193 protein-coding genes, 1 tRNA gene and 8 pseudogenes (1 of these 202 only partly in view) are annotated in these 230,686 nt (G+C 57.3%); 94 read left to right on the forward strand and 108 right to left on the reverse strand.

Features of this window, described 5'->3' with window-relative positions; translation table 11 throughout:
- Positions 1 to 29: 29 nt before the first annotated feature.
- From ACL2XP_RS14525 to ACL2XP_RS14585, 13 genes and pseudogenes are all read left to right on the forward strand, one after another.
- Positions 30 to 1,067, forward strand: coding sequence for a LacI family DNA-binding transcriptional regulator (locus ACL2XP_RS14525; protein ID WP_413733490.1), 1,038 nt, complete (start codon positions 30 to 32; stop codon positions 1,065 to 1,067).
- A gap of 221 nt (positions 1,068 to 1,288) precedes the next feature.
- On the forward strand, positions 1,289 to 2,620 hold the full coding sequence (locus ACL2XP_RS14530) for an MFS transporter (protein ID WP_413739163.1): 1,332 nt from the start codon (positions 1,289 to 1,291) through the stop codon (positions 2,618 to 2,620).
- Between the two features lie 45 nt (positions 2,621 to 2,665).
- Positions 2,666 to 3,835 carry an L-talarate/galactarate dehydratase gene (locus ACL2XP_RS14535; RefSeq protein ID WP_413733491.1) on the forward strand — a complete coding sequence of 390 codons (1,170 nt, stop codon included), beginning with the start codon at positions 2,666 to 2,668 and terminating at the stop codon, positions 3,833 to 3,835.
- 218 nt (positions 3,836 to 4,053) lie between these two features.
- Positions 4,054 to 4,770: a GntR family transcriptional regulator gene (locus ACL2XP_RS14540; protein WP_413733492.1), complete on the forward strand. Its 717-nt coding sequence runs from the start codon at positions 4,054 to 4,056 to the stop codon at positions 4,768 to 4,770.
- Positions 4,771 to 4,868: 98 nt separating this feature from the next.
- Positions 4,869 to 5,534, forward strand: a pseudogene (locus tag ACL2XP_RS14545) (ABC transporter ATP-binding protein); the annotation flags it as partial.
- A gap of 1 nt (position 5,535) precedes the next feature.
- On the forward strand, positions 5,536 to 6,309 hold the full coding sequence (locus ACL2XP_RS14550) for an ABC transporter permease (RefSeq protein ID WP_413733493.1): 774 nt from the start codon (positions 5,536 to 5,538) through the stop codon (positions 6,307 to 6,309).
- Positions 6,310 to 6,313: 4 nt separating this feature from the next.
- Entirely contained in the window at positions 6,314 to 7,294 is a 981-nt protein-coding gene (locus tag ACL2XP_RS14555) for an ABC transporter substrate-binding protein (protein ID WP_413733494.1), read from the forward strand.
- 25 nt (positions 7,295 to 7,319) lie between these two features.
- Positions 7,320 to 8,324 (forward strand): zinc-binding dehydrogenase, encoded by a 1,005-nt coding sequence (locus ACL2XP_RS14560; protein WP_413733495.1) that lies wholly within the window; start codon positions 7,320 to 7,322, stop codon positions 8,322 to 8,324.
- A gap of 88 nt (positions 8,325 to 8,412) precedes the next feature.
- On the forward strand, positions 8,413 to 8,841 hold the full coding sequence (locus ACL2XP_RS14565) for a PaaI family thioesterase (protein ID WP_413733496.1): 429 nt from the start codon (positions 8,413 to 8,415) through the stop codon (positions 8,839 to 8,841).
- A 9-nt stretch (positions 8,842 to 8,850) separates the two neighbouring features.
- Positions 8,851 to 9,636, forward strand: a complete 786-nt coding sequence (locus ACL2XP_RS14570) for a VOC family protein (RefSeq protein WP_413733497.1) — start codon at positions 8,851 to 8,853, stop codon at positions 9,634 to 9,636.
- Positions 9,633 to 11,153 carry a class I adenylate-forming enzyme family protein gene (locus ACL2XP_RS14575; RefSeq protein ID WP_413733498.1) on the forward strand — a complete coding sequence of 507 codons (1,521 nt, stop codon included), beginning with the start codon at positions 9,633 to 9,635 and terminating at the stop codon, positions 11,151 to 11,153. Before ACL2XP_RS14570 ends, ACL2XP_RS14575 begins: the two co-directional genes overlap by 4 nt.
- Entirely contained in the window at positions 11,150 to 12,772 is a 1,623-nt protein-coding gene (ggt, locus tag ACL2XP_RS14580) for a gamma-glutamyltransferase (protein WP_413733499.1), read from the forward strand. Before ACL2XP_RS14575 ends, ggt begins: the two co-directional genes overlap by 4 nt.
- Positions 12,773 to 12,909: 137 nt before the next feature.
- On the forward strand, positions 12,910 to 14,505 hold the full coding sequence (locus tag ACL2XP_RS14585) for an ABC transporter substrate-binding protein (protein ID WP_413733500.1): 1,596 nt from the start codon (positions 12,910 to 12,912) through the stop codon (positions 14,503 to 14,505).
- Between the two features lie 204 nt (positions 14,506 to 14,709).
- On the opposite strand, the gene sodC is transcribed toward ACL2XP_RS14585, so the two are convergent.
- Positions 14,710 to 15,234 (reverse strand): superoxide dismutase[Cu-Zn], encoded by a 525-nt coding sequence (gene sodC / locus ACL2XP_RS14590; protein ID WP_413733501.1) that lies wholly within the window; start codon positions 15,232 to 15,234, stop codon positions 14,710 to 14,712.
- Between the two features lie 351 nt (positions 15,235 to 15,585).
- Here sodC and ACL2XP_RS14595 point away from each other — a divergent pair, with 351 nt between their 5' ends.
- Complete coding sequence (locus ACL2XP_RS14595; RefSeq protein ID WP_413733502.1) at positions 15,586 to 17,223, forward strand: ABC transporter substrate-binding protein; 1,638 nt, start codon at positions 15,586 to 15,588, stop codon at positions 17,221 to 17,223.
- Between the two features lie 115 nt (positions 17,224 to 17,338).
- Here ACL2XP_RS14595 and ACL2XP_RS14600 read toward each other — a convergent pair whose 3' ends face one another.
- Together ACL2XP_RS14600 and pta are read right to left on the reverse strand one after the other, a co-directional pair.
- Complete coding sequence (locus tag ACL2XP_RS14600) at positions 17,339 to 17,497, reverse strand: DUF3309 family protein (RefSeq protein WP_413733503.1); 159 nt, start codon at positions 17,495 to 17,497, stop codon at positions 17,339 to 17,341.
- Positions 17,498 to 17,706: 209 nt separating this feature from the next.
- Positions 17,707 to 19,848, reverse strand: a complete 2,142-nt coding sequence (pta, locus tag ACL2XP_RS14605) for a phosphate acetyltransferase (protein ID WP_413733504.1) — start codon at positions 19,846 to 19,848, stop codon at positions 17,707 to 17,709.
- A gap of 233 nt (positions 19,849 to 20,081) precedes the next feature.
- Here pta and ACL2XP_RS14610 point away from each other — a divergent pair, with 233 nt between their 5' ends.
- From ACL2XP_RS14610 to ACL2XP_RS14625, 4 genes are all read left to right on the forward strand, one after another.
- Positions 20,082 to 20,390 carry a PTS sugar transporter subunit IIB gene (locus ACL2XP_RS14610; RefSeq protein WP_413733505.1) on the forward strand — a complete coding sequence of 103 codons (309 nt, stop codon included), beginning with the start codon at positions 20,082 to 20,084 and terminating at the stop codon, positions 20,388 to 20,390.
- Between the two features lie 9 nt (positions 20,391 to 20,399).
- Positions 20,400 to 21,710 carry a PTS sugar transporter subunit IIC gene (locus tag ACL2XP_RS14615; protein ID WP_413733506.1) on the forward strand — a complete coding sequence of 437 codons (1,311 nt, stop codon included), beginning with the start codon at positions 20,400 to 20,402 and terminating at the stop codon, positions 21,708 to 21,710.
- 2 nt (positions 21,711 to 21,712) lie between these two features.
- Positions 21,713 to 22,072 (forward strand): PTS lactose/cellobiose transporter subunit IIA, encoded by a 360-nt coding sequence (locus ACL2XP_RS14620; RefSeq protein ID WP_413733507.1) that lies wholly within the window; start codon positions 21,713 to 21,715, stop codon positions 22,070 to 22,072.
- 165 nt (positions 22,073 to 22,237) lie between these two features.
- Positions 22,238 to 23,677, forward strand: a complete 1,440-nt coding sequence (locus ACL2XP_RS14625; protein ID WP_413739164.1) for a glycoside hydrolase family 1 protein — start codon at positions 22,238 to 22,240, stop codon at positions 23,675 to 23,677.
- Between the two features lie 74 nt (positions 23,678 to 23,751).
- Here the strand turns inward: ACL2XP_RS14625 and ACL2XP_RS14630 are convergent, their stop codons facing one another.
- From ACL2XP_RS14630 to ACL2XP_RS14690, 13 genes are all read right to left on the reverse strand, one after another.
- Complete coding sequence (locus ACL2XP_RS14630; protein ID WP_413739165.1) at positions 23,752 to 24,804, reverse strand: LacI family DNA-binding transcriptional regulator; 1,053 nt, start codon at positions 24,802 to 24,804, stop codon at positions 23,752 to 23,754.
- A 212-nt stretch (positions 24,805 to 25,016) separates the two neighbouring features.
- On the reverse strand, positions 25,017 to 25,559 hold the full coding sequence (locus ACL2XP_RS14635; protein ID WP_413733508.1) for a glutathione peroxidase: 543 nt from the start codon (positions 25,557 to 25,559) through the stop codon (positions 25,017 to 25,019).
- A gap of 125 nt (positions 25,560 to 25,684) precedes the next feature.
- Complete coding sequence (gene ppk2 / locus ACL2XP_RS14640; RefSeq protein WP_413733509.1) at positions 25,685 to 26,491, reverse strand: polyphosphate kinase 2; 807 nt, start codon at positions 26,489 to 26,491, stop codon at positions 25,685 to 25,687.
- Between the two features lie 128 nt (positions 26,492 to 26,619).
- Positions 26,620 to 27,147, reverse strand: coding sequence for an isochorismatase family protein (locus tag ACL2XP_RS14645; RefSeq protein ID WP_413733510.1), 528 nt, complete (start codon positions 27,145 to 27,147; stop codon positions 26,620 to 26,622).
- Positions 27,148 to 27,195: 48 nt separating this feature from the next.
- Positions 27,196 to 27,789 carry an RBBP9/YdeN family alpha/beta hydrolase gene (locus ACL2XP_RS14650; protein WP_413733511.1) on the reverse strand — a complete coding sequence of 198 codons (594 nt, stop codon included), beginning with the start codon at positions 27,787 to 27,789 and terminating at the stop codon, positions 27,196 to 27,198.
- On the reverse strand, positions 27,786 to 28,631 hold the full coding sequence (citG, locus tag ACL2XP_RS14655; RefSeq protein ID WP_413739167.1) for a triphosphoribosyl-dephospho-CoA synthase CitG: 846 nt from the start codon (positions 28,629 to 28,631) through the stop codon (positions 27,786 to 27,788). Before citG ends, ACL2XP_RS14650 begins: the two co-directional genes overlap by 4 nt.
- A 73-nt stretch (positions 28,632 to 28,704) precedes the next feature.
- Positions 28,705 to 29,244 carry a citrate lyase holo-[acyl-carrier protein] synthase gene (gene citX / locus ACL2XP_RS14660; RefSeq protein ID WP_413733512.1) on the reverse strand — a complete coding sequence of 180 codons (540 nt, stop codon included), beginning with the start codon at positions 29,242 to 29,244 and terminating at the stop codon, positions 28,705 to 28,707.
- A complete protein-coding gene (citF, locus tag ACL2XP_RS14665; RefSeq protein WP_413733513.1) occupies positions 29,245 to 30,771 on the reverse strand; it encodes a citrate lyase subunit alpha in 1,527 nt (508 codons plus the stop codon).
- A gap of 35 nt (positions 30,772 to 30,806) precedes the next feature.
- Positions 30,807 to 31,682: a citrate (pro-3S)-lyase subunit beta gene (gene citE / locus ACL2XP_RS14670; protein ID WP_413733514.1), complete on the reverse strand. Its 876-nt coding sequence runs from the start codon at positions 31,680 to 31,682 to the stop codon at positions 30,807 to 30,809.
- Entirely contained in the window at positions 31,679 to 31,972 is a 294-nt protein-coding gene (gene citD, locus ACL2XP_RS14675) for a citrate lyase acyl carrier protein (RefSeq protein ID WP_413733515.1), read from the reverse strand. The genes citE and citD overlap by 4 nt, the downstream gene beginning before the upstream one ends.
- Before the next feature lie 27 nt (positions 31,973 to 31,999).
- Positions 32,000 to 33,076: a [citrate (pro-3S)-lyase] ligase gene (gene citC / locus ACL2XP_RS14680; RefSeq protein ID WP_413733516.1), complete on the reverse strand. Its 1,077-nt coding sequence runs from the start codon at positions 33,074 to 33,076 to the stop codon at positions 32,000 to 32,002.
- Between the two features lie 47 nt (positions 33,077 to 33,123).
- The gene (locus ACL2XP_RS14685; RefSeq protein ID WP_413733517.1) at positions 33,124 to 34,005 is read right to left on the reverse strand and encodes a fumarylacetoacetate hydrolase family protein; all 882 of its coding nucleotides are present in this window, start codon (positions 34,003 to 34,005) and stop codon (positions 33,124 to 33,126) included.
- A 39-nt stretch (positions 34,006 to 34,044) separates the two neighbouring features.
- The gene (locus tag ACL2XP_RS14690; RefSeq protein ID WP_413733518.1) at positions 34,045 to 35,415 is read right to left on the reverse strand and encodes a 2-hydroxycarboxylate transporter family protein; all 1,371 of its coding nucleotides are present in this window, start codon (positions 35,413 to 35,415) and stop codon (positions 34,045 to 34,047) included.
- 460 nt (positions 35,416 to 35,875) lie between these two features.
- Here ACL2XP_RS14690 and ACL2XP_RS14695 point away from each other — a divergent pair, with 460 nt between their 5' ends.
- On the forward strand, positions 35,876 to 37,522 hold the full coding sequence (locus ACL2XP_RS14695) for an ATP-binding protein (RefSeq protein WP_413739168.1): 1,647 nt from the start codon (positions 35,876 to 35,878) through the stop codon (positions 37,520 to 37,522).
- Positions 37,512 to 38,210 (forward strand): response regulator, encoded by a 699-nt coding sequence (locus tag ACL2XP_RS14700; protein WP_413733519.1) that lies wholly within the window; start codon positions 37,512 to 37,514, stop codon positions 38,208 to 38,210. Before ACL2XP_RS14695 ends, ACL2XP_RS14700 begins: the two co-directional genes overlap by 11 nt.
- Before the next feature lie 27 nt (positions 38,211 to 38,237).
- Here ACL2XP_RS14700 and maeB read toward each other — a convergent pair whose 3' ends face one another.
- Positions 38,238 to 40,517, reverse strand: coding sequence for an NADP-dependent oxaloacetate-decarboxylating malate dehydrogenase (gene maeB, locus ACL2XP_RS14705; RefSeq protein ID WP_413733520.1), 2,280 nt, complete (start codon positions 40,515 to 40,517; stop codon positions 38,238 to 38,240).
- A gap of 270 nt (positions 40,518 to 40,787) precedes the next feature.
- Between maeB and ACL2XP_RS14710 the strand changes: the two genes are divergently transcribed.
- Positions 40,788 to 41,513: a substrate-binding domain-containing protein gene (locus tag ACL2XP_RS14710; RefSeq protein WP_413733521.1), complete on the forward strand. Its 726-nt coding sequence runs from the start codon at positions 40,788 to 40,790 to the stop codon at positions 41,511 to 41,513.
- Here ACL2XP_RS14710 and ACL2XP_RS14715 read toward each other — a convergent pair.
- From ACL2XP_RS14715 to ACL2XP_RS14735, 5 genes are all read right to left on the reverse strand, one after another.
- Positions 41,510 to 42,292, reverse strand: a complete 783-nt coding sequence (locus ACL2XP_RS14715; protein ID WP_413733522.1) for an ABC transporter ATP-binding protein — start codon at positions 42,290 to 42,292, stop codon at positions 41,510 to 41,512. The genes ACL2XP_RS14710 and ACL2XP_RS14715 overlap by 4 nt on opposite strands.
- Positions 42,289 to 43,299 (reverse strand): FecCD family ABC transporter permease, encoded by a 1,011-nt coding sequence (locus ACL2XP_RS14720; protein WP_413733523.1) that lies wholly within the window; start codon positions 43,297 to 43,299, stop codon positions 42,289 to 42,291. The genes ACL2XP_RS14715 and ACL2XP_RS14720 overlap by 4 nt, the downstream gene beginning before the upstream one ends.
- Positions 43,289 to 44,365, reverse strand: coding sequence for an ABC transporter substrate-binding protein (locus tag ACL2XP_RS14725; RefSeq protein WP_413733524.1), 1,077 nt, complete (start codon positions 44,363 to 44,365; stop codon positions 43,289 to 43,291). Before ACL2XP_RS14725 ends, ACL2XP_RS14720 begins: the two co-directional genes overlap by 11 nt.
- A gap of 165 nt (positions 44,366 to 44,530) precedes the next feature.
- Complete coding sequence (gene fabF, locus ACL2XP_RS14730; RefSeq protein WP_413733525.1) at positions 44,531 to 45,802, reverse strand: beta-ketoacyl-ACP synthase II; 1,272 nt, start codon at positions 45,800 to 45,802, stop codon at positions 44,531 to 44,533.
- Complete coding sequence (locus ACL2XP_RS14735; protein ID WP_413733526.1) at positions 45,799 to 46,161, reverse strand: hypothetical protein; 363 nt, start codon at positions 46,159 to 46,161, stop codon at positions 45,799 to 45,801. Before ACL2XP_RS14735 ends, fabF begins: the two co-directional genes overlap by 4 nt.
- A 478-nt stretch (positions 46,162 to 46,639) precedes the next feature.
- Between ACL2XP_RS14735 and ACL2XP_RS14740 the strand changes: the two genes are divergently transcribed.
- The 3 genes from ACL2XP_RS14740 to ACL2XP_RS14750 all read left to right on the forward strand — a co-directional run bounded on the left by ACL2XP_RS14740 (position 46,640) and on the right by ACL2XP_RS14750 (position 49,620).
- Entirely contained in the window at positions 46,640 to 47,446 is an 807-nt protein-coding gene (locus ACL2XP_RS14740; protein ID WP_413733527.1) for a winged helix-turn-helix domain-containing protein, read from the forward strand.
- The gene (locus ACL2XP_RS14745) at positions 47,443 to 47,910 is read left to right on the forward strand and encodes a FidL-like protein (protein WP_413733528.1); all 468 of its coding nucleotides are present in this window, start codon (positions 47,443 to 47,445) and stop codon (positions 47,908 to 47,910) included. Before ACL2XP_RS14740 ends, ACL2XP_RS14745 begins: the two co-directional genes overlap by 4 nt.
- A gap of 135 nt (positions 47,911 to 48,045) precedes the next feature.
- A complete protein-coding gene (locus ACL2XP_RS14750) occupies positions 48,046 to 49,620 on the forward strand; it encodes a diguanylate cyclase (protein WP_413733529.1) in 1,575 nt (524 codons plus the stop codon).
- A gap of 7 nt (positions 49,621 to 49,627) precedes the next feature.
- Here ACL2XP_RS14750 and ACL2XP_RS14755 read toward each other — a convergent pair whose 3' ends face one another.
- The 3 genes from ACL2XP_RS14755 to ACL2XP_RS14765 all read right to left on the reverse strand — a co-directional run bounded on the left by ACL2XP_RS14755 (position 49,628) and on the right by ACL2XP_RS14765 (position 51,802).
- Positions 49,628 to 50,419: a molybdopterin-dependent oxidoreductase gene (locus tag ACL2XP_RS14755; protein WP_413739169.1), complete on the reverse strand. Its 792-nt coding sequence runs from the start codon at positions 50,417 to 50,419 to the stop codon at positions 49,628 to 49,630.
- A complete protein-coding gene (locus ACL2XP_RS14760; RefSeq protein WP_413733530.1) occupies positions 50,412 to 51,065 on the reverse strand; it encodes a cytochrome b/b6 domain-containing protein in 654 nt (217 codons plus the stop codon). The genes ACL2XP_RS14755 and ACL2XP_RS14760 overlap by 8 nt, the downstream gene beginning before the upstream one ends.
- A 110-nt stretch (positions 51,066 to 51,175) precedes the next feature.
- Positions 51,176 to 51,802 (reverse strand): hypothetical protein, encoded by a 627-nt coding sequence (locus ACL2XP_RS14765; protein WP_413733531.1) that lies wholly within the window; start codon positions 51,800 to 51,802, stop codon positions 51,176 to 51,178.
- Positions 51,803 to 52,075: 273 nt separating this feature from the next.
- Between ACL2XP_RS14765 and ACL2XP_RS14770 the strand changes: the two genes are divergently transcribed.
- A complete protein-coding gene (locus ACL2XP_RS14770) occupies positions 52,076 to 52,747 on the forward strand; it encodes a heavy metal response regulator transcription factor (RefSeq protein WP_413733532.1) in 672 nt (223 codons plus the stop codon).
- Complete coding sequence (locus tag ACL2XP_RS14775) at positions 52,744 to 54,159, forward strand: heavy metal sensor histidine kinase (RefSeq protein ID WP_413733533.1); 1,416 nt, start codon at positions 52,744 to 52,746, stop codon at positions 54,157 to 54,159. Before ACL2XP_RS14770 ends, ACL2XP_RS14775 begins: the two co-directional genes overlap by 4 nt.
- A 32-nt stretch (positions 54,160 to 54,191) precedes the next feature.
- Here ACL2XP_RS14775 and ACL2XP_RS14780 read toward each other — a convergent pair whose 3' ends face one another.
- The 3 genes from ACL2XP_RS14780 to ACL2XP_RS14790 form a co-directional block, all read right to left on the reverse strand.
- The gene (locus ACL2XP_RS14780; protein WP_413733534.1) at positions 54,192 to 55,325 is read right to left on the reverse strand and encodes a glutathione-independent formaldehyde dehydrogenase; all 1,134 of its coding nucleotides are present in this window, start codon (positions 55,323 to 55,325) and stop codon (positions 54,192 to 54,194) included.
- A 450-nt stretch (positions 55,326 to 55,775) separates the two neighbouring features.
- Positions 55,776 to 56,759: an MDR family oxidoreductase gene (locus ACL2XP_RS14785; RefSeq protein WP_413739170.1), complete on the reverse strand. Its 984-nt coding sequence runs from the start codon at positions 56,757 to 56,759 to the stop codon at positions 55,776 to 55,778.
- Positions 56,759 to 57,439 (reverse strand): TetR/AcrR family transcriptional regulator, encoded by a 681-nt coding sequence (locus ACL2XP_RS14790; protein ID WP_413733535.1) that lies wholly within the window; start codon positions 57,437 to 57,439, stop codon positions 56,759 to 56,761. The genes ACL2XP_RS14785 and ACL2XP_RS14790 overlap by 1 nt, the downstream gene beginning before the upstream one ends.
- Positions 57,440 to 57,644: 205 nt before the next feature.
- On the opposite strand from ACL2XP_RS14790, the gene ACL2XP_RS14795 reads away from it, so the two are divergent.
- On the forward strand, positions 57,645 to 60,254 hold the full coding sequence (locus tag ACL2XP_RS14795; protein ID WP_413733536.1) for a hypothetical protein: 2,610 nt from the start codon (positions 57,645 to 57,647) through the stop codon (positions 60,252 to 60,254).
- Here the strand turns inward: ACL2XP_RS14795 and ACL2XP_RS14800 are convergent.
- Genes ACL2XP_RS14800 through ACL2XP_RS14810 form a run of 3 tightly spaced genes read right to left on the reverse strand, consistent with a single transcriptional unit; the run spans position 60,223 to position 63,435 of the window.
- Positions 60,223 to 61,803: a DHA2 family efflux MFS transporter permease subunit gene (locus tag ACL2XP_RS14800; RefSeq protein WP_413733537.1), complete on the reverse strand. Its 1,581-nt coding sequence runs from the start codon at positions 61,801 to 61,803 to the stop codon at positions 60,223 to 60,225. The genes ACL2XP_RS14795 and ACL2XP_RS14800 overlap by 32 nt on opposite strands.
- Complete coding sequence (locus tag ACL2XP_RS14805; RefSeq protein WP_413733538.1) at positions 61,790 to 62,950, reverse strand: HlyD family secretion protein; 1,161 nt, start codon at positions 62,948 to 62,950, stop codon at positions 61,790 to 61,792. Before ACL2XP_RS14805 ends, ACL2XP_RS14800 begins: the two co-directional genes overlap by 14 nt.
- Entirely contained in the window at positions 62,947 to 63,435 is a 489-nt protein-coding gene (locus ACL2XP_RS14810) for a MarR family winged helix-turn-helix transcriptional regulator (RefSeq protein ID WP_413733539.1), read from the reverse strand. The genes ACL2XP_RS14805 and ACL2XP_RS14810 overlap by 4 nt, the downstream gene beginning before the upstream one ends.
- 291 nt (positions 63,436 to 63,726) lie before the next feature.
- On the opposite strand from ACL2XP_RS14810, the gene ACL2XP_RS14815 reads away from it, so the two are divergent.
- The 5 genes and pseudogenes from ACL2XP_RS14815 (at position 63,727) to ACL2XP_RS14835 (ending at position 70,907) form a co-directional block, all read left to right on the forward strand.
- Positions 63,727 to 65,445, forward strand: coding sequence for an ABC transporter ATP-binding protein (locus ACL2XP_RS14815; RefSeq protein WP_413733540.1), 1,719 nt, complete (start codon positions 63,727 to 63,729; stop codon positions 65,443 to 65,445).
- A 161-nt stretch (positions 65,446 to 65,606) separates the two neighbouring features.
- The gene (locus ACL2XP_RS14820) at positions 65,607 to 66,947 is read left to right on the forward strand and encodes an anaerobic C4-dicarboxylate transporter (RefSeq protein ID WP_413733541.1); all 1,341 of its coding nucleotides are present in this window, start codon (positions 65,607 to 65,609) and stop codon (positions 66,945 to 66,947) included.
- A gap of 128 nt (positions 66,948 to 67,075) precedes the next feature.
- Positions 67,076 to 67,151, forward strand: a tRNA-Asn gene (locus ACL2XP_RS14825).
- Between the two features lie 162 nt (positions 67,152 to 67,313).
- Positions 67,314 to 67,870: pseudogene (locus tag ACL2XP_RS14830) on the forward strand (tyrosine-type recombinase/integrase); the annotation flags it as partial.
- 262 nt (positions 67,871 to 68,132) lie between these two features.
- The gene (locus ACL2XP_RS14835) at positions 68,133 to 70,907 is read left to right on the forward strand and encodes a winged helix-turn-helix domain-containing protein (protein WP_413733542.1); all 2,775 of its coding nucleotides are present in this window, start codon (positions 68,133 to 68,135) and stop codon (positions 70,905 to 70,907) included.
- On the opposite strand, the gene ACL2XP_RS14840 is transcribed toward ACL2XP_RS14835, so the two are convergent.
- Entirely contained in the window at positions 70,884 to 72,071 is a 1,188-nt protein-coding gene (locus ACL2XP_RS14840) for an MFS transporter (protein WP_413733543.1), read from the reverse strand. The genes ACL2XP_RS14835 and ACL2XP_RS14840 overlap by 24 nt on opposite strands.
- A 171-nt stretch (positions 72,072 to 72,242) precedes the next feature.
- Here ACL2XP_RS14840 and ACL2XP_RS14845 point away from each other — a divergent pair, with 171 nt between their 5' ends.
- Both ACL2XP_RS14845 and ACL2XP_RS14850 read left to right on the forward strand, forming a co-directional pair.
- Positions 72,243 to 73,049 carry an SDR family NAD(P)-dependent oxidoreductase gene (locus ACL2XP_RS14845; RefSeq protein ID WP_413733544.1) on the forward strand — a complete coding sequence of 269 codons (807 nt, stop codon included), beginning with the start codon at positions 72,243 to 72,245 and terminating at the stop codon, positions 73,047 to 73,049.
- A gap of 538 nt (positions 73,050 to 73,587) precedes the next feature.
- Positions 73,588 to 74,151, forward strand: a pseudogene (locus ACL2XP_RS14850) (tyrosine-type recombinase/integrase); the annotation flags it as partial.
- 235 nt (positions 74,152 to 74,386) lie between these two features.
- Here the strand turns inward: ACL2XP_RS14850 and ACL2XP_RS14855 are convergent.
- Positions 74,387 to 75,634: an NADH:flavin oxidoreductase/NADH oxidase family protein gene (locus ACL2XP_RS14855; RefSeq protein WP_413733545.1), complete on the reverse strand. Its 1,248-nt coding sequence runs from the start codon at positions 75,632 to 75,634 to the stop codon at positions 74,387 to 74,389.
- A 143-nt stretch (positions 75,635 to 75,777) separates the two neighbouring features.
- Here ACL2XP_RS14855 and ACL2XP_RS14860 point away from each other — a divergent pair, with 143 nt between their 5' ends.
- The 4 genes from ACL2XP_RS14860 (at position 75,778) to ACL2XP_RS14875 (ending at position 78,634) form a co-directional block, all read left to right on the forward strand.
- Positions 75,778 to 76,419, forward strand: coding sequence for a TetR/AcrR family transcriptional regulator (locus ACL2XP_RS14860; RefSeq protein WP_413733546.1), 642 nt, complete (start codon positions 75,778 to 75,780; stop codon positions 76,417 to 76,419).
- Between the two features lie 93 nt (positions 76,420 to 76,512).
- On the forward strand, positions 76,513 to 76,935 hold the full coding sequence (locus tag ACL2XP_RS14865; RefSeq protein ID WP_413733547.1) for a hypothetical protein: 423 nt from the start codon (positions 76,513 to 76,515) through the stop codon (positions 76,933 to 76,935).
- A 101-nt stretch (positions 76,936 to 77,036) separates the two neighbouring features.
- On the forward strand, positions 77,037 to 77,906 hold the full coding sequence (locus tag ACL2XP_RS14870; protein WP_413733548.1) for an NAD-dependent epimerase/dehydratase family protein: 870 nt from the start codon (positions 77,037 to 77,039) through the stop codon (positions 77,904 to 77,906).
- 101 nt (positions 77,907 to 78,007) lie between these two features.
- Positions 78,008 to 78,634 carry an alpha/beta fold hydrolase gene (locus ACL2XP_RS14875; protein ID WP_413733549.1) on the forward strand — a complete coding sequence of 209 codons (627 nt, stop codon included), beginning with the start codon at positions 78,008 to 78,010 and terminating at the stop codon, positions 78,632 to 78,634.
- Between the two features lie 112 nt (positions 78,635 to 78,746).
- Here ACL2XP_RS14875 and ACL2XP_RS14880 read toward each other — a convergent pair whose 3' ends face one another.
- Positions 78,747 to 79,658 carry a LysR family transcriptional regulator gene (locus ACL2XP_RS14880; protein ID WP_413733550.1) on the reverse strand — a complete coding sequence of 304 codons (912 nt, stop codon included), beginning with the start codon at positions 79,656 to 79,658 and terminating at the stop codon, positions 78,747 to 78,749.
- A gap of 103 nt (positions 79,659 to 79,761) precedes the next feature.
- Here ACL2XP_RS14880 and ACL2XP_RS14885 point away from each other — a divergent pair, with 103 nt between their 5' ends.
- The 3 genes and pseudogenes from ACL2XP_RS14885 to ACL2XP_RS14895 all read left to right on the forward strand — a co-directional run.
- Positions 79,762 to 80,871, forward strand: a complete 1,110-nt coding sequence (locus ACL2XP_RS14885; RefSeq protein ID WP_413733551.1) for an alkene reductase — start codon at positions 79,762 to 79,764, stop codon at positions 80,869 to 80,871.
- A gap of 3 nt (positions 80,872 to 80,874) precedes the next feature.
- On the forward strand, positions 80,875 to 81,594 hold the full coding sequence (locus ACL2XP_RS14890) for an SDR family oxidoreductase (RefSeq protein WP_413733552.1): 720 nt from the start codon (positions 80,875 to 80,877) through the stop codon (positions 81,592 to 81,594).
- A gap of 56 nt (positions 81,595 to 81,650) precedes the next feature.
- Positions 81,651 to 81,728 (forward strand): annotated as a pseudogene (locus ACL2XP_RS14895) (hypothetical protein); the annotation flags it as partial.
- Here the strand turns inward: ACL2XP_RS14895 and ACL2XP_RS14900 are convergent.
- The 5 genes from ACL2XP_RS14900 to ACL2XP_RS14920 all read right to left on the reverse strand — a co-directional run bounded on the left by ACL2XP_RS14900 (position 81,721) and on the right by ACL2XP_RS14920 (position 85,770).
- On the reverse strand, positions 81,721 to 82,023 hold the full coding sequence (locus ACL2XP_RS14900; RefSeq protein WP_413733553.1) for an RES domain-containing protein: 303 nt from the start codon (positions 82,021 to 82,023) through the stop codon (positions 81,721 to 81,723). The pseudogene ACL2XP_RS14895 and the gene ACL2XP_RS14900 sit on opposite strands and share 8 nt — an antisense overlap.
- A gap of 82 nt (positions 82,024 to 82,105) precedes the next feature.
- A complete protein-coding gene (locus ACL2XP_RS14905) occupies positions 82,106 to 82,477 on the reverse strand; it encodes a hypothetical protein (protein ID WP_413733554.1) in 372 nt (123 codons plus the stop codon).
- Positions 82,478 to 82,499: 22 nt separating this feature from the next.
- A complete protein-coding gene (locus tag ACL2XP_RS14910; protein ID WP_413733555.1) occupies positions 82,500 to 83,273 on the reverse strand; it encodes a YdcF family protein in 774 nt (257 codons plus the stop codon).
- 472 nt (positions 83,274 to 83,745) lie between these two features.
- On the reverse strand, positions 83,746 to 84,486 hold the full coding sequence (locus tag ACL2XP_RS14915; RefSeq protein WP_413733556.1) for a hypothetical protein: 741 nt from the start codon (positions 84,484 to 84,486) through the stop codon (positions 83,746 to 83,748).
- A 390-nt stretch (positions 84,487 to 84,876) separates the two neighbouring features.
- The gene (locus ACL2XP_RS14920) at positions 84,877 to 85,770 is read right to left on the reverse strand and encodes a LysR family transcriptional regulator (protein ID WP_413733557.1); all 894 of its coding nucleotides are present in this window, start codon (positions 85,768 to 85,770) and stop codon (positions 84,877 to 84,879) included.
- A gap of 128 nt (positions 85,771 to 85,898) precedes the next feature.
- Between ACL2XP_RS14920 and ACL2XP_RS14925 the strand changes: the two genes are divergently transcribed.
- Together ACL2XP_RS14925 and ACL2XP_RS14930 are read left to right on the forward strand one after the other, a co-directional pair.
- Positions 85,899 to 86,438 (forward strand): nuclear transport factor 2 family protein, encoded by a 540-nt coding sequence (locus ACL2XP_RS14925; protein ID WP_413733558.1) that lies wholly within the window; start codon positions 85,899 to 85,901, stop codon positions 86,436 to 86,438.
- A gap of 27 nt (positions 86,439 to 86,465) precedes the next feature.
- A complete protein-coding gene (locus ACL2XP_RS14930) occupies positions 86,466 to 86,870 on the forward strand; it encodes a nuclear transport factor 2 family protein (RefSeq protein WP_413733559.1) in 405 nt (134 codons plus the stop codon).
- 62 nt (positions 86,871 to 86,932) lie between these two features.
- On the opposite strand, the gene ACL2XP_RS14935 is transcribed toward ACL2XP_RS14930, so the two are convergent.
- Positions 86,933 to 87,532 carry a TetR/AcrR family transcriptional regulator gene (locus tag ACL2XP_RS14935; protein WP_413733560.1) on the reverse strand — a complete coding sequence of 200 codons (600 nt, stop codon included), beginning with the start codon at positions 87,530 to 87,532 and terminating at the stop codon, positions 86,933 to 86,935.
- Between the two features lie 502 nt (positions 87,533 to 88,034).
- On the opposite strand from ACL2XP_RS14935, the gene ACL2XP_RS14940 reads away from it, so the two are divergent.
- A complete protein-coding gene (locus ACL2XP_RS14940) occupies positions 88,035 to 88,619 on the forward strand; it encodes a DUF308 domain-containing protein (protein ID WP_413733561.1) in 585 nt (194 codons plus the stop codon).
- Positions 88,620 to 89,206: 587 nt separating this feature from the next.
- On the opposite strand, the gene katG is transcribed toward ACL2XP_RS14940, so the two are convergent.
- Positions 89,207 to 91,417 carry a catalase/peroxidase HPI gene (gene katG, locus ACL2XP_RS14945; RefSeq protein ID WP_413733562.1) on the reverse strand — a complete coding sequence of 737 codons (2,211 nt, stop codon included), beginning with the start codon at positions 91,415 to 91,417 and terminating at the stop codon, positions 89,207 to 89,209.
- A 259-nt stretch (positions 91,418 to 91,676) separates the two neighbouring features.
- Here katG and ACL2XP_RS14950 point away from each other — a divergent pair, with 259 nt between their 5' ends.
- Positions 91,677 to 91,793 (forward strand): excisionase family DNA-binding protein, encoded by a 117-nt coding sequence (locus ACL2XP_RS14950; protein ID WP_413733563.1) that lies wholly within the window; start codon positions 91,677 to 91,679, stop codon positions 91,791 to 91,793.
- A 290-nt stretch (positions 91,794 to 92,083) separates the two neighbouring features.
- Here ACL2XP_RS14950 and ACL2XP_RS14955 read toward each other — a convergent pair whose 3' ends face one another.
- Complete coding sequence (locus ACL2XP_RS14955) at positions 92,084 to 92,947, reverse strand: helix-turn-helix domain-containing protein (protein WP_413733564.1); 864 nt, start codon at positions 92,945 to 92,947, stop codon at positions 92,084 to 92,086.
- Between the two features lie 88 nt (positions 92,948 to 93,035).
- Positions 93,036 to 94,721, reverse strand: a complete 1,686-nt coding sequence (locus ACL2XP_RS14960; RefSeq protein ID WP_413733565.1) for an NAD-dependent malic enzyme — start codon at positions 94,719 to 94,721, stop codon at positions 93,036 to 93,038.
- Between the two features lie 387 nt (positions 94,722 to 95,108).
- On the opposite strand from ACL2XP_RS14960, the gene ACL2XP_RS14965 reads away from it, so the two are divergent.
- The 10 genes from ACL2XP_RS14965 (at position 95,109) to ACL2XP_RS15010 (ending at position 109,231) form a co-directional block, all read left to right on the forward strand.
- Positions 95,109 to 96,452 (forward strand): 2-hydroxycarboxylate transporter family protein, encoded by a 1,344-nt coding sequence (locus ACL2XP_RS14965; RefSeq protein ID WP_413733566.1) that lies wholly within the window; start codon positions 95,109 to 95,111, stop codon positions 96,450 to 96,452.
- Positions 96,453 to 96,737: 285 nt separating this feature from the next.
- Positions 96,738 to 97,391, forward strand: a complete 654-nt coding sequence (locus tag ACL2XP_RS14970) for a GntR family transcriptional regulator (RefSeq protein WP_413733567.1) — start codon at positions 96,738 to 96,740, stop codon at positions 97,389 to 97,391.
- 404 nt (positions 97,392 to 97,795) lie between these two features.
- Positions 97,796 to 98,704, forward strand: coding sequence for a transporter substrate-binding domain-containing protein (locus ACL2XP_RS14975; protein WP_413733568.1), 909 nt, complete (start codon positions 97,796 to 97,798; stop codon positions 98,702 to 98,704).
- 103 nt (positions 98,705 to 98,807) lie between these two features.
- Complete coding sequence (locus ACL2XP_RS14980; RefSeq protein ID WP_413733569.1) at positions 98,808 to 99,554, forward strand: amino acid ABC transporter permease; 747 nt, start codon at positions 98,808 to 98,810, stop codon at positions 99,552 to 99,554.
- A 3-nt stretch (positions 99,555 to 99,557) separates the two neighbouring features.
- Positions 99,558 to 100,250: an amino acid ABC transporter permease gene (locus ACL2XP_RS14985; protein ID WP_413733570.1), complete on the forward strand. Its 693-nt coding sequence runs from the start codon at positions 99,558 to 99,560 to the stop codon at positions 100,248 to 100,250.
- A gap of 135 nt (positions 100,251 to 100,385) precedes the next feature.
- On the forward strand, positions 100,386 to 101,606 hold the full coding sequence (locus ACL2XP_RS14990) for a glycine hydroxymethyltransferase (RefSeq protein WP_413733571.1): 1,221 nt from the start codon (positions 100,386 to 100,388) through the stop codon (positions 101,604 to 101,606).
- Positions 101,607 to 102,233: 627 nt separating this feature from the next.
- Complete coding sequence (locus ACL2XP_RS14995; protein WP_413733572.1) at positions 102,234 to 103,364, forward strand: efflux RND transporter periplasmic adaptor subunit; 1,131 nt, start codon at positions 102,234 to 102,236, stop codon at positions 103,362 to 103,364.
- Positions 103,365 to 103,366: 2 nt separating this feature from the next.
- A complete protein-coding gene (locus tag ACL2XP_RS15000) occupies positions 103,367 to 106,486 on the forward strand; it encodes an efflux RND transporter permease subunit (protein ID WP_413733573.1) in 3,120 nt (1,039 codons plus the stop codon).
- Entirely contained in the window at positions 106,480 to 107,850 is a 1,371-nt protein-coding gene (locus ACL2XP_RS15005) for an efflux transporter outer membrane subunit (RefSeq protein WP_413733574.1), read from the forward strand. The genes ACL2XP_RS15000 and ACL2XP_RS15005 overlap by 7 nt, the downstream gene beginning before the upstream one ends.
- A 163-nt stretch (positions 107,851 to 108,013) precedes the next feature.
- On the forward strand, positions 108,014 to 109,231 hold the full coding sequence (locus ACL2XP_RS15010; RefSeq protein ID WP_413733575.1) for a multidrug effflux MFS transporter: 1,218 nt from the start codon (positions 108,014 to 108,016) through the stop codon (positions 109,229 to 109,231).
- Here the strand turns inward: ACL2XP_RS15010 and ACL2XP_RS15015 are convergent.
- Together ACL2XP_RS15015 and ACL2XP_RS15020 are read right to left on the reverse strand one after the other, a co-directional pair.
- Positions 109,133 to 110,446 carry a CynX/NimT family MFS transporter gene (locus tag ACL2XP_RS15015; RefSeq protein ID WP_413733576.1) on the reverse strand — a complete coding sequence of 438 codons (1,314 nt, stop codon included), beginning with the start codon at positions 110,444 to 110,446 and terminating at the stop codon, positions 109,133 to 109,135. The two genes, ACL2XP_RS15010 and ACL2XP_RS15015, sit on opposite strands and share 99 nt — an antisense overlap.
- A 364-nt stretch (positions 110,447 to 110,810) precedes the next feature.
- Positions 110,811 to 111,029 (reverse strand): PhzF family phenazine biosynthesis protein, encoded by a 219-nt coding sequence (locus tag ACL2XP_RS15020; RefSeq protein ID WP_413733577.1) that lies wholly within the window; start codon positions 111,027 to 111,029, stop codon positions 110,811 to 110,813.
- Positions 111,030 to 111,369: 340 nt separating this feature from the next.
- Here ACL2XP_RS15020 and ACL2XP_RS15025 point away from each other — a divergent pair, with 340 nt between their 5' ends.
- The 11 genes from ACL2XP_RS15025 (at position 111,370) to ACL2XP_RS15075 (ending at position 123,945) form a co-directional block, all read left to right on the forward strand.
- Complete coding sequence (locus tag ACL2XP_RS15025; RefSeq protein WP_413733578.1) at positions 111,370 to 112,881, forward strand: BglG family transcription antiterminator; 1,512 nt, start codon at positions 111,370 to 111,372, stop codon at positions 112,879 to 112,881.
- A 58-nt stretch (positions 112,882 to 112,939) separates the two neighbouring features.
- Positions 112,940 to 113,401 (forward strand): PTS sugar transporter subunit IIA, encoded by a 462-nt coding sequence (locus ACL2XP_RS15030; protein WP_413739171.1) that lies wholly within the window; start codon positions 112,940 to 112,942, stop codon positions 113,399 to 113,401.
- 44 nt (positions 113,402 to 113,445) lie between these two features.
- The gene (locus ACL2XP_RS15035; RefSeq protein WP_413733579.1) at positions 113,446 to 114,858 is read left to right on the forward strand and encodes a PTS fructose transporter subunit IIC; all 1,413 of its coding nucleotides are present in this window, start codon (positions 113,446 to 113,448) and stop codon (positions 114,856 to 114,858) included.
- A gap of 5 nt (positions 114,859 to 114,863) precedes the next feature.
- Positions 114,864 to 115,730, forward strand: a complete 867-nt coding sequence (locus tag ACL2XP_RS15040) for a ketose-bisphosphate aldolase (RefSeq protein WP_413733580.1) — start codon at positions 114,864 to 114,866, stop codon at positions 115,728 to 115,730.
- 427 nt (positions 115,731 to 116,157) lie between these two features.
- Complete coding sequence (locus tag ACL2XP_RS15045) at positions 116,158 to 116,868, forward strand: FadR/GntR family transcriptional regulator (protein WP_413733581.1); 711 nt, start codon at positions 116,158 to 116,160, stop codon at positions 116,866 to 116,868.
- Positions 116,865 to 117,878: an ABC transporter ATP-binding protein gene (locus tag ACL2XP_RS15050; RefSeq protein WP_413739172.1), complete on the forward strand. Its 1,014-nt coding sequence runs from the start codon at positions 116,865 to 116,867 to the stop codon at positions 117,876 to 117,878. The genes ACL2XP_RS15045 and ACL2XP_RS15050 overlap by 4 nt, the downstream gene beginning before the upstream one ends.
- Positions 117,875 to 118,939 carry an ABC transporter ATP-binding protein gene (locus ACL2XP_RS15055; protein ID WP_413733582.1) on the forward strand — a complete coding sequence of 355 codons (1,065 nt, stop codon included), beginning with the start codon at positions 117,875 to 117,877 and terminating at the stop codon, positions 118,937 to 118,939. Before ACL2XP_RS15050 ends, ACL2XP_RS15055 begins: the two co-directional genes overlap by 4 nt.
- A gap of 22 nt (positions 118,940 to 118,961) precedes the next feature.
- Complete coding sequence (locus ACL2XP_RS15060) at positions 118,962 to 120,479, forward strand: ABC transporter substrate-binding protein (RefSeq protein ID WP_413733583.1); 1,518 nt, start codon at positions 118,962 to 118,964, stop codon at positions 120,477 to 120,479.
- A gap of 24 nt (positions 120,480 to 120,503) precedes the next feature.
- Positions 120,504 to 121,448, forward strand: coding sequence for an ABC transporter permease (locus ACL2XP_RS15065; RefSeq protein WP_413739173.1), 945 nt, complete (start codon positions 120,504 to 120,506; stop codon positions 121,446 to 121,448).
- A gap of 1 nt (position 121,449) precedes the next feature.
- Complete coding sequence (locus tag ACL2XP_RS15070; RefSeq protein ID WP_413733584.1) at positions 121,450 to 122,325, forward strand: ABC transporter permease; 876 nt, start codon at positions 121,450 to 121,452, stop codon at positions 122,323 to 122,325.
- A gap of 18 nt (positions 122,326 to 122,343) precedes the next feature.
- Positions 122,344 to 123,945, forward strand: coding sequence for a gamma-glutamyltransferase family protein (locus ACL2XP_RS15075; protein ID WP_413733585.1), 1,602 nt, complete (start codon positions 122,344 to 122,346; stop codon positions 123,943 to 123,945).
- Here the strand turns inward: ACL2XP_RS15075 and ACL2XP_RS15080 are convergent.
- A pseudogene (locus tag ACL2XP_RS15080) lies at positions 123,945 to 124,082 on the reverse strand (aldo/keto reductase); the annotation flags it as partial. The gene ACL2XP_RS15075 and the pseudogene ACL2XP_RS15080 sit on opposite strands and share 1 nt — an antisense overlap.
- 143 nt (positions 124,083 to 124,225) lie before the next feature.
- Here ACL2XP_RS15080 and ACL2XP_RS15085 point away from each other — a divergent pair.
- Both ACL2XP_RS15085 and ACL2XP_RS15090 read left to right on the forward strand, forming a co-directional pair.
- Positions 124,226 to 124,822, forward strand: a complete 597-nt coding sequence (locus tag ACL2XP_RS15085) for a cytochrome b (protein ID WP_413733586.1) — start codon at positions 124,226 to 124,228, stop codon at positions 124,820 to 124,822.
- Positions 124,809 to 125,381, forward strand: a complete 573-nt coding sequence (locus ACL2XP_RS15090) for a YceI family protein (RefSeq protein WP_413739175.1) — start codon at positions 124,809 to 124,811, stop codon at positions 125,379 to 125,381. Before ACL2XP_RS15085 ends, ACL2XP_RS15090 begins: the two co-directional genes overlap by 14 nt.
- 156 nt (positions 125,382 to 125,537) lie before the next feature.
- Here ACL2XP_RS15090 and ACL2XP_RS15095 read toward each other — a convergent pair whose 3' ends face one another.
- The 26 genes from ACL2XP_RS15095 to ACL2XP_RS15220 all read right to left on the reverse strand — a co-directional run bounded on the left by ACL2XP_RS15095 (position 125,538) and on the right by ACL2XP_RS15220 (position 160,460).
- Positions 125,538 to 127,721 (reverse strand): TonB-dependent siderophore receptor, encoded by a 2,184-nt coding sequence (locus ACL2XP_RS15095; RefSeq protein WP_413733587.1) that lies wholly within the window; start codon positions 127,719 to 127,721, stop codon positions 125,538 to 125,540.
- A 351-nt stretch (positions 127,722 to 128,072) separates the two neighbouring features.
- On the reverse strand, positions 128,073 to 129,152 hold the full coding sequence (locus tag ACL2XP_RS15100; protein WP_413733588.1) for a YncE family protein: 1,080 nt from the start codon (positions 129,150 to 129,152) through the stop codon (positions 128,073 to 128,075).
- A 639-nt stretch (positions 129,153 to 129,791) separates the two neighbouring features.
- Complete coding sequence (locus ACL2XP_RS15105; RefSeq protein ID WP_413733589.1) at positions 129,792 to 131,753, reverse strand: hydantoinase B/oxoprolinase family protein; 1,962 nt, start codon at positions 131,751 to 131,753, stop codon at positions 129,792 to 129,794.
- A gap of 1 nt (position 131,754) precedes the next feature.
- Positions 131,755 to 133,800 carry a hydantoinase/oxoprolinase family protein gene (locus tag ACL2XP_RS15110; protein ID WP_413733590.1) on the reverse strand — a complete coding sequence of 682 codons (2,046 nt, stop codon included), beginning with the start codon at positions 133,798 to 133,800 and terminating at the stop codon, positions 131,755 to 131,757.
- Positions 133,801 to 133,818: 18 nt separating this feature from the next.
- On the reverse strand, positions 133,819 to 134,265 hold the full coding sequence (locus ACL2XP_RS15115; RefSeq protein ID WP_413733591.1) for a GNAT family N-acetyltransferase: 447 nt from the start codon (positions 134,263 to 134,265) through the stop codon (positions 133,819 to 133,821).
- A 206-nt stretch (positions 134,266 to 134,471) separates the two neighbouring features.
- Complete coding sequence (locus ACL2XP_RS15120; RefSeq protein ID WP_413733592.1) at positions 134,472 to 134,984, reverse strand: Lrp/AsnC family transcriptional regulator; 513 nt, start codon at positions 134,982 to 134,984, stop codon at positions 134,472 to 134,474.
- 262 nt (positions 134,985 to 135,246) lie between these two features.
- Complete coding sequence (gene gabT, locus ACL2XP_RS15125; RefSeq protein ID WP_413733593.1) at positions 135,247 to 136,563, reverse strand: 4-aminobutyrate--2-oxoglutarate transaminase; 1,317 nt, start codon at positions 136,561 to 136,563, stop codon at positions 135,247 to 135,249.
- Positions 136,564 to 136,676: 113 nt separating this feature from the next.
- A complete protein-coding gene (locus tag ACL2XP_RS15130; RefSeq protein WP_413733594.1) occupies positions 136,677 to 137,828 on the reverse strand; it encodes a M20 aminoacylase family protein in 1,152 nt (383 codons plus the stop codon).
- 1 nt (position 137,829) lies between these two features.
- On the reverse strand, positions 137,830 to 138,756 hold the full coding sequence (locus tag ACL2XP_RS15135) for a 2-hydroxyacid dehydrogenase (RefSeq protein ID WP_413733595.1): 927 nt from the start codon (positions 138,754 to 138,756) through the stop codon (positions 137,830 to 137,832).
- Complete coding sequence (locus ACL2XP_RS15140) at positions 138,756 to 139,598, reverse strand: GNAT family N-acetyltransferase (RefSeq protein WP_413733596.1); 843 nt, start codon at positions 139,596 to 139,598, stop codon at positions 138,756 to 138,758. The genes ACL2XP_RS15135 and ACL2XP_RS15140 overlap by 1 nt, the downstream gene beginning before the upstream one ends.
- Before the next feature lie 10 nt (positions 139,599 to 139,608).
- The gene (locus ACL2XP_RS15145; RefSeq protein WP_413733597.1) at positions 139,609 to 140,940 is read right to left on the reverse strand and encodes an NAD(P)/FAD-dependent oxidoreductase; all 1,332 of its coding nucleotides are present in this window, start codon (positions 140,938 to 140,940) and stop codon (positions 139,609 to 139,611) included.
- 41 nt (positions 140,941 to 140,981) lie between these two features.
- Complete coding sequence (locus ACL2XP_RS15150; protein WP_413733598.1) at positions 140,982 to 142,646, reverse strand: ABC transporter ATP-binding protein; 1,665 nt, start codon at positions 142,644 to 142,646, stop codon at positions 140,982 to 140,984.
- Positions 142,643 to 143,494: an ABC transporter permease gene (locus ACL2XP_RS15155; protein WP_413733599.1), complete on the reverse strand. Its 852-nt coding sequence runs from the start codon at positions 143,492 to 143,494 to the stop codon at positions 142,643 to 142,645. The genes ACL2XP_RS15150 and ACL2XP_RS15155 overlap by 4 nt, the downstream gene beginning before the upstream one ends.
- Entirely contained in the window at positions 143,491 to 144,447 is a 957-nt protein-coding gene (locus ACL2XP_RS15160; protein WP_413733600.1) for an ABC transporter permease, read from the reverse strand. Before ACL2XP_RS15160 ends, ACL2XP_RS15155 begins: the two co-directional genes overlap by 4 nt.
- 27 nt (positions 144,448 to 144,474) lie before the next feature.
- Positions 144,475 to 146,082 (reverse strand): ABC transporter substrate-binding protein, encoded by a 1,608-nt coding sequence (locus tag ACL2XP_RS15165; RefSeq protein ID WP_413733601.1) that lies wholly within the window; start codon positions 146,080 to 146,082, stop codon positions 144,475 to 144,477.
- Between the two features lie 113 nt (positions 146,083 to 146,195).
- A complete protein-coding gene (locus ACL2XP_RS15170) occupies positions 146,196 to 147,473 on the reverse strand; it encodes an NAD(P)/FAD-dependent oxidoreductase (protein ID WP_413733602.1) in 1,278 nt (425 codons plus the stop codon).
- A gap of 10 nt (positions 147,474 to 147,483) precedes the next feature.
- Positions 147,484 to 148,152: a haloacid dehalogenase type II gene (locus ACL2XP_RS15175; protein WP_413733603.1), complete on the reverse strand. Its 669-nt coding sequence runs from the start codon at positions 148,150 to 148,152 to the stop codon at positions 147,484 to 147,486.
- Positions 148,153 to 148,183: 31 nt separating this feature from the next.
- Complete coding sequence (locus ACL2XP_RS15180; protein ID WP_413733604.1) at positions 148,184 to 149,653, reverse strand: aldehyde dehydrogenase family protein; 1,470 nt, start codon at positions 149,651 to 149,653, stop codon at positions 148,184 to 148,186.
- A 434-nt stretch (positions 149,654 to 150,087) separates the two neighbouring features.
- Positions 150,088 to 151,545: an NAD-dependent succinate-semialdehyde dehydrogenase gene (locus tag ACL2XP_RS15185; RefSeq protein WP_413733605.1), complete on the reverse strand. Its 1,458-nt coding sequence runs from the start codon at positions 151,543 to 151,545 to the stop codon at positions 150,088 to 150,090.
- Positions 151,546 to 151,958: 413 nt separating this feature from the next.
- Positions 151,959 to 153,287, reverse strand: a complete 1,329-nt coding sequence (locus ACL2XP_RS15190; RefSeq protein ID WP_413733606.1) for an NAD(P)/FAD-dependent oxidoreductase — start codon at positions 153,285 to 153,287, stop codon at positions 151,959 to 151,961.
- A 47-nt stretch (positions 153,288 to 153,334) separates the two neighbouring features.
- Positions 153,335 to 154,657, reverse strand: a complete 1,323-nt coding sequence (locus ACL2XP_RS15195) for an NAD(P)/FAD-dependent oxidoreductase (protein WP_413733607.1) — start codon at positions 154,655 to 154,657, stop codon at positions 153,335 to 153,337.
- 40 nt (positions 154,658 to 154,697) lie between these two features.
- Entirely contained in the window at positions 154,698 to 155,579 is an 882-nt protein-coding gene (locus ACL2XP_RS15200; RefSeq protein WP_413733608.1) for an ABC transporter permease, read from the reverse strand.
- 10 nt (positions 155,580 to 155,589) lie between these two features.
- Positions 155,590 to 156,540: an ABC transporter permease gene (locus ACL2XP_RS15205; protein WP_413733609.1), complete on the reverse strand. Its 951-nt coding sequence runs from the start codon at positions 156,538 to 156,540 to the stop codon at positions 155,590 to 155,592.
- 137 nt (positions 156,541 to 156,677) lie between these two features.
- Positions 156,678 to 158,348: a peptide ABC transporter substrate-binding protein gene (locus ACL2XP_RS15210; protein WP_413733610.1), complete on the reverse strand. Its 1,671-nt coding sequence runs from the start codon at positions 158,346 to 158,348 to the stop codon at positions 156,678 to 156,680.
- A gap of 57 nt (positions 158,349 to 158,405) precedes the next feature.
- On the reverse strand, positions 158,406 to 159,737 hold the full coding sequence (locus tag ACL2XP_RS15215) for an NAD(P)/FAD-dependent oxidoreductase (RefSeq protein WP_413733611.1): 1,332 nt from the start codon (positions 159,735 to 159,737) through the stop codon (positions 158,406 to 158,408).
- Between the two features lie 225 nt (positions 159,738 to 159,962).
- A complete protein-coding gene (locus tag ACL2XP_RS15220; protein WP_413733612.1) occupies positions 159,963 to 160,460 on the reverse strand; it encodes a MarR family winged helix-turn-helix transcriptional regulator in 498 nt (165 codons plus the stop codon).
- A gap of 352 nt (positions 160,461 to 160,812) precedes the next feature.
- On the opposite strand from ACL2XP_RS15220, the gene ACL2XP_RS15225 reads away from it, so the two are divergent.
- Positions 160,813 to 162,456, forward strand: a complete 1,644-nt coding sequence (locus ACL2XP_RS15225; protein ID WP_413733613.1) for an ABC transporter ATP-binding protein — start codon at positions 160,813 to 160,815, stop codon at positions 162,454 to 162,456.
- Between the two features lie 14 nt (positions 162,457 to 162,470).
- Here the strand turns inward: ACL2XP_RS15225 and ACL2XP_RS15230 are convergent.
- The 3 pseudogenes from ACL2XP_RS15230 to ACL2XP_RS15240 form a co-directional block, all read right to left on the reverse strand.
- A pseudogene (locus tag ACL2XP_RS15230) lies at positions 162,471 to 162,582 on the reverse strand (hypothetical protein); the annotation flags it as partial.
- Between the two features lie 9 nt (positions 162,583 to 162,591).
- Positions 162,592 to 162,774 (reverse strand): annotated as a pseudogene (locus ACL2XP_RS15235) (nucleoside hydrolase); the annotation flags it as partial.
- A gap of 82 nt (positions 162,775 to 162,856) precedes the next feature.
- Positions 162,857 to 163,015, reverse strand: a pseudogene (locus ACL2XP_RS15240) (MFS transporter); the annotation flags it as partial.
- Positions 163,016 to 163,267: 252 nt separating this feature from the next.
- On the opposite strand from ACL2XP_RS15240, the gene ACL2XP_RS15245 reads away from it, so the two are divergent.
- Positions 163,268 to 164,011 carry a GntR family transcriptional regulator gene (locus ACL2XP_RS15245; RefSeq protein ID WP_413733614.1) on the forward strand — a complete coding sequence of 248 codons (744 nt, stop codon included), beginning with the start codon at positions 163,268 to 163,270 and terminating at the stop codon, positions 164,009 to 164,011.
- 14 nt (positions 164,012 to 164,025) lie between these two features.
- Here the strand turns inward: ACL2XP_RS15245 and ACL2XP_RS15250 are convergent, their stop codons facing one another.
- From ACL2XP_RS15250 to ACL2XP_RS15260, 3 genes are read right to left on the reverse strand one after another with little or no spacing between them, the layout of a single operon-like run.
- Entirely contained in the window at positions 164,026 to 165,024 is a 999-nt protein-coding gene (locus ACL2XP_RS15250) for a PfkB family carbohydrate kinase (RefSeq protein WP_413733615.1), read from the reverse strand.
- Positions 165,011 to 166,036 carry an ADP-ribosylglycohydrolase family protein gene (locus ACL2XP_RS15255; RefSeq protein ID WP_413733616.1) on the reverse strand — a complete coding sequence of 342 codons (1,026 nt, stop codon included), beginning with the start codon at positions 166,034 to 166,036 and terminating at the stop codon, positions 165,011 to 165,013. Before ACL2XP_RS15255 ends, ACL2XP_RS15250 begins: the two co-directional genes overlap by 14 nt.
- A 54-nt stretch (positions 166,037 to 166,090) precedes the next feature.
- Positions 166,091 to 167,353: a nucleoside permease gene (locus tag ACL2XP_RS15260; RefSeq protein ID WP_413733617.1), complete on the reverse strand. Its 1,263-nt coding sequence runs from the start codon at positions 167,351 to 167,353 to the stop codon at positions 166,091 to 166,093.
- Between the two features lie 441 nt (positions 167,354 to 167,794).
- Here ACL2XP_RS15260 and ACL2XP_RS15265 point away from each other — a divergent pair, with 441 nt between their 5' ends.
- Complete coding sequence (locus ACL2XP_RS15265) at positions 167,795 to 168,073, forward strand: hypothetical protein (protein WP_413733618.1); 279 nt, start codon at positions 167,795 to 167,797, stop codon at positions 168,071 to 168,073.
- Positions 168,074 to 168,115: 42 nt separating this feature from the next.
- Here ACL2XP_RS15265 and treY read toward each other — a convergent pair whose 3' ends face one another.
- Together treY and treZ are read right to left on the reverse strand one after the other, a co-directional pair.
- Positions 168,116 to 170,650, reverse strand: a complete 2,535-nt coding sequence (gene treY / locus ACL2XP_RS15270; protein ID WP_413733619.1) for a malto-oligosyltrehalose synthase — start codon at positions 170,648 to 170,650, stop codon at positions 168,116 to 168,118.
- Positions 170,647 to 172,434: a malto-oligosyltrehalose trehalohydrolase gene (treZ, locus tag ACL2XP_RS15275; RefSeq protein WP_413733620.1), complete on the reverse strand. Its 1,788-nt coding sequence runs from the start codon at positions 172,432 to 172,434 to the stop codon at positions 170,647 to 170,649. The genes treY and treZ overlap by 4 nt, the downstream gene beginning before the upstream one ends.
- A 643-nt stretch (positions 172,435 to 173,077) precedes the next feature.
- Between treZ and ACL2XP_RS15280 the strand changes: the two genes are divergently transcribed.
- Positions 173,078 to 174,112, forward strand: a complete 1,035-nt coding sequence (locus tag ACL2XP_RS15280; protein WP_413733621.1) for a LacI family DNA-binding transcriptional regulator — start codon at positions 173,078 to 173,080, stop codon at positions 174,110 to 174,112.
- 81 nt (positions 174,113 to 174,193) lie between these two features.
- On the opposite strand, the gene ACL2XP_RS15285 is transcribed toward ACL2XP_RS15280, so the two are convergent.
- The 7 genes from ACL2XP_RS15285 to ACL2XP_RS15315 form a co-directional block, all read right to left on the reverse strand.
- A complete protein-coding gene (locus ACL2XP_RS15285) occupies positions 174,194 to 174,973 on the reverse strand; it encodes an HpcH/HpaI aldolase family protein (RefSeq protein ID WP_413733622.1) in 780 nt (259 codons plus the stop codon).
- A gap of 48 nt (positions 174,974 to 175,021) precedes the next feature.
- Positions 175,022 to 175,804 (reverse strand): 2-keto-4-pentenoate hydratase, encoded by a 783-nt coding sequence (locus ACL2XP_RS15290; RefSeq protein WP_413733623.1) that lies wholly within the window; start codon positions 175,802 to 175,804, stop codon positions 175,022 to 175,024.
- 58 nt (positions 175,805 to 175,862) lie between these two features.
- Positions 175,863 to 176,825: a D-2-hydroxyacid dehydrogenase gene (locus ACL2XP_RS15295; RefSeq protein ID WP_413733624.1), complete on the reverse strand. Its 963-nt coding sequence runs from the start codon at positions 176,823 to 176,825 to the stop codon at positions 175,863 to 175,865.
- A 73-nt stretch (positions 176,826 to 176,898) separates the two neighbouring features.
- Positions 176,899 to 178,209: a tricarballylate/proton symporter TcuC gene (tcuC, locus tag ACL2XP_RS15300; RefSeq protein ID WP_413733625.1), complete on the reverse strand. Its 1,311-nt coding sequence runs from the start codon at positions 178,207 to 178,209 to the stop codon at positions 176,899 to 176,901.
- Positions 178,210 to 178,344: 135 nt separating this feature from the next.
- Positions 178,345 to 179,616, reverse strand: coding sequence for a phosphopyruvate hydratase (gene eno / locus ACL2XP_RS15305; RefSeq protein WP_413733626.1), 1,272 nt, complete (start codon positions 179,614 to 179,616; stop codon positions 178,345 to 178,347).
- Positions 179,613 to 180,641: a phosphotransferase gene (locus tag ACL2XP_RS15310; protein ID WP_413733627.1), complete on the reverse strand. Its 1,029-nt coding sequence runs from the start codon at positions 180,639 to 180,641 to the stop codon at positions 179,613 to 179,615. Before ACL2XP_RS15310 ends, eno begins: the two co-directional genes overlap by 4 nt.
- A gap of 638 nt (positions 180,642 to 181,279) precedes the next feature.
- Positions 181,280 to 182,128: a MurR/RpiR family transcriptional regulator gene (locus ACL2XP_RS15315; protein ID WP_413733628.1), complete on the reverse strand. Its 849-nt coding sequence runs from the start codon at positions 182,126 to 182,128 to the stop codon at positions 181,280 to 181,282.
- 113 nt (positions 182,129 to 182,241) lie between these two features.
- On the opposite strand from ACL2XP_RS15315, the gene ACL2XP_RS15320 reads away from it, so the two are divergent.
- The 5 genes from ACL2XP_RS15320 to ACL2XP_RS15340 are packed head-to-tail and all read left to right on the forward strand — an operon-like array spanning position 182,242 to position 186,064.
- Positions 182,242 to 182,526, forward strand: a complete 285-nt coding sequence (locus tag ACL2XP_RS15320) for a PTS sugar transporter subunit IIB (RefSeq protein ID WP_413733629.1) — start codon at positions 182,242 to 182,244, stop codon at positions 182,524 to 182,526.
- A gap of 27 nt (positions 182,527 to 182,553) precedes the next feature.
- Complete coding sequence (locus tag ACL2XP_RS15325; RefSeq protein WP_413733630.1) at positions 182,554 to 183,819, forward strand: PTS ascorbate transporter subunit IIC; 1,266 nt, start codon at positions 182,554 to 182,556, stop codon at positions 183,817 to 183,819.
- 18 nt (positions 183,820 to 183,837) lie between these two features.
- Positions 183,838 to 184,635, forward strand: a complete 798-nt coding sequence (locus ACL2XP_RS15330; protein WP_413733632.1) for a transketolase — start codon at positions 183,838 to 183,840, stop codon at positions 184,633 to 184,635.
- Complete coding sequence (locus tag ACL2XP_RS15335) at positions 184,632 to 185,555, forward strand: transketolase family protein (RefSeq protein WP_413733633.1); 924 nt, start codon at positions 184,632 to 184,634, stop codon at positions 185,553 to 185,555. The genes ACL2XP_RS15330 and ACL2XP_RS15335 overlap by 4 nt, the downstream gene beginning before the upstream one ends.
- 44 nt (positions 185,556 to 185,599) lie before the next feature.
- On the forward strand, positions 185,600 to 186,064 hold the full coding sequence (locus tag ACL2XP_RS15340) for a PTS sugar transporter subunit IIA (protein ID WP_413733635.1): 465 nt from the start codon (positions 185,600 to 185,602) through the stop codon (positions 186,062 to 186,064).
- A 56-nt stretch (positions 186,065 to 186,120) separates the two neighbouring features.
- Here the strand turns inward: ACL2XP_RS15340 and ACL2XP_RS15345 are convergent, their stop codons facing one another.
- From ACL2XP_RS15345 to ACL2XP_RS15400, 12 genes are all read right to left on the reverse strand, one after another.
- Positions 186,121 to 187,332 carry an MFS transporter gene (locus ACL2XP_RS15345; RefSeq protein ID WP_413733636.1) on the reverse strand — a complete coding sequence of 404 codons (1,212 nt, stop codon included), beginning with the start codon at positions 187,330 to 187,332 and terminating at the stop codon, positions 186,121 to 186,123.
- A gap of 312 nt (positions 187,333 to 187,644) precedes the next feature.
- Positions 187,645 to 188,061, reverse strand: coding sequence for an RbsD/FucU domain-containing protein (locus tag ACL2XP_RS15350; RefSeq protein ID WP_413733638.1), 417 nt, complete (start codon positions 188,059 to 188,061; stop codon positions 187,645 to 187,647).
- Positions 188,062 to 188,131: 70 nt separating this feature from the next.
- Complete coding sequence (locus ACL2XP_RS15355) at positions 188,132 to 188,896, reverse strand: SDR family NAD(P)-dependent oxidoreductase (protein WP_413733639.1); 765 nt, start codon at positions 188,894 to 188,896, stop codon at positions 188,132 to 188,134.
- A 179-nt stretch (positions 188,897 to 189,075) separates the two neighbouring features.
- Complete coding sequence (locus ACL2XP_RS15360) at positions 189,076 to 190,125, reverse strand: LacI family DNA-binding transcriptional regulator (RefSeq protein WP_413733641.1); 1,050 nt, start codon at positions 190,123 to 190,125, stop codon at positions 189,076 to 189,078.
- A gap of 37 nt (positions 190,126 to 190,162) precedes the next feature.
- Positions 190,163 to 192,037 (reverse strand): TRAP transporter large permease subunit, encoded by a 1,875-nt coding sequence (locus tag ACL2XP_RS15365; protein WP_413733643.1) that lies wholly within the window; start codon positions 192,035 to 192,037, stop codon positions 190,163 to 190,165.
- Between the two features lie 63 nt (positions 192,038 to 192,100).
- Positions 192,101 to 193,147 (reverse strand): TRAP transporter substrate-binding protein, encoded by a 1,047-nt coding sequence (locus tag ACL2XP_RS15370; RefSeq protein WP_413733645.1) that lies wholly within the window; start codon positions 193,145 to 193,147, stop codon positions 192,101 to 192,103.
- Positions 193,148 to 193,489: 342 nt separating this feature from the next.
- Positions 193,490 to 194,284, reverse strand: coding sequence for an ABC transporter permease (locus ACL2XP_RS15375; protein WP_413733646.1), 795 nt, complete (start codon positions 194,282 to 194,284; stop codon positions 193,490 to 193,492).
- Positions 194,281 to 195,141 (reverse strand): ABC transporter permease, encoded by an 861-nt coding sequence (locus ACL2XP_RS15380; protein ID WP_413733648.1) that lies wholly within the window; start codon positions 195,139 to 195,141, stop codon positions 194,281 to 194,283. The genes ACL2XP_RS15375 and ACL2XP_RS15380 overlap by 4 nt, the downstream gene beginning before the upstream one ends.
- Positions 195,142 to 196,230 (reverse strand): ABC transporter ATP-binding protein, encoded by a 1,089-nt coding sequence (locus ACL2XP_RS15385; RefSeq protein ID WP_413733649.1) that lies wholly within the window; start codon positions 196,228 to 196,230, stop codon positions 195,142 to 195,144.
- Positions 196,231 to 196,325: 95 nt separating this feature from the next.
- Positions 196,326 to 197,426, reverse strand: coding sequence for an ABC transporter substrate-binding protein (locus ACL2XP_RS15390; RefSeq protein WP_413733651.1), 1,101 nt, complete (start codon positions 197,424 to 197,426; stop codon positions 196,326 to 196,328).
- Between the two features lie 145 nt (positions 197,427 to 197,571).
- Positions 197,572 to 199,257, reverse strand: a complete 1,686-nt coding sequence (locus tag ACL2XP_RS15395) for a thiamine pyrophosphate-binding protein (RefSeq protein WP_413733653.1) — start codon at positions 199,255 to 199,257, stop codon at positions 197,572 to 197,574.
- 16 nt (positions 199,258 to 199,273) lie between these two features.
- Complete coding sequence (locus tag ACL2XP_RS15400) at positions 199,274 to 200,764, reverse strand: aldehyde dehydrogenase (RefSeq protein ID WP_413733655.1); 1,491 nt, start codon at positions 200,762 to 200,764, stop codon at positions 199,274 to 199,276.
- Between the two features lie 260 nt (positions 200,765 to 201,024).
- Between ACL2XP_RS15400 and ACL2XP_RS15405 the strand changes: the two genes are divergently transcribed.
- The 8 genes from ACL2XP_RS15405 (at position 201,025) to ACL2XP_RS15440 (ending at position 209,193) form a co-directional block, all read left to right on the forward strand.
- Positions 201,025 to 201,780 carry a UTRA domain-containing protein gene (locus tag ACL2XP_RS15405; protein WP_413733657.1) on the forward strand — a complete coding sequence of 252 codons (756 nt, stop codon included), beginning with the start codon at positions 201,025 to 201,027 and terminating at the stop codon, positions 201,778 to 201,780.
- Positions 201,781 to 201,790: 10 nt separating this feature from the next.
- Entirely contained in the window at positions 201,791 to 203,119 is a 1,329-nt protein-coding gene (locus ACL2XP_RS15410) for a UbiD family decarboxylase (protein WP_413733658.1), read from the forward strand.
- Positions 203,119 to 203,712: a UbiX family flavin prenyltransferase gene (locus ACL2XP_RS15415; RefSeq protein WP_413733660.1), complete on the forward strand. Its 594-nt coding sequence runs from the start codon at positions 203,119 to 203,121 to the stop codon at positions 203,710 to 203,712. The genes ACL2XP_RS15410 and ACL2XP_RS15415 overlap by 1 nt, the downstream gene beginning before the upstream one ends.
- Positions 203,712 to 204,440 carry an aspartate/glutamate racemase family protein gene (locus ACL2XP_RS15420; RefSeq protein ID WP_413733661.1) on the forward strand — a complete coding sequence of 243 codons (729 nt, stop codon included), beginning with the start codon at positions 203,712 to 203,714 and terminating at the stop codon, positions 204,438 to 204,440. The genes ACL2XP_RS15415 and ACL2XP_RS15420 overlap by 1 nt, the downstream gene beginning before the upstream one ends.
- The gene (locus ACL2XP_RS15425) at positions 204,437 to 205,546 is read left to right on the forward strand and encodes an NAD(P)/FAD-dependent oxidoreductase (protein ID WP_413733662.1); all 1,110 of its coding nucleotides are present in this window, start codon (positions 204,437 to 204,439) and stop codon (positions 205,544 to 205,546) included. Before ACL2XP_RS15420 ends, ACL2XP_RS15425 begins: the two co-directional genes overlap by 4 nt.
- Before the next feature lie 22 nt (positions 205,547 to 205,568).
- Positions 205,569 to 205,859 carry a (2Fe-2S)-binding protein gene (locus ACL2XP_RS15430; RefSeq protein WP_413733663.1) on the forward strand — a complete coding sequence of 97 codons (291 nt, stop codon included), beginning with the start codon at positions 205,569 to 205,571 and terminating at the stop codon, positions 205,857 to 205,859.
- Complete coding sequence (locus tag ACL2XP_RS15435; RefSeq protein WP_413733664.1) at positions 205,856 to 207,265, forward strand: FAD-dependent oxidoreductase; 1,410 nt, start codon at positions 205,856 to 205,858, stop codon at positions 207,263 to 207,265. The genes ACL2XP_RS15430 and ACL2XP_RS15435 overlap by 4 nt, the downstream gene beginning before the upstream one ends.
- 329 nt (positions 207,266 to 207,594) lie before the next feature.
- Positions 207,595 to 209,193: an ABC transporter substrate-binding protein gene (locus tag ACL2XP_RS15440; protein ID WP_413733665.1), complete on the forward strand. Its 1,599-nt coding sequence runs from the start codon at positions 207,595 to 207,597 to the stop codon at positions 209,191 to 209,193.
- 98 nt (positions 209,194 to 209,291) lie between these two features.
- Here ACL2XP_RS15440 and ACL2XP_RS15445 read toward each other — a convergent pair whose 3' ends face one another.
- The 5 genes from ACL2XP_RS15445 to ACL2XP_RS15465 form a co-directional block, all read right to left on the reverse strand.
- On the reverse strand, positions 209,292 to 210,272 hold the full coding sequence (locus tag ACL2XP_RS15445) for a LacI family DNA-binding transcriptional regulator (protein WP_413733666.1): 981 nt from the start codon (positions 210,270 to 210,272) through the stop codon (positions 209,292 to 209,294).
- A gap of 98 nt (positions 210,273 to 210,370) precedes the next feature.
- Positions 210,371 to 211,528, reverse strand: coding sequence for a Gfo/Idh/MocA family protein (locus tag ACL2XP_RS15450; RefSeq protein ID WP_413733668.1), 1,158 nt, complete (start codon positions 211,526 to 211,528; stop codon positions 210,371 to 210,373).
- The gene (locus tag ACL2XP_RS15455; RefSeq protein WP_413733670.1) at positions 211,521 to 212,594 is read right to left on the reverse strand and encodes a sugar phosphate isomerase/epimerase family protein; all 1,074 of its coding nucleotides are present in this window, start codon (positions 212,592 to 212,594) and stop codon (positions 211,521 to 211,523) included. Before ACL2XP_RS15455 ends, ACL2XP_RS15450 begins: the two co-directional genes overlap by 8 nt.
- A 16-nt stretch (positions 212,595 to 212,610) precedes the next feature.
- Positions 212,611 to 213,852, reverse strand: coding sequence for an MFS transporter (locus tag ACL2XP_RS15460; RefSeq protein WP_413733672.1), 1,242 nt, complete (start codon positions 213,850 to 213,852; stop codon positions 212,611 to 212,613).
- A gap of 195 nt (positions 213,853 to 214,047) precedes the next feature.
- A complete protein-coding gene (locus tag ACL2XP_RS15465) occupies positions 214,048 to 214,956 on the reverse strand; it encodes a LysR substrate-binding domain-containing protein (protein WP_413733673.1) in 909 nt (302 codons plus the stop codon).
- A 98-nt stretch (positions 214,957 to 215,054) separates the two neighbouring features.
- Between ACL2XP_RS15465 and ACL2XP_RS15470 the strand changes: the two genes are divergently transcribed.
- Together ACL2XP_RS15470 and ACL2XP_RS15475 are read left to right on the forward strand one after the other, a co-directional pair.
- Complete coding sequence (locus tag ACL2XP_RS15470; protein WP_413733675.1) at positions 215,055 to 215,723, forward strand: NADPH-dependent F420 reductase; 669 nt, start codon at positions 215,055 to 215,057, stop codon at positions 215,721 to 215,723.
- A 349-nt stretch (positions 215,724 to 216,072) separates the two neighbouring features.
- Positions 216,073 to 216,609, forward strand: a complete 537-nt coding sequence (locus ACL2XP_RS15475) for a DUF924 family protein (RefSeq protein ID WP_413733676.1) — start codon at positions 216,073 to 216,075, stop codon at positions 216,607 to 216,609.
- 45 nt (positions 216,610 to 216,654) lie between these two features.
- Here ACL2XP_RS15475 and ACL2XP_RS15480 read toward each other — a convergent pair whose 3' ends face one another.
- The 4 genes from ACL2XP_RS15480 to ACL2XP_RS15495 form a co-directional block, all read right to left on the reverse strand.
- Complete coding sequence (locus ACL2XP_RS15480) at positions 216,655 to 221,385, reverse strand: ATP-dependent helicase (RefSeq protein ID WP_413733677.1); 4,731 nt, start codon at positions 221,383 to 221,385, stop codon at positions 216,655 to 216,657.
- A gap of 259 nt (positions 221,386 to 221,644) precedes the next feature.
- A complete protein-coding gene (locus ACL2XP_RS15485) occupies positions 221,645 to 223,243 on the reverse strand; it encodes a rhodanese homology domain-containing protein (protein ID WP_413733678.1) in 1,599 nt (532 codons plus the stop codon).
- A 314-nt stretch (positions 223,244 to 223,557) separates the two neighbouring features.
- Positions 223,558 to 224,475, reverse strand: coding sequence for a 4-hydroxy-tetrahydrodipicolinate synthase family protein (locus ACL2XP_RS15490; RefSeq protein ID WP_413733680.1), 918 nt, complete (start codon positions 224,473 to 224,475; stop codon positions 223,558 to 223,560).
- Positions 224,476 to 224,544: 69 nt separating this feature from the next.
- Positions 224,545 to 225,204, reverse strand: a complete 660-nt coding sequence (locus ACL2XP_RS15495; protein WP_413733682.1) for a TetR family transcriptional regulator — start codon at positions 225,202 to 225,204, stop codon at positions 224,545 to 224,547.
- A gap of 445 nt (positions 225,205 to 225,649) precedes the next feature.
- Between ACL2XP_RS15495 and ACL2XP_RS15500 the strand changes: the two genes are divergently transcribed.
- The 7 genes in view from ACL2XP_RS15500 to ACL2XP_RS15530 are tightly spaced (at most 58 nt apart) and all read left to right on the forward strand, a layout consistent with a single transcriptional unit that may run on beyond the window.
- Positions 225,650 to 226,525, forward strand: coding sequence for a transporter substrate-binding domain-containing protein (locus tag ACL2XP_RS15500; protein WP_413733684.1), 876 nt, complete (start codon positions 225,650 to 225,652; stop codon positions 226,523 to 226,525).
- Between the two features lie 56 nt (positions 226,526 to 226,581).
- Entirely contained in the window at positions 226,582 to 227,331 is a 750-nt protein-coding gene (locus ACL2XP_RS15505) for an amino acid ABC transporter ATP-binding protein (RefSeq protein WP_413733686.1), read from the forward strand.
- A 33-nt stretch (positions 227,332 to 227,364) separates the two neighbouring features.
- Positions 227,365 to 228,012, forward strand: a complete 648-nt coding sequence (locus tag ACL2XP_RS15510) for an amino acid ABC transporter permease (protein WP_413733687.1) — start codon at positions 227,365 to 227,367, stop codon at positions 228,010 to 228,012.
- Complete coding sequence (locus ACL2XP_RS15515) at positions 228,003 to 228,686, forward strand: amino acid ABC transporter permease (protein WP_413733688.1); 684 nt, start codon at positions 228,003 to 228,005, stop codon at positions 228,684 to 228,686. Before ACL2XP_RS15510 ends, ACL2XP_RS15515 begins: the two co-directional genes overlap by 10 nt.
- Before the next feature lie 58 nt (positions 228,687 to 228,744).
- Positions 228,745 to 229,032, forward strand: coding sequence for a 2Fe-2S iron-sulfur cluster-binding protein (locus ACL2XP_RS15520; RefSeq protein WP_413733689.1), 288 nt, complete (start codon positions 228,745 to 228,747; stop codon positions 229,030 to 229,032).
- Positions 229,033 to 229,063: 31 nt separating this feature from the next.
- Positions 229,064 to 230,515: an NAD(P)/FAD-dependent oxidoreductase gene (locus ACL2XP_RS15525; protein WP_413733691.1), complete on the forward strand. Its 1,452-nt coding sequence runs from the start codon at positions 229,064 to 229,066 to the stop codon at positions 230,513 to 230,515.
- Positions 230,512 to 230,686, forward strand: partial view of an NAD(P)/FAD-dependent oxidoreductase gene (locus ACL2XP_RS15530; RefSeq protein WP_413733692.1) — the 5' portion only. Its footprint extends 968 nt past the window's final position; only the first 175 of its 1,143 coding nucleotides appear in the window; its start codon is at positions 230,512 to 230,514; the stop codon falls past the right edge of the window. The genes ACL2XP_RS15525 and ACL2XP_RS15530 overlap by 4 nt, the downstream gene beginning before the upstream one ends.

Genomic DNA, 230,686 nt, shown 5'->3' on the forward strand with positions numbered 1-230,686 from the left:
TTGCTAACAGATTTTTCCAGACGGTAAACATGGTTAAAAAATCCAATAAAGGCACGGCACAGTCAGCGGCGGCCAGTCCTACCCTGATAGATGTCGCACGCATAGCCGGCGTATCGCCGATCACCGTATCGCGGGCGCTGAACCGGCCTGAACTGGTCTCAGTCGCCGCTCAGGACAAAGTTTTCGCCGCGGTGCGCGCCACCGGTTATGTGCCCAACATGCTGGCCGGCGGCCTGGCCACCAATAAAAGCCGGCTGATCGCGATCTTTGTGCCGACCATCGCCAACTCGATTTTCGCCGAGACCGTGCAGGCGCTGATGGACAGCCTTACCGGCGAAGGCTACCAGGCGCTGTTGGGCCTGACCGGATACTCCAACCAGCGGGAAGAGCAACTGCTGGACGCCATTCTGGGCCGCCGCCCCGACGGCATCGTCCTGGCGGGAACGCTGCATACCGATGCCAGCCGGGAGCGGCTGTGCAAATCAGGAATACCGGTGGTGGAGATCTGGGATTTAAGCGATACGCCCATCGATATGCAAATCGGCTTTTCCCATGAGCGGGTCGGCATCGAGGTGGCCGGACATTTATTTGATAAAGGCTACCGGAATTTTTCGGTGCTCTCCCTTGACGACCCCCGCGGTTTGCGGCGCAGCCGCAGCGTGGTGGATGAGCTGGCCAGGCGCGGCGTGCCCGGCGTGCCGATTGAAATTGCGCCCGCGCCCGCCACCCTGCTGTCCGGACGCGAGGGGCTGCGCCGTATTCTGGCGCAGCGCCCTCATGCCGACGTGGTGATTTGCAGCTCCGACACCATCGCCGAAGGAGTGCTGGCCGAGGCGGCCAGCCGCGGCATTACCGTGCCCGGCCAGCTGTCGGTCATGGGCTTTGGCGATCTTTCCAGCGCCGCCCAGGTTTTCCCCGCCCTGTCCACGGTGCGTATCGACGGCACCCGCATCGGCCAGCGGGTGGCGCAGGCCCTGCTGGCCCGCTTCAGCGGCCAGGGGCGGGAACACGACCCGCTCTGGATCGATACCGGCTTTAGCATCGTCGACCGCGATTCCACACGTTAAATATGAAATAGCTCACAAATGTAGGGTTATTTTATTGAATGATTGCGCAATCATACTAGCATGTCTCAGGCTTGCTCTTGGACATGGCGTTCTTTGCCTTAGAAATGATTGCGCAATCATATCACGTAATCCGACAGGGCTTGCGCCATGAACCCGCTTCCTTAAAAACAACATCTCGATCGCCCTACAAAAAAGGAAATAATGTGAATACCACCAAGGCCATGGCGAAGACCAATATTCGCTACCTGATACTGGCGATGATATTTCTCGTCACCATCTTCAACTATGTCGACCGCGCCACGTTGTCCATCGCGGCGCCGATTTTGCGCAAAGATCTGGGTTTTGATGCCGTGTCGATGGGCGTCGCCTTTTCCGCCTTCGGCTGGGCTTATACCGCCATGCAAATTCCAGGCGGCATCATTCTTGACCGTTTCGGGTCGCGGATCGTGCTGGGTATCAGCCTGATCGCGTGGTCGGTACTCACCTTCCTGCAGGGATTCGTCGATCTGTTCAGCTCCGCCCTGCTGGCGCTGTTCGTGCTGCGCTTTTTAATGGGCGTGGCGGAATCCCCGGCGTTTCCGGCCAATAACCGTCTGACGGTAATGTGGTTTCCGCGCCACGAGCGCGGCATGGCCACCGCCATCTTCCAATCCGCGCAGTATGCCGCCCTGGCCATTTTTACCCCGATCATGGTATGGCTGCTCAGCAACTGGGGCTGGCAGCATGTCTTCTTCTTCACCGGCGGCGCCGGCATCTTAATCGGCGGGTTGTGGTTTTTCGTGGTGCAGGAGCCGCGCCGTCACAAGCGGGTTAACCAAGCCGAACTGGAATATATCGAAGCCGGCGGCGGTTTGACGTCTTTCGGCGATACGCCCACGCCGTTTAGCTGGCGGCAAATCAAGGCCATCGGCGCCAACCGCATGATGCTGGGTATCTATCTGGGACAATTTTGCCTGACGTCCATCACCTGGTTTTTCCTGACCTGGTTCCCCACTTATCTGATCGAAGCCAAAGGCATGACCATTCTCAAGGTGGGCCTGGTGGCGGCGGTGCCTGCGGTAGCCGGCTGCCTGGGAGGCATGGTGGGCGGCGCCTGGTCCGACTGGATGCTGCGCCGGGGCTACAGCCTGACCGCTGCGCGCAAAACCCCCATAATCTGCGGACTGCTGTTATCCAGCAGCATTGTTACCGCCAATTACGTTCAGTCCGTTACGGTGATCATCGCGGTGATGTCGCTGGCCTTTTTCGCCAAAGGCGTGGGCAATCTCGGCTGGTGCATCGTGGGCGACGTTTCGCCCAAGCATGCCATCGGCATCAGCGGCGGCATGTTCAATTTATGCGGCAATCTTGCCAGCATCGTCACCCCGCTCGCCATTGGCCTGATGATCAATAAATTCGGCTCTTTCGACTGGGCGCTGATTTATGTCGCCGCCATGGGCCTGCTCGGCGCCATCGCCTATTTATTTATCGTCGGCCGGCTGGAGCGGCTGGAATCCGACGCGCCACAACCGCCAGCGGTCAGCGCCCGCCCGGCCATAACCCAGCCGAAATAAACGCGCGCTGTCCACTTTCATTCGTTAGCAGCAGGAGAAGTCATTATGTCTACCCTATCCACCACCACCACCGCAGCCAATAGCGCCGATAACGACCGCATCAGCTGGGTACGCGTTTCATCGGTTTTCTTGCCCCTGGCCAATCCCATCAGCGATGCCAAAGTGCTTACCGGCCGGCAAAAGCCCATGACCGAAATCGCGATTTTGTTTGCTGAAATCGAAACCCGCGACGGCCACCGCGGGCTGGGGTTCAGCTATTCGAAACGGGCCGGCGGGCCTGGGCAATTCGCCCACGCCAAAGAGATCGCGCCGGTGCTGATCGGCGAGAACCCCAGCGATATAGCCAAGCTGTGGGACAAACTGTGCTGGGCCGGCGCCTCCGTCGGCCGCAGCGGGCTGGCCACCCAGGCTATCGGCGCGTTCGACGTGGCGCTCTGGGACCTGAAAGCCAAGCGAGCCGATTTGTCGCTGGCGCGTCTGCTGGGCGCGCAGCGCGATTCCGTGCGCTGCTATAACACCTCCGGCGGTTTTTTACATACGCCGCTCGATCAGTTGATGAAAAACACCGATATTTCGCGCGAAAAGGGCATCGGCGGCATCAAGCTCAAAGTCGGCCAGCCTGATTTTGCGCTGGATCTCCACCGGGTCAGCACCATCCGCAAGCACCTTGGCGATGCGTTCCCGCTGATGGTGGACGCCAACCAGCAGTGGGATCGACCCACCGCCCAACGCATGTGCCGCCATTTTGAAGCGCTGAACCTGGTGTGGATCGAGGAACCGCTGGATTGTTATGATGCCGAAGGCCATGCCGCCCTGGCGCAGCAATTCGATACGCCCATCGCCACCGGCGAAATGCTGACCAGCGTGGCCGAGCATTGGGAGTTTATCAAAAACCGCTCGGCGGATTATCTGATGCCCGACGCGCCGCGGGTAGGCGGCATTACCCCTTACCTGAAAGTCGCCGCGCTGGCGGAACATGCCGGTTTGATGATTGCCCCGCATTTCGCCATGGAGCTGCATGTGCATCTGGCCGCCGCCTATCCCACCGAACCCTGGGTAGAGCATTTTGAATGGCTGGAACCGCTGTTTAATGAACGCCTGGCCATCAAGGACGGCCGTATGCTGGTGCCCACCCTGCCGGGATTGGGACTTACGCTGAGCGGCCAGGTGGCCGCCTGGACCGCGCAAAGCGCCGAATCCGGCCAACGCGCCTGACCTACCGACGCCCGCCGCCTGGCGCGGGCGTATTCCCCATTCCAGACGCCTCCCCCTGCAAGCGGCCTTCCGTGAGCAGCTTAGCTAAGCTGTTTTTTGACTATACGTATAACAATTTCTTATTTGCCTAACAAATCACCACGACTCTACACTGAAATCCGTTAAGCGCTTCAGTACCACGCTGTGAGCTGCTCACCGTCAAAACAAAAGAGGGTCAGATGGCTATATCGACTGAAGCAACGACCGACTTGCCCTTGGGTGATGTGGCTTATCTGCGCATCCGCCATGACATCCTATGCTGCCGCCTGCTGCCCGGCGCCATGATCACCGAAGCCGAGCTGATGGAAAACTACGCGCTGGGCAAAAGCAGTTGCCGGGTGGCGCTGGCCCGGCTGTGCCATGAACATCTGGTGGAATCCCGCCCCCGCAAAGGCTACCGCATCGCGCCGATTACCGTGCAGGACGTGGAAGAGATTTTTTCCCTGCGCATCCAGTTGGAGCCTTTCGCCGCCCGCCTGGCGGTGGGCAAGGTGGATATCCAGGAGCTGCGCGAACTGGAAGCGGCCTGCCGGGTGGAGTTGCACGCGCCGCTGCCCGAACAGATCGATGTGTTTATGAATGCCAATAAGCGCTTTCATCTGGCCATTGCCCGCGCATCCGGCAATAACCATCTGATCCGCACCCTGTCGAGCCTGATGGACGAAATGTCCCGGCTGGTGGCGCTGGGCTTCAATGTGCAAAAAATCAAACCCGAGATCAAACACGATCACAATGCCATGATCCAGGCATTTATCGATGGCGATGCCCGGCGGGTGGAGGTTATCGCACGCCGCCATATCGAAACCTTCCAGGTCATGACCATGGAAAAAGTGTATGCCACCCTGAGCAAAGGGGGGGCCATATTGCCCATCCTTGAGCGGAGCAAATATCTATGAGCGTCCTGGCGCAGGACTTTGACCCGGCGGACGGCGATATCATCCGCGCCGAAGGGATCGGCAAAAGCTTCGGCCAGCTGCAGGTGCTCGATAATATTTCTCTGTCGGTACGCCCGGGTGAAATCCTTGCCCTGCTGGGCGCCTCGGGCTGCGGCAAAAGCACCCTGTTGAATATTCTTTCCGGCCTGCTGGCCCCGGACCGCGGCGAGGTGGTGATCCAGGGGCAGCCCTCCGGCCAGTTCGACCATTGGGAAAAGGTGGCCTACCTGTTTCAGGAAGACCGCCTGCTGCCCTGGCGCAATGTGCAGCAAAACGTCAATTTCGGGCTGGAAAACAGCCCGCTTAGCGTTGCCGAGCGCCGGGAACGGGTGGAGGACGCCCTGCGGCTGGTGGGCCTGCATGATTTCAGGCAGTCCTGGCCGCATCAGCTTTCCGGCGGCATGCGCAGCCGCGTGGCGCTGGCGCGCAGCCTGGTGGTGGAGCCGGAAATTTTGTTGATGGACGAGCCATTTTCCAAGCTGGACCCGCAAACGCGCAGCGTCATGCACGACGAACTGCTGCGCATCCAGCAATTGAAAGGCGTTACCGTAGTTATGGTCACCCACGACGTCGAGGAAGCGGTGGTGCTGGCCGATCGGGTGGTGTTGCTCAAGCCCCATCCCGGACGTATCCACCGGATTATCGACATCGCGCTGCCCCGTCCGCGGATACCGACCGAACGCGCGGTAAGCGAGCAGTCGCGGCTGTTAAGGCTGGAGGTCTAAGATGAAAACGTCCGTTTCCTGGTTAACGCTGCTGGCGCAACGCCTGATCCTGCTGGCCATCTTCCTGGTGGTCTGGTGGCTGGCGTCGCAGCGTATGCCGGCATTTGTATTGCCGGGACCGCTCAAAACCTGGCAGGCGCTGCTGGCCCTGTGGCACGGCGAAAGCCTGCTGCACGATATCGGCATCACCTTCTCGCGGGTGCTGGCGGGTTTTGTGCTGGCCACGGTGGTAGGCACGATTTTAGGTCTGGCGCTGGGCGCCAGCCGCAGCCTGGCGCAATTCTTTGAGCCGCTGCTGGCGGTATTCAATACCGTCTCCTCGGCTATCTGGGCGATATTCGCCATTATCTGGTTCGGTATCTCCGGCGCCACGACCATTTTTGTGGTGTTTATGACCGCCATGCCGCTGATCCTGACCAACGTCTGGCAGGGCGCGCAAACCGTGGATGCGCAATTTGTCGAGCTGGCGCGCAGTTTTCGCCTGACCCGTCTGCAAACGCTGCGCAAAATCTATCTGCCCACTATCTTGCCGTACTTCTTTTCCGGCGCCCGCCTGGCGTTCGGCTTCGGCTGGCGGGTATCCCTGGTGGCCGAAACCCTCGGCTCGTCCGACGGTATCGGCTACCGGCTGCGCCAGGCAGGAGATTTGGTACAAACCGATCAGGTATTCGCCTGGACCTTACTGCTGGTGGCCATGATGCTGTTGCTCGAAGGAGGACTGCTCAAGCCCCTGGAACGTCATCTTTTCCGCTGGAAACAGCGCACACAGGAATAACCTTATGAAAAAGATTTTGTTGGCGGCCGTACTGACCGCCGGGACGCTGTTCGCCATGGGTTCGCAGGCCGCTGAAAAAGTACGCATCGGTTATTGGACCAGCGGCGTCAGCCTGGGCTACGGCGCGGTGCTTGAGAGCCAGGACTTCCTGGCCAAGCGCGGCATCGACGCCGAATTTGTCCACTTCCCCGATGTCAACGCGCCCATTAAAGCCCTGGCGTCGGGCTCGATAGATTTGGCGTTCGGCGCGCCGCTGGCGGGGGTATTTAGCACCGCAGCCGAAGGAGTGCCGATTAAAATCTTCGCCGCCACCCAGCCGGCGGACGTGCAGTTCGTGGTGCCCGCCGGCTCGCCCATCACCAGCCTGGCGCAATTGAAAGGCAAAAAAATCGGCATGTCGCCGGCCGGTTCGTCGGTGGCGGTGATCGCCAGTTCCATCTTGCAGCAAAACTATCAGATTAAACCGCAGGATTTCGCCCTGATCGGCGGCAATGAATCGCGCCTGGCGCAGTTCCTGGCGCAAAAGCAGGTGGATGCAGCGGCGCTGCGCTCCCTGACGATCAACCAGCTTGACGATCTCAAAGTCACCTCCATCGGCAGTTTTGCCGACGAATGGAAAAAGCTGACCCACAGCGACGCGGTGCCCTATATCGGCGTGGGCGCGGCGCGCGGCGAATTGATTGAAAAACATCCGGAAACGGTAGCGCGGGTGATTGCCGCGCTGCGCGATACGCTGGCCTGGGGCAAAGCCAATCCCGCGGCGGTGGTGGAAATTCTACAAAAACAGGCCAATCTGCCGCAGCACGATGCGCAGGTTTATGTCGGCCGCTGGGAAAGTATGAACCGCATCGATTTTGAACCGGCGGATATCGATACCCTTAAACGCGAGCATCAGGTATTTATCGACAGCGGCACCATCACCGGCGCGCTGAACGACAACCTGTTCGATACCGGTCCGTATCTGGCCGCCAAATCCATCAAGTAAGCAGGAGCACGCAGTGAGCGACGTAATGAAAGCCTTAGTTTTGAGCCAGCACGGCGATCTGGACCAGTTACAGGTCGTTACCGATAAACCGCGCCCTACCGCCGCCGCCGGCCATGTCGTGGTGCGCGTCGGCGCCTCGTCTTTTAACTACCATGACGTATTCACGGTAAAAGGCATGCCGGGCATCAAGGTACCGCTGCCGGTGGTCATCGGCCTGGATCTGGCGGGTACCATCGCCGAGGTGGGCGACGGCGTCGACGGCTGGACGGCGGGGGATCGGGTGCTGGTCAACCCCCTGAAACCGGGGGTCGGCCTGATGGGCGAGATGACCGACGGCGGCATGGCGGAATATGCCGCGGTGGACGCCGCGCAGCTGATCGCATTGCCCGACGGCGTGAGTTTCGAGCAGGCCGCCGCGCTGCCGGTAGCCTACGGCACCGCGCACCGCATGCTGATCACCCATAACACGGTGAAAGCGGGGGATCGGGTATTGATTCTCGGCGCCAGCGGCGGCGTAGGCACCGCCTGCGTGATCCTGGCCAAACACCTGGGCGCCGAGGTGATTGCCTGCGCGGGCAGCGAAGAGAAGGCCCAGGCGCTTAAAGCCCTGGGCGCCGACCATGTGGTCAATTACCGCGAAACCGATTTTTCCAAATGGGCCATCGGCCAGTACGGCAAACCGCAGCGACGCACCACCGAAGGCGGCGTCGATGTGGTGATTAATTTTACCGGCGGCGAAACCTGGCGCCCGTCGCTTAAATGCCTCAAACGCGGCGGCATTCTGCTGGTATGCGGCGCCACCGCCGGTTATGACCCGCAGGAAGACCTGCGTTATATCTGGAGCTTCGAGCTGACCATCAAGGGATCGAACAGTTTCTACCGGGATAATCTCGAAGATTTGCTGGCCATGATCGCCGACGGACGCATCGATCCGATCATTGACCGGGTATTGCCGCTGGAAGAGGCGGCGGAAGGCCTGCGGCTGATTCGCGATCGCGAAGTCCTGGGCAAGGTGATCGTCGCGCCCTGAAATACCCCCGATCGCGCCCGGCGCGTTATGGCCGGGCGTTAAGCGGCGCACCGGATTTTTCAGCCCGTCAGTTTTTGAGGAAAGCATTATGACCGATATTATCATTCCCACCGCTGCCGAAGTGCAGGAACGTTTATTAAAAGGCCCCTACCATCAATGGCTCGGGCTGGAAGTATTGTCCGTGGGCAAAGGCGAAATCAAGCTTCAGGCGCGCTTTCGCGATGAATGGGTGGTGAACGTCGCCGGCGGATATATCCACGGCGGTATTCTGGCCGCCCTGGTGGATTTAACCGCCGACTGGGCCCTGGTGGCCTTTACCGGCAAAGGCGTGCCGACCCTGGATTTACGGGTGGATTACCACCGCCCGGCGCGCGGGGATTTAACCGCCGTGGGCAGCGTGATAAAAACCGGCAAGCAATTTTCCAGCGCCGAAGCGCGGGTCTTCGACAGCGAAGGCCGGCTGGTGGCCAGCGGCCGCGGGCTTTACGCCACCCCCGCCCCAACCGCCAGCGCCTAGGGGGCCCCCATGACCATCCCGTTGGACCATCTGGTCATCAACACCCATTTCGCCATCGACCAGGCGGCGGAGCGTTTCCGCGGGTTGGGCTTTACCCTGACGCCGCGGGGTTACCACTCCCTGGGGTCGTGCAATCATCTGATGATGTTCGCCGACCATTATCTTGAGATCGTGGGGCTGCCCGCGGGCGGCGGGCGCATCCGCCAGGAAATCCTGGATAGCCCCGTAGGCATCGACGGCCTGGTATTCGCCACCGAGGACGCCCGCCGCACCGCCCGGCGGCTGGCCGAGGCCGGTTTTGTCCTGCAGCCGGTACAGGATTTTTCCCGCGAGGTGGTCAGCGGCGATAAAAGCGGCCTGGCCCGCTTCACCACCGCCCGGCTGGCCCCCGGCGAGTTTCCGGCCGGCCGGGTCTATTTTTGCCAGCACCATACCCGTGAATGGGTATGGCGGCCGGAATGGCTCACCCATGCCAATGGGGTCGCCGGCATTACCGCCCTGACTATTATTACCGACGACGTGATGAGCACCGAGCAGCATTATCGCCGGTTGGGCAATACCGAGCGGCAATTTGCGCTTAATATCGTCGATTATGCGGTTTTCGCCCGCTTGTTCGCCGGTTTGCCGCTGCCCGCCCCAGGGGGCGACAGGTTCGCCGCCATTCATTTTCAGGGCGGCGATCTGTCCCGCATCGCCCGCGGGGCGGCGGCGTTGAACCTGCCGCTGCAATGGCGCGAGGGCCGGCTGCAGGTGGCGCTGCCCGATTTAACGACTTTACTTGAGTTTTTACCATGAAACAGACCACCAATTTGGGCGCCCTGTTCGATAGCCGACGGGCGGGACAACACATCGCGTTTATCGCACCGCAGGATGGGGGCGGCGCGCTGGAGATCACCTTCGCCGAACTCGGCGAGCGCGCCGACGGCATCGGCCGCGCCCTGTTGGCGCGCGGTTATCGCCCGGGAGAGCGTGTCGCCATCTTGGGGCGCAACTCCATCGATTATGTCGCCAGCCTGCTCGGCATCCTGCGCGCCGGTTTGGTGGCGGTGCCGATTAATTTTAAATTTCCCCTCGCCACCATCGATAATATCCTGCAAGACAGCGGCGCGCGCCTGCTGCTGGGCGACGGCGATCGGCTGGCGGGTCCGGCACCGTCCCTGCCGCGGGTGGTATTTCATTCCACCGGGACGGACGGGCTGGACGCTTTTTTGGAGCCGGGCGAATTAACCCCCTTCGCCGCCGGGCCGCAGGATTTGGCCTTGCTGCTGTATACGTCCGGGTCCACCGGCATGCCCAAAGGCGTACGCCTGACCCATGCCAGCCACAGCTGGGTAGTGCGCACCCGGCTGGCCAATCATGAACTGGAAGGCGAGCGGGTGCTGATCGCCGCACCGCTTTACCATATGAACGCCCTGGCCCTGGTGCTGTTAACCCTGGCCAGCCACGTTACCACCGTGCTGCTGCCTCAATTCAGCGCCCCCGACTATATCCGCGCAATTTCCCGCTATCGCTGTAGCTGGCTGACGGCGGTGCCGCCGATGATCGCCATGATGCTGCAAGAAAAAACGTTGTTGCAGCAAAGCGATCTGAGCAGCGTACGGGTCGTGCGCATGGGTTCGGCGCCGGTTAATGACAGCCTGTTTAAACAAATCGCCCAATTGCTGCCCGGCGCGCGCATTATTAATGCCTATGGCACCACGGAAGGCGGCCCGGTGGTGTTCGGCCCGCATCCCGACGGCATTCCCACCCCGCGGCAATCGGCGGGCTATGCCCATGAACAGGTGCAACTGCGCCTGCGCGATCCGCAGGGCCGCGAGGGGCGGCGCGGCATTCTGGAGCTAAAAAGTCCCGGGTTGATGCAAGGCTATCACCAACGCCCCGATCTGCGTCCGCCGTTTACGGATGATGGTTATTATATTACCGGCGACGTCTTTGAACGCGATGACCAGGGGTTTTACACGTTTGTCGGACGCCTGGACGATATGTTCGTCAGCGGCGCCGAGAATATTTACCCCAGCGAAGTCGAGCACCTTATTGAACAGCATCCCGCGGTGCAGCAGGCTTGCGTCGTGCCGGTGGCCGATGAGATCAAGGGGACCAAACCCGTCGCCTGGGTGATTCTGCGTCCGGGACAGCAGGTGGGGGTTGATGAGTTGAAAGCCTTTACCCTACGCCACGGCGCGCCATATTTGCACCCCCGCCATATCTGGCTGGTGGACGGTTTTCCCCTGGCCGGCACCAACAAAGTCGATCGCCGCGCGCTGCAGCTTGAGGCCGAACGGCGCGTTAACCAACCGGGAGCCCCCGCATGACCTTTAACTGGCAAAACCCCTATCCCACGACGCGCGCGCCGCTGTTTGCCCGTAATGTGGTGGCGACGTCCCATCCCATCGCGGCCCAGGCCGGCAACTTCGTCCTGCTTGAAGGCGGCAACGCCGTCGACGCGGCTATCGCGGCCGCCGCCGCCCTGACCGTGGTGGAACCCTGCTCCAACGGCCTGGGCAGCGACGCATTCGCCCTGGTATGGGACGGCAACCGGCTGCATGGGCTCAACGCCTCCGGCCCGGCCCCGGCCAGTTGGGATTTGGCGCGCTTTCGCCGGATCTACGGCGAGGACGGCGCCGGGCTGGCACGCCGGCCGGAACGGGGCTGGGACTCGGTAACCGTACCCGGCGCGGTGGCGGGCTGGGCGGCGCTGCACGAGCGCTTCGGCCGCCTGCCGTTTGAACGGTTGATGCAAACCGCTATCGAGGTGGCCGAGCGCGGCGTGACCATTGCGCCGATTATCGCCGGCAAATGGCAGGCGGCCGCCGCCATCCTGGCCGATCAGCCCGGCTTCGCCGATACTTTTATGCCGCGGGGCCGCGCGCCGCGCATCGGCGAGAAGTTTGTTTTCCCCGACGCCGCCCGCACGCTCAAGTTGCTGGCCCGCCAGGGGGGGCGCGCCTTTTATGAAGGGGAAATCGCCGAGAAAATCGTAGCCTGGTCCCAGGCGACCGGCGGCAGTATGACCCTTGCGGATCTGGCCGCCTACCGGCCGGAATGGGTCGAGCCCCTGACGCAGGATTACCGCGGCTACCAGGTGCACGAATTGCCGCCCAACGGCCAGGGCATCGCCGCGCTGATAACCCTCGGCATCCTGGAACATTTCGATCTGGCCTCCCTGCCGCTGGATAGCGCCGAGGCGCAGCATGTGCAAATCGAAGCCATGAAGCTGGCCTTTGCCGATGTCTATAAGTACGTGGCCGATCCGGCCTCGATGGATGTGACGCCGTCACAAATGCTCGACGCCGGCTATCTGGCCGGGCGCGCGCGCCTTATCGACCCGCGCAGGGCGGCCGATCCCCAGCCGGGCATGCCCGCCAGCGGCGGGACGGTTTATCTTAGCGCCGCCGATGAAAACGGCATGATGGTGTCGTTTATCCAGTCCAACTATATGGGCTTCGGCTCCGGCGTCGTGGTGCCGGGGTACGGCATCAGCCTGCAAAACCGCGGCGCGGGCTTTTCCAGCGATCCGCGTTCGGTTAACGTGGTCGCGCCCGGCAAACGGCCGTTCCAAACCATTATCCCGGCATTTTTAACCAAGGACGGCCAGGCGCAGATGAGTTTTGGCGTGATGGGCGGCGATATGCAGCCCCAGGGCCATGTGCAAACCCTGGTGCGCATGCTGGATTATCAGCAGCAGCCGCAGGCCGCCTGCGACGCGCCGCGCTGGAAGGTTAACCGGGATTTCAGTCTCGACCTGGAATCGACCATCGATCCGCGGGTGGTTGGCCAACTGCACGCCATGGGGCACCGGCTGAAATCCGTCAACGACCCGTATATGGATTTCGGCTCCGGGCAATTTATCTGGCGGCTGTCGCCGGATCGCGATCATGGTTATGTGGCGGCCAGCGACAGCCGCCGCGACGGCCAGGCGGTAGGGTTCTGACGCGAAGGCCGCCCCGTTTTTCGCCGGGATAAATAAACCGATAATAGATTTATTTATTAGCCGGATACTGGTAACAATGACGGTTCGGGTTAGGTTATTACCAACAACGGACGGGGAAACGATCGATGAATCGTGGAATGCGAAAACAAGTGGGGCGCCTCGCGCTGACGCTGCTGGCGCTGGCCGTCAGCGGCGCGGTATCGGCTAAAACGCTGGTATTTTGTTCCGAAGGGTCGCCGGAGAATTTTAACCCCCAGCTCTTTACCTCCGGCACCAGCGTGGATGCCAGCGCCGTGCCGGTGTATAACCGGCTGGTGGATTTTAAAACCGGCACCACCGAACTGGTGCCCAGCCTGGCGGCCAGTTGGGATATCAGCCCCGACGGCACGGTTTATACCTTCCATCTGCGCCAGGGGGTGAAATTCCAGAGTAATAAATACTTTACACCCACCCGGGATTTCAACGCCGATGACGTCATTTTTTCGTTTATGCGGCAAAAAGATCCCCAGCACCCCTATCACAATGTCTCCCACGGCACCTATGCCAACTTCGACAGCCTGGAGTTTGGCACGCTGATTACCCATATCGATAAAGTGGACGACCACACCGTGCGCTTTACCCTGGCCCATGCCGAAGCGCCCTTCCTGGCCGATCTGGCCTGGTATTTCGCTTCGATACTGTCAAGCGAATACGCCGATGCCATGCTGAAGGCCGGTACGCCGGAGCGGGTGGATATGGAGCCGGTGGGCACCGGACCGTTCCAATTGACTCAATACCAGAAGGATTCGCGTATCTTATTCGGCGCGTTTCCCGCTTACTGGCAGGGCAAGGCCAAGCTGGACCGGCTGATCTTCGCCATCACGCCCGACGCGTCGGTGCGTTATGCCAAGCTGGAAAAAGGCGAATGCCAGGTTATGCCGTTCCCCAATCCGGCCGATCTGCCCCGCATGCGGGCCAACCACGATATCGCCCTGATGCAAAAAGCCGGCCTGAATACCGGCTTCCTGGCCTTTAATACCCAAAAACCGCCGCTGGATAACGTCAAGGTGCGCCAGGCCCTGACCATGGCCATCAACAAACCGGCGATTATCGACGCCATTTTCCAGGGGACCGGCACGGCGGCGAAAAATATTCTGCCGCCCGGCGTATGGAGCGCCAAAGCGGATTTGGCGGATTATGCCTTTGATCCCGATAAAGCCCGGGCGCTGCTCAAGGAAGCGGGCTTCCCCAACGGTTTAACCATCGATTTATGGGCGATGCCGGTACAGCGTCCCTATAATCCCAATGCCCGGCGCATGGCGGAAATGATCCAGGCCGACTGGGCGGCGATTGGGGTGAAAGCCAATATCGTCACCTATGAATGGGGCGAATATTTAAAACGGGTCAGGAGCGGCGAGCACCAGGCGGCGCTGATGGGCTGGACCACCGCCACCGGCGATCCGGATAATTTTTTCGGCCCGCTGTTCACCTGTACCTCGGCCAAAGGGGGCTCCAATTCGTCGCAATGGTGTTATGCCCCGTTTGATAAACTGATCCTGGAAGCCCGGGCCTCCGGCGATCGTGCCAAACGCGTGTCGCTCTACCAGCAGGCCCAGGAGATGATGCACGAACAGGCGCCGGCGGTAATGATTGCCCATTCGACCATTTTTGAACCGGTACGCAAAGAAGTGACCGGCTACGAAATCGATCCGTTCGGCAAGCATATTTTTTATCAGGTGGATCTGAAGCAATAGAAAAACGGGAATGGCGGTTTAATGCAGGATTTTTCAACGGCGGCCTGCAATACGGGCCGCGCCCATTGCGGCATGGCGCTCAATGCCGCAACGTCGTCCCTGGCGGGGAGAGTCGGTTTTCCGCCCGCGGTTTCCATTATCGGCAGCGCGAAGCCTGCTGGAAAACATCGTCGAACCGGCCGGGGAACCCCGGCCGGTAGGGTATTACTTGATGACCGCGCAGGCGACGCGGTCGCCGGCTCCGCCGATGGGCTGGCTTTGGTAATCATCGGCATTGGCATGAATAATCACCGTCGAACCGTCGCCGTCGAGCAGCGCCGGGCGCGAGCTGCCGGGGTTGACCGACACCAGGGTCGAATAGATTTCGGCGTTCGCCTTGCCGTCGGCGCCCGCATAGATGTTGGTCAAATCACCCTGATCGTTGGCATCGGAGTTTAACAAGCCATGTACCACCGGCATGGCGGTATGCACATGGCCGCCCGCTTCCTTGAACTTGTCTTTAACGTCGCAACTGCCCTTTTCATGGAAATGAACGGCATGCCATCCCTCGCGCAGGCCAGTGGCCTCCACGCGTAGAATCACCCCTTTGGCCGCTTCGGTCAGGGTAATTTTACCCGCTTCCTTGCCGTCGGTAGCCAGCAGGCTGCTGGTATGCACCACCGGCTGGGGCTGGGCCCACGCCATATTGGCGGTTAACGCCGCCGCTAAACAAAACACCATTCGCCGCATAAAAACTCCTGTCAGTCTACGCTGAAAAAAATATCGTCCTGTCATTGCACGCTTATCTGACCGCGGACCTCTCTTTATACCGCATCAAGGCCGTCGTCCGTGGTGGTGCCGGAGCGATAAGAATGTGTTACTAAGCGTAGTCGGAGAAACGCCGATTGTCTTGCTTCTTCGCCAAAATATCCCCGCGGCGATACCAAGTTTATCCGGGGTTGAACAACCAAGGGATAGAGTACAAATAATCGCCGCTGCGAAATGGCGCGACGGGAATAAAGCACGCGCATTTTATTAATTACTTTATTTTCTATTTTGGGGATATTTAGCGTCTATCCCGATAACCGGAGTATTTAAGGGATGAAATTAACCAATAAGCCATGTGGGAAATTAACGCTTATCACATTAAGCATCGGCATATTATTGCTGCCCGCTTGTTGCGCCGTGGCGGCGGTGGTTCCGCCCGGCACCCCGCTGGCGGACCGGCAGGAAATCGTGCGCAATAATAACAGCGAGCCGTCCTCGCTGGACCCGCATAAAGTGGAAAGCGACGTTGAAATGGCGATTATCAACGATTGCTTTGACGGGCTGGTGAGTATCAACCGCAGGGGGGAAGTGGAACCGCGCCTGGCCGAACGCTGGGAAAACAAGGCGCCGGACCAGTGGATATTCCATCTGCGTCCCGGCCTGACCTGGTCGAACGGCAGGCCGCTGACCGCTCATGACGTGGTCTACAGCTGGCGGCGTTTAAGCGACCCTGATACCGCTTCGCCCTATGCCAGTTATCTGGCCAGCATGAACGTGCTCAACGCGCAGGAAATTATCAGCGGCAAACAACCCGCGGAAGCGCTCGGGGTCAGGGCGTTGGACGATCGCACTCTGCACATTACCCTGAGCCGTCCGGTATCCTATTTTTTGCAAATGCTGCCCGTGCCGGTGCTGGTGCCGATCCCGCAAGAGACCGTTGAGCGATTCGATACGAAATGGACCCAACCGCAAAATTTTGTCGGCAGCGGCGCCTTTAAAATAACGCAATGGGTGGTTAACGAAAAAATAGTGGCCGCCCGCAACCACCGTTATTGGGATGATAATAAAACCGTGATTAATAAAGTGACCTATTTGCCCCTCGCCTCGGAAACCGCCGAAGTGAACCGTTATAAAGCGGGGGAAATCGATATTACCCGCAATGTACCGGAAACATTATTCAACGCGTTGCAAAAAGAGCTGGGCGATCAGGTGCGGGTTACCAAAACGCTGGAAACCTATTTTTATGAATTCAACACCAACAAGCCGCCGTTTGACGATTACCGCGTGCGCCTGGCGCTGAATCTGGGCCTGGATAAGGAGATCATCGCCGGCAAAGTGATGGGCCAAGGCCAGACTCCCGCTTATGCCGTTTCCCCGGATAATATCGGCGGCATAACCTTTACCCCCGCCTATTATGCCGACTGGCCCGCCGAGCGGCGCACCGTCGAAGCCAGGCGGCTGCTGGCCGAAGCGGGCTTTACGCCGTCCAGGCCGTTGACTTTTACGCTGATGTACAATACTTCCGAATCCAATCAGCGCGTGGCCATCGCCGCCAGCTCAATGTGGAAAAAAAACCTGGGGGTGGACGCCAAACTCAATGCGCAGGAGTGGAAAACGCTGATGGACACCATGCATAGCGAGCGTTTCGATCTGATCCGGACGTCCTGGAAAGCGGATTATAACGAGCCTTCCAGCTACCTGAATAATTACCGTACCGGCGATAGTATTAATACCTCCAAATACAGCAGCGCGCAGTATGACCGGGTGATGGAAAATGCGCTGGCCGCCGGCTCCGTCGAACAGGCGCGGCGCTATTATCAGCAGGCCGAGGATATCCTGGCCAAGGAAAGCCCCACCATTCCGATATACCATAATGTCGGGGCCAGGCTGGTCAAGCCTTACGTCGGCGGCTATGCGCAAAACCGGCTGGGGTTTATCGATACCAAGGAATTATATATCGTCAGGCATTAATCCCTGGCTTACGGCGCTGCGCCCGCCCCTTGCACGGCCGGCGCACATTATCGGGAGCAATAAAAAAGGGATTACACTGGCGTGTAATCCCCCGGGTAAGAAATGGGTTGCGGCGTCAGATTCTGCCCAGCAGTACCAGGATCAGCAAAATAACTACCACTACACCAACTAATCCGCTCGGATAATAACCCCAGCTACGACTGTGCGGCCAACTGGGAAAAACGCCGATCAGCAGTAAAATTAATACGATCAGAATAATTGTTCCGATGCCCATGGAAAACTCCTATGTTTATTTAAGGCTGATTACAGCACATACGCATTGTTCTAAGCAGAGTTTAAGTCTATTGACAAATATGAGCTCAGTTTGTCGTTAATTAATGATTAACGTAATGAGTATAGTCAGCAATTGCCTCCTGCCGCGGGTATTTTTTTTATACCTGTGCGTTCGGTCATTAATTCCGCATATCGGCGGCTATTCCAGCGTTATCCGTCCAATTGCGCGGCTTGGATAGCCGTCAGCGCAATAGTATAAACAATATCGTCCACCAGCGCGCCGCGCGACAGATCGTTGACCGGTTTGCGCAGGCCTTGGAGCATCGGTCCGATGGACAGTAGCGCCGCGGAACGCTGCACCGCCTTGTAGGTGGTGTTGCCGGTGTTCAGATCGGGGAAAATAAACACCGTGGCCCGGCCGGCGACCGGCGAATCGGGCGCCTTGGTTTTCGCCACGTCGGCCATAATGGCGGCGTCGTATTGCAGCGGGCCGTCAATTTGCAGGTCCGGGCGTTTTGCCTGGGCCATCCGGGTGGCGGCGCGCACTTTGTCCACATCGCTGCCGGTGCCCGATGTTCCGGTGGAGTACGAGATCATCGCTACGCGCGGTTCGATGCCGAAAGCCAGGGCCGAATCGGCGGATTGGATAGCGATTTCCGACAATTGGTCGGCGCTGGGGTCCGGATTGATGGCGCAATCGCCATAAACCAGCACCTGCTCCGGCAGCAGCATAAAAAACACCGACGAGACCAGGGAGTTGCCCGGCGCCGGTTTGATTAATTGCAGCGCCGGGCGGATGGTATTGGCGGTGGTATGCACCGCGCCGGAGACCAGGCCGTCCACATGCCCCATCTCCAGCATCAGGGTGCCGAGCACCACGTTATCCTCCAACTGCTGGCGGGCGATCAGCTCCGTCATGCCTTTATTGCCGCGCAGTTCCACCAGCCGGGCCACGTATTGATCCTGGTTGATCGCCGGGTCGATCAGCTCGACCCCATGGCCGAGGGTGACGCCCTGTGAAGCCGCCACGCGCCCGATCTCGTCCGGATTGCCAAGCAATACGCAATGCGCGATACCGCGTTCGGCGCAGATGGACGCCGCGCGGATGGTGCGCGGCTCGTCCCCTTCCGGCAGCACGATGCGCTTGCCCGCCCGGCGGGCCAGCTCGGTCAGTTGATAGCGAAAGGCGGGCGGCGACAGCCGGCGCGGACGATCCTGGGCGGTCGCTAGCGAGGCGATCCAATCCGCGTCGATATAATTGGCCATATAATCCTGCAATTTTTCCACCCGCAAATGGTCATCCGCCGGCACTTCGAGATTGAAATTTTGCAGGTTAAGCGAGGTTTGCCAGGTATTGGTATTCACCATCAACACCGGCAGGCCGGTTTGGAATGCCCGCTGGCACAGCCGGTCGATGGAAGGCGAGATGTCATAACCGCCGGTGAGGAGAATGGCGGCGATATCCACGCCGTTCATCGCCGCCAGGCTGGCGGCCACCAGCACCTCGGGGCGATCCGCGCAGGTGACCAGCAGGGAGCCGGGACGGAAATGATCGACCATGCCGGTCAGGCCGCGGGCGCAAAAGGTGACGGATTTTACCCGCCGGGTTTCGATATCGCCGGCGTTGACGATGCGGGCGTTGAGATGCCGGGCCATATCGATGGCGCGGGTGGCAATCAGCTCGGGGCTCCAGGGGATACGGCCCAGAATGCGCAGCGGACAGTCGGCGAACAGCGGCAACTGAGCCGTTACCGCGCCGGTCTGCCGATCCTCGTCGAAAATATCCGACAGATCGGGGCGGGTACGGCCCTGCTCGTCCAACGGCGCATTAAGCTTGTTAATGATCACGCCGACGATACTGGCGTTTTTACTGCCGCCGAAACCGGACCGCGCCAGTTCCAGCCGCTCTTTCAATTGCGCCGGCGAGCTGGTGCCCAAAGAGGTGACGAATACGATGTCGGCATTCAGGGCTTTGGCGATCTCGTAATTCAGGGCATTGGCAAACTGATGGCGGCGGGTCAGCATCAAGCCTTCGATCAGCACCACCTCCGCCCCGCGCAGGTTTTCGTGATAGCGCGCAACGATTTCTTCCATCAATGCGTCACGCTGGTTGGCGCCGAGCAGCGCTTCCACGTAGCTCATTTCCAGGGGCTGGGCGGTGGGAATACTGGTATTGGCGCGAATAATGGCGGTGGTTTGATCGGGCCGCGTGCTGCCGTCGCGCTGCTGGGCCACGGGTTTAAACACGCTCAGGCGCACCCCTTTGCGCTCCATCGCCCTGATCACGCCCAGGCTGACGCTGGTAAGGCCGACGCTAAGATCGGTGGGAATCAACATGATAGTCCGTGCCACGGTTAAACCTCGTTACGTCTGTGCAGAGCGGTATTTTCCCTTATTTTGTGTGAGTAATGTCGTGAAGTCACCGACACTTGTCGGCCATAACGGGAAAAAATGTCTTTTGCATGCCGGCCTACTGCGCATAATTGACCGCTATCACAAAACTGCAACCGGTTTCTGAAACCGGTTGCAGAAATGAATGCCATCGCGTATTACTCTTGTAAACCCTGGCTATGAGGCTCTTATTAATGCAAAAAATCTTATTGTGCTGCGCCGCCGGAATGTCCACCAGCATGGTGGTGAAAAAAATGCAAAAATCGGCGGATCTTAGAGGTCTGGAAGTGGAAATCAAGGCGGTGGGCCTGGAAGAATTCACCGCCGCATTACCTCATTTTGACTGCTGTCTGCTCGGCCCGCAAATTAAATATAAATTAAAAGATTTTAAGGCTATCGCCGATGAGCAGCATAAACCTATCGCGGTCATCAATAGCATGGATTACGGAATGATGAACGGCGATAAAATATTAGACGACACGCTGATACTGCTTAACAGCTAGGAGAGGATCATGTCCGGAATTAGCGAAAAGGTATTTGGTGTTATTGAAAATACCATCACTCCCATTGCAGGCAGACTATCCAGCCAGCGTCATGTGATGGCCATCAGGGATGGTTTTATTTCCGCCATGCCTTTTTTGATCGTCGGTTCATTTATGCTGGTATTCGCCCATCCGCCCTTCTCCGCCAACAGCTCCTGGGCCTTCGCCCAGTGGTGGCTGCGTATGGCGGCGCAGTATGAGACGGTGATCATGATGCCCTACAATATGACCATGGGCATTATGTCGGTGTTCGTGGCCGCCGCCATTTCCTATAACCTGGCGATCAGTTATAAAATGAACGGGTTTATGGCGGCCATGCTGTCATTAATGTCCTTCCTGGTGGTGGCGTCGCCGGCGGTTGATAAAATGCTGCCGGTCTCTTCTCTGGGCGGCACTGGTATATTTACCGCTATCCTGGTGGGTATTTATACAACAGAATTAATGCATTTCCTGGAAGTGAGAAATATCGGTATCCATTTGCCGGAGCAAGTGCCGCCGAAAATCAAACAATCTTTTGATTTATTGATTCCGGTGCTGGCCATATTTTTTACCCTCTATCCATTAAGCCTGCTGATACAATCGCAATTCCATATGCTGGTGCCCGAGGCCATCATGGCTTTGTTTGGCCCTATTATCTCCGCCGCGGACACCCTGCCGGCGATAATACTTGCGGTGTTGATTTGCCATTTATTATGGTTTGCCGGCATCCACGGCGCGGTGATCGTCGGCGGCATGCTGCAGGCGTTCTGGTTAACCAATCTGGGCATTAACCAGCAGGAGCTGACCGCCGGCCAGCCCCTGACCCATATTTTTATCGAGCCGTTCTGGTTGTTTTTTATCGTGATTGGCGGTTCCGGCTCCACCATGGGCCTGGTGATGCTCTATTTGCGCAGTCGTTCGGCCCATTTACGTTCGATCGGCAAGCTCAGCCTGGTTCCCTGCATATTCAATATTAATGAGCCAGTGATTTTTGGTTCGCCGGTGGTGATGAACCCTACCCTGTTTATTCCCTTTATCACCGCGCCGCTGGTTAACGCCATCATTGCCTATATCGCCACCCGCACCGACATGGTGGGCCGGGTAATTTCGGTAGTGCCCTGGACCACGCCCGCGCCTATCGGCGCCGCCTGGTCCACCGGTTGGGATTTTCGCGCGGCGGTGCTGGTGCTGGTGCTGGTGGCCGTCTCGACGCTGATTTATTACCCGTTTTTCAAAATTTATGAACGCCAGCTCCTGGCGCAGGAAGTTCCCGTCCACGAACCGCAGGTACAGGAGGCTTGATCATGGAAAGCACGCCGGCATGCGCTATCGATAGCTGCGCGGATTTAGAGACCACGGTGATGGAGCTGATCATACATGCCGGTACGGCGCGATCGGATGCCATGGAAGCCCTGCGAGCCGCCCGCGCGCGGCAATGGGATGAAGCCGACGCGTTATTGCGCTCGGCCGCCGACGCGGCGCGGCGCGCCCATCATATCCAGACCCAGCTGATCGGCGCCGACGAGGGCCAGGGAAAAATACCGGTCAATCTGATTATGGTGCATGCCCAGGATCATTTGATGAATGCCATGCTCTGCCGGGAACTGGTGGAGGAAATTATCTTCCTGCACCGGGAGATCGATACGCTCCGGCAGCGCAATTAGGCCATTTCGCCACACGGATAACTTTTGCCACACGGATAACTTTTGCCACACGGATAACTTTTGCCACACGGATAACTTTTGCCACACGGATAACTATGCCCAACCCCCTTTACCGGCACGGATGCTGCCGGAGGGGAAGGCTTGGATAAAATACGGGAGACGATTATGCATTACCAGCAGTTAGCACCTTTTCCGCAGGGATTTCTCTGGGGAGCGTCCACCTCGGCCTACCAGGTGGAAGGCGCCTGGAACGAGGACGGCAAAGGCCCGTCGGTGATTGACCGGGCGACATTTCCACCGGAGCTGAGCGACTTTACCGTTACCAGCGATCATTACCATCGTTTCGCCGGCGACATCGCGCTGTTGGCGGAACTGGGGCTTAAAACCTACCGCTTTTCCATTGCCTGGAGCCGGCTGTTTCCCGCCGGCGACGGTGAACTGAATCCGCAGGGGGCCGCATTTTACCGCCGGCTGATTGACGAGATTTGCCGCCACGGCATGGAGCCGCTGGTAACCCTGTATCATTTCGACCTGCCCTGGGCGCTGCAGGAACAGGGCGGATGGTCCAACCCGCAGACCATCGCCGCCTTCGAGCATTTTGCCCGCACCGCCTTTGAGCTGTACGGCGATCGGGTCAACTATTGGCTGACCATCAACGAACAAAATATGATGATCCTCAAAGGGGATGTCATCGGCACGTTGCCGCCGGGCGCCGCCAATCCGCAAAAAATGCTGTATCAGCAAAATCATCATATGATGCTGGCCCAGGCCAGGGCCATGATTGCCTGTCACGAGCTGTTGCCCCAGGCCAAAATCGGCCCGGCGCCGAATATTTCCTGTATCTATCCGGCCAGCAGCCACCCCGACGATGCGATCGCCGCCAATAACTATTCGTCGATTCGCAACTGGCTGTACCTGGATCTGGCCTGCCACGGGCGCTACAACGCCGTGGCATGGAGCTTTATGGCCGAAAAAGGCTATTTGCCGCAGATTAACGACGGCGATATGGACGTGTTAAAGCAGGGCCGCCCCGATTTTATCGCCTTTAACTATTATGCTTCCGCCACGGTGGCCGCCGACCGGTCGCAGGACCATAACCCCGGCGAGCAGCGGCGCGAAGTGGAAGACCAGCAGTTGCCCGGCGTGGATAAATCGGTGTACATCGGCTTTGATAACCCGCATCTGGAGCATAATGAGTTCGGCTGGTATATCGATCCGGTGGGTTTTCGCGTGACCTGCCGGGAAATTTATGAGCGCTACCATCTGCCGCTGATAATTACCGAGAACGGCCTGGGCGCGTTTGATAAGCTGGAAGCGGGCAATAAAGTGTATGACGATTATCGTATCCGCTATCTCAGCACGCATATCCGGCAATTGCAGTTGGCTATCACCGACGGCGTTGAACTGTTTGGCTATTGCCCATGGTCGGCCATTGATTTGGTCAGCACCCATCAGGGCATCGGCAAACGCTACGGCTTTATCTACGTCAATCGCGATGAGCACGATCTCAAGGACCTGGCCCGCTATCGCAAGAAGAGTTTTTTCTGGTATCAGCGCGTGATTAACAGCAACGGCCAGCAACTGGAAACGGATATCGAATATTGATCCCGCAGCCGCAATGAAGTCATGGCGCACGCCGTGCGCCGCATGACCCAGGCTGTAACCGCGCCGGTCGGATGCTATATGCGTCCGGCCGGCATCGCATTGGCGCCGCGGACGGCGGCGAAGGGGCCGGGCAGCACGGATTCACGCAGCATCAGTTCGCCGCTAAAGGGCGTCAGCGGGGCCACCGCCTGACCGTCAAGCAGAGTCACCACCTGTTCCAGCGCGCTTTTAATCATCTGGGCAACCGGCACATGGACGGTGGTCAGCGGCGGATTAAAATAGGACGCCACGGGAATATCGTCAAATCCCAGCAGCGATACCGAGCCCGGGATATCCAGGCCCCGTTCGCGCAGCGCCCTGGCGGCGCCAATCGCCATATCGTCATTGCTGCAAACCAGGGCGCTGAAGCCCACTTCCCGCTGCAACAGTTGCCGGCAGGCGTCGAAACCGCTGCTTAACGACCAATGGCCGCCGATGACCAGCGCTTCGTTCAAGGCGATGCCCGCCGCCGCCAGCGCCCGCCGGTAGCCCAATACGCGGGACTTGGCGGTCGGCGATCCTTCGGCGCCGGAGATAAAAGCGATATCCCGGTGCCCCTGGGCGATTAAATAGCTGACCGCCTCGTAGGCGTTTTGCTGGTGGGCGGCGAAGACGCAATGTTCCCGCGCGTCGGGCAGGTCGCGGTTAATCACCAGAAAAGGAATATCGTGCCTGGCGATCAGGCCCATCAGCTCTTTTTCGCCCAGGAAACTGGGGTAAATGATAATGGCGTCGCAGCGGCGATCGAGCAGGAACTGAATGGATTCCAGCTCGCTTTCGGCGCTGTGTTTGCCATCCACCAGGATGAGTTGCCGGCCGTAATTTTCGGTCATCTTGGCGGTCTGGTATAGCAGCTCGCTGAAATAGGGGCCGTTAAACAGCGTGTTAGCCACAATCAGGCCGATACTTTGCGAGCTTTTGGTCGCCAGGCTGCGGGCCAGCAGATTCGGACGATAGCCGGACTCCTCGATAGCCTTGAATACCCGCTGGCGCGTGCTCTCCTTCACATAGTCATTTCCCGCCAGGACGCGCGACACCGTGGACTTGGAAACGCCCGCTTTTATTGCAATATCCTGCATGGTAATCATCGGTGAAGCCTTCATCGTTCCATGCCTGGGGGAAATAAGCGCATGCGGCCGATTTTAGCATAACGGTTTAAAAGGGCTAAGAATTACGCGCGCCGAAAACCATCAATCTATGCCGCCGTTTCACTGATTTCGATATGAAGTCAATCAGCCGGACGCAAGAAATAACGGCCCCACCCATGGGTGAGGCCGTGGACGCGGCATGCCCGCCGGGCTTAACTCAGCGCAGCGTCGATGGCCGCCAGCAAGCGGGGATCGTCGGTGGTGACATCCGGCGCGAAGCGGGCGATCGCTTTACCCTGGCGATTGATGAGGAATTTTTCAAAATTCCACAACACATCCTGGCGGTTGGTGGGATCGACCCCATACCCCTTCAGGCGTTCGCGGAACGGGCCGTCGCCGATGGCCGCGGGCTGGGCGGCCGTCAGCTGCGCATACAGCGGGTGCTGGTCTTCGCCAAGCACCGAGATTTTCGAAAACAGCGGAAAGTGCACATCGTAGTTTATCGAGCAAAACTCGCTGATTTCGGCGTCGGTGCCCGGCTCCTGGCCCTTGAAGTTATTGGCGGGAAAACCCAACACTTCCAGCCCCTGGGCGCGACGCTCCCGATAGAGCTTCTCCAGCCCTTCGTACTGCGGCGTCAGGCCGCATTTGGACGCCACGTTGACCACCAGCAGCACTTTGCCGCGATAGGCCGCCAGGCTGCCGGTGGCGCCGTCTATTTGCTTGAGGGGAATATCGTAAAGCGACTCTGTCATGGGTTATCCTTAAAAAACGATCGACCTGCGATAATGTGCCAATGACCCGCCGCGACGGCATCCACCGCGGCCCGGGCCTCTGACGACAATAGCGCGCCCCGCCCCGTGGCGCAATACGCCGCGGGCTACGGCGCCAAGCGGCCGTTTTCGATGCAAACGGTATCAAACGCGAACACCACTTCGGGGTCAGGCAGGGCCAGGTTTTTATCCTTGCCTTTGTATTGCAGGCGGCCGAGCAGATCGCGCACGATATTGATCCGCGCCGTATGCTTATCGTCGCTATGCACCACGATCCACGGCGCGAGGGGCGTGTGGGTCCGGGTCAGCATCTCGTTGCGGGCGGCGCTGTAGCGCTTCCACAGCTTGGTGGCCTGCTCATCGATAGGGCTGATCTTCCACTGCTTAAGCGGATCGGTGACCCGGGATTCCAGGCGTTGCTTCTGCTCTTGTTTGCTGATATCCAGGTAATACTTGATAAGCTTGATCCCCGAGCGCACCAGCAGCTGTTCAAAATCGGTTACCGTATCCATGAACTGTTCGTACTGCGCGTCGGAGCAAAATCCCATCACGCGCTCTACGCCGGCGCGGTTATACCAGCTGCGGTTGAACAGCACCATTTCCTGATCCGCCGGCAACTGCGCCACGTACCGCTGGAAATACCATTCTGCGCGGTCTCGCTCCGACGGTTTGCCCAGCGCGACGACGCGGATTTCACGCGCGCTGAGATGCTCGGAAATGGTTTTGATAATGCCGTCTTTACCCGCCGCGTCGCGGCCTTCGAAGATCACTACGATTTTATCGTTGGAGGCGATAATCTCCCGCTGCAGCTTCACCAGCTCGATTTGCAACAAATGCAAATAGTCATCGTACTCTTTGCCTTTCAATTCACGATCGGTCTTGGCGTCGCCAGAATGCTGCTTTTTCTTACTCATCGTCACTCCTCGTTAATCCCTGCCAGTCATCAAGTATGGCATGGCAGCCAAAAGCGGGGAGTGCATTTTGACTATTGGTTTGATTTTCCGCTAAAAACCATCCTGCGCCACTGCGGCCAAAGCCCGCGTCAGGCGCGCCAGTCCGCCACAATCTCCGCCGTGGTTTTTACCCGGATGGGATTGCCGGGAACCGCCAACCCCGCCCAGACTTCATTGTGCTGGGCTATCAGTTGCCGCGCGCCGGCATGCCTGCGGTCGGCCGTGGTGTGGGCGTCGGAGGCCACGGTGAGGGCCAGCCCCTTGCTGGCGGCGATTTTAATGGTGGTATCAACGCAATAGTCGGTGGCGCAGCCGCATACCGTCAGGCTATGGATGCCCAGTTCCGCGAGCTGCTGCTCAAGGGGGGTGCGGTAAAACGCGTCGCAGGCGGTTTTTGTGATCACCCTATGGTTCGCCGGCCGATGCAGTTCAGGCAGCAACTGCCATAAATCGCTGCCCTCGGTCATCTCTCCTTCCGCGTGTTGAATAAAAATCGTGCAGTCGGCCAGGGCCGATAGCTGATTAATCCGGGCGGTACAGTCCGCCCGGTTGATTCGCGGCGTGGCGAACACGCCGTTTTGCATATCGATAACCATTAGCACGCGATTAATAGCCATCCCTCTGTCCCCGCATTTAACCACCAAGATTTATTAATAGGAATTTTATCATGTAATGGGGGTGTCGGGCGCGATCTCCAGGCTACGGGTAAAACGTTCGACGCACTCCAGGCCGTGGGGCCATGCGCCGAACCCCGCTTGGGCATTGATATGCCCCGCTTCGCCTACGTCCACCAATTCGACTTCCCAGGCGGCGGCCCAATATTGCGCGCGCTCAAAAGTCAGCAGCGGATCGTTATGGCTGGCGAACATCAGGCCCGGCACCCCCAGGGGGACCGCCAGGATGCGGTCTTCGATTTCAAAGCGCACCGGTTCGGCCGGCGCCACCAATACCACCCCGGCAATCTGGCCGGGAAACCGCCTGGCGTAACACCAGGAAGACAACGCGCCGAAGCTATGGCCGACCAATAGCGCCGGCGGCGCGCGGTCGCCCAGGGCCCGTCGGATAGCCGCCAGCCAGCCGTCGAGATCCGGCTGTTGCCAATCGCGCTGGGCAATGCGCCGCCAGTCCGGGCAACGCTGCTGCCAGCAGCTTTGCCAATGCTCGGGCCCGCTGTCGTTGATGCCCGGTACCAGCACGGTGCGGATCGCCGCGCCGCGCCGGGCGCCGGACGGACCAGGCGGCGGTTGACGGCGATTCATACCGGGAACTGCGCCAGCACCAGGGTTACCGCCAGGAGATCCGCGCTGCCGCCGGGGCTAAGGTTACGGCCGATAAGCGCCCGATCCATCGCGCGCAGCTGCGCCGGGCACCAGCCGCCGCTTAATAAGCGGCCGGCGTATCCGCGCACATAATCAAGGCCCGCCATACCGCCGCGCGCCACCAGATTGGTATCCGGGTTATGGGCCATCAGTACCAGCAGGCAATGCAATAACGCGGCCTGCCGCCCCGCCCCGGCGCTCGCCAGTCGGTCCCAGGCCGGCAAAGCGTGGCGCCGCACCGTGGCGAATCCGCTGGCGGCCTCCCCGCGCGCGCCGGTCAAACCGTAGCGCAAATACAAATGCTCGCCCACCGTAGCCGCCTGCCGGCAGCCGGCCAATTCGGTCGCGATCATCCCGGCGCAAAACGCCGCCACCGCATCGCACAGGCCGTGGCGGGTCAGCGGCATATCACGTCCGTGCAGATATCCAGCGGCAGTGCATAATAAACCCAGGGAAAAAATACCCCCTTTATGCGTATTTACGCCGCGGGTGGCGCTAAACATGGCCTGTTCGCAGGCCAGCCCGATGGGACGGACCGCGGGCAGCACCCGCTCCGGCGGCAATCCCCCGCACGCCTTGCCCGCCGCCACAAAGCGGCCGAACCACGGCGCTATGGCCCCGATACTGCGCATAAACAGCGCCAGGTCCATATCCCGGTGCGCGCCATTATTCAGGCTATCCACCAGGCCGGGTTTGGGCGCCAGCAGCACCTCTTCGCGCAGCGCCGTCTCCACCAGCTGGTCGATGGAGGGCAGCCGGCGATCCGCGGCGAGCAATCCCATCGGCGCGCCCGCGGGCGGGGAAAATAATGGGCCGTGCCACGCCGGTCCCGGGGCGGCGCCGGACTGCACCGGCTTAGTTATCGGCAAAATACGCATCCAACAGCTCCTCGATTTTTCCCACCACCTGTTCCAGCGGATGGCGGCGGGAACGCGCGCAGGCATGGGCGGGCTGGTCGCACAGCAGGCAGCCGCGCCGGGCGTAATCCAGGGAACCGCGCCCGATGATCCCGTCCTGGGGGGAGATGACATCGATATCCCACAGCCGCCCCAGCGGATGTTCCTGCTCCAGCGCCACGGCGGCGGCCTTGATTTCGACGGCGGGATGATCCACCGACCAAAGCGCTTCCGGCCCGGTATCAGGCCAGAATACCTCCTGCGCCCGCACCGGCCAGCCCCGCGCCCGCAGCAGAGAGTCGCAGGCGCTCAGCGCCGCGCGCATCGAACGGCGATAGAGCGCCGAGTCTTTCACCGGTCCCGGGGTCACCAGGGTCAGCGAAATCAGCGGCTGGCGGTAACGGGCCAGCCATGCGTCCTGGCGCGCGGCGCGGCGCTCCTTGGCCGCCAGCAGTTCGTCGAGCGTGACGGTGGAATGAATCTGTTCGGCAATGCTCATTTAGTCGTCCTCTTTTACCTGGCGCACCACGTCGATGACGCTGCCGTCGCGATAGCGGATCACCCCGACGATCCGCCGGGTGAACTCAATGGCTTTCGGCTCGCCGGTCAGTTCGATGGCGCGCTGGTACAGCTGTTCGATATCCACTACCTCCAGGCCCGCTTCCTCCAGGCGCTGGCGCACTTCCGGCCGGGCCGGATTGACGGCGATGCCCCGATCGGTCACCAGAACATCGATGCTTTCGCCCGGGGTCACCACGGTGGTGACTTCGCGCACTACCGTCGGGATGCGGCTGCGGGTCAGCGGGGCGACCACGATGGTCAGATTGGCGGCGGCGGCCACATCGCAATGACCGCCCGAGGCGCCGCGCATTACCCCGTCGGAACCGGTAATAACATTGACATTAAAATGCAGATCGATTTCCAGCGCGCTGAGGATGGCGATATCCAACTGGTCGCAGCAGGCGGCTTTAGCCGCGGGGTTGGCATAAACGCTGGTGGAGATCTCGATATGATTGGCGTTATGCTGCAGCGACGCCGCCGCCTGGCCGTCGAAGGATTGCGTATCCAGCAGTTTGGCGATCAAGCCTTTTTCATGCAGATCGACGATGCTGCCGGTAATACCGCCCAGGGCGAAGCGCGCGACAATCTGGCGGCGTTCCATCTTTTGCGCCAAAAACCGGGTACAGGCGGTGGAAGACGCGCCCGACCCGGTCTGCAAGGAAAAACCGTTCACAAAAAATCCTGAATACTCAATCACATCAGCGGCGGAGCGGGCGATCAGCAGTTCGCGGGGATTGCTGGTGACCCGCGCCGCGCCGACGCTGATTTTGGCCGGATCGCCCACCCGGTCCACCGTCACCACATAGTCCACCCGATCCTGCACCAGGCTGGCCGGCATATTGGGAAACGGCACCAATTCCTCGGTCAGCACCACCACTTTGCGGGCGAACTGGGCATCAACCATGGCATACCCCAAGGACCCGCAGCAGGATTTGCCATGGCTGCCGTTGGCGTTGCCGAATTCGTCGCTGCACGGCACGCCCAGAAACGCCACGTCAATATTAAGCTCGCCGTCTTGCAGCAGTTTCACCCGGCCGCCGTGGGAATGGATTTGCACCGGTTCTTCCATCAGGCCGTGGGAGATGGCATCCGCCAGTTTGCCGCGCATGCCGGAGGTGTAGATTTTGGTAATCACGCCCGCGCGGATCGGCTCAATCAGCGCGTCGTTGCAGGTCATCAGCGAACTGGAGGCCAGCGTCAGGTTTTTAAGGCCCATGCGGGCCAGGGTCTGCACCACCCGGTTAATCACCAGATCGCCTTCGCGAAAGGCATGATGGAACGAAATGGTCATGCCGTCGCGCAAACCGCTGCGTTCAACGGCCTGTTCCAGGCTATCGCACAGTTTGCGGCGATATTTGGCGTCGCCGCCGGCCAGCCACGGCGTGGCGGTGTTGGCGGCCACAAACGGCGCCAGCGGCTGTAAATGACGGTATTGCTCCTGTAATTCGTCTGTTACGTTACTCATTACATATTCCTGTGGTTCAGTTAACGTGGTTACCATTACCGGCGCACGCCGGAAGCCCGGGCGCGCTCCAATACCACCTGGGCGTGATTGATAATCGGGCCGTCGATCATTTTGCCGTTGAGCGAAATCACCCCCAGGCCGTTGCGTTCCCCTTCTTCGGCGGCCACGATCACGCGCTCGGCATAATCCACCGCTTCCTGGGTCGGAGCGTAGGCGTTGTGCAGCAATTCGATTTGGCGCGGGTTGATTAAGGATTTGCCGTTAAAGCCCATTTTGCGCACCAGTTCGACTTCGCGCAGAAACCCGGCGTCATCATTGATATCGGAATAGACTACGTCAAAGGCATCGATGCCGGCGGCGCGGGCGGCGTGCAGCACCGCGCAGCGGGCGTAAAACAGCTCGGTGCCGTCGCCGCGTTCCGTTTGCATATCCATCACATAATCAAACGCCGCCAGCGCAATGCCGATAAGCCGTGGCGAGCAGCGGGCAATGGCCACCGCGTTAATCACGCCGATGGCCGATTCAATGGCCGCCATGGTGCGCGTCGATCCCACCTCGCGCCCGCATTCGCGCTCAATGCGTTCGATATGGGTTTCCAGCTCGTAAAGATCTTCCGGACTGTCGGTTTTCGGCAGCCGCACCACATCCACGCCGGCGCGCACCACCGCCTCCAGATCCTTGAGGCCGAAGGGCGTATTGAGCGGATTGATGCGCACCACCGTCTCCAAATCGCGGTACATGGGATGCTGCAGGGCGTGAAACACCAGGACGCGCGCGCTGTCTTTCTCGCGCAGCGACACCGCGTCCTCCAGGTCGAACATGATGGAATCGGGACGATAGATAAATGCGGTGGACAACATGGCGGCATTGGCGCCGGGGATAAACAGCATGCTGCGGCGGAGCTTTTTCATAATAATTGTTCCCATTGAATCTGTTCGGCCCCGGCGGCGCGCAATAGCGCGGTCTGGAGGCGGGCGCGGATAACGCAATCCAGGGCGCCTTTATCGTCGATAATAATTAAGCCTTCGCTGACCCCCATGGCGGCCAAGGTCCGATCGATAACCTGGCGGATTTGCCCGCCGAACTGCTTGCTCACCTCGCTGTTGACCACCACGGTTAATTCGCCGTGGACAGGGGCGACCTTGACCAGCAAGTCGCTGGATTCAAAGGTGCCCGCCAGGGCCTCTTTAATGATTTTCATAATAGATTCCTGATAATAAAGTAACTTTCACGATCCGAGCGCCACGCCGGAAACGTCCATGCCGGCCGGTTCCGGGAGTACCCGTCCGGCCAGATAAGCAAACGTGCTGGGCGGAACGATTTCCCGGATGCGCGCCAGTTGGCGCTGCGTTAATAAGGCCCGCACCTCCGAGGCGGAAATCGCCCACCCGGAGGCCTGGCAGATACGCGGGATTTCCACTACCCGCACCGGCGGGCGCGTCGAGCGGGCGGGATTTTCCAGCCAGTCATGCATATCCCGGTTGTATTGATGGGTCAGCGGGCAATAAGGCTCGGTACCGACAAAACGATGGGTTATGCCCAGCGGCGGCGCGATATGATTGCGAAAAATCAGCAAATCGATGGCGCTGTAAGTCTGGCTGACCAACTGCGCGTCGCGCAGGAAATAGCCGGGGAACGTGGCGCGCGAGATCAGATAATCCGAGCCGGCATGCACCGTCGCGTTGGGGATATGCGCCACCCCCTGGCGCACCATGTCCAGCCGTTCGGCATAAGGAAACAGCGACACATCCTCGCGCACCACAAAAATATGCAGCCAGTCGCAGGCGGCGGCCGCCTGTTCCGCCAGGTAGCGGTGGCCCAGGGTAAAGGGGTTGGCATTCATCACCACCGCGCCGATAGCCGCGCCCGGATGATAATATTGCGCCAGGGAGCGGGCGTAGAGCCGGATGCCGACCGGGGTGTTCTCCATCAGCACCGCCACCTGATCCCATTGTGCCAGCGGGTAAAAACCGCAGCCGCGGAAGAGCTCGATATTCGCCGGGCGGGTATACAGGAACAGATGAAAATGTCCTTGCCGCACCGCCAGGTTTTCCACTTCGCCCACCAGCCGGGCGCTGAGGTTATCGCCGCGAAAATCCGCCGCCACCGCCACGCATTTGATCACATTGCCGGCGATGCCGGCGCACCCCGCCAGCCGCTTGCCGTCGCGGGCCACCACGAATTGCCGGATATCCGCGTCCATGCCCAGTTGGCTGGCGGCGAGCAGCGCGCGCACGTCATCCAGCGCGCGCCCCGCATTGGCGACGGCCAGCACGGAAAAATCCAGCGGCTCCCGATCGTACATAGTGTTTCCCCTCTTATGGATAAATGCGGCCGGCGGCGGGCCTGGGTTCAACATGACGCGGCGGCGCGGGCGGCGGCCCCGGCCGCCGGCGCCGCCGCGTCAATGACCGTATTGCGCAAACGGCCGATGTTTTCGATTTCGACCTCGATACAGTCGCCGGCCTGCATAAACAGCGGCGGCGTCCGTTTTTTTCCGACCCCGCCGGGGGAACCGGTGATAATGACGTCGCCGGCATGCAGGCAGGTGAAGGTGCTGATATATTCAATCAGCTCGGCAATGTGATGGATCATGCTGCCGGTATTGTCGTTTTGCACCATCAGTCCATTGAGCCAGGTGCGGATGCTCAATGCATGGGGATCGGGGATTTCGTCGGTGGTGGTCAGGTATGGCCCGAACGCGCCGGTTTGCCGCCAGTTTTTCCCGGCGGTGAACCAGGTGTGCTGCCAGTCGCGCGCGGAACCGTCCATATAGCAGCTGTAGCCCGCCACGTGGGATAAGGCCCGGGCGGCCGGGATATCCTGCCCCCCCTGGCCCATAATCACCGCCAGCTCGCCCTCGTAATCAAACTCGGCGGAATGGCTGGGCTTAACGATTGGCGTGCCGTGGCCCGTCTGCGAGTCGGCGAAGCGGACGAATAGCGTCGGCGCGGGGTTTATTTCGTTAAACTCCAGCCGCTTGGCCGCATAGTTCATGCCCACGCAGAGGATTTTGTCCGGATATTCGATGACCGGCAAAAATGTCACCCCGGCCAGGGTTAAATCCGCCGCGGCGGCGGCGTATTCCCGGGCCGCGGGCAGCGCATTGCCGGCCAACAGCGCTTTAAGATCCGCATAACGGTGGCCGAGGCGCCGGCCTAAATCGATGATGCCGTCCGGGGTCACGATGCCGTAACTTCTGACGCCCTGGGTTAGGTAGCTTGCGAGTTTCATTGAGTTTCCTGAATCAACAGTCTGGACGCGGGTCGCGGTTCAGATGAAAAAGTTGCCTAATACCAGTAATGAAACCGATACGTTGATCGCGCCGCCGATACGTGTGGCGATTTGGGCAAACGGCATCAGCGCCATACGGTTGCCGGCCGTCAGGATAGCCACGTCGCCGGTGCCGCCCTGCCCGCTCTGGCAACAGGAGACGATGGCCACATCGATGGGATGCATGCCGATTTTTTTACCCACCAGAAACCCGGTGCCGACCAGCGTGCCGACGGTGCTGACAATCACCAGCAGATTGGAGAAGGTAAAGGCGTTGACCAGTTCCTGCCAGGGCGTGATGGCCACGCCGACGGCAAACAGGATGGGATAGGTCACCGAGGTCTGGAAAAATTTGTAAACCACCTGGGAGCCTTCGAGCATCTTGGGCGAAACGCCGTGGGCCAGCTTGATCAGCACCGCGATAAACAGCATGCCCACCGGCGCCGGTAAACCGATAAGCTTATTGCCCAGCATGCCCACCATATACAGCAGCACCGCCAGCAGCGCGCCGGCCGCGATGGTAGTGACATCGGTTTTGCCGCTGGCGACCTGCGTGAGTTCACCGGCGGGTTCCTGCCGTTCGCCGGGTTTGGCGGGCATTAAATTACCTTCGCCGGTCAGGTGCGGATAGCGCTTGCCCAGGCGATTAAGGCAGCCGGCGATGATAATGGCGGTCAAACCGCCGAGCATGACGATGGGCAAAATCCGGCCCAGCGCCACGCCCTGCTCCATATGCAGCAGCGCGGCATAACCGATGGATAAGGGGATGGCGCCTTCGCCGACGCCGCCGGCCATGATGGGCAGGATCAGGAAAAAGAAGATTTGGAACGGCGGCAGTCCCAGCATCAGGCCGATACCCATGCCGACGATCATGCCGGCCGCTTCGCCGCACAGCATGGGAAAGAATATCCGCAGAAAGCCCTGGATCAGCGTGCGCCGGTTCATGCTCATAATGCTGCCGACGATAATGCAACAGATATACAAATAAAGAATATTGGTGCTCTTAAAAAACGAGGTGGTGGAAGCCACCACGACATCCGGCAATAAACCGTAATGCACCAGCGCCGAAGGAATAAAGGTGGCGCAAATCGCCGCCGCGCCCATTTTGCCCACGATCGGTAAGCGCTTGCCGAATTCACCGCAGGCGAAACCAAAGAACGCCAGCGTGGCGACCATGACCACAATATCGTTGGGCAATTTACCGCTCAGGCAATCAATGCCGATCAGCGCGCCGGCCAATAAAAACAGCGGCAGCGGAATAATACCCACTTTCCAGTTATCGAGGATATGCCACCATTTTTCTTTTAGAGATACTTTTTTTACGCCGGCCGTATCGGCCACCACAATATAACTATCGTCTGTCGTGCTCATCTTCAGCCCCCTGTTTAATTAGTGTTGAGATAATAGGGAGCGTCCGGCGGGATTTATGTGATTGCATTCAAATTTAAAAAGCTATTTTAATGGCATTTAAGGAGTTAATGGTTTTAATTATTTCATGATGCGTGGCGCTATTCAATTTACCCGATGGAAGTTTTAATGGAGTCTATGGTTTTAATGGTTTTTATTTTACCACTGGCATCATGTTAACGAACGGTAATGAAAATGTATTTTACTGAGGGTGATTAATTTAATATTATCCCGGTAAAAAATGCCAGCCGCCGTTAAGGCTGTGTTTGCGATCACACTTTACACGGCGGGCACTTACAGCTGTTTTTAATCATGATAAAATAAAAAACAGTATTTTTTTAACGGCATGGCCGGTTATTATTCTGTCGATGTGATTATGCCAGCTTTTACGCCAGTTATTATGCGAGCGACTATGCCAGATGTTATGCGGGATAAAATTTCATTTCATATAAAGCTCTTTATCAGCCTTATCATCTTTTTCTCGCTATTGCTGACATTGATCGGTATTTATTCCTACTGGGCGCTGGATAAGCAGCTGTATGCGGAAATCGGCGCGCGGGCGCAGGTTCAGGCGCGGGAGATCGCCATGATACCGTCGCTGATCGATGCGGTGAAAGCGCAGGATAAAGGCGCCATTACCGAACTGATGGATAAATTAACCCAGCGCAGCGACGCCAGTTATATTGTTATCGGCGATCGGCAGGGCGTGCATCTCTACCATTCCCGTTATCCCGAGCAGGTGGGGAAATCAATGGTCGGGGGCGATAACAGCGAAGTCCTGGCGGGGAAAAACATTATCTCCATCCGCAAAGGCGGATTGGGAATATCCCTGCGCAGCAAAGCGCCCATATTCGACCAGCAAAACAATGTGATCGGTATTGTTTCTATCGGTTATCTAAAAACGCATATTGACAACCTCAGCACGGGTAAATTATTAAATATCATGGCGGTGGCCCTGCTGCTGTTATTAGCGCTATTCATCTTTTCATGGTGGTTTTCCAACACTATGAAGAAGCAAATGTTTTTCCTTGAGCCCCGCGAAATCGGTTTATTGGTCCGGCAGCAAAAAGCGTTATTGGAATCCATTTTCGAAGGGGTGATTGCCATTGATAAAGAATATCGCATCGCCGAAATCAACCATGCGGCCAAATCATTTTTATCCTTGACCCTGTCCTCGCGGCAATTGCGCGGCAGCCCGCTGGCGGCGGTGATAAAACCGGTCGCCTTCTTTGATGAACGGACCATGCTGGCCGGCGATACCCATGATGAAATTTGCCTGTTTAATCAGGTTACGGTGATTGCCAGCCGGGTACGGATAATGCTGGAAGATAAGCTGCAAGGCTGGGTGATCAGTTTTCGCGATCAGCGCGATATCGACAGTCTGAATATTCAATTAAGCCAGGTGAAACGCTATGCGGATAACCTGCGCATCCTGCGCCATGAGCAGTTGAATTGGACCGCCGCCCTGGCGGGTTTGCTGCATATGAAACGCTACGATGAGGCGATCCATTATATCGAAGCGCAATCGGAAAGCGCCCAGGAAGTGCTGGATTTCGTCTCCGCGCGGTTTTGCTCGCCTACCCTTTGCGGCCTGCTGCTGGGTAAATATGCCAGCGCGCGCGAGAAGGGCGTGGAATTGCTGTTCGATCCGGCCTGCGTCCTGGACCAGATCCCCCCTCGCCTGCGGGAAACCGAATTGATGTCGATTATCGGCAATCTGCTGGATAACGCCATCGAGGCCACCCTGCAGCGCGAAGGCGAACGTTATCCTATCGACGTATATATCGTCGGCGGCCACCGGGAAGTGGTGATCGAAATCGCCGATCGGGGCATCGGCATCGCCGCCGGCCAACATGAGCGGATTTTTCAACTGGGCGTGACGTCCAAAACCTGCGGCGATCACGGTTTGGGCCTGCATCTGGTCGCCAGCTATGTCAATCACGCCGGTGGGACGATCGAAGTCAATGCCAACCAACCGTCTGGGACGATATTTTCCGTATTTATTCCCGTCATCGGCCACGACACCGGCGCCGAGGGCAACAACCCGGAAGACCCTGATTATGCAACCTGAAATTTTTGACGTGCTGATAGTTGAAGATGAAAGTTCGCTGGCGCGGCTGCATGCCGATTTTATCGATAACCACGACAAGCTGAGACTGGTGGGCATCGCAGGGACGTTAAAGGCGGCGCGCGAACAATTGCGGCTCAAGCACCCGCGGCTGATACTACTGGATAATTATCTGCCGGACGGCCAGGGCATTTCGCTGCTCGAAGGAGAACTGCTGCGGGGATTCGACTGTTCGGTGATTTTTATTACCGCCGCCAGCGATATGAATACCTGTAGCCAGGCCATCCGCTGCGGGGCGTTTGATTATATTCTCAAGCCCATCTCCTGGAAGCGGTTGCAGCAATCCCTGGAGCGGTTTATTCAATTCGCCCTGACCCAGCGCGCCTTTAAAGTGGTGGATCAGCAAAACGTCGATATCCTCTATCAGCTGCAGTCCAAAAGCTTCAGCCAGGAAGCCAGCGGCAAAGGCATCGAAGAAAATACCCTGGGCATGATAAAACAGATTTTTACCGCGGATAATGGCGGCCTGCATTCGGTGGACGATATCGTCAGCCAGACCGGTCTGAGCAAAACCACCGCCCGCCGCTATCTGGAATATTGCGTTGAAACCGGGTTTTTAAGCGTGGAGATGCGCTACGGCAATATCGGCCATCCGCGCAGGTTATATCGCCGGACCCCGCCGGCGTCGTGAGGACGCCGGCGGGCCGGTAACACGGGCTTACAGCAGTTCGGTTTGCGCCTCCACCACCGCCAGGGCCACCATATTGAGAATGCGCCGCACCGATGCGACCGGCGTCAGGATATGCACCGGTTTCGCCACCCCCATCAGCACCGGTCCGACGGTTACCCCTTCGGACGAGGACACCCGCAGCAGATTGTAGCTAATGCGCGCGGCTTCCATATTCGGCATGATCAGGATATTGGCGGCGCCCTTCAGGGGGCTGTCCGGCATCAGGTCGCGCCGAATGCTTTCCACCAGCGCCGCATCGCCGTGCATTTCGCCGTCGATTTCCAGCTCGGGGGCCATTTTATTGACCAGTTCAAGGGTCTTGCGCATTTTGCGCGCCGCCGGACCGCTGGAGCTGCCGAAGCTGGAATGGGATAACAGCGCGACTTTGGGTTCGATACCAAAACGCCGCACCGTTTCAGCCGCCATCAGGGTGATCTCGGCCAGCTGTTCCGGCGTGGGATCGTCGTTGACATAGGTATCGGCAATAAAGGTGTTGCCGCTGGGCAGCAGCAGCGCGTTCATCGCCCCGGCGACGTGCACCCCCTCGCGATAGCCGAAGACCGATTCCACCACGGCGAAATGTTCCTGATAGCTGCCGACGGTGCCGCAGATCATGGCATCGGCTTCGCCGCGCCGCACCATAATGGCCGCGATCAGCGACGGGTTGCCGATCAGGCGCCGCTGCGCCTGCTCCGGCGATACCCCCTGGCGTTTCATGATTTGGTAATATTCGCCCCAATACTCTTTAAACCGCGGATCGGATTCGTTATTGACCACTTCAAAATCTTTGCCGGCCACGATGTGCAAGCCCAGCTTTTGCAACCGCATCTCAATGACGCTCGGCCGGCCGATCAGGATCGGTTTGGCCAGCTTAAGGGAAACCATCTCCTGGGTGGCGCGCAAGATGCGCTCTTCTTCCCCTTCCGCCAGCACCACGCGTTTCAGCTGTTTGCGCGCCTGGGAGAAAATGGGCCGCATAAACAGGTTGGTTTTATAAACAAACTCGGTCAGTTTTTCGGTATAGGCATCGAAATCCTCGATGGGCCGCGTGGCCACCCCGGAGTCCATGGCCGCCTTCGCCACGGCCGGGGCGATTTTGACGATCAGCCGGGGATCGAACGGTTTGGGGATCAGATAGTCCGGCCCGAAGGACAAATCCTGCTCCTCATAGGCGGAGGCCACCACGTCGCTTTGTTCGGCCAGGGCCAGATCGGCGATGGCGCGCACACAGGCCAGCTTCATCTCTTCGTTAATGGTGGTCGCGCCCACATCCAGCGCCCCGCGGAAAATAAACGGGAAACACAGCACGTTGTTGACCTGATTGGGATAATCGGACCGGCCGGTGCAAATAATGGCGTCGGGACGCACCGCCTTGGCCAGCGGCGGCAGAATTTCCGGCTCGGGGTTGGCCAGCGCCAGGATCAGCGGTTTGCTGCCCATGGTTTTGACCATGGCCTGGGTCAGCACGCCGGGACCGGAACATCCCAAAAAGATATCCGCGCCGGGGATGGCGTCGGCCAGGCTGCGCATGCCGTTGTCTTCAATGGCATAGGCGGCCTTGGTTTCCGCCATATTCTCTTCGCGTCCCTGGAAAATGACGCCGCGCGAATCGCATACGATGATATTGCGGCGCTGCAACCCCAGCGCCACCAGCAAATTCAGGCAGGCGATGGATGCGGCGCCGGCGCCGGAGACCACCAGGCGCACGTCGCTCATGTTTTTTTCCACTACCCGCAGGCCGTTGAGCACCGCGGCGGTACAGATAATGGCGGTGCCGTGCTGATCGTCATGGAAGACCGGGATCTTCATGCGCTCGCGCAGTTTTTTCTCGATATAAAAGCATTCCGGCGCTTTGATATCTTCCAGGTTGATGCCGCCGAAGGTGGGTTCCAGCGCGGCAATCACGTCGATAAGCTTGTCGGGGTCCAGTTCGTCCACTTCAATATCGAATACGTCGATTCCGGAGAACTTCTTAAACAGCACGCCTTTGCCTTCCATCACCGGCTTACCCGCCAGCGCACCGATATTGCCTAGCCCCAGTACCGCGGTACCGTTGGATATCACGGCCACCAGATTACCGCGCGCGGTATATTTAAACGCGGCCAACGGGTCCGCCGCAATCTCCAGGCAAGGCGCGGCCACGCCAGGAGAATAAGCCAGGGCCAGATCGTGCTGGGTTGCCAACGGCTTGGTGGGGGAAACCTGAATTTTTCCCGGCTGCGGGAATTGATGGAAATCCAGGGCGCTTTGTTTTAGCTGTTCGTCCATTGTAGGGTTCCTTATAGCTTTTTAGGACTTATACAGGAGTGGTTCATCATTACGTCACCACCAGTATAAAGAGCGCGCGCGGGCAAACTATGAAGCCGGGCATAGTCTGCATAAGATTGTGTGACAAATCTCACGTCCGGCAACATTAAGGGCCGGATGCTGAATTTTGGTACGTCCCCGGCCCGGACGCCCCCCTGGCCCGCGGTGGCGCTTTATGCTATTACAGGTAGCGCGCAGGACGTTCGCCCACCGGAATTTGAGGAACCCATCATGACACCACTCGTGGTTTTGGCAGCAGGCAGCCTGCGCCCCGCCCTGACGCCGCTGCTGGCGGCCTACGGCGCCGCGACCGGCCGGCGGATAGAAGTGATATTCGGCCCCGCCGGCCTGCTGCGCCAGCGCATCGAGGCCGGGGAGGCCTGCGATCTGTTCGCCAGCGCCAATGCCGAACATCCCGCGCGGCTGCTGGCGGCCGGGCTGGCGCTGGCCGTCATGCCCTTTGCGCAAAACCGGCTGTGCCTGACGGTGCGCAATACCCCGGCGACCCGGCAGGCCGACTGGCTGGCATTGCTGCGCGATACCGGGTTGATTCTGGCGACGTCCACGCCCGGCAGCGATCCTTCCGGCGATTATGCCTGGCAGCTTTTCGACCGGCTCGCCCCGCTCCTGACCGGCGGCGCGGAAGATCTCAAAGCGCGGGCCAGGCCGCTGGTGGGCGGCCGGGATACGCCGCCGATCCCGGCCGGCGAATTGGCGGCCGGCTGGTTGATTCATCAGGGAATGGCCGATGTATTTATCGGCTATGCGCACTACGCTGCGCGCCTGGCCCAGGACCCGGCCCTGCGGGTGGTGGAGATCCCCGAGGCCTATAATATACGCGCCGTATACGCGCTGGCGGTGCGCGCGCGCCGGGCCGACCCGCTGGCGGCGTTTATCTTGGGGAAGGACGGACAGGATTTCCTGCGCCGAGCGGGTTTTGCGCCCATCGACGGCTAAGCGCCGCCGGAGGCGTTATCCTGCTCCGTCAAGTCAAACAGCGGGGCCAGCACCGGGTACCGGCGCCCCTGATGATCCACGTCCAGGCGTTTTACCACCATAGCATAGGCCCGTTGCAGGTTGGGTTCGTTGAGCACCCGGTCCGTGGCGCCGAACAGCCACTGCCGCCCCGGCAGCAGCAGCAGGGTTTTATCCGCCAGCAGCGCCGCGTGGGACGGATCGTGGGTGGTAAACAATACGCTGATCCCCTGTTGGCGGGCCAGGCGGTAAATCAGCCGCATCACCGCTTGCTGATTGGCTAAATCCAGGGCGGCGGTCGGTTCATCCAGGATCAGGATCTCGCCGCGGGTCGCCAGCGCCCTGGCAATCAGCACCAACTGGCGCTGCCCGCCGGAGAGGGTATGAAACGGCCGGCCCGCCAGCGAGCCGATATTCAGGGCGGACAGCGCCGCGCGCGCGATCTCTTCATCCCGCGCCGTGGGCATGCGCAGCAGGCCCACGCTGCCCGCCCGCCCCATCAATACAATATCGAACACCCGGTAGGCAAAGGTGGGGGTAAAACTTTGCGGCACAAATCCCAGGCCGCCCGCGCAATGCACCTCGCCGCCCAAAGCGGGCAAAATGCCCGTCAGGGTATGTAAAAGCGTGGTTTTGCCGCATCCGTTGGCCCCCAGCACCGCGCATATCTCGCCCCGGGCGCAGGTAAAGGTCAGGGGCTCGAACAAGGCGTCGTGATGGCCATATTCCAGCCGCCGGGCACAAAGCGCATTTTCCGTCATGATTTTTTCCCGCGCGCATCGAGGAACAATAGCCACGCAAATAGCGGCGCGCCGAGCAGCGCGGTGATGATGCCCAAGGGAATCTCGGCCTGGCTCAGCAAACGCGCCAAATCGTCCACCAGCACCATAAATCCGGCGCCCAGCCAAAAGGCGGCCGGCAGCAAGCGCCGGTGATCCGCGCCGACCAGTATCCTGGCCAGATGGGGGATCACCAGGCCGATCCAGCCGATGCTGCCGCTGACCGCCACCTGGGCCGCCACCAGCACCGCGCATAATACCAGGACCCACCGGCGGACATTCACCAGCGTTATGCCCAGCGAGGCGGCGTCGTCGTCCCCCAGCGAGAGGATATTGATGTGCCAGCGCAGGCGATAAAGTACGCCGCCGGCCGCCAGCAGCGGCAGCGCCAGCATGGAAAACTTATGCCAGTTGGCGGTGGCGAAACTGCCCAATAGCCAAAATACGATGCTCGGCAGTTTTTCCTCGGTGTCGGCCAGATATTGCAACAGGCTGACCAGGGCGGAAAAAAAACCGCTCAGGATAATGCCCGCCAGAATCAACATCAGCCGGTTATCCCGGCCCAGCGTGGCGGCAATGCCGTATACCAGCGCCAGCGCCAGCAGCCCGAAGGCAAAAGTGGAACCCATCAGCGCCAGCGTCGGCAGGCCGAGCAAAATCGCCAGCGTGCCGCCAAAAGCGGCGCCGGCGCTGACGCCGATAATATGGGGGTCCACCAGGGGGTTATGAAACATGCCTTGCAACGCGCCGCCGCACAGCGCCAGCGCCCCGCCCGCCAGGCAGGCGGTCAGGACCCGCGGCATCCGCACCAGCCAGATAATACGGTACTCCAGCGAGTCTTGCCGCCAGGGAGCGCCCAGCACCGCCAGCACCCGCGCGGGGGATAGGGTAAACTGCCCCAATCCCAGCGATAGCAGCGCGATAACCAGCGTCAGCGCCGCCAGCAGCCGGGTGATCTGGAGCGCCCGGCGATCGGGATCACTCGCCATCGGCGCGGGGTTGCCAGGCTACCCGGTAAAAACGCCGATAATAGTCATTGGCCTGCCGTTGCATATCGATATCGGTAAAACGATCGGGATAGAGTTTTTTCGCCATCCACAGCTCGCCGATGGCCAGGGCTTCCGGCATGGGGTAACCCCAGGCTTTGGCGTATTCGGGCATCAAATACACCCGGTGATGTTTTACCGCGTCGATGCCTTGCCACGCGGGATCGGCCGCGATCTGCTTCACCACCTCGGGATAGCGATCCTGCACAAAGATCGCCTGCGGGTTCCAGGCCAGCACCTGCTCCAGCGATACCTGCTTAAAGCCGTCGATGGTGGCGGCGGCGACGTTCAGCGCGCCGGCATGTTGCATCATCAGGCCGGTATATTTACCCGAGCCGTAGGTGGTCAAATCCGGGTTGGCCATATAGGTGCGTATGCGCCGCTCCGCGGGTATATCCTTTAGCCGGGACGCCACCTGCGCGCGGGCGCTGAACGTATAGTCAATCAGCGCCTCGCCCTGCGGCTCGCGGTTCACCACCGCGGCAATCAGCTTGATGCCTTGGCGCAGGCCCTCGTTGTAGGCCTGCTCCTCATCGGCCATTACGGGATTGAGCTTATCCTGCTGGCCCGGTTTATCCTGGCGCAGCGACACCGCGATCACCGCGATGCCGGCCGCTTCAATCTGCTTAATCATCTCCGGCGGGGCATAGTTGGCCACGAATACCACCTGCGGATGCTCGGCCAGCAGGCTTTCGATATTCACCTGGGTCAAATCGCCGGGCATCGGCAAGGTTGCCAGCCGGGGGGCGAAACGCGCGAAATCCGGCCCCAACTGTTTTTTCCAGCTCGACAACAGGCCGACCACATCATCGGCGGCGTCCAATTGAACCAGTAAATTCAGCGTTTGATGCTGCAACACCACCACCCGGTCCACCCGGTCGGGAAGCGTAACGCTGCGTCCCAGTTGGTCGGTCAGGGTGCGGTCCGCGGACGCGGCGAAGCTGGTGATTAACAGGGTAAGGCATAAGGCAAACCAAGACGTGCGGGAACGTACGGCTAACAGAGACATGGTTGATCGCTTAAGGAAGGGGGAGAAATCGATATATACATTAATATATAGCGACCTATCCCCCATAACAATAGCCATACGCCGGCAGCGGTGATTTTTATCCCGGGGATTAATAAAGGCGGGCTACGCGGGGCGTTGCGCCCCGCGCTATGGTCGCTTAAAGCGCTACGACCAGCGTTTTAATAAAACGCTGGCGTTGACGCCGCCAAAACCGAACCCGTTGGAAATGGCATAGGTCATCGCCAGCTTTTCCGGTTCGCCGCGCACAAAATGCAGGCCTGCCGCCGCCGGGTCGGGATTTTCCAGGTTCAGGGTAGCCGGCACGATTTGATCGCGCAGGGCCAGCGCCGTAAAGATGGCTTCCAGGCCGCCGGCCGCTCCCAGCAGATGTCCGGTGGCCGATTTGGTGGAGGTGATGGCCACGTCGCTATAACTGCCGAACAGATGTTTGATGGCGTTGATTTCGCCCAAGTCGCCCACCGGCGTGGAAGTCGCGTGGGCGTTGAGGTGCTGTACCTGATCCGGGGTGATATTGCCCTGGCGCAGCGCGATTTTCATGGCGCGGTAAGCGCCGTCGCCGTCTTCCGCCCCCGAGGTCATATGGTAGGCATCCGCCGTGGTGCCGTAACCGATAATCTCGGCCAGGGGCTTGGCGCCGCGCGCCCGGGCGTGATCCAAGGTTTCAATCACCAGCAGTCCGGCGCCCTCTCCCATGACAAAACCATCGCGATCCCGGTCGAACGGCCGCGAGGCGGTCGCCGGAGCATCGTTAAAATGGGTGGAGATCGCCCTGGCGGCGGCGAAGCCCCCCAAACTGACGGTATCGATAGCGGCTTCGGCGCCGCCGCATAACGCGATATCCGCCTCATTGTTGCGGATCATGCGCACCGCGTCGCCGATGGCCTGCACGCCGGCGGCGCAGGCGGTGACCGGCGCGCCGATCGGCCCTTTGAACTGATATTTAATCGACACATGCCCCGCGGCCAGATTGGCCAGAAACGAGGGGATGGTAAACGGCGATAAACGGCCCGGCCCGCGGTTATCCGAGGTACGTACCGCATTGGCGATGGCCGGGAATCCGCCGATGCCGGTGGCGATGACGGTGGCGGTGCGATCTTGCCGTTCTTCGGTATCCGCCGACCAGCCGGCCTGGCGCAGGGCCTCATCGGCCGCAGCCATGGCGAACAGGATAAACCGGTCCATTTTCTTCTGGTCTTTCGGCGGGACGAAACGCTCCGGATAAAGGCCGCCTTCGGGGTCTTGTTCCGGGGTTGGCACCTGGCCGCCGACTTTCACCGACAGCTGTGCAACCATCGCTTCCGGCAGGGGGCGAATCCCGGATTGGCCCGCCAGCAGGCGCTGCCAAATGGTTTCAACGCCACAGCCTAAAGGCGAAACCGCGCCCATGCCGGTAATTACAATTCGACGGTTACTCATAATGATTCCTTGTGCGGATTTGCTTCATGTTGGTTTTGCATTTCCCGTATCTGGTTCAGCCGGCGCTTGGCGCCGGGGCCGGCGGCAATCGCCACGTTAAAATGGGGTAGCGGTTCATGGGTATGCCGATCGAGCAGAACCGGCATCACCGGTGTTCCGCATTGGCGACTGACCGGCTGGACGGCGATATCGCCTGCGTTCAGGGACGGATTGTCCCCTGGCATCGGCGTTATCAACACCGGAAAAAAAGACTTGCCGCGTTCGGTAAGCAGGCACTCAAACCGCTGCGGGCGGGTATTAACGGCGCTGTTGTACATTATGCCGCGCTTTACCGGCGACTTAAGTCGACGGTTCAGCATAGTGGGCGACAGGCCGTCGCGCCAAAATGCGTTGTTTGCATGGTTAAGCCAATCTCGCTGCCGATAGTCAAATACCCGCTGGTCCACAACTGCCGTAAACAATAACTACTATGATGGTAGTAACATCAGGCTGCTACTCTAGCTTACAAGTGTACGCTGAACAAGTCCGATCAGTATAAGTATGCCGCGCTCCGGCGCGGTACCGGCGCATGCATAGCGGTTTGTGCTCAAGGCGCCGTCTTTTGTGGTTTTTATCGCTGTTTGGTTTTTTTTACCGCTTTAATAACCCTTTGCCGGCACAGCCCTGGTTTATACTTGCGGGAAACGGGTCATTACTCAAGAAAGACGATATTCCAATACTCAAGAAGTTTTCACCTATCCTGCCTTATCAGGACGGGGGGTAATTTTATGCCGCAGCAAAAAAATATAAAACCGTAATAGTATCGGCGAAGAAATTACGCCGGCAGGGAGAACTGCTATGCTCTATTTAATTGATAGCCGCGTGTTATTTAATACCGACGAATATCAACTATCCTTATTAAATAAGGACGAATCGGCCATCCGGCTTTCTCATTCCGCCGGCCGGGTATTAGAGGCGCTGATTATTGCACATGGCGCCGGCGCGCCGGTGAGCCGCGAAACGCTATTTGAACAAGTATGGGAAAAACAGGGTCTCCAGCCCTCCAATGGTAATTTAAATCAACAGGTCAGTCTCATTAGAAAAGCGCTGCTGGCTGCGGGATTAGAGGCCTCGGCCATCGTCACCCTGCCCAAACGCGGCCTGAAACTAAACGAGCGGTTAACTATCGCGCCTTATGGGGATCGCGCCGAATCCGCGGCGCCGCGGGCGGCGATAACCGAGGCCGTTCCCGCCGATAAACCCGTCCCCGCCACGGCGCGGTTCAATCCGGAAATATTGCGTAATGTTATATTGATTATTACCGCCGTTATTACGCTGTTGATGATTTATTTTTATTTAACGGTAGCGGATAAGCAGCAATTAATTTTTTTCCGCAAAATTAACGCTTGCGATGTTTATACCCTGCGTCCGGTAAATGAAGGGGAACAAGAAAATCTGGCGACCGATATTCAACGGACCATGATAGGAAATATCGAGCAATGCAATGATCGTGACGTAGTGTTGTTTTCCAGGACCGCCGTGACTAACCCCAGGGTCAAAGAGAATCTTAATCGCCGCACTTTTTTGGCCAAATGCGCGAGGGACGCCCGCGGCGCCTTGTCGGATTGCCTGAACTTCTACTTTTACAATTGGGGCGAGCAATGAAAAAAATGACCATCGCCATGGCCCTGTGCCTGATTTCCATTACCCTCTTTTACCTGAAAAGCGACCGCGCCCGTTTTTCGGGTTTCCACTGTTCCGGCCTGATGGTCCACCGGGCGAATAGCCCGCAAGGCGGTTTTACCTATACGGTGGACGCAAAAATGTACTTTACCGGCGGCCGGGAGGGTTTTTACGCCCTTAACGGCACGTTCGCCCATAACGGCCAAACCTATAACTTGCACCGCACGCGTTTTTTCACCTTCCGGCAGAAAAACCGCCAGGGCTTGTATGAAATCACCATTACCCGGGAGATTGTTTCGCCCCTGGATAATCTGCCGGCCACGGTGGCCAGCCCGATCCTGCTGCCGGTGGGCGAATCCATTTTACCCAGCTTCAGGCGCATTGATGACGGCGCGATTCTGGTGAGCATTTTTTATTCGCCCTTTTTCATTTGCGCCAAAGACTAACGCCTATTCGCCGGCAAATTTTGACTATCCGCAAGAATCGATAATACTTTACGGATGCTTATCCGATGGCCTTGATGAGAGACGCTGACGTCGCGGGGTCAACCTGTTCCGTGGTCCAGAGATGCACTAGTCTTTATGCGAAAAGCCCGCCCCAGCGGTTCCACCCAGCAGCACAATCCGGCGGCCTCGGTATATGGCGGCCACCGTTTTTCTTTAATCGCCGAGCTTGGCGCGGCCGCCGCGCTGCTGATTGTCGCCCTGATCGCCGTCAACGGCTGGCATGTCTGGCACACCTACCACCTGGCCCTGGAGCGATCGCGGGCCAATACCCAGAATCTGACGCAGGCCTTATCCCAGCACGCCAGCGACACTTTTGCGCAGGCCGAATCCACCCTGCAAGAGCTGGCGGGGCAAATCAACCAGTGGGGAATGGGTAACGATCAATTACCCCGCTTGCAGCGTATTTTCCAGGAAAAGACCCAGGCCCTGGCGCAGATTAACGCCATATCGCTGTTTGATGCGACGGGGCGGATGATCGTGACGGCGGCGAACCGGTTGCCGCCGTCCAAGGATTATTCCGATCGGGAATATTTTCAGTATCACCGCGATCATCCGCAATTAACGGTGCATATCGGCAAAGTCATCAGAAGCCGGATGTCCAACGATTTGGTATTGCCCATTTCCCGGCGCCTGAATCATCCCGACGGCAGTTTTGCCGGCGTGCTGCTGGAAAGCGTAATGATTAATCATTTCCGTAATTTTTATACCAAATTCGAGATCGACGACGATTCGACTTTAATGATGCTGCTCAATAACGGCACCATACTCTACCGGCAACCTTATAATGAAAAAGCCATCGGCACCACGATCGCCGGTTCCGACCTGTATAAAGAAAATATCAGGCAAAACCACGCCGGCATCGTGACCAGTTCCCTGGCCGCCGACCAGCGGCAGAACGTATATAGCTTTACCCATCTCAAGGATTTTCCGGTCATCATCACTACCGGCCTATCCCTCGATCGCTCATTGTTGGACTGGCGGCGGGATGCCATCAGCCAAGGGGTCATCACCCTGATTTTCGTGACGCTGATTGCCCTGACCGGTTTGCTGCTGATACGCCAGGTGCGGGCTCGAATGCATATTGAACTGGAGTTGATCCGCACCCAGCAGGAGCTGCGCAAACTCAACCGCTCGCTGGAGAAATTGGCGCGATCGGACGGCCTTACCGGGCTGTATAACCGGCGGCATTTCGATTTAACCCTGGCCCATGAATTTAATCGTGCGCTGCAACAGCATCAGGATCTGGGGCTGATTCTGCTGGATGTGGATTATTTCAAGCAGTTTAACGATCTCTACGGCCATGTGGCCGGCGACGAGTGTTTAAAATTGATTGGTAAAACCCTGCGCGAGCTGCCCTTGCGCGCGCGGGATCTGGTGGCGCGCTACGGCGGCGAGGAGTTCATCGTGCTGTTGCCCGACACCGATCTCGCCGGCACCCTGGCGGTGGCGCAGCGCATTGTCCGGGAAGTCGAGCAACTGCGGGTTCCCCACCAAAGCAGCCCAACCGGCATTTTGACGCTGAGCATCGGCGTATTTGTCGGCGTGCCGCGGCCCGATCGGGACACGCCGTCCAAGCTTATCGTCAAGGCGGATGCGGCGCTGTATCAAGCCAAGCACCAGGGGCGTAACCAGATTTGCGTGGCCGGATAACGGCGCGTCAAATACCGCTGAACCAATTATAACCCTGATCCTCCCAGTAGCCGCCGGGATTGGTATTCCCCACCGAGATCGATACGATATGCTTGGCGTTTTTGAACCCCAGCTTGGTTGGCACCCGTAATCGCAGGGGGAAGCCATAGGAATCCGGCAGGGTTTTTCCGGCGAAATCCAGCGCCAGGGTAGTTTGCGGATGCAGCGCGGTGGCCATATCGATACTGGAGTAATAACGATCGGCACAGCGAAAACCGACAAATCCGGCGCGCAGGTCCGCGCCTATGTGCTGCAAAAAGGTGCGCAGCGGCACCCCGCTCCACTGGCCGATGGCGCTCCACCCTTCAATGCAAATCAGCCGGGTGATTTGACTTTGCTGCGGCAAGGACTGCAGCCTCGCCAGCGTCCAGGGACGCTTATCGGCCACCTGCCCCGAGACTTCAAGCCGGTAGGTGGCGAGATCGATTTCCGGCACATTATCTTCCGGGTAAAACGCGTTAAACGGAAACGGTTTGGTCATCTGATCGGGACGGTACGTCTGCGCCAGGCGCTGGCCGCTAAATAACCAGCCCTGCACCCGGTCGTTCCAGCGCGACATGGCCCATAAGACTTTATCCACTTCATCCCCGTCTTGCATATTGCAACCGCTGAGCAGGGTCAGCGCCCCGAGCGTCAGGCCGGAACGCAGCAGCAGGCGCCGCTGAAGGCGCACCAGCTGCTTTTGCTGGGCGGGTTCCAATTTAACGGCGGTTTTGGCCCCGGACCGGCCGGATTGCTTGCCGTTATCGTTGTTATTCATCATTCGTTTCCCGCAGTCCGCGGCGCGCATGCGCCGACAGATGGCCGGTAATCATCTGTAAAAACGTCGAGGGAACCATCAGCACCATCGCCACGTGCACCACCACGAATATACCGATGCCGCTCATCGCGAAAAAATGGACATAACGCGCCCGGTCAAAACCGCCGAACAGCGCCACCAAATACTGTAACTGCACGGGTTTCCAAATCGACAGGCCGGAGAGGATCAGCAGCAGGCCGCACAGCAAGGCGAACAGATAAAACGCTTTTTGCACGGCGTTGTAGCGCCCCAGTTGGTGTTCGAGGCGCAGGGTCAGCGCGAGTTTGACATCCGTCAGCACCGAGCGCGGCGTGACCGGCAGGAAATCGCGGCGAAAATGGCCGCTGAACAGGCCCCAGACCACATATAGCAGCGCGTTGGCCGCCAGCGCCCACATCACCGCCAGATGCCAGGCGATGGAGCCGCCCAGCCAGCCCCCCAGCGTCAAGGCGGTGGGGAACGTAAAACCAAACAGCGGCGATGCGTTATATATTCCCCAGCCGCTCATAAACATCCCGCACATGATGGGCAGATTCAACCAGTGGGTGATGCGCACCGGCGCCCGATGCAGCTTGATTTCAGGTGCCCGGGCAGCAGATTTTTTCACAGGCGCTCCTTATTGGTACGCAGAGGAAGTACGCACATGGCTCTGGCGAGGCCAACGCGGCGGAGGCCGGTATATCTCCCAGCCGCCCGCCGCTTGCGATGTCGTCGGGCTTACATGGGGGGGATCGTGCCGTTGACGCCGGCGATGACCCGTCCTGCTACCGCGGGCTCAGAACCGCCCGGCGCCGGGAAAACGATGACATGCGCACCCGTTTTTAATAAAGAGCGATCGCCAGGTGACAACGTCACAATGGGCACATCTTCCGGCACGACGACCTTTTTCTCCCCGTTCTGGTACTTCACGGTCATGGTGCGGCCGTTGGCGTTAACCAAGGTGCCGACGGTGCCGTTGGTCATGGTGCCCACTTTGCCGTCCGCGCCCTGCCACGGCCGGAATCCTTCGCCCGAGCCGCGTAGCGACGGGTCGAACACATGCACTTCCAGCGCTTTCAGGGTGCCGTCCGGCTGCGGCGCCGCCGCGGTGCCGATGAAACTATCGGGTTTTATATCGGTGATTTTACCCTGCGCCACCGCCGTAAAGGTGGTCTGATCGCCGAGCGTGAAGTCGCGTTTTTCACCTTTGCGATCGGTCAGCTCCAACTGCGCGCCGTTCACCTGGGTTATGGTACCACGCACCGCCGCCGGCGGTTTGGCCGGCGCGTCCGCCGCCCTGGCCGCGAAACCACCGAGCGTGAGCGCGCCCATCAATAGGCCGGTTACTATTCGTTGTTTGGTCATTTCCCTCTCCTGTTATCGATCTGTCCGGTCGCCGATGCGCCGGGTATAACAACCGTGACGCTTTTCTCTAGCATTACGCGCCGTTAACGTTCTTAGCTTGGCAAATCGACCCGGTCCGCCGGATGACCATTTGATGACAATATTGTCATCAAAACCCCCGTGGCGACCTGCTACACTGGTATCCTGGCCCGCACCGCACCGGGTTAACGGCGAGGTAACGGCGCTTATTGCGCTATGCTGACAATCCCAGGCCGAAAATAAGGACCCGCGTAAATGCGTATATTGATAGTAGAAGATGATTTGAGTACCGGTGAATATTTGCGCAAAGGGCTGGGGGAAGCGGGCTATCGGGTGGACCTGGCCCGCAGCGGTACAGACGGGCTGTTTCTGGCGCTGGAACATAGCTATGATCTGATTGTGCTGGATGTGATGCTGCCCGGCCTGGACGGCTGGCAGCTAATGGAAATTATCCGCAAGAAAAGCGATGTGCCGGTGCTGTTTCTGACCGCCCGCGACGGCGTACAGGATCGCATTCACGGCCTCGAACTGGGGGCGGATGATTATTTAATCAAACCCTTCTCATTTACCGAGCTGGTGTTGCGTATCCGCACCCTGCTGCGGCGCGGCGTGGCCCGCGAAGAGAATGACTACCGGCTGGCCGACCTGCATATCGACGTATTGCGCCGCAGGGTCACGCGGCTCGATCAGGTGATTATCCTGACCAATAAAGAGTTTGCCCTGCTGGCGCTATTCGTCCAGCGCCAGGGCGAAGTGCTGTCCCGCACCCTGATTGCCTCCCAGGTCTGGGATATGAACTTCGACAGCGATACCAACGTGGTGGACGTGGCGGTTAAACGCCTGCGCGCCAAAGTCGACCGGCCGTTTGAAGTGAAGTTGATCCATACCGTGCGCGGTATCGGTTATGTTTGCGAACCCCGCCCATGAATCGACCGCGCCTGCCCGCCCTTTCTTTAACGCTGCGCTCGGCGCTGCTGTTTGCCGTCCTGGCCGCCCTGGTCATCAGCGCGGTGGGGTTTTATCTGTATGACGATATTTCCCGCTCCATGCAGCGCCAGGCCGGGTTCCAGACGTCCGGGCGCGTTGAATATTTCCGTAACCTGCTGGGCAATGAATTTCCGCTATCCCGGCTCAGCGACAACCCGCATTTGTTTGAAAATATGCTGGGCAACGAGCGGGATATCCTGGTTTTCCAGCGTCCCGGCCAGGCGCCGCTGATTAATGTCAACCCGCGCAACTATCCCCTGCCGCCGGTGGCGCCGGTGGCCGCCGGGGTGCCCCTGAGCCTGGCGGCGGTGCATAACGCCAGCACCCCGGACGGCATTCCGATCCGCTTCGTCACCGCCTTGGTGAAACTCGACGGCGGGCAAACCGTACAAATTACCGCCGGCCATGTGATGGCGAACGAAACCCGCATGCTGGGGCAATACCGCAACCGGATTATCGAGGCGACGCTTGGGGCCTTTGTGCTGATTGCCCTGCTCGGTTATGCGCTAATGCGCCAGGGGCTTAAACCGCTGCGGCGCATGGCATCACAGGCCCAGGGCATCCACCCCGCCACCCTGGCCGCCCGTCTGTCCGAACAGGGCGCGCCGCCCGAACTGTATCAGGTGATTCGCAGTTTTAACCAAATGCTGGACCGGCTGGCGGAGGGATACCAGCGGTTAAGCCAATTTTCCGCCGATTTGGCCCATGAAATCCGCACGCCGATTAATGCGCTGATGGGTCACTGCCAGGTGGCGCTTTACCAGCGCCGATCGGCGCCAGAGTATGAAAGCGTGCTGGTGGGCAACAGCGAGGAGCTGGAACGGATCTCGCGCATGGTGGAAAACATCTTGTTCCTGGCGCGGGCCGGCGAAGCGCAATCCGCCATTCAACCGGCTGGGCTGGCGCTGCATGCCGAGCTACAGCGGATCGCGGACTATTTTGAAGGATTAGCCGAAGAGCGCGGCCTGTCGTTGTACTGCCGTGGCGAAGGCGAAATCTGGGCGGACGCCATGCTGCTGCGCCGAGCGTTAAGCAATCTGGTGGATAACGCCATCCGCTATGCCGACGAAAACAGCAAGGTCACCCTGACCGGACGCCGGGACGGCGCGGGCTGGGTGATTGAGGTCGCCAACCGCGGTCCGGCGATTGCGGCGGAACATATGAATAAACTGTTCGACCGCTTCTACCGGGTGGATAACGCGCGGACCAGCAGCGGCAATGCCACCGGCCTTGGCCTGTCGATTGTGCGCGCCATTATGGAACTGCATCACGGCTCGGCATCCGCCCGGTGCGACCCGGACGGCACGCTGTGTTTTTGCCTGTATTTTCCCGACCCCGCTTCCGTTAGCTGACGGGAGCCATGTTTTAAAAACAGACTTAAACATCACGGTTTCAGGATCACCTTGGTCCAGCCCTCGTCGCGATCGTCAAAATGCTTATAGGCATCCGGGGCCTCGGCCAGAGGCAGGCGGTGGGAAATAATTTGCGCGGGGTTGGCGCGGCCCTGGTGGATCAAACGGGCCAGTTGCCGGTTATAGGCTTTGACGTTGGCCTGGCCGGTGCGGATCTGCTGGCCCTTGAACCAGAAGCTGCCGAAATCGAACGGCATTTTGCCTTCTTTGGCCAAATCCGACTTGGCGCCGGGGTCCTGTGGTACAAACACCCCCACCACGCCGATACCGCCGGTGGCTTTGGTGGAGGCCACCAGACTATTCATGGTGTCGGAGTTATCTTCATGGCCGTGTTTATCGCAACACTGGTAACCCACGCACTCACAGCCGCAGTCGGTGCCGCGCCCATCGGTCAGGTTGAGGATTTGCTCTACCGCCGCGTCGCCCACGCCGTTAATGGCCGTAGCCCCGATTTTCTCCGCCAGCGCCAGCCGGCTGGGATGGGTATCCACCACGAAGACCTGCGAAGCCCCTTTAATCAGGGCGGAATGCGCCGCCATCAGCCCGACGGGACCGGCGCCGTAGATGGCCACGCTTTCTCCCGGCCGCAGGCCCGCCAGTTCGGTGGCATGCCAGCCGGTGGGAAAAATATCCGACAGCATGACATAGTCGTCCTCTTTTTCCCGGGCATCTTCAGGCAGCACCAGGCAGTTGAAATCAGCGTAGGGCACCCGCAGTAGTTCCGCCTGGCCGCCTTCAAACGGCCCCATTTCGGCAAAACCATAAGCGGCGCCCGCCGCGCCCGGGTTAGCGGTCAGGCAAAAACCGGTCAGGCCGCGCTCGCAGTTTTCGCAAAAACCGCAGCCGATATTAAACGGCAGGCAAACATAGTCGCCAACCCGGATGCGCTCCACGGCGGTGCCGATTTCGATCACTTGCCCCATGTTTTCGTGGCCGAAAATCCGCCCGGTTTCGAAACTGGTGCGGCCTTCATACATATGTAAATCCGAGCCGCAAATGTTGGTGGTGGTAATGCGCACCACGACATCGGTGGGCTTGATAATCTTGGCGTCGGGCATCTCTTTTACCACGACATCGCGGGGACCGTTATAAACGACTGCTTTCATTATTTCCTCCGGTTTAGAACGCTATCTTTGTCGGCGCGTTAACCTTTCTCTTACTTGATGGACTTACTTTATGGATAGCCCATAACCCCGCGCCGCGCTATAAATGATAAGCAAATTTACACATTCATTTATTCCCCCGCAGCGCCTAGCGGAGCGGTATCGCGGCGTGATTGCCCACACGCCCGCCCTTGTCGATTTGATAGCGGCGATAATGATTAGCGCATGTTAACAGTGGCTTAGCCGACGGCGATATTACGCCATAAGCGCCCAGCGGCGGAGAGTCAGCGCTATGACAGGAAACCGGGGATAAAGGGGGCATGTACGGCGCACAAAGACAAATCGCCACCGGTGGCAATGTCACCAGTGGCGATTAATGGGGCATTTAGCCGACCATTTAGAACGGTTAAAAGTGACGTTGTCATTTTTAACCGCCTCGCTGAATTGCCGCCTTTAGCGATTCACATCGACAATGATCCGGCCGCGAATTTTGCCCTCCAGCAACGCGGCGGCGGCGGCGATCGCCTCGCCCAGGGCGATTTCCCGGCTAATGCCGGCCAACAGCTCGCCGTCCACCAGCGTGGCGATCCGCTGCCAGGCCTCAATACGATCCGCTAGCGGCCGCATCACGCTATCCACGCCCGCCAGGGTCACGCCGCGCAGGATAAACGGCGCCACGCTGGCCGGCAAATCCATGCCCTGCGCCAGCCCGCAGGCGGCAACGGTGCCCTGATACTGTAAGCCGGCGCAGATATTGGCCAGCGTATGGCTACCCACGCTGTCAATAGCCGCGGCCCACTGCTCTTTTGCCAGCGGGCGTCCCGGCGCGGACAGCTGCGCCCGGTCGATAACCTCCACCGCGCCCAGTTGCCTGAGATGCGCAGCTTCCTCCTGACGGCCGGTGGATGCCACCACCTGATAACCCAGGCGGGCCAGGAAGGCGATGGCGAAACCGCCGACGCCGCCGTTAGCGCCGGTGACCAATACCCGGCCCTTGGCGGGGGTAACGCCGTTTCTCTCCAGCGCGATCACGGCCAGCATGGCGGTATAACCGGCCGTGCCGACGGCCATGGTCTGGCGGGAAGTTAAACCGGCGGGCAGCGGGATCAGCCAATTGCCGTCCAGACGCGCTTTTTGCGCCAGTCCGCCCCAGTGTTTTTCACCCACGCCCCAGCCGTTGAGCAGCACGGCATCGCCGGCCTTGAACGTCGGGTGGGTGCTATGCTCCACGATACCGGCCAGATCAATGCCCGGCACCATGGGAAAGGCGCGGACCACCGGGCCTTTGCCGGTAATGGCCAGTCCGTCTTTATAGTTGAGGGTCGAGTACTCGACCCTCACCTGGACATCGCCCGCGGGCAGTTGGGCTTCGTCCAGGCTGGTGCAGCCGGCGCGATAGCCCTGCTCATCTTTTTCGATCAAAATTCCGTTAAACATCATAACCCCTCAAAAGATTGACTCGTTGTAAACGTTGCCGCCGCGTTGGTATACGGCAGACCGGCGAAAAATCCGTGGGCAAATCGCTCCAGCGGCTGGGCGTTCCCGGCCAGCCGGGCGCGCATTACCGCCCCTTCCCAGCCAATCCAGAAGTAATCCGCCAGAGCCATGCAATCCGTCCCCGGCAGCAGTTGCCCGGCGGCGCGGGCCAACTCCAGGCAACGGGCGACCCGCTGCTGCCACGCCTGCAAAATATCGCTGAGCTGCCGGCGATAGCTGGCCGGCAGCAGGTTGACTTCCTGGCCCAGATTGCCCACCAGGCACCCCCGTTTAAACTCATATTTCGCCATGCCGCGGGCGGCGTCGGCGATAAACTCCCGCAGGCGATCCAGGGGCGGCAGTGAATCATCCAGCAGGGAGCGGTCCAGCTTGCGGGCGAAATAGCGGCCATAAAAGGCAATGATTTCCTGGCCGAAGGCTTCTTTACTGTCGAAATAGTAATAAAACGAGCCTTTCGGCACGCCGACGCATTTCAGGATGCCGTCGATACCCGAGCCGGTAAAACCCTGCTCGGTGAGAATAGCGGTGCCCGCGCGCACCAATGCCGCCCGGGTATCGGGATTGTCGCGGGCGATTTTTGGCGGCCGGCCGCGCCGCTTAGGGGGAGATGTCCGTTGCATGCACCGAATATAGACCGATCGTCTAAAATAATCAAACCCAGACACATCGCCAACGCCCGTTCCGCATTGCGCGTTAATGGCTTATTACCTACCAAGCACCCAATTTTTCGCCGTCACCGCTAGACGCTCCCGCGGCTTCATGATAAAAATCCCGCAGCCCGCCCTGCGCTATAGATGAATATATATATGATATACAAGGATAATAATGCCATCTTTCTTTGCTTCCGCCACTATTTTGCCGGCCATTATTCAGGAAATCGTACAAACCGATACGCGCGCCGCCGCCGACAAAAACGACCTGGGCCGACTATTTTATGCCATCAAGACCATCGGTAACCCGGCAGAGTCCCCGTCCAGGAGTTTCCCCGGGAACAGGCGGGAGCGACCGTTAAAAGCGGCCCTGTTTACGTTGGCGCTGGTCCGCCTGACCGCATCGTCGTCCTCCCCGGCTCAAGTACCGCTGACCGGGACCGTATCGCCCCGCGGATGGCGGATGGACAATACGCATCAGCCCGCGGCGGACCTCGTTTTGACAGCAATCCCCGATTCGTTTCACGGCCACCGGACCAAGCGTCATGTCGTTTTCCCCCCGGCCCGCCCACCGCTGGCGGAACCTGCCGACGACGGAGTGATCGTGACCAGGCTTTTCGATTTTTCGTGTTTGCACCACGGCGACGATTTGTCGCTGGCCCAGATCCTGCGCCAGATTGGCGCTACCTTGCGCCATCCCGTCACCATGCTGGCCACGGAGTCGCTTAACATCCATAGTTGGCGCTCGGGCCGGGGTTGCCCTAGCGCCGCCGACGTCCATCACCTCAACGCCATAACCGCCACCGCCGATAGCGTAACATCCAGCCTGCTGCAATTACTGCCCGGCGCCCTGCCGCTGTCGGTGCACCAAAATCTGGTGGGACCGGTATTGGAGGCCATAGCCAACGAACTGGAGCGGTGCGGTAATCCCCGCGAGACATATCTGGATATCGCGCAGCAAGCGCTGTTTCTGGCCAAAACCGCCCTGGATAACGCTAACTTTCGCGATAGATTGCCGCTTTACCAGCCGCCGAAACGCGGCGATTCGCTTTTACCCCGGGATCTGGGGTTCAAGAACGACGGCGGTCCCTACATCCGCATGCGCGCCGGCGGCGCCTGGCGGGAAAACCGGTTATATGAAACCAACGGGGTCTATTCCATTCGTGACGACACGCACGGCGCGCGGGTGGCTACGGTGCGCTACAACCGCCCCGCGCAGGTGTGGGAACCTGTCCGGCCTGCGCGGTTCAGGCCGTCGCGCAAGCAGCGGGACTTTATCGCTACCCACAAGTTGGTTTACCAACCGGATAGCGTCTACCTTGAACTGAAAAACGCCAATCCCCGGTTTTATCATCAGGCGGCGATTTATCGGGTACAGCCGCCGCGCAGCGCATCGTTGCCTGCCGCCGGCCAATACGCGGTAGAAATCCAGGGCGATCTGGTGCCCGTGGTCCCGGTGGTGATTCCCCGCCAGGGCATGAAATACGAGTTGATGCATACCGGCCGTGGACGGCTGGAAAACTATCAGGTCGAGTGGGACGGCCGGCAATGGGGGTTCGCCGCCCGGACATCGCCGCATGCGGCGAAAAGCCTGGTGCGGCAGATTTCAGAGCCTATGTATGCCCCGTCCGTCTCGGCCCGCGATCTCTCCTCGCCCGATGCCCGGGGTTTGCAATGGAATCGCCGCAATGAAAGTTTTTTGCGGATCAATCATAAATATGTACGGGTCTTGCCCTATAAAAATCAACCCGGGCATTTTTTTATCAAATCCCCCCACCGGAATATCAACCTCAGATTCCGCAATAATAAATTTCAACCACAAACCGTACGGGAACGTTTATTGCTGATAAAAACCGAAGGGCTCAGCGGCCGCGGGAGATTAAGGCCGCGCCAGCCCGCGGATATTATCAGACAGGTGTTCAGTATGGATAGGGAACAGGCGAAACGCTATTTAGGGCAATATTCGTTTGAATCCGGCGGCTTATATAACGAAATGGAATTCGCTTTGCAGCTTGAACAATACGAGCAGGTGCCGGCATGGGCCGAACGATTCAAGCGCCCGCAGGCCGCGGCCGGCCTGGACGCCCCTACAGAGGGTAGGTTCTCCCCCGGGGCGGGCCCGTCCGCTGGTGCAGATGGCGGTATCGAGAGGCTTTCCCCGGCGGGGAGCGACCATGACGATATCATGCATGTGGAACACCTGGAGGTGGGGGAAGAAATTGGCGACGGCGCCGAGGGCATCGTCTATGAGGATAAAACCGACCCGACCTATGTGTTAAAAAAGATTAAACAATCGCAATTCACCTCATCTTTCGATCCGTCTTCAGACAATAGCAACAGTTCTGCCAGCGCATCGCTCATACCGCTTAAAGATCGCCTGGGCATGGCCAAGGCCCAAGCGGAACTGTTTTGCCGCTATTACGGCAGCGACGGCGCCAAGGTTTATTTATATGATTCCGACGTCTATATCCGGATGTTGAAAATTCCCGGCGCGTCCCTGAGGGAAATCGCGCCCGGCACCCTGCCGGACGATGCCATAGAACGGTTTGCCACCATGGTCGGCAACCTGAACGAACTGGGTATCTGGCACGCGGATTTACATGAAGACAATGTGTTCTACGATCGCGGCAGCCAGGCGTTTTACCCTATCGATTTCAGTAATTATCGCGAAGCGTTTCTGCACATGGACGCCCGCGGCAAAAACGTGGTTAATCAAGAAAACGAACGGAACTGGCAAAGCATCATCAATATCATTAAAAAGAAACAGCGGCGCGTGCCCGTTTAACGCGCATGAACCAGGCCGGTATGATGGCCAGGAAAAAAAAGATCGCCACGACGTAAAAACCATCCTGATAAGCGAATAATTGCGCCTTCGGCACCAGCATACTTTCCAGATAGGCCATCGATCCCGGATTCACCCCTTCCGGCAGGCGATTGCCAAACGGATTGCCCCAGTGGGAGAAAAGCAACCCCAGGCGGGTGATGGACTCCGCCGCAATGGCGTTGGACGCCGTCAGCGCCTGCGCCAGCGCATCGCCGTGGAAAATGGTGCGCCGATCGATAATCACCGATAGCAGGTTAACGCCGAACGCGCCCCCCAGTTGGCGCACGAAATTCAGACTGCCGGACCCCTGGGCCAGCTTGTCCGCGGGCAAAGCGCGCAGGGCGCCCGCATTAAGCGCCGGCAGCATGACCCCCAGCCCAATGCGCCCCAGCACCACCCACAACGCCATGGTCCAAAAGGGGGTATCCACATCGGCGCCGCCGGAAAGCCAGCTCGACAGCGCAAAAATGGCTAGCCCGGCGATCACCGGCAAATGTGGCGGCAGCCGGTCGCTTAGCTGGCCGGCAAGGGGAAAAATCAGCCCGAGCACCAGCCCGGAGGGCATTAACAACAGCCCGGAGCGGGTGGGCGTATACCCTTGCACGGTCTGCACAAACAGGGGGATGATATAGGTTGAACCGTAAATGCCGGCCCCCAGCGCAAACGCCACCACGCAGCCCGCCGAGAAACGCGGGTTCTTGAATACCCGCAGGCTCAGCAGCGGCTGGGCGGCGATCAGCTCCCACCAGATAAAGCCGGCGGCGCTCAGCGCGGCGGCGGCAAACATGCCGATGATAAAAAACGAATCCCACCCTTCCCGTTGGCCGTTGGACAAGCCGGTTAACAGCATGGTCAGCGCGCAGATCAACAACATGAAACCGGCGGCGTCGAATTTGCGCCGGGGGGCGGCGGCCTGGTTATCCAGTCCCGGCAGGATAACCATCGCGGCCGCCATGCCGGCGGCGCAAAAAGGCACCACCACCAAAAAAACGTAGCGCCAGTCATACTGATCGACCATCATGCCGCCCACCGTCGGCCCCAAGGCCGGCGCCAGCACCACGCCCACGCCATAAATCCCCATGGCCCTGCCGCGCTGGGCCGGAGGAAACACCTGCGACAGCACCACCATGGCCAGCGGCTGGATAATGCCCGACGCGCTACCCTGTAATACCCGGGCCAAAATCACTTCGGCGCCGCTGCTGCTCACGAAACCCAGCAGGCACCCGGCGATAAACACCAGCAGAGCGCCGACAAAAGCCCGCCGGTAGCCAAAACGTTCCAGCGCCCAGGCGGTCATCAGCATGGTGGCGGTCATCGATGCCAGGAATGCGGTGGATAACCACTGCACCTGATCCTGCCCCAGGCCGAACGCTCCCATGATATCGCGCATGGCGACGTTAACGATGGTGGCGGTGGCGGTGGTGGCGATGGTGCCGAGCATTACCGTGCCGGTGGCCAGCCAGCGGTAGGCCGGCCCAAAACGTTCCTCCTGGATCTCAATGGGCGACATTAATCGCCACCTCGACCATCAGACCGGGTTTCAAGCGCGGGTCGATGCTTTCGCCGCCGCGCTCCCTGGCGCCGTCAAACGCGATGCGCACCGGCACCCGCTGGGTAATTTTGGTGAAATTGCCGGACGGATTCGGACTGGGCAGCAGGGCGAATTGATTGGTGGCGGTGTTGCCCACCCGGATCACATGCCCGCGCTGTACCATATCGGGATAGGCATCCACGCCGATTTCCACCGCCTGCCCCACCGCCACCTGGTTCAGGGCGGTTTCCTTGATATTGGCCTCGACCCAGACGTTTTTCGGATCATGGACCATCATCACCCATTGCCCGGCCTGGATATAATCACCCACGTCGCCCAGGGTGCGGTCCACCACGCCGTCCACCGGCGAACGCAAGGTGCGATCGGCGATTTCCTGGGTAATTTGGTCCGCTTGCGCTTGCAGCGCCAGTAACTGTTGGCGCTGCATATCGATTTGCCGGTCCAGCACCTGCAACTGCCCGCGCTGCGCCCGGGCATTGGCCAGCGCCGCCCGCTGGGAAAGCATCTGCGCCTGGGCTTCCCGCAGTTGATCCTGGCGCTGTAATAGCGCGGTATGACTTTCATCCCAGGTCTTGCGCGGCGTCAGCCCGCTTTTGACCAGGCTGTCGTCCCGCTGGAAATTGGCCTGCGCCAGCGCCAATTGATGCCCGGCGTCCGACAAGGTGGACTCCGCTACGGTCAACTGCGCCTGCGCCTGTTCCAGCTCGGCCTGGGTGGTTTGATCGGCGGTCTGGCGCTGGGCCTGGGTATAGGCGATTTGCGCGTTGGCCGAGGCCAGATCCCCTAGCACCGCCGCCAGCCTCAACCGGGCGTCCCGATCGTCGATTTGCGCCAAAATCTGGCCTTTTTTCACCCGGTCGCCGTCCATCACCGGCCGGGCCACCAGCCAGCCGTCCACCCGGCTGGCCAGGGTGACCACCTCGCCGGTGATATGCGCATCATTTTCGGCCACGTGGGCCAAACGCCAGTCAATCCAGGTAATAAACCAGACGATAACCGCAACCAGCACCGCCGCGCCCGTCAAGGCCCACATTTTTCGCCGCCGGCTCAGGCGGTTAAAGCCCCGCAGCGAAAAGCCGCGCCGCTGCTGCCCCCCCATACTCATAACGACTCCTTATCCACCGAGGCCAGACTGGCGAGCACCTGCTCCAATAGCCGGTTCATCTGTTCGATTTCCCGATCGTCCACCCCCGATAGCACCTGATTGCGCACCGCCAGGGCCATGCCCTCCACCTGCTGGACCCGCTGCAGGCCGTGTTCGGTCAAATGGATCTCCTTGGCGCGGCGATCGCTGCCTTCGCGGCGCACGATAAATCCCTGGGCCTGCAGGTTATCCAGCAGGCGCACCACCGAAGAGGCGTCCAGGGTAATGGCTTCCGCCAGGTCTTTTTGCAGCATGGGCTTTTCGGCCCGGGCCAGATGCAGTAACGGCACCCAGGTGGCTTCGGTCAGGCCGTAGGGCTGTAGCTTGCGATCGATCACCCGCCGCCATTGGCGGGCGGTGTGGGCAATCAGATTAGCGAACTTGCGGTGCGGCGAGGGATTGGGCAACGACGCGGTCGTCGACGGCGCGGTAGGTAATGACGGCATAATAAAATAGATTCCAACCCATTAGTTGACATGCCATTAATAAACTCCGGAGCATATATTTTGTCAAGCGACCCGCCGGGCAATTCCATTGACGCCGCCCCCAATTAAGAGGCATTATCATTTAGTCAGGATTGGTTTTTGGCCAGACGCCGTAGCCTCGCTTTGCAGTTTGTCTTTACGTCCCAGGACGTATCCCCCGTAGCGATCGGAAAGACTGATTCAGGTATCACACCCCGCCGAGTCCGATGGCGAGGGCAGCGACGCTTTACCACCACGTTTGAGGATGCATTGATGCTCCGTCGTTTTTTCAATTATTATGCCCCCTACAAGGGATTATTCGCGCTTGATTTCGGCTGCGCCATTATTGCCGGGCTGCTGGAATTAAGCTTCCCCATGGCGGTAAAATTATTTATCGACAAATTGTTACCCGCGCAGGACTGGGCGCCGATCGCCGCCGCCGCCGTGGGCCTGTTGCTGATCTATTTCCTTAATACCGGCCTGATGGCGATCGTGAACTATTGGGGCCATGCCCTTGGGGTCGGCATCGAAACCGATATGCGCCGCGAGGCGTTCAGCCATTTGCAAAAACTGTCGTTTCGTTATTACGACAATACCAAAACCGGCCATATTATCGCCCATGTGACCAAGGACCTGGAGGAAGTGGGGGAAATCGCCCACCACGGGCCGGAAGATGTGTTTATCGCGCTGATGACCTTTGTCGGGGCCTTTATCCTGATGGCGACGGTGCACGTACCGCTGGCCATGCTGACCGTGATTATCGTCCCGTCCATGACCTGGCTGGTCAGCCGCCAGGGTGCGGAGATGACCGACACCTGGCGCAAGCTGTTCCGCCAGGTCGGTAATTTCAATGCCCGCATCGAAGAGAGCATCGGCGGCATCCGCGTGGTGAAAGCCTTTGCCAACGAGCCGCAGGAAGAGGCGCTGTTCGCCCGCGACAACGACAACTACCGCACCACCAAGCTGCGCGCCTACCGCATTATGACCACCAGCATGACCCTGAGTTATCTCAGCACCCGGCTGGTACAGCTGATCGTGATGGTGGCCGGCACCTGGTATGTGATTAAAGGGGATTTAAGCTACGGCGGTTTTGTCGGTTTCCTGCTGCTGGTGGAGGTATTTTTCCGCCCGGTGGCGAAAATCTCCGCGGTGCTGGAAAGTTACCCCAAGGGCATTGCCGGGTTTAAACGCTTCGCCACGCTTATCGATACCGAACCGGATATCGTTGACCGGCCTGCGGCCCGGGTCATGGACAGCCTGTTGGGCAATATAGAGTATCGCGACGTGCGGTTTGGCTATCGCGCCGATAAGCCCATCCTTGAGAACCTTAACCTGTCGATTAAGGCCGGGGAAACCGTGGCCTTCGTCGGCCCCTCCGGCGCGGGCAAAACCACCCTATGCTCGCTGCTGCCGCGTTTTTACGACGTCGATGCCGGCGCCATCACTGTGGACGGCATTGATATCCGCGATATGACCCAGGCGTCGCTGCGTAATAATATCGGCATCGTGCAGCAGGATGTCTTTTTGTTCGGCGGTTCGATTCGCGAGAATATCGCCTACGGCAAGCTCGACGCCGACGACGATGAAATCTGGGACGCCGCCTGCCGGGCGCGGCTGGACGAGCTGATCGCCGCCCTGCCCGAGGGACTCGATACGGTGGTGGGCGAACGCGGGGTTAAACTTTCCGGCGGCCAGAAGCAGCGGCTGTCCATTGCGCGCATTTTCCTGAAAAACCCGCCGATCCTGATCCTCGACGAGGCCACCTCGGCGCTGGATACCGCCACCGAGCAGGCCATCCAGCAATCGCTGGCGGAGCTGTCCCATGGCCGCACCACCCTGGTGATTGCCCACCGGCTGGCCACCATACAGCATGCCGACCGCATCGTGGTGGTGGATAACGAGGGAATTATTGAACAAGGCAGCCATAAAGAACTGCTGCTGCGCCACGGCACTTATGCCCGGCTGCATCAGGCGCAATTCGGGGCAGCTTAGGCCTAAAATAACCGATGGGCGAATTTAACCCGCGGTGAAACCCTCTTTTCCAGCGGTTTCAGATAAAAATAACCATTATCTTAGATTTGACGCAACGAACGTCGTCCTTTGTAGGAACATATTAGCGGCTAACACGTTGCGTTAACTCATCTGAGGAAGTTATGGAATTTTTTATCCAACTGGCGGTTATTCTGGCCTGCCTGCTTTACGGGGCCAGAAAAGGCGGCATCGCCCTGGGATTATTGGGCGGTATCGGGCTGGTTATCCTGGTGTTTTTCTTTCATCTCGAACCCGGCAAACCGCCGGTGGACGTCATGCTGGTGATTATTGCCGTGGTGGCGGCCTCCGCCACCCTGCAAGCCTCCGGCGGCCTGGACGTGATGCTGCAAATCGCCGAACGCCTGCTGCGGCGCAACCCCAAGTATGTTTCCATCGTGGCGCCCTTTGTCACCTGCTGCCTGACCATTCTGTGCGGTACCGGCCACGTGGTATATACCATCCTGCCCATTATCTACGATGTGGCGATTAAAAATAATATCCGCCCCGAACGGCCCATGGCCGCCAGTTCCATCGGCTCGCAGATGGGCATTATCGCCAGCCCGGTATCGGTGGCGGTGGTTTCCCTGGTGGCGATGCTGGGCAACGTGACCTTTAACGGCCGGCACCTGGACTTCCTGGACCTGCTGGCCATCACCATCCCCTCCACCCTGTGCGGTATCCTGGCCATCGGCATATTCAGCTGGTTCCGCGGCAAGGATCTGGACAAGGACGAAGTGTTCCAGAAATTCATTTCCGACCCGGAAAACCGCCACTATGTTTACGGCGATACCGCCACGCTGCTGACCCGCAAGCTGCCGCGCAGCAACTGGATCGCCATGTGGATCTTCCTGGCCACCATCGGCATCGTCGCCCTGCTGGGCGCGGTGCCCGGCCTGCGCCCGGTATTCAACGGCCAGCCGCTGTCGATGGTGCTGGTCATCCAGATGTGCATGCTGTTCGCCGGCGCGGTGATCATCATCGCCACTAAAACCAACCCGGCCGATATTTCCAAAAACGAGGTGTTCCGCTCCGGCATGATCGCCATCGTGGCGGTATACGGTATCGCCTGGATGGCCGAAACCATCTTCGGCGCCCATTTAAAGGAAATCGAAGCCCATTTGGGAGCCATTATCAAGGTCCATCCCTGGGCCTATGCCATCGCGCTGCTGATCGTTTCCAAGTTCGTCAACTCCCAGGCGGCGGCCCTGGCGGCCATCGTACCGCTGGCGCTGGCCATCGGCGTCGACCCGGCGTATATCGTGGCGTCCGCCCCGGCCTGCTACGGGTATTATATTCTGCCCACCTACCCAAGCGACCTGGCCGCCATCCAGTTCGACCGTTCGGGCACCACCCATATCGGCAAATTTGTCATCAACCACAGCTTTATCCTGGTGGGACTGATTGGCGTGGGCGTGTCCAGCGTGATCGGCTGGGTGTTGGCCGCGGCCTACGGCTTTTTATAACAGAACCACCGCGTAATCCCGCCCGGCAGCGGGCGGGATGCGCATTCTCTGAGCAAACAGACCTTTTTGACCGTTTCCCCCTTTGACATGGCACGGAACCATCGCTATGATGCGAACCACTTAGCGATTCCTCTGTAGTTCAGTCGGTAGAACGGCGGACTGTTAATCCGTATGTCACTGGTTCGAGTCCAGTCAGAGGAGCCAAGATTCTTGTCTTCATGCCGCTTTGCGAATCCCTATACGATTTTGATTCAACAAGTTAGCGTGAAAAAACTTCCCGATGCATTTTTAGTTTTCCCTCTGCCTCGGGAGAATTTGGTGGTCAGATTTGGGGTCAGGTTGGTTCGATTATGGAGTGACCCCCATATGTCTCTCAACGACACGAAAATCCGCAGTCTCAAGCCTTCTGATAAACCTTTCAAAATCTCCGATTCACACGGTTTGTATCTTTTGATCAATCCAGGCGGTTCACGTCTCTGGTATATCAAGTACCGTATCAATGGTAAAGAATCCCGTCTCGGCTTAGGTGCCGATCCCGATGTCTCTCTAGCCGATGCCCGCCAGCAACGTGACGGTATCCGAAAATTGCTGGCGCAGAATATCAATCCCGCCCGGCAACGTATCGCCGAAAGGGCCGCCCGCTCGCCGGAAAAAACCTTCAACTCCGTGGCATTGGATTGGCACAAAAGCAACAAAACATGGTCAGCGAACCATGCTGCCCGTCTGCTTGCCAGCATGAACAACCCTATCTTCCCTGCAACCCTATCTTCCCTGCAATTGGACATCTACCGGTCACTGAGCTTAAAACCCGCCACTTTATCGACCTGCTGAAAGATATTGAGAGAAAAGGTTTGCTAGAAGTAGCGGCCCGAACCCGGCAGCATATCTGCAACATCATGCGTCATGCCGTTCACCAGGAAATGGAAGGACAATCCCTGCCCGGATGACTCTCCACGGTGGGTGCTTTTCCAGCCGGGCCTGGTGCGATATGGCTGGCAGGGATAATACCTGTTTTCATCAATGGATTGATCGCAGGGCTATGCTACAGAGTAACATTGGTTTTATAATCATTAACGATCAAAGTGGTATTGAATAGTTATGCGCCGATGCAGCACATTCAATACCTAGCCTGACTCTAATGACCACTTCCGTTAGAAATGGCTTACTCCATACCGAGAGTTCGTGATGCTCAAAACAGAAGATCTCAACACCATGATATCAATTGATGAGATTCACTTTGCTGACTGGCAAATCTGGCCCCAGCTAAGGATTCTGTTACACCGGGGTAAGCCAGTAAGAATTTCTGCCAGAGCTTTTGATGTTCTGGTGGTTCTGGTGAGTGCGGAAGGTAAAGCGGTAAGTAAAGAGTCTTTACTTACTCAAGTGTGGGGAAATGAAATCGTCGAAGAAAATAATCTTCAGGCGCAAATTTCAGCTATACGCCGCATACTGGGTCTTGACCGCCATCTACTGGTTACTGAATTTGGCTGTGGTTATCGTTTTAATATCAACAAATTACCTTATGAGACGCCCTCTAAATCAGAAATACCTGAGACTGCTGTCACCCCTTTTCTGACGTCGATTCTGGGGCGTGATCAAGCGGGGCGGGAATTATGCGCCTTATTGCATCAACACCGTCTGGTGACGATTACAGGCTCAGGGGGCGTGGGTAAGACTCGTTTGGCATGGGAAGTCGTCAGCCTTATACACACGTATTTTTCTGATGGAATATGTGTGGCTGAACTGGCGCATATCACCGAAGCATCCAGCTTGCTATCTGTTATTTCACAAGCGCTACATCTTCCATTGGCCACCATTCATAATGATGCCGATTTACGGCAACAACTTGCACGGCGTCGATGTTTACTGCTGATTGATAACTGTGAACATGTAATTAATGAACTTGAACCAGTGATTACGTTGCTCCTGAACCTGGCTCCCCATATCAAACTGTTGTTGACCAGCCAGGTAGCGTTACAGGTTGCTGGCGAGCAACAATATCTACTACCGCCATTACACGTTCCTGAGAGCGAAGGGGCTAATACCCAAGTGCTACTGACTTTTGCCAGTGTCCGCCTCTTTATCGAACGCGGACAGGCCAACCGACATGATTTCCATCCATCGGCCAGCGAACTGTCGTTGATTGGCGAGTTATGCCGCCATCTTGACGGTCTGCCGTTGGCGATTGAACTTGCGGCCTCCCGTCTGCCAGTCATGAGCGTCAAAGAGATCTATAGCCGACTGGAAGACCGTTTCCAGCTATTGAGCAATACGCACGGCTCTCTGGTGCCCAGGCATCAGAAAATACTGACCACCCTGGAGTGGACTTATCAGTTACTCAACACTCGCGAACAACGATTATTTTGCTCTCTGGGAATCTATACCGATATGTTCAGTGTGAAATCAGTAAGCGACTTTCTGCTTATTAACGACAAGCATCGCTGGCAGGTTGTTGACGATCTGCAAAGATTGCTGTCCTTATCCCTGATTCAGGTCAGTACTCAGGTACCAGCGACCCGTTTCCGCCTGCTGGAAACCATGCGCCAGTTCGCATGCGATAAACTCAGGCAACAGGGTGAATATGCCGCTCTTGAGGCCCGTTTTGCCGGTTATTATAAAGTTCTGGCAGAAGAGTCCCAAAGTGATTGGTTTATGCTGCCAACAGAACAGTGGCGTGGACGCTATAGCCATAGGCTTAATGATTTGCGGAGTGTTTTACAGCAAACGTTAACTGAGGGGGCCGATCCCTCTACTGGGCTTGAGATCTTACAGGCTATGACCCCGTTTTGGATTGAATATTCACTATACGATGAATGTCAGCGCCATATCTATCCTCTGCTTTATGAAAATACTTCGCAGGTAGTATTAACGCTACGCCAGAGAATGAATCTCAGCGCTGTAGCAGGTAAGGCATCAACCTGGGCAAAAGGCCCTACGCCTAAAACACATTCAGCCTGGAAAACCGCGCTGGCACTTGCAGAAAAGCTCGACGACAAAGAAATACGTTTACAGGCTCATTACGGGTTATGGTTGTATTATCTGCGTACTGGCGAACTGGATAAAGCGCTTGAGCATGCGCAATCTATGTGCGAGCTCGCGCGGTCCATTAGTGACGAGGAAGCGCTGGCAACCGGGCTGCGTATTCTCGGTGTATCCCTGCATTTTTTGGGGCATCATGACGTCGGGCGTGATTATCTCCAACAATCTCTTGGCTGGTTTGACCAGGGCGGATTAAGTCACTCTTTCCGTTTTGGTCTTGATCAAGAGAGCGCCGGTCAGGCCTTTCTGTCTCGTTTACTCTGGTTACAGGGGGAGTATAAGGCCGCTAAACGGATGGCATGGCGCGGTGTAAAAAAAGCCGCTCATTTGCAGCATGTCTGTTCTCTTTGCTGTGCACTGGCTGAAGGCGCCTGTATGACAGCGGCACTGGATCGTAATCCACGTTGGGTTATAAAGGCCGCAAACTGGCTTATTCATCTGGCAGAAAAGCATGATTTGTATTTCTGGAAGACCTATGGCGAATTGTTTCTTGTTTGGGCCAAACAGTTCAGTCATACCGATGTTAGTCGAACCACACTGTTTAGCTCGTTGCGCGCGATGGGATTAGACTGGCAATATTCCCCCTTGTTGTCAGAAATTGATACCGGGCTATCGCAGAAAACCGCCCGTCAGGATCATGAAAACTGGTGCACGCCTGAGCTGATGCGTCTTTCCGCCACTCAATTACCTCCTCAGGAGCAACGCCTGCTGTTGGAGCAGGCCCTGGACAAAGCGCATCAACAACAGGCTCACGGCTGGGCCCTGCGTATTGCTTATTCACTGGCGACATTGCGGGCTGAAGCTGGGGAAAAATTGGCTGCCAAACAGTTAATACAGGACGCTTTACACGATGTCGATGGTTCAGACAGGGCGACGGATGTAAGAAATGCTATGGCACTATGTGCCCGAATGGAGACCTGAATATTTACGTCTCACGGCTATTAACATCCCCAGGATCACGAGTCCTGCCCCCGCTGCAGAAATCAGCGTCCAGTTATGAGTTCTCTCCCATACCCAAGTGGCAGTCAGTGAGCCACATGCTCCGCCAATAAACATAACGCACATAAATAGTGTATTAAGACGGTTTCTGGCATCTGGACGCAAAGAATAAATCGTGTGCTGGTTAGCTATCAGTACACATTGTTCACCCGCATCCAGTAGTAGAATGCCCGCCACCATACCCGCCATACTGTTCCAGCCCCAAAAAACAACCCAGGCCAGCAGCATGAGTATCACACCAAAAACAACCATTCTGAATGGTCCCTGACGATCGCTGAAACTTCCCGCCAGAGGCGCGCACAGAATACCGATTAACCCCAAAGCAGCCAGGGTTCCGGTTACCCCTGCACCGTAATCGTAGCGATGAGCTAACCAGAAAGGGAGCACGGTCCACAGCACGCTGAAGGAGGCAAACAGCATTGCTTGTGTAAGAGTTGCACCGCGCACCTGCTTCTCGCTTTTCCACAGCTGTCCTAATGAACGTAATACCGCCAGATAGTTAAACGTTGGCGCTGGCAACGACTGAGCAGGCAAAATGCGCAAGATGAAAAATATAGCCAGCAATGTCATGATCGCTCCGGCCAAAAAGACGCCGCGCCAGTCGAAATACTGACCAATAAGACCTCCGATAGCCCGGCCAGCAAGGATACCTGCGAGGACACCGCTCATCACGGTACCCACTGTTTTACCTCGTGCAGAAGTTCTGGAGAGAGAGGCAGCAAGCGGCACTATCTGTTGGGCTACTGTTGCAGCCATCCCGGTAAGGAAGGAGAAGATCACCAACACTGTCGCCGTGGGGGATAACATCATGCCTATCAGTGCCACGAAAAGCATCTGCGCTTGACGCAGGATAAGCCGCTGACGTTCAATATAGTCGCCCAGAGGGATCAGAAAGAATAAACCCACCGCATAGCCTAACTGGGTGGCCATGGGGATCAAAGAAACAGATTCCCATTCATTGGGAAAGGATCTAGCAATCAAATTCAGGACAGATTGATTAAAATAAATATTAGCTACAACAATACAGCAAATAATCGCCAGCATCAGAATCCTGGCAGAAGAAAGCTCGTGATTGTCCTTACGCATTGACCACTCCTTGCTCTAAACTCAATGTCGTCTGGAGTATAAGCAGAGGCGACTCCCAACTCTTTGACCGTTTTTTTCAGACGTCTGAATTCTGATGCACAAGCTCCTGAAATAGAGATTTGTTACTAATACTGCTCATGTTATTAACTGTGCTTAATTGAGGAGCGACAAATGGATTTAAAACTGACGGGAAAAGTGGCTCTGGTAACCGGAGCCCGAACCGGAATTGGTTTCAGCATTTGTGAAGAACTGGCCGTAAATGGTGTGCATTTAGTCATGGTGGCCAGACGAGAACCTGAGCTGATTCTGGCTGCGAAAAAAATCTCAGGGAAATACGGTGTTTCGGTGCTGCCTATTGCCGGGGATGTGACCGATCCAAAACTACCTTCCCTGGTGGTTGAACATGCGGAAAAGGTTTTTCAGCGTATTGATTTACTGGTGAATAATGCCGGAAGAGCACATGCGGGCACTCTATTAACCACTTCGGAAGAAGACTGGCAGTTAATGACTGAGACCAAATTTTCCGCCATGCGACGTTTTTGTAAGGCGATCATCCCCGGGATGCAGAAACGAAACTGGGGGCGTATTGTCAATATCTCATCTATTGGCGGTATCTATCCTAATCCGCAACTTACCGTCTCACACGCGCTGAGCGCGGCTATCAACAACCTGACCCGTAGCTTAGCACTGAGCGTGGCTCCGGATGGCATTCTGGTCAATGCTATCGGCGTGGGCGCTGTCGCGACGGATAACTGGGCGCAGAATATGCTACCGAATGTCCGCAATCGTCGTCCTGAACTGGCTGACAGAACAGACGAAGAGGTAATGGCATTACTGGGTAAAGAGAAAACGCCTGTGGGCCGCTTTGGACTGCCTGAAGATATTGCTGCGATTGCTGCGTTCCTACTTTCTGGAAGGAATCAGTTTGTTACCGGACAGACAATTGAAGCATCAGGCGGAGCAGACAGATTTATGTAATTTCTTCCATTCAACTCAAATAATGTTTGAGGACTGGATTAATTTAATCTGGTTTTTTAAATCGGCCGTGACACCCATGGGGACGCGGCCAGGTTATCGAAGGTCAGCGACAGCGAAACAGACGTACTTGTCAATGGTGCGCTCCACCGGCAGAGAGAGGCACACCAACTTTACCGTTTCGTTGAGCACTCTTATTGGCTCTATTTGTCTTTAGAGAGATGATTATAAATACTCAGATATCCTATTTCAGTATCCGCTAAATGGTGGTCATTTTGGGGGTCTTGACTGAGAAGATATTCTCCTCTAGCTTAACTATCAGCCAGTTACTGGCAAAGGCGATCCCAGTCAGGGAGCAAACCTCTTGTTTTCATGCTTCTTTACGAATTCCTGTGTGATTCAGATTCAATAAGTTAGCATGAAAAATCTCCCCGATGCGTTTTCAGTTTTCCCTCCGCATCGGGAAAAATTGGTGGTCAGATTCGAGGTCAGGTTGGTTCGATAATGGAGTGCCCCCCCTCTATCTCTCAACGACACGAAAATCCACAGTCTCAAGCCTTCAGATAAATCCTTCAAAGTCTCCGATTCACACGGCCTATACCTTTTGGTCAATTTCATCGACCTGCTGAAAGGTATTGAGGCAAAAGGTCTGCTGGAAGTCGCATCCCGCACGCGGCTGCACCGGTGTAAAGCCATACGCTATGCAGGGCATCAGGGGTTAATCGAAAGCAATCCGGCGGCGAAGCTGGACGGCGTGGCAGCTCCACCCGTTAAGCGCCGCTATCCAGCCCTACCGTTGGAGCGCCGGCCGGAATTTCTGAAACGAATTGAACATTATCAGCAGGAACGGAAATTAACTCGTCTGGCCGTTCTGCTGGCGCTTCACCTGTTTATCCGCTCCAGTGAACTGCGTTTTGCCTGGTGGTCAGAGATTGATTTCAGAAACAGAATCTGGACCATTCCCGCTACCCGCGGGGCTATCCCCGGCATTCGCTACTCTGGTCGTGGAGCCAAAATGCGCACGCCGCATATCGTGCCGTTGCCCCGGCAGGCCGTCGCCACCCTGGAGCAGATTAAAGCAATACATATGTCCCGCCTTATCGTTGGGAAAAAAATAAGGATAATTAAATTCAACAACCGATAAAAACGCCGGGTACAAACCCGGCGTTAGATGAGCTATTCCAATTACAAAAACAAGTCAACCCGCGCTTTCGCAACAGAGCGTTGATGGCACGCCACGCTAAATACTGTAGCGCTGACCACTTACGATAGAGTAAATTTTTATGTCGCGGATACATTCAAATTAGATGAATACGATTCCCTCTGGATGGAAATATTTTTCACATTACCTGGCGCTGTGCAAGCAATGCAGCCATGATCCCACCTTCTAATTCGCTGAAAGCGGCGGATGCCGTTTCTCCACTCATGGAGAGTTCCGGGTCGAGACCGTTACCAAGCCGTTCAAGCTGCATATTGTTCCAGGGAAGGATGTGGAACAGGTTCAATGTCGCTTCCGGGGACGGGAGGCGTTCGATTTCGCCAGCAAGCAGACGACGCGGTGCTTCCGGATCGGCGATCAATGGACGTCCTATGCCAATGACATCAAGTTCACCCGCTTCGAGCGCTTCGATCATGCCCGTGACACTGCGGAAGTTACCGGTCACCATTATTGGCATTTTAGCGACATTGCGCACCGCGCCGGCGAAGGCCACAAAATAGGCTTCACGAGCGCTACTACTCGCAAGCACCCCATCCTCCCCTTCATCTTTGACTGCAATACCGACCACTTTGGGTTGTTCCAGCGAACCGCCTGAAAGTTCTAATAAATCAAGGCCGGAGTCATTGAGCATTTTCACCAATTCGATGCATTCGGCGTTGGTGAAGCCGCCGCGCTGGAAATCTGATGCGTTGAGCTTGATACCAATCGGGAACGCCGGTCCGACCACGCTGCGGACCGCGGAGATGACTTCAAACAGAAAACGTGACCGGTTTTCCAGGGAGCCGCCCCACTCATCGGTTCGGCGGTTGGAGAGCGGACTCAGAAACTGCGAAATGAGATAGCCGTGCGCGGCATGCAGAGACAGCCCCGTGAAGCCTGCATCCTTTACTTCCCTGGCAGCAAAAGCAAATTGGTCGATTGCATGACGGATCTGCGTTTCGCTCATGGGTTTGGGTTTGGCAAAGCTGAAACCCGCATTCCTGATCACATCGATCTCTACGTCCGAACACGAGAGCGGTGCGGGGTTGATTATATCGCTGACCTGGCGTCCGGTATGACCAAGCTGAGCCCAGAAGTGCGCGCCTTTCGACGTCCCGGCTCCGGCTAGATCGGCAAGTTGGCGGCGCCCGCTGGCATCATCGATCACGATATTTCCTGGACGCTCCAGATGCCAACGATCGACCTGAATATTACCTGTGAGCAAAAGCCCGGCACCGGAACCAGCCCAACGTCGATAGAGCGTTTCCAATTTAGGTGTGGAATGGTTGAACGAATCGGCCAGACCTTCGCTCATCGCCGACTTGGCGAGACGGTTGGAAAGCTTGGCGCCGCACGGGAGAACGAGAGATTGAGCAAGAGGGTTAGTCATAAAAACTCCTGGTAGCTTGATCGCCACACAGACAGGCAATCTGGTTCTGAAAATAACGATACACGACAGTGATCACTGTCGTTGACACGACAATGAGCGCTGTCGTATGATTTGTCAACCCAAGAGTTAAGGAACAGAAACAGATGGCGAAGACGTGGTCAGCCGACAACCCCAAAGCGACATTGATGGCACGCAAGCAGGCTCTTATCGTCGATGCTGCCCTCAAGGCCTTTTTAAGTTCCGGCTATGCGGAAACATCGGTTAATCAGATTGCGGCCGATGCCGGGGTATCTATTAAAACGCTGTACCGGCATTTCGAGAGCAAGGACGACTTGTTCAGCGCGGTCATGCAAGCCGCATGCGGCAATATGCCAGGTGCTGATGCCAGCGGAGAGGAGAGCACGCCAACCTGGTACAAGGATGCGCCGTCTGTAGCGTTTCCCAGGATCGGAGAAGAATACCTTCGCCACGTCTTGTCCCGCGATCAGTTGGCGCTCTATCGGGTTGTCACCCGCGATGCGCTTCGCTTTCCGGAGTTAGGCCGCCGCTATCTACAGGAAACGACCGGAAGACGCGATGCCAAGTTCGCTGGCTACCTCGACATTTGGGCAGACCATGAAGGCTGGCAGGTTCACGACAGGCACGCGGCGGCTCAGATATTTGCCGGGCTATTAAAGGCGCGTATTTACGACGAAGCACTACTGGGGGTACGCCTGCCCTCAGAAGATGAAATTGTCGGGCAAGCGCGAGACGCTGCGCAACACATGCTCCAGCTTCTTCGCTAGGGACATTTCATGGAGGGCGCAAATCCGGATGCGTAACCCGCCGGGCGCGTTACGGTATCAGCGATCCATCGCAACTGAAAAGGAGCGAAGTAGATGTCAACTAACAGCAATGAACTCACCAGCGAGCTCATCGGCACCGATTATGAGGGCTGGAACGATGAACTTTGGCAGGAGTTTAAGACCAACGTATTCAATGGCCAGGTTGGTGCCCTCCTGCTAAGCGAAAACCAACGTGCCCGGTTGTGGGAAATCCGGCTAAGACCAGGCGAGCGTTTGCCCGCTCATCGGCACGTCCTGGACTACTTCTGGGTCGCGATCGAGCCGGGCCGCAGTCTACAGCACGCTTCAGATGGGACAACCCGAATCGTTGCTTACGCCGCGGGCGACAACAAGCACTTCACCTTTAGCGCAGGCGAGTACCTGCTGCACGATCTTGAGAACATCGGCGATACCGAGTTAGTTTTCAGCACAGTTGAGTTCCTGGACAGCGTTAATACTTCGCTGCCGCCGGGATAAATTTCGATTGACCACAAAACTAATCGGCTCGGATTGATCTGACGGTGGCTGTTGCCATCGCCGGCCCCTGCTCTACCAACTAATCAGATTTGGAGATATCGATGAAGATCCTCGTTACCGGCGCAGCCGGATACATTGGAGCGGTAGTATCCCGCACGCTCGCAGTTCACGGACACCACGTAATCGGCCTGGCACACAGCGCCCGAAGCGAAAAAGCAATCCTCGCAATGGGCATTCCTGCTCAAGTCGGCAACCTTAATGACCGCAACAGCCTGAGTTCCGCATGCGAGGGAATCGATGCCGTTGTCGACACCGCCTCAGCCGATCATGCGGAATCGGCAGAACACTTCCTTGATATCCTCTCTGGAACGGGGAAAATTTACGTACGAACCAGTGGAACCGGCATTTATATGGGCCTTGAAGCAGGAGCCCTTAACGAGGTTGTTCATCACGAGCAGGATGGCTGGACACCACTACTACCGATGCAGCACCGATTCTCGATTGATCAAAAGGTGCTTCAAGCGGATGGGGAAGGCCTCAGGACCGTTATTATCCGCCCTTCGATGATCTACGGTCAGGGCGCCAGCGAGCAACTTCCCGTATTGTTCCGTGCCGCACTCAAGCACGGATTCGCTGGATATTCAGCCCCCGGGCTAAATCGTTATGGCAATGTGTACATTGATGACCTCGCCGCGGTTTACCCCCTTGTTATTGACAATCCGCAGGCGCGGGGGGCATACAACATCGCTGCATCGGAGTGTGACTTCAAGACAATCAGCGAAGCCATCGGCAAAGCTCTCGGCGTGCCGTCCCGCCCCTTCACGGATTTAGAAGAAGGCGTGTCCACACTCGGTCACATCTGGACTGCCGCCATGGGCTGCAACAGTCGCGTTGACGCCAGGCGGGGAACGCCATTACGGCGGTTGTGGGCCATGACTTTGGCTCCCCGGTCGCGGCATACTGTGCCCTGATCCGTCCAGATATTTTCCGCTCAGTTGTCCTGATGAGCGCGCCATTCGATGGGCCGCCGCATCTTAGAGGCGATAGCAAGGAAGCGTTAAACGAGCCTGATATGGCACAACTTCTTGCCGCCCTTTCCCCTCCCAAAAAACACTACCAACACTATTACTGCACGCGTGAAGCTAATGATGACATGATCAATTCCAGGATGGGATTATCCGCATTTTTACGCACGTATTTTCACGTCAAGAGTGCGGATTGGGCAGGAAACTCACCCTTTACGTTGAATTCATGGTCTCCGCAGGAACTGGTCAAAATGCCATCCTATTACATCATGGGATTGAACGAAGGCATGCCGGATGCAATAGGCGCTTATACCCCAACGTCTGTCGAGATAGAAAACTGTGAATGGCTGACCGAAGACGGCCTGGAATTTTTTGTTCAAGAATTCCGCAGGACCGGATTTCAAGGCGGACTGAATTGGTACCGGTGCAGTTTTCTCGCCGACCACGAAAACGAATTGGGCCTGTTTGCAGGGCGTACGATTGATGTACCTTCGTGCTTTATCTATGGAGAGAAAGATTGGGGAGCATTCCAGTTACCGGGTGCCTTACAAAAAATGCAAAACACAGCCTGCTCCCATATGAAGTCCGTTGAGGCGATATCAGGAGCAGGTCATTGGGTTCAACAAGAGCAACCGGAAAAAGTCGTCATGACTATCTTGAATTTTCTTAAATAACAGAAGAATGCGCCACTCACCCGAATACTGTTCCATAATCGGCAAGCCTTCCGGAAAACTTCTCCTGTTTCGATAAATTTCGGCAAATTCAGTATGTTATCTATACGATATTTTATTCGTTCTTGAGCCACTCGATAAAGAACGCGCTAAATGTCGTGACCTGCAATGGCTGGAAACGCCTCTGCGGATAAACAAATTGCAGGCCGACCTGCTTTTTATCGTGGCGGCTGAAGCCAATAAAGCTATCCTCCAGCAGAACCTTGAGCTTTCCCTGCTCAATATCACGTTTTACATCCCACCAGGACTTGCTGGCAATACCTGCCCCAGCAAGGACCCACTGGCGCAGCAGTGCGCCATCCTCGCAGATCATTGCTGGCGAAACCCTAACTACGCAGGATTTCTCTTGGGCTTCGAAGCGCCATTCATTCATTAACGTACCGCGCTGTTCCAGCACCAGGCAACGGTGCGCATGTAGATCCTGCGCTGTTTGCGGTATGCCATATGTCTCCAGATAGGCGTTTGACGCGACAAGAACCCGGTGATTAGGGCGAATGAATTTCGTCACCAGATTACTGTCGGGGAGGTTGCCGAAACGAATACTCATATCCAGCCGGTTGGCAATTAAATCCACCACGTTTTCGCTCAGATAGACGGAACTTCTCACCTCTGGATATTGACGGGAAAATGCTAAGAGCGCAGGAGAGAGATACTGGCAGCCAAAATCTGTCGGTGCGGAAATGCGTAAGCTGCCGCTCAGCATCCCTTCCTTTTGGGTCAGTTTTGATTCTGCTTGCGCCATCTCTTCCAGCACCCTGAGCCCCGCGTGATAAAACTCCTCGCCGGCCCGAGTCAGCGCTATGGCGCGGGTGGAGCGATTAAACAGCCTGGTCTGGTAACGTTCTTCCAACGCTTTCAGCCTGGCAGTCATAGTCGCCGGAGAAAGGTTCATTCGCCTGCCTGCAGCGGCCAGCCCGCCGGCTTCCACAACTGCGACCAGCAATGCCACATCTTCGAGTTTTCCCATTATTCATTTTTCCTGAACATACCATCAATTATTATCGTCATTATCAAATCAGCGTACTGGACGTAAAGTCAAGACAGAACGTATTCCATTGGAGAATAAAAGAATGCAGCAACGTACGATTTTTGATACCGCCCGTGTCGGGTTTGTTGATTTAAAGAATCGAATTGTCATGGCGCCCATGACACGTGCACGGACAGCGCAACCGGGCAATGTTCCTACTGCGTTGATGGCAGAATATTATCGCCAGCGCGCCAGCGCCGGTTTGATTATTACCGAAGCAACGCAGATTTCCCCCCAGGGGCAGGGTTATTCCTGGACACCGGGTATTCACTCTGCAGAGCAAATAGCAGGATGGAAACTCACCACGAGTGCCGTCCATCAAGCTGGCGGCAAAATATTCTCTCAACTATGGCACGTGGGGCGTATGTCTCATGAAAGTTTTCACCCCGGCGGCAAACCTGTAGCGCCCTCTGCACTGTCACCGAACGCGCAGGTCTGGGTGGTCGACAGCGAAGGTATTGGGCATATGGTCGACTGTCCGGTACCCCGTGCATTAACTCATGATGATATTAATCAGGTGATTGCGGATTATCGTCAGGCGGCCGTCAATGCCATTGAATCGGGTTTTGACGGGATAGAAGTACACGGCGGTAACGGTTACCTCATCGATCAGTTTCTGCGTTGTACTTCCAACAAACGCACCGATGAATACGGAGGCAGTCTGGCCAATCGCGTACGTTTTGCTCAGGAAGTACTGGAGGCCATTAGTGACGCCATTGGCGCCAATCGCACCGGGCTCCGTCTGGCCCCCTTCATTACCCAGCGCGGCATGGACGATCCGCAGGCTATTGAAGCCATTCTGGTACTGGCGGCCTGGTGCGGGAAAAAAGGCATCGCCTTCATTCATCTGGCGGAAGCCGACTGGGATGATGCGCCACAGGTACCCTATGAATTTCGTGAAACGCTGCGCGCCACCTTTAGCGGTACCATTATTGTTGCGGGGAATTACACCAAAGATAAAGCCGAGAAACTGCTGACGGCTGGCGTGGTAGATCTTGTCGCTTTTGGTCGTCCATTTATCGCCAACCCGGATTTGCCCCGTCGGCTGAAAGAATGCTTGCCGCTGGCAAGTATCGGAGATGCGGCCACGCTGTTTGGCGGCACCGAAGTGGGGTACACCGACTATCCGTACTTACCTGTTACAGAGGTATAAATTATGACTCAACGAACATTGATTATCGGCGGTGCAACGGGAATTGGTTTTGCCGTTGCGCAGTTAATGGCTAAACGGGGCGACAATATTATTCTTGCCGGTCGCAACGCTAATAAACTCAGTAATGCTAGCCAGAGGCTTCAGACAACCGGCTCCGCAGTGGACATTGTTGAAATTGATATTGCTGATGAGGGGCAGCTTAAGAATTTGAGCCTGACGCTGGGCAAAGTGGATCACATTGTCGTTACAGCGGGTTCTCAGGCCCCTGGCGGGATTTTGACCTCCCTTGATTTTCAGAAAGCGAAACAAGCATTTGATATCAAATTTTGGGGGAGCCTGGCCGTCTCACGCTATTTAAGCGATAACATTAATCCAGGCGGCACGCTGACTCTGACCAGCGGGTTCCTCGCCCGGCGGACGGTTCCTGGGACAATGGTCAAAACCGCCATGAATGCGGCGCTGGAAGCGGCAGTTAAAATACTGGCAAAAGAGCTGTCGCCACTGCGCGTCAACATTATCAGCCCCGGGCTGACAGACACCGAGGCTTACGCCAGTATGGCTCCGGAAGCTCGTCAACAAATGCTCTCAAGGGCAGCGGTAAATCTGCCGGCAAAAACATTTGGGCACGCGGAAGATCTGGCAAAAGGTTATTTATTCGTTATTGAAAACCCTTTTGTTACTGGCTCGGTTGTGGATATCGATGGCGGAGCCTTGATTAACTAAGGCTGTATTTCACCTGCGAATGCCAGTATCCCGTATAACAGGGCCAGTCCGATAGAGTGCGCCAATGGTTTCCCACCCTTTCGCCCAATGATCATGAAAAGCTGGAAGCCTGGAGCGGCGACGGTATCAAAGACACCGATCGTGTGATCCTCCCGGCCGACAGCTCTCCCGCTGAGATTGGTTGCCAAAACGTTCTGTGCGCCAGTCGACGGCAAAGTCGGCCCACAGGTCGCCCCAATACTCAGGGTCGAATCCGGCGCTCAAATCGGCCACCCGCAGTTCTTTGGCGAAAAAAGTACAAATCGTGCCAGGCTGCAGCCAGGGGTTATCCTGCTTGTATCCGGCCAACGCGGTTACCTCGTCGGCCGACAGGTACTGCGCTTCCTGTCGAGGACGATTGAAGCGTCCACCCTGCCTCGCTGCACCCATGCCGGAAAGGGCGTAAAGGCAAAGGCCGGTACAATAATCCGATAGAACGCCGGGAACCGCCCGCCATCAAGAATAACGTCAATCATCCAGCGGCACCGCCGGCGAGTGATTCCAGATAGGCGATAATATCATCGGCCCGACCATCTCTGAGCAGAGCATCAGCGGTTTTGTAGCCGAACGCGCGCAGGGGTTCGTTGCGGATAAGGAAAACGGCTTGCTGCGCACCTCCCGTCATCTCAGTGGCCACGGCCAGAACCCGCACCAGATCCACCAGATACTGTTGCAATTGCTGTGCTTGAGGCCGTGAAGAAGGGGGGTTGCGATGCACATGAGCACGCTCAGCCAGTTCCTGGATTCGGAAATCAAAAAAATCCCCTACTCCCGCGGGTGATAGGTAAGCGGTGTTGGGCTCGCGGAACTGAACGCTCGGCGGATTCTGAAGTGATGCACTCATAGCATGTGCATGCCCGACAGGACTAGCGTATCGCGCTGGCAAATTCAGCGTTGCTCATCAGGCTTTGCCAGGACTTTTCAACGTTATGGGGAATATCAATGTGGCTGATGAATCCCGTACCTTGCGGCCCATATCCATCGGGCGCATCACGGAGTCGTCTAACTTCACCCATTATCATCGAAACGTAACGTTCCGGAGTCCAGAGTTTTGACGGATTATTGGCGCCTTTGATAACAGGCTTGCCGCCTTCTAAGACCAGTTGAGGAATGAAGACCGGCCAGCTGATAAAATGTGTTTTAAACCCTGCTTTTCTCCATTCGTGTTCGAAGGTAGCGGTGGTTCTCCTCTGCATTAACGGATCTTGAATTAACACTATCCGTTCAGGAAATATTCTACGCTTCTGCAATGTTTTGAGGCTGAACGCCGCGTTTTCACCACAATTGCGTGAGCGATCTTCTATCAACAATTTTTCTCGATCGATACCGAATGCCTGAACCGCCACCTCTGCCAGCATCCCGGCTTCACTCTCGGGGGTGATTTGAATTGTTCCATAACGTGGGCTGGTACTCAAAGCGTCTTTCAACAAAACGGTAGAATGCCCGATGCCACCGCTGAGCAGCATGAACATCCCGGTTCTCGCTACGTATTCAAACGCACCTTCAATATTCGGCAGGATGGCATGTCCGGCAAGTATTGCCATATCCGCCTGCAGGGTATCGGTACAGCTTACGTCATTACCGGCAAGCCATGATGCAAGGATGTTGAGGTTATCAATTTCATGTTCAGCCAGCTTCATACGGGTCCTTTATGTTTTGATTACTGATGGCGTTATGCATTACTTATGCAATATACAGGCATAACAGAATACATGCCTGTTTGGCGACTGAGGCTCCGGGGATAAACATAAAATGCGACCTTAACGGGAAAATGGGCCCTGGTCTGGTTTCATCCGGGGAGGCGCTAACAAGGGACCATCCGCGATATTCAGGTGTTGTCCAGATTAAAGATAGAGTCATTACCCGCAGCGCTTACATCAGATAACTGCTGGTTTTTAACTCCTCTAGGTAGGACTGACAAACCTTTCTCCAGGGCAACGGCAAAACATCCGCGCCAACCATGCGAATTATATTGCCGTTATAGCGGAATTGCAGGTTCGGGCCACCGTCGAAGAGGAATCCCCGCGTTCACTGGACGGCAACGATATTCTTGCCGCCTAACAGACTCTCTCCCTCAGGCGGCGTTGATTCGGCACGTTGATGGCATCGACTCTATTCGGTGATCGTGGTAGCCGGTGTGGTCGTTTCTGGTGTCGTGGTCGTGGTCGTGGTCGGTGTGGATGGGGTTGCCGGCTCCGTGCTTGTCGTCGGCGCGGTTGTTGCCGCCGGGGTTGCCGTTTCTGGCGTCGTGGTCGTGGTCGGTGTGGATGGGGTTGCCGGCTCCGTGCTTGTCGTCGGCGCGGTTGCCGCCGCCGGGGTTGCCGTTTCTGGCGTCGTGGTAGCGGTAGTTGTCGGCGTATAGGTGGTTGCTGGCGTAGTGGTTGTCGTCGGCGCGGTTGCAGCCGGTGCGTTAAAGATTACTTTAGTAGACGGGCCGACTGAGAATTTAGGCGTCTTACCCATTATGGAATAATTGACGTGCTGCTCGGTAAGCGGTTCCGTCGTCACCTCTACCGCAGGAATGGTTACACGGCCCACTAAAGAACGTGCATAGCCGCCGATTTTATGTTTACCCGCACTGACGTGCAACTCAACGGTTTGACCTATAGCAAGAATACCGGCATCGGTATCATCAACAGTTACATAGATCGGCACACCATCGTCTGACTGAGTGTGAACATGGGTAACGGTCACCACCGTAGGTCCGGAAGAGAAATCTACAATATCAGGTTTAGCCGGGGTCAAGGCTGCATTGACCGAGGACTTGGCTGCTGACGTTGCCGCCGTAATCTTCGCACATCCGGTCAGCATAAGCGCTGTGGTGATGACAATCAGGATGAAACTGTTAATCATGTTGCGGCATTTCCCTATCAGATTTTTGTGACTTGGTTAACATCATAACTGATAACGATATTGAGATGAATGCCGGGCTGGCGATCTTCACAAAAACCAGACAAATGAATATTAACCGCCCCCCCCTCACCTCTCCCTAAATGGTAGACACGGCTTTTTTGGGAATGGGTTATAACTGGACATCTCAATGACGCCGAGAAAAATGCCAATCCCCGGTAAATCAAAGGGCTGCACCAGCAGCCCCGACAGGCGACCCTTGGGTCGAAAAACAGCAGTCCATACTGGCGCTGCCGCCGGCCAGGAGAAGCTTCATCCGGGCGGATACAAATCCCCTGTATGACCCGCCTCCCGTTAAGTTGTTTCATCTGGATGGGTGGTCACGAATATCGTTTACTCATGCCGCAACCAGTCTATAAATGCCCTCATCGCCGGAGACATAGATTTTCCCGAAGTCCAGCAAAGATAATATCCGGCGAACTCAATCTCCCAGGCATCAAGAATACGGTGAAGCGCGCCAGAAACGAGATGAGCTCTTACTCTTTCCGCAGTGACCTGGGCGATACCTATTCCCGCTATGGCTGCCTGATATTGTCGCTCGCGATCATCCACCACCAGATTCCCCGTTACAGGAATGTTTTTTAACAGGCCGTTATAAGAAAACTGCCATGGCTCAGAGGTTACCGTTCCCGGCCAGCGCCAGCCGATACAATTATGCCGGCTTAAGTCTGCTGGCTGTTTAATATTTTCATGAGCGTTAAGATAAGACGGCGCGGCCACCACTATTTGATGTAACCGGCCGCCAACGGGAACTGCAACTAGTCCGGAATCAAGGACTTCTCCCAGTCGCAGAGAAAGATCATATCCTCCCGCGATCAGGTCAATGGGTGAATCATTTATAGTAATATCAATATGCACATCGGGAAAAGAGGTAAGAAAACCGGGTACCTTATGATCCAGGAACATCTCCGCAGCCGAACGAAACGCATGAATGCGAATATTTCCCTTAATAATATGACTTCTGGCATGCGCTTGTGTGAGCGCCTCTGCAAGATTCTCCAGTAATTGAGCGGTTTGAAGATAAAGTAATTTCCCGTCTTCAGTGAGACTCACGGAACGCGTCGTGCGGTTGAAAAGGCGCAGACCCAGGCGCTCCTCAAGCCCGCTTATTTGCTGACTGACAGCAGACGCGGATATGCCCAACTTGTCTGCGATAGCCCTGAAGTTCAATTTCTCCGCGACCATAATAAAAGTGTTTAGCGCCAAAAAATCTGAACGACTAATCATTTTTAGCCCTTTATTGATAAGTATGCCTAATCACTGTATTCAGTTTATGATGGATTGTGTAGCTAAAAAGAATAATTATAATAATAAAACCGTTTCAGGCAAGTTTGTAAAAACAAGAGGGATGACCTATGGCTGACGAAAATCGGCATACTGTAGAGCAGCGACTTCAGACGATAGAAGACAAATTAGCTATTTATGAACTTATCGCCTCTCATCCTCCCAGTGCAGATACCGGCCTCGCTGAATATACCGCTTCAGTCTATATGAAAGATGGTGTTTTTAATCGCGGTGTGGGAATGGATGGAGCAAAAGGTGTGGACGCTATAGCGGCATTTATTCTAAGGCCGGCTCATGAGGAGGCGATTAAAGGAGGACTGGCGCATTTTGCCGGATTACCGCTTATCGACTTACGCGGCGATAAGGCAATTGTCACCTCTTATTTGCAACTTTTACATCTGGATAATCAGGGTGAACTACGCGAGATGGCTAATCATGGCTATTCAACCGGGTACCGTATCCATCGGGTTGTCATTAACCGCTGGGAACTTGAGCGTCATGACGGACGCTGGAAAATACGCAGCAGAACCCTTCTTCCTGCCGACGGGACTGATGCTCCGCGGCAGCTGTTAACACAGGGGCTGTCAGATATTCTCAAAGCTACGCGTTAGCATTATTAACCATTACAGGAAAACATTATGAGTGAAGAGAATCGCCAGTTTCTGACGTCGCTTTTTCAGTCGATTAAAAATCAGGGATGGGGAGATAATTTTATGGCTGTATTACATAACGATTTGGAATTCAATGCAATGGGCACCTCAGCGATCTCTGGAAGCTATAAGGGAAAGGAAATTTATCGCGACCAACTCCTTAAACGGCTTGATGACAAACTGGAGTCATGGCCTGTTCCAATCGTCGATACGATGATTGTCGACGGTGACCTTGCCTGCCTGCAGTTCCACGCAACAGACGGCAAGGGAAAAAACGGCGCGGATTTTAATATGCAATACTGCTGGGTACTACGCTTAGAAAACAGGCAAATCACAAAAATCTGGGGGTATTACGATTCATATATAATGGATGCTCTTTTTAAGAGGGTATAAACACTCGGCACCCGGCTGGCGGTTAATTAATGCCATTCCGGCATGCCACGGTGCCCCACAGCTCATTGGTGGTGAATGGTGGTAAGAATGATATTATTGATCGATGGCTGCACAATTTGCTGAAAGATCTCAACATCATCAAAGGCGCGCGCCGCCAGCATTGCACCGTGTATCGTCGCCATTAACAGATTAGCCTCAGCGGAAGGAATGTCGCGAAGTTGAAATACGTTTTTGTTTTCTCCTCTTCTGAGTAAAGCGGCCAGCCAGTCGGAAAGATCGGTGAAATGTCCGGAAACTTCAGCAGCGACTTCGGGGGGCAGCGTAGGTAACTCAGCGGCCAGCATGACACAAATACAGAACGGAGAAGAACCATCCCTGATACAGGTTGACCAGTAATCCGCGTATGCCTGAAGTTCGGCCGCCGGATCATTTATCTTATGGTTAAGTATCTGCATTCCCGCTTGTGCCTCTGCACGATACTGAGCAACTACAGTCCTGACCAGATCCGCCTTACTGGTAAAATGATGATAAATACTTGCTTTACGAATATTTACCTTTTCCGAAATATCAGCAAAGCTGAAACTCCGGTAACCACCAGATGTCAGTAATTGTCTTGTATATGAAATGATTTCGTTTGCTTTTTGTGAACGCTCAGCAGTCATAGCAAAGGACCGATAGTAATAGATATTAATGAATTGGCAGATATTAACCATTTGGCACGGAAACCTACTAGGAGGTAGTCTTAATGTCAAGATAAATAGCTTAAAATGAATGTTGCCACGAAAATTTTTGGTTTAGGCCCCCTATTCCCGAACACCTATCCCCGCTTTTTGGACTGCCCCGCTCGTCTATGCAAGTAGTGCCGCGTCTGCAGATCGCCTGATGAATGAGCTTGGGGTATCTGCCAAAGCGCCTTAAACCAGAGCGTAACGGAACCACGCTTGCCGTAATTTGCAAAATAGCCGGTTGACAAACTACCTATCGTTAGGTAGTTTTAAGCCATTGGCCTGGACCGCGTTCACCCTTATTCGCTGATTAGGTGTCCTGCGTATACGCCAGCATCCCCCAGCCTTCAAGAAGGGGCCGTTCTCGCTTTATTAACCAACTGATTGGTATATTTGCGAATTTATTTTATAGACCGTCCAAACCACATGGAGAACCGTCATGAAAAATGCCACCTCTACCCCTGATAGCTCACAGAACCGGTGGCTCCAGAGCTACTATTTTCTGCGGGCAGGCGTTTCAGTCGCCTGGATAGTACTCGCGGTCCTCATCGGCAAGCACAACCCGACCATTGGTGCGGTCTTGCTGGTCCTATATCCGGCCTGGGACGCATTAGCCAATTACATTGACGCCAGGAAGAACGGCGGCCTCGGCGCCAATCCGCCGCAGAAATTCAACTTCATCGTCAGCATCGTCGTCGCTATTGCTATCGGCTGGGCGCTGACCACCAGTATGGAGGCCACGATCAAGGTGTTCGGCATATGGGCGATCTTCTCTGGTTTGCTGCAACTGGCCACCGCCGTTCGTCGCTGGAAGACATCAGGCGGCCAATGGGCGATGATCCTCAGCGGCGCGCAGTCCGCCTTGGCCGGTGTTTTCATGTTTAAGCAGGCTAGTAGCGGCATCCCGCTGGATGTGTCCATCGTTGCGCCCTACGCGGGCTTCGGTGTGCTGTACTTCCTCATTTCGGCGATCTGGCTGACCGTCAAGAACGCCCGTCAACGGTCAAACGCGCTCGCCCGCTGAACAAAGCCGCCCACTGGACCGTCGCAATGTCCTGAGGGAGGCTAGTTTTCCTTGCTTTCGCATATTCCTGGATTGATTCAATGCCCCTGTTTAGCACTTTATCCTCCTGTGTTACCAACGTGGCTGACTTTCGTCGCATGTATCACCGGGTGCGTAGCAACAGTGAAACCCTGGCGGCACCATTGAGTCCCGGGGACCAAGCCGCACAATCGATGCCCGGCGCCAGTCCTACCGAGCGGCACCTGGCTCATACCGTACCTGTCGGGATATGAGGCATTCGATCCGTCCTTCAGCTATCTGTTCAATCCGTACCACGAAACCGTCGGTCCACGCCAACCGCGGTCCGGGCGCGGCCTTATCACCCGCCCGTCCGCCAGTGACGTTAAGGCCTATCGGGCCCATGTCGACGCTGGTATGTACCGGCGGTAGTGATTAATTACAGACAGTCTTGTTTCAAAATAATCTTTTGGCTTTGCCATAAAAAACTGCACCTTACTAAGTCGGCGTCCAACTTTTGGGGTGCAGTGCAGGTACTGAAACGGGCTTTTTGCTTGGTGATGTCTGTCTTTGATACCGGTCAACCTATCTCAAATGTCGAATCGATCCAGGTTCATCACCTTCGTCCAGGCCGCGACAAAGTCTCTGACAAATTTTTCCTTGGCATCACTGCTGGCGTAAACTTCTGCTGAAGCACGCAATACGGCATTCGAACCAAACACCAGGTCGGCACGGGTTGCGACAAATTTGACCTCGCCGCTGAAGCGATAGCGTCCTTCGAATTGTTCTCCGGTGGAGTCGATTGCTATCCATTCAATGCGCATATCTAACAGATTTACAAAGAAGTCAGCGTTAAGTTCACCCACGTTGTCAGTGAAAACGCCGTGTTGACCGCCATCGTAGTTGGTTCCAAGCACTCGTAATCCACCGATGAGTACCGTTAATTCCGGCACGGTTAGCGTAAGCTGCTGCGCCTTGTCGATCAGGAGATTTTCAGTCGACGTATTAGCGGAAACACCGCGATAGTTACGGAAACCATCCGCTTTTGGTTTAAGCAATTCGAACGATTCAATATCAGTCTGGTCCTGGCGGGCATCCACACGACCCGCAGTGAAAGGCACGTCAATCTCAACGTTGGCCGCTTTTGCCGCCTGTTCAATACCGACCACGCCAGCCAGAACGATCACATCCGCCAGAGAAGCTTTCTGGGATGACTGTTGAATGGCTTCCAGAGCGGGCAGTACGCGGGCGGCAATGGCGTTAACGTCCCATTCTCTTTGCGGCTGCAGCGCCAGCCGTGCGCCATTCGCGCCTCCCCGTTTGTCGCCGCCACGGAAGGTTGACGCCGAAGCCCACGCTACCGAGACCAGTTCACCAACGGTAAGGCCGGAAGCGGCAATTTTTTCTTTCAGCAGCTCGATATCGGCGGTAGTTGGGTGATACACCGGCAGCGGCAGCGGGTCTTGCCAGATTAAATCTTCTTTTGGCACCTCCGGCCCGATATAACGCGCTTTTGGCCCCATATCTCTGTGGGTCAGCTTGTACCACGCTCGGGCAAAGGCTTCGTTAAAGGCCTGTGGATCGCCATGGAAACGACGCGATATCTTCTCAAACTCCGGATCGAAACGAAGCGTCAGATCGGTGACCAACATGGTAGGTTTATGTTTTTTCGAAGAATCAAAGGCATCAGGGATAATATCCGGCGCATTGACCGCTTCAAATTGGATAGCGCCCGCGGGGCTGCGCGACTGTACCCACTCATATTTAAACAGATTTTCGAAGAAGTTATGGCTCCACTGCGTTGGCGTCTGGGACCAGGTAACTTCCAGGCCGGAAGTTATGGCATCAGCCCCGACACCGGTTCCATAACTGCTTGCCCAGCCCAGGCCTTGCGCTTCAATAGGTGCGGTTTCAGGGTCGACGCCGACATGACTGGCGGGGCCTGCGCCATGGGTTTTGCCTAGCGTATGGCCACCGGCGATTAACGCGACAATCTCTTCATCGTTCATCCCCATATTGCCGAAGGCGGCACGGATTGCCGGGGCTGCCGAGGCAGGTTCGCCACTGTGATTCGGGCCTTCGGGATTAACGTAAATAAGCCCCATTTCCGTTGCGCCCAACGGCGATTGGGCCAGCGATTCAGGATGGCGGTGTTCAAGCCAGGTTGTCTCGTCGCCCCAATTCACGTCCAGATCGGGTTCCCATACGTCTTCGCGCCCGGCACCAAAGCCAAAGGTACGGAAACCGGAGTTTTCCAGAGCGACGTTGCCCGCAAGGATATAGAGGTCGGCCCAGGAAATTTTTTGACCATATTTTTGCTTCACCGGCCACAGCAAACGGCGCGCCTTGTCGAGGCTGACATTATCTGGCCAGGAGTTTAAAGGCGCGAAGCGCTGCTGGCCGCGTCCCGACCCGCCGCGCCCGTCGACGGAGCGATACGTCCCCGCGCTGTGCCACGCCAGGCGGATGAAAAGACCGATATAGCTGCCCCAGTCTGCGGGCCACCAGGCTTGCGACTCGGTGAGCAACGCTTTGAGGTCGGCTTTGAGCGCGGAATAGTCTAATTTGGCGAATTCCTGGCGGTAATCAAAGGATTCGCCCAGCGGATTAGAGCGGGCCGAGTGCTGATTCAGGAGGTCGACTCTCAGTTGGTTGGGCCACCAGTCCCGGTTACTTGTCCCACCGCCGGATGTCTTATTAGAATTTTCCCCATGAAAAGGACATTTACCGACAGATGCTTCTCTTTCCGCTTCGACAATGGGCTTTGCATCTTTTGCTTCTTCATCAATAGAATTGCTCATGGTTATACTCCTTTTATGTATTCTCTTTGCTACTCTATACGCAGAGTTAACTAAGTCACACCTGAATTACCCTATGTATTTGATAGCCCTTACCATAGGATTTCAGCGTCCATTCCACGGGTTTAATAATGAAAACATTCCTCTCTTGATCATATATTGCCAGTTAATGATAAAAGTATTTCCTGTCAGAGACGCAAAATAAGAAAAGCCCGGATGGATTCGAAAACATCGGCCAATCCTGTTCCCGGCTGGCGCCGAAATGACGATGCAGGAAGCGGCGGGCATGCTGGATGTGGCGCGGCCTACCCTTATCCGGATGCTGGATAACGGAGAAATACCCTACCATCGCACCGGCAACCGGCGGAAACTGCGCTAGACGGATGCCATGGCTTATCGCGACCGAATTCGCGCCGCGCGAATGCCAGCATTGGACGAACTGGCCGCGCGCGATCGGGAATCAGGGTTCGGCTACGAATCAGCTCATACCATACGGCTATTTTGGACGCCGGCGTTTTGCCTCCTGCCCCGCTGCGCCGGCAAAGAAAAGACCAGCCTTAGGTTCCCGCTAGGCCATTTCGTTGGTAACGGCCCGGCAATAGCGCGGCTAAAACTGAAATGATTTGTCCATACCGACATGGATACCGCCAGGCAAGGACAGCGGTGGCGTCAGCGGCATACCGGTATCAGGTATTGGCAACTCGATTGATGCAGCGTTGCTATCTCCTCTTTGCCCCGCGGATAAAAACACTCTATATCCGGCCCCTGGCGGCGCGTTAATTTCAGCTTTGGCAAATAGGTATCATACAGCATCAAAATAAAATCCTGTAAGCCGCCAGTATCGCCGTTATAGGTAAACAGCGCGTATTCGCCGCCCGCCAATACGACCGGTTGACCTATCGGGGCATACTTTGGCTGGAGTGCGGTGGTGTAACGGAACATGACTTCTTGTCCAATTTCAGGGCTTTTATTCGGTAGTACATGATGTAGACCATACAACACCGACGGCACGATCCGCGCTTGCTCCAAATATTGAAACCAAAAATCCGTATGCAAATCGGCGCGAAAAAAAGCGCTATCCAGCCCAAGCGAACCGGTATAGCTGCGGGTGACGCCGTATAAATGCACGTCCCGCAAGGTGACATAGGTGAGCGGCGGTATCGTCATGGCGCCCGGGCGTATCGGGGGACAAATGCCAAACGACGGCCAATCCGTCGTATCGCGGTAAAGCGCGGGCGTTTGGCCAAACTGTTTTTTGAACGCGCGGGTGAAGCTCTGCCGTGAGTCGAAATGATATCTGATGGCAATATCAATGATGGGTAAATCGGTTACGCATAACGCCACCGCAGCCCGGGACAATCTGCGCGCCCGGGTATATGAACCCAGCGTCGTGCCGGTTATTCTGGAAAACATACGTTGTAAATGCCATTTTGAATAACCTGATTTACTCGCAATCCGATCCATTAATAATGGCTGATCCAGGTTATTTTCCAACCAGCCCAGCAGGGAGAAAATGGTGTGGGAGGGAACCATCAGTATTCCTCATATCTTCCATGGGGCATAAAAAAACGCCAACAGGGTGTTGGACCGATAGCCCAACCCCAGGCCGCGCATAAACGACTCAAAAAGACGAGTGTTTATAATGGCTATAACCACCCTGCCAATAATTCTGCTCCAATGACCGGGCGAGGTCCTCTTCCGACATGACCGACGCCACGCCTTCTTCCTGGGCGGTTTTGGCCACCTTAATGGCGATCGCGCGCGATATTTGCTGAATATCATTCACCGGCGGCAGTAGCGGCCCCGCGCCGGTAATCGCCAAAGGCGAAGCGGCAGCCAATGCCTGGCTGGCCGCCATCAGCATGCCATCGGTGACGCGGCTGGCGCCCGAGGCGAGAATGCCCAGCCCCAATCCTGGGAAAATATACGCATTATTGCATTGGGGAATATCATAGCGCCGATCCTGGTAAATCACCGACGCAAACGGGCTGCCTGTCGCCATCATTGCCGCTCCTTCGGTCCAGGCGAGCACGTCCTGCGGCCGGGCTTCCGCGCGCGACGTCGGGTTGGACAGCGGCATGATAATCGGCCGCGGGCAGTGGCGCAGCATTTCGCGCACGATTTCCTCGGTAAACAGCCCCGTCTGGCCGGAGACGCCGATCAGCACGCTCGGCTTGGCGTGGCGCACCACGTCCAGCAGCGACACGCTGGGCGTGGCGAGGCCCCAGCCGGCGATCGAGGCGCGGGCGGTCACCAGCCGGCGCTGGAAATCAAGCAGGTTGGGCATATCGTCGGTCAACAGGCCAAATCTATCGACCATAAAGACCTGGGCACGGGCTTCTTTTTCGCCAGCCCCTTCCGCCATCATTTGCGCGATGATATTTTCAGCAATGCCGCAACCGGCGGAACCCGCCCCGAGGAACACGACCCGGTGATCGCGTAAACGGCCGCCGGCGGCATGGCTGGCGGCGATCAGGGTTCCCAGCGTTACCGCGGCGGTACCCTGGATATCGTCATTAAAACAGCACAGCTTATGGCGATAACGCTCAAGCAGCGGCATGGCATTCTTTTGGGCAAAGTCCTCGAACTGCAACAATACGCGGGGCCAGCGGGTATTGACCGCCACGATAAAGGCGTCGATGAAAGCCATATATTCATCATCGCTTATGCGCGGGTGCCGCCAGCCCATATACAGCGGATCGTCCAGGCACTGCATATTGTTGGTTCCGACATCCAGCATGATCGGTAACGTTTGTGCCGGATTGATGCCGCCGCAGGCGGTATATAAAGAGAGCTTGCCGATGGGAATGCCCATGCCGCCAATGCCCTGATCGCCCAACCCGAGAATGCGCTCCCCGTCGGTAACCACAATGATTCTGATATCATGTTTAGAGAAATTCTGCAGCATATCGTCAATGCGATCCCGGTCCGGATAGGCAATAAACAATCCTCTCGCGCGGCGATAAATCGCCGAAAATTGCTCACAGGCCTCGCCAACCGTTGGGGTGTAGATAATCGGCAGCATTTCGTCAAGATGATAACGCAACAAATTATAAAACAATGTCTCGTTGGTATCCTGGATATTACGCAAATAGATATGTTTTGAAATATCCCGTTTAAATTGGCAGTATTGAGAATAAGCGCGCTCAGTTTGCTCATCGATGGTTTCAACCTGATTCGGTAACAGTCCGCAGAGATTAAGGGCGCGACGCTCTTGTTCAGTGAAAGCCGATCCCTTATTCAACAGGGGATTATCCAGCAGCAATGACCCGGTATAATGCGTGTACAATGTTTTGCACGATAACATCTCACAACCCTCGCATATAACTAACATCAACAAATACGTTTTTGTTTATATTATTCTGCTCACAGCCGGCTACCTTCGCGGCATAAAGCAGTCGTCTGCACCCGGCTAAAAAGCCTATCCGTGGTGACTGTTATAGCATGTCAGATTGCGACACTCGGTTAAATTTAATTATTAAAATACAATTTTAGCTATTTAAAGTTTTTTAATTACATAAAAATTAATTAAATTATCAAAAAGATAGTGTGATGAATAACGCACACCGATTATACACCTGAGTATAAAATCCAACATCATAATTTTATAATACATATTTAACGTCAAGTATTTAATCAATAAGGCCAATTAACCTCTTCCCCAGCGCACCACCAAAACAGCAAGGTGATTATAATGGAAAGAATTGACAAACCGATTGATAATTATGAAAAAGCATCAAAGTCGCCATCATTGACACTCTTTAGCCAATTCAAAAGCGCCGACATCAGTTCGGTGCCGTTGATTCTTTTCATTACCATCGCCAGCATCGTGTTTATTTCCGCCTATTCAAGCTACCTGCCTAAAAATATGATTGGTGGTTTGGCCGTCATTATGACCCTGGGTTTTTTGCTGTCGCATATTGGCCGACGAATTCCCGTGCTGCGCGATATCGGCGGCCCTGCCATTCTGTGTCTGATGGTACCGTCGGTAATGGTTTTTTTTGGCGTTTTCAAAATCAATACCCTGGAGACGGTACACCTGTTAATGAAGGAGGCCAACCTGCTGTATTTTGTTATCGCCAGCCTGGTGGTCGGCAGTATCCTCGGCATGAACCGTATTGTTTTGGTGCAAGGCATGATCCGGATGTTTATACCCTTGCTGGCGGGAACCGCAACGGCGGCGATAAGCGGATTGGTGGTGGGTAAATTATTCGGCTACAGCTTTTACCATACTTTTTTCTTTATTATCGTCCCCATCCTTGGCGGCGGGATCGGCGAGGGTATTTTACCCCTTTCCCTGGCTTATTCCGCCATCCTGGGCGCCACGCCGGATGTTTACGTGGCGCAGTTGGCTCCCGCCGCCGTCGTGGGCAATATTTTCGCCATCGTCTGCGCCGGCGTCCTGGCCCGTTTGGGTACCCGCCGCGCTAACTGGAATGGCGATGGCACATTAATCAGATCGGCGGCGGAAAATGCCGTATTTACCCGAAAAGAGCAAGAACGCCCGGCGGATTTTGCGCTGATGGGCGGCGGTTTATTGATGATTTGCACTTTTTTTATCGTTGGTGGTTTAGTCGAGAAATGGGTTCATATTCCCGGACCGGTATTGATGATTCTGATTGCCGTACTGTGTAAATACGCGCGGGTGATCCCGGCGAAGATGGAGGCGGGAGCCCATAGTTTTTATAAATTTGTCTCCACCACGCTGGTATGGCCGCTGATGATCGGACTGGGCATGCTGTATGTCCCGCTGGAAAGCGTCGTCGCGGTGTTCTCACTCGGCTATGTGATCGTCTGTGCCTCGGTGGTCGTTTCCATGGGCGTCGTGAGTTTTCTGATCGCGCCTTATCTCAATATGTACCCGGTCGAGGCCGCCATCGTAACATGCTGCCACAGCGGACTGGGCGGGACCGGCGACGTTGCCATTCTCTCTGCGTCAAACCGCATGTCATTGATGCCGTTTGCCCAGATATCCACCCGGATCGGCGGAGCATCTACGGTCATCGGCGCCACATTACTCCTTGGATGGCCGATCTAGCATCCGTGGGCCTATGCCAACGCCGTTCTCCGCGGGCTCAGGAAATAGCCTCGCCCACTTCCGATGCCGAAATTCCCTTGGCTGGAGTCATCATCGGAGAGGCGGCGACCGGCCGCGGTTGCGCGCTCCACCGCGGTCCGATCCGGGCCCGCGCCTGGTTATCCCCGGCTTATAGCAAAAACCGCTGTGCATTATGTTATCGTTATAGATGTTGGCTTTATAGCGGACGGCCTTAACCGCCCGTCCCGTCATCTACTTTGCATAGGGTGTATTATGATCGCAGGCATGCCAATCTCACGCCGAACGCTCCACAGTGAGATAGCCGATTTCATTCGTGACATGATCGTCCGGGGAGAGTTGGAGCCGGGCAGCAGGATACCCGAAAAAGATCTGTGTACGCGTTTTGATATCTCAAGAACACCCCTACGTGAAGCGCTGAAGGTTCTGGCTACCGAAGGCATGATCATCCTGCTTCCGCAACGCGGTGCCCGCGTGGCGGCGTTGACTCATGAAGAGCTGTACGAAATTTTCCCGATAATCGCCAGTCTTGAGGGCCTTGCCTGCGAGTTGGCATGCCAGCATATCACCACTGACGAATTAGCCGCTATCGAACAACTCCATGCGGAAATGCTGCTGGCTTACCAGCGGCAAGACAAACTCGACTATGCCCGCCTGAATCGGGACATTCACCTGGCCCTGTTCGGTGCGGCTAGAAACCAGTCGCTGCTGGCACTCTATAAAACCCTTGAGCTGCGCATCAGGAATATCCGCCATACCGTGCGCCAGTTGCCGAAAGACTGGCAGCGGGCGGTGAATGAGCATGAGGAAATCATGGCCTGCCTGCGCGCAAAAAACGCCGCGAAACTGGCAAAGACCATGCGCAAGCATATTATGAGCACCGCCAACGCCGTCAGGAATGCCATGGATGCCACGCTATAACGTCCTGTCCGCCATGGCGCCGGGACTGTTATAGCGTCCGCTATCAGGTGCGCCACGCCGTGGTTCTGCCGTGGCGGCCCGCCCGCCAGCATGTGGGGTATGCGGGCATCCGGTTAGCGGCATGCCAGGCCATGGCGCGAGGGATAACCGGCGTCCCGCGGCGCCGGCAGCTCCCTGGCATCATAGGTTTTTCTTATCAGTAACCTGGTTTTTATCCCCGGTGAAATGAATTCATTATTCATTATTTATTTTTATTGACCCCCCGCCCCAGCCGATCAATTCTTGCACGATTCCCGGTAGCGCGCCTAGGGTTTGCTTTTCCAGGGCGGCGGCGATCCCGGGCTCGCCGGCCGTCGGCGTTAATGCGTTCAGGCAGCAGTTAATCACCTTTCCACGGAGATACAATGAACAGATATTTTTTGGTTAACTCTTTTTGCCTTCTGGTCCTGGCGGGCACCGCCGCCAGCGCAGCAGAGCTTGATGGAACGCTTAAAAAAATCGCCGACAGCGGCCAGATCACCGTGGGCCACCGTGATGGCGCGGTCCCATTTTCCTACTACGACGATAATCAACGGCCGATCGGTTATGCGATGGATATCTGCAACGCGGTAGTGGCGGCAGTCAAAGCCCGCGTCAATAAACCGGAACTGGCGGTGAACACCCTGCCGGTCACCGGCACTACGCGTATTCCGCTGCTGGCTAACGGCACCATCGATATGGAATGCGGCACCACCACCAATAACGCGGAACGGCAAAAACAGGTGACTTTTTCGACCACCTATTTTGTCGCAGCCGTGCGCATAATGTCCAAAAAGAGCGCACCGGTTGCCTCAATGGCGGAGCTTAAGGGCAAAACCATCGTCACCCTGGCCGGTACCACCAGCGTCAAAATCGTCAATGAAGCCAATAATTCCCAGCATCTGAGCATGACCATCCTGATGGCCAAGGACCTGGCGGAGGGCATGCTGACCCTGGAAACCGGACGGGCGGCCGCGCTGATTTTTGATGATGTCTCACTGGCCGGCGCGCGGGCCACGTCCAAGTCGCCAGACGCGTTCCAGATCTCCGATCGGCCGCTATCCGTCGAACCTTACGGCATTATGCTGCGCAGGAATGATCAACAGTTTAAGCAGTTGGTCAACGACACCATCGCCGGCCTGTACCAAAGCGGGGCTATTAACGGCATCTATAGCAAGTGGTTTACCCAACCCATCCCGCCGCGGGGCATTAATATGCAATTCCCGATGTCCGCACAGTTGCAAAAAACGATTGCCCATCCAACGGATGACGCCAATCCAGAGGTCTATCGCTGATGCCGGCGCAAGTAACCCTGGCGGATGCTCCTCCCGGGCGCGTTGCCCGGCATGGCGCGCAGCCCCGACCGCAGGTCCTGGCGGCGGCAGGACAAGTGGCAAAATGAACTATAACTGGAACTGGGCCGTCTTTTTCGATACCGCATCCGACGGCGCCCATACCTGGTGGCAGATGTTGGCCATCGGCCTCGGCTGGACGGCGGCCACCGCCGCCTGCGCCTTTTTTATCGCGCTGGTCTTGGGGGCGCTTGCCGGCGTGGCGCGCAATACGCCGAACCGGTGGTTAAATAGCTGCGGCAGCGCCTTTGTCGAGGTATTCCGCAATATTCCCCTGCTGATGCAAATGTTCCTTTGGTATTTCGTCTTTCCGGAAATGCTGCCGACGGCGCTCGGCGACCAGTTGAAACAATTACCGAACGCGCAGTTTTATACTGCGGCGCTCTGTTTGGGATGCTATCACGGCGCCCGTATGGCGGAAGTCGTCAGGGCCGGCCTGGAAAGCCTGTCCAAAGGCCAGCGCATGGCGGGACAGGCGTTGGGGCTGACCCTGGCGCAAACCTATGGTTATGTGCTGCTGCCGGTGGCAATGCGCATGGTGACCCCGGCGGTAACGTCCGAATTGTTAAGCTGCACCAAAAATACCTCGGTGGCGCTGGCGATAGGACTGATTGAATTGACCGGCGGCGCCCGCGCCATGCAGGAAAACACCTTCCAGGTGTTTGAAGCCTTCAGCGGTGCGACCCTGCTCTATCTGCTGCTCAACCTGGCGGTGGTTTTTTTCATGCGCGGCGTGGAGAAAAAAGCCGCGCTACCCGGATTTGCAACCGGCGTCAGCCGGAAAAAGGGCTGATTGATGCTGACGGGATTTGACTATCACACTATTATCCGCACCCTGCCGTATCTGTTTATGACCGGGATGAGCTTTACCCTGCGCCTGACGCTGTGCGCCACCCTTGCCGGCCTGGTGTTCGGCACCCTGCTGGCGCTGATGAGGCTGTCCGGCATGCGTTTTTTGTCTATTCCGGCGACCTGTTATGTCAACCTGATGCGCTCGCTGCCGCTGGTTTTGGTGATCTTCTGGTTCTATTTTCTGGTGCCCTATCTCCTGCAATGGGTCACCGGCGCCGCCTCGCCGGTGCGGGTGGACCCGTTCTGGTCATCGGTGATTACCTTCAGCCTGTTCGAAGCCAGCTATTTTTGCGAGATTGTCCGCTCAGGCATCCAGTCGCTGCCCAGCGGGCAGTCTTCCGCCTCGCAGGCGCTGGGCATGACCGGCCGGCAGACCATGCTGTACGTGATCCTGCCGCAGGCCATGCGCAATATGCTGCCGCTGTTCCTGACCCAGACCATTATTTTGTTCCAGGACACCTCGCTGGTCTATGTACTGTCGATTACCGATTTCCTGGGCGCCGCGGCCAAGATTGCCCAGCGCGACGGACGTCTGCTGGAGATGTATCTGTTTGCCGCGGCGGTCTATTTCCTGATGTCGTTTGCCGCCTCGTACTCGGTGCGGATGCTGCAAAAACGGGTGGCCATTATTCGCTAGCACTGATGTGTCTTCGGGTTTATCTGCCGCAGCCTGGGCGGCGCCCAGGCCAACCGGAGATCAATGGCAACCTTTTATCCGGCCGATCGCGCGGTTAACATGCGCGCTATTTTCTCTCTATACCATGGTGCTTACATGTCCCCATTACCAACAGTTTCGGTTCCGTCCGCTGCGGGAAACAACGCAGCGCTGCTAGCCCTTGCCGGCCAGCGCCTCAATGTTCTGCAACATGAGCGCGTGGTGCTCTATGCCGGCGCAAACCTGCCCAGTCCCGAGGCAATGGCGGCTTATTCCCCGGGATTAAGCGCCTATCCGGCCATGGGACCCAGTTTTGATAAGGAGCAGCCCGATACCGGCCTGGTTTCCGCGCTTGAAGTGGCCATTGCCGATCAGATTAGCCGGCTATTCGGTTCACTCTGGGCGGACACGCGCCTGCCGAACTGCACTACCGCCAACCTCGCCGTTTTCCACGCGTTCGCCAGACCGGGCGATCTGTTGCTGGCTCCCGCAGCCGCGCATGGCGGACATTTAAGCCAGCGCAAAGGCGGAACGCCCGAATTGGCGGGACTTCACGTTGAGGAGCTGCCCTACGATGAACATCACCTTTGTCTTGACCCGGCGGCGGCGGCGGAGATGATCCTGCGCCGCAAACCCCGGCTGGTGATGCTGGGCCGCTCGGTCATGCTTAAGGCCGACGATATAACGCCGGTGATCAACAGCGCGCGGCGGGTCGGCGCCAAAACCATTTTTGACGCGTCCCATGTACTGGGGCTGATCGCCGGCGGAATGTTTCCCAACCCCCTGTCGTTGGGGGTGGATATCATGACCAGTTCGACGTATAAGACGCTGCCGGGCCGACCGCACAGTATTATTGCCGGCGGCAATTTGGCCGATCGGGCGCTGTTGGCCAGCGTCATCGAAAACCGCATGATCGCCAACGGCGACGCCGGCTGTTTACCGTCCCTGCTGGTGACCCTGGAGCAGGCAAAACAGAACGGCGCGAACTACGCGCGCCGCATTTGCCGCAATACCGCCGCCATGGCCGCGGCGCTCAGGACCGCGGGCATCGGGGTGATGGCGGCCCTGCCCCATGAAACCGCGACCCATCAGTTGCTGATCCCCATGAGCCCGGAGCTATCGGCCAAACAGACCCTTGCCGCGCTTGAACAGCAGGGGATACTGGTGGGCACCTGCGCCGATCCGGCCGCCGCCGGTCATTTCGCCCTGCGCGTCGGCACCCAGTTCATGACCACCCTCGGGCTGGATGAGACCGGATTTGCCCGCATCGCGCAGCGCCTGGCCGCGCTGCTGGAACGAACATCCGATAATCGTATGCGGATACGGGCCGGGGAATAGCTCGGCCGGCGGGACCGCCGGCTCAGCTACCTGCCCGCCGGTCCCTTAATGACGTGCCTGCCTGAGACCGTTCGCCGCCGCCAATAGGCACGCTAACCCAGCGAATCGGCGTAAGCGTGAGAATGCCGCGGTTAAACCCGCCGATCATAATCGTCTTCCCGTCATGAAAATAAGGCATAGCGTCGGTTAACATAATTTTTTATTTTAATTTCCTTGTCTAAGACAATAAATTAAATACGGGTAGCCCGCGCCAATTTAACCCGGAATTTTTCATCGACGTCACCTCCGTCAACAGGGTAGTTTTACCATGGCTGATTTCCAGTTCTGAGCGGCGTTGATCGTGACATGAAATAAAAAAATACAATTACGAACGTAATCCTTAAATAAACCGGGGACAATTTTAAGCGAAGAAATGTTCGAAGATATAAGTAATTCACTGAGATACTTAGCATAATCCATGAATTCAACACGGCCTTAGTATGTACTGAATAATTGTTATTGAGAAGATAACGTTTTAATGCCGTCTGCCTTCATTACGCTTATTTTACATTTCGCAATGATCCCGCGCAGCCGAATACTGTTATAATTGAGAACGATTATTCTCAACAGCACCTCGTTTGGAACCACATGAAGCCTCTCAAATACCTATTTCTGGTATTCAATATTATTTTCCTGACCGCTTGCGACGACAACGCTCAAAAACAAGCCGTTGTGACCCCTGCCGAAGTCGGGGTCATCGTATTGAAAGCCTCCCCCGTTTCGCTCACCAGCGATTTAACCGGACGCACCACCGCCACCCTGAGCGCCGATGTCCGTCCCCAGGTGGGCGGAATTATCCAAAAACGGCTGTTCACGGAGGGCCAGGACGTCAAGGAGGGCCAGGTACTTTATCTTATCAACCCATCAAGTTACCAGGCAACCTACGATGAGGCGGCGGCGGCCTTAAAAAATGCGCAAGCTATTGTCTCCTCGGCGAAATTAAAAGCGCAGCGCTATGCCATCCTGGAAAAAGAACAGGGCGTGTCCAAAGAAGAGTATGAGGATGCGCGCGCGGCTTACGAACAGAACGTTGCTTCGGTCGCCGAGAAAAAAGCCTCGCTCGAATCCGCCAAAATTAATCTGGCCTGGACCCGCGTTACCGCCCCGATCGGTGGGCGTATCGGAATTTCATCCGTCACGCCCGGCGCCCTGGTGACCTCGGAACAGACCACCGCGCTGGCGACGATCCGTGCGCTGGATATGATGTATGTGGATATGACGCAATCCAGCAGCCAATTGCTCGCCTTGCGCAAGCAGGCATTGCAGCAAAATAAAGACAGCATTGATAATGTCACCCTGACGCTTGAGGATGGCAGCCCTTATGAACATAAGGGTACGCTGCAATTATCCGAAGTCGCGGTGGATGAAGCCACCGGTTCGGTGACGCTGCGCGCGGTTTTTCCCAATCCGGAACATATTCTGCTGCCGGGCATGTTTGTCAGGGCCAATGTCGTTAACGGCACGCTTAACGAGGCGATTTTGGCACCCCAGCAGGGCATTACCCGCGACGCGGCGGGCAATGGCACGGCGCTTATCGTCAATAAAGAAAATAAGGTCGAGCAGCGTTCGGTGACCACCTCGCGCGCGATTGGCGATCGCTGGCTGGTGACCGAGGGCCTGGCGTCCGGCGATAAGTTGATTACCGAAGGCAGCAGTAAAGTCAAAGCGGGTGAGAGCGTAACGGCGGTAGTCATCGGCAATAAAACCGAGGGAGCATAATTATGTTTTCTCGTTTTTTTGTCAGGCGGCCGGTATTCGCCTGGGTTATCGCTATTCTGATCGTGCTAGCCGGCGTTATGGCCTTGCGCGAGATGGCCGTTGGGCAATATCCGGATGTCGCCCCGCCAACCGTTAAAATCAGTGCCACCTATACCGGCGCGTCGGCGGAAACGCTGGAAAACAGCGTGACCCAGGTGATTGAACAGGAATTGACCGGCCTGGACGGTTTGCTCTATTTCAGTTCAACCAGCAGCTCCGACGGAACGGTTTCGATTAACGTCACCTTCGCCCAGGGCACCGATGCCAATATCGCCCAGGTACAGGTACAAAACAAAGTTCAGCAGGCCGAAGCCCGTTTGCCGACCGAAGTGACCGCACAGGGCGTAACCGTCGAAAAAAGCCAGACCAGCTTTCTGCTGATTATGGCGCTTTACGACACATTGGATAAACACTCGGGAACCGATATTGCGGACTGGCTGGTAAGTAATATTCAGGACCCGCTGGCGCGGGTGCAAGGCGTCGGCGACGTGCAGGTATTTGGTTCGGAATATGCCATGCGTATCTGGCTGGACCCGGCAAAACTGGCGTCTTATAGCCTGATGCCTTCCGACATCGAAACCGCGATTGAAGCGCAGAACACGCAAGTTTCGGCGGGCAAAGTGGGCGCGCCGCCTTCGTCGGATGCCCAGCAGCTGACGGCTACCGTCAGAACGATGTCCCGCCTGAAAACCCCCCGGCAATTTCGCGACATCATTCTTAAAAGCGATAGCGCCGGCGCGATTGTGCATTTAGGCGACGTGGCGCGTGTCGAGCTCGGCAGCGAGGATTACAGCAACGTCACCCGTTTGAACGGCCACCCGGCCGCCGGTATCGCGGTAATGCTGGCCTCCGGGGCGAATGCCCTGGATACCGCGACCAAGGTAAAAGCCAAGCTGGCGGAATTCCAGAGCAACATGCCGCAGGGCTATGAAATAGCCTATCCCAAAGACAATACCGCCTTTATTAAAATTTCGGTGACCGAGGTGGTCGAAACACTGTTAATCGCCATCGCGCTGGTGATCGCCGTGATGTATATCTTCTTGCAGAACGTGCGCGCGACCCTGATCCCCGCCCTCGCCGTGCCTGTGGTCATGATGGGGACCTTCGCCGTGCTGTCGGTGTTTGGTTATTCCATTAATACGCTGACCCTGTTCGGCATGGTGCTGGCCATCGGGCTGCTGGTGGATGATGCCATCGTGGTGGTGGAAAATGTCGAGCGCATTATGCGCGAGGAGAAGCTGCCCGCCATTGAAGCGACGGAGAAATCAATGGGCGAAATATCCGGCGCGCTGGTGGCCATCGCCATCGTCCTGTCCGCGGTGTTTCTGCCGATGGCCTTTTTTGGCGGTTCCACCGGCGTTATCTACCGCCAGTTCTCGGTGACGATTGTTTCCGCGATGATCCTGTCGGTGGTGGTGGCCCTGACGCTGACGCCGGCGCTGTGCGGCGCCCTGCTCAACACGCCCGACGGGCATGAGAACAGGTTTGCCCGCTGGTTTAACCGGTTTTATGAAAAAACGGAAACAAAATATGGCCGCAAGGTGGCGGGTATCCTCAGGCGCCCCGCGCGGGCGATACTGATTTACCTGGTTATCGCCGGCATCATGATCGTATTGCTGATGCGTCTGCCCGGCGGTTTTTTACCCGTGGAGGATCAGGGTGACGTGATGGTGCAGTACACCCTGCCCGCCGGGGCGACCATGAACCGGACCAATCAGGTAAGTAAAGCGGTGGAAACGTATTTCCTGGATAAGGAAAAAGCCAATACCGAGGTCATTTTCACCATCTCCGGCTTTAACTTCAGCGGCAGCGCGCAAAATGCGGGTATGGCGTTTGTGGCCCTGAAGGATTGGTCGGAGCGCACCGGCAGCGACAATACGGCGCAGTCCATTGCCGGCCGGGCCATGAAAAATCTTGCCGGCGTGCGTGATGCGCAAATTTATACCCTGGTCCCGCCGGCGGTGGATGGGTTAGGCCAATCCAACGGTTTCACCTTCGAGCTACAGGCAACGGGCGCCACTACCCGCGACGAGCTGAAAACCTTGCGCGACCGGTTGGTCAAAGACGCTTCGGCCTCGGGTGAACTGGCGTCGGTTCGGGCCAATGAACTGCCTGAAATGCCCCAGCTCAATGTGGATATAGATACCGCAAAAGCGGTGGCCCTGGGATTATCCATCAGCGATGTCACCGCCACGCTCAGCAGCGGCTGGGGCGGTACCTACGTCAATGATTTCCTGTCCAGCGGCCGGGTTAAAAAAGTCTATCTCCAGGGCGACAGCCAATTCCGGTCCAAACCTGATGACCTGAATGATTGGTTCGTTAAGGGCAGCAACGATGATATGACCCCCTTCTCCGCCTTCGCCACTACCCGCTGGACCTCGGGCGCCGATACGCTGACCCGCTATGGCGGTTCATCCTCCTATGAAATCCAGGGGGAAGGCGCGGCCGGCACCAGTTCAAGCGCCGCGTTGGATAAAATGGAAGCGCTGGCGAAGGCCCTGCCTGCCGGCGCGACCTATTCCTGGAGCGGATTGTCCCTGCAGGAAAGAATGGCCAGCGGGCAGGCGGGTTTACTTTACGGTTTCTCCATCCTGGTGGTTTTCCTGTGCCTGGCGGCGCTGTATGAAAGCTGGTCCGTACCGCTCTCGGTGCTGATGGTTATCCCGCTGGGGGTGGTGGGTGCCGTGACCGCGGCCACCTTGCGCGGCCTGGATAACGATGTCTATTTCCAGGTGGCGTTGCTGACCACCATCGGTTTGTCGTCCAAAAACGCCATCTTGATCGTCGAGTTCGCCGAGGCGGCCCTCAATCAGGGTAAATCAGTGGGCGCGGCGGCCTTTGCCGCGGCCAGAACGCGGTTGAGGCCGATTTTGATGACCTCATTTGCCTTTATCGCCGGCGTATTACCCCTGGCGATTTCCACCGGCGCGGGCGCCAACAGCCGGATAGCGATTGGCACCGGCATCGTGGGCGGAACGGTGACCGCCACTTTCCTGGCTATTTTCTTTGTGCCGTTATTTTTCATGTTGGTAAAAAAAGTGTTTACCAAAGTGGCCGTTGTGGGGAGTAAATCGTCATGCTGAGGAAAATGATAATGGCCTGCCCGCTATTACTGGCAGGGTGTATTTCACTGGAGCCTCATTATGTGCGCCCCGCCGCGCCCGTGCCGGCCGTATGGCCCAATGGGCAGAGCACCCAACCGCAGTTGGAGTTAACCGAGTGGCAGGCGATCGTCAAGGACGACCGATTGAAGCAGGTGGTGGGCCGGGCGTTAAAATCGAACCGCGATTTACGCCAGGCCATCGCGGACATTGAGGCGGCGCGGGCGTTGTATGGAGAGAAGAAAGCGGCCCTCTACCCCGCGCTGGATGCCGGGTTAAGCTCCAGCCGCAGCCGTTCCGTCAGCAGCGGCGTATCCGAGGTAAGCGGCAGCGCCGAGGCCAGCGGCAGCGTCAGTTCCTTTGAGCTCGATCTGTTTGGTAAAAACCGCAGCTTATCCCGGGCGGCCAAAGAGAGCTGGCTGGCCTCAGCCGCGACCGCCAAAAATACCCGCATTACCCTGATTGCGGAGACGACGACGGCCTGGATTACCCTCGCCGCCGATCAAAGCAGCCTGGCCCTGGCAAAAATCACCATGCAAAGCGCGGCGGATACCGTGAAAGTAACGAAACGGCGCCTCGAACTGGGGGCGGATGACGGTACGGCGGTTAACTCGGCCATTACCATCTATCAGCAAGCCCGGGGCGACGTGGCCGGTTATACCACCTCGGTGGCCCAGGATGCCAACGCGTTGAATCTGCTGGTGGGTGAATCCGTCCCCGCCTCGCTGCTGCCCGGGACCCTGGAACCGCTGGAGGACGCCATTGCCATCGTACCGTCCGGCGTCTCGTCCGAGGTATTGCTTCGTCGCCCGGATGTCCAGGAAGCCGAGCATGAGCTTAAAAGCGCCAATGCGGATATTGGCAGCGCGCGGGCCGCTTTTTTCCCCAGCCTGACGCTGACCGCCAGCGCCGGGGTCGGCAGCAGCTCGCTGTCCAACCTGTTCGGTCACGGGAGCAATGTGTGGTCATTCGCCCCGAGCCTGACCCTGCCCATTTTCGCCGGTGGGGAGAATCTCGCGGCATTGCGTTACGCCGAGGCTGAAAAGAAGGGCTATATCGCCGCTTATGAAAAAGCGATTCAAAGCGCGTTTAAAGATGTGGCCGATGCGCTGGCCAGCCGGGCTACCCTGCAAGAACGGCTGGATGCGCAGGATGCTTATGTCGCCGCCGCGATGAAAAGCTACCATTTATCGGATTTACGCTACCGCAGCGGCGTGGACAGCTACCTGAACATGCTGGTGGCGCAACGGACGCTTTATGCCGCCCGGCAGGATTTAATCTCGCTGAAGCAAACCGATTATGAAAACCGCATCACGCTTTGGCAATCGCTGGGTGGCGGTATTTAAGCCCGTCCTCAGCCACGGCCTCATCTTTTGCGGGGGGCGTTGACGCGGTTGAATGCGACGTCAGATCATGGCGGCGCTAAAGGGGCGACATCGGCGACGGCGCCGATAAACGCCAGGGCCGCTCGTTTGCCCATTACCTATATTTCTTTCGCCAGGAGATGGGATGAAATTGTCAGTCCGGGTTAACTATATAATCAATCTTGGTTTACTTGCCGCTTTCGGTCCTTTGTGTACCGATCTGTATCTGCCGGCGCTACCTCACTTATCGACGGAGCTTAATGTATCCACTTCCACGGCTCAGTTGACGCTGACCGCCAGTCTTTTCGGCCTTGGGATCGGTCAACTTCTGTTCGGGCCCATCAGCGATCAGGTCGGGAGAATGAAACCATTATTACTCTCGCTGGCGTTATTTATCATGGCCTCCGTATGGTGCATGCTCGCGCCGACGGCAACCCAACTTATCCTGGCCCGTTTTCTCCAGGGCATAGCCGGTGCCGGCGGCGCCGTTCTCTCGCGCTCGATTGCACGCGATCTCTATACAGGCCATGAGCTCACCACGTTTTTCGCCATGTTGATGATGGTCAATGGGCTTGGGCCCATTGTCGCCCCGATACTGGGTGGCGCGCTGCTGTCGGTCATGGACTGGCGCGGCCTGTTTGCGGCGCTAACCGCGATCGGCGTGGCGTTGCTCGTCATGGCCAGGCTTAATATCAGTGAAAGCCTGCCTGAGGGAAAGCGCAACCCGGGCAGTTTCGGCGCGATGTTAAGCTCTATCGGCTCGGTGGTCAGGCATAAGGCGTTTATCGGGTTTTGCCTGACACAGGCGCTCATGCTGGCGGGCATGTTTGCTTATATCGGCGCGTCCCCTTTTGTACTACAGCGCATCTATAATATGTCCCCGCTCGGGTTTAGTCTCTGTTTTGCCATCAATGGCATCGGGCTGATCGTTGCCGCACAGCTGGCCGCAGGATTAAGCAAAAAATACGGTGAGTTCAAATTGCTTAAGGGAGCATTGATGTTCGCGGGCATTATTAGCACTACATTGTTACTGGCAGGCGTCATCGGCGCGCCTTTGCCGGTTTTCCTGGTTATCTTGTTTTTCGCCATAGCCTGCAACAGCGCCATTTGCACCACTGCGTCCTCGCTGGCCATGCAAACCCAAAGCAGCAATGCGGGCGGTAGCGCATCGGCGGTGTTAGGCGTCGCCATGTTCACCTTTGGCGGCATCAGCGTACCGCTTTCCGGCATCGGTGGAACGTCGGTTTTTACCATGACGCTCACTTTATGGGCGGCGTATATGCTCGCTATCCTTGCCTTCTTTTTTATCGCCGGCGGCGCAAAACCCGCTTGCCGCCATCATGACGGCCACCAGCGCCAGTAAAATAAAGCTCGGCCTCCAGTCGCCGGCAAGCTGATGAAGCGCGCCAATCACGGCGGGACTGGCTGACGCCACAATGTACCCCGCCCCTTGGACAAAAGATGACATGGCGCGGTTATCATCAAGGTTTCTGGCATGCGCCATGACCAGCATGAAAACCACCGAAAATCCCCCTCCCGCGCCGATACCGCCAAAAAAAATCCACAGAAAACAGCCTTCCGGCGCCGTAATCAGCCCTACCGGCAAAATGAACCACGCGATCGCCACAATCAAAAACAGCCGGGCATGGGAAAGATGCATGGACGAACTCAGCCAGGGGATGCCAAAGCAGCCCACCATACCGAGGATTTGAAACAGTGATGCCGCGAAACCCGCCTGGTTGATGTTCATGCCCCCCCGTTGCACCAGATAATCCGGCAACCAGGCCGTCATGCCATAAAAAATAAAGGTATGGCACGCGAAAGCCGCGGCCAGCAACCACGCCACCGGCCGGCGACCGGCGGAGTCATTGGCCGGCGCCGATGCCCCGATGTCGCTTTGCGCGCGGGAGACGACCGGTGCCCGTCGGGGCCGCGAGTGATAATCGATATGCGGCGCGGACGCTTTATGCGCGGCCAGATATGCCACCCCGGCCCATAGGACCATCGCCAGCAGCGCCAAAATGCACCAGCCCGCCAGGGCGAAACGCCAGCCGACCGCCGAGGCCAGCGGAGCGGTGAAAGCGGAACTCAACATTGCTCCCACGCTCATCGCCATTACGTATACGCCGGTCATTACGCCGGAGCGACGGGAAAAATCCCGGGCAATGACCATCAGGCTAACGATATTGCCCAGCGTCAAGGCGGCCCCCAGAACGAAGGTGCCGGCCAGGATGGCCATTAATCCTCCCGCGGACCGTAACAGCGTGCCGGAGACTATTGCGCATAATGTGATAAAAACGGCGCGTTCAATGGAAACCCGTGCCAGGATCAGCGAGGCGAACGGCGCCAGGATGCCGAAACAGAAAACCGGAATGGCCGTCAGCAGCCCGGCAATCCCCGAACTGATACCGAGGTCCGCCCTGATGTCGGCGATCGCCGAAGGCAAGGAGGTCAGCGGCGCGCGCAGATTCAAGGCCAATGCAATAAAGGCGGCTAGCAACATAACGTTATAAATGCGGCGTTCCAGGCCGGTATTTTTTTTTGCCCGGCCGGGCCGCCCCGGTTGGATCTTATTCATTTTTTACTCAGGGCATTCTTTCTATCGAAGGCAAAACTGGGTTAGAGGAGAAAAACAATCATACGCAATTATCAAAAAAAATTTATCATCAGGTAGCGAGTAGATATTCTTTATTAACTCCTGGAAGTTAAGAATCATCATTCTCACGACATATAAATTTTAAGGGAATGCATTAAGCAGGAAAGTAAGTGTTGCGTTAAAAATAATGTCAAATTGCTTTGAAAGAACATTTCAGCCACCGGCAGGCAGGGTTATCATCGGGTCGGATGGGAAACGGCATCTCCCCCAGTTGCCGCAAATTGGCCTGCTATTGGGATAATGTCGGACCGCGGGGACGCGTTTCCGAATTCTTCAAACGCTTGTTTTAAAGCAGGATGACACCGCGCAGCACGACCACTCCAATGCCGGTGAGTTCAGGTTCGGGCCTCAGCCGGACGCGCAGAATGCTCCGGCGTCCCATTTTCGTACCTTGCTCGTTCGCCAACTCGTTGTCTTTCAGGTTTCCCGCGGCGAAGAGGTACGTCGCCGACGGGCCGGCTGCTGTTCCCGTCGCGGCATCCTCCCGGACGCTCGCAGGCGACACCTATCATTATTCCGGCGCCATGGGATTGGAACAACGCGCCGACAACGTAGCGCTCCGGACGTGGTTTCAAAGCGCCTTTCCGGCAATATAGCGGCAAGCGATCCCCGCCGTATATTTTACGCAGTGATTAAACGCCATGCTAAAACCAGTGCTGCCTCTCGCTTATAATCATCCTTCCACCATTAAATGTGATCTTAATCATATTTTAACGCCAATAATCGCGTAGTGGTCAATTAGCCATAGCCATTGTGGCCACTATTTAATATTTACAACTTGTCAATATGGCCATTATAGTCATAAATAGCAACCGGCGGATAATAGCGTAATTCGGAGTCAATCCATGATGAGGAACCTGACGGACAGACAGATAAAAATCATGAAGCACCTGATTAATCACAAAGAGTATATCAGCATCGAGTCGATATCGTCTTTGGTGGTCGCATCAAAACGCACGATACGCAGGGATATTGAAATGATCAATAATAAATTATCCACTGAGGGTATATTCCTGGCCAGCAAGGCCGGCCGGGGCGTTATTGCCGAATTTCGTAACGATGCCGCGGAGATCACCTCAAGAAACGTGTTCATGAATGACAGCGATGTATTTAACCGCAGCGTACGCTTGTTAAAAATAGCGTCGGATTTATTGATGAACTCGCCGCAGCCGACATCCATCAGCGAATTGTCAAAAAAATATTTTATCAGCCGGGCATCTATCGTCAATGATTTAAAGAAAATCGAAACCTGGCTCATACATTTTGATCTGGCCCTGTTTAAAGACCTCAGCGGCACGCGAATAATCGGGAATGAGAAATCAATGCGGATTGCCATGAAATCCCTGGTGTTAAAATCCATTTACAGCAATATGAACATGATGGAAAGCCGGATCGATACGGCCATTCTCAGTGAACTATCGGAAAAATTCGGCGAACAGCATGTATTATTTACTACCGACCTGATTACCACCATCGAAAACAAGCTGGAGTACCGCATTAGCGACCCTTATTACATCAATTTATTTACCCATATCCTGGTATTGATCCATCGAATCAACTTGAGAATCAATGACAGCGAAATCCCATGCGCTGATTTTATTGCTCAGGATCGGGGAATGTATGAGATTGCCCTATCAATAATCAACACTATTGAAAATAAATATACTATACGGCTCAACAAAATCGAAGCTGAATATATTTATCAATATCTGGTCTCATCGGGCAAGACCGATATTGATAATAATAGTAATGTAAAAACCAATGGCGCCGGCCGTTCGCTGGCCTTTACCCGCCAGTTGATCGTACGGGTTTCATCGCTGATCAACGTGGATATCACGATGGATAATCATCTGATGACCTCGCTGCTTTCCCATGTCAAGCCGATGCTGAACCGGCTGGAATACCATATCAGGATTAAAAATCCGCTGCTGCATGATATCAAAAATGAGCTGGGCAGCATTTTCGCCGCGGTAAAAAATGCCGCCAACGGCATTGCCGCGGAACATACTATCGGCCCGGTCAATGATGATGAGATAGGCTACCTGACCGTGCACATCCAGGCGGCGATTGAAAATAATATCGAAAGAAAACGCGTGCTGCTGGTGTGCTCGAGTGGCCTGGGCACGTCGCAGCTGCTTTATGGGCGGGTAATCAGGGCATTCCCCTGCTGGGAAATTGTCGGCATCGTGCCTGGCCAAGAGATAGCCCGGTATATAACACAGCATGATGTGGACATCATCATATCGACTATCCGGTTGGCAGAAATAAACCGGCCGGTAGTGTATGTATCGGCGCTATTTACCGCCAAAGACATCGGTCGGGTGACGGAGTGCCTGGTAGCAAATTACATGAAATAGCATTATGAAAAACCTTATGATACTTATCCCCCGCGGAGGACCACGAATGACTCTGACCATGGCTATTGATGATGTTTTGCAGGAAGAATGTATTATTCTCAACTCACAGGCCCAGACCAAAGAGCAGATTATTAATGAACTCACTGATATTCTGTTTAATAGCGGCGCATTAGCGGATAAAACCCGTTTTTTAAAAGATGTCTGGTCAAGGGAGGAGTTAGGTTCGACCGGTTTCGAAAATCATATTGCCATTCCCCATGGCAAATCCACGGCGGTATTAAAAACCCGCATTGCCATCGGACGGGTCGATGGCGATATCCCTTGGGAAACCATAGACGGCACCCGGGTACGATTGGTTATTTTATTTGCGGTAAAAGATACCGACAGCGATGCCCGGCATATAAAAATATTATCAAAAATATCCATGGCATTAGGTGATGATGATGTAGTAGATGATTTACTTCATTTGCAAAGCCGTAACGAATTATATCGACTATTGATTGCCCGCTCTGAAAGTTGACACGCTAAAACTATAACTCTGTATTTACCTACCGGAGAAGCAATATGAATATTATCGCCGTGACCTCATGCCCGACGGGTGTCGCACACACTTATCTGGCCGAGGCTAATCTCAAGAAGTCCGCCAAGAAGTTAAATATACCTATTTTGGTCGAAACGCAGGGCGCAGTGGAAAGCGAGTATATCCTGAGTAACGAGGATATAAAAAACGCCGACATCGTGCTTATCGCCGCTGATAAAAAAATCGAATTATCCCGTTTTATCAATAAAAATATCATTGAGGTTTCGGTAACCAAAGCCGCCAAGGATGCAGAAGGATTGCTGCGCGCCATCATCGGGGGTGAATTGACCGCGCGCAGGTTAAGCGAGGCCGACGACGCGCCGGTGCAGTCGTTGCCGGCCGGGCAGGTAACACGCTCGGCGATTGGCGACATATATGTCCATCTGATCACCGGCGTCAACCTGATGATCCCCTTTGTGGTCGCCGGCGGTATATTGATTGCCCTGAGTTTTGCTTTTGGCATAACCGCGGCGACCCCAGGCGACCCGAGTTTTAACCCTGTGGCCAAAATGCTGTCGGATATCGGCGGCGGGTCCGCTTTTGCGCTGATGCTACCGGTGCTGGCGTTTGGCATCAGCCAGTCGATCAGCGGCAAAGCGGGTATCGTGGCCGGCGCCGTGGGCGGCATGATGGCGATACACACGGGTTCCGGTTTTCTCGGGGCGCTGCTGGCTGGCTTTCTGGCCGGTTATGTCACCTTATTGATCAATAAATATATCACGCTGCCTAAATCCATTATTAGCTTAAAACCGATCCTGATTGTACCGCTGTTAAGCGTATTCATCACCGGCGCCGTGATGGCGCTGTTAATCGGCGAGCCAATCAAGCTGCTGCTGGGATTGCTGACCACCTTTCTCAATTCGCTGGGTAATACCAATTCCGCCATCCTCGGGTTGTTATTCGGCATGATGGTGGCATTTGATATGGGCGGCCCGCTGAATAAAACCGTCTGCATGTTTGCCATCGGGCTAATGTCGAGCGGCATATATGGTCCGATCGCCGCCTGCATGGCCGCCGGCATGGTGCCGCCGCTCGGCATTGCCCTGGCGACCACCCTGTTTAAAAAGAAGTTCACCCGCCAGGAAGTCGAGACCGGCAAGGTCACCTATATCCTCGGCTTGTCGTTTATCACCGAAGGCGCCATTCCGTTTGCCGTCGCCGATCCCTTCCGGGTGATACCGGCCATCGTTTGCGGCTCGGGACTGGCCGGCGCGCTGTCGATGATGCTGGGCTGCGCCTCGCGGGCGCCTCACGGCGGTATTTTTGTGATGTTTATTCCCAATGTGATAACCAACGTGCCGGCCTACGGCGCCGCCATTGCCGCCGGGTCATTACTTACCGCGCTCATTCTGCTTTTTATCAAGAAAGATGTTCCCCAATCCCTTCAGGAAGGATAATCGCTATGCTCTATACCATGAAAGACGTACTCACGGTGGCCAACCAACATAAATTCGGCGTCGGCGCCTTTAATATCGCCAGCGCGGAATTTGCCCGCGCGGTGATTGAAACCGCGGAAGAACACGGCTCGCCGGTGATCCTGGAAATCCATCCCGACGAGATGAGTTTTACCGGCGCGGATTTTATCGTCTATCTCAGGACCCTGGCCATCAATGCCAGCGTACCGGTGGTGATTCATCTGGACCACGGACGCAACCTGCGTGAAGTCATGAAAGCCATCTATGCCGGTTTCACATCGGTGATGATTGACGCCTCCTGCGAAGACTTTGATGAAAATATCCGCATCACGCAACAAATCGTTGAAATTGCCCATGCGCTGGATATTTCGGTGGAAGCGGAGCTGGGGACCATTGGCGCAATGAACGGCAGCGCGGAAGGCGGCACGGCCGAAATTCTGTTTACCGATCCACGGCAGGCGCAAATCTTCGCCGAACGGACCGGGGTGGATACGCTGGCGGTGGCCATCGGCACGTCTCACGGCTTATACCCCAAGGGTAAACAACCCAAACTCGATATTGAGCGGCTGCAGCAAATCAGGCAATTAGTGGCCATTCCGCTGGTGTTGCACGGCGGTTCCGGCAATAAAGATAGCGAGGTCGCCGAAGCCATCCGCTATGGCGTCGGTAAGATCAATATCTCCAGCGAGATGAAAAAAGCCTTTTTTGTCTCGCTGGAGCAAGAGCTGAAAAGCGGCGATCATGAACCCAACGCACTCTACATTAAACCTATGCAAGCGGCGGCCAAGGTGATTGCCAATAAAATGGCGCTGTTCGGTTCGGTGGATAAAAGCCGGTTGTACCTCCCCGCCTAAGACACCCGCACCTCGATTGATCCCGGGCGTTGCCCGCGCCGTGGGCCCCCTGGCGCGGTAGGGACCAATCCCACCCGCCGCGCCTTACCGGGCGCGGCCTTGAGGTCCACGCGAACTGACCTTGGGCAACGCCCTGATGCGGCGCGGTGCGTATTTTGCCCGCCCGTGGTGCACCTTTCCCGGCCAATGGCATCGTACCAGGTTATTTCCACCGGCAGCGGCACCGGACTGCGCGCGCGTTTGAAACAATTCCCCTGCAATTCCAGTTGCCTATACCGATTTTAGAAAAAAAAGCCCGAACCAATAAAAAATTGGTTCGATTTATGCTTGGTTCTCTCCGGGGGTGCCGCTCGTTGCGGCATACATTCGTGGTTGGCCGTCAATCGAAGATATTACCGATACCATCGTTGCGAATCAGGGTTTATCCATGGCAAAAGCAAAAAATTCGTCCTCCTACTCCGCCCTGGAACAACTGCGGACGCTAATCCGGGAACATCGCTCGCCGGAGCTGCCGTTGCCCACCGAGCGGGAGCTGGCGGAGCGCTACCAGGTCGGGCGGCGGGAAATCCGCCGCGCGCTGGATGTACTGGAGATGGAAGGACGGGTATGGCGCAAACAGGGCAAAGGCACCTTCCTGGGCCCCGATGCCCCGTCGCAGCCGCTGGTGCTGCAAGCCTTGCCGCGGCAATCAACGCTGCTGGAGGTGATGGAAGCCCGCCTGCAGCTGGAGCCGGGGCTGGCGCGCCTGGCCGCCCTGCGCGCCACGCCGGAACAGCTGGCGTTGATGGAACGTCTCCAGGAGCGCATGCAGGTACTGGAGACCAATGACAGCGATCAGCACGAACTGTGGGACAGCGCCTTTCATCGCACGCTGGCCGAGGCGGCGGGCAACCGGCTGCTGCTCGGCCTGTTTGACGCGCTGGACGCCATCCGCCGCGACGACAGCTGGCGCCATGTGCGCGAGCGGGCGCGCAATCCGGCGCGGCTGGAAAATTACAACCAGCAGCATCAATGCCTGGTCCGGCATCTCCAGGCCCGTCGGCCCGCGGAGGCCGCCGCCGTCATGACCGAACATCTGCAAGCGCTGCAACAGGCGCTGATCAACGTCCTGCCCGCCAACGAGGAACCACGAACCTGATGACGATACCCCTATCCCCCGCGCAGCCGGTGCTGAATATCGCCCATCTGCGGGTGCGGTTCCACGGCTCGCCGGCCAGCGTACTCGACGATATTTCGTTACATATCCAGCCGGGGGAAACCCTGGCGCTGGTCGGTGAGTCCGGCTGCGGTAAAAGCGTCACCTCGCTGGCGCTGATGGGGCTGCTGCCCGACAGCGCGCGCATCGACCAGGGCGAGCTGCATTTTAACCAACACGACCTGCGCGCCCTTTCCCCGCGGCAATACGCCAATCTGCGCGGCAATCAGTTGGCCATGATCTTCCAGGAGCCGATGACCTCCCTCAATCCGGCGTTTACCTTGGGCGATCAGCTGGCGGAAGCGGTGGTCCGGCACCAGGGCGTCAGCTACCGCCAGGCCCTGGCGCGCGCCAGGGAGATGCTGGAACTGGTGCAGATCCCGGCGCCGGATCTGCGCCTGAAGTCATATCCGCACCAGCTCTCGGGCGGCATGCGCCAGCGGGTGATGATCGCCATGGCGCTGATCAACCGCCCGCAGTTGCTGATTGCCGACGAACCCACCACCGCCCTGGATGTCACCATCCAGGCCGGCATCCTAAGCCTGCTTAACCGCATCAAGCAGGACACCGGCACCGCCATTTTATTGATCACCCACGATCTCGGCGTGGTGGCGGAAGTCGCGCAGCAGGTGGCGGTAATGTACGCGGGCCAGATTGTCGAAACCGGCGGCGTGGACGATATCTTCAGCGACCCGCAGCATCCCTATACCATCGGATTGATGGCTTCGATGCCCAGCCTGTCGGCCCGCATCGGCAGGCTGGCCACCATTCCGGGGTCGGTGCCCACCGCCGACGCCATGCCCGCCGGCTGCCGCTTCGCCACCCGCTGTCCGTTCGCCGACGACCGGTGCCACCGTTCCCGGCCCGGCCTGCGCCAGATCACCGCCCGCCATGAGGTCGCCTGTTTTTATGCGCCGCTTGAACACCATTTCGCGCCGGGAGGCGGACTATGAGCCAGCCCATCCTCGAAAGCATGGCATTGACGAAAATTTTCCAGGGTCCCAAAGGCCTGTTCACCCGCCAGCGCCAGGTGCATGCGGTGGATCGGGTATCGCTGAAGGTATGGCCGGGCGAGACCCTGGCCATCGTCGGGGAGTCCGGCTCCGGAAAATCCACCCTCGGCCGGCTGCTGTTGCGCCTGCTGACGGCCACCGAAGGGCATGTCTTCTACCAGGGCAATGATATCGGCAAGCTGGCCGCCGGGCCGTTAAACCAGCTGCGGCGCGAGCTGCAGATTATTTTCCAGGATCCGTTCGCCTCTCTCAATCCCCGCATGACGGTAGAGGAGATTGTCGGCGAGCCCATCTGGCTGCATGAACGGATCTCCCGGCCGGAGCGGCGCGAGCGGGTGGCCGAACTGCTGCGCACCGTCGGGCTGCCGGCCGTGTACGCCCGGCGTTTTCCCCATGAATTTTCCGGCGGACAGCGCCAGCGCATCGGCATCGCCCGCGCCCTGGCGTCCAAGCCTACCCTGCTGCTGGGGGATGAACCGGTTTCCGCGCTGGATGTATCGGTGCAGGCGCAGGTAGTCAACCTGCTCGAAAACCTGAAAGAGCAGTTCGGCCTGACCCTGATCGTGGTGGCGCACGGACTGGCGGTGATCCGCCATATGAGCGATCGCGTCGCGGTAATGTACCTGGGGCAAATCGTCGAAATCGCCGCCGCCGATGATATTTTCGATCAACCGCTGCATCCCTATACCCGGGCGCTGATCGCCTCCGCGCCCCAGTTAACCCCAGGCGCGCGGCGCACCGGACCGCTGCTGACCGGGGATTTGCCCAATCCGTCGCAGCCGCCGTCCGGCTGCCGTTTCCATACCCGCTGCCCCCATGTCAAGGAAGTCTGCCGGCAGCATGAACCGCCGCTGGAACCCGCCAGCGACCAACGCCAGGTGGCCTGCCACCGCTGGCGCGAACTGAACAGCGATCGCAGCGTTATCGTGATGGCGCCGCCGTCGGCGGCTTTCCTGCGGCGGCGCGCGCTGTTCGTCGACGCCGCGGCCCGTAAACCCTAACTGCCTCAAGGAATTAATGCTCATGAACTCCCGTCACAAGCTTTATACCGCGCTGAGTGGATTGGTGTTGCTCGGCGCCAGCGGCCAGCTGTATGCCGAAAGCGTTTTGCGTATCGGTCTCGGCAGCGATCCCGACATGCTGGACCCCCATCTGGCCCGCACCTATTACGGCCGTTTTGTCTTCGCCGCCATGTGCGATCGGCTGGTGGATGTGGATGATAAACTGCAGGTGGTGCCCGGCCTTGCCACCGATTGGCAATACAGCGATGACGGCAAAACCCTGACCATGAACCTGCGCCAGGGCGTAACGTTCCAGGATGGCGAAGCCTTTAACGCGCAGGCGGTGAAATTTAATATCGAGCGTGCGCTGACCCTGCCGGGGTCGCTGCGCAAAAGCGAACTGTCCTCGGTGGCGTCCGTCGAGGCCACCGGCCCCTATAGCGTGACATTTCATCTGAAAAATCCCGACGCCGCGCTGCTCTCCCAGCTCACCGACCGTGCGGGCGCCATGCTGGCGCCGCAGGCCGCCGCCAAGGATAACTTTGCCGCGCACCCGGTATGCTCCGGCCCCTACCGGTTTGACAGCCGGGTGCAGCAGGACCGCATTGTGCTGACGCGCTATGACAATTACTGGAATAAACAGGCCTACCACTTTGATAAAGTGATATTTATGCCCATTCCTGACTCCTCGGTGCGTCTGGCCAACCTGCGCGCCGGCGATCTGGACCTGACCGAAGGCATTGCCGCCAGCGATGTGAAAACCGTCGAGGCCAATCCCAAGCTCGCCCTGGCCAAGGTGACCGGGCTGGGGTATATGGGGCTGACCTTTAATATCGCCAACGGCAAGGTCAATCCCAACGATCCGTTTGCCAAGGATGCGCGGGTGCGCGAAGCGTTCTCCCTGTCCCTGGATCGCGACGCCATTAACCAGGTAGCCTTCGAGGGGCAGTACACCCCGGCTAACCAGCCATTCTCCACCGTCAGTCCTTATCATGTGAATTTGCCGGTGTCGGCGCGGGATGTGGAGAAAGCCAAATCCCTGCTGGCGGCGGCCGGGGTCGCCACGCCGGTGGATACCACCATCCTGGTGGCCAACAGACCGGATGCCCAGCAGGTGGGCCAGGTCATCCAGGCGATGGCCGGCGAAGCCGGGTTTAATGTTCATTTGCAAACCACTGAATTCGCCACGCTGCTGGATCGCCAGCAGCGGGGAGATTTCCAGGTCAGCATGTCCGGCTGGTCCGGCCGCCCGGACCCGGACGGCAGCATTTACTCGTTTATCCATAGCAAAGGCAACCTGAACGACGGGCGTTACGCCAACCCGCAGGTGGATGAGTGGCTACAGCAGGCACGCAGCACCTCCGACCAGGCCAAACGTCAAGCCTTGTATAACCAGGTAGTGGCGCAGTTGCAACAGGATATGCCGCTGGCCTACCTGTATTTCGAGCCGCGCATTTTTGGTATGTCGAAAAAGATATCGGGATTCAAACCCTATCCCGACGGGTTGATCCGCCTGGCGGATATGCAACTGGCGCAATAGCGCGCCGAGAATCCGGGAGCGATGATGTTAGAACTGATTGGCAAGCGAATATTGCTGGCGATACCCACCCTGTTCCTGGTCAGCATTATGGTCTTTTCCCTGCAAAAACTGCTGCCGGGCGACCCGGTGGTGGCCATGGCCGGCGAAGAGCGCGACCCGGCGGTGATCGCCATGCTGCGCGATAAATACCGCCTGGACGACCCCATACCGGCGCAGTATTTTTACTGGCTGCGCGATGCGCTGCACGGCAATCTGGGCATCTCGCTGCGTACCCAGGAGCCGGTCACCACGCTTATCGCCAGCAAGCTGCCGGTAACCATCGAGCTGACGCTGCTGTCGATGATCATCGCCATGGCGCTCGGCATCACCACCGGCATTATCGCGGCGGTGCGCCGGGGAACCTGGGTGGATTACAGCGCCAACTTTGTCGCCCTCTCGGGTATCTCCATCCCCAACTTCTGGCTGGGGGTGCTGTTGATCCTGCTGTTTTCAGTCAAGCTGCAATGGCTGCCGGCCTCGGGTTTTGTGCCGCTGACCGAGGACGTATCGCAAAACCTGCGCACCCTGCTGCTGCCGGCGCTGGTATTGGGCACCGGGCTGGCGGCGACGCTGATGCGCCATACCCGGGCGGCGATGATTGCGGTGCTGAAGGCGGATTATATCCGCACCGCCAAGGCCAAGGGCCTGTTGCCCAGGCGGGTGATCCTCAAACACGCGCTGCGCAATGCGCTGGTGCCCATTGTCACCCTCACTACGCTGCTGTTCGGCGAACTGCTCGGCGGCGCGGTGCTTACCGAGCAGGTCTTCACCATCCCGGGTTTCGGCAAGATGATCGTCGATTCGGTGTTCAACCGCGATTACGCGGTGGTGCAGGGAGTGGTGCTGGTGGTGGCGATGGGTTTTCTGCTGCTTAATCTGCTGGCCGACGTGCTGTATGTGCTGATCAATCCGCGCATGGGGGGAGAATAACATGTCACAGGTGCTCACCGGCGCGGCCGCGCAGGCCCTGCCCGGGACGGGCGGCCGGGCGATAAAAAAATTCATGGCCAATAAAAGCGCCGTGATTGGAGCGGTGATCGTACTGATCTTTGTGGCGATCGCCCTGCTGGCGCCCTGGCTGGCGCCCTTCGACCCGATCAAAGCCAATTTCCTGGCGGTACGCAAACCGCCGTCGGGACTCTATTGGCTCGGCACCGACGAACTGGGCCGCGATATCCTCTCCCGGCTTATTTGGGGCGCGCGCACTTCGCTGATGGCCGGCTGTATTTCGGTCATTATCGCCATTTTTATCGGCGTGCCGCTGGGCCTGGTCGCCGGCTATTGGCAGGGGGTATGGGATGGGATTATCTCACGCGTTATCGAGGCGTTGCTGTCGTGTCCATTTTTGATCCTGGCCATCGCGCTGGGGGCGTTTCTCGGCCCGAGCCTGGGTAATGCGATGATCGCCATCGGCTTATCGGTAATGCCGATTTTCGCCCGCCTGACGCGCGGACAGGTGATGAGTATCCGCAACGAGGAGTATATCGAGGGCGCCCGGGCCATCGGCCTGCCCGACCGCTGGATCGTGCTACGTTATGTGCTGCCCAATGTGCTGTCGCCCATTCTGGTGCAGGCGACGCTGGCCATCGCCTCGGCCATTATTACCGAAGCCAGCCTGTCATTCCTGGGACTGGGGCAGCAGCCGCCCTCGCCGTCCTGGGGCGCCATGCTCAATACCGCGAAAAATTACCTTGAGCAGGCACCCTGGATGTCGATTTTTCCCGGACTGGCGATCTTTTTTACCGTCCAGGGTTTTAACCTGCTGGGCGACGGGCTGCGCGATGCGCTGGATCCGCGCGACAATTGATCAACATAGGACAACAAGATGACATCACCACTGGATTTCCAGGTAGCCTACCCTTCCCTGCGCCCGCCGATGATGGGCCGCAACGCGGTCTGCGCCTCCCAGCCGCTGGCGGCCCAGGCGGGGTTGCGCATGCTGCTGCTGGGCGGCAACGCCGTGGACGCCGCCGTCGCCACCGCCATGGCCCTGACGGTGGTGGAACCCACCGGCTGCGGCATCGGCAGCGATGCATTCGCCATCGTCTGGGACGGCAAGCAACTGCATGGCTTAAATGCCTCCGGCCGTTCTCCCGCCGCCTGGAAATATGAGGATTACGCTCATTTACCGGCCATGCCGGAACTGGGCTGGAAGGCGGTAACCACACCCGGCGCGGTGTCCGGCTGGGTGGAGTTGGCCCGGCGCTTCGGCTCGCTGCCGCTGACGACGCTGGCGCAGCCGGCCATCGAATATGCCCGCGACGGTTTTCCGGTATCGCCCCTGATTGGCGCGTTATGGCGGCGCGGCGTCGAGCGTCTTGGCGCCCAGCCGGGATTTATGGCGTGTTTTGCGCCCGGCGGACGCGCGCCGGCCATCGGCGAGCTGTTCCGTAATCCGGCCCAGGCCAGGACATTGGAACTGATCGCGCAAACCGATGGCGAGGCGTTTTATCGCGGCGAATTGGCGGCGAAAATGGCCGCTTTCGCCCGGCAGCATAACGCCGGCCTGACGCTTGAGGACCTAAACAACCACCGGCCCGAATGGGTCGAGCTGCTATCCCGCCCCTTTGCCGGCGGTTCGGTGCATGAATTGCCGCCAAACGGCCAGGGGATCGCCACTCTGATGGCCTTGGGCATTCTGGAGCATTGCGATATCGGGCGTTATCATCCCGACTCGGCGGAGGCGCTGCATCTGTCCATCGAAGCGATGAAACTGGCGCTGGCCGACCTGGAACGCTATGTGGCCGATACCGATCATATGGAGTTCGAGGCGAAGCATTTACTGGGGGATGATTATCTCAAACAGCGGGCCGCGCTAATCAATCCCGCCAGGGCGGGCGATTTTGTCTTTGGGGCGCCACGGCAAAGCGGCACGGTCTATCTGTCCACCGCCGATGCCGGCGGCATGATGGTGTCGTTTATCCAGTCCAATTATATGGGTTTCGGGTCCGGCGTCGTGGTGCCGGACACCGGCATCAGCCTGCAAAACCGCGGCGCCAGTTTTGTGCTGGAGCCGGGACATCCCAACTGCCTCGCCGGCAACAAGCGCACCTTGCATACTATTATCCCGGCCTTTGCCCTGGACGGCAACGGGCAGCCGTTAATGACGTTTGGCGTCATGGGCGGAACCATGCAGGCGCAGGGCCATGTCCAGATGGCCCTGCGCATCATGCAGCACCGGCAAAACCCGCAGGCGGCCATTGACGCGCCGCGCTGGCGGGTGGTGAAAGGACGCGAGGTGATGGTGGAGCCGTCGCTGAACCGCAATACCCTGGCGGCCCTGCGCGCCATGGGACATCAGCTTATCGTGGAAGATCCCATGCAGATCCACAACTTCGGCGGCGCCCAGGCCATTGTGCGCGATGCGCAGGGCGTCTACATCGCCGCGACCGAAACCCGCAAGGACGGGCAGGCGCTGGTGTATTGACCGGCGGCATCCTCGATGGGCGCCTCGGGGTCGACGCGATGTTGGTACAGCCAGTCGACAACGTCGGTCCTGAGGCGTTTAAGCGATGCGCCGACCGCCTGCCTGATATGCTCCGGCCGGCTGTTGAGGTGTCGCTTCCCGTCCGGGCGCGGTTTGCTAATAAAGCGCATTTTCCGTTTACAGAACTTTAACGTATTTGACACGACTTAAATTGCTTTTTTATTTCAATCTGTTTTATTTGTTGACCAATGGTAACGAAAACCCACGAGGACGACGCCTTATGCGCTGGCGCAACTCAGCCGACAGTTTCGGCCATATCAGCATTGCTATCCACTGGCTGGTGGCGTTCACCGTGTACGGCATGTTTGCGCTTGGGCTGTGGATGGTGACGCTTGGCTATTATGCGACCTGGTATCATCGCGCGCCCGAACTGCACAAAAGCATCGGCTGTCTGCTTTTCGCCATGATGATCATACGCCTGATCTGGCGTTTTATTTCCCCGCCGCCCACCCCCCTCAGCCATTACTCGCCGCTGACCCGCGCCGGCGCGATGCTGGCGCATTGGACTTTATATATCCTGCTGTTCGCCCTGCTTACCAGCGGGTATTTGATTTCCACCGCGGACGGGCAGCCGATAAATGTATTCGGCTGGTTTTCCGTTCCGGCTACCCTGAGCGGCCTGGCGGGGCAGGCCGATTTAGCGGGCGACATCCATTTGTACCTGGCGTGGTGCGTGGTAATCCTGTCGGTATTGCACGGCCTGGCCGCGTTAAAACATCATTTTATCGATGGCGACATCACCCTCAGGCGGATGCTTGGGTATCGCCTTCATCAACCTGCGCAATATAAGGAAAGACACCATGCTGAAAAAGACTAGCCTGGGCCTGGCGACGGTCGCGTTATTATTCGCCTCGGGCATAGCCGGTGCGGCGGAGTATAAAATTGATAAGCAGGGCCAGCATGCTTTTATTCAATTCAAGATCAAACATCTTGGCTACAGCTGGCTCTACGGCGGTTTTAGGGATTTTGACGGCGGCTTCACCTTCGACGCCGATAATCCCGCCGCCAGCAAGGTGAACGTGGTGATTAACACCGCAAGCGTCGATACCAATCATGCCGAACGCGATAAACATCTCAGGAGCGCGGAGTTCCTCAACGTAGCACAATATCCCCAGGCCACCTTCTCCTCCACGCAGGTGAAAAAAGACGGCGATGAATGGGATATCACCGGCAACCTGACGTTAAACGGCGTGACCAAACCCATTACCCTGGAAGCCAAATTGGTCGGCCAGGGCAACGATCCCTGGGGCGGCTATCGCGCGGGTTTCGAAGCTGAAGGAACCCTGGCGCTAAAAGATTTTAATATCACCACGGATTTGGGGCCGGCCTCGCAACAGGTGGACGTGATCATTTCGGTTGAAGGGGTCAGGCAGTGACCTGCCGGCCATCACCCCTGCGTTGAGCCGGTGAAACCCAAGATGCGGCGATGCCGCCGTTGTTTGCTGAACGCCCAGCGGTAGCGCTTGCCGCTGGAGGATGAATACCGCTTTCCCGCCGCCAGGGTTCTCTGCCCCCTGGCGGCGCAATATCAATCAGAACGAGGTGGTCAAGCCGGCATAATAGGCCCGTCCCGGTTCGTTATAGGTCAATGCCCCTTCGTTTTCGCGATAAACGCGTTTATCCAGCAGATTGCTGATGCCCACATTGACCCGGACATTTTTTGTCACGTCGTAATTCAGGCCGACGCCCAGCACGGAATAGGCGCCCAGTTCTTTGCTGGACAGCGAGCCGACTTCGTTGCGTATGTCCGCGTATTCACGCGGTTTCTGCCGGCCGTACATTGTCCAGGCCGCATTGGCGGACAATTTATCGTTAACCTGCCAGTCCAGCATGGTATTGATGGTGTATTTGGGAATCACCGACAGTGGATTGCCGGTTTCCTTATTCTCGGAGGTGATCATATAGGTGGCATTGGTACGCCAGTTCAGCGTATCGGGCAGCACCGGTACCACCAGATTAGCCTCCAGCCCTTCCACCAGCGCCTTGCCGCCATTTTCCCAGCGCAGGATATTGCCGCCGTCTGACGCGGCGCCGATAACATCGGTGCCGGCCACGATTTTGTTACGGTAATCGTTACGGAAATAAGTGATGCCGGCGTCATAGCCGTTGGCGGTAAATTCCAGGCCGATCTCTTTGTTGATACTGATTTCCGGGTCCAAATCATCGTTGCCGAGCAGGTAGCAGGCGCCGGTGGCGACCCCCGCCGGGCAGCCGTTGCCGTTGGTGCGCAATAAATACCCTTCGCTTGATTGGTACAGATTAGGCGCCTTGAATACCCGGGCGATGCCCGCCTTGAGCTTGAAAAATTCGCCGAGCTCCTGGGACATATTCAGGCTGGGGCTCCAGTTGGCGCCGAATTTGCTGTGATAATCGAAACGCAGGCCGGGAATCAGGTCGGTGCCTGGCAGGGCTTCGATATTATCTTCAAAATAGAGCGCGCTTAATTCCGCGCTGTTTTTACTGCTGCGCAGCGCGGGATTGCCCGACACGCCGCCGATGTTCGCATTGGCCTGGCTGGTGGCGCGCATCGATGCCGGGTCGTTCAGCTCTTCGCGGTTCCATTCGGCGCCCAAGGTGGCGGTTTGATCCACCAGCAGCTTAAGCGGGATATTCAGCTCCGTATTGGCTTTGTAGTTCTCCAGCCGGCTGGTGGAGAAGGTGTCGCTATTGATCATGCCCTCGACGCGTCCCGTCGATCCCTCCATCAGGCGCGTATTATTGGTTTTTTCATAATAGAGGCCGGTGCGGGACTGGCCCCAGTCCCAGACGCCGTTATGGGTCACGCCATAATTCTGGCGGTACATGCGGTTGGTTTCCTGGCCGTACAGGGTCGGCACCAGGGTGCTGATATTGCCGTTGCTGTACTGGGTGTCGCCGGTGTAGATATTGCCCTGGCGGCTGTAGCCGTATTCGAAGTCCATGCTTTGCCGGGGATCGATTTTCCATGACAGCAGCGTGTTGATGTCCTTGTTGCGCACCCCTTCGCGGCCGGCGGCATAGGAGCCGTTCTGCTGGGTATTGATATCGGGGCTATCGGCGTCGGTTTTATTGATATTGCCGTACAATCGCATGGTCAGCACATCGTCGATCAGCGGACCGCTCAGGCTGAAGTTGGCCCGTTTGGTGGCGCCCTCTTTATCATCCTCCGGCTGGTTGGTATACAGGGATAACGACCCGTGCCAATCGTTGGTCGGCCGCTTGGTAATAATATTCACCACGCCGCCCGCGGCGCCGGAACCGTAGCGCGCGGCCGCCGGCCCTCTCAGCACTTCGATACGCTCGACCATCTCCACCGGCACCCAGTTGCTGTCGCCGCGGGTATCGCGCTCCCCGCGCCAGCTATAGCGTACCGCATTGCGCGAGGTGACCGGCTTGCCGTCTATCAGGATCAGCGTATTTTCCGGCCCCATGCCGCGGATATCGATTTGGCGGTTGTTGCCGCGGCTGCCCGAGGCGCTGTTGCCGGTCAAGTTGACGCCCGGCATTTTGCGGATGATATCCGACAGGTCATTTACCGGCGGCGCTTTTTTGATATCGTCCGCGGTAATAATGGATACGCCGGGCTGTTGTTTCAGTTCCTCTTCGGCGGTGGCCTTGACGACCATCACGTCCTCGCCGTCGGTTTCCCCCGTCGTTTCGGCGCCGGCGCCGCTGCTGAAAATGGCGGTTAATAAAAAGGCGATCGGTCCCATAGTGAAATTTTTAGTTACACACATTTATTATAATCCTATTGCAATTTACATTTTCTTTAGAGAATACGAATAGTAATAAGAATCGTTATCATTGTATACAAATGCGGGAATTCTTCACATTTTCTCCTTAATGTGAAGAACGGTGATTTTTTGAGCATACTATTGCGTGAGGCGGGCAGCGCTTTCTTCGACGGCTTGAATGCGGTATCCAAAGCCGGTTGCCGGACAATATCAGCAGCAATCGGGTAAGTGCCCGCCGCCTGCTACCGCCGCCGCTGGGCAACCAGCAGCGGAAATGCCCCCGGAACGTCCAGTTCCGGGACGGGCAGAATATCGGGAAGGGTCAGGCAGGACGCCGTTGCGCCCTGCCTGGGCTTACTGCAACGCGATACGCATCACATCATCCGGGCTGGTGGCTTCCTGCTGGCGGCTGGAGGCCTGCTTTACGCTGACATACAGCGTTTGGCCGTCCGGCGACAGGGCCAGGCTGTTCGGGTGCACCGGGGTAGCGATGGTGCGCAGCACCTTATAGGTCTTGGCGTCGATCACGCTCACCTGCCCCGCCTGGCGGTGGGTTACGTACACTTCGCTGCGCGCCGGGTTAAACAGCACCGCCAGCGATGCCGGCACGTCGATTTTTGCCAGGATATTACCGTTGCGGGTATCCGCCACCAGCACCTGCGGCTGCTTGGAATCGGTGATAAACGCGCGGTGCGTCGCCGGGTCCAGGCTGAGGTTCAGGAAAAAGTGTTCCGTCGCGGTTTCATCGAGCTTTTTGCGCATCACCACTTTATTGGCGCCGGTGTCGATGGACAGCAGCTCGTTGTCGGCATTGGTCACGTACAGGCGTTTCGCCGCCGCGTCCAGCGCCAGCCCGGTGCCCATTTTGCCGATATCGGCCAGGGTGGCGCGCAGGGTCAGGGTAGCGCCGTCCACCACCCATATCACGCTGGCCTCGCCAAGTCCGGCGATATAAACGGTATTGGTCTCCTGGTCCACCGCCAGCTCACGCGGCGCCAGCGGTTTGACCGTTTCTGAGCGCTGGCGCCCATCCAGCACCAGCCGGCCTTTTACCGCGCCGGTTTTGGCGTCGATGGCGGTGATGGCGCCGTCGACGGTGTTGCCGAAGTATAGGGTATCGGTCTTGGTATTGATGGCGGCGCCAAAGGGTTTGATATCGTTGTGGATAATCTGGGTGATATCAAGCGTGGCCGGGTCGAGGCGATACACCACCCCGCCTTTGTCCAGCTTGCGGCTTTGCGAGGTCGCCAGGTAGAGCGCGTCGCCTTGCGTGCTGTACGCCATCTCGTAAGCGCCTTTGCCGACGGGTTTGCGCAGCGGCTCCTGTGCCGCCCACGCACCCTGGGCCAGGGTAAACAACAGCGCGCCAGCCAGCAGCAGCGCATGCGCCGCGCGTGGTCCCGGTCGTCCGCCGGTGGTCGTTATCACGTCCATAATATCTCCATTTCAATGAATTGATGTTGCCGCCGGACCAGCGCCAGGCAGCCAAAGTGGTTTCACATTGCATCAATAAGCAGCAAGAGCCGGGATGTCATGGCGTCCCGATTTTTATATGAGAATAATAATCATTATTTTTTGAAAAGCACAACGATTTTACCAACCCAATAAGGTTCAAGCCTTTTCACCGCGGCATATAACAATGTTCATCCTTATAATTGATTCGATAAGATCAAAATATACCTGTTTTCTGCGTAATATTCGTTACGAGTTCAAAGTGATAAAACCCGCCGCAAAAACAGGGCCGCTGCCATCGCGTCTCATCCCATTAACAAGATCACAGATCTCATGCCGTGGAACCTCACAATATCTGCCGAGGTGAATTTGGCATGACCGGTAACAATCCATCTCTTCATGGTGAACCTGGATATGCTCAATGCCGTCACCGCTTTTATTGGCGCGCTGGATTGCCCCGGGTACGTCATTAATACCGTCCCCTGGATAGTCGTCAATGCACGTTATATCCCATGCGTTCAGACGCTGAACATAAAATTACTGGCTTTACTGCTCATTATCACGTCCTCCCTTACGTGTTCTGTGCAGACGTAAAGCCTAGACAACAAACCGCAACCTTCGTTATTTCTTCGACATGGCGGGGTAACGTTGACGCAACTGACCAAATATCTGCGCCATGTCCGCCGTTTCGCCGGTTATCTCTACAGCACGGAACACCTGGGTTTTTAAAAAATGCCGCCAGCTAATCGGCGCATCGGCCAAAAACACCGTCAGCAACTGATAGCGCGCCGGCGTCCACAGTTTTTCAAAAGCGCTACGGGCCGCGCCATGGTCGAAATGCCGCACCGGACTTTGCAGCATGCTGGCACGCAAATCGGCCGTAACCGCGCGATCGATTTCATCTTCAACAATCACTACGCCATACTGACTGCGGGCCGCGTCACTGCTCACAAAACCGCAGCGCACATCGGTTAATACCGCCTGTGGATCGCGCTGTGCGGGCTGGCCGTAACCGCCCGCGCCGGGACCGCGCACTTCAACCACATCGCCCGGCTGGCATGTGATCACGTCGGTATTACCATGCTCTATCGCCTTGCCGTCGCGCAGGGTGCGAAAGTGCGACAGCGCGCCTGACCTGCCGCCGACCGTACCCGCCGAAGCGAATACCGATCGGTTACGGTTGCGTGCGGTGATGATCGTATCCGGTGAAAACACCTCAAACACCATTTCGGTTGCCAGTCCGCCGCGATATTTACCTGCACCCGCGCTGTCCTGCGCTAAGCCATAACGTCTGAAGCGAATCGGCACTTCTGCCTCGTTGATTTCGATCGGGGTATTTTTCAGAAACGCGGATAAGCCGCCAGACCCTTCCGGCCCGTCATGACGAGGCGTGCCGCCTGCTCCGCCGCCAACCGGTCCCAGCGACGCCACTATGCTGCGATCCTGTGCATCGCTGGTGCGTATGTTCATAATCGAATTACCGCCGGGAGAATTAGCAGGTAATCGATCCGGCATCGCCAGTGAAAATACGCCTACGGTGGCGATCTGCGATAGCGCACAGGTCAGCGAGCGCATACCCACTGCCGCTGGCGCTTCACAATTCATCACCGTGCCTGCCGGCAAAATCGCACGTGTCGGACGCAACGTTCCGGCATTGAGCAGCAGGTTACGATCCAGCGTGGAGAGCACATAGGTTACGCCGACCAGCGCCAGCGGATGCCGCTCGCGCCCGCCAGTCGGCATGTTAAGTGATGAGCTCAGTTGCGGATCGCTGCCGGTATAATCGAGTTCAAGCGTATCGCCCTGCACACGCAGCGTAATCGCCACGCGACACGGATAACCTCCTTCGCCATCTTCATCGGCGTAATCGGCATAGAAATATTCGCCATCCGGAATCGTCGCGATGATGCTGCGCGCCTGGCGTTCGGCGTAATCCAGAATGCCTTCGATGCCTTGCAAAAAGTCCTCCACACCGAATCGGGCAATGATGTCGTGAATTTTGCGCTCGCCGATATTGACTGACGCGATCTGCGCTTTGAAGTCACCCCAGTTTTGCTCCGGCACGCGCACGTTAAGGCGCATAATGCGCGCAATGTCTTCATTTAATTCGCCGTTGCGCATGATTTTCAGCGGCGGAATGCGGATACCTTCCTGCGCAATATCGGTGAGCGATCGCGACAGCGACGCCGGAACCGCGCCGCCAACGTCAGTATTATGAATATGTCCCACCACAAAGCAGACGATTTCGCCATGGTAGAAAACCGGCTTCCAGATATGGGTATCGGGTGAATGGGTTGCAACGTTGCCCGCATAAGAATCATTGGTAATGCATATGTCGCCTTCATGGTAGTCGTCGATCAACGCCAGCACCGGCGCATAGTCGATACCGCTATACCAGGGCGCGCCAAAGCTGCGCGGCGAGGCAAAGGCCAGGCCGTCACGACTGACAATCTGGCAGGAGAAATCTTCGGTCTCTTTAACGAAAGTCGAGTGCGCGGTGCGCATGAGGGTAAACGCCATCGCGTCGGCGGCGGCCGCGCAGTAATTGGCGAGAACCTGTAAGTTACGTCCGTCAATTGCCATCTTATGCCTCCAGCGCCGTGATCAGCAGATTGCCAAATAGATCCACATTTACCTTCATCTGCGGCGGCACGCAGGTAGTGCAATCATCCTGCGCGATAATCACCGGGCCGTTGAGCTGATGTCCGGCGAACAGCGTGTTACGTAACACCACATCCACCTGATGAAATGCGCCGTCCATCCACGCCTGGACCCGCTTCACCGGCTTAACCGGTCCACTGGCGGGGGCTAAACGATTAAGCGTCGGTTTAGGCGTGGGCGAGGAGATGACCAAACGCAGATTGATCAGTTGAACAGGGGCAGCACCATCGCCATGACCAAACATCTGCTGGTGCTGTTGATCAAAAGCACGGTGTAACGCGGTAACGTCAGCCTGCATCAGCCATTCCGGCTCCAACGCGACCTCGATCTCAAATGACTGCCCGCGATAGCGCATATCGGCGCTGAATTGGAGGCTGAAAGGCATATCCTTGCCGTGCTCCTGTGCCAGCCAGTCGCGCGCGCGCTGGCTTAACGTTTCGGCTTCGGTGGCCAGCTGAGCGGCGAGTTGCTTATCAAGGTCGCTATACAGCGTACGGATAAAATCGTTGCGAATATCCGCCACTAGCCCACCGAGCGCAGAAAGCACTCCAGGCGTCGGCGGCACGATAATCCCCTTCATGTTCAGCTCCCGCGCCAGAAAACAGCCCATCATCGGCCCGGCGCCGCCAAAGGCGAGGAACCAGAATTCCCGCGGGTCCAGACCAAAGCGCGACAGCAAACCGCTGGTATCACCATACATGCTGGAAACGGCGAGTTCGATTGCCGTTTCTGCGGCCTCTTCGATGGAAATATTCAAGGTATCGGCCAACGGTTGCCAGGCGGCACGCGCGGCGGGTACATCGACCTTAACTGCGTTATAGCCAAGATCGCCATGTCCGATCATGCCGCAAACCGCAAAGGCATCGGTCGCGGTTGGCTGACTACCGCCGCGTTGAAAACAGACCGGCCCTGGCAACGAACCGGCACTCTCTGGACCCATTTGCATTACGCCCTGTCCGTCAATCCATGCCAGCGATCCGCCGCCCTGTCCCACCGATGTCACCGCGACCGACGGGATATAAATGGGAAAATCGCCGATGATTTCGCCATTGCCCTGCGCCACCTGGCCGTCAATGATTACCGCCACGTCGGCGCTGGTGCCACCAATATCCAGGCTGAGAATGTTATCGAAACCGCAGGCGCCGGCGAGATAACTCGCGCCAATCACCCCCGATGCCGTGCCGGACAAAATCATCTGCACGCATTCACGCTTAGCCTGTTCAACGCCCATCACGCCACCGTTGGATTTGGTAATACGCGGCGGCGGCGTTACGCCCAGGGTATGCAAGGCGTTTTCAAATGATTCAAGATAATGAATCGCCATCGGCTGCACGTAAGCATTGATAGTGGCGGTAATGGTGCGTTCATACTCACGAATAATCGGCCAAATATCGGCAGAACAGGAGGTCAGTAATTCAGGCGAGACCTCCTCAATGATAGCTTTTACCGCCGCTTCATTATGGGGATTGCGGTAGCTGTGCAGCAACGACACGACAATACCCTGACATCCGGCAGCGCGTGCTTTGTTAATCGCGTTAAGCACGCTTTGCCGATCGACCGGTTGCAATACATTGCCGTCGCGGTCGGTGCGTTCACTAACGGCAAATACCCGGTCGCGCGTGATTAACGGCGTTGGGCGGCGTGAAAACAGATCGTGAATATGTGGAATTTTGAGGCGTGCCAGTTCCAGCACATCACAAAATCCCTCGGTGGCAAACAGCGCCAGCCGCACGCCTTTACGCTGAATCACCGCGTTGATGCCGACCGTGGTGCCGTGGGTAAAGTAACCCACTTCACCGGGCTGAATGTTGTCGCGCTGCTGAAACTGCGCCAGACCGGTAAGAATTTCACTGCCCGGTCGATCCGGGCGCGATAAGACTTTCAACGTATGAAGCTGGTTGGTTTGCTGATCTAACACGGCAAAATCAGTGAACGATCCGCCGATATCCACGCCAACACGGTAACGCATGTCGAGGTAACTCCAGGGTCAGGAGAGAGGAAATTCCATCAGCTTGTGCGGTTCTTTCACCACGCACCAGCCGAGTCGCTGGTAAACCTGATGGGCATCATTAGTAGAAAGCATCCAGCGATGAACGCTGTTTAATTCCTTATGCTCGCGAACGCAGGTTGCAAGCCAGCTACCCAATCCATGGCCGCGCCAGTTTTCATCAATCATGACATCACACAGCCAGCCGAAGCGGGTGTAATCGGTGATCAACCGGGCAAAACCAATTTGCGCATGCTGGTGATAAAGGCCAAACGGCAGCGAGCCGGCAATGGCCCGTTCGGTTTTCTGGCGTGGCTGGCCCTTAGCCCAATATGAGCGTTCCGAAAGCTGGTAATGAATCCAATCAAGATCGAGGCGCTGACGTTCGGTGGAAATAGTGAAGTCATCACGCTGCCACTCATGATCGGCGATGCGTAAAACTGTCATGGCAACTCCTTGTAACAGGTAGGATTAGTGTAAAAGCGTTGATGCAGACAGCACGGCTGAAGCGGCCGCTTGAACCATTAGAATAAAGGGAATTTGCGTCTGGGAAGAAATTTTATGCTGCGGGGGATCGGAAGCGCGGACAGAAGCGGGTTCACTCTAACCTTCGTCGGGAGGCGGCCGGTGAAGGTCAGCGTGAGGGCGGAAAGTTATATCCCAAGCTCAACAGAATTATGTTTAGCAATCAACGATCGCAACGGCACGCTACTCTTCATAATCGGTGATTTAATCACGATGTAACTGAAATATTTATCGATACCGATCTGGGCATCAAGCAACTTCTCAATCACTTCCTGATAATGTTCAATGCTGCGGGTAATAAAACGCAGCAAATAATCGTAACCACCGGTAATCAGATGGCATTCCATCAGCTCATCCACCTCCCGAATTGCGTTTTCAAACTTAATGAAATCTTCGCGTCGATGGCCCGACAAGGTAACCTCGGTAAATACCGTGACGGAATTGGTGATCTTGGTCAGGTTGATGTGGGCTTCATAGCCGGTGATAAACCCCGCTTGCTCCAGTCGCTTAACCCGCTGCAGGCAGGGGCTGGGCGATAATCCTACGGCGTCTGCGAGATTAACATTGCTGATACGGCCATCTTTCTGGAGTTGCACCAGGATATTGATGTCGATGCGATCGAGTTTCATTAAGCCGTTCATAGCACCCCTCATTGTTGAGCAACCGTGCAGGATATCCCGGATGTATACCCTTGTATTTTATATCGTAACGGCGTCGGCCAGGGTTGCCCGCCGCGGTCAGTGGGCAGAGCTTGCCCGCGAGATTCACAATCTTGCCGCCTTACTGCAACATAAATTATCTTGGGTATAACATATTTCAAGGTCACTGCGCCAGCCTGACGCAGCAGTTCCACCAGTGGGATACTTTCAATTTATTCAAGCAATATCAATGAGGAAACGGCCGTTAACCGAGCCGTCCCGTGGCGCGCGCCAGCGCGATATCAAAGATATGCAGCGCCTCTTCCAACTGTGAATCCGTTGTTACCAGCGGCGCAAGAAAACGTACCGTATTGCGATGCAGGCCACACTTAATCAGCAGCAGACCTTCCTGACAGGCGCAATCGAGAATTTTTTGCGTTAGCGCCGCATCCGGGCGACCCGTCTCGAAATCGTGTATTTCTACAGCCTGCATAAAACCCACGCCACGCACATCGCTGATGCAGGGGTATTTTTCGGCCAGTTGGCGCAGCCGGGCATTAAGCTGTTCACCAAGCTGATGAGATCGCGCCAGCAGATTGTCATTTTCCAACAGGTCCAGCACGGCCAGCGCCGCGGCGCAGGCCAACGCATTGCCGCCATAGGTACCGCCTAATCCGCCGGGCGCCGGCGCGTCCATGATTACCGCTTTGCCTACCACGCCGGAGATCGGCAAACCACCGCCCAGGCTTTTCGCCACCGTGACCAGATCGGGTTTGATACCGAGATGTTCAAATGCAAACATTTTGCCGGTGCGACCAAAACCGGTTTGCACTTCATCGCAAATTAACAGAATACCGTACTGCTCGGTGATGCGACGCAGCGCCTGCATAAAGGCGCTGCCGGCTGGCAGGAAACCGCCATCGCCCTGCACCGGCTCGATGATAATTGCCGCCACGCGCTCAGGCACAATCTGTACCGCGAACAGTTGATCCAGCGCTTTAAGACAATCCACTTCGCTTATGCCATGCAGCGGATTAGGGAATGGTAGACGATAAATCTCCCCAGGAAACGGGCCAAAGTTCTGTTTGTACGGCGCGCTCATGCCGGTCAGGGTAACACCCAATAAGGTACGACCATGGAATGCCCCGTCAAAGGCGATAATGCCGGGGCGTTGCGTATGTGCGCGGGCAATTTTCACCGCGTTTTCAACCGCTTCAGCGCCGCTGGTAAAGAACACGCTTTTGTACGCCTCATCGCCGCCGATCAGTTGATTAAGACGTTGCGCCAGTTCGATATAACCAGGATAGGCGACTACCTGAAAACAGGCATGTGAGACCAGACCGAGCTGGCGCGTCACCGCGTTAACCACCGCCGGGTGATTATGGCCTACATTGAGCACGCCAATACCGCCGACGAAATCGAGATATCGATTGCCTTCCACATCCCACACTTCACTGCCCTTTGCGCGCTCAATCACCAACGGATGCGCGGTCAGCACGCCACGCGGCACGTTCTGCTCACGCGTATTCAGTAATATTGCATTATCAAAATATGTTTGCTGTTCTGCCATGTCATTCTGCATTTTCAACCCTCATCCACGTAACGTTCGATTGGCTCAATTATCGCAAGCTGTCGGTTTCTCACGCTGCCGTAATGGCGCGGGCAGCGGCATTTTCTGTTTACATCCCGCTGCAATCAGCAGGGAAATTTTTCACCCAGCGCCTGACGAACCAGCGCGGCAAACGCATTGACGCCATGGGGGATCAGCGCATCATTGAAATCATAAGCGCAATGGTGAAGCGGCTTGCTGGGCGCACTGCCCAACCACAGATAGGCCCCGGCCCTGGCCTGCAGCATAAAAGCAAAATCTTCGGAGGTCAGCGCCGGTTGGCGAGCGATCCCGGCCTTAAAACCGGCCTGTTTTAAGGCGTTCAGCGCGAAGTGAGCTTCGGCTTCACTGTTTACCGTAGCCGGGTAATAGCGCAGATAACTCACCTCGACCTCAAGTCCATGTGCCGCCGTAACGTGCTTTGCCGTGTGACGCAACCGTGATTCGAGCACATCCTGCGCCGCCGGGCTAAAGGTGCGCACCGTGCCGGTAATACTGGCCTCGGCCGGGATCATGTTGTGGGAAAAACCGCCCTGTATCCGCGTCACCGTGAGTAAGCCCGGTTCGCAGGGATCGAGCGCGCGCGCCACCAGCGTATTTAGCTGTACCACCAGCTCACTGGCCGCTAACAAAGTATCGCGAGTGAGATGGGGTTGCGCGGCATGACCGCCGCCGCCTTTCACCGTGATGTCGAAGCGATCGGCCGCCGCCATGATGGCCCCCGGACGCGTTTGCACCTCACCGAGCGGCAGTTCGGGCCAGTTATGGATGGCGTAGATCGCCTCGCAGGGAAAACGGCTGAACAGCGCATCGTCAATCATCGCTTTGGCGCCCGCCAGCCCTTCTTCAGCAGGCTGGAAAATAAAACAGACGCTGCCATCAAAGTCCGTGTGCCGCGCCAATTGTTCCGCCGCGCCTAACAACATCACGGTATGACCATCGTGCCCGCAGGCATGGCACACGCCTTCAACGCGGCTTTTCCAGGCTGTGGTGCCGTTGTCCTGCATCGGCAGCGCATCCATGTCGGCGCGCAGGCCGATCATGCGATCGCTTTGCCCTTTCTTTAATATGCCCACCACGCCGGTTTTACCGATGCCCCGATGAACTTCGATGTCGAGTTGCTGGAGAAACTGCGCCACAATATCGCTGGTGCGCTGTTCCTGATAACCCAATTCAGGATGGGCATGCAGATCGCGGCGCAGCGCGATTAGCCGTTCTCTGTCCGTATCAACATTCATCTCAGTAGCCTCGCGAGCGATCAATCAAGCCCGGCATTGGCTCACCGCGCTGATAGCGGCGCAGGTTAGCCAGCAATGCCGCAATGGCGCTTTCGTTTTGCGTTTGACTGGCAATATGCGGCGTGAGCCAGATTGCCGGATGCGACCAAAAAGGGTGTCCCTCCGGCAGCGGTTCCGGATCGGTGACATCAATTATCGCTGCGCGCAGGTGCCCGCTTTCCAGCGCGGCCAGTAAATCGTTGTGGTTAAGCTGTGGCCCGCGTCCGGCCTGCACCAGCCCTGCGCCGTAGGGCAACTGGCGGAACAGCTCGCCGTTGAGCAGGCCTTTGGTCGCTGACGTCAACGGCAGCAGACAGACCAGAATGTCGCTGTGCGCCAGAAAATCAGCCAGACGCGCCTCACCGTGCCAGCAGCGCACGCCAGCAAGTTCGCGCGGAGTGCGACTCCAGCCCGCGCAATCGAAGCCCATCGCCACCAGCTGTTTCAGCGCGGCCTGACCAAGCTCGCCCAACCCCATAACGCCGACCCGGCGCTGGGAGGCAGGTATCGCATTGTGCGCGAGCCATAGCTGGTCACGCTGCTGTTGAAAATAGCGCGGCATATCGCGATGCAGCCCCATCACCGCAAAGGTGATGTATTCAACCATGCCTTGTGTCAGCCCTGGCTCAATCATTCGCACCACCGGTAAATTGTCCGGTAAGGTGGAGAGATCAAACCGATCGGCGCCGGCGCCTACCGAGAACAGCACCTTAAGCCGGGGAAATATGGCAGCGATATTTTCTGGCGGCTGCCACGCCACCAGCACCTCTACCTGTTCAGACTCGCCAGTATCAGGCCAAATATGCAGTTGGATATCCGGCGCGTGCTGTGCCAGCCAGCGCTGCCAGATCAGGCCGCGCCCGGGTTCCGATTTATAGACGATATGCATCAGGCCATCGCCTGTGTCATTACCCCAAACGCCTGCATATTCTGAGGCGTCCAAAGCGTGCCGCGCACCATAGTGGTCGGCGCATCCACCAATTCCAACCCCAGCGATATCAGCCACTCTGCCAGCGGCAATGCACCATCGGTGTCGATACGAATAAACTCGCCGTTCAGGCCCTGCATCAGTGCCGCGATTAACGCTTGCGCAATCGGCAACGCATCGGCGATTACTGGACCGATCGCCAGTCCATGACCAAAACGTCGCAGGCTGGCGAAGCCGTGCAGGCGCTGCTGCGCATCTTCCAGCACAATGGTGTGGTTATCGGCAATCAGATGCTTCATCAGTTCGGGACGCAGCATGCCGTGCGCCTGCTGATCTAACCTCACCAGGGTGGCGCGATCGTCCTCAGTGGCGCGCCGTAACCGCATGTGCGCTGGAATCATGGCGTTGGGCGCCATCGCCAGCGCCCGGGTTTGATGTTGCCGAATGCTGCCGCAGCTGACAAAACCCAGTTTTTCATAGAGCCCTTTGCCCATCTCCGTCGCGTGCAGCCTCACGTTGTATTCGGGGACTTTTTCCAGCAACGCCAGCATCAACTGTTTACCCAGGCCTCGCCCCTGCTGCTGGTTGTCGACAATCACCAGGCCGATAGTGGCGGCCTTGTCACCCCAGCGCCAGAGCATCGCACTGCCAATCAATTTGCCTTGTTCTTCAATCACGACACCTTCACCAAGCCGCCGTGCGATTCGCCAGTCTTCATGGCGGTGCGGCCACTTCAGCCGTTGCGTCATGGTGAAACAGCTTTCAAGATCGGCCGCTGTCATCGGGCGTATGATCATAGTCATATTTGTCTCCTTACATCATGCCAGGGGTATCTAAGCCGCTGCCGTCAACCAGGCGGCTGTAGCGATACGGCGCGGGATCAATGATAGGTGTGGTTTCAGTGGCGAGATCGGCCGCCAGGCGACCGGCGCCCGGCCCAATGCCAAATCCGTGGGCACTATAGCCTGCCGACAACACCAGTCCCGGTAGTTTCGCCACGGTTGAAATGACCGGAATCGCATCGGGTGTGTTGTCGATCATCCCGCCCCAAGACTGCGCCAGTTTGAGATTGGCCAGCGCCGGATACTCTTTGCGCATCGCCGCCAGTCCTTCCTGCACAATGCCCGCGTCGGCAGCGGGATCGAGAATGCGTATGCGTTCAAAGGGCGATTGCGCATCAAATTCCCAGCGCCCCATCGCTTCCGGCCCGTCGAAAAATGGCCTGAATCCAAGATTCAGTTTGAGATTGGCACGGCGACTTTTGAAGGTTGGATAAAACTGGCGCGCATAGCGCAGTCCCTGGGCGCCCGGCTCCAGCCGTCCGCGCCCGGAAACCGATACGGTGTAGCTGCCGTCCAGCTGCGGGCGGCAGGCGAAGCCCGGGGTATAGAGCGGCATGCCGATGGCTTGTTCAATCGGTTGGGTACGAAAAGCGGTACCAATCACGTTGCCCAGCGGCAGATCGATACCGTGGCGGCGACAGAACATTGACGTCCAGGCCCCGGCGGCGCAAATTACCCGGTCGGTCTTTATCAATCCGCGCTCGGTCCAGACGCCGCTGACTCGCCCGGCGGCAATGTCCAGCCCGCGCACCGCGCACTGTTGAAATACCTGTGCGCCGAGACGCTGCGCGCTGATGACCAGGCCAGGCGCGGCTAAACGCGGCTCAGCGTGTCCATCGGTCGGTGACGAGACGCCGCCGAGCCACGCGGTGGTACTACCGGGCGTCATCGCCTTGGCCTGTTCAGCGCTTAACATGTCGCTGCGCACGCCATAATTTTTCGCCATCTGACCCCACTTTTCCCATGCGGCGATATCGGTTTCATTGCGCGTGGCGTAAACCAGCCCGCTGCGGCGAAAGCCGAGTTCTTCACCGGTTTCCTGGTTTAATTCTCCCCAGCGCTGGAGTGCGAAGATAATCAGCGGCAACTCACGCTCGTCACGGTTTTGCTGACGACACCAGCCCCAGTTGCGGCTGGACTGTTCTGCGCCCACTAATCCTTTTTCAATTAACACCACGTTTAAACCCTGCTTCGCCAGTTCATAGGTGGCGGCAGAGCCGGCAATCCCGGCGCCGATTATCACCACATCCGCGGCGGCGGGGAAATTTGCACTGTCCTGGACATATCGAATCGGTGCAGGCATAGCGTTGAAACCTCTTTTTGTTTGTTGGGCGCGATAGCGCGCTATTCTGCTTTCAACATCTCTTCGTGCTCATCGAGCCAGCCCTGCCGCAGTTCCGGTACGGCGCGCTTCAGGCGCTCGAAATAGAGCTCGCTGGTGGGCTTGTCGTAATCATCACGCGACAGTTGCGTCACAATGCGGCCACTTTTCATCACCACAATCTCATCACATACGGCGCGCACCGCGTGCATATCGTGGCTAATAAACAATACCGATAATCGCAGTTCGCGCCGCAGTTCGCTGATTAAATCCAGCACCGCCGCCGCGACCACCGTATCCAGTGCCGATGTCACCTCATCACATAAGATCAAAACCGGATCAGCCGCCAGCGCGCGCGCCAGGTTAACACGCTGTTTTTGCCCGCCCGAAAGCGCCCAGGGACGACGCCACAATACGCTGCGCGGCAGTTTCACCAGGTCAAGCAACTGATACAAACGCTGTTGACGCGCCGCGCCGCTCAGGCCGTGAAACAGCGTCAGCGGGCGCGATAAAATACGCTCAACGCTGTGCGCCGGGTTCAGCGCGGTGTCCGCCATCTGAAATACATACTGAATACGGCGCAGCTCATCATCAGAGCGCTTGTGCATGTCGCCATCAATGTAGTGTCCGTTAAACAGCATGTGGCCGTGGCTTGGCGCGTTCAGACCGGCAATCGCATGCGCAAGCGTAGTTTTACCCGAGCCTGACTCCCCGATAATGCCGATCGCCTGACCTTTCCAGAGTTTGAGATTGATATCTTCAAGGATGCGAATTTTCGGCTGTCCGTCGCTACCGCGTGGGCCGTAGCCTGCCGCCAAATCGCGGATCTCCAGCAACGGGTGAATATCTGCGGCTGCCGGACACCAGTTACTTGGCCGTTCCCTCTGCTGCGCCGCATCCATCAATAAGCGGGTATATTCCGCCTGCGGCGCGCCGATCAGCTGTGCGGTGCTGCCATACTCGGCAATCTGCCCACGCAGCAAGACCAGAATGCGATCGGCCATCTGCGCCACCACCGCCAAATCGTGACTGACATAAATTGCCGTGACGCCGCGCTGTGCAACGACGCGTCGAAAAGCTTTCAGTACTTCAACCTGAGTGGTCACATCCAAAGCGGTAGTGGGCTCATCCAGAATAACCACCTCCGGGTCGCCAATGAGCGCCATCGCCGTCATCAAGCGTTGCAGCTGGCCGCCAGAAACCTGATGCGGAAAACGATCGCCGATGGTGTCAGGATTTGGCAATGTCAGTTCGCGAAACAGGCCAATCGCTTTCGTTTTCGCCGCTTTTCTCGTCATGGTGCCGTGAATCACCACTGGCTCGATAACCTGATCCAGAATCTTCATCCCGGGATTGAACGAGGCGGCGGCGCTCTGCGCAATGTAGGAGACCTTGTTACCGCGAAACGCGCGTAGCTGGCCCGGAGTAAGGCTGTTGACATCGGTTCCCGCGACGTGAATATTGCCTTCGGCGATGCGGCATCCGCTACGTGCATAGCCCATCAGCGCCATCGCGATGGTGGTTTTACCCGAGCCGGATTCACCTATTAACGCCAGCACTTCCCCCTTTTGCACTGTAAAGCGAATATCTGAAACCAGATCGATCGCTTCGCCTTTATCGGTCTGCGCGGTAACGCGCAGCTTGTCGACTGAAATCACCGGCATAGCAGTATGTGGGGTCACGTTCATGCGCCCTCCTTCGCCAGCGCCATCGGACGCATCGCTTGCAGACTGTCGATAAACAGGTTGGCGCCAATGGTCAGGCTGGCAATCGCTAAGGCAGGCATCAGCACCGCTGGCGAGCCATCAAATAGGCCCTGAATGTTTTCACGCACCAGCGTTCCCCAGTCGGCATAGGGCGGCTGTACGCCGAGGCCGAGGAAACTCAAACCGCTCAGCAGCAGCACAATGTAGACAAAACGCAGGCCGAAATCGGTAACCATCGGATGCACCATATTGGGTAAAATATCGTGGATCGCCACATACCAGCGGCTTTCGCCGCGTAACCGCGAGGCGCGGACATAATCCATACTGCGCAGGCTGCTGGCCATGGAGAAGGCGATGCGAAATGCCCCTGGCCAATAGGTAAATACCGCGGTCAGGATCAGCATCGGCAGCGAGGAGCCAAACACCGCGACGATCATCAGCGACAACACTTTGCCTGGCAGCACCAGCAGGGCATCGTTAACGCGACCGAGAATTTCTTCCAGCCAGCGTCCAGCCACAGCGGCCAACAGAGCCAGCAAGGTGCCAATCAGACTCGCCAGCAAGGCGGCGCTTAATGCCAGCCCAATAGAAAATTTGGCGCCATACAGAATGCGGCTCATCATATCGCGCCCGAGATAATCGGTGCCGAGCATGTTGTCGCCGGTGAAGCCGCCCATCAGCGGACCGCCGCCGATATCATCAATGTTATGCGGGGCGAGTTGGTTACCGAAGATTGCCATCAGCAGCCAAAACAGCGACATCGACAAGCCCAGTCGGCCAGAGTTCGGCAGCGACTGAAAGAAACGCCAGGGAAGTAGCAAGCTGTTCATTGGCTCCTCCATTTCGGGTTAAAGGCGATGGTCAGAACGTCAGCCGCCAGCAGCAGCACCAGATAACAGGCGGCGAACAGCATCACGCAGAGTTGCACTACCGGCAGATCGCGGTTGCTGACCGCATCCACCAGCTGACTGGCGAGACCGGGATAGCTGAAGATGGTCTCGATAATGATTACCCCGCCAAACAGATAGGAGAGGCTGAGTGAAATGGCATTGGCAATCGGCCCCACTGCGTTGGGTAACGCGTGGCGAAGCACCGCGCGCAGCGGCGAGACGCCTTTCAGCAACGCCATTTCCAGATAGGGACTGTCGAGTTGGTTAATAATGGCGGCACGCGTCATGCGCGCCATTTGCGCCACCAGCACACAGCACAGCGTTAATACCGGCAGCGCGTAGGATTTGAGATAGCTTCCCAAATCCATATTGGGGCTGCCAAACGACATCGCCGACACCCAATGCAGTTTCACTGCAAAGATCAGCACGGCCACCGTTGCCACCAGGAATTCCGGTACCGCTACGGTCGCCATTGTGCCGATTACCAGCGCCCGGTCCAGCCTGGAGCCACGATTCATTGCCGCCATGATGCCGATGAACAACGCCAGCGGCACACAGATAAGCGTAGTGATCGCCGCCAGTTCAAAGGTGGCGGGAATACGCTGCGCCACCAGTTGCGAAACCGGCAGATGGCTGGCAAATGACGTGCCGAAATCACCCTGCAGCATGCCGCCCAGCCAGTTGAAATAGCGCATCGGCAGGGGCTGGTCTAAGCCCAGTTGCCGGCGCAGCGCCGCTACCGTTTCCGGCGTGGCGTTTTGCCCCAGAACCATTTGCGCCGCATCGCCCGGCAGCAGACTGGTGATAAAGAACACCACCGCCGAGACGATCAGTAAGGTCAGGATGCCCGCACCAACGCGTCGGGCAATCAGGAACATCATGTATCGGTTCATCGGCGTACTCCTTTTACGGGTAGCGGATCAGGCTGACAGCCAGGAGAATTCGTGAAAGCGATATCCCATCATCATCCCTGACGGCCAGGCCTCAAGCCCTTTTACTTTCTTGCTGAAGCCGTCGGTGGAGCTGATGAAGGTGGGAATGATGGTGCCGCTGTGGTCATAAATCAGCGTCTGCATGTCGCCATACATCTGCTTGCGCTTCGCCTGGTCGCGTTCGCCGCGCGAGGCGACCACCAACTGGTCGAATTGATCGTTTTTCCAGCCAGACTCATTGTTTGGCGCGCTGGACAGGTAGAACTGTGAAAACAGCATATTCAGCGTTGGACGCGGATTTATCGACCCATAGCCGACCGGGTCTTTGGTCCAGTGGGTTGACCAGTAGCCGTCGTACGGCACGCGGCGCACGTTGAAGTTAATCCCGGCATTGCGCGAAACCTGCTGGATCAACTGGCCGCCTTCGTTTGCCCCTTCAATGTTGGGCGTGGTGATAATCTCAACGGTGGCGCCGGCCATCCCGGCTTTTTTGATGTGGAATTTCGCTTTTTCAACGTCGAGCGGGCGCGGTTTTAACTCAGCGTTGTAAAGCGGATGCCACGGAGGTACCGGCGTGTCGTTGCTCACGTCGCCGTAACCTTGCAGCACGGTTTTCACCAGCATTTCGCGCGGTTGCAGGTATTTCATCGCCAACACGAAATCCTCGTTGCTGCCTGGCTTCATGTCGGTGCGCACAATGAGGTTGGTATACATGCCGGACTTGCTTTCCAGAACGCCAAAATCGCTGGTGGCTTTGATACGTTTGCAATCGGCTGCGCTCAGCGTTGAAATGAGGTGCAGATCGCCGGACATCATGCCGTTGACGCGCGCGGCATTGTCGGTCACGCCCAGCAATTCGACTTCATCCAGATGCGGCAGGCCCGGTTTGTAGTAATTTGGATTGCGCGCGCCCACTGACCGGGTGCCCGGGGAAAACTCTTTGCAGATGAAAGGACCGGTGCCGATGCCTTTACTGAAATCTTTGGTGCCGTCCTGAACGATCAGGAACGCCGGGGTCGCCAGCATATAAGGCACGTCAAAGTTGGCGCTGCTTAACACCAATCGCACTTCGTTGTCATTAACCGCCGTGATGCTGTTGAACTGGTCCGCCAGCTTGAAAGCATTTGAGGCAACGGCCGGATCTTTATGACGCGCAAGGGAATAGACCACATCTTTGGCGGTAAGCGTTTTGCCGTCGTGGAAAGTGACGCCTTTACGCAACTTGATTTGCCAGGTCACGCCATCGCTGGAATCCAGCGATTCTGCCAGCGCCGGTTGCGCCGCAAGGTTTTTGTCCAGTTCAGTCAGGCCGCTGTAAAACATATACTGGCGCGTGTAATCCCCGCTGTTGTTGCCTTTCGCCGGGTCGAGCGTGTCGGTCGCAGAGGCATTTGACATCGCCGCGCGTATTTTACCGCCTTTCACTGGATTTTCAGCCGCGAAACCTATTTGAGGAAAACCGGTCAAACCGCTGCTCATCACCACACCGGCGGACAACAGTTTCATTAAACCGCGTCGGGAGATCGAACCCTCTGAGATCATCCGCGTCAGTGCCGGACTTATGGCGCCAGAATCTTTATCGTTAAATTTACTCATCGGTATACCCTCAATAAGCGTTCAATTAGCAATTCTCTGACTCGTTCAGGTGACGCGGCAGTCAATTAAGTAAGAGCAGCCAGCGCGCCTGCAGTCTGGAACAGGACGGGAATTCAGGAGAGCCGATCCTTAGCTTTGTAATACAGCCCGGCGAGGGGCAAAAACCACGGTTTGCCGTGATAACCAGGTAACGCGGGCCATGACTCGCGCTGCCAGGGATTGTGATTCGCTTTTTCGGCCAGCAGGTCCGCCATGACCCGCCCCATCCACACTGACATTTGGGTGCCGTGGCCGCTGTAACCCAGCGAATAAAACAGGCCGTCCTGTTCACCGGCGCGCGGCAGCCGATCGGCAGTCATATCGACCATGCCGCCCCAGCAATAGTCCACGCGTGCGTTGCATAGCTGCGGAAACAAAGAAACCAGCCCGTCGCGCAAAATTGCACCGCTGCGGGAATCGGAGGTGGGATTGCTGACGGCAAAGCGTGCGCGGCCGCCGAATACCAGTCGGCGATCGGCGGTGGTACGGAAATAGTTGCCGATATTCATTGAGGTCACATAGGTGCGATCCTGTGGCAACACCTGGCGCAACAGATCATCGCCCAGCACTTCTGTAACCACGATAAAGCTGCCGACTGGCACGATACGGCGCTGGAACCACGGAAACGGCCCTTCATTCGAACAGCCGGTCGCCATCAGCACTTTGTCAGCCAGGATCTCGCCCTGCGCGGTTTGCACCCGATGGCGATAGCCCTCCAGACGAACCAGGCCCGTGACGGCGTGGTGCGGATAAATTTTTGCGCCATGCCGCACGGCGGCATCTGCCAGACCGACACCGAATTTTCCCATGTGCATCTGACCGCCGCGCTTTTGTAACAGGCCGCCGTGAAAGGAGCCGCTGCCGACTTCACGATGGATTTCCTCTTTGCCCAGCAGTTCAATATCAGGATCGACGGTGCGGCGCATCAATTCCCAGGCATCACGTAATCCGGCAAAGTGCGATGCCTTACTGGCCAGTTTGATTTTGCCGCAGAAGCGAAAATCGCAGTCAATTTGCTCATCGCGCGTCAGCTGTTCGACGTAGCTCACTGCGTCATCATAGGCGCGATAGAAACGGCTGGCCCGCTCGATGCCCTGGCTCGCCACCAGCGACGCAAAGTTTTGCGCCACGCCGGTGTTGCAGTGACCGCCGTTGCGCGCTGAGGCCTGGCTCATCACATCGCCGCTTTCCAGCAGCACCACATTGATGCCGCTGCGAGCCAGATTAAGCGCAGCCGATACGCCGGTAAAACCGCCGCCGATCACGACCACATCCGCGTGCGATGGGAGTGGCTGTGTCGCGGTCCCGTGAAAGTCGGGCGCGGTGGCCTGCCAGAACGATTCGAGTTTCATCAGGCGTTCCTTAGAGTCCGACGATGCCAGGCAGGCCGCCAATATCTTTGATTTCGGTATATTCGTAAGACGGGTTGGCCGGATCGTGACCGCGGTTAACCCAGACTTTATGTTTAATGCCGAGATCGTAGGCGGTCATCAGGTCGTAACGTAGGCTGGAGGAGACGTGCAGAATCTCGTCCGGGCGGCAATCGAGCTTCTCCAGCATATATTCGAAGCCCTTCATCTGCGGCTTGTAGGCCCCAACCTCTTCGGCGGTGATCGCCATGTGAATCGGCGCGCCCAGACGTGGAATGTGATGCGCAACCAGGTCGTTCATCGAGTTAGTCAACAGCACCAGCGGAAACTCTTTTGCCACTGTCGCCAGCCCGGCGGGCACATCGGGATGCGGGCCCCAGGTAGCACAGTCGGTATAAATAAAGTCGCTGTCGGCTTTGTCCCATTTCACCCCCCATTTTCTGCACGTGCGCTGTAGCGCGTGGCTTATCACGTCGTAATAGGGTTTCCAGGCGCCAAGCACTTCATCCAGGCGGTAGCGAGCGAAATCGGTGGTAAAGGCGCTCATCGCTTCCGGCGCGACGCGATCGGTGAAACAACGCGATGCAGCCCCCGCCATATCAAAGAAAATCAGCGTGCCGTAGCAGTCGAACGTGATATATTTGGGTTTAAACAGTGCCATGAATCAACCTCGTCATTGTCAAATGTTCAGTTTAAAAATCGATTAGGACGCTCTTCTGGCGTTGACAGGCCTGAAATGCCTGACGCCCCAAATCTTTACCAATGCCGGAGCCGAGAAAGCCGCCGGTGGGGATGATGAAATCGCCGGAGCGGCCATATCGATTGATCCACACCGTGCCGGCCTCTATCGATCGCATCGCACGCAGCGCACGCGGCAGGCTCAGAGTGTGGACGCCCGCGCACAGGCCATAAATTTCATGGGCCGCCAGCGCCAGTCCCTGCTCTTCTTCATCAAATGTTTGTACCGTCAGCACCGGGCCAAAAATCTCCTGCCGCACCGCGGGATTGTCCTGCTCCACATGGCTTAACAAGGTGGGTTGCCAGAACCAGCCCTCCCCGGTGTCGGCAAAGCGTTCGCCTCCCGCTAATACCTCTGCGCCTTGCGCTTTTGCCGCGTCGATGACCGAACTGACTTTATTGCCCTGCCGCGCATCAATCAGCGGCGCATAGCGACTCTGTTCCTGCCAGGTGACGCCCGGCTTAACCTCGCGGCACAACGCGGCTAAACGTTCCACCAGCGGATCGGCAATGGTGCGCTGCACGATTAATCGCGTACCTGCGACACAAGCCTGACCGCCATTGGCGGTGAAACCGCGCAGTATGCGTTGCGCCAGCGCCTCAATATCGCCCGCATCGTCGAACACCAATTGCGGGCTTTTGCCACCTAATTCCAGCGTTACCGGTTTCATGCCGAACTGTGCGGCGTCGCTCATGATGCGTGCGCCGGTCAACGTCGAGCCGGTAAACGAGACTTTGCGCACTAGCGGATGTTGTACCAGAGCACGGCCAGTGACCGCGCCGCTGCCCTGAACGATATTCAGCACGCCCGCCGGCAAACCGGCTTGCACCGCCAGTTCCGCCATGCGCACGGTCGAGAATGGCGTCAGTTCAGATGGTTTAAGCACCACCGCATTGCCCGCCGCCAACGCCGGGCCGCATTTCCACGACGCCATCGACAACGGAAAATTCCACGGTGTTATCGCGCCAATCACCCCGTACGGTTCCGCGATCAGCATGCCTAAACTGCGTTCTTGGGTAGGAAACAGATCGCCGCTGTATTTGTCTGCACATTCGGCGTAGAAACGAACCGCTTCGGCGGTGAAAGGAATTTCGTGCCTTACCACATCGTGAATCGGGCGCGTAGAACCTAATGCTTCGAGCTGCGCCAGCAGGCTGTCTTGCTCAATCAGATCGGCCCAGCGACGCAACACCCGGCCGCGTTCACGCGGTGGGCGGCTTGACCAGCCGCTGGTTTTAAGCGCCTGATGCGCCACCATGACGGCGCAGTCCACATCCTCCGCCTGCGCGTCATTGAGCGTGGCGAAAACCTTGCCATCGGAGGGACGTCTCACTGCAAACGGCGCGCCCTGGGTCTTGACACACTGGCCGTCAATATAATGCCCAATCGGAATAAAAACTTTTTCAGGGTCGAAACTCAACATGGAAAATTCCTTATTTATCACACCCATCATTAGCTAAATAATTAACCCATTAGAACTATTTATATTCAGCCTTAATAACTCATGCAGAAAGCATGCCAGCCAGCTAAAAAATAAAAATGCGTTTAAAGCAGTGCAAAAAAATTTTCTGCCGTATTCGCCAGGCAAAAATTGCGGAATTGCTGAACGATTAAACAGATGATTTCCATCATAAAATATCTGCATCGCTTTGGTGCGCCATTCCCGGGAATTGCACCACCAGCGCCCTCATCAACACTGGCGGTGCATCGGTCTCAGCAAGCGTTCACGACAGTAAATAATGAACGGCGTTCAGCGGCGAAATTTATTATTATTGGCGTTATGCAGGGATAAAATGCGGTAATAAAAAAAGCGCGCAATTTTCAATTGCACGCTTTTTCCAAATAATGGGATTTTAATCAAAGACTACCAATGTGAAATGTTTTCTGTTCGAGATATTCATCAATTCCATAACGCGAACCTTCACGGCCTATCCCCGATAATTTAATCCCACCGAAAGGCGCAACCTCTAACGAAATAGCACCGGTATTAAATCCAACCATGCCAAACTCCAGTGCTTCTGCCACGCGCCAGGCACGCCGAATATTTTCGGTGAAGAAATAAGCGCCAAGTCCATAAGGCGTGTCGTTGGCCATAGCGATAGCCTGCGCCTCCTCATCAAAAATAAATAGCGCCGCCACCGGGCCGAACGTCTCTTCATGCGCGATACGCATCTGGGTGGTCGCTTCACCCAAAACGGTTGGCTGCACGTAGGTGCCGTTGCCGGAGCTGATGCCGCCCGTGAGCAGCGTTGCACCCTGGCTGAGTGCATCATCGATGTGGCTATTTACCTTTTCGACGGCGCGCTCATTGATCAATGGGCCAATGGTGCTTCCCGGCGCAAACCCATCACCGACTTTTAGCAGGGCAACCGCTTCCAGCAAGCGAGCCGCGAATCGTTGATAGATGCCGCGCTGCACCAGAATGCGGTTGGCGCAAACACAGGTTTGCCCGGCGTTGCGAAACTTACTGGCCATTACCCCGGCTAAGGCAATTTCTACGTCGGCATCATCAAATACGATGAATGGCGCATTGCCGCCCAATTCGAGGCTAAGGCGTTTTATGCTGTCGGCGCTTTGCCGCATCAGTAGCTGACCGACGCGTGTTGATCCGGTAAAGGAGATTTTGCGCACCGTGCGACTTTCCGTCAACGCCGCGCCAATTTCTGCCGGCAGGCCCGTCACCACCTGCAACACGCCGGACGGGAAGCCCGCGCGCTCCGCCAGCACAGCCAATGCCAGTGCCGAAAGCGGCGTCAGTTCAGAAGGCTTGACAATGATCGGGCAACCGGCGGCCAACGCCGGGGCGGCTTTGCGGGTGATCATTGCAATCGGGAAATTCCACGGTGTGATCGCCGCCGCCACGCCAACGGGCTGTTTCAATACCAGGATGCGCCGGTCGTCGCTGGGAGAGGGGATGGTTTCGCCATAAATGCGCCGTGCCTCTTCGGCAAACCATTTCACAAAGCTGGCGCCGTATAACACTTCGCCTTTGGCTTCGGCCAGCGGCTTGCCCTGTTCGGCGGTCATGATAATTGCCAGATCGTCGGCGTTTTCAATAATCAGCTGATGCCACTTTTCCAGCAGCGCGGCACGGGTTGCATTCGGCGTTTTGTCCCAGCTAAGGCGCACGGCATCGGCGTAAGCGATTGCCTGTTCTGTTTCTTCACGGCCTAACGCCGGAACGGTCGCAATAGTCTCACCGCTCGCCGGATCGATAACCGGCAGCGTTTCGCCTTGTAGCGCATCCTGCCAGCGGCCACCAAACAGCGCCTGCTGGCGCAGCAACTCGCCATCCTTCAGTTGTAACCGCGACATACTTATCCCCTGGTGATGGTTTTATGTCACTTTATCGCGTTGCGCCAGCGCAGGATGTTTTTCTCAAGCAGGAAGCAGAAAATTCAGCGAGTTTTTGGTGTGGAAAAAAAATTTTATGCGGCGCTTAAGACCCGGCCAGGTCGGGTGCGTATAAAATTTGAATATCGGGTCCCGATTCCTTTTCGCTGCTGTACGAAAACGCCTGACGGTTAACCTCTTCCAGCGACAGGTTGGTATTACACAATTCGGCCGACTACCAGGCATAATTGCGCGGCAGTTGACCATGCTTCCACCGAGTTGCACGGCGTTGGCCTCAGATAGTGGGTATCACCATTGATATAACCGATGAGCACCCTGCAAACCGAAGTTTACTTACCATCCTTAACGACTTACGCGGATTTGCTCTGGCGCACTTATAACCAGTGCTGCGCCGCAATACGCTCGCCATCGGTAAAACGGGCCAGGCGAAACGGGTGCGGGTCCACCGAAGGTGGAGAACCGGTGGCCAAATCCGCCATCAGCTGACCGGCGCCCGGGCCGATACCAAAACCATGCCCCGAGAAACCGGTAGCCAGGTAGAGGCCCGGCACCGGCGTCACCGGCGAAATAACCGGGATGGCGTCCGGCATGGTATCGATCAATCCGCCCCAGCTTTGTTCAATGGGCACCCCTGCCAGCGCGGGGATGACCCGGGCCAGGTTGGCCGCGACTTTCCGTACTATCCTGGCGTCGATAGCCGGGTCCAGCACCCGGATGCGTTCATAGATTGAAATCTTATCCGCCCGGCCGGGACGCCAGTGAAACAGCTCCTCGCTAAACCGCTGTCCCAGCCGCAGGCGGATTCCCTGGCGTTCGACCCGGTAGGCCGGCATAAATCGCGCACCGAAACGCAGGCTGTCCGGCGTAATATCCGCGATACCGTTGGACGAACTGGCCACCGTCAGGCCGCCGTCCAGCCGTTTACGCAGCGACACCAACCCGAAGCTGATGCAACAGCCGGGATCATAATCCGTCGGCGCGGTACGGAACGCCGTGGACAATACTTTTAACTGGGGCAGCGCGACCCCGCATCCCTGCAGCAGCAGCCGCGACCATGCCCCGCCGGCCACCACCACCGCGCGGCAACGGATGGCGCCGCGCTCGGTGACCACTTCGCAGACCTTGCCCGCCGCCTGCTCGATGGTGCGCACGGCGCAGTGCTGTTGCAGATTCAGCCCTTTGGCGACGGCGGCCGCGACCATGGCCGGCGCCGCTTTTTGGGGTTCCGCGCGGCCGTCCAGCGCGGTATAAAGCGCCCCCTGGATCGGAAAGTCAATGTCGGGCAGCTTCTGCCGCAATTGCGCAGATGTCAGGGCATCGCTGTGAATGCCATACTGGCGGGCTTCCTCAAGCCAGCGCTGCTGCCGCTGCCACTGCTCCTCGCTGCGGGCGGCATAGGCGATGCCGGTGATACGAAAGCCGGTGTCGCTCCCCAGGCGCGCATTCATGCCATCCCATAATTGCATGCTGAGATTAATCAGGGGCAACTCACGCAAATCGCGGCCGGTGCGGCGGCACCAGCCCCAGTTACGGCTCGATTGTTCCGCCGCCACCAGGCCTTTTTCCAGCAAAACCGTCGGTATGCCCCGCTCCGCCAACGACAGCGCGGTGGCGGCGCCGACGATGCCGCCACCGATGACCACCACGTCCGTTTCACGCGAAAACCTGGACGATGAAACCACCAAATCGACATTCGGCCCCATGTTTTCCCCACCTTAGTCTTCAGGTTGCGTCATTTTAACGTGTATCCTCAGGCATGGGGCGGCAGCGCCGCCCGCTGCATTTTACTGCGCAGCCAATCCCGCCCGCGGTAATAACGCAGTGCCAGCCGGGGGCCGAAACTCATCCAGAAAGGCGCGCGGTGCAGGCGTTCCATTCTCAGCGCCAATTCATTTTCCGCCGTGCCCAGCGCCCATTCGGCAAGGATTCCTCCAAGCATGCTGCCGGTAGGGACGCCCCGGCCGGAAAGCCCGGTCAGCGCCGCCACGCCGGGCGCCAGCTCATACAGCCGGGGAATGGTGCGTTGCTGCATATCCAGTTCGCCGAACCATAGATAGTCCCAGCGCAGGGATGGGTTGATTTGCGGATGCAGCCATTTGAGCCGATCGCTCATCACCCGATGCGTATAAGGGAGATCCCGGCCGCGCCTGCCCATGGGAAACATGGACGCGACAATGCGCCCCTCGGCGTTATACTTGTAGACATAGATATCGCCGCGGCCGTCGTGGATAGTGGTGTTTTGCGGCAGGATCACGCGGCGTTCCCCGGCGCTTAGCGGCTGCGTCGCGGCGACAAATACCCGCATGATTTTGAAACTTTGCTCCAGCCCGGGCCAGCCGTCGACGGTATACGCGCCGGTGGCGAAGATGACCTTATCGGCCAAAACGGCGCCTCGATCGGTCGCCACCCGCCAGCGGCCGCCCTGTTTTTCCACCCGGTTAACCGCCGAGCCGGTGTAAACCGCGCCGCCCTCTTCCAGTACCGCCCGCGCTAATCCCCGCGCGTAGCCCAGCGGGTTCAGGTGTCCGCCGGCCGGATGAAACCAGCCGCCGTAAAACCGCGGGCTGCCGGTAATGCGCTCGGCTTCCCGCGCGTCGACCAAACGCGTGCCGGCGCCGACCGCGTTATACTCGCGGACTTTCTTTTCAATCTCCCCGATAGCCGACGGGTAAGCCGCCGCCTGGATATAGCCGTTTTGCCGCCATTCACACCGGATGTCATAGCGTTCAATCATCGCCGAAACGCGCTGATTGGCCTGGGTTTGACGGGCGATAAGGCGCTCGGCCCACGGCTCGCCGAGCATCCGGCGCAACTCCGGCAGGCCGTAGTGGGTGAAGGTCGGCGTGCAATGTCCCGCATTGCGGCCTGAGCCGCCAAATCCCGCTTCCTGCGCTTCCAGCACCACCACCGACACGCCCTGGCGGGCTAATTCCAGCGCCGTGGTCAAGCCGGTATACCCCGCCCCCACCACGCACACATCGGCATCGACCTGCGATGTCAGCGGGTGGGTGGCCGGCGCCGCCGGCGCGGTGGCATACCACAGCGAATGTTCAAATGGCGAGAATCGGGTCATTATCAGCTCCCCTGATCGTTAACATAACCGTTGCAACGGTTCACAATTCGCCGCGGGCGTCCAGGGCGTTACGGATGCCATCGCCGATAAAATTGAAGCAGGTCACGGCAAGGGTAATCGCCAACCCCGGCGCCAGCGCCAGCCAGGGCGCGCGCAGCAGATATTGCTGGGCGCCGTTTAGCATATTGCCCCAGCTTGGCAAGGGCGGCTGGATACCGTAGCCCAGAAAGCTGATATAAGCCTCCAGTAAAATAGCGCGCGCCACGGTCAGGGTCGCCGCCACGATAATCGGCCCCATCACATTCGGCAGTAATTCGCGCACCATAATCCAACGTCCCGACAGACCCAGCATTTTGGCCGCCAGGATAAACTCGCGCTCGCGCAGCGATCGCACCTCGGTTTCCACGATGCGCGCCACTTCCATCCAGCTGGTCACGGCGATGATGACGGTAATCATCAGCGGGCTGGGCTTGATAAATGCGGCCAGCGCCAGCAGCAGGAATACGCTGGGAAATGACAGGAAGGCGTCCACTATGCGCATCAATAGGCCGCCGATGCGCCCGCCGTAATAACCGGCGATAATGCCGACGGCCGCGCCGAACAGGATACTGATCGCCATGGACAAGAAACCGACCAGTATCGAGATACGCCCGGCCATCAAAAGGCGAGCCAGCGTGTCGCGCCCCAGCGGATCGGTGCCCAGGAGATGCCAGCCGGTGAGCGGCGGCGCAAAGCGATAACGCAAATCGATATGCAAATCATCAAACGGCAGCAGCCAGGGGCCGAAGATGCAGGCCAGCCCCATCAGCACGATCGTCACCAGTCCGGCGCAGGCCAGCCGGTGGCGCAGGAAACGGCGTACCGTGCGGCTATGCCACCAATAATGCGCCGGGGACATTGCGGTAAGAATCCAGGCAGCCATCGCTCTCTCCTTATACCAGTCGAATTCGCGGATCGATAACGGCGGTCAGCAGGTCCGCCAGCAGGCTGCCAAGCAAAACCAACATGGCGGAAAACATCAATAAGCCCATCACCACCGGATAATCGCTGTAGCCCAGGCTATCGAGAAACAGCCGCCCCATGCCGGGCCAGGTAAATACCGTTTCCGCCACCAGCGCGCCGCCGAGCAGGGTCGGCAATTGCATGCCCGCCAGGGTGATCATCGGCAATAACGCATTGCCCACCACATGCCTGATCAGTACGCGGCGCGGCGACAATCCCTTCGCCCGGGCGGTTTTAATGAAATCCTGGTTGATCACCTCAAGGGTGGCGCCGCGCATATAGCGGCTCCAGATAGCCACATCCACAAAGGTCAGCACCATGACCGGCAACACCAGGTGCCAGGCCACATCCAGCACCGATCCATCGCCCATGGTGTACATATTGCCGGCCGGGAACCACTGTAGCTTCAGCGCGAAGAAATAGATGGCGACCAACCCGAACCAAAAGGTGGGAATGGATAGCGCAATCATCGAGGCGATGGTGGCCACATCGTCAAAAACGCCGTTGCGCCGCACCGCGCTTTGAATGCCCACCCAGGCGCCGATGGCGATCGCCAGCAGCGTCGAGGTTCCCATCAACAACAGCGTGGCGGGAACATGCGCGAATATAATCGATAATACCGGCTGCCCGTCGCGGTATGAGCGCCCCCAGTCGCCGCGCAGCAAATGGCCCAGCCATTCGGCGTATTGCACCGGCAGCGGGCGGTCCAGTCCCATCTGCTGCGCAATGCGATCCAGCGCCGCCTGGCTCATGCCCGGCGTCAGGGCGAATTGCGATAACGGGCCGCCGGGCGCCAGGTTCAGCGCGGCGAAGCCAATCAGCGAGACCAAAAACAACAACACGATACTTTGCCATAATCGCCGTATCAGAAAGCTAAGCATGATCCCCCCTCGGCGCGGTGACCCGGCGCGTTGCCGGCGATGAACGCGCCGCCCGCACTCGGCCACGCATAATGAAAATGGCGCGGCGCGCGGCATCCCGCGCCCGGATGCCGGCCCACCTTGCCATCACGACGCCGTCAGCCCCAATACCAGGCCGCGACGTTCCAGCTATCGATGCGTACGTTACCGTTCGGGATAATGTTCTCGGCGCCTTGTTTATGCCCCACCACATTGGCAAACGGGAACAACGGAAGAAACGGCATATCCTGACGCACGATTTCCTCTATTTTCTGATAGATCTCTTTGCGTTGCGCCGGGACAAAGGTCTTGCTGCCTTCGTCGAGCAGGCGATCCACCGCCGGATTCTGATATTGGAAGGTATTCTGGCCCGCGCCGCCTTTGGCCGGTATCGACTTTGAATGGAGGTAGTCGGACGTATCGGGGTCCGACCCGGTCAGGAAACTGATCCCGACGATGGAGGAATCAAACTTCGACATCATCCAGAACTCGCCCCACATGACGGCCGGCGGCAGGTTGGCTATTTTCATTTCGATGCCGACATCCTGGAACGTCTGCTGGAGAAATTGCTGCATTTGCTCGCGCAGGTGGTTACCGACCGTGGTGGAGTTATTAAATGACAGGCGCACGCCGTTCTTTTGACGAATCCCATCCGGTCCCGGTTTCCAGCCGGCCCGATCGAGCAACTGTTTCGCCTTGTCGGGATTGAATTCATGTTTCGGCAGCGAAGGATGATAATAATAGGATTGCATCGGCATATAGGTCTCCGTTTGCTTGGGCAATCCGTAATAAAGCGAATCAATGATGGTCTGTTTATCGATGGCATAATAAATCGCCTGCCGGACGGCCAGCTCCTGGAAGACCGGCTTGCCCAGGTTGAAGGCAAAGTTCTCCACCGTCGACCCGGAGACCACCTCCACCACCTTGCCCGGGAGTTTTTTGGCCTCATCGTAATGATCCGCCGAAATCCATTGCAGCCCGACGATATCGATATCCCCCGATGCGAACTGGGTATACATCACGTTAAGATCGGGAATGTATTTGTAAACAACCCGTTCCAGATACGGCCCGGCGAGAAAATAATCGCTATTGGCGGTCAATTCAATATGATCGCCGGGAACGCGCTGACGCCATTTGAAAGGTCCGGTGCCCACCGGCGCATTATTGAACGGCGCGGTGTTTTTATCCGCCACCGGCCCCAGGATATGTTCGGGCACCATGAAGGTTGACGATAGAATGGCGACATAAGGCGCGAACGGTTTTTCCATACGCCAGGTGATTTCCGTAGGCGACACAATCTTGATATCCCGCACCAGTTCATGGCCGGTCTTGCGCCAGCTGCGGAAATTGGGGTCGACCAGCAGGTCGAGGGTAAACTTGACATCTTTGGCGGTGAAAGGCTGGCCGTCGTGCCACTTGACGTTGTCGCGCAGTTTGATGCGAAAGTGCAGGCCATCGGCGGAAATTCCCCCGTTGTCCACCGTCGGCACCTCCACGGCCAGCGCAGGAGTAAACCTACCCTCCGGGTCAATGGCGAACAGCGGATCGAAAAGACTGAAATGCAGGCCCTCATCCACCTCGATATGCGGCAAATGCGGATTAAAGACGGTGGGTTCCTGCGAAAAACCGATAATCATCTGGCCTTTTCGCTGCGCAGGGGGAGCCGCCATCGCGCCTCCCACGCCGAACAGGTTGGGCAGCGCCAGCGAAGCGGCGCCGGAGGCCAGGTAAATCAGCGCCTGGCGGCGGGAAAGTCGGGGCAGCAGGTCAGTAAGCTTATCGGTCATCATGTTTCCTCGTGTTAAGGTCTAAATAACGACGTTACGACTAAACGTGCCGGCGGATAATTACACTCCGCTGATGATTTCGATTTTTGAACCGTCGGAAAACCGTGAAAAACGAAACGCGCCGGGGTCGACGACGGTGGGCCTGCCCAGCACCAAATCCGCCATCAGGCGCCCCGCCGCCGGGCCGATACCGAATCCATGGCCGGAGAAACCGGTGGCGATAAAAAAGCCGGGTAGCTGGTCGACGGCGGAAATCACCGGCACCGCGTCGGGCACCACATCAATGCAGCCGGCCCAGCGCTGTAGGACTCGCGCCTGGCTAAACTGCGGGTAATGGCGGATCAGTTGTTGGAATGCGCGTTGGGAAAGCGGGACGGACGGGATCGGGTCCAGCACGCGGCAGTATTCAAACGGGCTGGCCTCATCCAATGCCCAGTTGCGGCTGATGCGCGCCTCATCCCAAAAGCGCCAGCCGAGACGCAAGCGCAAAGCGCGCCATTCGCTGCGCAACGCCGGCAGGAAATCACGGGCATAGCGAAACGAGTCGGGGACAATATCCACCACGTTCTCGGTCCCGGACGCCACGGTATAACCGCCGTCCTGCCGCTTGCGTATCGCGAAGTCGTCATACCACATGGCCGGTTCCGGCCCGCCGGCCACCGGCCCGGTGCGCAGCACGGTGTTCATGACTTTTAACTGCGGCAGCCGCAGGCCGGCACGGCCGGCAAACAGCCCCGACCAGGCCCCGCCCGCCAAAACCACGCTTTGGCATGAAATGACGCCCCGCTCGGTCACCACCGCCGATACCCGCCCCGCGCTGGTTTCAATGCCGCGCACCGCGCATTCGGTCAGAATCGACGCGCCCTGGCGGCGCGCCGCTTCGGCAAACGCGGGCGCCACTTTTTGCGGTTCGGCCCGGCCATCCTCGGGGGCATACAGCGCTCCGGCCACGGGTACCGTCGAGGAGGGAAACATCTGTTGAAACTGCCGGGCGTCAAGCAGGCGCGTGGTGAAGGGATAATCGTTAATCTGCGCAAGCCATCGCTGGTTCTCGGCCAGTTCTTTTTCCGTCCGGCAGGTAAAGGCAATGCCCGAGCGCTGATAACCGGTATCCGCCTCCAGGCGGCGGTCCAGGTCCCGCCAGATATCGAGCGACGCCGCCATCAGCGCGATCTCGCGCGGGTCGCGGCGCGAAAGCCTGACCCATCCCCAGTTGCGGCTGGATTGTTCGTGCCCGATACCGCCCTTTTCACACAGCGCGACGCTGAGCTTTTGCTCGGCCAGTTCCAGCGCCGTGGCGGCGCCGATAATGCCGCCGCCGATAACGACCACATCGGCTTGTTTTGGCAATGCAAGATCGCCATGGACAGGAACCACAAAAGGACCAGGCATAGATCCGCTCTCGATAATGTTAATGATGAATAGCCACGCCGGCGTCCGGCGCACATTTAAACCCCATCGCCGTCATGGCGCTATTAAGTCTTTGGGGAATGGCAAGCTTATTATTCGCGGCATCGAAATGATAATGCCGTTTTTTTAATGTCAATCAGGAAAATAAACCCCTGGCTAAATGAGTTGTTTTTTCTTATGCCGGCCGAAATATCCTTGAACTACTATTTATTCAACCCCATCAAACGAGCCAGTTTCATTCAGCACTTTTTTGAATACCTTAATAATAAAATTTTTTTCATACTCGGAAACCGACTGGAAAAATTCCGCTTCCTGCTCAGCCACCAGCCGGGTCACTTTTGTCGCTAATTCCTCGCCATGAGGAGTCAAATACAACTCTTGCGAGCGGCTGTCATCCTTTGAGATTTTGCGGATCAATAATCCCCGGCTCTCCAATTTCGTCACTAATCGTCCCATGGCGGAACGGTCGCACATAATCGCCTCCGCTATAGCGGAAGGACGGATACCCGGATGCCGCGCCACGATAAGCAAGGTACTGATTTTCCCGGTCCCCTTGGCGACCTCAAGCCCGGCCAACTTTTTATCCAGATCCCGGGACACGGTGATATTTATGCTGCGAATATAGAAACTTAGCAGTTTACCCAATACACCCAGATCCACTGATACGGCCGTTTCCTGACGGGGTCCGCTTCCCTGGTTTGTCATGGCGACCTCACGAAAAATTATTACGCATCGGGCTCGTTGTTAACAAAATTGCGCTTAATGTTACGGAAACATTATTGTTAAGTTAGTGGACGATTACAACTAGTTTTATAATAGTTTTTTCTTATTCACTTCATCCAATCGTTCGGCAATGGCCATGGATATCGATGGCGGTATCGCGCCCATCAGGACATAAAGTTGCGATCATAATAAAAACCTATTTTAGATAACGCAGGCTGCTGTATATGTTGATCGCTATACTTGAATATTGTTGATGCTGCGGAAAATATTAGCGAAACAATATCCCTGTTTAATTCTTTTTCATCCGGCTACCGGCAAAAAAGAGGCGTCTTTAATGACAAATAGTGAAGCAGCCACGCATGACGTCATCTTATCCGTGCGCGATTTAACCATCACTTTACCCATGGGAATGGATCGCGAATATGCGGTAGAGAATATCAGCTTCGAACTCTATGCCGGTGAAATACTGTGTATTATTGGTGAATCCGGTTCGGGCAAATCCGTGACGGCCCATGCGGCGATGGGACTGCTACCCAATGCGCTGACGGTTACCGGAGGTGAAATAATCCTGTCGGGTAAAAACCTGCTGCGCGAATCACCGGAATCGCTGCGCAGCGTGCAGGGACGCTGTATTTCCATCGTATTCCAGGATCCCTTATCGGCGCTTAATCCCATCATGACCATTGGCCGGCAAATCACCGAGGTCATGGAAGCGCATCGGGTCGGCTCCCCGCAATCCCGCCAGGCAAAAGTGCTGTCGCTGCTTAACGAAGTGGATTTGCCCGATCCGCAGACGCTCCAGCACCAATATCCTTTTAACCTATCCGGCGGGCAGCGGCAGCGGGTGATGATCGCCATGGCGCTGGCGCTGGACCCCGATGTGCTGATCGCCGACGAACCCACCACCGCGCTGGATGTCACCACCCAGGCGCAAATTTTGCAGTTGATCCGCGCCATCCAGCGCCGCAAGCGGATGAGCGTCATGTTTATCACCCACGATTTCGGCGTGGTGGAGGATATTGCCGATCGGGTGCTGGTGATGCAAAGAGGGCGAATGGTGGAGTCCGGCGACGTGCGGCAGGTATTATCCCGGCCCGCGCATCCCTATACCCGACAGCTTATCGCCGCCGTTCCGCGTATGGCGAACCGGCCCCGGCCGGACAAGAAAAACGCCCCCATCGTGCTGCAAGTCAGCAATCTTAAAAAAACCTATCGGATAGCGGGCGGTTTTTTTTCGCGCGGGCGCCAGGTCGAGGCCTTGAAAAAGGTCAGTTTCAACATCCATAAAGGCCAGACCCTGGGGATTGTCGGCGAATCGGGCTCCGGGAAATCTTCCCTGGGACGTATTCTGGTCAAATTGCTGCCGGCGGATTCCGGGGAAATCATCTTTGACGGGCGCGATATTATTCCGCTTTCCGAGGCCGAGTTTCGCCCATTGCGCCCCTGGCTCCAGATGATTTTCCAAGATCCCTTCGCTTCGCTCAATCCGCGCCAGGACATCGGCACCATCCTGTCGGTCGGCCCGCTGACCCACGGCGGGATGACCCGGAGCGAAGTCCGGCAAAAAGCGCTGCGCTTATTGTCGCTGGTTGGTATGGATGAAAGCGCCTATACCCGTTATCCCCACGAGTTTTCCGGCGGCCAGCGCCAGCGCATCGGTATCGCGCGGGCGCTGATGTTTGACCCGGTACTGCTGGTCGCCGACGAATCCGTTTCCGCGCTGGATGTCTCGATACAGGCGCAGGTGCTGCAACTGCTGAGCGAGATCCAGCAAAAAACCCATGTCGCCATTATGTTCATTACGCACGATCTGCGGGTGGCGAGCCAGATTTGTGATGAAATCGCGGTGCTCTACCAGGGGGAAATCGTCGAGCAAGGCTCACCGCAACAGGTGTTCATGTCGCCGCGGCACGCCTACACGCAAAAACTGGTCGGCGCGATACCCGGCACCGAGCGCAGGGACAGCGGGTTATACTGACGGGGAACGGGCCGCGTGTTTTCAATGCCCTGAACGTCTTGTTGGTGCGGCGTTCAACGTGGGGCACGAGTAACGGCGGTTCAGCAACCTGAAACGATGCTTGGCGCGGCGCAGGCGCCTGGCATTAATGGGCAATCAATCCGATCGGCCATAATGGCCCAGGGCTTGATAATGATATCCGAGAGTTTTTTTATCAACTGCTTGCAGTATTTTAGCCGGTTTGCCTTGCGGAGCGGGAATGCCGATATCCAGGCGCAGATTCCCTGGGTTAAAGCGCAATGTCATCCCGCGGGTTAGCGCCCCTTCCCGCGCGACATCAGAACGTATAATACGATGAAACTGCGGGTTTACCAAAGTTGCCTCGATGCCAAACATCCCTGAATGATATATCCGGGAAAGTCCCGCTAAAGGTGGCGATAAACACCGCCATGGTGGGTACCGATTTATCAACCACCGGCACTTTGGCAACATAATCAATCATAAAGCCTTGAGCCAGATAAGACGGGCCGTTCTCGCCGATACGCAAGCCCACCATGATCCAGAACGATTTGCTACGCTGCGATAGATCAAATTTATTATCTTTTTAGAGATCGTTCACGAAACCACCCATAATTGCCCAAGGCACACGCGAAGTTTGTAGGTAGGAGGCACATACGCGGCGGAAGTCTGTCGCCCGGCCCCGCCACCGCGGGAGCATGACCGGCGATACGGTTACTGCCGGGCTATTCGCAGGGGGTGATAACTTGAGGAAATCGAACCGGGAAAACGCTACTATAAAGCACTTTTGACAGAGACAACGTTGTGAGCGGATATGGATTGGCAGGCAGAACTGATTAACAGCTTACAGGCGCGTTTTGGACAGCCGGACAAGTCCCCGCTCTACGTCAAGTTTGCCGAAACGGTGCAACAGGCGGTGAAATCCGGCGCTATCCCGCGCGACCAGCTCCTGCCGAGCGAGCGTGATTTCAGTCAATTATTGGGCATATCGCGCATTACCGTGCGCAAGGCCATGGCCGAGCTGGAAGAAAAAAGCGTGATTGTGCGCACCCGGGGCTTTGGCACCTATATTAACGATCGCCTGGAGTATTCGTTAAAAGAGGCGCGCGGATTTTCGCAGCAGATGATCTTGCAAGGCAAGAATCCGGATACGCTGTGGATCAAGAAAAGCATTGTCGCCTGTAGCCCAGACGTTTCCACTCAGCTCAGGCTGCCGGCTAACAGCGAGGTGTTCCTGCTTAAGCGCATACGCTACCTGGATGATGAGCCGGTATCCATCGAGGAGTCGTATGTTCCCACCGCCTTGATCGGCGATATCAATGATATCAGCCTATCGCTCTACGATTATTTTAAACGTCAGAACATCGCCTTGCAGCGCACCCACAGCTGGGTTACCGCCCGGATGCCCGATGAAGAGTTTCGCAAACATATCAGCTTGAGCGACAAGGTGCCCGTGCTGATCATCAAACAGGTGGCTTTCGACGACCGCGATAGGCCGATTGAATACAGCATCAGCTACTGCCGGGCCGATCTCTATGTGTTTGTGGCGGAAGAATAATCCCCCGCCAGCCGTTAAATCCCGCGATCGCGTAAATATTGCCTGAGTTCCTCCCGCCGGGGCGCGCAATCACCGCCCCGGCGGCTGACTACAAACGACGCCGCAGAATTACCCAGCGCGACCGCGTCCCGCAGCGACCAGCCCGACGCCAGGCCGGCCAGCACGCCGCCGGCATGGCTATCGCCGGCGCCGATGGTATCCACCACCGTTGCCTCGACCGCCGCTATCCAGCCAGCCGTAGCCACATCGCAGTAATAGGCGCCCTCGCTGTCCATGCGGATAATCAGCGGGCAGCGATAACGTTGCCGCCATAGGTCCGCCAGCGCGTCGATATCCGCGGCGCCGAACGGCGCCGGAGCGGACGTGGGCGACAGATACGCATAGACATGCTCCGCTTCCTGCCGGTTAAGCGAAACGATCGGCCTGAGCGCCAGCAGTTTTTCCCACTGCGCCGGCGCGAGATGCGTAATGCGCGGACCCAGGTCGATAAACGGGGTGACGCTGGCCGGCAGGGTCGCCAGCCAGGCCAGCAGAATATCGCCGGCGGCCGAGGTGAGCTGATACCCCGACAGATAGACCAGCGCCCCGGGCAGGACGGCGAGCTGCGCCAGCATAGCGGCCGACCACTGGTTTTCCACCCCGCTGACGGAAAGAAACGTCCGCTCGCCGTTCGGCTCGACCAAGGCCAGGCACCAGCCATTATCACCACTGTCGACATGAATGCCGCTGGTGATATTTTTCTCGCGCAGCGCCCGGGTAATGATATCCGCCCAGACGCCGGTGCCCAGCGGCAAGGCGTTGAGCGAGTCCAGCCCCAGGCGAGACAGGGTGATGGCTATATTCAGGGCGCATCCCCCAACGTTTACCCCCTGCTGGCGCAGCTCGATATCGCCGCCGCTACGCGGCAAAGAATCGGCTGCGGCGATAACGTCCACCACCGCGGCGCCAATAACGCAGATTTGCCGCTGATTAACCAGCCGGTCCAGATCCACGCGCAGACTACTGTTTGGCATGCTTCTCCTCCTCAAGGGCGCGCAAGCGCGACAGCGCCCGGCTGTAGTAGCTAAAATCAAGGTGATTGACGCTATCCAATTGGGCCTTTAACGCTGAATCGATATTTTCGGCTCCGTGCAGCGCGCCGCATATCGCCGTGGCCATCGCGCCGATGGTATCGGTATCGCCGCCCAGGTTGGCGCACAACACCGCGCAGCGGTTGGGGTCGGTTTGCGCCAGTTCCACCATGGCGATCGCGGCCGGCACCGATTCGATCGTCGCGGTACCGGCGCCGACCAACTGATAAATGCGATCCATGGTATGTTCCACGCCGCAGGTGGTCCTGACGACCTGTAGCGCCATTTCAACCCGCGCGGCCATCGATGCGCTGAAAGTCGTCACTCTTTTTTCCTGCGCGGCTTTCGCCACCGCGGGCAATTGGTCGGTGATATGTTGCCAGCCGGCCCCCTCAATCGCTTTGGATATGGCCCAGGCAATTACCGTCGCGCCCGCGACGGCTACGTCGGATTTATGCGTCGGGCTCGATGCCAGCTCCACCCGGGAAATAAAATCGGCCAGTGAGTGGGTGGGCACCATACACCCCAGGGGCGCGATGCGCATCGCGGCGCCGTTGGTCATGCCGTTATTTTCCAGGCTGGCGATCGGCGCGCCTTGTTCAATGGCGCGAAGGGCTATTTTTGATGTTGGACCGAGCACATTTTTATTAAAAGCATCGAAACGTAACGCCCAATTAAGGATATTGCTCCCGATAACCTCTGGGTTTACCTGTCCGTCGCAGGCAATCAACGCATCGGCCAGCGCCATGGCCATCGAGGTGTCGTCGGTGAATTCCGCCGCGGTAAAATAACATGCCGCGTTGTTTTCCTGCGGTCCAGGCAAGAAGCGATCGATCCAGCCAAAGTGGCTCTTGACTCGCGAACGCGGCCAGAGCTCGGAAGGCATCCCCATGGCATCACCGAGGGATTGCCCATATAACACACCCAAAATGCGATCTTCTGTACTTAATGACATAGTGCTTCCTTAATTTCCCGGGGCGGCCCACCAGACATCGCCCGCGGCATGCGGTTAGATACCAGGCTGTTGCTGTTTGATGGGAATCTCTTTGATTTCATTGGCGCTCTCACGGAAAAAAGCGATAAACACCAGGGTGATAACGGCAATCATAATGGCGCCGAATGCCCACATCCCCGCCCAATTGAAGGTCAGGCCGTTTACCGGCTGGGGATAGGCAAACAATTTTTCCATTAACTGGCCGCCCAGCCGGTACCCCAGCAGGCTGCCGATGCCCTGGCAACATAACGTGATCAGCCCTTGCGCCGCGGTGCGCATCTCTACCGGCGCTTTTTTGTCCACATAGATATACGCGGTGACAAAATAAAAATCATAGCTGACGCCGTGCAGCAGTATCCCCAGAAACAGCAAGCCGTAGCTAAATACCGTTTCAGACCCGCCATAGACGAAAAATAGGTAGCGTATGGCGGCGGTGACCAGCCCAAGAAGTAATACCTTTTTAATACCAAAGCGTTTAATAAAAAACGGCAGCGCCAACATGAAGAAAATTTCAGAAAACTGGCCGAGCGTCATCCAGCCGGTGGGATCGCTCATGCCGACCTCGCTCAGGTAACCGTTGGCAAAGATATAATAGAAAGCCAGCGGCATGCTGAACATAAAAGAACAGACGAAAAATACCAGGAAGTTGCGATCGCGCAGCAGGACCAGCGCATCCAGGCCCAGCATGACCTTAACGCTCATTTTGCCGGTGCTCTTCGGCGGCGTATGCGGCAATACCAGCGCAAACAGGCCGAGCAGCGCGGAGCTGGCCGCCGTCACCACCAGCGGGATATTAGTGGCGGAGATATCGCCGAAGCCCAGCATCGGCGGTAAAAAGCCGCAGACGATGCCCGAGCCGATCCAGCCGATGGTGCCCAGGACGCGAATCCGCGGAAAATCCCGTTCAACATCGTCGACATGGGAAAAGGCGATACTATTGGTCAGGGCAATGGTGGGCATATACGTCAGCGAATAAGCCAGCAAGAGTGGAAAGAATGTGGCGAACTCCGTTTGCTGCGCGGCCAGGTACATCAGCGCCGCGCCGACCAGCATCAGCAGCGCCAGTACCTTTTGCGCCGCAAAAAAACGGTCGGTGAGGGAACCGACCAGGATGGGCGATAGAATCGCGGCGATAGCGGTACACGCATAGCACCAGGCAATTTGCGTCGGCGTAAAGCCGATCCCGTGCAGATAAGGCCATAGCGGCACAAACCAGGCGCCCCAGATAAACCATTCGATGAACATCATGAATGAGAGTTTGACGGTTTTTGTATTCATCCTGCGTTCCTTTTTAAAGGCATTATTATATGTAGCGGGTCAGATGCCACATAAAAGTACCACTTAATAATACCTATGCAATACCTTTGAGTATGTTTTCCGATCTGATTAACATTTCCACTAAAAAACTCCCTGTCCGCCCGCGCGCAGGGCTGGCCAGGGTCGCATTCGCCTACCCTGGCGATCAATTTGCCGCGGTTGCGGCCATCAAATAGCCGTAAGAACGCATCCGGGATGTTTTCGAACCCATCCACGAATTCCTCGGTGTACTTGATCCTGCCCTGCGCTACCAGCGGAGTCACTTCCGCCAGGAAATCCGGGTAGCGGGTATATTTCTGTAGTGATCGATAGGTAAATGCTGGGAGACTTGCAGAAAACCGTCAACGGGTTTATATAACGTTCCATGCAGAAATCAGGAAATAAGGCATTCCACACGGTTGCATGGTTACCCTTTCGTCGGTCGGCAGCGAAGGATATCCAGAACTGGGCGACCTGGTGGGGGTCGCCCGGGCTACCACGTTTGAACGCCTTGAAATCCGCCTGAACCGGGCCGTGGAAATAGGAGAACTTCCGGCCCCGACCGACATTCCCGCCCTCGCCCGTTTTGTCCAGGCCGTGCAGAATGGCATGTCGATCCTGGCGCGCGACGGTGTCGGCTGCGCCGAACTGGAGGCTATGGCGCAGATCGCCGCAGCCGCCTGGGACGCCAGAACCCGCTAGAGCGCCAGGCCGGCGCCTTATCGGCGCCGGTTGTCGATAACTTCATGCGCTAACGAGTATGACCGCCGGACCGCCATCCACTGATTCCAAGTCGAGCCGATCGGTTAAGAACCGCTCTTCTCCGCTGAGAACATCGCGGTAGCGGCGATGGGCGAGCCGTTCGGGAAGATCGATTTCCGTCTGCGCCCAGCGCGGCGTATGCGGCCGGGCAAGGCCGCCATGCAGCGCGCCGTAGACGAGACGGGGGACTATGACGATCAGCGCATCGCCGCTTTCCGCCCGTGCGAAGGCCAAGACGTTTTCCGCCCGCTGGCCCACGGCGGCAAGCGGCAGGTAGTCGCCCTTACGAAACAGCGTTGGCATCGCCTGGCGCACGCGCAGGAGCCTGGCGATGACATGCTGCTTTAACCGGCCGCTCAGCCAGTCCTCTTGCGTGGCGGCCCCTGGATTTTCATGCTCGCCCAGCAGCCGTTCGAGCGCGGCGAAATTCGGCTCGCGCCGGTTGTCGGGGTCGGCGAGGCTGAAATCCAGCGCCTCGCTGCCCTGGTAGATATCCGGTACCCCCGGCGCCGTCAGCTTGACGATCGCCTGGGTGAGGCTGTTGACCAGGCCGGCGCGGATCAAGGGTTGCAGCGCGTCGCAAAAATCCAGGAGAAAGTCCCGGTTCGCCGGCGAGAGCAGGTGGCGTGCATAGTCGAGCACGGCCGTTTCGTAAGTATCGTTGCCATCGACCCAGTTGGTGCGCAGCTTGGCTTCCCGCAGCGCTTTTTCCACATAAGCGGCAAACCGCTCTTCGAGCGCCTTCAGGCCCGTCTCGTCATCCGGGCGCAGCGCGGTCGGCCATACGCCGGCCAGCGCCTGGTAGAGCATCCATTCGACGGCCGCTTCCGGCGCCGGGCCGTCGTCGAGCGCCTTGACTTTGGATTGGTTCATCCGCCGCCAGCGGGCAACGCATTCGGCCCAGAGATCCGGCGCTTCGGTGAGCGTATAGAGCCGGGCGCGGGCATCCTCGCCGCGTTTGGTATCATGGGTCGTGGTGCATGATAGCGCATCCGGCTGCCGTTCGAGCCGCGTCTTCATCTCGGCGTGGAAGCGGTCGAGCGGAAAGACGCGCGGCACCGGTTCGGCGCCCACTTCGTTCAGGGCCAGCGCCATATGCTGGCGGAAAAACAGCGTGTCCTCCACCGATTTCGCCATCAGCGGGCCAGTAAGTTGCTGGAAGCGGGTGCGGAAGGCGGCGGCCTCGCCGGCGGCGGCGGTAGAGACTGCGCCCGCGAGAATGCGGGTAAGGAAATCGAGCGCCTGCGGATCGGGGGCGTGCGCGCCGGTTCTGACCTTGGCGGCCACCTTTTGCAGCAGGTCATAGTCGACCGGCGGCAGCCCTTGCGCCGTGCCGTAGGTGCGGTAGATAGGGAAAGCGACCAGCAGCTCGCGCAGGGCCGACCGGACGGCTTTCTCGTGCAGCGCCACGCCATCCGTCCTGGCGATGGCCATGGCGAGCATCAAGAGCGTGTTGAATTCACCCGCGAAATTTTTATCCGCCATCAGAAGCTTGGCCGCCCGCAGTTCGGCGTCCATGTTCACCGGCTTACCCACGACATCGTGATAGGCCTGGCGCAGGGCGCCGATCTTTTCGCCATCCGCCAGCGCATCGGAGAGCGATGCCGCGAACTCGTAACCGGTGGTGCCGGAAACCGGCCAGTCCGCCGGAATATGCTCGCCCTCGCCAAGGATCTTTTCGATGGTTATATAGCAGTCTGGCCCGGCCTCCTGGCGGAGCAGTTCGAGATAGGCTTTTGGGTCGGCGAGCCCATCCACATGGTCCACCCGCAGCCCGTCGACCGCACCGTTTTGGACGAGTTCGAGGATCAGCCGGTGCGTATCGTCGAAGACGGCCCGGTCTTCGACCCGGACGCCAACGAGCCCGGTTATTTCGAAGAAGCGGCGGTAGGACAGGTCGCGCGGCGCATCCAGCCAGCACATCAGCCGATAGGGCTGGCGCGCGTGCAGTGCGGCGATCTCCGCCTTGTCGGCGAGATTCAGGACCTCGGCCTCGCGACCCTGCCAGGTGGCGGGGGCAAGCGGGTAGAAGCTGTCGTAATAGGCGAACGCCGGCCTGCCGGTCCTCGGATCGGGCTTCACGGCAATCTCGCCGTTTTCCAGCGCGGCCTCGAACGTAGCGCCGAGAAAGGGCAAGGTCAGGCGCTTAGACCAGTTAATGTCGAAATGCCGGGCGTAGCGGCTGTTTTCGCCATTCTCGATGACATCGCGCCACCACGGATTTTCCAGCGAGGCGGCCATATGGTTGGGCACGATGTCGATAATCAGACCGAGACCTGCGCCCTTAAGCGCTTTAACCATGCGGTCGAAACCTGCGCGGCCGCCGATCGAAGGCTCTATCTCGTTGGCGTCGGTCACGTCGTAGCCGTGGGTCGAGTCGGATGTCGCGGTGAAGATCGGCGAGGCATAGAGATGGCTGATGCCGAGCCGTTTCAGATACGGCACCAGGCCGGCGGCGCGGTCGAAGGTCATGCCGTTGCGAAACTGTATACGGTAAGTCGCGGTCGGAATCTTCACTTTGCGCCTCCTGCGGCAAGGCGGACGATGAGGGAATTCTGCGGCAGATCCTGTGTCCCTTGCGGCCAGGCGAAAATTATCTCGCCAGGCTGGTCGGGAAACGGCCGGGGCGTTGCGCCGATATTGAGCGCGATGGACAGCGTACCTTGCGGGAAAGTCCAGGTGACGGCAATAAAACCTTCCGCCGTTTTCACCACCTTGCCGGCGCCTCCGCCGGCCGTGGCCAGCAGCGGCACGACATGTTGCCGGCGCCGCGCCAGCAGCTCGCGGGTCAGCGCCAGCCAGTCCTTGCCCGCCTCGCTGTCCGGCTTCGTCCAGTCGAGCTTAGACCTCTCGAAGGTCTGCCCCGCGTTCGGATCGGGCACGCTTTCACCCTCATGGCCGACATGGCCCTCGAATTCCTTCGCGCGGCCCTGGCGCACGGCCCGGGCGAGATCGCCATGGAAATCGGTGAAGAACAGGAAGGGATGCGTCTCGCCATATTCTTCGCCCATGAAGAGCAGCGGAATATGCGGCGAGAACAGCAGCGCGGCGAGCAGGACCTTGGTGCGCTCGGCGCCGGCCAGTTCGATCAGCCTTTCGCCCTGCGCGCGGTTGCCTACCTGGTCGTGGTTCTGAATGAAATCCACGAAGGCGACCGGCGGCTGGCCGGCGCTTGGTACGCCGCGTTTCTCGCCCGTCTGCGGCGAGACTTCGCCCTGATAGGCGAAACCTTCCGCCAACGCCCTGGCGACGAGCTTCTCGGGCTCCTTGGCGAAATCCCGGTAATAAGCATGCGTCTCGCCGGTGGCGAAGACATGGACGGCATTGTGGAAGTCATCGTTCCATTCGCCGGTGAACAGCGGCACGGAACCGTCTTCCCCGCGCGGATGCAAGAAGATGACGTTACGGTTGTCCTCGGTCGACAGATGAATCGGCCGGTCGGTTATCCCGGCCCGGATGCGCTCGGCGATCGCTATCAGTACGTGCCGGTCGGAAGAATCCACGATATGGTCGATCGCGTCGAAGCGCAGCCCGTCAAGGTTGAATTCCTCCAGCCAATAAAGCGGCGCCTCCATGATATAACGGCGGGCGGCATCGACGTCATAGGCAATGCCGGCGCCCCAGGGCGTAATGCGCGCCTTGTGGAAGAAATCGGGCGCCAGGAGCGGCAGGTAATTGCCTTCCGGACCGAAATGGTTGAGCACGATATCGAGCACGACCGAGAGGCCGTGGCCATGGGCGGCATCGACGAAGGCCTTGACATCTTCCGGCGTGCCGTAGGCGGAGTGCGGCGCGTAAAGCAGCACGCCGTCATAACCCCAGCCGCGGTTGCCGCCGAACTGCGAGAGGGGCAGGACCTCGATCATGGTGATGCCCAGTTCGGCGAGGTAAGGCAGTTTCCCGATCGCGGCCTGGAACGTGCCTTCGGGCGTGAATGTGCCGACATGCATCTCGTAGACGACCGTTTCTTCCCAGGGGCGGCCTTTCCATTCGGCGTTCTGCCAGTCGTAGCGGGTCGGGTCGATAACGAGGGAGGGGCCGTTGACATCCGCCTTCTGGGCGCGGGAAGCCGGGTCCGGCACGACCGTGCCGTCGGCGAGGACGAAGTTATATTCCGCGCCGGGCGACACGCCGGTTGCCAGCAGTTCGAACCAGCCGTCGCCGCTCTGGGTCATTTCGCTGTCTTCGCCGGCCAGCCTGAGCGTCATCCTGTCCTGGCCGGGCGCCCAGAGGCGAAAACGCACCGCGCCGGCGGCCACGTATTCGGCCCCCCAACTTTTAACAAATGATTTGGACCCCATTCAATTCCCTCCGCCAACCCAGAAGTGGGCAATGGACGACATCGCGTGATTATTGCTCCGGTGCTGCGAGCTTCAATAGCATAAACTTGTCGGCGTGATGTGTGTCCCGGCCCCAAGCTGCATCCGAAAAACAATCATAGACTATTATGTAGGAATTGATGCGCCGCCCGAACAGAGCGGCTTTTTTTTGTGAACGTCCCTGTGTTTGTGCGGCAATACAATTGCGCGCGGGCATATCAGCTGCGGCCATAAAGGTGGGTTTTACCAGCCCTGTCGCCAGGCGCTTGCGCGGCGTAGCCCGCCGGGATACCCGATCCCGCGCCGTCAATGGCGCCCGCTGGCGCGGTTGACCTTTCGGTGTCATGGTTAGGGGCTGCCCAGGCGTCATCGCCCGCCGCGGAGGCGGCGGGAATATCCGGTTCGCGGGCCGTCGCGCGCGGGGCGCGATGACCGGACGGGCAAACGCGCGTTCAGTCACACCTTGCGCCGCGGGTCCGGCCTCATGTCGCTGTTCGCCGGTGGCGGGTTATGATAAAGTCGGGCCGGAGGGTTTCTTTATGACTCATGTTCGGATTATTAATTATTTTTAATACTAAACATTTGTTAAGGGAAATCAGGATATAGCCGAAATAAAGGTAGCTCGGTGACAATAAAGAAATTAGCCGCTATTTTGGGATTGTCTCATTCCACGGTTTCCCGTGCATTAAACGGTCATCCGGCGATCAGCCAGTCTACCAAAGAAAGCGTTATACAGGCCGCAAAAAAATATGGATATATTCCTAATAGCGCCGCGCAGGTATTACGTAATGCGACCAGCGGCGCCTTTGGCGTGATTATTCCTGATATCCAGAACGACTTTTTTATTTCTGTCACCAATGCGATTGCGCGCGAGGCGGGTAAACGGTCATGGCAAATGATTCTGGCCATTACCGAAGACCAGCCGGATACAGAATATAACGCGTTACGTCGCATGATGGCCGCCAGCGTTGACGGTATTATTATAGCGCCATCAGCAAATCCCCTGCCCGAGACCCAAGAGCTTATTACCCGAACCCACGCCGTGCAACTACTGCGCCGCCATAAAAGTATCCAGGCCCCGCTGATTGCGATTGACGATCGTTATGGCATCAGTCTCGCCACCGGGCATTTGCTGGCGCTGGGCCATACCCGGATTGGCTATATAGGGTCATCCACCGACCTGAGTACCGGATTTGAACGTCTACAGGGATTCTTACAACATTTCTCCGGGCATGAGCGGGCCGGGCTGAAGGATGTTATCCATATAGGTCCGCCGCAGGCCGAGTTCGGCTTTGACGCCTTCAAACGCATTATGAATGCGGACCATCCGCCCAGCGCACTGGTGCTGGGAAGTCCGCGTTACGCCATGGGCGTTTTATTGGCCGCGAAAGCGCTGGACATCCGGATTCCCGAGCATCTTTCCGTCGTGGCGTATGGCGATGTGCCGTGGGGCGGTTTGCTTGATATGAAGCTTACGACGATTATGCTGCCGGAAAAAGAAATGACGGATGCCTGCGTGGATATGATTCGTCACATAATGGATGGCGAATTAACGTTTACTCCCGATGAATTTATTCATTCGACTGAAAACCAGCTTTTTATGCCGCGGCTAGCGCCTGGCGATTCAACCAGAGCGTTTACATCGCTGAAGCAGTGTTAATAAAAAAGGATGCATACGTTACCGTACGCATCCAAACATACCGCCATTAGAGCAAAACTTTACCTGATTCATTTACGACGCTTATTGCCGAAATTTGGCTAATAGTTTTTCAGCTCCGTTAGTCAATAGCCCTTGATCTGAACCAATCGCAATGATTTGAAAACCCAATTCAATGTATCGGCGCGTTTGTTTTTCATCGGTGCAAAGTATCCCGACGGCTTTACCCGCGGCTTTAATTCGTCTGCCGCTCTCCTCAATCGCGTTAATTACCGCAGGATGCATGGGTTGGCCGATATACCCCAGGCTGGCGGCTAAATCGCCCGGGCCGATAAAAAAGGCATCAATGCCGTCAATCGCGGCCATTTCCTCCAGGTTATCAAGGGAAGTCGTGGTCTCAGGCATCACAATCAGGCAGATTTCCCGATCGCAGGCGGTGGCATAATTTTTTATTCTGCCAAAATTGGACGCGCGGGGAGCGCCGCAATAGCCACGAATACCGTGGGGAGGATAGCGCACCGCCGAGACCAGCATTTTAGCTTGTTCCACGGTATCGACCTGCGGCACCATCAGCGTGTTCACCCCGGCATCGAGATAGCGTTTAATCAGGGAGATATCCTGGTTCGGCAGCCGGACTATAGGCTGTGTCGGGCCGCCTGCGGCGCAGGCCTGCAATTGACAGTAGATTTCCCTATACTCACTGGGACCATGCTCCGCATCCAGACCAATGAAATCATAGCCGCAGCCGGACAAAATTTCCGCGGCGATATGGCTGCCTAACTGCGTCCAGAGACCTAACTGAACCTGGCCGTTTTTAATGGCCTGCTTAAATTGATTTTGCTGTAGTTGTATATGTTGTTGCATAGGTAGTTCCATGATTTGTCCTATACCCGCGGCGAGACGTTTTTATCTTCACCCAGCGAACCTCGTGGTCACCAACCCCAGGCCGGTGATTTCAGCCGTAAACGTATCGCCCGGCGCGGCGGCGACCGCCGGCCCCAGGGCGCCGGTGATAACGAATTCCCCCGCCCTAAGCGGCTTGCCCGCGCGGACCAGTTCATCAGCCAGCCATTTTAAGGCATGTAATGGATGGCCCAAGCAGGCGGTTGCCGCGCCTTCGGAGACAATCTCATCCCCCCTTTTGGTCGTCATCAGGCTGCGCGCCATATCAAAGTCGGATAACTTGACCGGTTTGGTTCCCAGAACCACCAGGCAAGCGGAGGTATTGTCGGCGATAAAATCGCAGGACTTCACATTCCAGCCGGTGAAGCGGCTATCGACGATTTCAAAGGCGGGCAGGATATAAGCGCAGGCATCGATAATATCCAGGATAGTGTGGCAGGTTTGCGTCAGGTCTTTTTTTAGCACCACGGCTATTTCAGTTTCGACACGCTGCTCGGATAAGGCTCGCTGGGTGATTTCGGTTCCCTCCACCAATACCATGTCGGCATAGATATTCCCATAACAGGCTTGGGACATGCCGAATTGCCGTTGGACGGCTTTATTGGTGAGCGCCAGCTTGCGTCCGACCAGCCGACGTCCCTGCGCCTGCCAAAGGGTATCATTGTAATCCTGGATCATATATCCGCTGGTAATATCTTCATCGCTGAAGAACTCGCGGATGGGCTGCCCCGCCTGCGCATTTTGCCAGGCAGTACGAATGACATCCGCCGCTTTGATAATAGAATTGTCCATTGTGCTGTTCTCTTAATCCTGGTTGCCGTTAGCCCAGGTATGGTTAGCCCGAGTACGGTTAAAGAGTATCCACCCGATTTTGCGGGTTACCGTTGATAAACGCCCTGACGTTATCGACGGTGATGGCGAGAATACGGCCCCGGGCCTCCACCGACGCCCAGGCGATATGCGGCGTAACCAGGCAATTCTTCGCGCACAGCAGGGGGTTGTCCGGCGAGGGCGGCTCCGTAGACAGAACATCCACCGCGGCGCCGGCGATTCGGCCGTGATTTAACGCTTCGGCCAAATCCGCTTCGTTTACCAGATCTCCCCGGGAAGCATTAAGGATCAACACCGTTTTTTTCATTTTGCCGAGGGCGCCCGCATTAATCATGCCCTGCGTTTTCCGGGTCAATAAACAGTGCAGGCTGATAACATCCGATTCAGCATAGAGCGTGTCCAAGTCGACGTATTTAACGCGTTCATTTTCCAACGACGCGTTCCGGTACTCATCGTAGGCCAGGACATTCATGCCGAGAGCCTGGGCCACCCGGCCAAATGCCTGGCCAATGCGGCCAAAGCCGATGATGCCGACATTTTTATCGGCGACCTCGATCATAGGTTTTAGCCAATAGCAGAAGTCGGTTTTTTGGCTCCATCCGCCGGCGCGGACATCCACGGCATGCTCGCCGACGTGGTTACACAATTCAAGCATCAGGGCGGTGGTGAATTGCGCTACGGTCACCGTGCCATAGGTGGGAACATTGGCAATCGCGATGCCCTGTTTTCTGGCGCCGGCCAGATCGATGATATTATAACCCGTCGCGGTAACGCCTATAAACTTGAGGTTAGGACATTGCTCAAATGTTTTTTGGCTTAACGGGACCTTATTGGCAATAACTATCTCGGCATCGCCGATACGTTCCACCACCTCCTCCGGCGCCGAATTTTCATAAACCGTAATATCGCCTAACTGCTCAAGCTGCGCCCATGAAAGGTCGCCAGGATTCAGTACGCCGCCATCTAAAATTACTATTTTCATAAAAAATACCTACTGGAGTAGTGACCGGCGGTACGCTGGGTGACAATGCGCACCGCCGCGTAATGACAAAATTTCAGTGCAATTCAACTTGCTGATTTATCATGGTTTTCTTATGATCAAGCGTCAATACGGCGATCAGGCTCAATAACGCATTGAAACCCAGCCATACCCCGACCATCGCATTGCTATTAAAGGTATGGTTCAGCCAGGTGCAAATGGCCGGCGTTAATCCCCCCAGTACGGCAGCGGCTACCGCCTGCGCGAACGAGTAACCCGCGGTACGGGCATGCGCCGGCACCATTTCAACCATGGCGGCGACCTGTACCGAGCTATAGCAGGCATAAATAAAGGAGAACCACAGCTCGAAGACCACAAACTTCAGTATGGTCGGCTCCGCGGAAAGCCAAGCCAGGAGTGGATAAGCGGTGACCGCGCCTAGCAGCGTCACCACAATCATCATTGTGCGTCGATTAACGCGATCGGCGATAGTCGCGGTGATCGGCAACCAGAATAAAATAGACAAGCCAACAAAAAATAACGTAATGAAGCCGACATTTTCCCCCAGATTCAGGCTCTTTATATAGGTCGGCGCATAGGTCGTCACGGTTTGCGCGGTGACGGTCGCCATTGCCACCATGCCCATACAGGTAATTATGGTGCGCCATCCCGTAACCAGGCTGCTGCAAATTTCTTTAACCGTCGGGGTGGTTTTTTTCTTGGCGAAGACGGCGGTTTCCTGAAGATTGGAACGTAACCAGAACATCAGCGGAATAACGGCGCAGCCAATGAGTAATGGAATACGCCAGCCCCAGTCATGCAGGTTTTCGCTCGACATAGTATAGAGCAAGACCAGGCCGACAAGCGATGCCGTCATTACGGCAAATTGCTGCGAGCCCACCTGCCAGCAGGTATAAAAAGCTCGACGATGAGGCGGCGATATTTCAGCTAAATAGACCACCACGCCGCCCAATTCAGCACCGGCGGAAAACCCTTGCAGCAATCTGCCAAATAGAACAATAATCGGTGCGGCCACGCCTATTGTTGCATAGGTCGGGGTAAGGGCAATACACAGGATACCGACGGACATTAAAAACAGCGACAACACCAGGCCTTTTCTTCGGCCATGCCTATCCGTATAAGATCCTAAGATAATTGCCCCGAACGGACGGGCAAAGAAACCTAAGGCAAAGGTCATCAGCGTCAGCATGAGAGAAACATATTCATTTTCTGATGGAAAATATGCCTGGGAAATATAGCGGGCATAGTAGCCATAAATCATAAAATCGTATATTTCGAGGGCATTACCCGCACCCACCTGGATGATGGGTTTTACCTGTATCTTTTTTTCAACCACAGGTAAAGTTTCACTACTGTACTCGGTCATTTGAATCTCCTAAATGCAAATTTACCATTGCAAAAACTCATATAACCAGAACAGACTGTCAAAAAACGGCAGGATATACGGCAATGAAACCTATAGATAACGCCTGTTCAGCTAATAAATCGTTTAAACGTTTAGCTATTTATTTCCGAGTGCTTTTATCCCGAAAAAACCTAAATCGTTTGAATCTTCCAGGCGAATAGCCTCATTCCATTTCGACGTGCGCTCGGCGCGTGTTATGGAACCCACTTTTAATTGCCCGGCATTCAGGCCCAGAGCTAAATGCACGATAATATTATCTTCCGTCTCCCCAGAACGGGCCGAGACAATCGTACCGTAGCCGGCTGATTTTGCCTGTTGATAGGCATTGAATAACTGGGTGATGGTGCCAGCCTGATTCGGTTTTAACAGCACGGCGTTACAGGCCCCTTTGGGCACGGCTGCCTTGACCCGATCGGCATTGGTCACAAAATAGTCATCACCGACGATTTGAACGCGTGAACCCGCTGCTTTGGTAAAGGCAATCAATCCCGCTTCATCATCTTCAGCTAACGGATCTTCAATTGAAATAATGGGATAACGGTCAAGCCAGCCGAGTAACAATTCGCACATACCGTCAGAGTCATATTCAGTTGACTCCAGCGCCAGGCGATAACGTCCGTTTTTACCAAATTCAGACGACGCGACGTCCAAGGCAATCGACACATCCCGGCCCGGAATATAACCGGCGCCTTCGATCGCCGTTACCAGCGTATCAAGCGCTTGCTCGTTATTCGAAAACTCGGGCCACCAGCCGCCCTCATCGGCAACGCCGCTTAACTGTCCGCGCTGCTTCATAATACGACCCGCGCTGTGATAAACTTCGGCGGTCATCACCAGGGCTTCCTGGAAGGATTTGGCGCCGTTGGCGATGACCATCAGATCCTGGATGTCGATGCGCCGGCCGGCATGAGCGCCGCCGCCGAAAATTTGAATCTGCGGCAAAGGCATGGCGACATTATCGTCCCCGGCAAGATATTTCCAGAGCGGCAAATGCGCATGGTTCGCGGCAGCATAGATAACGGCCATCGAACAGGCGACGGTGGCATTGCCCCCTAAACGTGAAAAGGTGCCGGTGCCGTCCAATTCAATCAGCGTATCGTCGATTAATCGTTGGTCGGTCGCGTCCAGGCCAATTAAGGCGGGCGCAATTTCATTTTTGATATTTAATAATGCCTGTTGTACGTCCTTGCCCGACAGCGATGCGCCGCCATCGCGAAGCTCAACGGCTTCATGCATACCGCGGGATGCGCCGGCAGGGGCTAATCCTCTGCCGATAACGCCGTTATCTAAATGAACTTCTGCTTCTACGGTTGGCCAGCCGCGAGAATCCCATATACGCCGGGCAATGATATTTTTTATTTTACTCATAAACCTATCTCCTTCTTCCAGAATTCCTGGATATCTTTTAATTGCGTATATCGATGGTCAAGTAAGGTATAACTTGCGTGACGTACCCGGTCTACATCCTGGCCTTGTATATATTCAGCCGGTGATTTACCATCAACACGAGCAAGCAGCAAACATGGCAAAAGCGTTGCGGCCCGAAAATTAAAATCCTCGGTTGGCTCCCAATTAATACCGGTAATATATTTTTCACTCATAGCCTGAAACGCAGCAAGCAGCCGTTCTTTATCAACTTTTGATTTCGCTATAACGGATTTCAGTAAAAAATGATTAAGGCAGAATGCCAAATCAAAAGCAGGATCGCCGTACCAAGCACATTCCGCATCTAAAATAACGGGGCCATCAGGCCCGCGCAGAATATTTTTCGGACTGACATCGCCATGCACCAACGCGATTTTTGTGGTTTGGGTCCGGTGCAATATTGATAAAATATAGTCGGAATATGTAGAACAATTGCGCGCAATCTCCCCGAGATAGGGATCTAAACGCAGCGAGAAAAAGTTATCATCATACGCAAACAGTCCGGCCAATTCGTTATTCTTTGCCGTCTTTTTATGTATGTTATTAAGAATGCCCCCCATCTGTTCGGCGAAACCGATATCAATCTCACCGTTCAATAGTTGGGATTTCCAGTTGTGATAATGTTCCGCAGGCAAATAATCCATGACAAAACAGAGATTTTTTTTATCTACGCCCAATATCTTAGGTACGGCATCGGGTTCAATCTCCGCGACAGTTTTCATCCAGTCGATTTCCGCGAAAACACGCTCCAATGGCGCATGCCATTCTTTGGCAACTTTAAGCGTAGGGAGGGCCTGTTTAAGGCAGAATTGCCGGTTCCCGACGGTGACTTTCAAAATATTGGAGGATACGCCGCCGGTCAGAGGCGTGATATGCCATGAATTTCCCGCATGCAATAATCCCATATTTTGCAGCACATCGTGTATGGCGTTATCTTCTGCCGACAGGTCTATAAAACTATTTCCCATGAGTCACCTTTATATGACCAATTGTATACCGGTATGATTTATGAAAGCGCAGTAAAACCATCAACAATAAGGCTTGTCGATTATTCACCTATTACACGTTGTTTACACCAATACTACATTTCACTGAAATCTACCGCAGAGCAATGCGTACCAACGTGCTAAAGCTATTTTCACAACAGTTATTCGCTATCAGGAATGCCTTAATTTATGCACACGTGTGCATTGATGTCAACGGCGAGGGATTACAATCCTAGGCACATTTTAGCGAAATCGCTAAAAATAACATTAACCTATTGATTTAATGCGATAATGTTTATTGTGATCTATATCTTATTTATAAAAAACGCTTTTTTATCGAGATAATTGGCGGGCTAAAAATAATAAAAATATTTTTAGTTATTGCAACTTTGGTTGAGCTCGCCTGAGCGCTGGTATCATATGAGCGGTGCATGGCCATTGCGCGGATATTGCGTGTAAATTGCATGTATAAAGAACCTTATAGTCCGCAACCCGGCATTGCGCAGTAATGCCCGCCGCTGAACCGGCGCGCCGATTGAGCGGCGTCAGGGTACGCGGCTCAATCGCGCGGTCGGGCAAGCAAGGAAATATACGCTAAATAAAATCCCGCAGCGGCCGGGTTATGACATGAAATAGTCGACCAATTTGCTGGTGATGGTTTCCATGGAGAAGCTGGTTTTTTGATTTTCCAGGCGGTGCCGGCGATAACCGTCGTCAAGTTTCTCCAGCTCGCTGGTTAAACGATCGATCACCATCAGCGTCCCCGCGATTTCGGCAAAGCCCCGCTCTCCCACGCTACTACAGGATACGGCGGCCTGAAGATTCCAGTCCGACAACTTCACAAAGGGATGAAAGGTGCCTTTGGTGATGGATAATAAACGCACGCCGTTTTGCCGGGCAATCGCCAGCTCATGCAGCATATCCGCCGACACTTCCGAGGCATGAATCGCGATAATCAAATCCTTGGGACCACGCTGAGATCCCGCCATGACGGATTGATAAAACCGTTCGACAAAATTGGCCGGTTTACCCATGCGGATCAGATTCAACTGTAGAAACAGGGCCAGGGGCGCCCCAAGGCCGATGGCGTAAATATCGATATTGACCGCGGCGTGCACCGCCTCGGCGGCGGCCCTGAGTTCATCGCAATCAATAATTTTATTGGTATCGCGAATACTGTCATAGAGCGCGCGGTATTCATCTTCGCCAGGGTTTTCGAGCTGTTTCGCGCCCTGCCCCAACGCCAATGTGGTGCGCAATTCGGAGAAACCTTTAAAACCGAATGCCCGACAAAAACGGGTAATGCTGCCTTCGCTGGTCTCTATCGCCCCCGCCACCTCGGTGATCGTGTGGCGCATCACAAAATCAGGATCTTTTGCTACGAATTTGCCCACTTTTTCCAGGATAGGACTCAGGGTAGAGAGATTATTTCTTATTTCAATCAATAAATTACTGTTGATATCGCTCATAACATATCCTATCTGCCGAATTTGCAATCTCGGTCACAATAAAACCTTCATGACTTAAATAATAATTATTATTCATTATCCAGGCAATAAAAATAATTATTATTGGAGGAGTTATGAAAGGTCTTATCGTCTGCCGAACCGGCATGGGCAGTTCCATGATGCTGAAAATCAAAGCCCAACGGGTCATAGATAAACACGGTTGGGACATAGAACTTGAACATGATGTGCTTTCCGGCCTCAACAGCTACCGCGATATTGATTTCGTTATCACGATGAAGGATCTCAGTTCTGAAGTCGAAGCCGCGGGCTTTCGCGCATTGGGGATCACGGATTTGATGAACAGCGATGAAATGGAAGCATTGCTATCGCAGGTCGTCGAAGAACACCAAAAAAGCTAACCCATTATTGTCGGAACCGGAGACATCATGGACCTTCTCAAGTTTATTGTATTCGATATTCTCGGAGTTACCCCGCTTTTAGTGGGATTTATCGCCATGGCGGGCTTATTGATACAACGCAAGCCGCCGGAAAAAGTGCTATCAGGTACGTTCAAGACCATCGTAGGATTTTTGGTATTCGCCGGCGGAGCGGGGCTGGCCGTCTCCTCGCTGGGCAATTTTCAGACGCTTTTCAGCGCGGGGTTCGGCCTGAAAGGCGTGATGCCGCTGGCGGAAGCGCTGACCGGCCTGGCGCAAACCAAATTTGCGCTCTGCGTCTCGCTTATCATGGTGCTCGGTTTCGGCTGGAATATGTTTTTTGCCCGCGTGACGCCATTTAAATACATTTTCCTCACCGGCCAGCATAATCTCTACCTTTCGGCGCTGCTCACCGTCACGCTCAAGGCGCTGGGCTACAGCGATGAAGTGACCATCGCCGTGGGATCGGTGTTGCTGGGGTTTTGTGCTTGCCTGTTTCCCGCCATCGCGCAGCCCTGGATGCGAAAGATCACCGGCACCGACGAAATCGCCATGGGACATTACGTAACGCTGGCTTATGCGTTCTCCGGCTGGATCGGCGGCAAAGTCGGCGATCCCAAACAGTCGACGGAAAAACTCAATTTGCCGGGCTGGCTGAGTATTTTCAAAGATTACATTGTCTCGGTGTCGATTTCAGTCAGCATCTTTTATTACATCGCCGCATTCGCCGCCGGCAAAACCGCGGTGACCGCGGCGGCCGGCGGCATGCACTGGCTGGTGTTCCCGCTATTTCAGGCACTCACCTTTACCGCGTCGCTCTATATCATTATCACCGGCGTACGGTTGCTGCTGTCCGAAATCGTACCGGCTTTTCTCGGTATTTCTGAAAAATTCATTCCTAACGCCAGGCCCGCCCTCGATTGTCCGGTGGTGTTTCCCTATGCGCCCACCGCAACGGTACTGGGGTTCATTTCGGCGTTTGTTGGCGGCCTGGCGGTGATGGGGCTGTTGGCCTTACTGGGCCAGACGGTGATTATTCCGGTGGCGATCCCCTACTTCTTTATCGGTGCCACGGCGGCGGTGTTTGGCAACGCCTCCGGCGGCTGGAAAGGCGCCATCGCCGGCAGTTTTTGTACCGGAATCCTGATCGGCGTCGGACCGGCGCTGATTTATCCGATTATGGAATCCGTCGGCCTTTCGGGCACCAGCTTCCCGGAGACGGATTTCGTCGCCGTGGGCCTGGTGGTTTATTACATCGGCAAAATGTTGCCATAAACGACTAGAGGAATAAACGTGGATATTCAATCGTTAATTGCCCATGCCCGCCAGGTTCGCCGGGATATCGTCACCTTGATCTATAAATCCGGTATAGGCCATCCCGGCGGCGCGCTCTCCATCGCCGATATATTGACCTATCTCTATTATTGCGAAGTCGACCTGACCCAGGCCAAGCGCGGCAAAGTCGTCATGAGCAAAGGACATGCCGTCGCGGCGCAATACGCGCTGCTGCATCAGTTTGGCTTGGTGGATGAAACGGAATTCTCCACCTTCCGGCAGATTAATTCCCGCCTGCAAGGACATCCGAGCATCAAAACGCTGCCGCAGGTGGATGCCACCACCGGGCTGCTGGGCCAGGGATTATCCGTGGCTTTAGGCATGGCGGCGGCGAAAAGATTACGCGGCGAGCCGCAGCGGGTTTTCGCCATCCTGGGCGACGGCGAAATGCATGAGGGCCAGGTCTGGGAAACCCTGCAACAGGCCGCGCATATGCGGATGGATAATCTGGTGGCGATAATTGATTACAACGGTTTCTCGTCCCACGATCCGGTAAACGAGGTGATTAATCTGGAGCCGCTGGCGGAAAAACTCCGGTGTTTTGGCTGGCACGTGCTGGAACTTCACAACGGTAACGACATGCATCAGGTATTCGATACTTTCCAACTTATTCACCATTTACGGGGAAAACCCATTCTGGTACTCGCGCATACCGTTAAAGGCGCCGGCGTCAGTTATATGGAAAATAATGGCGACTGGCATTCGAAAACCCCGACCACCGAACAATTTAATCAGGCAATGGAGGAACTGGCATGAAAGCACCCCGCGATATGATTGGCCAGGCATTGATCGCCCTGGCGGAGCACCATTATCCGGTGGTGGTGGTGGACAGCGACCTGGCCAGTTCCACGCGTACCGATCAATTCCAGGCGCGCTACCCCGATCGGTTTTTCGAAATGGGCATCGCCGAAGGGTCGGCCATGAGTTTCGCCACCGGCCAGGCGCTTGAAGGACAGATTCCGTTTTATGTCAATTTCGCCATGTTCGTCACCGGCACCGCCTGGACGCAGCTTCGCCAGCTGTGTTATGCCAAAGCCAATGTCAAACTGGTCGGTTCCCATCCGGGCATGGATGACGGCCCCGACGGCGCATCGCATCACGCCCTTGAGGATCTGGCGCTTACCCGCGTGCTGCCGAATCTTACGGTACTAACCCCGGCCGATGCGGAGGAAGTGGCGGCGGCATTCGAACAGGCCGCCAATATTGACGGCCCGGTCTATATCCGCGTGGCCAGGGAACCGATGCCGGTGCGCGATAAATCGGTTATCCCGCGCATAACCGATATCGGCGTCATTGAACAAAGCGGCGATGAGTTTGCCATCCTATTCGAGGGAACCTGCCTGGAGCAGGCATTGTCCGGTTACCAGCTGTTACGACGGCAGGGATTGCGCGGCAAAGTTATCCATGTCGCCACGCTCAAGCCCTTTAACGAAACGCGTTTTGCCGAGCTGGTCCGGTCGACGGGCGCGCTCGCCACGGTTGAAAATCATCAGATCGCCGCCGGGCTCGGCGGCCTGATATCCGAGACGCTGATCAAACTGCGCCTGCCGCTGCCGCTGGCCCGGATTGGCGTCACGGATACTTTTACCGAATCGGGCAACAGCCGGGAGCTAAAGGAAAAATACGGCATCAGCGGCAAAGCCATCGCCCAAAAACTCACGGAGTTGATAGGGTAACCCCCCGGTTGGCGGCCGGTGTCCGTCAACCTCAGGAGACCACCATGAGCGCTTATCTGTTCGGCACGCGCTGGGCGCTGATTGAACAAGCGGACAGTTGGCGACAGGCCATTCATTTGGCCTGCCGGCCGCTAATTGAACAAGGGATTGTCGATACCCGTTACCCGGAGGCCATCATCGATAGCGTCATCAAACATGGGGCCTATTTTATCCTCAGTCCGGGTTTTGCCCTGCCCCATGCCCGGCCTGAGGAAGGGGTGATAATGCGCGGGGTCCATTACTCTTTGCTCAAGCTGCGCCAACCGGTAGTATTTCCCGGCGGCGATGCCGTGACGCTGTTGATCGCCCTGGCGGCGTCCGACGGCGGCCAGCATATCGAGGCCATCAGCCGTCTGCTTTCCTGGCTGGAAACAGACCAGCGTTTAGCCGCATTGCTGGCTATCACGGAACCAAACACGCTGGCCGATATGCTGGCGTCACCCAGCCGGCGTGGCATGGGCCTTCAATGAAGGGATGGTTGAAAACACCTGGGCGATAAAGTCCATAAACAGAGTGCGGACGTTTTTTATCCGCTTATATTTCGGTTAATGGCGGTGCTGGGCGTGGCGCGCAGTGTGCGTTGACCGGCCAGCGCCACCGTCACCATAACGACTCCCGCGGCAATGGGTACGCCGAATCCCGCCCGCGCGCCGCAGGCGTCGATGATCTGGCCGCCAAGCGCGCCGCCGAGCGCCACGCCGATACTGATACCCGTCGTCATCCACGTCAGTCCTTCGGTAAGCTTGGACGGCGGCACAATCACCGTGCCCAGATTCAAGACGATGACCATTGTCGGCGCAAAGGACAGGCCGGCCACGAAGATCATGCCCGTCAGGATGTAAACGTCCGGCGAAAGCATGGGCAATATGGCGGTTACCGCCGTTACCAGTATCCCGACCAGGAACTGCCGTTCAATCGGTAAGGCAATCCTTAATGCGCCGAACGCCAGGCCGCCGGTCATCGAACCGAGCGCATAGGCGGCGAGGATGAAACTGGCGGCCGTGGGCCAATGCTGTGCGTGGGCGAACGCAACGACGGCCACATCGATCGATCCCCCAATCAAGCCCATCGCCAGCAGCGCCAGCACGATAATACGAAGGCCGGGGTTACGCAGGGTCGAGAGTCCGCGCTCCCTGCCGCCCATGGCCACCTCCGGCTCCGTCTGCCGTTGCAGCACAAAGGCCGTCACGCCAATCACCAGCAGCAGGACGGCCACCAGCGGCCCGGCTTCGGCGAAAACGATCGTACTCAGGCCGATGGCCAGCGGCGGGCCGATAATATAGGCCAGTTCGGTCAGCACCGAATCGAAGGAAAAGGCCGCGTGCAATTGCGGCTTGCCGCGGTAAAGCGCGGTCCAGCGCGCCCTTATCATGGCGGACATGTTCGGCATCGTGCCGGCCAGCGCGGCCAGGATAAAAAGCAACGGGGCCGGGGCCCTCAAATAGGCGGCAATCAGCAGCGCCAGCAGCATCGCAATACTGAAGGCGGTCACAACGGGCAGCACCCGGCTCTGACCGCGCTGGTCAACCAGTTTCGATACGTGCGGGCCGATAAGCGCGCTGGCTAAGGTAAACGTGCCCGCGACCGCGCCGGCCAGCCAATACAGGCCGCCCCGCTGCACTAACATGGTAATGATGCCGATGCCGATCATTGCCTGCGGCAGGCGGGCGATGGAACTCGCGATCGTCAATCCCATGACGCCGGGGGTGGTCAGAATTTCGCGATAAGGATTGGCCATGCTATCTCCAATGGGTCATTCGGCGCCGATGAGGATGGGGACGTTCTGGTTTTCTTTGGGGGGGTCGTGATGGGGGCCGAACCAAAGCAACAACTAAATTAAATCAATATCTATCAAAAATATAGATTAATTGTCGAATCCGGTCAGAGAGCCGGAATGCGGCACCGCCCGCTGCAGTTCCCCGCGGCGGGCGGTGGCTTTTACGCCGGTGAGCAACAACGCCGGCCTGCGGCCCCTACCCGGTTGCTGGACCGGATAGCCCGTTGCGCTGGCGCGGCAGGGGGAGTGCGGCTACGGCTTAATGTCACGCGCCTAAGACACCACGCCGACGGTTAGGATGAGATTGGCAAAGCGTTTCGCCTCTCCCGAGGCGATAACCAGCAGCGTATCCTGTGATTTGGCGATGGCATAAAATTCATTTCTGCCGACGAAAGCGATATCGGTATCCGCCGGCAGAATCGCTTTATACTCCGCTTCAATCGTATTATCAAAATCGGCGGGATACTCCATAAAGGTCACCGTCTCTATATTGATGTATTTAACGATTTTCTCCAGGATAACCGTGCTGCGTATCATTCCGGGCGCCAGGTTAAGATAAATAATGACGGCATCACGCGCCGAGTTGGTGACAAAGGAATAATTACTGTCGGTAATGACAATATTGGTCTTGTGTCCGCATTTAGCCAGGCAGCTTAATAATTCAGGGTGCAATATTTCAGATTTGATCATGATGTTTCCTGGAAAAATGCCAGGCGTACCCGCCTGGCATAGTGAGTCGCGCCCGTCTGCGAGCGATATATTACATGCGGTAAATACCACCGTTAATATCTATCGTGGCCCCGGATACGAAACCATTATATTCCGCGGCCAGGAATTTGATCACCCGCGCAACATCTTCAGCGGTGCCGGCCCGGCCCAGCGGGATGGCGCTGATGGTTTCGTCGGCGGATTCTTTGGTGGTGTGCTGATTATGGAACCGGGTACCCAGAATCAGTCCCGGCGCCACCGCATTAACCCTGATGCCATACTGGCCCAGTTCAGCCGCCAGAGAGCGGGTCCAGGCAAGGACGGCGCCTTTGGTGGTCGAATATGCCAGCGAGCCCGAGTGGCCCCCCGACCGACCGGCCAGCGAGGCCAGGTTGACGATGCTGGCGCCATCCGGCGCCTGTTTTAAATACGGCAGCGCGCTTTGCGTCACATTCAGCATGGTGGTCATATTGACGTCAATTACCGTTTGCCAGAATTGGCTATCTATTTCGCCCAGCCATTTCCGGGCGATAATGCCGCCGACGTTATTAACCAGAATGTCGATGCCGCCTAAAAATTCCGCCGCCGCCAATACGCATTTTTTCGTATCGTCTTCATCGGTTAAATCAGCATAGCCATAAGCGGCTTTTTGTCCTAAAGAGGTCGCCAGGTCGACGAGTGCCTTAGGGCCCTCCTCATTGCTGAAGAAATGGATATAAATATCACAGCCCGCTTCGATCAGCTCGGTGGCCGTAGCTTTGCCAATGCCCTGCTCCGCACCGGTAATAAAAACTTTTTTTCCTGACAAACTGCCCATATTGATCTCCTGCTTTTCAGTGTAAACGTGTGCGAATGACATGTCGCTTGCTGGTGAATCCGTTATTGCCCCCAGCGTTTTCTCCTGCGCCGGGCAATAGGGAGCCTTGCCATAGATGGCTAATTAAATTTCCCCGGGCCGGCGCTATTATTGCGTGCCCGGGGCTTGTTCAGAAAAAATTAAGATTCAGTACTGCCAATGACCGATTGACGACAAATCAACTGGGGAGGAAATAAAAACTCTCCCGGCGTAATCGACGGATTTTCAATTCTGGCCAATAGTCTTTCCACCATCATGGCGACCATTTCCGTTAATGGCGGCATCACGGATGTCAGCGCGGGGTGGACCAAATCAGCGAGCGGGATATTATCGATGCCGACGACGGAAATATCCTGCGGAATACGGACGCCCACGTCCCGCAGTCCGGCCATCAGTCCGATACCCAACGCATCGTTGATCGCCACAATGCCATCCGGGCGCGGGGTCTGTTGCAGCACTTTGGCCGCCAGGGAGCGCCCCAGCTCGGTCATTTCGGTATCGCCATAGGCCACGAGGGCCTTACCTTCGATGACCTGGGCGCGATCCATCAGTCCGTGGCTCCTGACCGCGGCAAAAAAACCTTCGATTTTATGCGCGCGACTGATGGTCAGAAAGGCTTCGGTGACAAACGCCAGTTGCCGACACCCCCGCGCAATCAGATGTTCCGCCGCCATCCCGCCGGCCGCGACGTTATCCATCGACACGCTGTCGAAGGGCAAGTTCCCGAGCCGCGCATTGCTTGGCATACGGCTATCGTAGTTCACCATCACCAGCCCGAGCCTGGCGGCATTGGCGAAGTGCGGGCGCTCCATGGCGCTGGCCGCCACAATCACCCCCTGCACGCCGTGCGCGAACATATCTTCCAGGAAGGCCTGTTCTTCGCCTTCCTCGCGATAAGTATTCCCTAACAGCACCCGATACTGGCGCGCTTTGGCGGCGCGGTCGACTTCGCGCGTCAAAACCGCAAAGCTGGGGTTGACGATGGACGGCACCAATAAACCAATCATCCTGGCCTGCCCGGTCTTGAGCTGCTGCGCCACCCGGTTGGGATGATAGTTTAACTCCTGCATGGTCTGCCTGATGCGCTCCAATGTTTCCAAACGCATCTGATCGGTGCGGCCGTTGAGCACATTGGAAACGCTACTCACTGAAACCCCGGCGTGGCGCGCGACATCCCGAATATTTGCCATACATTCCCTCTTCACTTTGCAGCCTGGCGAAACAATATCAATAACCGGCCAGACGGGGCAGCCAGGTGCTGAGCGTCGGCACCAGGGCGACCACGATAATCCCGAACAGCGAGACAACCAGATATTTAATCATGGGTCGGATAACATTTTTCATTTCCACCCCGCAAATTGCGCAGGTGGTGTATAACCCTAACCCGATGGGCGGAGAGAACAGGCCAAACCCCATGGCGAGGATCATCACGATACCAAAGTGCAGCGGGTTAAACCCCAATTGCACGGCGATAGGCACCAGGATGGGGGCGAAAATGATCAGCGCCGGCGCGCCTTCCAGCACGGCGCCGAATATGATCAGCAGGACAATCGTCAGCATCAGGAATACCCAGGCGCCCTGCTCCATGCCGATGCCGACCAGAAATTCCGCGATTCTCTGCGGGATCATCTGGATGGTCAGCACATAGGACAGGCTGGTCGCGCAGGCCACGATAAACAGCAGGACCCCCGACATGGCGGCGGTATCGATAAACATTTTTACCGTTGCCCGCAAGGTCAGTTCGCCAAAGGCCAGCCGGCCGACGACAATGGCGTATATCACGGCAAAGGCGGAGATTTCGGTCGATGTGGCGATGCCCATCATCACGCCGCGGCCAATCATAAAAATCATCGCCAGGCCGACGATGGCGCCGAGCCACAATTGCAGGCGCGGGCGCATCTGCGGATAGGCATCGCTAATGTTGATTTTGCCGCCGAAGCGGTTAGCCGCAATCAGCAACAGTACCAGCAGGCAGGCGGCCGGAATCAGCCCGGCGATAAACAGCGCGCCGATGGAGAGATTCGCCACGAACCCGAGGACGATTAAGTTGACGCAGGGGGGAATGGTTTCGGCAACCACCGCGGAAGCGGCAAACACCCCGGCGGCTTCTTCGCTATTTTGCTTCGCGCGGCGCACGGCCGGCATTAACACCCCGCCCACGGCGGCGACATCCGCCAGTTTGGAGCCGGAAATCCCGGAGAAAAACGCCATCGACAGCACGGTGGTCATGTTCAATCCGCCGCGAAAGCGCCCCATGCCGCGCACCACCAGTTCAACCAGCCGGGTCGACATACCGTTGATTTCCATGGCGGCGCCGGCCAGCAGAAAAAAAGGAATCGCCAGCAGTACGAAATGGTCCACGCCGGCGATAACCTGCTGGGAAAAGAACACGAAAGGCAGCGACGGATCGCAGATAAAAAACACCATCGCCGACATGCCCAGCGTAAAGGCGATCGGCACGCCCGCCAGGATGCCCAGCAGGAAACAGATCAGCATCAATCCCGCCGCGGCGGTCGAAGGGTCGGGCATCAGGGAAAGTTTCAGGTAGCCCAGCAGGGCCAATGCCACAATACCCGCGCCGCTAATCAGCACCACTTTGGCGCGCTCGCGCAGCGCGTGTTCGAGCGCCGCCACCATCATGACCACCGAGCCGATCAGCACCGGGATCACGTAGATGATTTGCGGCAGGCCGGTTTCCGTGGTTTGCATCCGTGACGCCTGGCCCAGATCGTAGCTGGAAACCACCAGTCCGACGGCGACCAGGAACAAGACCCAGCGGCTGGCGTGGACGATATAAGGACGTATTTTTTCAGGAATAAACCGCAAAAACAGGTCGACCCCGATATGCCCGCCGCGTCCGGTAGATGTGGCGACCCCGAAGAACACCAGCGCAATCATCATGGCGCGCGCCACTTCTTCCGCCCACTCGATGGGGGAATGCAGCGCATAACGCCAGATTACCGAGAGAAACACCACCAGCACGTTAATCAGCAAAACCAGGGCGCCCGCCCAGGAGGTTATCGTTGTCAGGAATTTACTGAGCCGACTGAGATAAACCAGCGGTCCCGCAAGCTCTTTTGTCGCCATAGTTGTGTCTACCATTTTGAACCTCTCAATGGTTCCGGTCAGAAGATGGCCCGGCGTAAAGCCCGGGCCACTGGAGCATTACTGCGCGCTGGCAGACGGGTCGGCAGCGTTGATATCGTCGACGACGGGCTTCATTTGCGGGTATTTAGCCAAGAAGTCGTCCCAAACCGGTTTGACTTCGCCGCGCAAATAATTCCGGTCGATTTCGCGGAAAACCATGCCTTGCTCTTTCAGTTTTTCCACCGCCTTCTGCTCGATTAAACCGGATTGCTGGCGTTCATACTGCGTGGCTTCTTTCGCCGCCGCCAGCAGCTCGGGGCGCAGCGGTTCCGGGATTTGCTGGAAGCTGTTGTTATTCATGGCAATCATAATAGGGTTATAGATGTGCTGCGTCAGCGTGGCGTTTTTGGCGATTTCATAAAATTTGTTGGCCAGCACGGTAGCGGAATCGTGTTCCAGGCCGTCGATCACCCCCATTTGCAGACTGGAATAGACTTCCCCGCCCGGCATCGGGATGGCCACCGCCCCCATATGGTTGATGGTGGCGATAAAATTGGGGACCGGCAGCACGCGTATTTTGAGGTTTTTCAGATCCTCGGGTTTCTCGATCGGCTTTTTGGTGTAGATATTTCTGGCGCCCAGGTTGTATGCATAGCTAAGCACCACGACGTTGGCTTTTTTCAGCATCAGATCGGACAGCGTTTTGCCCGCCGGACCGTCCAGCGCTTTGCCTACCTGGTCGAAGTTCTTAAACAAATACCCCAGATCCAATACGCTGATTTCCGGCACCAGGGTCGCCCAGATGGAGGTCCCGGAGATCATCATATTGATGGCGCCGATGCGTACCTGTTGGGTGGCATCGGCCTCTTTGCCCAGCATGCCGTTCGGAAAATAGTTGAGTTTAATCTGGTCTTTCAGATGCGCGTTGTTTTCGATATTGGATTGAAAACGCTTAAACCAAATGTAGTGGGCGGAGTTTTCGTCCGCCGTCAGCGACGAGTAGACGCGCAGATTGACGGCGGCCTGAGCCAGCGTAACCGCGCTGCCCGCGGCCAGCAAAACCGAGCTTAAAAATGTGTAGACGAGTGCTTGGTGTAAAATAGGGTGCCGTTGAGTTTTCATCATCAGATCCTTCAGCGTGGGCATGCAAAATTATCGTTCCCGACGAGTAAAAAAGGGGGCTGGCGGGAGCAAAAGGTTGGTCATCTTTTTTTCTGTAACGTTACACTAAAACGTCACAGTGGACGATATAGAGGAATTTTTACCCGATCAACCGTTGCTTGGCGAAATGGCCAGGGAAGTATTAATTTTGTGAAGCAAGCCAAAAATGCGCGGATGTAACGAAAAAATGATACAAAGTTCAGTCGGTGTTTAGTCACAGTTTACTAAACGCCGGGAATACCGAGGCCAACGCGATCCGGCGCGATAGCGTAGTCCGGCCCGGCATGCCCGAACGGCATAAGGCTATCAATGGCGGAAAACGCGGCCCAGTCCCGCCATCCGATCCAAAATAATCATTGCCGCAATAGAAATAAGAATCAGCGAGCTTGCCAGCGCAGCAGCGACGGCGTCGTACTGGAATTTAATATAGGAATAAAGCTCGACCGGCAACGGCGTCCAGCCCGGCGGCGATAAGAAGATCGAAATTGGAAATTCATTCCAAGATAAAATAAAGCACAAGACCATGCTTGATATTATTCCTGTGCGAATCGCCGGCAGCGTGATCTTGATAAGCGTCCTGAAACGGCCCGCGCCCACATTGCGCGCCGCCTCCTCGCAGGAAGCATCGAACTGATGCAGGCTTGCGGTTAATACCCGCAGCGCATAGGGTACTAAATGCAGGATATGGCCAATCAGGAGCGCTACCAGACCGGCGCCGAGGCCAATTTTGACAAAAAATATATACAGCGCCAAACTGAAAATCGTAGTGGGGATTAGCAGCGGCGACATAATCAGCAGGTTAACGCATTTTTTGCCGCGGAAATTATAGCGGGTGAGCGCCATGGCGGCAGGCAGCACCAAGATATTCGCCAGCAGCGCCGAAACGACGGCCAGGCACAGACTCACGCCCATGGCGTGTAAAAAGCTGTCGGATGTCCAGGCGGCATAGAACCAGCGCAGCGTTACCCCCGACGGCGGCAGAATGAATTCCCTGGGATTAATGGAAACGATCAGCGTAATTAAAATGGGAAATACCAAAAAAAACATCACGATAATGGTGAAAATACGCAGCCCGCACTGTCCAAGATCGATAGGCTTCATTGTACATTCTCCAGCTTTCTTAAAATCAGCCGACCAAAAATCAAGGTTAACCCTATGATGACCACGGCATTAACCACGCTCATGATAATGGACAAGGCGGAACTAAAGGGTAAATTATTATTCAGCAAGGCCTCGCGATAAATTACCAGGCCGAGCATTTGCGTATTGCTGTTGCCTATCATCATGGGTACCGAAAAAGCGGAAAAATTCAGCGCAAATACAATCACTATTCCGGCATATAAGCCGGGCATGGTCAGCGGAAAAGTGATTTTCCAAAATGCTTTCCACGGGCCGGCGCCGACATTGCGTGCCGCTTCCGCCAAAAAAGGGTTGATTTTTTCAATGGAATCCACCAGGGACAGCACCATATAGGGGATGCCGATATAAATTAACAGGATTACCACGCCCTTGATATCCCACATATAGCGGACAGGCTCATCGTATATATGCAGCGATATCATTAATGAGTTGAGCAAGCCGCCGCCGCGGAAAATGACTATCCACCCATAAACCAACGTCACCAGGCCGATAAGCAGCGGCGCGATAGTCAAAGAAAGCATGATATTGCGCTGTAACCCCTGACATTTGGCGATATAAAGCGAAACGGGATAACCGCAGATAACAGAAATAATAGTGGCCAAAAAAGCAATTTTTAATGAAAACCACAGCGTATTGACGAGATACCATTTACTGCCGAGGAATTTCATGTAATTGGCGATATCCGGCGTATAGACATCGACGGCCCCGCCCGCTGCGCCATTCAGACTGGTCCGGATGATCCATATTAATGGCATAATGGAAAATACGAGTATTATCGCCAGCACTGGTGAAATTTGGGGGAATATTTTGCCAAACATTCAATGCCCCCCTTCGAATGGAATGACCCGCAGGAAATCGGGTTCGATCCGCATCCATACCGGCGTACCGTTTTCATAGACTTTATCAATGTTATGCACTTCCGCCCTGAAGATTTTATTTTCCCCGGTCAAAATACTGTAGCGCACCACCGCGCCATAATATTCAGATAAGACAATCCTGCCCTGGAGTATATTTTCTGCCGCGGGCGGCGCACCGGTAATCACTTTCAGCTTTTCCGGCCGCAGCAGGCCCATAATGCGCCGCCCGGCCTGTATGGATACCGGTTTGGTTGTGCGTATCGTCAGCCCGGGCTGCAAACAAAGCGTTGAATACCCTGCCCCGTGTTCAACGATATGTCCTTCAAGGAAATTGGTGATGCCGACAAAGTCGGCCACGAATGCGCTGCCCGGCGATTCATAAAGCTCATGGGGAGCCGCGATTTGTTCAATGTTTCCCTTATTCATTATCACCACCCGGTTCGACATGGACAGCGCCTCTTCCTGATCGTGAGTCACGTACAGGGTGGTCATTTTCATTTTACTTTGCAATTCTTTGAGTTCGCGGCGCATGGAAACGCGTAGCGCGCGATCGAGGTTGCTTAGCGGTTCGTCCATTAACAGCAGCTCAGGCTCCAGCGCCAACGCGCGGGCCAGCGCCACGCGCTGTTGTTGGCCGCCGGAAAGCTGCCTGGGCAGGCGCGACTCATAGCCCGCCAGACCGACCACCCCCAGTGAGTCCTCAATTTTTTGCCGAATAAAAGCCTGGTTTTTTTTGCGCAGCCTTAAACCAAACGCCACATTTTCAGCCACCGTCATGTGAGGCCATAACGCATAATTTTGAAAAACAAAACCCACATTACGTTTTTCCGGCGGTAGATGCGTCACATCGCGGCCATGAACTTTAATCGTGCCGCCGGAAGCCTCGACAAAACCGGCAATCATACGCAATGTCGTGGTTTTGCCGCAGCCGCTCGGACCAAGGAGCGATACAAACTCGCCTTGTTTAACATTAAATGAGACACCATTAACCGCAATGGCATTTCCATAACGTTTAACAATACTATTGACCTGAATCACATTATCATTCATACCGTTCACATTTAATATTAAGAAATATTCTGGGCCTGAGACGTCTAGACTCACATTTAGTTAGCTGAACAAATATATTTACTTATCAAATCGTATTATTGCGATGAAAGCTCATTAATATTCTGCTGCCATTGCGCTTTATGATCGGTGATTTTTTGCTGATCGGGTAAATATAAGCGATTAAATGCCTCATCTTTAACCAGCAGATTCGCATATTTGAAATCGGTAGGAATAGTGACATTTTTCACCGTCGGGGCATAGAGGTTGCGCGTGGCAAAGGCCAGTTGCACTTCCGGGCTTAAAATATAATTCACAAATTCTTGGGCCATTTTCTGATCTTTGGCATATTTAGTAATATTAATGGTAGTAATTAATGGGAAAGTTCCTTCTTTGGGACGCGTAAACGCAATGTTTGTCACGCCTTTTTCATAGAGCTCTTTCATACGTCCCGTCGCCATCATTCCCAGCCACGCATCCCCCGTCTGGAACAAAGACACCATCTGGCTTTCAACATCCAGCGCGCCAATCAGATTGCCGCTCTTTTCAAGTTCGGCCATCTTTTTCAAGCCGGGATCGATATTATCGATGCTGCCGCCATTTTGTTCTGCTTGCATCACCGTCAGGCTTAAGGTGGGAATATGATCAAAACCATAAATCACGACATGGTCTTTATATTTGTTATCCCACAGGGCATTCCAGCTTTGCGGCGCTTGCGGGATTTTATCTTTGTTGTAAGCCAGAACATAATCGCCGACATTGGCATAAATGGTATAAGGCGAGTAGACCGCGTTACTGTAAAGATTAGCCATATTGGGAATGGTCGATTTATCCAGCTTGGTCCACAGCCCCTCATTCTCGCCGGCAATAGAGTTCAGCAGCGTATTGGTCACCACATCCACTTGGCCGAGACGCGCTTTTATCAAATGATCCGGGCTGGACCCCACCACCCATTGAATATTGCAGTGATATTGATCTTCAAATTTTTTGGCCACCGACTCATAGGTTGCCTGATAACTTCCCCCCCACGTGGTGACGCGCAGATCGCACGCGGATACGGCGAATGACGTTATAGCGGATAAACAAACCACGGCGGCCAGCGATGCAACTTTGGAATTCATTTTACTCTCCTGTGATAGATTTATTTGACAGAAAACAAAACAATGACTCCTATCCCTTTTTGTGACAAAAGGCTTCAACGCTTATATCCAGAATAATTCGGGATGCGGAAGGCTCGACACAGATAATCCCCAGAAGCTTACTCAAGTAAGTGACTGGGGTGAGCACGGAAAGCCAACGCATCTGCAACTTGAACTATGTCGGATATAACATTCCCAATAAGGCTTACTTTTTATTTCTGGCCCGCAGCTCGCTTAATGAATAGCGCGCATGGATGGTTTCCTGCTCGATTTCCAACTCAATCAGGGCCGGTTTACCCGCTTGTAAACACCGCTCGAAAGCCGGCATGAATTCGCCGGTAGCGGCGACTTTTTCGGCATGGGCGCCGTACGCCCGGGCTAATGCGCAGAAGTCCGGATTCACCAGATCGGTGCCGTGCGCCCGTCCGGAAAGGCGATTAACTTCATGGATACGAATGGTGCCATACAGGTTGTTATTGAAGATGACGATAATAATGGCGGCGCCGTATTGGACGGCGGTAGCCAGCTCTTCGCTGCTCATTTGAAAACAGCCGTCCCCCACCAGGCAGACCACCGTCCGCTGCGGGAACAGCAGCTTGGCGGCGATGGCGGCGGGAAGGGAATATCCCATGGTGCCGCTGATCGGACCCAATTGGGTGGACAGGGCATAATGGGGGAAATAGCGCTGGCTCCAGGTCGCGTAGGCGCCGACGCCGTTGGTGACGATGGCGTCCTCCGGTAACTTTTCCCTGAGCCGGCCCATTATGGCGGGCAAATCGATCTTGCCCGGACAAGGCTGGTGAGCCACTTCCCGCAGATAGGCGGCGCGCAGCGTTTGCATCCATGCACGGTGCTGCGGTTTATCGATCGGCCGCCGCTGTGCCAGCGCTTGCGCAAAATCACCCACCTCGGCCACCAGCGCCAGCTCGGTGCGGAATACGCGGTTCAAGTCGCCATGATCCGGCATGACATGGACGATTTTCTGTGTTGGGCACGGGATGGAAAAAAGGGTAAAGCCTTCCATATAACCCGCGCCAATGGTATTCACATCGCTCAAGGCATCATTGCAAACCAGAATAAAATCGGTATCCCGAATGTGTTTTAACAGCGCCGGATTGGAACCAATGCCGATTTCTCCGGCATAGCAGGGTAGACGATGGTCGATAATATCCCGGCGGCGAAACGCCGTGACCACCGGAATAGAATTTTGCTCGGCGAACCGCTGAATGTCATTACGCGCCGTAACATCCCATCCGCCGCCCCCGACAATCAGCAACGGATTTTCAGCCGCGCTCAGCATGGCGAAGATGTTATCGATATCCGATTGGGCCACGGCGCCGGCGCGGGAGGGCAAGGCGGGAAGTCCCGCTTCGACCCGGCACGTCTCCTCAAGCACATCTTCCGGGATAACCAGCACCACGGGGCCTTTGCGGCCGGACATCGCCGTTTGATAAGCGCGCTGGATAAATTCGGGGATACGCGCCGCGCTATCAATCTGCCCGACCCATTTGGTCATGGGACGAAACAGGGTGCGGAAGTCGTAAGACATAAAGGCTTCGCGCTCCAGGATACTGCGTTTCACCTGGCCGATAATAAGTATCACGGGAGAAGCATCCTGGAAGGCGGTGTGGATGCCGTTAACCGCATTGGTGGCGCCGGGGCTGCGCGTAACAAACACGATCCCCGGCCGCCCGGTGAGTTTGCCGTAGGCTTCGGCCATTTGCGCGGCGCCGTTTTCGTGGCGGCAACAGATACTTTGGATCTCCGGATGGCGCATCGCCAGCGCATCCAGTGCCGACAAAAAACTTTCTCCGGGCACATGCCAGACCATATCCGCATGATTGATATTTAATTCGTCGGCAAGAATTTCGCTGCCTTTTCTGAGATCCATAACGCGCTCCGCAAGCCTAACCAATCACAAAGGGATTTTCGATTTCATCGGCGGTAGAGATCCACACCGCCTTGGTCTGCAAATATTCATAAATACCCGCCACGCCGTTTTCGCGGCCGAGTCCGCTTTTCTTATAACCGCCAAACGGCGTGGTATAGGAAATATCGCGATAGGTATTAATCCACACGCTGCCGGCCTCAAGTTTTTCCGACATCCTCAGCGCCAGGCGTATATCCGATGTCCAGATGCCCGCCGCCAGGCCAAACTCGCTGTCATTGGCGATAGCGAGCGCCTCTTCGGGTTCATCAAAGGCAATGGTCGACAGCACCGGGCCGAAAATCTCTTCGCGGGCGATTCGCATATCATTATTCACGCCGGTATAAATAGTGGGTTCAAGAAAGAAGCCTTCCTGACACTCTTCCAATGCCGGGCGTTTACCGCCCATCAGCAGTTCGGCGCCTTCCTGGCGGGCGATATCGATATATTGCAGGATGCGATCGTATTGCATCTGATTGGCGATGGGTCCGATACAGGTAGCGGGATTGCGGGGATCGCCGATGCGCGCCTGACGCGTAAAAGCCGTCAGTTTTTCCAGAAACCGCTCCTGAATGCTGCGATGCACCAGCAAACGGGAACCGGCGATACAGGTTTGGCCGGTAGCGCCAAAGATGCCGCCGACCACGCCGCGCACCGCATTATCCAAATCAGCATCAGCAAATATGATATTCGGCGATTTTCCGCCCAGTTCCAGGCTGACGCGTTTGATATCGCGAGCGGCCAGGGAATAGAGATGGGACCCCGTGCGGGTCGAGCCCGTAAAGCCGACATGGCGGGTTAATGGGTGCGCCACCAGCGGCTCGCCCGCTTCGCTACCGAACCCGGTCACCACGTTAATGACGCCGGGCGGGAACCCGGCCTGCTCCACCAGCTCCATTAGCTTTAGCGCGGTGGCGGACGTATGTTCGGCCGGTTTCATCACTAGGGTATTGCCGGCGGCCAGAGCGGGCGCGGCTTTCAGGGAAAACAGCAATAACGGCGCATTCCAGGGAACAATACCAACGCAGACGCCCAACGGTTCATGGCGCGAAAAACTCAACGCGGGTTTGTCGCAAGGATGGACGGCGCCTTCGATTTTATCCGCCAGGCCAGCGTAATAACGATACCAATGAGGAATGTAGCGGATTTGGTGGCGCATCTCCTCAAGCAGACGTCCGTTATCCCGGACTTCCAGCTCGGCGAGCGCATCCGCATGGACTTCGATCAGATCCGCGAACCGGTAAAGCACCCGTCCCCGCTGCGTGGGATGCATCCGTCCCCAGGGACCTTCATGAAAGGCGTGGTGCGCGGCCTTGATAGCCCGATCGGCATCGTCCTTATTCCCTCGGGGAATAAGTGCCCAAGGCTTGGCCGTATAGGGGTCCACCGTTTCAAAATATTGGCCTGACGAAGGGGCTAACCATTCTCCGCCGATATACATGGCCAATTTTGGCAGTTCTGTTGCAGACATACTTTCTCCCGATGTAGAGATTTGCATCCGGCTTTGCGGTTTGCAGGGTGACTATGTTGCAGACAGATATAATTGATATCACTATTGACAGTCAATGATATAACTATAGGAAAAAAGTATAGATAAACCGCAGACGATCCCCCCTGATGGACGCTATAATGTCAATTATCACGAAGAAATATTTATATAAATTACTGATTTTTAATATTTAAATAAATAATCCCTTTTTAAATGCAAAGTGATATCAGTTAAGACGGAAAATGATGAATAACGATCAACCGCTGTACGAACAAATCAAAATGGCCATCGATCGGCGTATCGAGGCCCAGGAATGGCCCAGCGATTTTCAGATACCCACGGAGTCCGTGCTGGCCGAAGAATTCAGCGTGTCGCCCTTAACGGTAAGACGCGCCCTGCGCGAACTTCAGGCCGAAGGGGTATTGATTCGTATCCAGGGGCGCGGAACCTTTGTCGTCGGCCCGAGGATGCAATGCGCCGTCTTTACGCTGCCGGATATCGCGGATGAAATCGCCCAAAATAGCGGCGTGCACCACTGCCAGGTGATTTTCCACGGCGTTCTGCCCAAGGAGAGCCCGTTGCGCAGTATGTTGCCCCTGCCAGCCGATCGGGCGATTTATCATTCGCGTTTGTTGCATCTGGAGGATGGAACCCCGATCCAGATAGAAGAACGCTTCGTTAATGCCGCGCAAGCGCCGGATTATCTTGAGCAAGACTTCACGGTAACGCCGCCGCATTCGTACTTGTTGCGCAATACCACCATTACCACCGTAGATAATATGATTCGCGCCGTGCGGCCAAACGAGGAAGCGCAGCAGCTATTGCAGATAGATGACTCCCAGCCCTGCTTGTTGCTTGACCGTTCCACCTGGTGTGATGGCGTTCCAATCACCCGCAGCCGTTTTCTCTATCCGGGAGATCGATATCGCCTGCGCAGCTCGCATGAAGCGCGACATGGCCGAATGACGCCTTCCATGTTCAATGTAAAAAACAGATAAGGTCTTAACTATGCGGGAGTTTATTCGTCAGCTTGAAGCGCGCGGGGATTTGCTGGTAGTAGAAAAAGAGATCGATCCTTACCATGAACTCGCGGCCGTCACTTATCAGGCGCAAAAAAAATGGGGAAAACCCATTTTGTTCAAAAAGGTTAAAGGCACATCATTTCCCGTGGTGACCAATGTCTATGGCAGCCGCTCGCGCCTTGCCGAAGTGATTGGCATTAAACCCGAGGATTTTTGCCGGCGGTGGAGCAATCTGGCGTCGCTGGCGGCGAATAACCCGACCGGTGGTATGCCGGAGGGGACCCAAGAAGAGATTAAATATATCGATGTTTCACTGTCTGATTTGCCGCTGATTACCTATTCCGACCGTGATGGCGCGCCCTACTTCACTTCATCCATGTTTATTGCTAAAGATCCGGAAACCGGCATAGGCAATTTATCTTATCACCGCGCGATGTTCATCAGCGATAACGAACTGCGCTGCCGGCTCGCCCCGCGCCATCATCTAACCATTTATCATGAAAAAGCGGAAAAAATGGGCCGGCCCCTGGAAGCGGCGATGTTGATCGGCGCGCCTTCACAGGCGTTTCTTACCGCGGCGGCGCCGCTGCCTTATGATGTCGATGAACTCAAGGTCGCGGAACAACTACGCGGCGCCCCGATTGCGATGCGTAAATGCAAACACATTGACCTTGAGATCCCCGCTGAAACGGAAATTGTCATTGAGGGACGTTTTTTGCCCAATGTGCGCCGTCCGGAGGGCCCTTTTGGTGAATTTATGGGCTATTACGTGCCGGTCGGTCCCAACGCGGTATTCGAGGTGTTAGGCGTAACGGCCCGGCAGGATGCGGTCTTCCACTCTATTTTGTGCGGCTCCGCCGAAGAAGTGCTTACCCTTGAATTGTCCGTGTCGGCCAATATCTATCAGCGTCTGAGCGCCGCCTTGCCCGGTATCGTCAACGTCGCGTGCCAGCCTTTCGTCAACCACGCCGTTATCCAGATCGAGCCGCAGTTCGAGGGCCACGCCCGCCAGGTCATGCTGGCGGCTATCGGCGCCGAGCCCATATGGGCCAAGGTGATCACCGTGGTGGATCGGGACGTGGATATCAATGATATGGATGATGTCATGTGGGCGATTCTGACCCGCTCGCGGCCGGACAAAGACATGATGATTATCCCCGATACCCCCTCTTTTTATCGCGATGAAGCCAAAGATCATTGGGGACGGCTGCTTATCGACGCCACCAAGCCCTGGGGACGCGAAGAGGAGTTTAAGCGCAAAAAAATCCGGCTGGCCGACGACGTTAATCTCGCCGACTGGTTCAAGGAGGCATAATGTCACAGCGGCCGCGGCTTATTGTCGGAATCTCAGGCGCCTCTGGCGCCATCTATGGCGTACGGGCGCTGGATTTATTGCGCCATAGCGGCATCGAGTCCCATCTCATCATCAGCCGCGCCGCGGTGCTGACCTTACGGCAAGAGCTTGGCTTATCCCGCCAGGCCCTGTTTGACAAGGCGGATGTCACCCATGCCGTGCAGGATATCGGCGCCACCATCGCCAGCGGTTCGTTTCGCACCATGGGGATGCTGATCGCCCCTTGTTCCGTGCGCACCATGTCGGAAATCGCCTCGGGCATGACCTCTTCTTTGATGAGCCGCGCCGCCGACGTAATCCTTAAGGAAAGGCGCAGGCTGGTGCTGATGGTACGCGAGACGCCTTTACATCTCGGCCATTTGCGCACCATGGCGGCGCTTACCGAAGCGGGCGCCATCATCATGCCGCCGGTGCCGGCTTTTTATACCCGGCCGCAAACCATTGATGACATCGTCGATCACACGGTGGGCAGAGCGCTGGATCTCTTTGGTATCGAAACCGCCGCCGTGTCCCGCTGGGCCGGCATGCAGCCCACCGCAGCGGGGGAGCAGTAATGGAAAAGGCGTTTCCGGCCAGTGGCGCTCGCACGGTCCATGGGACGATCATCGGTATTATCGTGCTTGATACCGGATTTGAACGCCTGCCGGGGGATATCGCGCACGCGGATACCTGGCCGTTTCCGGTGCAGTTTCGCGTCGTGCGCGGCGTTCGCCCGGCGGATGTGATTAACGGCGACCCGACGCGGGCTTTGCCGGCGTTCTTCGCCGCAATTGATGAGCTGGCCGATCTGGGGGTGAGCGCCATCACCACCAGCTGCGGTTTCCTTTCCGCCGTACAAAATGAACTGTCCGCCTACGCGCCGGTGCCGTTTCTTTCTTCCGCCCTGCTGCAAATCCCCCTGATAGAACGGACGCTGCCGGCGCAAAAACGGGTCGGCGTCCTCGTCTCGGACCTGGACGCTTTAAAAGATATTCATCTGCTGGCTATCGGCGTCGCGCCGAACCTGCCCATGGCGGGTTTGCCGGCGGACAGCGTGCTACGCACGAATATGCGGACTAACACGGTGGGCGTTGATCGCCAGGCGCAGGAGCGGGAGGTGGTTGCCGCCGCCGGGGAATTACTCAAGGCCTATCCCGACATTGGCGCGATTGTATGCGAATGCGCTAATTTCCCGCCCTATTCCGCGGCGATTGCCCGCCGGTTTGGTCTGCCGGTCTATGACATAGTCACCCTTATCCAATGGTTGCATATGGCGCTGGCGCCGCCGCGGTATTCATCATGACGCGCCGGTATGACCTGGTCATCATCGGCGGCGGCCTCACAGGCGCGGCCCTGGCATGGGGCGCCGCGCGCGCCGGCGCGGATACCCTGATGCTGGACGGCGGGGACAGGGATTTGCGGGCCTCGCAGGGCAACTTCGGCCTGGTCTGGCTCCAGGGCAAAGGCCTTGGGCATCCCGCTTATATGCACTGGTCTTTGACCGCGGGCAGACTATGGCCGCAGTTCGCCGAAACGCTGGAACGGGAAACCGGTATTCCGGTGGGCTGGCGCGGCGGCGGCGGGCTGCATTTTTGTTTATCGGCGCAAGAATTTACGGACCGCCGGATGTTGATCCAGCAAACCGCCGCGCAAGGCGGCGACATCGACATTCGCCTGATCGGCCGCGAGGCGCTGAAAACCATGCTGCCGCAAGTGGGACCGCAGGTTTTCGGCGCCTCGATGTCAAACCTGGATGGCGAAGCCAATCCGCTGCTCTTGTTGCGGGCCTTGCATGCCGGCTTTATTCAGCACGGCGGCGTCGGGCAAGCGGGATACGTTGTCCAGCGCATCGTTGCGCAAGACGCTGGTTTTGCCCTGTATACGGATAACGCGACGGTTTACGCCAGGCGCGTCGTACTTTGCGCCGGCCTGGGCATTACGCCTCTGGCGCGCCAGTTGGGCATGAACGTTCCCCTGCGCCCTGAACGCGGGCAAATCGTCGTCACCGATCGGATTCGCCCGTTTCTGCCCTATCCTTCCAACCAGATTCGGCAGACCCGGGAAGGCACAATATTATTAGGCAGTTCACACGATGATGCCGGTCTCTCCACCGGTACCGATGTCCAGACCATCGGCAAACTATGCCACCTCGGCTGCCGCATTTTCCCAGCGCTGCGCCAGGCACGCGTGGTTCGCGCCTGGGGCGCGGCGCGGATCATCACTCCGGATGGTCTGCCGGTGTATGACGAAGCAGAAAAATACCCCGGCGCCTATGTTATCACCTGCCATAGCGGCGTAACGCTGGCGAGCGTGCATGCGCTGTGCCTGGGAGCATCACTGGCGCGGGGAACGCTTGGCCCCGCCCCAACGGATATGAGGAGCACGCGTTTTGCGATTTCAGTTGATTGAAGACACTGCGTTAGCCGGCCTCATGCATTTCGAGGGCCGGGAACTCCCTTTTCGCGCGGGGGATACGGTAGCCAGCGCGCTGCTGGTCGCCGGTATCGATTTTTCCCGCACCACGCCCCTGTCCGGGGCTGCCCGCGCGCCTTATTGCCTGATGGGGATCTGTTACGAATGTCTGGTGAACATAAACGGCGCCGATAACCAGCGCGCCTGCCAGGTCCAGGCCGAACACGGCATGGTGGTCAGCCGCCAGACGGGCGCGCGCGCCGATGCGATGATGACGGTACCGTTCATAGCCACCCGGAGCACGCTATGACGCAATGGGATGCCATTGTCCTGGGCGCCGGGCCGGCGGGGATCGCCGCCGCGACCAGATTATCCGCGGGCGGCGCCCGCGTAATGCTGGTTGACGAAAACGCCGCGCCGGGCGGGCAAATATGGCGCGGCGTTGAAACGGCGTCCGCGCAGCGTATCGCCCTGCTGGGACCCGATTATCTGTATGGCCAGCGGCGTGTCGCGGCCCTGCGCGCCGGCACGGCGACGCTGGCGCTCGATACCACTCTTTGGCGGGTCGAAGCCGACGGCGCGGTATGGTTAAAAAGTCCCGCGGGCCTTGCCCGGCATCACAGCCCGCACATCGTCCTGGCCACGGGCGCAATGGAACGGCCGGTACCGCGGCCCGGCTGGACATTGCCCGGGGTCACCACCATCGGCGGGCTGCAAATTTTGCTCAAGAAACATGGGATACTGCCGGCGGGACCGTTACTACTGGCAGGCACCGGCCCGCTGTTCTATCTGTATGCGCAGCAATGCCTCAAAGCCGGAAAGCGCGATATTATCCTGCTGGATACGGCGCGGCGGCACGGCTGGTTGAAGGCGGCCAATGCGTTTCCGCGCGCCCTGACCGGCGAGGGAAGCCGCTATTTGCTCAAAGGTATCGGTTTATTATCAACCCTGCGCTGGCACCGCGTGCCTTTTTTTACCGGCGTCAGCGACTTATCCATTGAACAGGACCCGCTGCGGGACGGACTGGTGCTTCATTGCCGTACCGGCCGGAAAACCAGGACTTTTGCAGCACAGCATGTCGGTTTACATGAAGGGGTCATTCCCGAACAGCACGTGGCGCGCTCGCTGGGGTGCGACTTTCTTTGGGATGAGATCGCATGCGCGTTCAGGCCCCGGCGCAGCACGGCGCTGGAAAGTTCGGTTGCCGGCGTGTTTATTGCCGGCGATGCCGGCGGCATTGGTGGCTATCGCGTCGCCGAGGCGGAAGGACGATTGGCCGCCATCGCCATACTCCACCGGCTGGGAAAACTCGCCGAGGCGCCAATGCGCCAAGAACGACAAGCCGCGCAACGCCTGAGCCGATCGCATTTGACTTCCCGGCCCCTGCTTAACCTGCTCTACGCGCCGTCTCACGAGATTTTGGCGCCGGACAGCGCCGCGCTCGCGTGCCGCTGCGAAGAGGTTTCCTGCGCCGCGGTGCGCGAATCCATCAGGCTAGGCGCCAATGGGCCCAATCAGCTGAAAGCGTTCCTGCGCACCGGGATGGGGCCATGCCAGGGCCGTCTATGCGCCACCACCATCGCCCACCTCTTTGCTGCGGAACGCAATATTCCTCTGGATAAAGCTGGGTTCTATCATATCCGTAATCCTCTCATCCCCGTCTCGGTCGGCGAGCTGGCGGATTTGTATCGGGATAATGAAGCGCCGGATCTCTGACAGCCGGCCATCGGGACAAGCGATTTCACGCAGCATGCTTCCCAGCGGTCCTTGCAATACCCGAAACAAGATCGCCCACTCAATCATGGGCGCCAGCACCGCGGCCTCGTTTGGCCGGTCCAGGCGCCACATCATAATGATCATTAGTGATAGCGCCCTGCCCGGCACCGGACCCCGGCGGCATGTTCAACGTCTGCATCGGCAAACCGGCAGCGCTTATCGCTGATATGCAGCGATATAAAAGCATAAGATATTACCTTTTCGCTCACCAATGCTTATAATGTCTTGACGAATAACAACAGAAGATACATTTTATTAAGGCAAGAATTATGAACCTACGGAAAACCTCTCTCGTATTGCTTATGGGCGCGATGTTACCGGCAGGTGGCGCGTTTGCCGCGGCCAATAGCGTGCTGGTTTACTGCTCCGAAGCCTCGCCGGAATCCTTTAATCCGCAAATCGCCAGCTCCGGCCCGTCTTTTGTCGCCAGTTCCCAGGTGCTGTATAACCGGCTGGTGACCTTCAGGGAAAGCGATAATGTGCCGGTGCCGTCGCTGGCCACCGCCTGGACCATCGGTGCAGATGGGAAAACCTATACTTTTACCCTGCGCCCGGGAGTGAAATTCAACAGCAATAAATATTTTACCCCGACCCGGGATTTTAATGCCGACGATGTTGTTTTCTCCGTCCTGCGGCAAAAAGACGAGAATCATCCGTATCATAAAGTGTCCCGGGCCACTTATGAGTATTTTAACGATGTCGGCCTCGGCTCGCTCATCCAGGATGTAAAAAAACTCGATGACCAGCACGTCCAGTTTACCCTGAGCAAACCCGACGCCACCTTCCTGGCCGTCTGGGGCATGGATTTTACCTCGATCCTCTCCGCGGAATATGCCGACGCCATGTTGAAAGCCGGCACGCCGGAACGGGTGGATACCGACCCGATCGGCACCGGTCCCTATAACCTGAAAGAATATAAAGTCGACTCGGCGATCCGCTATGAAGCCAATCCGCATTACTGGCAGGGCGACGTGCCCACCAAGCGCCTGATTTTTGCCATTACCCCCAACGTCACCACCCGGCTGGCAAAGCTTGAAAAAAACGAATGCCAGATTATTCCCGCGCCCAACCCGGTTAACTTTGATCAAATCAAAAATAACAAGGATCTGGCGCTGCATAGCATTGACGGCTTAAGCGTCGGCTACCTGGCGTTTAATACCGCTAAAAAACCGTTCGACAATGTATTGGTGCGCCAGGCCTTGAACTATGCGGTGGATAAAAAAGCGATCGTGAATGCGGTATTCCTGGGTACCGGTTCGGTGGCCAAATCCCCGATCCCGCCCAATATGCTCGGGTTTGATAAAGATCTCGCGGATTATCCCTACGATCCGGCCAAGGCCAAAGAATTACTGAAGCAGGCGGGTCTGGAGCAGGGCTTTACCACGGACTTATGGTCGATGCCGGTGCAGCGTCCGTACAACCCCAATTCCCGCCGCATCGCGGAAATGATCCAGAGCGACTGGGCGAAGGTGGGCGTCACGGCGAAAATCATCACCTTTGAATGGGGCGAATACCTCGCCGGCATTCGCAAGGGCGAGCATTCCACCGCCCTGTTCGGCTGGATGTCGGATAACGGCGACCCGGACAATTTCGCCAATGTCCTGTTGGGGTGCGGCAGCATCAACAGCGGGTCCAACGCCGCGTTCTGGTGTGATAAGCATTATGACGCCTTGATTCAGCAGGCCAAGGCCATCAGCGATCCGGCCCAGCGCGCCGCGCTGTATAAACAAGCGCAGCAAGTGTTCCATCAGCAGGCGCCGTGGGTGCCGCTGGCCAACGGCAAAACCTTTTACGCCACGCGCAGCAATGTGACCGGCTATAGCGTCAGCCTTAACGGCAGCGATTTTTCCAAAGCGAAACTGGAATAAGGATCGCCGGCCGCAGCCCGCGGGGTTGCGGCCGGTAAACGCATGAAGGGACCGCCGCGGCTTTTTTTTTTGCATCGCCGGCCGGCGGCCCCCTCTCATCAGGCGCTGGCCCGCGCAATAAAATGCCAGTCCATCATTATGCGTTCCGTCGGCGCGTCCGGGTTATCAATTTTTTGAAGCAACAGGGAGGCGGCCCGGCGCCCTATTTCCCTGGACGGCTGCGCGATGGTGGTGAGCTGGGGCGAGACTATCTCGGACAGTTCGGTGCCGTCAAAACCTATCACCGCAATATCGCCCGGGATGGACAGTCCCGCGTCTTCGATGGCGCGCATGGCGCCGGCCGCCAGCGTATCAGACACGGCAAACACCCCATCGGGACGCACATCCGCATCCAGCAATTTTCCCATTGCGGCCTTGCCCGCGCTGAAACTCAGGTCGCTGGCGTATTCAATAGCTTCATAACCGGATTCCTGCCGATGGATCACCGTTTTATAGCCGCGTTCCCTGAGCTGGGCATATTTGTAGCTCAGATCGTGGTTGATAAGCGCAATGCGGCGGCATCCCCGTTGCAGTAAATGCCGGATGGCATGCTCCGCCGCGTCCGTATCGCTGATGCCGACGCAGGAAACGTCGCCGGCATCGGCATATTCCGCGCACTGCACCCAGGGCGTCCGGCCAATCATGGCGCCCAGATCCGTCAAGGTTGAAAATGCATCCATGGTGATAATGCCGTCGACCATTTTGCCGGAGAGCAGCCCCAGGCTGGATTTTGACCGTTCGATATCGGAACCCGAGTTGCATAACAGGATACGGTAGCCGTTTTTTTCCGCTTCTTCTTCAATCCCTTTCACGACATCGGCGCAGAAAGGGTTGGCGATATTCGAGACCATCACCAGAATCATCGAGCTTTTGGCGGTTCTCAGCTGGCGGGCCAGCAGGTTGGGCTGGTAATTGCTTTCCCTGATAGCCGCCAGCACGCGCTCACGGTTCCTGGCTTTGACGGTCTCGCTGTTGTTGAGCACGCGGGACACCGTCGCCACCGAGACGCCTGCCAGTTTGGCTATTTTCTGAATCGACATAACGACAACACATCCTGCGGTCATCACCTTTTTACCAGAGGCTACCACAGTTCACCGGCGGCATGAATCAAAGCCCGGCGTTATCTGCGCGCCGGGCGTTATTCCCAGTCGGCTACCCTGACCCACCGCCGCTGGCGGTAACTTTGCATGATGGCGTCGATGATGCTCATCACGCCGGCGCCCTCGTAAAAGGTGGCGAATGGGCTATGGCCCTTCGCCGGGGCCCGGCCCGCGCCAACGGCGGTATAAAACTGCAGCATCATGTTTTTGAACGCATCCGGCCAGCCTTCAATGTGCCCGCCGGGGAAGTGTGCCGAGCGCGCCGCATCGACGTTCATCAGCCCCGGATCGTCGGAAAGTACCTGATTGCCCCTGGCGCGATGCCCCACCCACAGTCGCTGCGGCGTTTCCTGATCCCAGGCGAGCGAAGCATCGCTGCCGTTCACTTCGAAATTCAGCCGGTTTTTTCTCCCGGCGCTGACCTGCGAAACGTTGAAACAGCCTTTGCTACCATCATCGAACCGGAACAGGACAAAGCCCAGATCCTCGGTGGACACCGGGCGGTCTTCGTAACCCGCGTCCTCCTGTTTGGTGGTAAAGGTCCCATTGCCCGGCACGCTGGCTTTACGCGTCGGCCAGACGATGGATAAATCGGCCATGACTTCGGTAATTCGCCGGCCGGTGACAAACTGCACCGTATCGCACCAGTGGGAACCGATATCCGCCATGGCGCGGGAATCCCCCCCCAGCGCCGCGTCCACGCGCCAGTTGTAGTCGGTCTCCAGCAGCATCCAGTCCTGTAGATAGCCGCCGTGCGCGCAAAACAGCCGCCCCAATTGCCCGTGGCGCAGCATGCTGGCGGCCTGCTGCACCATGGCGAACTGGCGGTAGACGAAACTGACGCCGTGCACCACCCCCGCATCTTCCGCCATGGCCACCAGCTCTCGCGCTTCGTCCACGGTCATGCACAGCGGTTTTTCCGCGAAGACATGTTTGCCGGCGCGCAGGATTTTACGATTGATTTCCGCATGTAAATGGTTAGGCGTGCAGTTATGCACCACATCGAGTCCGGGATGGGCCAGCAAGGCGTCAATGTCGCCGTAAGCATGGGGGACACCCAGCTGCGCCGCTTTGGCCTGCGCCGCGGCCAGCGGCGTATCGCACAGCGCCACTACCTCGACCAAACCCAGGCGGCGGATGGCTTCAATATGCGCGGGCCCGATAAAGCCCGTGCCGACAATACCCGCCTTAATCATGATCCGCGCCCTCCCCGAGTCCGAGCATGCGGCGCGCGGTGATGCGATCTCCAGCGCCGGCGGCAAAATCATCGAAAGCCCGGTCGGCCACCGGAATAATATGGCGGCGGATAAAGTCGCTGCCTTCGCGGGCGCCGGTTTCGCTGTCTTTCAGGCAGCATTCCCATTCCAGCACCGCCCAGCCATCAAAGTCATACTGGGAAAGCTTGCTGAAAATCCCTTTGAAATCGATTTGGCCGTCGCCGGGAGAGCGGAAACGCCCCGCCCGGTCCGGCCAGTTCTGATAGCCGCCGTAGACGCCGCTGCGTCCGCTGGCCGCGAATTCGGCATCCTTGACGTGGAACGCTTTGATGCGCGGATGATAGCGATCGATGAATGCCAGATAGTCCATGTGCTGCAAATGCAGATGGCTGGGGTCAAACAGGATATTGCAGCGCGGATGGTTATCCACCCGCGCCAGGAAACGTTCAAACGTGGCGCCGTCATGCAGGTCTTCGCCCGGGTGAAGCTCAAAACACACATCCACCCCATGCTGGTCAAAACAATCCAGTATCGGCCGCCAGCGCTGCGCCAGCTCATCAAACGCCTCGTTCAGCAGCGTCTGGTTATGCGGCGGCCAAGGATAGAAGTACGGCCAGGCCAGCGAGCCGGAAAAGGTGGCGTGCGCCGTTAATCCCAACTTCCCGGACGCGGCGGCCGCCTGTTTTAACACCCGGGTCGCCCAAGCCTGGCGCGCTTGAGGATTGCCGCGCACGGCGTCGGGGGCAAAGCCATCGAACGCCAGATCATAAGCGGGATGGACGGCAATCAATTGCCCCTCAAGGTGGGTGGAAAGCTCGCTGATGGTCAGACCGTGGTCGGCCAGTGTCTCCATGATTTCATCACAATAGATCTGGCTGCTCGCGGCTTTTTCCAGGTCGAATATGCCCGGGTGGTTGCAGGGGATCTGCAGGGCTTTGTATCCCAGCGAGGCGGCCCACTTGGCCAGCCCATCGAGCGTATTAAATGGGGGCAGCCCGCCGATAAACTGCGACAGGAAAATACCCGGACCTTTAATCGTTTTCATTACATCTCCCATAAAATCAAACGTGCTCTGGTTCTTTATATTTAAAAGAAAAGAGAAAAATCACGGCGATAATCGCGGCGGAAATCGCCGGAATCCACCAGAAGGTCACCCACGCCTGCGGCACGGCCTGTCCCGCCACCAGACGGTTGTAAAGCGCGCCGGAAATCTGCGAACCCAGCAGCATGCCGATGCCATAGGTGAACATGACAATCATGCTCTGCGCCTGCCCTTTCACCTTGTCGCCGGCAACGCGATCGGTATAGATAAAACCGACGACGAAAAAGAAGTCATAGCAGACGCCGTGCAGCAGGATGCCGAGATACAGCAGGAACCGCCCCTCTTCGCTTACGCCCAGGGCGAAAAAGGCGTAGCGCACGAACCAGGCCAGCATGCCGATCAGCAGCATGTACTTAACGCCCAGGCGGCGGAACAGCAAAGGGATGACCAGCATAAAAAAGATTTCAGACATCTGGCCGAAAGACATGGCGGTGCTGACGTCGGCGATACCCACATCGGCAAGATACGATGCGGTATACGCGTAGTATGTGCCGAGCGGTACGGAAATCAGCATGGCGCAGAGTGAGAAAACAAAGAAATGGCGGGTTTTGAGCAGCGCGAACGCGTCTGCGCAAAGCAGGTCGCGCAGCGCCACCGGCAGACCTTTGGCCGGCGCGGGGGTATGCGGCAATGTCAGGCTGTATATCGCCAGAATAACCGAGCAGATTGCCGCCACCCAGAAAATATTCACGCTGGCCGAAACGCCGGTTACGCCGATAAAAATGCCGGCGATAATCCAGCCGATGGTGCCGAACACCCGCACTACCGGAAAGCTTTTATCGACATTTTTCAGGCTGTGGAACGCAATGTTATTAGTCAGCGCCAGCGTCGGCATATAACAGAGCGTATAGGCGAACAGCAGCGCGATCAGCAGCGTGCCGTTTTCATTGAACAAAGCCTGCGGCACGAACCAAAGGATTACCGCCCCGGCCAGATGCATCACCGCCATGACTTTTTGCGAGGCGAAAAAACGGTCCACCAGCATGCCCAGCACGAACGGAGACAAAATCGAGGCGATGGGGCCGGCCGAGAACGCATCGCCGATCAGCAGTGACATATTATGGTTTGCCATCACCAGGCCCAGCGTGACCGACCAGCTCCCCCAGATAAAGAACTGTAAAAACATCATTAATGATAACCGCGGCACCAGGAACCGATGCTGCACGTTGCCATTTTCACTACTTTCCATTGTTGATGTCATTTTTTTGCCTCATCATAAAAAGTAATCGATTACAAAATGCGTTTAGCAAAAAGTAATCGATTACAAAATAATTATCCCGCCCTTTATAAAAGAATTGCGAGATCTATCACGATAAAGTTATTGCGCGAAAAAAAGGCGGCATTCCACCTTTGCCGCCGAATTACCGCCAAGAAGGACGGCGCTGATGCTAAAAAGCTAAGCCTGGTTCGCGTAATGTTTACCAAAAGTACGCATCACGGCTTCAATGAAAACACTCAACTTGGCCATGCGCTGGCGATCGGGCCGGTAAAGCAAATGCATCGGCCGCGGCGGCGAAATGAAGGACGTCAATAAGGGGATAAGCTTGCGCTGTGCCAGCGCCTCATGCGCCAGTATCTCCGGCGCCATCAGTATGCCGCTCCCTGCCAGCGCCGCCGCCAGCAAGGCATAGCTGTCATTGACCCGCAGGCGACTGCTCACCGGCACGGACACCAGGTCGCCATTTTGCATAAACCGCCATTCGTGCATCTTCTGGCGGTCCCAATGGGCAAAGCCCAGGCAGTCGTGTTCAGCCAGTGCTTGCGGGTCCGGGGGAATCCCCCGGCGGGCGAGATAATCCGGTGCGGCGCAGACCACCAACCGGTAAGGAAGCAGCGCGCGGGCAACCACGCCGGGATCGAGATTATCGCCGATGCGAAAGGCGATATCGATATCGCCTTCGGCCAGCTTGCTGAAGCTATCGGTCAGATCAATATCAAATTCAATCGCCGGATAGTCCTTATGGAAACGACTGATGAATGGCATCAGCGTGGTATTGCCGAAAGTGACCGGGGCGCTGATACGCAGCGTGCCTTCCGGTTTGGTTTTCATTTGCTGGGCCAATGCGTCGGCAGCATCGATCTCATGCAAAATCAGCCGGCAGCGCTGGTAATACTGCCGGCCGAATTCCGTCAGAACCTGGCGGCGGGTGGTACGGAGCAGGAGGCGCATCCCGGTTTGCTGTTCCAGCCCGGCTACCGCTTTGGCGACCCGCTGCGGGGAGACGCGCAATTTGGCTGACGCAGACGCGAAACTCCCCGTCTCTACCGTCAGCACGAACGCCAGCATACTTTTCAGCTTATCCATTACCGTCTCTTTAGTTGTTAATGCCGCAATAAAAGCGCTAGTTATCGCTCATTCGCAATCTGGTATCTTAAATAAAGTTAACCAAAAAGGATAAGAATATGAAAAAAATCGCCATTATCGGTGCGGGATATTTAGGCCGCGGCTGCGCCCAACTGTTTCTGAACGCCGGTTACCAAGTCATGATCAGCAATTCGCGCGGCAAAAATTCATTAAGCAGCGTAGTCAGCGGTATTGTCGGTTGCCAGATAGGCACCACAGAGGAGGCGGTCGATTTTTCCGATATCGTGCTAATCGCTATCCCGTTTACGCAGATAGCCGCCTTAACCGCTGATGCGTTCAGCAAAAAGATCGTTATCGACGCCAATAACTATTATCCGGAGCGGGATGGTCAAATAGAGGCGCTTGATGCGCATCAGATAACCACCAGCGAGCTGGTCGCTAAACATCTGCGCGGCGCCTATGTGGTGAAAGCCTTTAATGCCATACTTGCCACGGATTTAGTAAAAGACGCGCGGCCGAAAAACGATCAAAACCGGCGGGCGCTGCCGATTGCCGGGGATCATGCTGAAGCCAAAGCCGAGATTTTACGGTTGTATGATGATGTGGGCTATGACGCAGTGGATGCGGGAAAGCTGGCCGATAGTTGGCGTTTCGAGCGCGCCAAGCCGGCTTACTGCATTGCGCTGAATAAAGCCGAACTGGCGGCGGCGCTGCAAGCGGCGCAACGGGATAAAGAAGTCGCCCATGGCTCATGGCGGCATAATTGATACATACCGCATAATACCCGCAGCGGCTTCGTTTCCTGCCCTGGCAGGATAAACCTGTCGACTGGATATACGCCGCCGAGGCAAAAATCCGGCGGCTGATATGGCCAGGCGCCGGACTTGCCGGGGAGCACGCACCTCTTACGCAGGCAGCAGCCCGGTCATACGATAGCTCGCAATGATCTCATCATAGAACGAAATATCAGCGCGGCCGCGCGCTTTTTGCGGCCTTGCATTTTTTCAACACCTCCGGCAGCATTTGCTTGATGGATCTGTCAGAACCTGAGTGGCTCAGGGCGAGGGATTTAAGCCTTTCTGCTATTTTTGGTCGTCATACGCGCCGGAGGCGGTTATGCATTATCAAGCCATACTGGATTTCTGGTTCAGTGAAATAAGCCCTGTGCAATGGTTCCGTAAAGATCCCGCATTCGACCAAACCGTTCGCCAGCGCTTTTCCTCGGTGCGCCAGGCTGCGATAAACGGCGAGCTTGATGCCTGGCGGGAAAATATTCATGGCCGGCTGGCCGAGATAATCGTTATCGATCAGTTCTCGCGCAATCTGTTCCGGGAAAACCCCGCCGCCTTTGCCGCTGACGGCATGGCGTTGGTGCTGGCACAGGAATTAATCCGGCAACCGGGCTATGGGGCGCTGGCGCCTGACTGGAAAGGCTGCGCGTTAATGCCTTTTATGCACTCCGAGTCCAGCGTCATTCATACGCGCGCCCTGCAACTGTTTGCCGAGGCGGGCAATGAAAAAAACCTGAATTTTGAGCGAGCCCACAAGGCGATTATTGACCGGTTCGGGCGTTATCCCCACCGCAACCCTATTCTGAACCGCCGGTCCACGCCGGAAGAAAACGAATTTATAAAGCACCATAAGGGATTCTGACCGGATCTACTCGGCAAGCGGCGCCGGCGCCGGCAGCAACCCGCCTCACCCATACCAGGCGTACCCCTTGGGCACGCGCGAGAAGCCGACCGCGGACAAGACGTCCGCCGCCGGACCGGCATTCGCCGGCTTGCCATCGATATTTTCCAGGGTAAACACCCGGCGGTCCTCGCGCTTGAGCGCGGCCGCCAGCGCGCGTATTCCGGCGGCAAGCCACCCGGCGGTGGCCGCGTCATGGCTATCAAAAAAGGTCAGCAGCTGGCGGCCGCTTGGCCCCAGATAGCCGGCCAGCCTGCCGTTGCAAATGATCACCATGGCGCCGCCGCGCCGCGCCGGGTGAATGCCTGAACGGTGAGCGGGCCAGGGCAGCAGCCAGCCGAAGGGATTGGCCGGGTCATAGGCAGCCAAGGCCACCGCCACCGGTTCGCCGGGCGGCGCCTCCGCCAGCTCGCGCAGACGTTCGATGCAGTCCCTGTCGGCAAACTGCGCGGCGCCCAAGCCGGTGATGAACCGCCCGCGCAGCACCCGGCCCGCCTCTTCCATCCTCCGCAGCACCGGTTGCAGCGCGGGAAAGCCCCCCGGCACCTGTTCCGCCACGGCCACGCCGCGGCTGATTGCGCCATAGCGGTCGAAGAGATTCTCCACCAGGGTCAGCGTCCTGACGGTATCATTGACCGGCTCGCCGGCCAGCAATGACCAGCGGCCGGCCAGGGCCGCATCGCCGAACCGGGCATTCCTCGCCGCCGCCGGTTTGGCCGGCTGCCATACCGGCACCCACCCCACCACCTGGCGCCGGTGCCGCGGCGAGCGGGCCGGGCGCGGGCGCGCGGGCGGGCGTGAACCGATCAGCGCGCGCAGCGGCGACCAGGTGTCGCTGGTGACGCGGCCTTGCCAGGCCAGGTCCCACAATGCTTCGGCAACCGCGGCAGGCGCCCCCTCCCCGGCCAGTCCCGGTTCGGCCGTTCCTTGTTCGGCGTCATTGGACAGCCGCGCCTGGGCGAGCGGCGCCAACTGACGGACAAAATAGGCGCCGCCGTCCGCCAGCACATCAAGAATGGCTTGCTGCAACGCGGACGGCGTGCCGGCGTCATCGTCCGCCGGCGGCAGCGTTTCGCCGGCGTTGTCGCGCAGATGCAGGGAGACCAGCCCATCGTCGTCGCCCATAGCGCCATGACCGGCCCAGAGCACTTCGCCGGTGGACATCAGCTCATCCAGCATGGCCGGCCGGTAGTCATGCACCCTGGCGGGTAAAATCTGGCGTTCCCACAGCGAAGCCGGCAAAGCCACTCCCGCCAGTTGCTCGATCGCCCGCGCCACGCCCTCGATGCCGTCAAAGGCGCCCTGCCCCACGGCCGGAGCCTGACCCGCCGCCGGCGCGGCGGCGTCGGTCAGCAAGCCCTGGCGCTCCAGCACCAGCCGCACGAAGGCCTGCTGGGATACCGGCCGGGTCGCCTCGCGCGCCGCCTGCAGGGAGCGCGCCCGCAAACGGCGGAATACCTCATCCCCTACCCACTGGCGCTGGCTGCCTGCGCCCGCGACATTGCAGGGCAAAATCCGGCCCCGATCGCGCAGGCGTTCCAATTGCTCGTTGACCACGGCCACGCCCAGCCCAAAGCGCACTGCCGCCTGCGCCGCGGTAAACGGGGCATGGGTGCGGGCATAGCGGCTGAGCAATTCGCGCAAGGGCGCGTCGGCCGATTGCAGAAATGCGCCCGGAATGCCTGGCGGCAACTTTACGCCCAGCGCGTCGCGTAAACGGGCGGCATCCTCTATGCCGGCCCAGCGGGACTCCCCAGCGATACGCACGGGAATAATCCGCCGGGCCGCCTCCAATTGCGCCAGATAATCGCCGGGGTCGCCGCCGGCCAGACGCGCCGCAATCTCCGGGCGCGATAAAGGGCCCAGTTCACGCAATAGATCAACCAGCCCTTCCGCGCCCTTCACCTGGCGATCCGCGGCGGTGCGCTGCAATTCCCGCCCGACCTGTTCCACCACCCCGGGATCGAGCAATTCGCCCAGTTCCACTTGCCCCAACAGCTCGCCGAGCAAGCCGCTGTCCAGCGACAATACCGACGCCCGGTGTTCGGCCAGCGGCACATCGCCCTGGTACATAAACTCGATCACATAGCCAAACAGCAAATTGGCCGCAAACGGCGAAGGAAGTTCGGTGGTGACCTCCAGCAATCGCACCGCGCCGTCATGCAGCCGCTGCATAAGTGCCTGCAGGGCGGTCAGGTCGTACACGTCCTGCAAACACTCCCTGGCGGTTTCGATTATCAGCGGGAAATCGTCATGCTCCCGGGCGATCTCCAGCAGTTGGCCGGCGCGCAGCCGCTGCTGCCACAGCGGCGAACGCTTGCCGGGCCGGCGGCGGGGCAGCAGCAACGCGCGCGCCGCGCATTCGCGAAAGTGGGCGACAAACAGCGCCGATTGCCCTACCGCATCGGTAACGATTTGCAGCAGCGCGTGCGGGTCGAAAACAAACAGTTCCGCGCCTGGAAGGCGGCCCAGGCTGTCCGGTATGCGAATGATGATACCGTCATCGCTGGCGACGACGGCGGGGTCGATGTTTAAACGCCGGCGAATTCGCGCGGCGATCGCCAGCCCCCAGGGAGCATGCACGCGCTGGCCATACGGCGAATGCAGCATCACCCGCCAGTCGCCGCTCTCATCGCGACAACGTTCGATCACCAAGGTCTGGTCGGTGGGCATCGCCCCGGTGGCCTCCCGTTGCTCCGCCACCAATTCCACCAGATTATTGATGGCGTAATCATCCAACCCGGCGGCAGCGAGACGCGCCGTCAGGGGACCGTTTTCATTTAGCGGATGACGCGGGTCCGCCGTCGCCGCCTCCACTTCGCGCAGGAAAACGCCGATGGCCTCCCCCAATTCAGCCGGACGGCCCGCATTGTCCCCATGCCAAAACGGCAGTCGGGCGGAGCGTCCCGGCGCCGGGATCACCACCACCCGATCGTGGGTAATCTGCTGGATGCGCCAGGAGGTGGCGCCCAGCGTAATGACGTCGTTGACCCGCGACTCGTACACCATCTCCTCGTCGAGCTCGCCGACCCGGCGCGCGCCCTTCTGCTCTTCGCCTTCCGGCAAGACTACCGTAAACATGCCGCGATCCGGAATCGTGCCGCCGCTGGTGACCGCCAATTGCTGCGCCCCGGGGCGGGCGGTGAGCGAGCCGCTCGCCCGATCCCAGATCAGGCGCGGGCGAAATTCGCCGAACGCCTCCGACGGGTAGCGGCCGGCCAGCATATCCAGGGTGGCGTCGAACGCGCTGCGCGGCAACGCGCGAAACGGGTCCGCGCGCCGCACCATCGCATACCAGTCTTCGATATTAAGCGGTTCCATGGCCACCGCGGCCACGGTGTGCTGCGCCAACACATCGAGCGGATTGCGCGGCGGCGCCACCGCTTCCAGGCGCCCGGCCAGCATGCGCTCCACCGTCACGGTGGCGTCGATTAAATCGCGCCGGGTGCGCGGATAAAACACGCCGGCGGACACGCCGCCGACCTGATGGCCGGCGCGCCCCACCCGCTGCAGCGCGCTCGCCACCGAGGGCGGCACGCCGACCTGGATCACCCGATCCACCAGCCCCATGTCGATGCCGAGCTCCAGGCTGGAAGTGGCGACCACGCAGCGCAGTTCGCCGGCTTTGAGCGCGGTTTCAATTTCCGCCCGCCGCTCCTTGGATACCGAGCCATGATGCGAGCGGGCGATGACCGGCGGTTCCCCGGCGGCGCGCTTGCCGGTGCCGCCCGAGTTGGACAGGTAATGCGGGTCGGGTTCCGCCGACAGGGAGGACATGGCGTAGCGTTCGGCATAGCCTTCATTGAGGCGCGCCGTCAGCTTTTCCGACAGCCCGCGGGAATTGGTAAACACGATGGTGGAGCGGCAGGTGAGGATCTGCTCAAGGATGCTGGCCTCCACATGCGGCCAAATCGACCCAGCGCGCCCGGATGCTTTCATCGCCGGGGACGCATCGCCGCGCGGCGGTATATCGGTCATATCCGCCACCGGCACCACGATCTTCACCACCAGGGACCGGCTCGACGGCGGGTTGACCACCGTCACCGCAAGCGCGCCGCCCAGGAAACGGGCCACGCGCTCCACCGGGCGCACCGTCGCCGACAAGCCGATGCGCTGCGCCGGCGCGGGCAGCAAGGCGTCCAGCCGCTCCAGGCTCAGCGCCAGATGAGAACCGCGCTTGGTGCCGGCCACCGCATGGATCTCATCGATAATCACCGTGGTTACGCCGCGCAAGGTTTCGCGCGCCTTGGAAGTCAACATCAGATACAGCGACTCGGGGGTGGTGATCAGAATATCCGGCGGCCGCCGCAGCAGGCTGGCGCGTTCGGCGGCCGGCGTGTCGCCGGTACGCACGCCCACGGTCAATTCCACGCCGGGATCGCCGCGCTGCCGGCGCCTGGCGCTGACGCCATCGAGGGGTATGCCCAAGTTGCGCCGCACATCGGCCCCCAGCGCCTTGATGGGCGAGATATAAACCACCCGGGTGGCGGTTTGGCGCGCGCGCTCGGGCTCGCGTTCGCGCTCCTGAAACAGCCGGTCGATGGCGTGCAAAAAGGCCGCCAGCGTCTTGCCCGAACCGGTGGGCGCGATCACCAGGGTGCAGTCGCCGGCGCCAATCGCCGCCCAGGCGGCCTGCTGCACAGGCGTCGGCGCGGCGAACGCCGAGGCGAACCAGTCCCGGGTGGCGGGATGGAACCGGCTTAGGGGATGGGGGGGAGTCCGTTCTGGCTTCAACATTGCCGGCTAACGTCCGAAGGCGCGGTATCGAACCAGCGCCGTGGGGCGGCGCGCGGCTGGCGTCCCATTTTCCAATAGGGAAAAAGCGATTTTATTCATGGCGAGGCGATCCTTTTAGGTCCGGACGGCTGGCAGGCAGCGGTTGATGCCGGCACACACGTAATAACAGCTTAGCAGATTGCCGCCATGGCGTTTTGCGCGCCGCCGGTCGCCGCGGACCCGTGGGGATGCGCCGCCAGCTTGAATACCGGGACGTTTTTTATTTGATCACCCAAAACCCATGGGTGCCGTCCTGGGACAATTGCGCCACCAGGCCGTACTCCCACTCCAAATAGGCCTGCATGACCTGCGCCGGCACATCGGTGCCTTCATACGGGCGGCGATAGCGGTCGATACGCGGCGACAGCAGCCGGGTTTCGCCTTGCTCCAGCGGCAGATTCGCCGCCCGCCAGGCGGCGTTGCCGCCGTCCAGCACGTAAACCGGCTTGCCGGTCAGCCGTTCCAGTTCCTCCACCGCATAGGCCGCCAGCAGGCTGGTGCCGCAGGTGACCACATAGCGTTGCGCGGACGGTAAGGCATCCGCCGCGGCCAGCTTGTCCAGCTCCGCGCGCAATAACCAGCTGGCGCCCGGGATATGGCCGGCGACGTAATTGGCGCTGCCGGTAACATCGAGCACCGCGGTGCCGGCCTCCCGCAGCCAGCCGGCCAGGAGAGCGGCGTCCACCCGCCGCTGCGGCGGCAAGGCGGGCAACGGCGGCGGCCATGCGCCCCGCTCGCTAAAATCGCCGGCGGCCAGCCCGTCCAGCACCCAAACCTGCCAGTTCATCTGCGCCAGCCAGGATGCGGTCATATCGGCGCGCGCCTGCAGGTCGTCCACCAGCACGATGCGCGCGCCGCGCACGCTGGCGTAATGATCGGTCTCCTGCACCAGCTGGCCGCCCGGCGCCGGCCGGGCGCCGGGCAGATGGCCGGCGGCATATTCCTCCGGGGAGCGCACATCGAACACATACGTGGTGCGCTCGCTATCGGCCCGCCACTGCGCCAGATCCTCCATGCCGGCCCGTTTAACCCCGGCGCGATCGGCGACCCGGCGGGCATCCTGGCCGGCCAGGCGGCGAATAGCGGCGCCCGGCTGCCCATAGCGGCGCTGCTGGCCCCGTTCCAGGTCATAACCGGCCAACGTCCAGCCGATGGTGCCGTTGCGCAGGGCGAAGACCGGATTGGCGATGCCCGCATTCACCAGCGACTGGGCGCCGATGATGCTGCGGGTGCGCCCGGCGCAGTTGACGATCACCCGGGTCGACGGCGCGGGAGCCAGATCCCGCACCCGCAATACCAGCTCCGCCCCCGGCACGCTGATGCTGCCGGGGATATTCATGGTCTGGTACTCATCAAAGCGGCGCACATCCAGCACCACCGCATCCGCCTGCCGATCCAGCAGTTCTTTCACCTGTTCCGCCGCCAGCGAAGGGGTATGGCGCTGATGCTCCACCCATTCGCCGAAAGACTTGCTGGGGGAATTCACATCCATGAACAGTACGCCGCCCGCCGACCGCCAGCCGGCAAGGTCATCTTCCAGCAGCGCCACATCGGTATATCCCAGGGCCAGCAGGCGCTGCGCGGCCCTGGCGGCCTGCCCCGCGGCGTTATCATACAATGTCACCGGGGTGTCCGGCCGCGGGATGCGCGCCAAAACCTCGATGTCCAGTTTCGATAAAGGAATATTCACGGCGAACAGCGGATGGCCTTCGGCATAGAGGGCCTCTTCGCGGACATCCACCAGCGCCATTTCCCGCCCGTCCAGCAGGGCCTGGCGGATTGCCCCCGCCCCGCGCCGCGTTATTGCTTGATTAGCCATGGTGCGACAAATCCCAAATGTTAGGTCACAAGGTATCGGAGTAACCGGAGATAAACCGTTTTTCGCTGCCGTCCGGTTGATAGGCGGCGCGCCGCCCCCCCGGACAAACTGGCCACCGTGAAGCGCTGGCGCGAATCGGCATGGAGTCAATACTGCGGATAATACTGCCGGTGCGTTGGGCAAAGGCATCGTCCAGCAGCCGTCATGGCAGACCAGCTCGGCCGGCAAGCGCTTGCCCCGGCGCAGGATAACGGCCTCTCCCGCCGTTACTCCAGTACGGCCGCCCCAACTGCCCGATAAGCAAGGCTGCGATCTCAGAAGCTGAAGTGATATTTTTCGGCCAGGCCCAGTTCTTTGACGATGCGCACTCCTTTTTGCAGGGCTTCTCCCTGCAAATCCTGCAGCGGCCGGCGCAAACTGCCCCCCGGCAGGCCGATGGCGTTCATTAATGATTTGACCGCCACCGGATTGATCGCCGAATAGGTATAATGCAGCAACGGCAACAGGTGCTGGTACGCCGTGCGGAAACGCGCGCTATCTTCGCCGGAACGCCAGGGGCGCGAAATCTCGGCCAGCTCGGCCGGCGCGATATTGCCGGTCATATTGGCGGTGCCGTGTCCGCCCAGCGCCATGGTCGGCACCACCAGTCCCAGGTTGGGCGAGTCGCAACACATCACCGCCACATCGGGATTGCCGGCCAGCACTTGCGCCACCTGGCCGACGCGGGTAGTGGACTCTTTATGCACGATATAATTGGGATGTTTGAAAATTCGCAGCAGCGAGTCCCAATGCAGATCGGTTTTTACCCGCGGGGGATTGTTATAAATGCCCAGGGGCAAATCCGTCGCATCGGCGATCTCCAGGAAATAACGCTCAATATCGTTTTCGCTGGCGCAAATGTAGGCCGGCGCGGCCAGGATGGCGCCGTCGGCGCCGTTATCCTGGGCATAACGCACATAGTCGATACTGGTATCGGTGTTATTGCCGGTACAGCCGTAAAATAATTTCATCTTGCCGGTTTTAAACTGCGCCGTGCGGCGGATGATCTCTTTTCGCTCGTCGGCTGACAGCATGGAGACTTCGCCGGTGGACCCCATAATCAGTACCGCCGCCGTGCCATGGCTCTCCTGGAACGCCAATAAGGTGCGGAATGCCTCGAAATCAATACTGCCGTCGGCATTGAATGGCGTAATCAGCGCCACAAAAGACCCTTCTATTTTCTGAATGCCCATGTCGTACTTCACCTCTCGCCGTCATGATTAAAGCCGGTGGGCCAATGCGCCCCGGCCGCGTATCCGTCTCTAGCGCAATGGCGCCGGCGCAGCAAAGCCCGCCGCGACAAAACGCAGTAAGTTGTCCAATACTTCTTCATCGTCATCGCTGTTGCACAAGCCATGGGACATAATGGCCAGCCGCCCGGACAGCGGATCGGAGTCCGCCAGCACGTGCATGGCGGCGCCGCGGGCAAACTCATAACGCCAGATGATTTCCGCGCGGGAAAGCCGCGGCGCCGCGCGGGCGAAAGCGGCGAAAAAACGTTCCGCCACATAATCGAACTTATCCGCCACCATGGCGGTTATCGTCGCCTGCGGCGAGGCGCGCAAATGCTGTAATAAACGTACGGCAATCCGGCCGCCGTCGGGCGAGCGCGCCGATTTGACCAGCGGGCGCAATAGCGCGTTGAGTATGGCCTCCAGCGGCGGCGCGCGATCGGCATAGCGCGCGTCAAGCTCGTCGAGCAATGCGATACGGGCGTTATTCAGGGGATCCAACACCTTGTTGAGCACTTCGCGCAGCAGTCCGTCCTTTGAGCCGAAATAATAATTTACGGCAGCTATATTTACCTTGGTCGTTTCGGTAATTTCCCGGATGGTGGTCAATTCATTGCCTTTGGTGGCGAAAATATTGACGGCCTCCGCGAGAATACGTTGTTTAACGTCCGAGTCTTTAATTTCCGCCACGCGTTATCTCCCTGATTCTATTTTTTGCCTTAGCCATAACGTCATTAATAGCGGCCCGGACTTTAACCGGCATACCGCCATTATATCTGTACCTTGAAAGTTATATCACAACCCTGACACGGGATAATAATACGATTCAAACATCCGTTTGAAATGATTTTTTTAACTTTGCTTAGTTAAAAATGATGTAAGCTTTTCCATTCTGCCCTCATGACTCAATCCGGCTTCATCGTCTCCAATCAATCCATTGAATAATAATAATTTATATTAAATTTTACGCCATGGCCTATCCCTTCGGGGAGCGACGAGCCATGGACTTTGCCGGCCATCAAGTTCCGGCGTATTGACAACCACCATTTTAAAAATCTATTTTAAAGGCACGTTTTAAATATCATTTATGTTAACACCCTTCCCTAACGCCGCTTGGTAACGAGGTTGAAAATCGATGAACGCTGGACGCACAATAGCTATTAAAAATAAAATATTGCTGGCACTGACCCTTGCCGTTTCAACCTTGTCCATATTCAATTGCGCCCAGGCAGATGATAAATTGAACGAGATATTGAAAAAACAAAATATTCAAGTGGGCGTTAGGACAGAACTGAAAGATTTTGGCTATATGAACCCCGCCACCAATGAAATTACCGGGTTTGATATCGATATCGCCAAAGAAATCAGCAAAGATATTTTTGGTAAAGACAATGCCATCGTGCTGGTGCCGGTTAATGCGCAGAACCGCACCACGCAATTGAATACGGGCCGGGTGGATTTGCTGGCGGCGACGCTTTCCGTCACGCCTGACCGGATGAAGGAAGTGAGTTTCTCGAAAGTGTATTTCCTGTCGGGCCAGTCGCTGCTGGTTAAAAAAGACTCGCCCATCCAAGGTGAAAAGGATTTATCCGGACGGGTCGTCTGCGCGGTAGTGGGATCGTCCCAGGAGGCGGTGATCCGCAAACGGGTGCCCGACGCGCAGGTATTGACCTATTCAAGAGCGCCCGAGGCGCTGCTGGCGCTGCAGGGCGGCAGATGCGACGCCTTTACCTATGGAATTTCGGTGCTCCGGGACATGATCAAGTCCAACCCGAATACCCGGCTGGCCGGGGGTCTGATGACCTTCGAAGCCATGAGCCTGGGGGTGAAAAAAGGCGATGATTCCCTGCTCGCCGCCGTCGATACCGCCCTGTTGCATATTAAACAGGACGGCCGCTATGCCGCCATTTATAAAAAATGGATTGCCGGCGACTTGCCCGCCGACGTGGACAGCTGGTATGGCATGGACCCGGCCGAAGCGGCCCGGCGTTACGATGCGTCGCGGGGTTAACCTTATGCCGGCAGGCAAGATCGGCGCCGCCATGGGCATTAATCGAGGGGGCCGCCATGACGCAGCCTAAGATTGTTGTGGAATTCAAGGACGTGAATAAGCATTTTAATGCGCTGCATGTGCTTGCCGACATCAATCTCCAGGTCCGCCAGGGGGAGGTGATAGCGGTGATTGGCCCTTCCGGTTCCGGTAAAAGCACCCTGGTGCGCTGCATTAACCGCCTGGAAACGATAGACAGCGGCGAGTTGTGGATCGACGGCGGCCCGTTGCAGGACGACGGCAAGGGCCTATACCAATTACGCACCCGCATCGGCATGGTTTTTCAGCAGTTCAATCTCTATCCGCACAAGACGGTGCTGGAGAATATCTGCCTGGCCCCGATCAAAGTGAAAGGCCTGCCGCGACCGCTGGCGGAGCAGCAGGCCCACGAATTGCTCAAACGGGTGGGGATCGGCGAAAAGCACAATGCCTACCCATCGGCGCTGTCGGGGGGGCAGCAGCAGCGGGTGGCCATTGCCCGCGCCCTGGCGATGCAGCCCGGCATTTTATTGTTTGATGAACCTACCAGCGCCCTCGATCCGGAAATGGTGGGCGAGGTGCTGGAGGTGATCCGGGAATTAGCCGATACCGGCATCACCCTGATTATCGTCACCCATGAAATGGGATTCGCCAGGCAAGTGGCCGATCGCGTGCTGTTTATGGATGCGGGCCGTATCGTGGAACAGGGCGAGCCGCAAACTTTTTTCGCCCGTCCCCGGCATCCGCGGGCGCAGGAATTCCTTGCCCGGGTTATCCGGCATTATTAGCCCGCCGGCGCACGGCCACCAGGAGTAGCGAGCATGTTATTTACCGCGGTATTTGAAAATCGGGATCTGTTTATCAGCGGCGCGCTGATGACGCTGGGGTTAAGCGCAGGCGGCTGGCTGGTCGCCATTTTTACCGCGGTGCTGCTGGTGGCGATGCGCATTTCCCCCCGCCCGGCGCTTAGGTTGGCCGGAACCGGCATAGTGGAATTTGTCCGCAATATTCCGCCCATCGTGATCGTTTTTTTTGTCTATTTCGGTTTGCCCGGCGCCGGTATCCGTATCTCGTCTTTCAGCGCCGTGGTGATAGGCGTCGGCTTTTATGGCGGCGCGTTGATGTCCGAAGCCCTGCGCAGCGGCGTGTCGTCCCTGCCGCGGGGGCAATATGAAACCGCGCTGGCCACCGGCATGTCCTATCTCCAGGCCATGCGCTGGGTGGTGTTGCCGCAGGCGGTGCGTATCGTCATACCGCCCCTGGGCACCGAAACCATCAACCTGATCAAAAATACCTCGCTGGGCGCGGCGGTATCGGCGGGCGAAATTATGGGGAACGCCAATCTGGTGGGGTCGCGCACCTTCGCCTACGCCGCGGTTTTTGTGGCCACCGGCATCGTCTACATCTGCCTGACCTGGCCCATCGCGCTGGGCGTCAATACCCTCGAACGGCGGTGGTTATGGAAATAACCTTCCCCGGCCTGCAATGGTTATTAAATCCGCCGGTGCTGTTATTTTTGGCCAAGGGCATGGGCTATTCTATCATGCTGGCGCTGGCCTGCGGGCTGATTTCAATCCCGGCCGGCGCGCTGCTGGCCGCCGGACGCATGAGCCGTACGGGGTTAATCCGCTATCCCGCCACGGCGTATATCGAACTCACCCGCAGCCTGCCGCAGATGCTGATTATCTTTAGCGTCTATTTTGCCTCCGATGCGTTGGTCGGGGTGAGTTTCAGCCCCACCGCCGCCGCCATTATCGCCCTCAGCGCCTTTAACAGCGCGGTGGTGGCGGAAATTTTGCGCGCCGGCCTGCAATCCGTCGAGCGCCAAACGCTGGAAGCCGCGCAATCGCAGGCATTTTCCGCACGGCAGGTATTTTTACTGATCCGCCTGCCCCTGGCCTGGCGCAGGATGACGCCGGCGCTGATCGCGCAGTTTACCAGCTTGCTCAAAGCCACCGCGCTGACGGTGGTCATAGGCGTGCCCGAGTTTTTGGACCGGGCCATGATCGTGACCGCCAGTCCGCCTTACCGCGCCATGCCGGTGTATGTGCTGATCGCGATAATGTATTTTTGCGTCAACTTTACTATTTCGTTACTGGGACGCCGCCTTGAGCGGGCCGAAACCGGCGGGATGCGTCCTTGAAGCCCGGGCCGCGCCCGGGCGCCGGCATCCCCCGCCCCTACCGCAATAAGGATTGACTATGAGCGCTGCGCAGCCCGCCGGCATCCGGATACCACGCGCCACTTGGCCGGAGCCCGTGATTATTACCGTGAACGGCAAGCCGATGACCGCCTACCCCGGCGAAGCCTTGGGCGCCGCCCTGCTGGCCGGCGGGTACCGGACGTTGCAACGCCGCGTGCGCGATGGTTCGCCGGCGGCCATGTTCTGTCTGATGGGTGTGTGCCAGGAGTGCCAGGTATGGGTGGACGGCGTACCGGTGCTGAGTTGCCAGGTACGGGTCAAAGCCGGCATCGCGGTGAGCTTTTAACCAAACAGGATTATAGGTGGAGGATGATGGCGTGGCGACAGCTTTTGGCTTGATTATCGTCGGGGCGGGTCCCGCCGGCATGGCCGCGGCCATTGCGGCGGCCGGGCGCGGCATTGACACCTTATTGCTTGATGAACAGGACCAGGCCGGCGGCCAGTACTATCGCGCCCTGCCCGCCGGGGTAAACGGCTCGCCGCGCCGCGATCCCCATCACCTCGCCGGCGACGCGCTGCGCGCTCGCCTGTATGCCGGCCCGGCCAAGGTGGCGCTGCAACGTAAAGTCTGGCATATCCGCCTTGATGCCGCGCCCGGCGGCCCGGCTACGTTCACCTTGCAGACCCTGGGCGCCAACGGCAATGAAATATGGACCTCCCGGGCGCTGATCGTCGCCAGCGGCACCACCGAACGAGTGATTCCTTTTGCCGGCTGGACGACGCCCGGCGTGATGGGGCTGGCCGGCGCCAGCATTCTGCTCAAGGCGCACCAGATGCTGCCGGGCGGACGCACGGTGGTGGCCGGCTCCGGACCCCTGCTCGCCCTGGTGGCCGCCGGTATTATCGCCGGCGGCGGGACGGTGGCCGCCGTGGTGGATCTGGCGGGAACCGCCGATTGGCTGCGCGCGTTGCCGGGGTTAGCCACCCGGCCCGCGCTGCTGCGCCAAGGCGTGTCATGGCTGCTGCGGCTCAAGCGCGCCGGCGTCCCTATTTTTACCCGACATACGGTGGTTAACGCCCGGGGCCGGGATGGCGTCGAGAGCGTCGATATTCAGCCGGTGGATGCGCAGCGGCGCATCCAGGGGCAAACCGCACCCCGTACTCTTACCGCCGACTCGCTGGTTATCGGCCATGGACTCACCCCGGCCGGCGAGCTGTTGCGCGCGTCGGGGGTCACGTTTATTCCCCGCCCGGATGCCGGCGGGTGGGTGCCGGACTGTGATGATTATATGCGCACCTCGGTGCCGGGCCTGTTCGCCGCGGGGGATTGCGCAGGCGTGGCGGGAGCGGAAACGGCGCTGCTGCGCGGACGGCTGGCCGGCCTGGCGGCCAGCGCATTGCTCGCCGGCCTGCCGGACGACCAGTTGGCCGCGCTCACCGCCGCAACCCGGCGGGAGCTGCGACAAGCCGCACGCTTTAGCGGCGCCAGCGCCGCGCTGATGGCCATGCCGGCGGGGCTGGCCGATAGCGTCGCCCCGGAGGTCGTCGTTTGCCGGTGCGAAGGCGTTACCCTGGCGCAGATTGACTCCGCCCTGGACGCGGGCGCCAGCGAGCTCAACCAATTAAAGATCTGGAGCGGCTGCGCCATGGGGTCCTGCCAGGGCCGGTTTTGCGCTGAAATGCTGGAACACCGCCTGCGCCGGCGCGCGCTGGCGCCTCGGGTCGCAGGGCCACTGCGCGCCCGCCCGCCGGCGCGTCCGCTTTCCGTCTCGGCGCTGCTGGGCGAGGATGACGGCGCTCCCCTGATCCTGCCCGAGAAACGCCCATGACGCGCTATGATATCGCCATCGTCGGCGGCGGCATCATGGGCTGCTATGCGGCCATGTTATTGGCCGAGGCGGGCATGCGCGTCGCGGTAATTGAAAAATCCACTTTATGCGGCGGCGCATCCGGCGTGAATGCCGGCAGCCATTCAATGCAAAACAAACGGCTGCAATTGC

Origin of the sequence: Sodalis sp. RH21 (assembly GCF_047324175.1) — a bacterium.
Lineage (GTDB): Bacteria > Pseudomonadota > Gammaproteobacteria > Enterobacterales > Enterobacteriaceae > Acerihabitans.

Excerpts from the sequence above, each read along its gene's own strand:
- ACL2XP_RS14725 (WP_413733524.1), bottom strand. The coding sequence starts at position 44,365 with ATGTCTCTGTTAGCCGTACGTTCCCGCACGTCTTGGTTTGCCTTATGC.
- ACL2XP_RS14565 (WP_413733496.1), top strand. The coding sequence starts at position 8,413 with ATGACCGATATTATCATTCCCACCGCTGCCGAAGTGCAGGAACGTTTA.
- ACL2XP_RS14800 (WP_413733537.1), bottom strand. The coding sequence starts at position 61,803 with ATGTCGCCCATTGAGATCCAGGAGGAACGTTTTGGGCCGGCCTACCGC.
- ACL2XP_RS15200 (WP_413733608.1), bottom strand. The coding sequence starts at position 155,579 with ATGGCTGCCTGGATTCTTACCGCAATGTCCCCGGCGCATTATTGGTGG.
- ACL2XP_RS15030 (WP_413739171.1), top strand. The coding sequence starts at position 112,940 with ATGGCTATTGATGATGTTTTGCAGGAAGAATGTATTATTCTCAACTCA.
- ACL2XP_RS14795 (WP_413733536.1), top strand. The coding sequence starts at position 57,645 with ATGCCATCTTTCTTTGCTTCCGCCACTATTTTGCCGGCCATTATTCAG.
- ACL2XP_RS15435 (WP_413733664.1), top strand. The coding sequence starts at position 205,856 with ATGACGCAATGGGATGCCATTGTCCTGGGCGCCGGGCCGGCGGGGATC.
- ACL2XP_RS15195 (WP_413733607.1), bottom strand. The coding sequence starts at position 154,657 with ATGACCCGATTCTCGCCATTTGAACATTCGCTGTGGTATGCCACCGCG.
- ACL2XP_RS14550 (WP_413733493.1), top strand. The coding sequence starts at position 5,536 with ATGAAAACGTCCGTTTCCTGGTTAACGCTGCTGGCGCAACGCCTGATC.
- ACL2XP_RS14620 (WP_413733507.1), top strand. The coding sequence starts at position 21,713 with ATGGAAAGCACGCCGGCATGCGCTATCGATAGCTGCGCGGATTTAGAG.
- ACL2XP_RS15140 (WP_413733596.1), bottom strand. The coding sequence starts at position 139,598 with ATGACTATGATCATACGCCCGATGACAGCGGCCGATCTTGAAAGCTGT.
- ACL2XP_RS14575 (WP_413733498.1), top strand. The coding sequence starts at position 9,633 with ATGAAACAGACCACCAATTTGGGCGCCCTGTTCGATAGCCGACGGGCG.
- ACL2XP_RS14910 (WP_413733555.1), bottom strand. The coding sequence starts at position 83,273 with ATGAAGCTGGCTGAACATGAAATTGATAACCTCAACATCCTTGCATCA.
- ACL2XP_RS15220 (WP_413733612.1), bottom strand. The coding sequence starts at position 160,460 with ATGACAAACCAGGGAAGCGGACCCCGTCAGGAAACGGCCGTATCAGTG.
- eno (WP_413733626.1), bottom strand. The coding sequence starts at position 179,616 with ATGAGTAAAATAAAAAATATCATTGCCCGGCGTATATGGGATTCTCGC.
- ACL2XP_RS14930 (WP_413733559.1), top strand. The coding sequence starts at position 86,466 with ATGAGTGAAGAGAATCGCCAGTTTCTGACGTCGCTTTTTCAGTCGATT.
- ACL2XP_RS15470 (WP_413733675.1), top strand. The coding sequence starts at position 215,055 with ATGAAAAAAATCGCCATTATCGGTGCGGGATATTTAGGCCGCGGCTGC.
- ACL2XP_RS14950 (WP_413733563.1), top strand. The coding sequence starts at position 91,677 with ATGACGATGCAGGAAGCGGCGGGCATGCTGGATGTGGCGCGGCCTACC.
- ACL2XP_RS14960 (WP_413733565.1), bottom strand. The coding sequence starts at position 94,721 with ATGTTATCGTGCAAAACATTGTACACGCATTATACCGGGTCATTGCTG.
- ACL2XP_RS14625 (WP_413739164.1), top strand. The coding sequence starts at position 22,238 with ATGCATTACCAGCAGTTAGCACCTTTTCCGCAGGGATTTCTCTGGGGA.
- ACL2XP_RS15185 (WP_413733605.1), bottom strand. The coding sequence starts at position 151,545 with ATGTCGCGGTTACAACTGAAGGATGGCGAGTTGCTGCGCCAGCAGGCG.
- ACL2XP_RS15345 (WP_413733636.1), bottom strand. The coding sequence starts at position 187,332 with ATGGCCAATCCTTATCGCGAAATTCTGACCACCCCCGGCGTCATGGGA.
- ACL2XP_RS15245 (WP_413733614.1), top strand. The coding sequence starts at position 163,268 with ATGGATTGGCAGGCAGAACTGATTAACAGCTTACAGGCGCGTTTTGGA.
- maeB (WP_413733520.1), bottom strand. The coding sequence starts at position 40,517 with ATGGACGAACAGCTAAAACAAAGCGCCCTGGATTTCCATCAATTCCCG.
- ACL2XP_RS14955 (WP_413733564.1), bottom strand. The coding sequence starts at position 92,947 with ATGGTTCCCTCCCACACCATTTTCTCCCTGCTGGGCTGGTTGGAAAAT.
- ACL2XP_RS14780 (WP_413733534.1), bottom strand. The coding sequence starts at position 55,325 with ATGAAAGCAGTCGTTTATAACGGTCCCCGCGATGTCGTGGTAAAAGAG.
- ACL2XP_RS15355 (WP_413733639.1), bottom strand. The coding sequence starts at position 188,896 with ATGGGCAGTTTGTCAGGAAAAAAAGTTTTTATTACCGGTGCGGAGCAG.
- ACL2XP_RS14750 (WP_413733529.1), top strand. The coding sequence starts at position 48,046 with ATGCGAAAAGCCCGCCCCAGCGGTTCCACCCAGCAGCACAATCCGGCG.
- citD (WP_413733515.1), bottom strand. The coding sequence starts at position 31,972 with ATGAAAATCATTAAAGAGGCCCTGGCGGGCACCTTTGAATCCAGCGAC.
- ACL2XP_RS15415 (WP_413733660.1), top strand. The coding sequence starts at position 203,119 with ATGTCACAGCGGCCGCGGCTTATTGTCGGAATCTCAGGCGCCTCTGGC.
- ACL2XP_RS15505 (WP_413733686.1), top strand. The coding sequence starts at position 226,582 with ATGACGCAGCCTAAGATTGTTGTGGAATTCAAGGACGTGAATAAGCAT.
- ACL2XP_RS14765 (WP_413733531.1), bottom strand. The coding sequence starts at position 51,802 with ATGACCAAACAACGAATAGTAACCGGCCTATTGATGGGCGCGCTCACG.
- ACL2XP_RS14820 (WP_413733541.1), top strand. The coding sequence starts at position 65,607 with ATGGAATTTTTTATCCAACTGGCGGTTATTCTGGCCTGCCTGCTTTAC.
- ACL2XP_RS15485 (WP_413733678.1), bottom strand. The coding sequence starts at position 223,243 with ATGGCTAATCAAGCAATAACGCGGCGCGGGGCGGGGGCAATCCGCCAG.
- ACL2XP_RS15365 (WP_413733643.1), bottom strand. The coding sequence starts at position 192,037 with ATGGTAGACACAACTATGGCGACAAAAGAGCTTGCGGGACCGCTGGTT.
- ACL2XP_RS15165 (WP_413733601.1), bottom strand. The coding sequence starts at position 146,082 with ATGAGTAAATTTAACGATAAAGATTCTGGCGCCATAAGTCCGGCACTG.
- ACL2XP_RS15095 (WP_413733587.1), bottom strand. The coding sequence starts at position 127,721 with ATGTGTGTAACTAAAAATTTCACTATGGGACCGATCGCCTTTTTATTA.
- ACL2XP_RS15130 (WP_413733594.1), bottom strand. The coding sequence starts at position 137,828 with ATGAATGTTGATACGGACAGAGAACGGCTAATCGCGCTGCGCCGCGAT.
- citG (WP_413739167.1), bottom strand. The coding sequence starts at position 28,631 with ATGGGATTGCTCGCCGCGGATCGCCGGCTGCCCTCCATCGACCAGCTG.
- ACL2XP_RS14805 (WP_413733538.1), bottom strand. The coding sequence starts at position 62,950 with ATGAGTATGGGGGGGCAGCAGCGGCGCGGCTTTTCGCTGCGGGGCTTT.
- ACL2XP_RS14775 (WP_413733533.1), top strand. The coding sequence starts at position 52,744 with ATGAATCGACCGCGCCTGCCCGCCCTTTCTTTAACGCTGCGCTCGGCG.
- ACL2XP_RS15215 (WP_413733611.1), bottom strand. The coding sequence starts at position 159,737 with ATGCCTGGTCCTTTTGTGGTTCCTGTCCATGGCGATCTTGCATTGCCA.
- ACL2XP_RS15515 (WP_413733688.1), top strand. The coding sequence starts at position 228,003 with ATGGAAATAACCTTCCCCGGCCTGCAATGGTTATTAAATCCGCCGGTG.
- ACL2XP_RS14810 (WP_413733539.1), bottom strand. The coding sequence starts at position 63,435 with ATGCCGTCATTACCTACCGCGCCGTCGACGACCGCGTCGTTGCCCAAT.
- ACL2XP_RS15210 (WP_413733610.1), bottom strand. The coding sequence starts at position 158,348 with ATGATGACCGATAAGCTTACTGACCTGCTGCCCCGACTTTCCCGCCGC.
- ACL2XP_RS15490 (WP_413733680.1), bottom strand. The coding sequence starts at position 224,475 with ATGGGCATTCAGAAAATAGAAGGGTCTTTTGTGGCGCTGATTACGCCA.
- ACL2XP_RS14715 (WP_413733522.1), bottom strand. The coding sequence starts at position 42,292 with ATGACGGAAAATGCGCTTTGTGCCCGGCGGCTGGAATATGGCCATCAC.
- citF (WP_413733513.1), bottom strand. The coding sequence starts at position 30,771 with ATGAGTAACGTAACAGACGAATTACAGGAGCAATACCGTCATTTACAG.
- ACL2XP_RS14885 (WP_413733551.1), top strand. The coding sequence starts at position 79,762 with ATGCAGCAACGTACGATTTTTGATACCGCCCGTGTCGGGTTTGTTGAT.
- ACL2XP_RS14875 (WP_413733549.1), top strand. The coding sequence starts at position 78,008 with ATGGCACAACTTCTTGCCGCCCTTTCCCCTCCCAAAAAACACTACCAA.
- ACL2XP_RS14570 (WP_413733497.1), top strand. The coding sequence starts at position 8,851 with ATGACCATCCCGTTGGACCATCTGGTCATCAACACCCATTTCGCCATC.
- ACL2XP_RS15065 (WP_413739173.1), top strand. The coding sequence starts at position 120,504 with ATGTTAGAACTGATTGGCAAGCGAATATTGCTGGCGATACCCACCCTG.
- ACL2XP_RS15260 (WP_413733617.1), bottom strand. The coding sequence starts at position 167,353 with ATGAATACAAAAACCGTCAAACTCTCATTCATGATGTTCATCGAATGG.
- ACL2XP_RS15310 (WP_413733627.1), bottom strand. The coding sequence starts at position 180,641 with ATGGGAAATAGTTTTATAGACCTGTCGGCAGAAGATAACGCCATACAC.
- ACL2XP_RS15410 (WP_413733658.1), top strand. The coding sequence starts at position 201,791 with ATGCGGGAGTTTATTCGTCAGCTTGAAGCGCGCGGGGATTTGCTGGTA.
- ACL2XP_RS14835 (WP_413733542.1), top strand. The coding sequence starts at position 68,133 with ATGCTCAAAACAGAAGATCTCAACACCATGATATCAATTGATGAGATT.
- ACL2XP_RS15105 (WP_413733589.1), bottom strand. The coding sequence starts at position 131,753 with ATGGCAATTGACGGACGTAACTTACAGGTTCTCGCCAATTACTGCGCG.
- ACL2XP_RS15455 (WP_413733670.1), bottom strand. The coding sequence starts at position 212,594 with ATGAAAACGATTAAAGGTCCGGGTATTTTCCTGTCGCAGTTTATCGGC.
- ACL2XP_RS15395 (WP_413733653.1), bottom strand. The coding sequence starts at position 199,257 with ATGGATCTCAGAAAAGGCAGCGAAATTCTTGCCGACGAATTAAATATC.
- ACL2XP_RS14905 (WP_413733554.1), bottom strand. The coding sequence starts at position 82,477 with ATGAGTGCATCACTTCAGAATCCGCCGAGCGTTCAGTTCCGCGAGCCC.
- ACL2XP_RS15285 (WP_413733622.1), bottom strand. The coding sequence starts at position 174,973 with ATGCAACAACATATACAACTACAGCAAAATCAATTTAAGCAGGCCATT.
- ACL2XP_RS15015 (WP_413733576.1), bottom strand. The coding sequence starts at position 110,446 with ATGAATAAGATCCAACCGGGGCGGCCCGGCCGGGCAAAAAAAAATACC.
- ACL2XP_RS15510 (WP_413733687.1), top strand. The coding sequence starts at position 227,365 with ATGTTATTTACCGCGGTATTTGAAAATCGGGATCTGTTTATCAGCGGC.
- ACL2XP_RS15315 (WP_413733628.1), bottom strand. The coding sequence starts at position 182,128 with ATGAGCGATATCAACAGTAATTTATTGATTGAAATAAGAAATAATCTC.
- ACL2XP_RS15255 (WP_413733616.1), bottom strand. The coding sequence starts at position 166,036 with ATGTCATTAAGTACAGAAGATCGCATTTTGGGTGTGTTATATGGGCAA.
- ACL2XP_RS15405 (WP_413733657.1), top strand. The coding sequence starts at position 201,025 with ATGATGAATAACGATCAACCGCTGTACGAACAAATCAAAATGGCCATC.
- ACL2XP_RS15320 (WP_413733629.1), top strand. The coding sequence starts at position 182,242 with ATGAAAGGTCTTATCGTCTGCCGAACCGGCATGGGCAGTTCCATGATG.
- ACL2XP_RS14845 (WP_413733544.1), top strand. The coding sequence starts at position 72,243 with ATGGATTTAAAACTGACGGGAAAAGTGGCTCTGGTAACCGGAGCCCGA.
- ACL2XP_RS14610 (WP_413733505.1), top strand. The coding sequence starts at position 20,082 with ATGCAAAAAATCTTATTGTGCTGCGCCGCCGGAATGTCCACCAGCATG.
- ACL2XP_RS14855 (WP_413733545.1), bottom strand. The coding sequence starts at position 75,634 with ATGACTAACCCTCTTGCTCAATCTCTCGTTCTCCCGTGCGGCGCCAAG.
- ACL2XP_RS14630 (WP_413739165.1), bottom strand. The coding sequence starts at position 24,804 with ATGATTACCATGCAGGATATTGCAATAAAAGCGGGCGTTTCCAAGTCC.
- ACL2XP_RS15180 (WP_413733604.1), bottom strand. The coding sequence starts at position 149,653 with ATGTTGAGTTTCGACCCTGAAAAAGTTTTTATTCCGATTGGGCATTAT.
- ACL2XP_RS15205 (WP_413733609.1), bottom strand. The coding sequence starts at position 156,540 with ATGCTTAGCTTTCTGATACGGCGATTATGGCAAAGTATCGTGTTGTTG.
- ACL2XP_RS14790 (WP_413733535.1), bottom strand. The coding sequence starts at position 57,439 with ATGCAACGGACATCTCCCCCTAAGCGGCGCGGCCGGCCGCCAAAAATC.
- ACL2XP_RS14860 (WP_413733546.1), top strand. The coding sequence starts at position 75,778 with ATGGCGAAGACGTGGTCAGCCGACAACCCCAAAGCGACATTGATGGCA.
- ACL2XP_RS14635 (WP_413733508.1), bottom strand. The coding sequence starts at position 25,559 with ATGACAGAGTCGCTTTACGATATTCCCCTCAAGCAAATAGACGGCGCC.
- ACL2XP_RS14865 (WP_413733547.1), top strand. The coding sequence starts at position 76,513 with ATGTCAACTAACAGCAATGAACTCACCAGCGAGCTCATCGGCACCGAT.
- ACL2XP_RS14975 (WP_413733568.1), top strand. The coding sequence starts at position 97,796 with ATGAACAGATATTTTTTGGTTAACTCTTTTTGCCTTCTGGTCCTGGCG.
- ACL2XP_RS14535 (WP_413733491.1), top strand. The coding sequence starts at position 2,666 with ATGTCTACCCTATCCACCACCACCACCGCAGCCAATAGCGCCGATAAC.
- ACL2XP_RS14870 (WP_413733548.1), top strand. The coding sequence starts at position 77,037 with ATGAAGATCCTCGTTACCGGCGCAGCCGGATACATTGGAGCGGTAGTA.
- ACL2XP_RS15250 (WP_413733615.1), bottom strand. The coding sequence starts at position 165,024 with ATGCCAAACAGTAGTCTGCGCGTGGATCTGGACCGGCTGGTTAATCAG.
- ACL2XP_RS14585 (WP_413733500.1), top strand. The coding sequence starts at position 12,910 with ATGCGAAAACAAGTGGGGCGCCTCGCGCTGACGCTGCTGGCGCTGGCC.
- ACL2XP_RS15445 (WP_413733666.1), bottom strand. The coding sequence starts at position 210,272 with ATGTCGATTCAGAAAATAGCCAAACTGGCAGGCGTCTCGGTGGCGACG.
- ACL2XP_RS15480 (WP_413733677.1), bottom strand. The coding sequence starts at position 221,385 with ATGTTGAAGCCAGAACGGACTCCCCCCCATCCCCTAAGCCGGTTCCAT.
- ACL2XP_RS15170 (WP_413733602.1), bottom strand. The coding sequence starts at position 147,473 with ATGAAACTCGAATCGTTCTGGCAGGCCACCGCGCCCGACTTTCACGGG.
- gabT (WP_413733593.1), bottom strand. The coding sequence starts at position 136,563 with ATGCAGAATGACATGGCAGAACAGCAAACATATTTTGATAATGCAATA.
- sodC (WP_413733501.1), bottom strand. The coding sequence starts at position 15,234 with ATGCGGCGAATGGTGTTTTGTTTAGCGGCGGCGTTAACCGCCAATATG.
- ACL2XP_RS15450 (WP_413733668.1), bottom strand. The coding sequence starts at position 211,528 with ATGATTAAGGCGGGTATTGTCGGCACGGGCTTTATCGGGCCCGCGCAT.
- ACL2XP_RS15465 (WP_413733673.1), bottom strand. The coding sequence starts at position 214,956 with ATGGATAAGCTGAAAAGTATGCTGGCGTTCGTGCTGACGGTAGAGACG.
- citX (WP_413733512.1), bottom strand. The coding sequence starts at position 29,244 with ATGAGCATTGCCGAACAGATTCATTCCACCGTCACGCTCGACGAACTG.
- ACL2XP_RS15135 (WP_413733595.1), bottom strand. The coding sequence starts at position 138,756 with ATGCATATCGTCTATAAATCGGAACCCGGGCGCGGCCTGATCTGGCAG.
- ACL2XP_RS15145 (WP_413733597.1), bottom strand. The coding sequence starts at position 140,940 with ATGCCTGCACCGATTCGATATGTCCAGGACAGTGCAAATTTCCCCGCC.
- ACL2XP_RS15325 (WP_413733630.1), top strand. The coding sequence starts at position 182,554 with ATGGACCTTCTCAAGTTTATTGTATTCGATATTCTCGGAGTTACCCCG.
- ACL2XP_RS15040 (WP_413733580.1), top strand. The coding sequence starts at position 114,864 with ATGCTCTATACCATGAAAGACGTACTCACGGTGGCCAACCAACATAAA.
- ACL2XP_RS14815 (WP_413733540.1), top strand. The coding sequence starts at position 63,727 with ATGCTCCGTCGTTTTTTCAATTATTATGCCCCCTACAAGGGATTATTC.
- ACL2XP_RS14600 (WP_413733503.1), bottom strand. The coding sequence starts at position 17,497 with ATGGGCATCGGAACAATTATTCTGATCGTATTAATTTTACTGCTGATC.
- ACL2XP_RS15075 (WP_413733585.1), top strand. The coding sequence starts at position 122,344 with ATGACATCACCACTGGATTTCCAGGTAGCCTACCCTTCCCTGCGCCCG.
- katG (WP_413733562.1), bottom strand. The coding sequence starts at position 91,417 with ATGAGCAATTCTATTGATGAAGAAGCAAAAGATGCAAAGCCCATTGTC.
- ACL2XP_RS15440 (WP_413733665.1), top strand. The coding sequence starts at position 207,595 with ATGAACCTACGGAAAACCTCTCTCGTATTGCTTATGGGCGCGATGTTA.
- ACL2XP_RS14540 (WP_413733492.1), top strand. The coding sequence starts at position 4,054 with ATGGCTATATCGACTGAAGCAACGACCGACTTGCCCTTGGGTGATGTG.
- ACL2XP_RS14995 (WP_413733572.1), top strand. The coding sequence starts at position 102,234 with ATGAAGCCTCTCAAATACCTATTTCTGGTATTCAATATTATTTTCCTG.
- ACL2XP_RS14940 (WP_413733561.1), top strand. The coding sequence starts at position 88,035 with ATGAAAAATGCCACCTCTACCCCTGATAGCTCACAGAACCGGTGGCTC.
- ACL2XP_RS15085 (WP_413733586.1), top strand. The coding sequence starts at position 124,226 with ATGCGCTGGCGCAACTCAGCCGACAGTTTCGGCCATATCAGCATTGCT.
- ACL2XP_RS15335 (WP_413733633.1), top strand. The coding sequence starts at position 184,632 with ATGAAAGCACCCCGCGATATGATTGGCCAGGCATTGATCGCCCTGGCG.
- ACL2XP_RS15115 (WP_413733591.1), bottom strand. The coding sequence starts at position 134,265 with ATGACAGTTTTACGCATCGCCGATCATGAGTGGCAGCGTGATGACTTC.
- ACL2XP_RS14880 (WP_413733550.1), bottom strand. The coding sequence starts at position 79,658 with ATGGGAAAACTCGAAGATGTGGCATTGCTGGTCGCAGTTGTGGAAGCC.
- ACL2XP_RS14690 (WP_413733518.1), bottom strand. The coding sequence starts at position 35,415 with ATGAGCACGACAGACGATAGTTATATTGTGGTGGCCGATACGGCCGGC.
- ACL2XP_RS15120 (WP_413733592.1), bottom strand. The coding sequence starts at position 134,984 with ATGAACGGCTTAATGAAACTCGATCGCATCGACATCAATATCCTGGTG.
- ACL2XP_RS15375 (WP_413733646.1), bottom strand. The coding sequence starts at position 194,284 with ATGAAGCCTATCGATCTTGGACAGTGCGGGCTGCGTATTTTCACCATT.
- ACL2XP_RS15155 (WP_413733599.1), bottom strand. The coding sequence starts at position 143,494 with ATGAACAGCTTGCTACTTCCCTGGCGTTTCTTTCAGTCGCTGCCGAAC.
- ACL2XP_RS14770 (WP_413733532.1), top strand. The coding sequence starts at position 52,076 with ATGCGTATATTGATAGTAGAAGATGATTTGAGTACCGGTGAATATTTG.
- ACL2XP_RS14615 (WP_413733506.1), top strand. The coding sequence starts at position 20,400 with ATGTCCGGAATTAGCGAAAAGGTATTTGGTGTTATTGAAAATACCATC.
- ACL2XP_RS15055 (WP_413733582.1), top strand. The coding sequence starts at position 117,875 with ATGAGCCAGCCCATCCTCGAAAGCATGGCATTGACGAAAATTTTCCAG.
- ACL2XP_RS15340 (WP_413733635.1), top strand. The coding sequence starts at position 185,600 with ATGAGCGCTTATCTGTTCGGCACGCGCTGGGCGCTGATTGAACAAGCG.
- ACL2XP_RS14650 (WP_413733511.1), bottom strand. The coding sequence starts at position 27,789 with ATGAATCGCCGTCAACCGCCGCCTGGTCCGTCCGGCGCCCGGCGCGGC.
- ACL2XP_RS15045 (WP_413733581.1), top strand. The coding sequence starts at position 116,158 with ATGGCAAAAGCAAAAAATTCGTCCTCCTACTCCGCCCTGGAACAACTG.
- ACL2XP_RS14735 (WP_413733526.1), bottom strand. The coding sequence starts at position 46,161 with ATGCTGAACCGTCGACTTAAGTCGCCGGTAAAGCGCGGCATAATGTAC.
- ACL2XP_RS14965 (WP_413733566.1), top strand. The coding sequence starts at position 95,109 with ATGGAAAGAATTGACAAACCGATTGATAATTATGAAAAAGCATCAAAG.
- ggt (WP_413733499.1), top strand. The coding sequence starts at position 11,150 with ATGACCTTTAACTGGCAAAACCCCTATCCCACGACGCGCGCGCCGCTG.
- tcuC (WP_413733625.1), bottom strand. The coding sequence starts at position 178,209 with ATGACCGAGTACAGTAGTGAAACTTTACCTGTGGTTGAAAAAAAGATA.
- ACL2XP_RS14755 (WP_413739169.1), bottom strand. The coding sequence starts at position 50,419 with ATGAATAACAACGATAACGGCAAGCAATCCGGCCGGTCCGGGGCCAAA.
- ACL2XP_RS15520 (WP_413733689.1), top strand. The coding sequence starts at position 228,745 with ATGAGCGCTGCGCAGCCCGCCGGCATCCGGATACCACGCGCCACTTGG.
- ACL2XP_RS15150 (WP_413733598.1), bottom strand. The coding sequence starts at position 142,646 with ATGAACGTGACCCCACATACTGCTATGCCGGTGATTTCAGTCGACAAG.
- ACL2XP_RS14925 (WP_413733558.1), top strand. The coding sequence starts at position 85,899 with ATGGCTGACGAAAATCGGCATACTGTAGAGCAGCGACTTCAGACGATA.
- ACL2XP_RS14785 (WP_413739170.1), bottom strand. The coding sequence starts at position 56,759 with ATGTTTAACGGAATTTTGATCGAAAAAGATGAGCAGGGCTATCGCGCC.
- ppk2 (WP_413733509.1), bottom strand. The coding sequence starts at position 26,491 with ATGAGTAAGAAAAAGCAGCATTCTGGCGACGCCAAGACCGATCGTGAA.
- fabF (WP_413733525.1), bottom strand. The coding sequence starts at position 45,802 with ATGAGTAACCGTCGAATTGTAATTACCGGCATGGGCGCGGTTTCGCCT.
- ACL2XP_RS15225 (WP_413733613.1), top strand. The coding sequence starts at position 160,813 with ATGACAAATAGTGAAGCAGCCACGCATGACGTCATCTTATCCGTGCGC.
- ACL2XP_RS15425 (WP_413733662.1), top strand. The coding sequence starts at position 204,437 with ATGACGCGCCGGTATGACCTGGTCATCATCGGCGGCGGCCTCACAGGC.
- citE (WP_413733514.1), bottom strand. The coding sequence starts at position 31,682 with ATGAAAAAGCTCCGCCGCAGCATGCTGTTTATCCCCGGCGCCAATGCC.
- ACL2XP_RS14525 (WP_413733490.1), top strand. The coding sequence starts at position 30 with ATGGTTAAAAAATCCAATAAAGGCACGGCACAGTCAGCGGCGGCCAGT.
- ACL2XP_RS15070 (WP_413733584.1), top strand. The coding sequence starts at position 121,450 with ATGTCACAGGTGCTCACCGGCGCGGCCGCGCAGGCCCTGCCCGGGACG.
- ACL2XP_RS14685 (WP_413733517.1), bottom strand. The coding sequence starts at position 34,005 with ATGAAACTCGCAAGCTACCTAACCCAGGGCGTCAGAAGTTACGGCATC.
- ACL2XP_RS15060 (WP_413733583.1), top strand. The coding sequence starts at position 118,962 with ATGAACTCCCGTCACAAGCTTTATACCGCGCTGAGTGGATTGGTGTTG.
- ACL2XP_RS14700 (WP_413733519.1), top strand. The coding sequence starts at position 37,512 with ATGCAACCTGAAATTTTTGACGTGCTGATAGTTGAAGATGAAAGTTCG.
- ACL2XP_RS15360 (WP_413733641.1), bottom strand. The coding sequence starts at position 190,125 with ATGGCAAATATTCGGGATGTCGCGCGCCACGCCGGGGTTTCAGTGAGT.
- ACL2XP_RS14555 (WP_413733494.1), top strand. The coding sequence starts at position 6,314 with ATGAAAAAGATTTTGTTGGCGGCCGTACTGACCGCCGGGACGCTGTTC.
- ACL2XP_RS15010 (WP_413733575.1), top strand. The coding sequence starts at position 108,014 with ATGAAATTGTCAGTCCGGGTTAACTATATAATCAATCTTGGTTTACTT.
- ACL2XP_RS14740 (WP_413733527.1), top strand. The coding sequence starts at position 46,640 with ATGCTCTATTTAATTGATAGCCGCGTGTTATTTAATACCGACGAATAT.
- ACL2XP_RS14695 (WP_413739168.1), top strand. The coding sequence starts at position 35,876 with ATGCGGGATAAAATTTCATTTCATATAAAGCTCTTTATCAGCCTTATC.
- ACL2XP_RS15000 (WP_413733573.1), top strand. The coding sequence starts at position 103,367 with ATGTTTTCTCGTTTTTTTGTCAGGCGGCCGGTATTCGCCTGGGTTATC.
- ACL2XP_RS15420 (WP_413733661.1), top strand. The coding sequence starts at position 203,712 with ATGGAAAAGGCGTTTCCGGCCAGTGGCGCTCGCACGGTCCATGGGACG.
- ACL2XP_RS14900 (WP_413733553.1), bottom strand. The coding sequence starts at position 82,023 with ATGGGTGCAGCGAGGCAGGGTGGACGCTTCAATCGTCCTCGACAGGAA.
- ACL2XP_RS14840 (WP_413733543.1), bottom strand. The coding sequence starts at position 72,071 with ATGCGTAAGGACAATCACGAGCTTTCTTCTGCCAGGATTCTGATGCTG.
- ACL2XP_RS15475 (WP_413733676.1), top strand. The coding sequence starts at position 216,073 with ATGCATTATCAAGCCATACTGGATTTCTGGTTCAGTGAAATAAGCCCT.
- ACL2XP_RS14985 (WP_413733570.1), top strand. The coding sequence starts at position 99,558 with ATGCTGACGGGATTTGACTATCACACTATTATCCGCACCCTGCCGTAT.
- ACL2XP_RS15380 (WP_413733648.1), bottom strand. The coding sequence starts at position 195,141 with ATGTTTGGCAAAATATTCCCCCAAATTTCACCAGTGCTGGCGATAATA.
- ACL2XP_RS15370 (WP_413733645.1), bottom strand. The coding sequence starts at position 193,147 with ATGATGAAAACTCAACGGCACCCTATTTTACACCAAGCACTCGTCTAC.
- ACL2XP_RS14595 (WP_413733502.1), top strand. The coding sequence starts at position 15,586 with ATGAAATTAACCAATAAGCCATGTGGGAAATTAACGCTTATCACATTA.
- ACL2XP_RS15005 (WP_413733574.1), top strand. The coding sequence starts at position 106,480 with ATGCTGAGGAAAATGATAATGGCCTGCCCGCTATTACTGGCAGGGTGT.
- ACL2XP_RS14920 (WP_413733557.1), bottom strand. The coding sequence starts at position 85,770 with ATGATTAGTCGTTCAGATTTTTTGGCGCTAAACACTTTTATTATGGTC.
- treZ (WP_413733620.1), bottom strand. The coding sequence starts at position 172,434 with ATGGGGTCCAAATCATTTGTTAAAAGTTGGGGGGCCGAATACGTGGCC.
- ACL2XP_RS14990 (WP_413733571.1), top strand. The coding sequence starts at position 100,386 with ATGTCCCCATTACCAACAGTTTCGGTTCCGTCCGCTGCGGGAAACAAC.
- ACL2XP_RS14745 (WP_413733528.1), top strand. The coding sequence starts at position 47,443 with ATGAAAAAAATGACCATCGCCATGGCCCTGTGCCTGATTTCCATTACC.
- ACL2XP_RS15190 (WP_413733606.1), bottom strand. The coding sequence starts at position 153,287 with ATGGGGCCGAATGTCGATTTGGTGGTTTCATCGTCCAGGTTTTCGCGT.
- ACL2XP_RS15265 (WP_413733618.1), top strand. The coding sequence starts at position 167,795 with ATGGTTACCCTTTCGTCGGTCGGCAGCGAAGGATATCCAGAACTGGGC.
- ACL2XP_RS15100 (WP_413733588.1), bottom strand. The coding sequence starts at position 129,152 with ATGGACGTGATAACGACCACCGGCGGACGACCGGGACCACGCGCGGCG.
- ACL2XP_RS15430 (WP_413733663.1), top strand. The coding sequence starts at position 205,569 with ATGCATTTCGAGGGCCGGGAACTCCCTTTTCGCGCGGGGGATACGGTA.
- ACL2XP_RS14560 (WP_413733495.1), top strand. The coding sequence starts at position 7,320 with ATGAAAGCCTTAGTTTTGAGCCAGCACGGCGATCTGGACCAGTTACAG.
- ACL2XP_RS15460 (WP_413733672.1), bottom strand. The coding sequence starts at position 213,852 with ATGACATCAACAATGGAAAGTAGTGAAAATGGCAACGTGCAGCATCGG.
- ACL2XP_RS15350 (WP_413733638.1), bottom strand. The coding sequence starts at position 188,061 with ATGATCAAATCTGAAATATTGCACCCTGAATTATTAAGCTGCCTGGCT.
- ACL2XP_RS14890 (WP_413733552.1), top strand. The coding sequence starts at position 80,875 with ATGACTCAACGAACATTGATTATCGGCGGTGCAACGGGAATTGGTTTT.
- ACL2XP_RS15500 (WP_413733684.1), top strand. The coding sequence starts at position 225,650 with ATGAACGCTGGACGCACAATAGCTATTAAAAATAAAATATTGCTGGCA.
- ACL2XP_RS14710 (WP_413733521.1), top strand. The coding sequence starts at position 40,788 with ATGACACCACTCGTGGTTTTGGCAGCAGGCAGCCTGCGCCCCGCCCTG.
- ACL2XP_RS15110 (WP_413733590.1), bottom strand. The coding sequence starts at position 133,800 with ATGCGTTACCGTGTTGGCGTGGATATCGGCGGATCGTTCACTGATTTT.
- ACL2XP_RS15385 (WP_413733649.1), bottom strand. The coding sequence starts at position 196,230 with ATGAATGATAATGTGATTCAGGTCAATAGTATTGTTAAACGTTATGGA.
- ACL2XP_RS14970 (WP_413733567.1), top strand. The coding sequence starts at position 96,738 with ATGCCAATCTCACGCCGAACGCTCCACAGTGAGATAGCCGATTTCATT.
- ACL2XP_RS15295 (WP_413733624.1), bottom strand. The coding sequence starts at position 176,825 with ATGAAAATAGTAATTTTAGATGGCGGCGTACTGAATCCTGGCGACCTT.
- ACL2XP_RS15025 (WP_413733578.1), top strand. The coding sequence starts at position 111,370 with ATGATGAGGAACCTGACGGACAGACAGATAAAAATCATGAAGCACCTG.
- ACL2XP_RS15290 (WP_413733623.1), bottom strand. The coding sequence starts at position 175,804 with ATGGACAATTCTATTATCAAAGCGGCGGATGTCATTCGTACTGCCTGG.
- ACL2XP_RS14645 (WP_413733510.1), bottom strand. The coding sequence starts at position 27,147 with ATGGCTATTAATCGCGTGCTAATGGTTATCGATATGCAAAACGGCGTG.
- ACL2XP_RS15160 (WP_413733600.1), bottom strand. The coding sequence starts at position 144,447 with ATGAACCGATACATGATGTTCCTGATTGCCCGACGCGTTGGTGCGGGC.
- ACL2XP_RS15175 (WP_413733603.1), bottom strand. The coding sequence starts at position 148,152 with ATGGCACTGTTTAAACCCAAATATATCACGTTCGACTGCTACGGCACG.
- ACL2XP_RS14935 (WP_413733560.1), bottom strand. The coding sequence starts at position 87,532 with ATGACTGCTGAGCGTTCACAAAAAGCAAACGAAATCATTTCATATACA.
- citC (WP_413733516.1), bottom strand. The coding sequence starts at position 33,076 with ATGTACGATCGGGAGCCGCTGGATTTTTCCGTGCTGGCCGTCGCCAAT.
- ACL2XP_RS14980 (WP_413733569.1), top strand. The coding sequence starts at position 98,808 with ATGAACTATAACTGGAACTGGGCCGTCTTTTTCGATACCGCATCCGAC.
- ACL2XP_RS15035 (WP_413733579.1), top strand. The coding sequence starts at position 113,446 with ATGAATATTATCGCCGTGACCTCATGCCCGACGGGTGTCGCACACACT.
- ACL2XP_RS14720 (WP_413733523.1), bottom strand. The coding sequence starts at position 43,299 with ATGGCGAGTGATCCCGATCGCCGGGCGCTCCAGATCACCCGGCTGCTG.
- ACL2XP_RS15400 (WP_413733655.1), bottom strand. The coding sequence starts at position 200,764 with ATGTCTGCAACAGAACTGCCAAAATTGGCCATGTATATCGGCGGAGAA.
- ACL2XP_RS14530 (WP_413739163.1), top strand. The coding sequence starts at position 1,289 with ATGGCGAAGACCAATATTCGCTACCTGATACTGGCGATGATATTTCTC.
- ACL2XP_RS14915 (WP_413733556.1), bottom strand. The coding sequence starts at position 84,486 with ATGATTAACAGTTTCATCCTGATTGTCATCACCACAGCGCTTATGCTG.